Consider the following 230,686-nt stretch of genomic DNA (forward strand, 5'->3'; position numbering starts at 1 on the left):
GCAGGCTTCCGAGTATGGCCGTCCCGAAACCATCGAAGAAACGGCGGAGCTCGTCAACCGCGCGGGAGGCAAAGGCATTCCCGTACGGACGGACCATCTAGACCCGGAACAGGTTCGGTCTTTGATGAACCGCATCGAGGCGGAGCAAGGACAGCTGGACGTGCTCGTCAACGACATTTGGGGCGGGGAACATCTGATCGAGTGGAACATACCCGTATGGGAACAATCGCTGGAAAAGGGATTCCGAATGCTGCGGCTGGCAATCGACACCCACCTCATCACGAACCATTTCGCGCTCCCCCTGCTGATCCGGAGCGGCAAGGGACTGGTCGTCGAAATGACGGACGGGACGGCCGCGTACAACGACCGGAATTACCGGTTGTCCATGTTTTACGATTTGGCCAAAACCTCGGTCCTTCGAATGGCCAAATCGCTGGCCCACGAGCTGCGGCCCCATGGATGCACAGCCGTCGCGGTAACGCCCGGCTGGATGCGTTCCGAAATCATGCTCGACCACTACGGGGTGCGGGAGGAGAACTGGCGGGACGCGCTTGAGAAGGAACCTCATTTCATCATCTCGGAGACGCCGCGCTTCGTCGGGCGTGCGGTTGCCGCCCTGGCCGGAGACCCGGAAGCAGGCCGCTGGAACGGCTGCTCGGTCTCCAGCGGAGAGCTGGCCAAAGTATACGGTTTTTGCGATGTGGACGGGTCGCGGCCCGATGCCTGGAGATATATCGAAGAGGTTCAGGATAAAGGCAAACCGGCCGATGCCGCCGGGTACCGCTAAGCGTCGGCATCCCGGGCCAAAGGCGCCGTCGAATCCCGCACGATGACCGTCGGGATGATCTCCTCGCGGAGCGGGCCGCTCTCTTCGTCCTTAACCCCGAACAAAAGGATTTCGGCGGCCCGCTCCCCAAGCTTGCGGGTGTTTTGGTTGACGGTCGACAAGGCGGGATTCGTAAATTCGCTGATGGCAAGATCATCGTAACCCATGATGCTGACATCCTCCGGGATGCGGATCCCCATCTCCTTGGCGGCGGTCATCGCCCCGATGGCTTTCAGGTCGCTGGCGCCAAACACGGCCGTCGGAGGATGCTCAAGCGACATCAGCGCCTTGAATCCCCGGTATCCCGTATCCGCGAAGTCCTCCCCCGGCAATACGGCGATCAGATCCTGATTGAAGGGAATCTGATGCTGGGACAAGGCCAGGCGGTAACCCTGCAGGCGCAAGGAGAATTCCTGGTTGATATCCATCATGGATTCTCCCGGCAGGATCATCCCGATCTCCCGGTGCCCCAGCGAAATCAGGTGATGCGTCGCCAGATACCCTCCCGTCAAATTGTCGACGATGACGTAAGGAATGCCCAGATGCGGATAAAAGAAATGAACGGTCACCATCCGCCGCTTTTCTTCCTGCCATCCGGTCAGATGCCGGATATCGAACGCATGGTTGCTGGTGAGCAACACGATTCCCGCGTTCAGGTCGTCCGGCAGCTTATACGTTTCGTCCAACCCCCACAGAAAAAAACGGATGCCGTTGTCTTCGCATACCTCCCGGATCCCTTGAAACATTTCCGTGAAAAACGGATGGTTAAACGAAGCCACGGCCTCGTTTTTGTAGACTAAATATATGGTGCGCATCGCCCCCCGCTGCGGGGCTGCCACCTCTTCCTTCACAAAACTTCCTTTGCCGCGAATCCGGTAGATGTAGCCTTCCTGCACCAGATCGGCCAAAGCCCGCCGCGACGTGATTTCGCTGGTGTTGAATTGTTTGGCCAGCTCGACTTGCGTCGGCAGCGGATCATGCGCCTGCAATTCGCCGTTTTCGATCCGGCGTTTAATGTCATTGATAATATATTGGTACATCGGCGTCTTGTCCGATTTTTCCATGCCCGTCACCGTAATCACTCCCTACAGAATGAATTAAGTATACTTTAGGATATATGCTTTCGCAAGATCAGCTGCCCTAAACCTTATTGCGATCATTTCCAGCATTGCGTAAATCTTGGCAATCCCTCTTGCCTATATGTATTTCGTTTCCCCGCAGGCAAAGATACTCCATATAACGGCAAACCGCTTGAGGCTCCCCTGCAAAACCGCGCAACTTTCGACGGTAATCATCGTCAAATTGTTACAAACCTGTTGTTTTTAAGCTTAGGCGTTCTAATATAATCGTAATGTGAACGCTAACAAGGGAGAGAATTGTTATGAATATTATCTTTGCACTGCTGTTGTTGTTAGGCGGCAGCGCAGGCCATCATCCGCAGAGCGGCAGCGACCAAGCCGCCAATATGTTGAAGTCCGCCATTCATTCGGCCGTCGAGGCTTCCCGGCAAAACGAGGTCGCCGCAAGCGCGAACGGTTCGGCCGCCAAAACCGATCCCCAAACGGACGCCCCCAAAGTCAAAGGAGTGTACGTCACAGCCTACAGCGCCGGAGGGGCGCGCATGAGCCAGCTTCTCGACCTCGTGGACCAAACGGACCTGAACGCCATGGTCATCGACATTAAAGACGATGCCGGATACATAACGTACAAAACGGACAACCCGGTGCTGATCAAAAACGGGCACCCGCAGCCGTTTATCCGCGACATCCGCGGGCTCATGGAACGCCTGAAAGAACACAACGTATATCCGATCGCGAGGGTCGTCGTGTTCAAAGATACGGTTCTTGCCAAAAAACGTCCTGATCTTTCCTTTGTCAAAAGCGACGGAACCGTATGGAAAAACGGCAAAGGCGACAGCTTCGTCAACCCGTTCAGCAAGGAAGTGTGGGATTACAACGTGGAAATCGCCAAGGAAGCGGCCAAGCTGGGCTTTAAAGAAATCCAGTTCGATTACGTCCGCTTCCCCGAGGGCTTCGAGAAACGGGCCGACTCCCTGAAATACGCCAAAAACGGCAAAACCCGCGTGGAAACGGTCGCCGATTTCGTGCAGTATGCCCGCAATCAGCTCTCCCCGATGGGCGTCCGCGTTTCGGTCGACATTTTCGGTTACGCGGCATCGGTGCCCGCGGCGGAAGGAATCGGCCAGGATTTCAACAAAATCTCCGCTAACGTCGACGTGATCAGCCCGATGGTGTACCCAAGCCATTACACGCAGGGCTGGTTCGGAGCCAAGGACCCCGACAAGGAGCCGTACCGCACGATCAAAGGCTCGATGGTCGACACCTTCAAAAAACTCGAGCCGCTCAAGGACCGGCAGCCGATCGTTCGCCCGTGGATTCAGGATTTTACCGCCAGTTGGCTGGGAAGCGGCCACTACGTCAAATACGGCAAAACGCAGGTTGAAGAGCAGATTCGGGCGTTGAAGGATATGCATATCGACGAATATTTGCTGTGGAATGCCACCAACCGCTATACGCAAGGCGTGGTTTACAAATAATGCGCTCTACCCGCGCAAATTCGTTTCACAGCCGAAACCCGGTCCCTCCAAGGCCGGGTTTCGGTCTTTTAAGATTTCCCCCGACAGGGCAAATCCCTGCTTCAAGGCTTGTCATCTCCGGCGGTTTCTTCATTTCCTGCACTGCTTTCCGGTTATTTAACAGTCATCCCTGTTCAAACGGAGGCTTATGTTTTACAATAGATTCCTGCCGTTCAATAGCGCGAAATTTATATATACTGTGAGGCTTAACATGAAAACAACGGTAACGCTCAGTCAGAAATCGAAACAATTTCTCGTCATCTTGCTGCCGATCCTGATCACGCAAATCGCTCTTTCCGCCATTACGTTTTTTGATACGAACATGTCGGGTCATGCCGGTTCCACCGATTTGGCCGGCGTCGCCATCGGCTCCAGCCTGTGGGTCCCGCTGCAAACGGGCTTGAGCGGCATTTTGATGGGCATGACTCCGATCGTCTCCCATCTGATCGGCGGGGGTCAGGCACAAAAGGTCGCCTATCACGTCATACAGGGACTATGGCTGGCCCTGCTGCTAGCGGTCGCGATTTTAGCCATCGGCAGCATGCTGCTTCCCGTCATATTGGACGGGATGAATCTCGATGCCCCGGTCCGCAGCGTCGCATTCCGCTTTTTGAGCTTTTTGTCGATCGGCATCATTCCGATGTTCGGTTATACGGTGCTCCGCAGCTATATCGACGCTCTCGGCCATACGAAAATTTCCATGACGATTACGCTCATCTCCCTGCCGATCAACATTTTTCTGAACTATCTGCTCATCTTCGGCAATTGGGGATTTCCCCGCCTTGGGGGCGCCGGTGCCGGGATCGCCTCGGCGATTACGTATTGGTGCGTGTTTGCGGTCGCGGTCACGTTCGTGATCCGGCTGAAACCGTTCGCCGCTTACGGCATTTTCCGCAAGTTCCACGGCGTATCTTTAAAAGTATGGAAGGAACTGCTCAAAATCGGCGTGCCGATCGGCTTTTCGATTTTTTTCGAAACCGCCGTTTTTGCCGCGGTAACACTTCTGATGAGCCGCTTTAACACGATAACGATTGCGGCGCACCAGGCGGCGATGAACTTCGCGAGCACGCTGTACATGATCCCGCTGAGCATCAGCATGGCGTTAACCATCCTCGTCGGTTTCGAAAAGGGCGCCGGGCGGCTGAAGGATGCGCGGCAGTACAGCATCCTCGGCATCGGTTCGGCGGTGGTCCTGTCGCTTGCGACCGCCGTGGTGCTGCTCGTCGCCGGCAAATACGTCGCCGGCTTGTATTCGGAGGAAAGCAACGTCATTGCGCTGACGCAGCATTTTCTGATCTATGCGATTTTCTTCCAGATATCCGATGCGATCGCAACGCCGGTCCAGGGCGCGCTCCGCGGGTACAAGGACGTCAATCCCGCCTTTATCATTACCTTTATTTCGTATTGGGTGGTCGGGCTTCCCGTCGGGTACCTCCTCGCCTCCTTTACGTCGCTGGGCGCTTTCGGCTTTTGGATCGGGCTCATTGCCGGGCTCGCCGCAGGCGCAATCCTGCTGCTCTGGCGCCTTGTAAGGGTGCAGCGCGGGAGCCGGGAGAACAAAGCCATCGCCGCATGACTCGGCCTGAAACGTTCGTCCGGATTCAAACGCCCCCCTCCATCCATGGGCAGCGATCAAACAAACCAAAAAGCCGTCCCGGGTCGATTGACCTGCGGGACGGCTTTTTGGTTTTGCCGCCAACCCCCGTCATTATTGCGAAAGACGGGATGCCAGCTCGTAAAGCTCCATGTTGAATTCTTTTTTGGTGTTGACGACTTTGTCGATATCCGTCAGAACAAGTTCGCCTTTGATGATGCCGCAGGCTTTGCCGGATTCGCCTTCGATCAGCTTGCGTACGGCAAAATCGCCAAGGCGGCTGGCCAGGTTCCGGTCGGCTGGCGTCGGCGTTCCCCCGCGCTGGATATGGCCAAGGCACGTCACGCGCGGTTCGAGCGTCGGGCAGCGGTCGGTGAGCGCCTTCGCCACGTCTTCGCCGCTTCCGACCCCTTCCGCCACGATCACGATGCTGTGGCGTTTGCCAAGCGCAAAGCTTTGCTCCATCCGTGCGGTAATTTCGTCCATGTCATGCGGAACTTCCGGCACGAGAATCGTTTCCGCGCCCGAAGCCAGGCCCGCATAAAGGGCGATGTCCCCGCAATGTCTGCCCATGACCTCGACGATCGAGGAACGCTCGTGGGAAGACATCGTGTCGCGGAGTTTGTTCACGGCGTCCACGACGATGCTTACCGCGGTGTCAAAGCCGATCGTATAATCCGTGAAAGAAATGTCGTTGTCGATCGTGCCGGGCAGGGCCATCGTTTTGATGCCCAGCTTGCTCAGCTTGTTGGCTCCGTGGTAAGAACCGTCCCCGCCGATGACGACCAGGCCGTCGATGCCGCGTTTTCTTAGGATTTCGGCACCCTTTTGCTGCCCTTCGGGCGTCATGAATTCTTTGCAGCGCGCAGATTGCAGGATGGTTCCGCCGCGGTGGATGATGTCGCCTACGCTGCGCAGATCCATCGAAAAAATGTCGTCGTTCAGCAATCCCTGGTAGCCGCGTTGAATGCCGTACACTTCAAGCCCAAAATAAAGCCCGCTGCGGACAACCGCACGAACGGCCGCGTTCATCCCTTGGGAGTCCCCGCCACTGGTTAGAACTGCAATCTTTTTCACTGTCATGAAAAATTCCTCCTCGTAATCACTCATACAAATGTTTGCGGATCCAGCGGCTGTTGACGAAGAAAAAGAGCCGGGTCAGCGGGCTTCCCTTCATCAAGCGCTTGGACACGGAGCGAACTTCCTGCTGCTCGCTGACTTTCGGATCGGACAAATAGATGGCCAACAATCCCTCGATAATCATCCGGTGAAACGGCGGAACGGGAATGGCCTGAACATCCTTTCGCGCCCATCCGACGATCAAGGCGATCCGGTCCAGCATGGTTTCGGGAGATTCATAATAATTGCAAAAGTTCAAGTCTCCGCCAAGCCGATCCTCTTCCTGATCAATCAGGTAATCCAGCATAATGTGCAGACAGCAAACATGTGGAAAGTATGACGCATGAATGGAGGCCGCAGCCGCTTCGCTCAAGTGCCGGTCACTTGCGGCAAGAAAAAGCATGAATACGCCCAGCGTCGACCCCGTAGCCGCGGCGAATTCGTTCCACTGAAGATGGGGGGTTCGTTCACGGTGCTGCTCCCACCACTCCAGCAATGCCTGCTCCCTTAGTTCGGGCCGGATATGTTTGTAGACCTGTAGGTCGGTATACAAGCCGGCCAGATCCTGGACATAGGGCATGGCGGACGCGTAGCCGGGGAGCTGGCGGATGCAGTCCTGGCATGTCGTGACCAGGCTGCGCAAATAACCGCCGTCGTTTTGCTCCAGGCGCAGCGCGTAATAATTCACCGGCTCTGCCTCCGGATCGGTAGCATCCAGCATGGACCGGTGGAGAAGCCTAAAATCCTCGGGATCCATGGAGGTGCTGCGGTCGCATAGATTATCCAGATAGTCGCTGATCGTCTGGTAGGCGACGATAAGCTTCGTTAGAATCAGCCTGTCCGGCAGCGGGACCGCGGCATAAATGCCTCCGCCCTCGCAATGAAATTGTTTGGTCTCGATGCTGGCAAGCGCTTGTTTCCGCAGTTCCGGGTCAGGTATTTTTTTCGCCAGACTCCGCCATCCGTTCAGCTCTTTCCGCACTTCAGGCAGAATATGCTTATACACTCGTCCCATCAAGCTTATAGGGTTCCGGGGAACTTGATATTGACTTTGCCTATTTTCATTCAAGACGGTGCCTCCACATTGTTGTCTACTTGTGTCAATCCTAATGTTTCTTATTATAATATGGACCTTAAAATAGTACAAATAAACTAGATCACGTTTAACGCGTTTATTTTCAATGAAAACGCTTATATTTCAAACGAATCCGATTTTGCGAGGGAGGTATGCCGCTTGGCCAAAAAATCGCTCCCGCTTCTGATCCTGCTGGCGGGGCTGCTCTATGTTTTTTTGCTGCACGGACTGCTGTTCAAGCTGATTCCCATGGCACTCATTATCGTTTACGCTTGCCTGCAATTCCCCCGCTCCGACAGGAAATACGCCTGCCTGACCGCAGCCGGCCTTTTCTTTTGCATGCTGGGAGACGGTTTGCTCCGTTTTTTCGTCGTCGGACTTTCGGCTTTTCTGATCGGGCATCTGTTCTACCTGTCAGCTTTTTTAGGACGATGGAAATATTCGCCTCTTCGTTTGAGCTTCGCGCTTCCGCTTGCCGGTTATGCCGCGTTTGTCGGCTGGAAGCTGCATGGCGGCTTGACCTCCGGCGGACATGGAGACCTGGTCGTTCCGGTCTTTTTATATGTGGCCGTCATCATGCTCATGGGGTTCTTCGCCGTCATGACGGGAAGCTGGCGATGCGGGACGGGGGCGCTGCTGTTTATCGCGAGCGACTCGATCCTCTCCTGGAACATGTTCGTTTCGGATATCGCTTATTCGGACGTGTTGATTATGGGAACCTACTATGTCGCGCAATTTTTGCTTGCCGGCAGCATACGGCATCAATCCGGAGCAGCGAACGACAAACGGGGCGTCACGATTCAATAGCCGGTTCTCCCTAAGCTGAACCAAAAAAAGCACAGCTCTCTTTCGAGAACTGTGCTTTATAGGCTTTTTTTTTTAACCAAAGCTATAAGAAAACGTCGGTTCGACGCTACTTCCGAAGTTTTTCATGCGATTACGACATTTCAGCCGATGCCGAAAATCATAATTCACAGAAATCCATAAAACGGAGTTGATCTTATAATTTAGTTACGTTTGCAGCTTGAGGGCCACGGTTGCCTTCAGTGATTTCGAATTCAACTTCTTGACCTTCGTCCAAAGTTTTGAAGCCTTCGCCTTGAATTGCGGAGAAATGCACGAATACGTCTTCGCCGCCTTCAACTTGAATAAAGCCATAGCCTTTTTCTGCGTTAAACCATTTAACTGTACCTTTCAAATGAACAACCTCCTAAAAATACCGCCATATGTGGCGAATAAGTACATTATACTTCATGCTTCTTGACAATGCAATCGATCTTTTGCGAAATTGCACTTTTTCATTTGCTTTTGTAGCTTCCTCTAAGGTATCATTTTACCAAAAGAGCAAACGGAGAATGCATATGATCAAAAAACACGAAATATACAAAAAAGACAAATGGAACATGATGACCGTCGAAGTGCAGGGCCGCTACATCGTGCTTCGGGAGATTTCCGATCAATGGGGCGAGGAAACCCACACCTTCATGAGCCGCCCGGCTCTCATGCAGTGGGCCGAATCCCGGTTCCCCAAAGAGGAGTACGAAGACAACATGGAAGAATGGCGCTCCATCATGGCCGCCTTTAAAGGAGTCTAAGCCCTTAAAATGGAATACAACAGCACCCTTATTTACATCATCTCGGCCTTTTGCCTGGGAGCCGTGCTCATCCTGATGAAAAACTCGGTCCCGCCAAGGCTGAAACGGGGCATGGCAGGCACTGCGGCCGTCATGATCCTGATTGCCTTTATCCTTATTGTATACAATCTGTTTACCATGGGTTCCAGCCCTTGAAGGAAAGGTTTCATATTATCGCGGGGAAAAGTTCATACTAAGGGACATCTTTCCTTTATAAGGAGGTCCCCTGGTAGTGAACTTCAACAAGACGATCAGGATCGCCGCGCTGCTCACCTTTGTCGTGGGGGCGGCTTCCTGCTTTCCTCCAGCGGTTTCGTCAAATGGAACCCATGCTTTTTCATCCCAACATTTAAGGAGGATTCCCATGGAAAAATTATTGAAACGTTCCGAGGTAGCCGAAGAACATAAATGGAATGTGGAGGATTTGTTCGACGGCCAAAAAGCCTGGGACCAAACTTATGCCGAACTGCAGCAGGAGCTGAAAAAGATCGCCGAATTCCAGGGCAAGCTCGACAATGCGAACGCGGTCAAGGACTGTTTTGCGCTTGAGGACGACATTTCCCTCAAAACCGAACGCCTTTACGTATACGCTCACCTGCACCATGACGAAGATACAGCAAACCCTACATACCAGGCATTATCCCAGAAAGCGAAAAAATTGAACGTGCAGGTCGGCGAAGCCCTTTCTTTCGTTACGCCGGAAATTTTGTCCTTGCCGGACGAAAAGCTGGACGCGTTTATCGCCGATCCCGTACTCGCGCCTTACAAATTCACCCTGACCGAAATGAAGCGCGAAAAAGCCCACGTGCTTTCCAAAACGGAAGAAGCGCTGCTCGCCCAGGTCGGCAACCTGTCGCAGGCTCCGCAAACGATTTTCGGCATGCTTAACAACGCGGACCTGAAGTTTCCGAAGATCAAAAACGAAGAAGGCAAGGAAGTCGAGCTGACCCACGGCAACTACATCCAGTTCCTGGAGAACCCGAACCGCGAGGTGCGCGAGCGGGCATTCAAAGCGGTGTACGATACCTACGCCAAGCAAAAAAATACCATCGCCGCTACGCTGAACGCCAACGTCAACAAAAACATCTTTTACGCGAACGTGCGCAAATACCCTTCCGTTCTGGAAATGTCCCTTTACGGCGACAACATTCCGAAGGAAGTGTACACGAACCTGATCGACACGATCCATGAAAGCCTGCCGCTGCTCCACAGATACATGGACCTGCGCAAAAAGCTGCTCGGCGTCGACGAGCTCCATATGTACGATCTGTTCGCTCCGCTCGTGGACGAATACAAAATGGACATCACGTACGACGAAGCGAAAAAGACCGTCAAGGAAGGCCTCAAACCGCTGGGCGACGATTATTTGGCATCGCTGCAGGAAGGTTTCGACAACAAATGGATCGACGTATACGAGAACGAAAACAAACGCACCGGAGCATACAGCTGGGGAGCTTACGGCACCCACCCGTACGTGCTTCTGAACCATAAGGACAACTTGAACAGCATGTTCACGCTTGCGCACGAAATGGGCCATGCGCTGCATTCCTATTATTCGGACAACGCGCTGCCGTACCGCGACGCGCAGTACACCATTTTCCTGGCCGAAGTGGCCTCGACGACCAACGAAGCGCTCCTGATGGATTACCTGCTCAAAAAATCGACCGATCCGAAGGAAAAGATGTACCTGCTGACCTACTATGCCGACCAGTTCCGCACGACGGTGTTCCGTCAAACGATGTTCGCCGAATTCGAGAAGCTCATCCATGAGCGCGCCGAATCGGGCGAAGCGTTGACGCCGCAGGCGCTGTCGGAAATTTATTACGACCTGAACGTGAAATACCACGGCAAAGGCATGGTCGTCGACAAGGACATCGAAATGGAATGGGCCCGCATTCCGCATTTCTACAACAGCTTCTATGTATACAAATACGCGACCGGATTCTCGGCGGCGACTAGCTTCTCCAAGCAAATTTTGGAGGAAGGCCAGCCCGCGGTGGACCGCTACCTCGGCTTCCTGAAAAGCGGCGGCAGCGACTTTTCGATCAACATCCTGAAAAAAGCCGGCGTCGACATGTCTTCGCCGCAGCCGATCCGCGAAGCGATGAGCGTCTTTGAAAATGTCATCGAGCAGTTGGAGCAAATGACGAAATAACGCATCCGGCATAAAATCCCTTGTCCTTGCAGGTCAAGGGATTTTATACTGTCTTTAAGAAGGAGGTATCTTTCGCATGAAAATCCAATGGTCGCTGATTGCCGGATTGTTGTTTGCGCTGATTACGGCGGTGTTTGCCGTCATTAACGTGGATCCGGTCCGGGTCAATTTTATGTTCAGCGAAGTCGACATCCCGCTCATCCTGCTCATCGTCGGCTGCACGCTGATCGGCGGCATCATCGTCGGCTCTTACGGCATCTTCAGGCAGTACAAGCTGCAAAAGGAAATCAAGCTTTTAACCGCCCAGCTGACGCATATTCAAAACGAAACCGGATATACGCCCCCTTCCCCGGAAGAAATCCAAACCGGCGGCAAAGAAAAAAACGAAGGCGAACTGCCTACGTAGGGAACCCATCATCTTCATCCATGAAATAAGGAGGACATCTGCATGTCAATCCAACCGAACGAAGAATACATATTAACGTTTTTGAAAAAACTGCTGGACACGCCAAGCCCCACCGGCTTTACCGCCCAGGCCTTGAAGCTCGTGGAGCAGGAAGCGGCCTCCCTCGGCGTCAAGCTGTCCTGGAACCAAAAGGGCGGCGCTATTCTTGAAGTGGAAGGCGAGGACCCCTCCCGCACGGTCGGGCTCAGCGCGCACGTGGACACGCTCGGGGCCATGGTCCGCGCCGTCAAATCCGACGGCCGGCTCCGCCTGACCCGCGTCGGCGGCTTTATGCTGCAAAGCATTGAAAACGAATATTGCGTCATCCATACGCGCAGCGGCAAAACGTATACGGGCACGATTTTGAGCACGCATCCTTCCGTACATGTCTACGACGATGCCCGCGACTTCAAACGCGAGGAAGAAAACATGGAAGTCCGCATCGACGAGCTCGTCGAATCCAAAGAGGATGTCCTGAAGCTGGGCATCGGTGTTGGCGACTTCGTTTCTTTCGATTCCCGCGCGGTCATCACCGAAAGCGGGTTCGTCAAATCCCGCCACATCGACGACAAGGCCAGCGTGGCCGCGCTGTTCGGCCTGCTCGAATCGATGAAGCGCGAAAACTGGAAGCCGAAGCATAATGTGAAGCTGCTGATCTCGAACTATGAGGAGGTCGGTCACGGGGCAGCCTATATCCCTTCCGACATCGACGAGATGATCGCCGTCGACATGGGCTGCATCGGCGACGATCTCAGCTGCAAGGAAACCGACGTTTCCATTTGCGCCAAAGATTCTTCGGGCCCATATGATTACGACATGACGAGCAAGCTGATCGAGCTGGCCAAAGCCGAAGGCATCCCTTATGCCGTCGATGTGTATCCGCACTACGGCTCCGACGCCTCCGCCGCGTTGTCGGCCGGCAACAATATCCGTGCCGCGCTGATCGGCCCGGGCGTGCATGCCTCCCATGCAATGGAACGCACGCACAAAACGGCTGTGTTTAATACGGCCAAACTGCTGGCGGCCTATTTGCAATCTTAATTTCGGCGTGAATGCCAAGCCCGGCGGCTTCCATCGGAACGCGGGAATGGTCTCTCCTGGATTCAACGCATGTTCATATCGACAAAAAAGGCTGTTCGATCGACTTGATCGAACAGCCTTTTGTTTCTTGCGCGAAACGCGCGGCATCTGTCTTCCCGTTATGTTGCCGGACCGACGAGTTTTTAATCGGATGAACTGCTGCACGAAGATGAGCTGCAGGATGAACTGCTGCAGGACGACGAACTGCACGAGGAGTCGCTGCTGCATGAGGAATCGCTGCCGCAGGACGAATCGCTGTCGCAAGAAGATTCGCTGCTGCAAGCAGACTCGCCGCTGCAATCCGAATCGCCGCCGACGACGTCCCCGTCGATCAAATCAAGCATAATGAGCGTATTTACGTCGCTGCCGCCATAAGCATATGAATCCGTTTGTTGGGAGGTGAAACCGGAAGCTGCTTGAGAATTTTTCCTCTGCCCGGATGGCCGGCCCGCCTTCGCTTGGAAGGACGGCGATGTTGGCATCCGTTTTTGCAGCTCCTCCCGGTTTTGGACGACGTGGATGATATGGTTTACAAGCTCTTGCACGGCCGCGTGATAAACGTACGACGGATGATTTTTGAAGTAACGTTCAAGCAAAACATCACGGTCCCCCGCCAGAGCATGATTCGCCAACGCCGGGTCCAGTTTTTTACGCCCGAAGCTCCCAAGAAGGATGGTGCTTTCGGTATGGATTTCAAATAAAACGGAGTACACCAGCTCGAATTGGGCCCGTTCCGCCTCCCCCGGTTTCGCGGATTTGCCCGTATGGGGCGCGTGATGGATCATTTCCCCGAACAGGTCATGGCAAAACTGCTGGTATTCGCGGGAAAAAAGCAGGGCGGAATGCCAGATTTCATCGACCATGGAGCTGTACATGCCAACGCTTTTGAGAAAAACATTCATCGCCAAGAACCGTTTGAACTCGAGGAGCAGCCAGGAATACATCGCGTCCGAAACATCCGGATGTTCGGCGAGGAACCGCGACCGTACATTGGCCCAATATTCTTCATGCTTGAGGAACACCTCGTCCAACCGCGTTTGGACCGGCGCAAGGAATTCATGCTGCCGGAATCCCGCTCCCTCGGGAGCAACACCGGAAAAAGCGCTCCCCGGGTAACTGCCGAGGGAACGGCGAGGTTCTTTTTTCCGTCCTTTAAACCATCTTTGAAAAATCCCCATGCGTCACCGCCTATTGCAATTTAGCCGTTTTTGCTTGCTTCGATTTTTTCCGCCAGCTCGTTCAGATACGTCCAGCGGTCCATCAGGTGCTCCAGCTCCGCTTCGGTTTCCTGCTGCTGCGAAAGCAGCTCCTGAAGCAGGGCCGAGTCGGCGAAGGCCTCCTCCATCTTACTCTGGATGGCCGCCAGTTTATTCTCGCAGGCTTCGATCAGGCCGTCGATTTGCTCGTATTCGCGCTGCTCCTTATAGCTGAATTTCAGCTTCTCGCGCGGTGCGGCCGCGGCCGCCTGCGGCGCGGAAACCTTCTCCGCCTTGCGTTCCGCGGCGGCAGGTTCGGCGTTTTTAGCCATCCATTCGCTGTATTCGGTAAAATTGCCGACATGCACGCGCACCCGTCCGTCGCCCTCAAAAGCCCAAATTTTATCCACCGTCCGGTCCAAAAAGTACCGGTCATGGGATACGACAAACACGACGCCCGGAAAATCGTCCAAATAATCCTCCAGCACGGCCAGCGTTTGGATGTCCAAATCGTTTGTCGGTTCGTCCAGAAGAAGCACGTTCGGCGCGGACATCAACACCCGCAGCAAATACAAGCGGCGTTTTTCCCCGCCCGACAATCTGGAAATCGGGGTCCACTGCATCGCGGGCGGGAACAAAAAGCGCTCCAGCATCTGGGACGCCGTAATGCTGCTGCCGTCCTCGGAGCGGATGACCTCCGCTTCCTCCTTGATGTATTCGATGACGCGCATGCTGCCGTCCATGTCCTGATGCTCCTGCGTGAAATAGCCGATTTTGACGGTGGGACCCGTGATGATATCCCCCTCGTCCGGCTCCAGCCTGCCGGCGATCAGGTTGAGCAGCGTCGACTTCCCGCTTCCGTTCGGCCCCGTGATGCCGATCCGGTCGCCCGGCACGCTGATATAGTTCAAATCATGGATCAGAACCTTGGGGCCTGCATTTTTGCCCACATGCTCCAATTCGATGATTTTGCGCCCCAAACGCGCCGAAGCCGCCGACATTTCGATCGTGCCGCTGCGCGTCGGCCCTTGCTGCTCCTTCAGCGCTTCAAAACGCTCGATCCGCGCCTTCTGCTTGGTCGTTCTTGCTTTGGCTCCGCGCCGAATCCAGGCGAGCTCGTTTCGCAGCAGGTTTTGCCTTTTTTGCTCCGATGCTTCCTCCCGTTCTTCCCTTTCCGCCTTCAGCTCAAGAAATTTGGAATAGTTGGCCTCATAGCGGAACAACCGGCCTTGATCCAGCTCCAGCATCACGGTGGCTACCCGGTCCAAAAAGTAGCGGTCGTGCGTGATCATCAGCAGCGCGCCGCGGCGCTTCTGCAAATACTGCTCGAGCCAAACGACGGAATCGTTGTCGATGTGGTTCGTCGGTTCGTCCAAAATGAGCAGCTCGCACGGTTCGATCAACGCTTGCGCCAAGGCGACGCGTTTGCGCTGTCCCCCCGACAACGAGCCCATGGCCGCGTCAAAACGGGTGATGCCCAGCTTGGACAAAATCGTTTTGGCTTCGCTTTCCATCTGCCATGCTTGCAGCGCGTCCATTTGCTGGTTCAGCTTCAGCAGCTTCTCCTGCAGCGCCTCATCGGCCGGATTCAGCTCCAGCAGCTCCATCGTTTCCGTGTAATCCCGAACGACCTTCAGCTTGGGATCATTCCCTTCAAACACCTGCTGCAGGACCGTATTGCCGGGATGAAAGTCGGGGTTTTGCGCCAGGAAACGCACCCTCACCTGATTTCCGAGGGAGATGCTCCCCTCGTCCGGCGGCTCCAAACCGGCAATGACGCGCAAAAACGTGGATTTCCCCGTTCCGTTGACGCCGACGATGCCGATTTTATCCTGATCCCCCATGCCAAACGAGGCATCCTTAAACAACACTTTTTCGCCGTAACTTTTGGATATATGTTCAACGGTCATGATGTTCATATCGTTTTTCCCTACTTATCTCTGAAATTGAAAAGCATATTGCTATTTTAGCATACGGTCCGGTCCGATAGGAACAAAAGGTACGTTCACCACCCGTACATGAAACCCAAAAAACCGTCCGGAAGGGACGGTTTTTGTATCGCTTGAAAGATGGAGCAGATCAGACAACCAATGCCAGCAGCCAGGCTGCCAGGCCGCCGATGCAGGAAGAAATGAAATTGACCGCGTCGTTGTTCATCCACCTCCAGCCGCGAATCCGGCGGGTCGGTTGCCCGCAATGCTCAAGCACCTCGACGTCTTTGCCGCATACCGGGCACCGGTACATCACCTGTACGGTCGCTCCGAGGAAGGAGTCGGCAAATGCGCCGGCTAGTCCGCCGGTAAGCCCTGCAAGCCACACGCCGCCCCAGAAAACGTCCGTTCCGGACAACAAGGCGAACAACCACCCGAACAGCGCGATCAAGAGACCGCCGGCCGCTGCCGCGGAGCTTCCCATCAGCGTCACGCCGCCCGACGTTCCCGGAGGAACGATTTTTCCGGTTAATACGGAGCGCGGGGGCCTGCGGCTCAGCCCTCCCCATTCCGTCGCCCAGGTGTCGGCCGTGACGGCCGCCATGACGCCGATAAACGCATAAATCCAGCCGGGATGGGGCCAAATCGCATGGAACAGGCACAGCAGCATGCCTGCGCCGCCGTTGGCGAAAACCTGGCCCGCATCCCGCGTTCCGGTTTTGGCATACGATTTTTCGAGCTCTGCTTTATTGGCTTGCTTGAATTTCGACAGCAGCGAAGAGCTGACGAAAAACACCAGCAGAATGCCGAACCAGAGCAGGTTGCCCGCTCCAAAATAAATCGTGCCCATGACGAACGCGGCGGCGGCGCCGGAAAGCGTGAGCGACCTTTTCCGGTAAGCTGCCCCGGCGACGGCGAGGGCGCAAAGCGCGCCGATCAGCCAAACCATGTCAGCCGATCACGCAGCTTCCGAGAAGCCGGTTTCCCCAGTACAGCTCGAAGGCATCTCCGGAAGCGCAGGGGCCTACGCCCGCGGGAGTTCCCGTGAAAATGACATCCCCTTCGCCAAGCCCGTAATGCGTGCCGATGTAATCGACGATTTCCTGCAACGGAAAAATCATCTCCTTGATATTTCCGCGCTGCACTTCCTTGCCGTTTTTATGTACCGTGAAATCCTCGCTCCCCGCCGCTTCGGCGCCGGGAAATCCGATGAATCCGGACACCGGGGCGGAATTTTTGAAGCCTTTGGCCGCCGTCCACGGATGCCCTTTTTTCTTGATCCCCGTCTGCACGTCCCGCAGCGTAAAGTCGATGCCCAGCGCCATTTGGTCCACCAGGTCGTCCACCTTTACGCCCGGTTCATAGGCGCGGCTCACGCGGAGAACCAGCTCCCCCTCGTAATGGACCTCGCCTTTGTTTTGCGGCAGCTCAAGCGTTTGCCCTTCCAAGCGTACGACCGCATGGGACGGTTTCAAAAAAATCATCGGCTCCTCAGGCACGTCGTTGCCAAGTTCGGCGGCGTGGAGTTTGTAGTTTCGTCCGACGCAATATACGTTTCGAATCATCGTGATCTCTTCCTTTGCAGTTAAAATAGGATGATGCTTAGCGGATAAACGTTTTTTTCCATACGTCAGGCCGGTTGGTGCAGATCAAAATTTCCGGAGAAATATCGGCAATCCGTCTCATTCGCTTCGGATCGTCGACGGTCCAGGCCATCACCTCGATGCCCGCCGACTTCAGTCTTTGAAACAATTCGGAATCCAAATTCGGGTAGCCGATCGACAGGAAGGAACAACCCAGCGACTGCAGCCGTTCCACGAGATCTTTGGGTTTGGCGTCGATGATGAGTCCCGTTTGGATATCCGGGTTGATCTCCTTTGCTTTCCGGAGCGCCCCGGCGTCAAACGACGTCAGGACGACATCCTGCTCCATATGGTATGAAGCGACGCGTTCGATGACCGCCTGCTCCAAGCCCGGATACATGTTTCCCGAAGTTTTCAGCTCGATGTTCAGCCGGACCCGGCCGCAGCAAAGGTGAAGCACCTCGGTGAGGGAAGGGATGTGCTCCCCATGGTATTCCCTGCTTTTCCAGCTTCCGGCGTCGAACCGGAGAAGCTGCTGCCAGGTATAATCCTTGACCTTGCCGGTGCCCGTCGTCGTCCGGTCCAAGCTGAAATCATGAATGACCACGGGAATCCCGTCAATCGTAAGTTGGGTATCGATTTCCATCCACTGAACATAAGGTTCGGCCAAGGCCATCCGAAAAGCCGCCATCGTATTTTCGGGCGCTTTGCCGGAAAAACCGCGGTGGGCCACACACAGATTGTTCAACCTTCTCCCCCCAAACTTGTCGGCGTCCGAAGGCCGTCCGCTCATGAACCCGGCGTGACGACTCCGTCCGCTGAAATTTTGACGCCGCCGATCGATAGATTTTGCAGCTCTTTCATCAGGCGGCCGCCCTCCTGCGCGTTCATAGGCACCGGCTGCCCAAGCTCCGCATGGTAAGGAACCAGCTTCATGCTGCAGCCGGATGTTTTGCAACGGGCTTGAAACACGGCCGTTTTCCATGTCGACGGCGTGCTCGATTTCGTGAAAATAAAATTCCCCGTGCTGTAAGCGATCCATTTTCCTTTATACTGCTCCAACCCTTGCAGAACATGCGGGTGCCCTCCGATGATCAAATCGGCTCCCGCATCGACGAAATCATGCCCCAGCTTTTTCTGAATGTCATTCGGCGTGAGGGCGCGTTCGATCCCCCAATGCACCATGACGATGACCAGGTCGGCTTTTTTGCGGGCTTCGGTGATCGAGGCAATGACGCGCGACGCCTTATCGTATGCGCTGGCTACGCCGGGCTTGTTTGCTCCCGCCGCCCAATTGGTTTCCGGATATACCCGGCTTGCGCCGATCACGGCAATCGTCATGCCGCCGCGATTGAAATACACCGGCTGGTAGGCGCGATCCGCGTTTTTGCCGGCACCGACGTACTGAATGCCGCTTTGGTCCAAATATTTGATCGTGTCCAGCAAACCGACCTCGCCTTGGTCGAGGATATGGTTGTTGCCGAGATTGACCGCGTCCATTCCCGCGGCCCGCAGCGCCTCCAGCGCTTTCGGCGAAGACTTGAACACGAACTGCTTGTTTTTTGCGCCTACTCCGCCCGTCGTCACCGGCGTTTCGAGATTTCCGAGCGTCAGGTCGTCTTTTTTGAACATGTCTCCCAAATAAGCAAACGGGTATGAATAGCCTTTTTTCTCAAGCAGCGTTTCCACTTTGCCCGAAAAAATCATGTCGCCGACAAAATGGATCGTGACGGATTTGCCGTTATCCTTTACTATCTTATGTCCCTTCGGCGCGTCGGAGTCCTCTTGCCCGGCGTCTTTTGGGCCGGTTTTCTTTTCCGCTGCATCGGCGGGAGGATTTTTTTCGGCCTGCCCTGCCGGCTGCTTCTTGCCTTCGTCCTGCGGCTTATCCGCCGTTTTCTGCTCCGGCCGCTCGCTTTCCTCGGGTTTCGTTTCCTGCGGTTTTGTTTCCGGCTCGCCTTGTTCCTCTACCGAGTCCTTGGCTTTATCGGAATTCCCCCCTTCAGGACGGTCCTTCCCGTCATCGGCCGCTGCATCCGGCGGCGTGCCGTTCTCCTTCTGACCCTCGGGCGGGGATTCGTGTTGTTCCGTATTGGCGGGCGCAGGTTTCTGCGGCGGAACCCCGGCCGCACTCTGCCGATAATCGGCAAGAAAATAAACGGCAAGCAAAATGACAATCATCATAAGCAGACAGGCATTGACGGTCAGCCACACCCGCCTCTGCTTCAGCTTCCGGTTTTTGGAGCCGGAACGTTTCTTCTGTGATCTGGGCGGATACATCGCTCCTCCTTAAATATAAACAGTTTGGAATCTTTGAAAATCCTAATTTTTAGTAGATTTCCTCCAGAATCCATACTATTATATCAGGTCCGCCAAAGCAAATAGAACCCCTCGCGTCTGCGGGGGGTTCCTTGATCGATGGCCAATTTATGCCATTCCGGCTTGTTGAAGCTGTTCGACGATGGCGTCGCGCAGCGTTTCCATGTACAGCGGATCGCTGTTCAGCATGTCGATGCGCATGAGGCGCATGTCCAGCTCCTTTGCCACTTCCTGCGCTTCGATATCCAGATCGTAAAGCACTTCGAGATGGTCGGACACAAATCCGATCGGCGCGACGAGCACGTTTTTGACCTGCTCTTTGCTGAGGTTCCGCAGCGTATCGAGGATGTCCGGACCAAGCCACGGCTCGGCGGTGCGCCCGGCGCTTTGCCATGCAAACTGCCAGGACGTAATGCCCGTCTGTTCTGCAATGGCGCGGGAGGTCTCGAGCAGCTGCTCCGGATACGGATCGCCCATGCTCAAAATTCTTTCCGGCAGGCTGTGCGCGCTGAACAAAACGCGAACTTCGCCGCGTTCGGCTCCCGCTTCCTTGAACAGGTCGAGCTTCGCGTTCACCCGGCGGCTGAACGCTTCGATCAGCTGCGGATGCAGGTGATAGCTTTTGACGAAAGTGAATTGGACCCCGACTTCGTCCGCTTTGGCCTGGGCGCGTTTGATATAGCTTTCGACGCTCATCGTGGAATAATGCGGGGCCAGCACGATGCCCACCGCTTTTTTGATGCCGTCTTTGGCCATTTGCTCCACGCCGTCTTCGATGAACGGACTCGCGTGTTTCAGCCCCTGATAGCAGACGTATTCCACGTCGAGCAGACGGCTGTCCGTATCCAGCGCTTCCTGCAGGTTCTCCACCTGGTTGTTCGTGTTTTCGCGAAGCGGGAACACGCCGCCCACGATGGCTTTGTAACGATCCGACAGCTCTTCCAGCTGCTCGGGGGATGGCGCATGTCCGCGGCGGATATGCGTATAGTATGCCTCAATGCCTTCCATGCTTTCCGGAGTGCCGTAGGACATGACGAGAACGCCGATTTTGGTTTTCACGAAGCAGTCACCTCTTACTTAAATATTGAACTTGATGGTTTACGCTCTTTAAAGGATTTCATGCGAAATCTTACTTGTTTTTTAACGCCGCCGCCGAGTACTCATGAATATAATCCGTCAATTCCTTGAGTTTATCCAGCGATGCCTCCGGGAACAGGCCGTGCCCCAGGTTGAAAATATATCCCGGCTCCTGGATCCCTTCATCAATCAATTCCTTGGCATATTGTTTAATGGTTTCCATAGGGGCCGTCAAAATATAAGGATCCAGGTTGCCCTGCACCGCAAATTTGCCGCCCGTGCGCTTGCGGCCTTCCGCGATGGATACCCGCCAGTCGAGCCCGATAACGTCCGCCTGAAGCTCTTTCAGCGTCGGGAGCAGCTCGCCGGAGCTGACGCCCGGAAAATATATTTTCGGTACATTCAAATCCGAAAGTTCGGCAAAGATACGGGTAATGGTAGGCAGGACATACGTTTGGAAGTCCTTCGGGGCAAGCGCTCCGACCCAGCTGTCGAACAGCTGGAACGCTTTGCCGCCGTTCTCGATATGGGACCGCACATATGTAATGACCATATCGCCGAGCTTATCCATCAGCAGCTTCCACACTTCAGGTTCGCCGTACATCAGCGTTTTCGTCAAAATATAGCTTTTGGACGGACGGCCTTCGATCAGATAGCTCGCAATCGTAAACGGCGCTCCGGCAAACGTGATGAGAGGCACCTGAAGCTCCTTGTCGAGGATGCGAATGGTTTCCATGATATGGGATAAGTCCTTGTCCACGTCGATCGGGCGAAGCTTCTCCACATCCGCCTTGCTCCGAATCGGGTTATCGATCACGGGACCGATATTTTTGACGATATCGAAATCGACGCCGAGCGAAGCGACCGGATTCATGATGTCCGAATACAAAATCGCGGCATCCACGCCAAGCTTCCGTACGGGCATCATCGTGATTTCGGCCGCAAGCTCCGGCTGCCGGCAAATTTCAAGCAGCGAATATTTCTCTTTGATTTTGCGGTATTCAGGGTCGTACCTGCCCGCTTGCCTCATATACCAGACAGGAACATGATCCGTTTCCTGCTTGTAGCTGGCGCGTATGAGCGTATCGTTGTAGGTCATGAAGGGGCCTCCAATGTTTTTTAGAATTTCTCTAATCTATATTATGCCCTTTTTAAAAGTCGGTAACAACCGGATGTCTTTCCGTTCGGGTGACAATAGTATGACAACTGTGACATGGTCCTTTGGGTAAATATGCTATACTGGAATAACCTGTGTTTTTCATGCTGAATTTGCAGTCACAAGAGAAAGGAAGTGAAAAGCACATTGAAATCGTGGAAAGTCAATTTGATTGTGCTTTGGATCGGCCAGTTTCTGGTCAACTCCGGAATGACCATGATCACCCCGTTCCTGTCCCTGTATCTGGCGAAAGATCTGGGCGTGCGGGGCGAGCATGAGATCGGCTTATGGGCGGGTTTGATTTTTGCCGCCAACTTCATGACGTCTTTTATTTTCCAGCCGCTTTGGGGCAAGCTGGCCGACCGGTACGGCCGGAAAATCATGCTGCTCCGCTCCGGCTTCGGCATGGCGATCGTCATCACGCTGATGGGGTTTGCCCGCACCCCTTGGGAACTGCTGCTGCTCCGGCTGCTGAACGGAACGATCTCCGGCTTTAACCCCGCTTCGATTTCGCTGGTGTCCAGCACGACCCCGAAAGAACGGATGGGTTTTGCGATGGGAATCATGCAGTCCGGCTCCGTGGCGGGAACCATTCTTGGGCCTTTGATCGGCGGGGGCCTTGCGGATTTGTTCGGATTCCGTCCTATTTTCTATATCATCGGCGTACTTATTTTTGCGGCTTCCCTGCTGGCCCTGTTCCTGGTCAAAGAAAATTTCAACCGCGAACAAGCGGCAAAAATCCCGCAGGCGTCCGTGCTTGCCGGCTTCAAAGAGCTGACGAAAATCCCGCAGCTTCCGGCCCTGTTCGCCGTGACCTTCCTGCTGCAGTTTGCGATGATGAGCCCGATGTCGCTGCTGCCGCTGTACGTCGAGAAGCTGCATGCATCCGCTGCGAATTTGGCCTTCTGGGCGGGCATGGTCAGCGCCGTCACCGGTTTGTCCAACATGATCACCTCGCCGATTCTCGGCAAGCTGAGCGACAAGGTGGGGGCGCACCGCATTTTGACCTATGCCCTGATCGGCGCCGGCGTGATGCTGATTCCGCAGGCCTTCGTCCAATCGGTATGGCAGCTGATTATCGTCCGTTTCCTGATGGGCGTTTTTATGGGCGGCCTGCTCCCGAGCGTCAATGCGCTGATCCGTTCGTACACGCCGGACGGCATGGAAAGCCGGGCCTTCGGCTTCAACACGAGCACGCTGGCGCTCGGGAACATGCTGGGCGCGCTCGTCGGCGGATTTTTATCCGGCTTTATCGGCATCGAGGGATTGTTTATCATATCGGGATGCCTGCTTCTGCTCAACATGGTGTGGGTGCGGCTTAAGCTGTATAAAAAAGGAAATTCGCCGCAGTTCCGGTAATCGGAACCGGCAAATCCGGCATGTCCCCGTAAAAGACCGTCCGATGGTTTTGGCGGGCATTCGAAAAAAAGGTGGCGCAGGATGTATCCTGCCCACCTTTTTTGGCCTGCGCGGATTTAAGGCCGACGCGGCTTCACCATCGCTACGGCCAATCCGTCGTACGCCGGCAAAATCGTGCCGATCAGTCGTTCATCGGTCGCCATCAGCTCGTTGAAACGGCGCATCGCCTGCACCGAAGGCCCGTTTTTGTCCGGGTTCAGCGTTCTGCCGCGCAAAAACGTGTTGTCCCCGGCAATGATCGCCCCGGGATTGGCCAGTTCGATGGCATATTCAAGGTATGCCGGATAATTCTCCTTATCGGCATCGATAAAAAAGAAATCGAAGGTCCGGCCTTCCTGCTTCAGTTGTTCGAGGCTTTCCGCCGCCAGCCCCACCTTGAATTCGACCTGATGGCCAAATCCCGCTTCCGTGAGATGCGCTAACGCCAGGTCGGCATAGTCCTGCTTCAGCTCCAGCGACGTTAACCGTCCCTCCGGAGACAGCCCTCGGGCCAGACAGATTCCGCTGTAGCCGCCCAAAGCCCCGATCTCCAGCACCTGTTCCGCTTTAGTCGCCGCCACCAGCATCGTCAGCAGACGTCCGTATCCCGGCGCGATCGAAATGGCCGGCATGCCTCGATCCGCGATATTTTGTTGGACGCGGGCCAGCAGCTCGTCATTTTCAAGAAAACGGTCCGCGTATTCTTCAGGATTCATACATGAATTCTCCTCACATTCGCATTCAAAAATCGAAAGCCTTAAAAGGTTTGTGTCTCGCCTTGCGTTACCCTATACTATTATAGAATGAAATTGGAGGGATTCAATCCCATTCCGTCGGCCTAGCCGACGCTTAGGTTACATACGAATCGCACCTGACGAAAATGGAGTTGAAAAAAAGCTTATGTCCCGCTTGCAATTGATTGCTACCGCACCGATGGGCCTGGAGTCGATCGTGGCGCGCGAACTTAAAGAATTGGGTTACAGCGACATGGAGGTCGAAAACGGACGCGTTACCTTCGCCGGCGATTTGCAAGACATCTGCCGCTGCAACCTGTGGCTTCGCACCTCGGACCGGATCCTCGTCAAAATGGGAGAGTTTCCGGCCAAAACCTTCGACGAGCTGTTCGAAGGAACCAAAGCGCTCCCTTGGGAGCAGTGGATTCCCGTTGACGGGGAATTTCCCGTCGAGGGGCGCTCGCATCACTCGCAGCTGAGCAGCGTCCCCGCCTGCCAAGGCATCGTAAAAAAAGCGATCGTGGAGAAGCTCAAGCAAAGTTACCGCACGGACTGGTTCCAGGAGAACGGCGCGCGTTACGTCATCGAAGTGAACCTGCACAAAGACGTCGCGCTCCTGACGCTGGACACGACGGGTCCGGCTTTGCATAAACGCGGGTACCGCAAACTCGTGACGGAAGCGCCGATCAAGGAAACGATGGCCGCCGCCATGCTTCAGCTCAGCCGCTGGAACGTTTCCCGCCCGCTGTACGACCCGTTCTGCGGCTCGGGCACCATCCTAATCGAGGCCGCCATGATGGGCTGGAACATCGCGCCCGGACTGCGCCGTTCGTTTCCTTCCGAGCATTGGCGCATCATTCCCGAGCGGCTTTGGAGCGAAGCCCGGGAGGAAGCCTTCGATGCCGTTCGCGACGATGAGCCGCTCCAGCTTGCCGGCAGCGACATCGACCCGAAGGCGATCGAGATTGCCCAAGCGTCCGCAAAAAGCGCCGGCTTCGGCCGCGATATCGCGTTTCACGTCCTTCCCGCCGCCAAAATCAAACCCGAGGGCGACTACGGCTGCCTGATCACGAACCCGCCTTACGGCGAACGCTTGAGCGAAAAAGACGAAGTCGAAAAAATGATCCGCCAGCTCGGCTTTACCGCCGCCCAGCTGCCAACCTGGTCCTTTTTCGCCATCAGTCCGACGAAGCAGTTCGAGCATTATTTCGGACGGAAAGCAGATAAACGGCGCAAGCTGTATAACGGACGGATCGAATGCCAATATTACCAGTTTTTCGGCCCGCTTCCGCCGCGCAAGCCTTAATCTCCACGCGAACAAACGGTTCGCGCCAAACCTTGAAACACACGCCAAAACCCCGGCCTCCTTCCGAAAGAAGAATGTCCGGGGTTTTTCGGCAAAAAAACAATGTTATGGATACCGTCCGTTCAATACGAACGTTCCCTTCTTAAAACATCAGCTCGTCCGGATTCGTTCCGACCCGCTGATCCTCATTCAGCGCATCGATTCGTTCCAGCTCGGACGAAGTCAGCTCAAAATCGAAAATGTCCGCGTTTTCCCGAATGCGCGAAGGGGTAACGGATTTCGGAATCGTCACGATCCCGCTTTGGAGGTTCCAGCGCAAAATGACCTGCGCCGGGCTTTTGCCGTATTTCCCGGCAATCTCCAGCAGCGTCTCGTTATCGCTTAATCTTCCTTTCATAAGCGGGCTCCAGGCTTCGATCTGAATGCCGTGCGAGCTGCAGTATTCCCGAAGCTGACGCTGGCTCAGGCGCGGGTGAAGCTCGACCTGATTGACCGCCGGAACGACGCGGCTGTCCTTCAGGAGCTCTTCCAGATGGTGAACATGGAAATTGCTGACGCCGATGGCGCGGATGCTGCCTTCTTCATAAAGGCGTTCCATCGCTTTCCAGGTATCCTTGAATTTATCCTTGCCCGGCCAGTGGATCAAATACAGGTCGATCACGTCAAGTCCAAGCCGCTTCCGGCTTGCTTCAAAAGCGCGCAGCGTGGAGTCGTACCCCTGATCGTCGTTCCAGACCTTCGTCGTTACGAACAGGTCGTCTCTGGCGACGCCGCTGTCGGCAATCGCCCTGCCGACTTCTTCCTCGTTGCCGTAGACGGCGGCGGTGTCGATGCTCCGGTATCCCGCTTCCAGCGCAACCTTGACGGCTTCGTACACTTCGTCGCCCTTGGCCTGATATGTACCGAAGCCAAACCATGGCATGGTGACTCCATTGTTCAGCGTCGTGCGGTCGGCAATATGTTTCATGTTGGATCCGCTCCTTCCCCTTAAACAATTTTATCGTAAATGCATGTCCATTATAGCACACCCGTCCGGTTCCCAAAAAAACCTTTCCTTTTCGTGCCGGCCGGCATGAGTCCTCCTGCGGACGGGTGCGCATAAGAAAAACGTCTATCGACATACTTTCTCAGTAGACAGTCGGCGTTGAGATGAAATTTTTCTTGCAATATCAGGAAGCGACAGCTCCGTAGTTTATGCTTTCTGATAATATAAAAAATCCTGCAAAGCTGTGCTTCGCAGGATTTTAGACACGCAACTTATTTCGTTTGTTCTCCTTGCTGACGGGACGTAAGGGAAGCCAGACGGCTTTTTTCCTCTGCCAGCATTTCTTCGGCCAATTCCACGGCTTGTCCGTTCAAGCTGTTGCCCGCTTGGCGTACGGCCTGTTCCGTATGGACCAGACGGTTTTGCGCCTGCTCGATCATCCGTTCGTTCGGATGGGACATCGCCTGAGACACCGCATAATGCAGCTTCTCCACGGAATTTTGGGCTTGGGAAATCGGATTTTGCGATTGCAGGCTGGAATCGTATCTGGATGCCATGGGCTGCTCTCTCCTTCACTCGAAAAGTTGCTATCCACCCTATAGGATGGAGCTTCGCGCGAGGAACTATGCGTGATGCCCTCTTTTTCCTGCAATCCGGAACAACCGCGGTTTAATGGTCGCCGCGATTGCCCTTCGACGGATTGGTGATGACGAAACCTTCCTCAGGGAAATACAAATAATCGATCTTGACCCCGTCCAGCATCGGCTCGTTCCGGTCCAGCAGCACATCGATGTTTTTGTCCGTGCTGACGACTTCGTCGTTTTCGCCCGGCTTGTCCAAATCCAATCCATAGTGGGCGTGATCTCCGTGGGCATGCGTGACGAGCACGCGAAGCTTCAGATCGCGGTTTTCCTCTTTATCCAGTTCTTTTTGCAGCACTTTGGCCGCATTGCGCGTAATTTTGCATTTCATCGCTTCACGACATCTCCCGTTCCTGAGGATAAAATCATATTGCCCAATCAACAGCAACATGCCGGCCGGCGCCAAGCTTGCGCGCCGCTGCATGTACCTTTTATCTTAAAAGAATCCGTGCAAGCCCGCAAGGACCGCTTCAGCGGCTGCCTCCCGGCGGAGGCAGCTTGATGGACGGATACTTCCGTTCCATTCGGGCGACGAACCAGCCCATGACAATAAGCGTGACGCCGATATCGTCAATCGGGACAAAAGGCATCACGTCCGGCAAAACCCAATACAGCCCGACCGGAACCAAAAAAAGAAGCTTGTCCACAAAGGAAACTTGCGGGGAAGTGAGATACATCCATAATTGGCCGGGCATATGCGACAGGCGCCTGATCGACAGCAGTTTTCTCCATTTCATGCTCACCGCTCCCTTCATCTGGCCTTTCGGGGCACCTTTACGATCATCACAAGAGGAGACAACCACTCCGATACGGCTGCGGCCGCCTCCTCACCTGTAGTATACGTATCTTTACAGAAAATGTTTCATTAACCTTTTCATATCGACATCAGTTCGCCGACGACCAATCCCGTTTCCAGAGCGATGTTGTCGAAATCCTCCAAAGGAAGCGGATTTTTGCCGAGCCCGATCTCGACGGTAAATCCCGGGCGCCTGAATTCCTGGATAAACCAGTCCTTATACCCCGCATCGCTGCCTTCCAGCTTCACGGGACGGTAACCGCTGGCCTGGCCGAGCCTTCGCGACCATTCCCGGCTTTCCTTCGGTTCGTAATTGCGGTAGTTCCAATAAATCTCCTGCCCCTGACTGTGCAGCGAAACGGCCGCATCCGGCGACGTTTTGACCGTAAACGCCGCAAGCGCCTCCGCTTCCGGCTCGGACAATGGCGAAGTGCCCGCATAGTCCCTTGGCCCGGGGGATTTTTTCCCGCGCCGCTGGACCTCTTCGTCCCAATGGGCAGGAAACTGGTCGCCCAGATCGACGCCGTTGATGTTGGCCTTCCAGTGGCGGTAATCGCTTCGGCCTCCATTCCATGCCGTCAGCATGCCGTAATACGGATTGCTCGGCTGGACGCCCTCCTGGACCAGTTCCACCCCGTCCGGATTGACCATCGGCACGACCCAAAGGGTGCACTGCTCGAACCACTGGCGGGGATCGTAGCCGTTCCAGCGCATGCCCGACTTCAGGGCCGCCGCATACTCCTCTATGAAATGCATGATGCACGGGGTCGTGATCCATTCGTTGGCATGGATGGAAGCGTTCACATGAATCGCCTTTTTCCCGTTGCCGATTTTGACGTAAGGGATCGGCTTGCCCAGCACGCTTTCGCCGATCGTTCCCGAGGAAAGCCGCGGATACGCCTCCGACAGCCTGACGATGTCGCGGCACAGATGCCTATAGCCGTATTCTCCTTCAAGGCGGACGATCCGGTCGCTTTCGGCATGGGGCAGCACCAGCACCCGCCCCTCCGGAAAATAGCTGCGGGAAAGCCCGGGATTCATTTCGAACAAGGAAGCCTCCTGAATGCGAAAAGCAGCCGCTACCTTATCCGGGCTGTCTCCCGGCTGTATGACATATCTCCTCCGCGGGGAGGACGGCAAAAATATGATTTGTCCCGGCACCAGGTAAGGCTGTTCTCCAACCCAAGGATTCGCATTGATAATATGGGTGCGGGATAACCCTCTGCTGGCGGCGATCCGATCCAGCGTATCCCCTTTGTTAACGGTATATTGCTGCATGGCGTCTTCCTTTCCTGCGGACTGCGCGGCAGCCGCATGTGATCGTGCTTTATTGATTTTATGACGCCCATGCCTTGGACCATGCTTCTATGCCCCACCAAGCGAAGCTTTGGTTTCGATTTGAGGGGCACCGTACCTGAAGGGGGTTGATCGAACGAAGCCCATCCAACCAAAAAAAGGAAAAGGCTCGCGGCGATTCCGGAGCCCTTTCCTTGGCTTAGTCTTCCATGAATTTTGAAACCTGCCAGACGACGGGAGTTCGCCGGATTTGCTCGCCCAACCATGTTTTGGCGATTTTCTGGAACATTTCCGGGTCTCCGCTGCAAAAAAATTGATGCACGGGGCTTTCGTCGCTGCTTGCAAGCTGCCCCTTGTCGTACAGGATCGTGCTGACCTCCCTCGCCGTCTCGTCCGCCGAGCTGATCAGCTTCACCTGCTCTCCCATGACCTCTTGTATCGTATCTCTCAAAAACGGATAATGCGTGCAGCCCAAAATCAGGCAGTCGATCGAAGAGCTTCGCATGTTTTGGAGGGATGCCTCAACGACGGACGTCGTTTCGTTCGACCGGAATTGTCCCTGTTCCACAAGCGGAACAAGCCCGGGGCAAGCTTCGCTCACCACGTGCACATAAGGGGAAAGCTGCTTCAAGGCCGCCGTGTACGCGCCGCTCCGGATCGTTCCGATCGTACCGATGACGCCGATATGACCGGTTTTCGTGGCGCTGATGGCCGCCCTTGCACCGGGGTGAATTACGCCGATGACCGGAATGGGCACCTTTTCCGAAATATATTCCAGCGCCGCGGCCGTTGCCGTGTTGCAGGCGATGACGATCGCCTTGGGATTGAACTGGCTGAGAAAATCAACGATTTGTTCCGTAAATTTTCTTACTTCTTCGGACGAACGGGGTCCGTATGGCGTGCGGGCGGTATCTCCGAAATAAATGATTTTTTCCCGTGGGAGCTGTCTCATGATTTCTTTGACGACCGTCAATCCCCCCACGCCCGAGTCTAATATCGCGATTGCTTGCTGCACGAACACACCGCTTCCTTCTTGTCGATTTATGCTCTTTCATTTGCTAACATATGAATGGATGATGCCAAAGGTACCTCCGGCATTTACGCTAATAATGCAAAATAAGGCGGAAGCCGCTGCCCGCGCAAAAACGCAGCAAAAGCAGGCCCGGTTATCCCCTGCCCATGGGGAACGGACCCGCCCGCAACGCCTGCCGATTACAGCTCTCCGGCGTCTTCTTTCGAATCTTTGCTTGAGACGATGGTCTTTTCGCCGCTTTCCAGGATCGATGAGATTTGAGCCAGCCCGACCTCTTCTTCGTCTTCGTCCGTCTTGCGCCATCCGCGGATATCCGAAATGACGTTGCCGGCCGTGTCCTTCACCCTCTCGATCAAGGTAACGCCCTGCTCGCTGACCTTCCCTGCAAACTCCTGCGTTTTCGTGCCGATCGTTCTTGCGCCTTCAGCGATATCTTGGCGAAGTTCCTTGCCGGATTTCGGCGCCAAGAGAAGTGCCGTGACCGAACCTACCACGCTGCCGATTAACGCGCCCCACAACAAGCTTTTGTTTTTTTCCTTCATCGCTCTGATCTCTCCTTTGCGCTCAGGCATCCTCGTCCGCAGGGGATGGCGACTGCCGTTTGATGGATTGCCATACGGATAACCCCGCATCAAGCCACCGGAAAGCTTCCGCCAGACGAAGCTCGTTTTCCCGGCGCGCTTTTTCCAAGCGTTCCATGGCCGTATCGGTCACGAGCTGCGCAATAGCGTCCGCCCGCTGGACCGTGTTCGACAGGCTTTCGCCCGCAAGCTTCAGCGACTCGCAGAACGGCTTGACTTCCTCGGTCCTGGCTTTCAGCTGGGAAAGCGTCGCCGAGGTCTGCGCAAGCAGCTCCTTGGACTCGGCGGCAAGCTGCGAAATCTCATGCCCCGCTTTTCCAAGCACATCCTCGGTTCGAAGCAGCACTCTCCGGATCGTGTGCAGCAGAATCAGCCCAAAAACGGCGAATATCGCGAATCCGCAGGCAAACCCTATGGCGCCCCATTCCGACATGACGGTGTCACTCCCTTCACCCTTACGGGCTAATGCCCATTTGTTAGGATATTATAAGCACGGGGAGATTGTCCTGACACAAAGGACTAGGCGTATTTCGAAAAAAAATCGGCCCGCGAAAAAACAACAAGCCCGATCCGGTCTTCAGGATGGGCTTAAGCAGTCCATGCAGGCTTTAAGAAACGACGATTAATGTCCAAGCTCTTGCCGGATATATTCCCGCACCTGAACGGCAAATCGGTCCAGAATGTCCGGCAGCACCGGCGTGAGCGGGTGAATCTCGGCGCGATTCCAGGAATAGTATTCCTGAACCAACGGCTTGCGGAGGCCGACCAGCTCGCGAAGCACGCGGTAAATGTCGTCATCGAATACCTTCTCTTCATGGTTGATTTCCATAATATCTTCGTAGCTGCTGGCATCCCGCATAATAAAGCCGTCGATCAAATAACTGCCGACATCGGTAACGACCTCGATCGCCAAATGCAGCGCCCGTTCCTGAACCATGCCGAGCATGACGCTGCCATCCCAGGCTTCAGCCGTCCGCTTGAGAGCTTCGGCAATTTCCGGAATCGCGTCCAGACGAAGCTGAATCTGCTCCTGATTTACATAATACACGGTTTGTACCTCCAAGCTGCGAATGTTATTTGCCTTTTTTGCCGCGGCGCTTCAGCCAGAAAAACATGACGAAAATCGCTGCGACAAATACGACAAGCAGGAACAATGTTTCCATTGGATATTCCAGATCGCTCATAATTCGTACTTCCTATCTGCTAGATTTCGTAATCAACGCTAAGGGATAATTCTTTCGTTTCGTTCAAATGGCGAATGACTTCCTGATGGACGGGATGCACTTGGTATGCCTGCAAATCGTCCAGGGAAGCAAATTCAGTCACCAGGGCGATATCGAACGAACGTTCCGAATGAACGATGTCAACGCCTACCTCGATCGCGCGCAGCTGCGGGATCTTCCCTTCCATGGCACGCAATACGGCCGCCGTTTTGTCAACGCTTTCCGGAGATCGGTCTTGCAATTTAATGAAAACGATATGCTTGATCATGGCCTGTTCTCCTTGTACGAGTCGTAAGGTTACAAAAAAAATATACCATATCCTCCCGCTTTGGGAAAGAGAAGCATCCCGGAGGTCAGTGTCAAGCTAGCGTGGGCAGTCATTTAAGATGCCTGGAACGCGAACCCCGAAGGAACCTCTTCCTTGTAAGCGCTTTGCTTCGTTCTTTCATCAAACACAAGTGATTTGTCAGAATTTTTTGCCGTTATCCGCGAAGTGCTTTGAGTGCCATACCCGTTGTGCTGCTTTGCTTCGGTCCTTGCAGCATGCGAATCATTCCAGCGATACAACCCTTGACCGGTTGCGTCACGTTCTTGAGCAATTGCCGCATGTTTATCGACTGCTGCGGCGTTGCCTGCTTACTCGCTTGTCCTTCAACCGTTCTTACCACCGTGCCCGCTTCTTGAATCCTCATCATCGTCCTCAGCATCGCCCTGACGCCTCGCTCACTCCAACTGTACCCGCCACGCTTCGTCCGCTTGGCGAATATACGCATCTGCGATTCCGCGCTTCCCATCGGGCGCATGCCGCTTGTGTCGATCCCCTTCGCCTGGAGTGTTTTTCGGTAGTCGTCCAAATGCTTCTCATGCCGCTTTAGAAATCTTTTATACGGCTTCCAATCCTTCCGGTTCTCTTCCGCTATCTCTTGCTCCGACACGCCTTCCAGGACCGCCATAAGCGCGGCTGCATCCTGTTTGGCCAAAGACCGTCTCACGGTCTCCCACACCTGCGGCAAATGACCAACAAAGCGTTTCAAATCACGCGCCACATGAAAGCGGTCCAGCATGTACAGACATTGGTGAAAGTAGGATGTACATTCCCCGATCCACGCCGCGCCGTCTCCGTTCACCACAAGCCACGTGTTCTCGTCGATTTCGTAACGCTCCACCAGAAAGTCCCCGAACCCTTCCCAGAAGTCGCCGCCGCTCGTATGCAGGTAATGCTGTTTGTTCTTCAGCTGTACCCGCTTGCCGTTCTTCTCCCAGCCTTCGTGTACGACTGCAATTGCGTTCTCCATCCCGCGCTTTTTGCTCCGCTGCAGCTTCGTGTACAGCCCATCCACTTCCACGAACAGCACGCGGGCAGCGCGCCGTTTCACCGCTGGCATCGGCTGTTGCGCACGCTCCATCAGTTTTTCCCTGATCGCTTGGTGGCTCAGCACATTGTAGCCCAAAAGCTGCTCCAGCCGCTTTGCGCTGTCCCGGTACGACGGTCCTTGGCTTGCGAATGCGATTGCTGTCTCTTCCAAATGCGGACTGACTTTCCCGCGCCCTTCGAATTGCAACAGCTGATCCAGCAGATACACGTGTTTGCCGCTTCTACGGTCACAGTACAATCTCCGCTTAAAGCGCACATTCCCGAACACTGTGTTGACGCTTGTTTCACGCTCGTCCTTTACTCGATAACGCTCTCGGTCCCGTTGCTCCAGGATCTGCTGATCCAGCGCCTCCAGCACCTGCTTCATCGCACGAGCGAATTCCTCCTGCATTTTCCGGAAAATCCATTGCTCAATCTCTTTCATCGTCGGCATTATTGTGGTAAAGTGGCTCACAGGAGCTTCCTCCTTCTTGGTGTGTTGTGCGTCAAACATCACTTTACCAAGGGAGAAGCTCTTTTTCTATATCCGCTTTTTCCAATTCCTACACCCACAGAGATTTTACACTATCTCCCGGAGAGGTTATCGTTTCGGCGGGTCCTGCTCTTTATCGCTGTCTTTGTTTTTAAGCACCGCTATCATTCTCCGCAATTTGTCGGGCATGGGCAGTCCAAGCCGTCCGTAGTTTTCCGTGATCGATATCAGCTCGTTCGCCAAATAGAAATAAATAGCTCCCGTCTCGAGGACATCGGTCCCCCCCATTAGAAGCACGTCCATCTGATGGGCCAAAACAATGACCACCAGCATAAGTGCCTTCCGGGTCAAGCCCCAGAAGCCGACGTCGCTTTTCAATCCGGAGCCTTCCTTGATCGAAGCCAGTAAACCGGTCACGTAATCGACCACGATGGTGAACAAAAAAAACCACAGCAACGGATCCCATCCCCCGAATGCAATCGCGATAATACTGCCGGCGAGCGCGCTGATGCTATTGACGGCAAGTAAATTCATAAAACTGCGCCTCCCTTCCTATCATCTTCTATATCTTATGAAGGGAGGACGCGTTCTGCGAAGCCGGATCGCCTTAATTGCCGGCCTATTTCATAGATTCGCGCGAGGTAGCGGATGCTGCTGTGGTATATTTTATGTCGTAAAAATGCAAGATTACCGTTCGTCGTTCCAGAAGTTCATCGGCTTCATATCGTTTGTCAGCGGCTTAAACGTGTAACCTTCCGCCTGAATGGCCTTGATCAGCTGCGGCAAAACCGTTACCGTCGCATGCTGGTCGTGGAACAAGACGATCGGGGTGACTCCTTTTTTCTTCATGTTTTTGACGTCTCTCATGACGTTGTCGTAAATTTTTTGCGGGTTGCTTTGGTATCTCCAGTCATTGGAGTCGATGTTCCAATCCCACAGGCGATAACCGTAAGCAGCCGTCTGGTCGCGGTAAGCTTTCGTAAAATACGGTTTGCTGCCGTAAGGCACCCGGATCAGCTTCGTGTACACGTTCGCGGCCTGGTGCAGTTTGGCATTGTCCATGTTCATTTCGTTCAGCGCCGAAGACGGCGATGCATAGAACTTGTCCTTCTGATGCGTCATGCCGTGCAAGCCTACGCCGTGCCCTTCCTTGACGATGCGCGCCACGGATGCGGGATGATGGGAGATTTGGTTGCCGAGCATGAAAAACGTCGCTTTTACATTATACTGTTTCAAAACATTGAGCAGCTGCGGCGTATACGGGGACGGACCGTCGTCAAAGGTAATATAAATCGTTCTCGCTCCTGCCGCCGGCTTGGTCGTTGGAGCCGGAGTCTTCGGCTTATGCTGCTGGATATAACCGGCGTATTTGTTTGCCAGCTGCGCATCCGTCAGCGCTGCCCCGCCGTTTATTGCGCGGTACAGGTTTTGTTTCGGCAAATACGACAGCGCAAACCCGAACTTTTGGCTTAAAATCCGGAACGAAATGAACGTTCTGCCGTTTTTGACGAGCGTGTTTTTGCCGTCTGCCGGAAGCGTCGCCGAAGCGCCGCCCCGATGGGTCAGCTTCACGTTCCCCTTTGCGTATTGCACCGTAAGATTCATGGCCGATGCGGTTTGAACCAAAGGAACGTATAAAGTGCCTTTATGTATGATGGGCGACATTGGATAAGTAACCAGCGTGTCGTTCACGGCAACGAATACGGACGACGTCGCGGCGCCCGCCGAACTCCCCGCCGCAGTCGCGCTGCCTTGTCCGGCGGAAAAAATGCAGCCGAAGACCAGGATCAGGGATAACATCCATTTGGAGCATTGCAAAACCTTTTTCACTTCTCTCTACCAACCTTTTACGCGTATTTTGCATAGATTTGCAGTCTCAAGGAATCTATTAAACCATTTTCCTCAAATCCAAACTTCGAATCTAGCAATCTAGTTCCTCTGCATTGTACCCGACTCCGCCGGTCGTTTCAATTTCAATTCAGTAACCATTGCTGTCATCTTTTCGTAAATATTAGGAAATGAAGGAGATTCGTGGAATCCTATTTGTGACCAACAGCCTGCAAATGTCGTAAAACACATAACGCACTAGGAAGAAAGGCATAAAAATGGGCGATAGTTACTATTGAAAAGAAGCCTTATAAAATGTAGAATTTGAAGAAAAATCTTCGGAGGAAATATGCCTACACAACAAGAACAGCATTCAATTCAGGCGTGGTCTCTGATCAACCGCAAATATTTGGGAAAAGGCATCCGCGTCAAACGCTTCCGCAAGCCTTCCCGCTGCCAGATCCGCAACCGGGTGTTGCTGGCGGTGCTGATGGTCAACGACATCAAGCTATCGCAGCTTGCCGAGGAGCTCGGCGTCTCCTCCCGAAGCGTCAGCGCCTGGGTGTATGAAGGCCGGATCCCCGGCAAAAAAAATCTGGACAAAGTATGCCAGTTTCTCGGGTATCCCCACCATATCCTGTTTAACCGCTCCGTTACTTCGAGCAGCCCGATCATATGTCAGCCTTCACCGTCCAGATTTATGCGGAGAACGTTAACCCGTTCGCCTGTCGACAACAAAATTTTAACGGGGCTTTGCATGGTCCATGACCTTTCGGTCAGCGACGTCAGCGAATGGATGGACATCCACCCCGGCACGTTTCGCAAATGGCTGCACCAAGGAACGTTGCCATCCCCAAGCTTTCAGGACCGGGCCGAGCTTTTTTTCCGCATCCCGAAATTCATCCTGTTTGCGGACTGCGTTTTAAACGAATCCTAACCAAATACGGCGTTTACCAAGCCAACCCCTTGGCAAACAGCTCTATGATCCGGCAATCCTTCCGGCTTATAGAGCTGTTTTCGTTTGGGCATATTAACTACGGCTTCAGACAGAGCCATGTCTCGGACGATAAGCTCGAAAAAATAATCGCTCACCCGAAAGTTAACGTTGACGTTAACGTTAAACAGGATTAAAATGATGAATGTCATAAAACAAACGCGAAGGGAGGAAAGACATGCATGAGTACAAAATCGATGATGTCGCCCGGGAATGCGGGTTGACCAAGAGAACGATTCGTTACTATGAAGAGCTTGGCGTCTTTCCTCCCCCTGACCGGAGCGAAGGCGGCATCCGGATTTATACCCGGGAGCATATCGATTATTTGAAGAAAATCGTCGTTGCCAAGGAAATCCTCGGCTTCAGTCTGCAAGAGCTTGTACACTATCTGTCCGTCTCGGATGCATACAAAAAGCATCACAAGTCCTACCTCGACACTAACGACCGGAAAGAACAGAAATCCAAGCTAGCGCATATGCAGCAGTCGCTCGACAGGCAAATCGAATTGATTCGCAACAAAATCGAAAAAATGAAGGCGATGCAGACCGAGCTGGAACGTACGAAGGACCGTCTCGACGCTTTCATGCAAACATTCGATGGGGAGAACGGCCCGAAGCAGCTGGACTAGGAGCAATGGGGTCTTTTTTTCTGCCGTAAAGCCTGTAGCTTTCGTTTTTTGCGGTACGTGCTTCTGAAAATTGAAAAACCATTTACGCAAAGTGAGGTAATGTATTCCATGTCTAAAGCAACTGAACCTTTGGAACTTGAACAGAGGAAAGCCGGGCTGCTGTCCCAGCCCAAAGCGGTATGGGCGATCGCCTTTGCCTGCGTCATCTCTTTTATGGGTCTCGGACTCGTCGACCCGATTTTGCCTGCGATCGCCGCGCAGCTGCATGCCAGCAAAAGCCAGGTATCCCTCCTGTTTACCAGCTACAATCTTGTGACAGGCGTAGCGATGCTCATTACCGGCGTCATTTCCAGCCGGATCGGCATCAAAAAAACATTGCTTACCGGTATTTTTCTCATCATCATTTTCTCGGCGCTTGGCGGTTTCTCGGGCACGATTGGCCAAATCGTCGGCTTCCGCGGCGGCTGGGGACTGGGCAACGCCCTGTTTATTGCCACCGCCTTGTCCGCCATCGTCGGCCTGTCCACGTCCGGCACGGCTAAAGCGATCATCCTGTACGAAGCCGCGCTCGGCCTCGGCATTTCGGTCGGACCGCTGCTTGGCGGAGAGCTCGGCTCCATCAGCTGGCGCGGACCGTTTTTCGGCGTTGCGGTCCTTATGCTTCTTGCTTTCATCTTCATCATCTTTATGCTTCCGTCCATTCCGAAGCCGAAAAAAGCCAGCACCCTGGCCGACCCGTTCAAAGCGCTGTCCTACCCGGCCCTGCTGACGCTCGGAATCACCGCATTCCTGTACAACTTCGGCTTTTTCACGCTGATGGCCTACTCTCCGTACGTCATGGAACTGGATGAGCACGGCCTCGGTTACGTCTTCTTCGGATGGGGCATCCTGCTTGCCTTCACGTCCGTATTTGTCGCTCCGAAGCTGCAGAAACGGTTTAGCGTCGTGAAATCGATTTGCGCGGTGCTTACGCTGTTTACGATCGTCCTCATCATCATGGGGATCGGCACGTACAACCACTCGCCGAAAACCGTCATCGTCTGCGTCATCGTGGCCGGCATTTTCCTCGGCATCAACAACACGCTGATCACGACGGCCGTCATGCAGGCCGCACCGGTGGAACGTTCCGTCGCATCGGCATCTTACAGCTTCGTCCGTTTCCTTGGGGGCGCCGTTTCTCCTTGGCTCGCCGGCAAGCTTTCGGAGTGGTACCATGCGGAAACGCCGTTTTATTTTGGCGGCTTGATGGTATTTATTGGTGTCATCGTTTTACTTGCCAGCCGCCGTCATCTGAAGCATGTTGACCGGGCGGAAGGCCATTAAAAGGAGGTCCTCTTCATGTATAATCGAATTCTCGTGCCGCTTGACGGTTCCGAGCATGCCCGCCGCGCGCTGGATACGGCCGTACGGCTCATGCAAAGCTTGAAAAACGCGCCGGAGCTGGCAATTCTTCATGTGAATCCCTCCATCTCCATTAACGAGCCGCCTGTAGGCATCGATTTGGAGGAGCACATCCGGCAAGAAGGAAAAAAAGTGTTGGATCCGGCCACGGCATCCCTCTCCAAGCAGGGGATCGGTTTCGAAACGTACACCAAAACCGGAGACCCCGCTTCCGTCATTTGCAAAACGGCCGAGGAGCAGCACGCCGACCTGATCGTCATGGGCAGCCGGGGCATCGGCCTGATGTCGGAACTGCTGATCGGCAGCGTCAGCCACAGCGTCGTGCAGCATGCCCACTGTCCGGTCATGATCGTCAGATAACAAGTTCGAAAGGCACGCCAAAAAGGGTATCCCCGAAGGTTCAGCGAACCTGGGGGTACCCTTTTTTTGTCCGAAAAGCGGCTCCGGCGGAGGAGATTTAACCGAACCTTCCCGAAATGTAATCCTGCGTCATCTGCTGCGCGGGATTCGTAAAGATTTTTTCCGTCGTATCATGCTCCATCAGGCTTCCCAAATAAAAATACGCGGTGTAATCGGAAATGCGCGCCGCCTGCTGCATGTTATGGGTGACGATGACAATGCTGAGTTCCTTTTTCAGCTCGGTAATCAGCTCTTCGACTTTCGCCGTCGATACCGGGTCAAGCGCCGATGCCGGCTCGTCGAGCAGCAAAATGCCCGGTTTGACGGATAAGGCCCTTGCGATGCACAGACGTTGCTGCTGGCCGCCGGACAAGGACAAGGCCGACTGCTTCAGGCGGTCTTTGACCTCGTCCCACAGCGCCGCTTTGCGCAGGCTTGTCTCCACGATTTCATCCAGCTCTTTTTTGTTTTTGATGCCATGGTATTTTGGTCCGAAGGCGATATTTTCGTAAATCGATTTATAAAACGGGTTTGGCTTCTGCCAGACCATGCCGATTTTTTGGCGGAGCTGAATGACGTCGGTGCCCGGGTCGTTGATGTCCACCCCGTCGATCCAGATGCGCCCTTTGATTTTGGCCTGGGAAATTTCGTCGTTCATCCGGTTCAAGGAGCGCAGAAACGTCGATTTGCCGCAGCCCGAAGGACCGATCAGGGCGGTGACGCTTTTTTCCGGGAAACTCAGGCTTATATTTTTAACCGCTTCGTATTGCCCGTAAAATACGCTGAGATGTTCTGTTCGAAACGTTGCGTTGTTCATGTATGATGTCCCTCCTATCCCATGCGCTTGGAAGCTGTCATCGCTTTGTACAACACGCCGCCAAGCCACCTAGCGAACAGATTAAACAGCAGCACGAGAATGACGAGCACGGCCGATGCGCCTGCGGCGATTTGGGCCGCGTCCGGCGCCAGGCCTTCGCTGTTGATTTTCCAAATATGCACGGCAAGCGTTTCGGCCGGACGGAACGGATTGATCGGCGACGTCGGGCTAAGCGGGTTCCAATTGGTGAAATCCAGGCGCGGTGTGGACATCCCTGCCGTAAAGAGCAGCGCTGCCGCTTCCCCGAACACCCTGCCGGCAGCAAGAACCGTACCGGTCACGATGCTTGGAAGAGCCACCGGGAACAGGACCGAGGAAATGATTTTCCATTTGGACAGCCCGAGCGCAAGCCCCGCCTCCTTCTGCTCCTTCGGCACGCTGCGGAACGCCTGCTCCGTAATCCGCACCATCAGCGGCAGGTTGAAAATCGTCAGCACCAACGCGCCGGAGAACAGCGAAAATCCGAATCCGAACGTATTGACGATCAGCAGCAGGCCGAACAAACCGACCACGATCGACGGAAACGAGGACAACACTTCGACGACCAGGCGGATCGTGCCGGTGATTTTGCCCGGCTTCGCGTATTCGGCCATGTAAATCCCTGCGCCGAGTCCGAGCGGAATCGTAATGATCAGGGTCAGAACCAGCAAAAACAAGGAGTTGAACAGCTGCGGCCCGATGCCGCCTCCGGCGCGGATCGTTTGCGGAACGGAGGTCAGGAAATGCCAGTCGATATGGCTGAGCCCCCGCACCAGAATAAAGCCGATCAGCCCTACGAGCACCGCGACGATCAACAAGGAAAACACCACGATGAAGAAAGTTGCAATTTTGTCGGTCAGTTTCGCTCTCAAATCCGATGTCTCCTTTCCAAAAGCCGGACGATCATAACGAATACGAAGGTCATGAACATCAGCGCAAGCGCCATGCTCCACAGCGCGTTGCTGTGCGCGGATCCCATGACGGTGTTGCCCATATCCAGCGTAATGACGCTCGTAAGCGTCGATGCCGATTCAAACAGCGACCGCGGAATATGCGGCGCGTTGCCGATAACCATCTGAACGGCCAGCGCTTCGCCGAAGGCGCGAGCCATCCCCAGCACGACGCCCGTCAGAATAGAAGGCAAAACGGTTGGCAAAATAACTCTGGAGATCGTCTGCCAGCGGGTCGCCCCCAGCGCAAACGAAGACTCCTTCAGGCCGCGCGGCAGCGACGCCAGCGCGTCCGACGCCACGCTCGTGATCGTCGGCAAAATCATGACGGAAAGAACGATGGCCCCCGCCGCGATCCCGATCCCTTGTCCGGGGAACACGTTCCGCAAAAAAGGCACGACGACGGTCAGGCCGATAAAGCCGTAAACGACCGAAGGGATGCCGGCGAGCAGCTCGATGACGGGCTGCAGCAGCTTTTTACCCCAGCCGGGCACGATTTCGGTCATGAACAGCGAAGCGCAGATGCTGAGCGGGCTTGCGATCAGTGCAGCCAGCACCGACGTGGCGAACGACCCGAAGATAAACGGCAGCACGCCGTACATCGGCTCGCCGTTATTGCCTTCCGGGTCCCAGGTGGTGCCGAACAAAAAATCGCTCAGGCTGACGCCATCGCGAAAGAAAGTCGCAAGTCCTTTGGACGCGACGAAATAGACGATGGATAATATGATGACAATGAGCAGAGCCGCGCAAATGAACGTATAGCTCCGGCCCGCGACATCTTCAGCATGATGTTTTTTCCAGCGGGTGCCGCGCGCAGGCTGAACTTGAACAGGCCTTTCATCAATGGTTTTCATCGTTGTCCTTCTTTCTAATGTGAAAATAGAGGCGAAATTCCCTTTCGCCTCTTTCTTGCCATGAGGTTTTGCGCTCGGTCAGGGCTTACTTGGTAATGTTGCCTTCGACGTCGCGTTTGACTTCCATTTTGCTGACCGGAATGTAGCCAAGCTCTACGACGTCACCGTTTTGAACGGCATCCGAAGCGATGTAATCAAGGAATGCTTTGACTTCAGGCTTAGGTTCGCCTTTCGTGTACATATGCTCGTAAGCCCATACCGGATATTTGCCGGACGTTACGTTTTCAACCGTTGCTTCCACGCCTTCGTATTTGAGCACTTTCACTTTGTCGTCCAGGTAAGACAGTGCCAGGTATCCGATCGCCCCTGGGCTTTCAGCCACGATTTTTTTAACCGTGCCGGAGGATTCTTCCTGGATGGAACCTTTCAGATCTTCGGTCGAAGTGCCAAGCGCGTATTTTTCGAAAGTTTTGCGTGTGCCGGAGCTTGCCGGACGGTTGACGATGACGATTTTTTCGTCTTTGCCGCCGACTTCTTTCCAGTTCGTGACTTTACCCGTGAAAATATCGACCAGCTGCTGCTTCGTCAGGCTGTCTACGCCGACGTCCGGATTGGTTACCGCCGCCATGGCCACAACCGCCACCTGATGGTCAACCAGGTCCTTGGCTTCGTCTTTCAGCTTTTCTTCCGCAAATACGTCGGAGTTGCCGATGTCGGCTTGCCCGCCTGCAACTTGCGTCAAACCGGTGCCGCTGCCGCCGCCTTGCACTTGAACCTGGATTTTGGAATATTGGGATTCCGCCATGAATTTTTGCGCAGCTTGTTCGACGAGCGGTTGAAGCGCCGTCGAGCCGACCGCCAGGATCGAGCCGCTCAGTTCCGTGGCCGAGGATTTATCGTCTGTCGCAGCTCCGGAAGCGCTGCTCGTGTCTTCGGTATTTTTGCTGCCGCATGCGGCCAGCATAACAACCAGCGCCAACGTGCACAGCATGAGAAGCGATTTTTTCATCTTGATCATCTTTTGGTTCCCCCTGTTTTTGAGTGATCTCCCGGCAGCTCTCTTTGCTGCCTACAAACTCATTGTAGTTCCCTATCGTTTTATGAAATGTCGCGTTTTGTAAAATGAAGAATAAAAAAATATATAATCTATTTATAATTAAATAGAATAAATCTATAATAGTAGTTAAGAATTTGATGATCACCAGGGGGATCCCCATGAATTTGTTAAAATTGCACATCCTCGTTCTGATCGAGAAACTGAAAAAAGTGACGGACGTGGCACGGGAGCTGGATATGAAGCAGCCGACCGTGACGTTTCATATGAAAAGCCTGGAGGAAGAGTTGGGGGTAGCCTTGTTTGAGACGAAAAGGGGCCGCATCTGGCTGACCGAGGCCGGGAAGGCGCTGTATCCGTATGCGGTGAAAATGACGGCGATGGCGCAGGAAGCCCGCAAAGCGGTTCAGGATTACGCGGATCTCAACAAAGGGCGCTTGCACATCGGGGCCGACGGCATGATGGGGTCTTACGTGCTTCCGGAGCTGATCAGCGGCTTTTGCAGCCTGCATCCGGGCGTCCAAATCGAATTGAACGTCACACCCACCCGCCTCGTCAAAGAGCGGCTGCTGAACCAGGAAACCGATTTGGCGTTTTATTATGCCGAAGCCGAGGGTTCGCCGGACGGGCAGAAGCCGGTAAAAGAAGAAAAGATCTCAATAGATCGCATCGAGCTTATTTTTTCCGGAACACATGCGTTTGCCGGACTCAAGTCGGTGACGCAGAAGCTCATCGCCCAGCAGTTTTTCGCGCAGCACGGCGAGGGGGCGTTTATGACGGACTACTCGCGCGCGTATGCGGCCGCTTCCGGGATCCATCTTTGGGAGCGGACGGCGGCCGATTCGCCGGAAATCGTAAAAAACATGGTGCGGTCCGGTGAATTCATCAGCCTGTTCCCGCTTTCCGGTATCCGGGAGGAGCTTGCGTCCGGTGCGCTCCGTTCGCTGCCGCTGCCCGGACAGGCCGATCCAACCGTGACCGGCGTGCTTGCGTACCATGCCGATCAGCCGGCTTCGCCCGTTTGCGAAAGGTTTATCCAATACGTGCGGGAACAGGCCGAAAACGGATAAAGGGGCATCTCCCCGGATCATTTGGATCTTGAGAGACGCCCCTTTTTATCTTTTTATATTGAAGAAAAACAGCCCTGCTTCGATTCAAAATGTGATGCCAACATTTCTACACCGGCGCCGCAAATTTGCTCCGGCTCCACAGCCACATCGGCGTATGGATGTCGATCGGGCACAGCCCGCTGCCCTGCAGCAGCTCTTCCCATCTGGAAGCCGTAAGCTCCCGGGCCTTCGGGGCGGCCGCTTCCTCCTCGGTCAGGATCCCGAGTTTGACGCTGGATTGAAGGACATGGGTGTCCGGTGCCACCGTAATGCATTCCCGGTCCGGAAAGGCAACGTCCGTGTACTGTTCCATCACGTACAGCCAGTAGTTCATGATTTTGTCGCCGCCCAGATAAGGGAAGCTTTTTTTATGCTGCATGATATGCTGCTTGATCCGGAGGACGGAATTCCCGTTTTGGCGGAAAAGGTTCCGCAAGTCCCCGTCCAGCAAATCCATGATCGTGACGCACAGCGTCCGCCAGACGGCGGGCTGCTTGTTCGGTTGAAGCGCGACCTTATATTTCAGCAGCTTTTCCCGCAGCTCCTCCGCATCCATGGCAGCGGCCGCCGCCGGATCAAACACGTCCATCGTGTCCGGATCGTTAAACGTCCGGTGAGCGCTCTCCCAAAGCGCATACGAATTCCGCTGGTAATTCAGCGCCATCGGCAGCGTAAAATAATGATAGCTTGCCGCCGATGATGGATCCAGGGGCGGGTGTTCGTCCTCGGGCATCTTCTCGCCGCCAAGCTTCCCCTGTTGATGAAGTAAAATTAATTTCGTTATATCCCGTAAAATATCGTCCCTGCTCCGCAGCATGCATCCTTGGCTCCTCTCAAAACGGCGTCCCCTTTTTGACCGTCAGCAGCGGCAGCAGCAAATACAACCCGTAAGCAAACGCCATCCAAATGACGAAGGCCAGCAGCTGTTCATTGGACAACCCTGCAAAAAAGACGCCCTTATTCCATATCACAAACGTGTCCAGGATTAAACCGACGGCACTGCCCACCACGCCAAGCCTCACGGCCGCGTAGGGATTCGGATCGAACCGGCGAAATAACGCAAACACGACGTACAGCACGACTCCCGTCGCGGCCTCCAGCAAAAGAAACGGCAGCCAAAAGCTCTGCCGGTACGGGCTGACCAGCACCATGCCGCCAAAAAAAACAAAAAACAGCGTCGCCCCAAGCCATACCACCACCGAAAACAACAGCGTCAATCCCATTTTTTCCGAAAACATGCCCAATCCATTGCTCCCTTCCATACAAAAATAGATGTTAGTCCGTTCCAGCCTTCCTAAGTAAACGCTCAAAGAAAACGCCCAGCTCCGCAAACACCTTTTCCCGGTCCAGCTCGGGGGACACCAGGCTCTGCACGGCCAAGCCGTCAAAAATCGCGTTAATGACAATGGCCCACACCTCGAACGACATGCCCATAAGGCGGCCTTCCGCCTCGTTTGCGGCGATCGCGGCCCCCGGCTGCTCTTGGCGCCGATCCCCGCCCTTCGGCAGATCCGTTTGCTGCCGCTCCCCGCTCCCGGAAGGCTCCGCCAAAGGCGGCGTTTGTGCCGGGAAGGCAAGCTGCCGCAGCTTCTCCGCCAGCACCCCGTTTTCGAACGAAATCAGGGCGCCAAGCTCCTTCCTCGTTTCTTCATGTTTCAGGCCGAACACGACAAGCGATAGAAACAAGCGGTGAAAAAAGGAATCGGACCCTCCCCGTTCTTTGGCCGCTCCCAGCGCCTCCGACACGACAAACTCCTTGCTCTGCAAAGCAGAGAACGCATTCCATGAGCGTTCGCAAACATCTTTGACAACGTCCAGCATGAGCCGGTCTTTCGTCTGGAAATGATAATACACCGTTCCTTGCGTTACCCCTATGCGCTCCGCCACCATTTTTAAAGTCAATTTCTCCAAACCCTGCTCCACGATGCATTGTTTGGCTGCTTCGATCAGCTCCTGCTTGGAAACGACATTCGGTTTAGCCATGAGTATGATCTCCTTTTTTTCATCAAGTTAGTTATCTGACTAACTCACTAACAATATATACCATACGCCGAGAAAAAGTAAAGACGGATTTTTAACCTAAGTTGACCGGAAGTCCAAACGGAACATGCCAAAAGGCTCGCAAGCTGCTTTTTAAAGCAATCTGCGAGCCTGTTTCCGAGAAGCGGCCGGGATCGCCCGAGAACCGCTAGAAACATGCCAAAATTTCTTACAACAACTCAAACGTAAGGTCCGGCATATTCCCTGCCGCCGCAGGTTCAAACGTTGGTTCAAGATAACCCATTTCCAAGACGGCAACGATCCGTTCATCTTTTTGGACACCCAAACGCCCGGCACAAGTTCTGTCATAGATCCAATCATTCATCGTCATGCGGACATGGAGATTGTTTTCCCGCGCCAGCAGGCGAAAATTCTGCATAAGGCAGCAGGCCGCCGCAACATCTTCCTCCCTTTTATGAAGGTCATGCTCTTCTTTTACGACCAATACCAGGCAGGCTGGAGCCTGATCTTGCAAGCCGCGCATGATGTCCATGCTGCCGGGTCCCATGAAGATAAAGCGCCAAGGCTCCCGCAGTCCGTCGTTCGGAGCCCATACGGCTATATTCAATAAATCGAGTACGTGATTTTCCGACACGGATTTATCGCTATATTTTAATGAATGGACTTCGCCGGAACCGGTTTTAGCATCATTCAACAAGTCCCCCTCCTCCTCCCGGCAAAACGGTCCATTTCTTTTCCGCTCGCGTCCTTGCCCTGGCCTTCGGCATTTTATCGAAAAATCCGAGGTGAAAAATCCCGACAAGCCTCTCTTCGGGCTTCATGTGGAACAGATCGAATAACTCTTTGCTTTGGATCATCGGTTCCGTGTCCCACAGCACTCCAAGCCGCCGCTGCCAGGCCACAAGCTGAAAATTTTGCATGATCCCGCAAACCGCAGCATAATTCAGGTCGCTTTCCCTCCTGTCCGGACCGGTGACGGCAATGACGGCAAGATGGCCCGGTATATCGGTGAACCTTTTCCGGACGAAATCCCGTACTTTCTCCGGCAGCCATTTGACCAGCCTGTTCTTCACCATAGGCTCCAGCATGCAAGCGGCCAGACGCTCCCTGGAATCCGGCGTTCCCGCATACACGCACCGGAAAGCGGCGGCCTCCCCGGATGAATACAGCCGCTGCGCCTCGCGAAGCAATGTGAACACCAGCTCCGGGTCCACGGGGGATGAACGAAACCTGCGGATGCTTCTGCGCTCCTGGATCGTCTTCATGATATCCATTTTATTTTCCCCCCGGCTTTTGTTCGCCCGAACCGCCCGTCAAGCTGCTCAATTCCCCTGCCCAACGAACGACGCCGTCCCTGATCGCGCCTGCCGGATCCGGGTCCGACACGGGCACCGCCCAGGCGATATGGCCGTCCGGACGGATCAAAGCGGTGTGAACATCGTCCCAATGGGGCGCTTTCGCCGCCAATGAAGCTTCGATCACTTGAAGATGCCCATAACGATCCCACTCACCGCTGTTTTTCGCGTCCGAAGACAGATGCAGCAAAAGAAACTTGCCTGACCGGAGCAGTTGATAAGTGCTGGCCAAATCGCCGTTTTTCAGCCGCAGAATCAGTTCTGTCGAACGCTTTCCGTTTAAAGCATGGTACGGCGCTTGGTCATCGGGCGCGTAGTGGACATTGAAGGCGGAAATTTGCTCCGCCATCTGACGGTTCACCTCCGGATGAAGAAGAAGTTTCGACATGATGCTCCGGAGTTCCATGACGCCGGGACTCGTATCCATCAGCGTAAACTGCGCTTCCGTATTGCCCAGCATCGCCGTGCTCCAAGGAAAACGCTCTGCTTGATAGCTGTCGAGCAGCCACTCCGGCGCCCAGCCTTGAACCGCTCCGGCGAGTTTCCATCCCAGGTTCACCGCTTCCTGAAGGCCGACGTTCATCCCCTGCCCTCCCGCCGGAAAATGAATATGTGCGGCATCTCCCGCGAGAAACAGCCGATTGTCCCGATAGCGGCCCGCTTGCCGCGTGGCATTCCCGAAACGCGACGCCCACTTCGCTTCAGTTAGCCCAAAATCGCTTCCCGCCGTCCGCATCAGCGCCGATCGCAATTCTTCCAACGTAACCGGCTCGTGTTTGGATGCAGACGATCTTTCCGGATCCAGCATCAATATTCGATAAGTCGTCGAATCGATAGGGAAAATCGATACGATTCCCTTCTCCGCCATGCGGGAGACAACGCTCATCGGCGGAAGGCCGGGAAGGGCGGCATCCGCCAAAATAGCCATAAATGTCGCGTCGTGGCCCTCGAACGGTATGCCCGCTTGTTTTCGGACCAAACTTTTGGCCCCGTCCGTGCCGACGACGTACGCGGATCTGAGCGTACTCTCCCCCTGAGGGCCCGACATGCGCACGGCAACGCCTTCCTCATCCTGATGCACGGATAAAGCTTCCGTTTCCCTCCGTATTTCTACGCCCAAGTCCAGCGCCCACTGCTCCAGCACTTCTTCCGTTTCGCTTTGCGGCAAAAATAAGGTGTGATTGGAGGATGAATCCAAAACCGAAAAGTCCAAGGGCGTATCCAATGAGGCAAAATGCCCCATCGGCAAACGGCGCCCTCTATCCAGCAGCTTCGATTTCAAGCCGCGCATATCCATGATTTCAAGCGTTCGCGGATGAACGGTAAGCGCGCGCGAAAACGACGTGGTGCTTTTTAATCGTTCCAGTATGCAGACGTTGACGCCGGCCAAAGCCAACTCTCCTGCCAGCATCATGCCAACGGGTCCTCCGCCGATCAGTATCACATCATAATCCATAGCCATGACCTCTTTCCCCAAACCCGAACTTGGAAGATAAAAGCGACAAAAGAGGGCCTCTCCAGGCCATGGACGGATCCACCGGCGTCTTTACCGCTGTCCTTAACGATAGAAGTCCGACAGATCTCCCAACAGCCGCTTTATAAAATCAAGTTCTGATTCGCTGTATTTGTCCAAAAACTCGTACATCCTCTGCTGTTCCCTGTGATGAAGTTCATCATGAAGGGCAAAAAGCTTTTTCCCGGCCGTCGTGAGCCGGAAATACACTTCTTTTTTGTTATCGTTGAGCTGCGTCTTGCGTACCCAGCCTGCGTTCAATAACTTGTTGGTAATTTTTGAGGTGTTTCCTTTGCTTAGATTCATCTTTTCGGCGATCGAAGTGACATTGATCGGCTCCTGCTCCCCGATGCATGCGATGGTGTGCAGCTCCGTCATGTTCAGGGTGGATTCCACTTCGATCGTTTTCCGGAGTTCTTCCAGAAAAACGGCGGTTTCCCGGTTCTCATATTGTTCCTTTTGCTCAAGGAATCGAATGAAATTGTCATGGATCGCAATTTTGACCATCCGGTTCGTATTGTTCATGATTTAGCAAACTCCTCGACTCGTTTTTTCTTAATTATATCTAAAATTAGTTTCATAAGAAACAATATGAGCGAACCGAAGGAATTTCAGCCCTGAATGAAACGGCTAATTCAGTTTTTCAGACCATGGATAACCCCCTTAATATTTTGTTATTGTTTCCAAAGAATAAATATAAATCGCTTAAATAAAATAAAATTTGGTCATGAAACTAAAATATTTATTCATGTGAAACAATTTTATTTTATGTTTTGTTTTTTTCTTTGTCAACTCGTTCCTGGGATGTGAGATCACTCGACCAAATGCCGGCGGCTCATCAACCGATTATTGTTCAAGTTGCCGATCCATGGCGCGGGAGATCCGCCAACCGCTTTCCGAGCGCCGGCCATCGAATCGTCTACGGTTATGGGCCAGCGAAAAAAGGCTCGCAAACCGCCTATCAGCAATCTGCAAGCCTTTTTAATTGTGATGAGTGAATGCCGCCCTGTCGCCTTTGTCGGATTGTTGTCTCGAACCAACGATCTTAATTATTAAGATAATGGGGTGAAAAAATAGCCTTTTATAAGTCCTGGAGGACCGCTTTCAAACCGGCTGCGGTTTGCGGCAGCTCCTTTTTCATCGATTGGCGCATAAAAAATTCGGCCACCTTCGGCACGTTGCCGACTTGAATGGCGAAATGAACCCGGCAGGACGCGTCGGAGATCGGCTCAATACGGTAGCTTTCGCGAAAGGATTGTTTTTCATTGGGCGCCGTCTCCAAGATCAGCAACTGATCCTGAACAAGTTCGGTCACGACCATCGTTTTTTCGCTTTTGAAGCCCGAGTATTTTCCGCTTTCGAAATATTCTGTCCCGACCCGGACCGGTCCTTCAGGCGTCACGCGGGTTTCGATAATGCCTTTAATCCAGGCAGCCCGTTCCTCCAGATCAATGAGGCGCGAAAAAACGCCGGAAGCAGGATAATCATAGGTTTCCGTATGCTCAAACGCAAGCATGGTCATCTTCCTTTCCTTCATGGGTATAGGAGTTAACGAAAGAGAATGGTCGATAAGGCACCCGTTAACGCCCGTTCCATTTCTTCCAGATCCGTTTCGGCAGCCTTGCTCCGCCATCCGATGTAACCGTCCGGCCGCACGATGACCGCTCCCGCCAAGGCGATTCCGTAAGCATCGAGAAAATCGTTCCCGGGATTGCCCAAATCACCTTCATGATCGCTAATCCGATAGATATCCATCGGAAGATGGAGCGCATCTTTGGCACGTCGAGCCGCATCCATCCAGTTTTGTCCTTCAGGGCCGACAAGCAGCACGAACCGGGAACCAAACAGGTCCAATGTTGAAAAGGTCTGACCGTCCCGCTCCAGAACGACGTGCGCCGCGCGGGTTCCCGGCTGCCCCGTCCATAACTCGGGCGACTGCACGTTAGGGAGGTGCTCCCCGCCGGATTCCGGCACGATCGCGCCTTCCGGGTAACGGTAACCCATGTTGACATGGAGGGTGTTGACGCTAATTCCCTCCGACCCTTCATGTTCGCGCTGCTGGGACAGCATGACGACCTGCTCCGCCGTGTAATCCGCAACGGGACGCCGCTCCGCATCGTAAGTGGCCAGCAAATCCGGACCGGCCTCCCCGCGCAAGACCGCGGCCAGCTTCCAGGCGAGATTTTGCGCCTCGGCGATGCCGGTATTGCCTCCCAAACCGCCGCTTGGAGGTTGAACCCTTGCCGAATCGCCGACCAAAAAAATGCGGCCTTGTTGAAAGCGGTCAGCGACGCGCGCAGCCATTTCCCAAGTCAGCACCTTTTTGACCGTTACGGGAATGCCCGGAATTCCGATCGCTGCCCGAATGAGCTCCACGCACCGTTCCTTCGGATAATCGGCGATGCTTTCCTCCTCCGGATCATATACAACGTCCAATCGGTACATATGAGGTCTTCTGTGCGTTCCAGGGTACAACACAAGGCTGCCGCTTGTCGTATCGTTGGCAAAAAAACACATATGCGCGTTTTGGCTTGCAAACAGTTCATGAATATCCGCATCGAAAACCATGCTGACCAGATGGCAAAGCGTCCCTTCCCCGTGCTGGCCAATGCCTAATTTGGCGCGGATCCCGCTTTTGCTTCCATCGGCCCCAACCAAATACTTCGCCCGAACCGTGCGCGTCTCCCCGCTGATCCGATCGCGAATGACGGCCGAAACGCCGTCCCCGTCGGCTTCAAACTCGATCATTTCCGTGTTGTATCGCAACCGGGCGCCGGCTTGCTCGGCCTGTTCCCGGAGGACGGGCTCCAGCAGGTCCTGGGCAATGCCGTTTCCTTCCACGGGACTAAGATCCGTAAAATAAGCGCTCATATCCTCCATCAGGTTATCAAACGTTTGTCCGGCCAAGCTTTCGACGAACATGACGCCGAATTCCCGCGGGAAGGGAGGCTCTTCGCGGCGGATCTCATCTTCGATTCCGGCCGAGCGGAATATTTCCAGCGTTCGGGCCGTCAGGCTCGACACGCGCGGGTGAATCGACGTTCCCGGATGGCGTTCGACGACCAAAGGCCGTATTCCCTGGCGCGCCAGAAAAAGGGAGAAGGAAAGCCCCACCAAGCTTCCTCCGACAACGAGGACAGGAACCGTTTCATCAAACGGGGAGTGATTCAGGAGTTTATTCATTCCAACATACGTCCTTTCGGAACTAAAATGGTTTTCATTCGAAGCCGTGCTCCAAACGCCGGGCTGTCTCGCGCAGTTCTTCCATGCTCCATTTCAGCCTTTCGGCTTGGATATCCGCGATAACGGATTGAAGCCATGCGATTTCAGCCGAATACAGCGCTTGCTGATATTCCGATTCAAGCAAAAATAAGCGCGGCAGACCCATCGCTGTTTCCGATTGCATCTGATCTTCGAGCCGGGCGAGCATGCCTTCAAGCGTGCCCAATCTTTTGGCGAATAACGATGCAACCTCTTCGGGCGTTAACAGCGCAAGAAAAGATACGGCGGCGGGAAACTCCAAAAACTCCTGGGCAGGCGTCGAGATCATTTCCCGAATCCATGAATAAGCGGCATTTCGGCCTAAATCCGTAATTTCGTAAACGACTAAATCCGGCTTCCCTTCATTCTTCTTTTTCCCTTGGATCGCAATGGCGTTGTCCCGATGCAGCCGGTCGATCGTTTGGTAAATGCTCGTTCGGTGGCGAACGTTGATGACTTCTTCTTTCCCCCTCTCCTTAATGAGCTGCTGCATACGGTAAGGATGCATGGGCTCCTCGATCAGAAAACAAAGAATGGCTAGTGCGACAGGCGACTTTTTGATCGTGTTGTTTTTCATAGTCATAATATTAATATTAATAATATGACGTGTCAAGCGAATAAGTCCACCCTATGGAAATTTTCGTAAAATGGGCTCACTCGGGCAAAAAGAGCTGGAGAGATCGGCCATCCGACGATCCAATCTCCGCACGCGCTCCGAATACGCAAAAAAGCTCTTGAATTGTCTAAAGACAAATTCAAGAGCTTTTTATTGGGATGCGGTCGAGAGGACTCGAACCTCCACGGGGGGTTAGCCCACACGGACCTGAACCGTGCGCGTCTGCCAATTCCGCCACGACCGCATATTTCCACCGTTGCATTGTTTTGCAGCAACAGAATATATAATATACCAATTTTCTAATAGTGTCAATAATCATTTTTTTTGCATATCAGTTCAAGCGTGGACAAGCCTTGGCGCTGGGAAGTTGCATCTCGCCGCCGTTTCAACCGCCAATTTGATCGCTCAGCGCATGGACGAGTTGCCAAGTTGAAAAGCGAAACGGGTTGTGCTGCAATGCTGGTAATTTCATTCGGGGAGAACCGGATCTAATCCATTCATGAGGTTAGATATACCAAATTCTGAAATGCGATCGATTCATCATCGCCAAAGAAGCCGTCACGATTCTCAAAGTCCCTTCTGCCCTGGTAGAGAACAACAACTTCATGGTAAAAATACAAAAAAGCTCGCAAACGGCTATAAAAGCAATCTGCGAGCTTTTTCTGATGTAATGCGGTCGAGAGGACTCGAACCTCCACGGGGGGTTAGCCCACACGGACCTGAACCGTGCGCGTCTGCCAATTCCGCCACGACCGCATATCGGTCATCGTCTTCGTCGAAAGTATTCTTTCGCGGCGACAAGATAGATCATATCATGACAAGCCTCTCATCGTCAAGCATTTTTGTTAGAAAAAGTTCTCCAGAATAAAAGACGCCAATTTCGTCCTCCGCATATGCCCGGGCCCTCCCCGAAAAAACACGGGCACATCCGCGCAAAGCCCCCTTTCCGGCGCTCTTTCCGGACATGCCCCATGTTCGTGACCAAATAACGCAAAACATGAATGCGGTATTTTTCGATGTTATCACTAAGCGGGAACTTTTTCCCTCGTTTACCCTTTCACCGAACCGCCCATCAACCCTCTGACGAAGTACTTTTGCAGCAGGAAGAAAATCGCCAGCGGCATCAGCATGGAGATGAAGGCTGCGGACGTCAGCAGATGCCAGTCGTTTCCGCGGGAGCCGACGAGATCGGCGATCTTCATCGACATGACCTGCACTTCCGGTTGGTTGCCGATAAAGATGAGCGATACCAGATAATCGTTCCATACCCACAGGAACTGGAAAATGCCGATCGAAGCCAGCGCAGGCACCGACAAAGGCAAAATCAGCCTGCTGAAAATGGTAAAATGGCTCGCGCCGTCGATAAAGGCGGATTCGAACAAATCCTTCGGCAGCTGGCTGATGAAGTTATACATGAAATAAGTGACCAGCGGCAGGCCAAAAGCCGAATGCGCCAGCCAGATGCCGAGATAGCTGCCGTTCAGGCCCAGCGCGGTGTAATCCTTCAGCACCGGAATCAGCGCCACCTGCAGCGGGACGACCAGCATCGCAATGATGACCGCAAACATCGTTTTCCGGCCGGGAAAACGCAGCCAGGCGAAGGCATAAGCGGCAAACGAAGCGATCAGGATCGGAATGACCGTCGCCGGGATGGCGATCGTCAGCGTATTCCAGAACGCTTGCGAGAGGCCCGTTCCCTTTTCCTTCGTTTCGCTGCCGTCCGGTCCTTTCAGCGTGTACTCTTTGCCGGAAATGACGTTTTTGTAGTTATCGAGCGTCAGCTGGGTGCTCGCCACCCAACCCGGTTTTTGCACGCTGATCTCGCGGTTGCGGCGGTTCTCCCAAATAAGGCGCTCATCTCCCGACTTCACGCCCGCTTTCAGCTGATCGTCGGAGTAGGTTTTGCCGTTCACTTCGATCGGCTGGCGCAGGTCCACGTCCCTGGACAGCTTGATCGTATCCGTCGTTTTCCATTCCTGATGCGGGAACACCTTCCACCAGCCGGTCTGGAGAATATCCGCAGCAGGTCTGAAGGAAGAAATCAGCAGGCCCACAGTCGGAATCAGCCAAATGAAGCAAATGATGCCAAGGATGAGGTTAACGAGCCACTTTTTGCCCTTTTTCTTCTTTTTTCCGGCCATTTAGAATCCCCCCTGCTTGCGGATTTGGCGAAGGTTGAAGTAGATCACAGGCAGCACCGCGATCAGGAGCACAATCGCCAGCGTCGAACCGTACCCGAAGTTGCGGTACATGAAAAACTGCCGGTAAAACTGCGTCGCCACCACTTCGGTGTCGTATTGGCCGCCCGTCATGACCATGACGACGTCGAATATTTTCAGCGTGAATACGATGATCGTCGTCGTGACCGTCAGCAGCGTCGTCGAGATATACGGGATGATGATGCGGAAAAAGATGCGGATCTCCCCCGCCCCGTCCACGCGCGCCGCTTCCAGGATGTCGTCGGGAACGCCTTTGATCGCCGCCGAAAAAATCACCATCGCGAAGCCTGTCTGCATCCAGACCAGGATGATGATCAGGAAAAAGTTGTTCCATGGCTGCAGCATGGTCACCCAGGCCTGCGGCTCGCCCCCAAGCGCGATCACGATCGCATTCAGGAGGCCGATCTGCTCGGTGCCGGGCTGGTAATAATAAACGAATTTCCAAATGACCCCCGCAGCCACGAAGGAAATGGCCATCGGCATGAAAATAATCGATTTTGCGATCCGCTCATAACTGCTCCGGTCCGCAAGGATGGCAATAAGCAGCCCGAGAGCCACGCAGGCCAGCGTACCGACGAATACCCACAGCAGGTTGTTGCGCAAAGCGGTCGCGAGGAGCCGGTCGCTGAAAATCGCCAGATAGTTGCCCAGACCGACGAACTTATCAGAAGATGCATTAAAAAAGCTTAAATAAAGCGTCCGCAGCGCCGGCAGCACCAGCAGCCAACCCAGCAAAAGAACGGCCGGCCCGATGAAAACGTACGGCAGCATCCTGCGGCTGATCTGCTCCGGAAATTGCTCTACCGCCCAACTGAACGAAAGGTACAGCAAATAAACGCCCGCGACTCCCCATATGACCGCAAACAGCGCCGTCAACAGCGGATTCAGCGTCGAATCCCGGAACAGCATGAAGATCGCTCCGTGGACAAACACATTCAGCAGCAGCACTACGACAAAGAGCAGCGCGGCTTTCAGGCTGAAATTCTTTTTCGCTTGCGTATTCATAAGTCGTTCCTGCCCTTCGATATCTCAAAACCCCCGGTTAAGCGGCTTTCATCGGCGCTTTCGCGCCGCCGCTGAAGCAGGGATCATCGGATATAGATTCTTTGGAAAAAAGGGGCGGCCGCACAGCCGCATACCGCCCCGATTCGTTCGATGGATCCATGATTTGCGTTATTTGTTGTCCCAGCCTTTTTGGATTTGCTGCAGCGCTTCATCCAGCGAAGCCGTTCCGCTGACGTAGTCGGTCATGCCTTTCCAGAAGGAGCCTGCGCCGACTTTGCCCGGCATCAGGTCCGAGCCGTCGAAACGAAGCGTCGTTGCGTCCTGCACGAGTTTCGCCATCCGTCTGTCGGATTCGGAATTGTACCATTCCAGCGGGGCGTCGTTCATTGGCGCGATTACGCCGCCGGACTGCACCCAGGACTTGATGGACTCGCCGGTCGTGAAAAACTCCATGACGGCGCGCACTTCCGGACGGTCGTTGAACATCGCGTAAATGTCCCCTGCGACGAGCACCGGCTTGCCGTATTTTTCGTCGATCGGCGGCAGGTAGAACCAGTCGTAGTCCTGATCCACTTTCGCCGTTTCAGGGAAGAAGCTGGTAATGAAGTTGCCGGTCAGGTTAAACCAGGCTTTCGGCGGATTTTCGAACATCGGCTTCGGCGCGTCGCCAAAGGCCGTCGTAACGATCGATTTGGTGCCGCCGTACACGTAATCTTTATTCAACCAAATTTTGGACATGATTTCGAAAGCGTTTTTGACCTCAGGCGAAGTGAACGGCAGCTCGCCCTTGACCCATTTGTCGTAGTTTTCCGGCGTTGTCGTGCGCAGCATGATGTTTTCGATCCAGTCTGTTCCCGGCCAGCCGGTTGCCGCGCCGCTTTCGATGCCGATCGCCCATGCCGGATCCCCGTCCTTGGCGATTTGTTCGGTCAGGGCCATCATCTCGTCCCAAGTTTCCGGCACTTTATAGCCCGCTTCGTCAAACTGCTTTTTCGGATACCACACCAGGCTTTTCACGTTGCTGCGGTTCCAGATGCCGGCCATGATTTTGCCGTCTTTGCCGTCCATGGTGGCCATGTCCAGCCAGCTCTGGTTATAGTTTTTCTTCAGCTTTTCCTGATCGAGAATGTTCGTCAGATCGACGACTTTGCCGGTTTTCGCGATCGAAGCGAGCAAGCCCGGCTGCGGGAAGTCGGCGATGTCCGGCGCGTTGCCGCCGTCGACGCGGACGTTGATCGTCGCCTCGAATTCTTTGGAGCCTTCGTACTGGATATCGATGCCGGTTTTGTCTTCGAAGTCCTTGATGCTTTCCTCGAATTTTTTCTGGTCGACATCCACGAACGGGCCGAACATCGTCACTTTCGTGCCTTTATATTTGCCCTGCAGCGCCAGTTCGAGCGGCGAGCCTCCATTGCCGTTTTCCGGCGGGGCGGTTTCCTGGGTCGTTTCTTTTTTGTCTCCTCCGGACGCGGCAGGTTCTTTCGTCGGTCCTGCATCCCCGGAACCTCCGCAGGCGCTCAGCATCATCGTAAAAGACAAGCAGAGCGAGAGCAGAAGCGAAGTTCTGGCTTTTTTTGCTTTTGTCATACACTAACATCCCCTTTTTAAAATAGGCTGAAAAACGTCGATTGACTTTTTCTGGCGCCAACGATAGGCAAGCGTCTTCGTCAAACCGCCGAAGGACTGTCTTTTCCGGTCCCGGCGCGTGATGAACAGATGCAGCGGATGCTCGGATCACCTCCTTGCAAAATCAAGGTTATTTTCAAATAACAGCGTTTTCACATTGTTCAAGTCAAACCATGTTTTATCATAAGTGCATTGTTATAGGAACCCTCTCTATTACCCGGCTGCGCAGCATGCAAAACCAACCGGGACGCGACATTCTGAAAAGCTTTTCAAATCCAGCGCCGCAAACGCCTCACCTTTCCCGCGAAGACTCCCTGACAATCAATTTATGCTCCATCTTTTCCCTTAGAACCTCGACCTTGCCCGTCGTCACCAATTCGTGAAGCTTCTCGGCCGCGCGGTAGCCCATGTCGTACATCGGCTGCGCGATCGTCGTCAGCTTCGGAATGAACATGTTCGCGAACCGCAGGTTGTCGAAGCCGACGACCGATACCTGGCCCGGAACCAATATGTTGCGGTCTTTCAAATACGAGATGACGCCCATCGCGAATTCGTCGGCCACGCAAAAGACGGCGGTCAGCTCGGGAAAATCGGTGAACAATTCATGCGCGGCTTGATAAGCCTGCTCGAACCTGTGCGCCGCTCCCCTTACCTTCTGGACGTTTCGTTCAAGCCCCGCTTCGATCATGGCTTTGGCGAACCCTTTGAACCTTGGCGGCCCGGAGATCGAATTTTCGTGGTCGAAGCCGATCATCCCGATTTCCCGGTGGCCGAGGTCGACGAGGAACTTCGCCGCGTCGTAAGCCGCTTGCTCGTCATCGATTTCGACGCAGGGAACCTCGAACTCCTCGGAATGCGTCGACAGCAGCACAAACGGAATTTTGCAGCGGACCAGCTTCTCGTGGTATTCCGGAAACATCATGTCGCTTGCGAATACGATCCCGTCCACCTGCTTTTCATGAAACGCGTCGATATACGAGAGCATTCTGCTTCGGTCCCTGTCGGTATTGCAGATCATCAGGCTGTACCCCAGCTTGATGCATGCGTCCTGCATGCCCCGGATAATCCCGGTGTAATAAACGTTTTCGATATCCGGAATCAGCAGGCCGAACGTAAAGGATTTGTTGTAAATCAGTCCGCGCGCAAACGAATTCGGCTGGTAACCAAGCTTCTCAATGGCCTCCAAAACGCGGATCCTTTTGTTCTCGTTGACCGATTCGGGCGCGTTCATCACCCGGGATACGGTGCTGATGGATACCTCCGCCATTTTGGCAACATCTCTAATCGTTGGCTTCATCGTCAAAACTTCCTTTACAAGAAAACCTTTTCAAGGCGATTATAGCAGGGGATTTTGTCGTTGGCAATACATTTTTTGAAGCGCTTTCAGACAGGGTTTGCAGCTTGTTCCGCACAAGCAAAAAGGCCCCTCTCGCAAGGGACCTTGGCGCAAACGCGGCTGAATAAACGGATCGCGGTCGTCAGCTGTACAACCGGCCCGGCTGATGTTCCGGCACCGATTTGTACATTTGCTGCATCGGCTGCAGCACGTCCTGCGAAGCCGGCACGGCCGCGTAATAACCTCTGGAAGCCATGTACTGCCAAACTTCGAAAGCCTGGTGCGAGCACATCTGGAACGCGTTCTCCAGGAACGAACGAAGCTGCGGCGTGGAGCATTCGAATGCGGACCAGGCATACTCGCGGCCAGCCCGTTTTAATGTCAGCAGGTAAGAAGTCGCGATCGCGCGGTCGTCCAGCTGATGAAGCTTCACCTGCGGCTGAAGCGGCTGATACTGCTGCGGACCCGCATTCATCGCATTCATCGCAGGCATCGGCGGATTCATCGGCATGGCCGGAACGTTGAGCTGATCGGGCGAACTGAAGCGGTTCGCGTATTCGACCTTCATGTTGTAATCCTGAACGTGCACGGCATAATGGCGGGTGATCATGTTTCTTAAGACCGGATCGGTTGCCTGATCGATGAAAAGCGCCATGCTTTGGATGGAATTCGTGCAGCTGAGCAGCAATTCGTTGAGTTCGTGGGCTTCGTGTGCACCTAACGGCATTGTCAAAATCTCCTTTAGCGATAGTGGTTTCTAGAATTGTTTTCCATCCCATAAACTTCGCACTTTATCCGGGATTTATGCATGATGCGGCAACGGCGCGGCCGATTTCTTCCGCCTCTCCCACGTCCCTGCGTTCCTCAGATGGTCGCCCGGCGGATCATGGCATAAGACAACAGCGCGTATACAACCGCGATCGGAGCCATCCAGACGAAAATGTCCATATAATGATTCGCGAACCAGCCGAACAGATCGAGCCACAAGTTAAAATACGTCAGCGCAAAGCTGACCACGCTCATCAGGACAAAAAGCGCCGCAAAAAACACGTACATGCCGGTTCTTTTAAACCGCCGGTAGATGCTGGCGATGACGAAGCCCAGGAAAAACATATGCACCATCAAAACAAAGTAGATGCCGAGCCGTCCGAGCGGAGATATGCCGTCCATAAACGGAAGGTTAAAGAAATGCACGCTGACGCCCCAGCCGTCCGACAATTCCTCCGCGAGCGAAAAAAGAAGCAGAACAACCGCCGAAGCCGCCGAGACCAACACGCCCATCGCGCTCGTGCCCGCAAAAAAATCCAGCCGCCGCACGTTCAGCCCCAGCGCAAATGGAAAGGTCTGCCCCTGCACGATCAAGCTGCACACAAAAATATAAATAAATATCGATGAGAGACCGCCAGAATTGATGTTTTCCTCGCCCCCGGTCGATCCGCCGATAATCAGGTTGATCACAAAACTGAACAGCACGACGACCCACGGGACCGAAAACATAAAAAAGGGCCGGGCCGCGTCACAACGGACTCGGTCCAACCCTCACATTTGTCTCGAACCTAAATAACCACCCAATTCATCTTGCAAGTCATGATATGATAGAGGCCAAAGATTACCGGCGTCTTCCGGATCATACCACCATCGAAAGGGTGTAACAGATGAGCATAGAGACGATAAAAGAAACGAACCTGCCCGACGTTTTCCCCTCCCTGAGCGGTCTTTCTCAGGAAGAATGGAAGCAAGCCCGGCCGCATGTCAAACGGTTCCCGGCCAAATCGAACATCTTCCAGCGGGAGGATGCGTCGTTGTACGGCATGTTTTTGCTCCGCGGAACGGCCCGGATTACGGCGGTTCACGAAAACGGAAACGAGACGGTGCTCAACAGGCTTTCCGCGGGGGAAATTTGTTCGCTGCTTGTGCTCAGCGGGCTGAGCGGAAGGGACTATCCCGCCTATTTGACGGCCGAAACGGACGTGGACGTGCTGTTTGTGCTCCGGAGCAGTTTCTTGCGCTGGGTACAGTTTCATGAAGCGTTCCGCAGCACCGTTTTCGGAGGTTTGCTCGAAAGCACGCTCCGGATGATCGACATGATGGGGGAAAAGGAGCGGATGCCCGTAGAAAAGCGGCTCGCCAAAGCATTGTTGCGCGTGACCACGGAACAGGAGCCGCTCGTAGCCGCGACGCATCAAGAGCTGGCCGAGGAAATGAATTCAGCGCGCGAGGTCGTTTCGCGGACCCTTCTTAAGTTTGCGCGCAGCGGATGGGTGGAAACCGGGCGGGGATGGATCAAAATCGTGCAGAGGAACAGGCTTGAAAACATGTTGTGTGACTAAGTCACAGAAGGGGCGGCACCTTCCTGATAAGGTAGCGGTACGGGCGAGAAACGCCTTTTACCGATAATCAGGAGGGATTCACGATGAACAATCGGCTTCAACAAGGAGACGCCGCCCCATGGTTTGAAGCGGCGGATCAGAACGGCACCCCTGTCGCGCCAGGCACCTATTCGGGCCGCAAAATTCTGCTTGCCTTTTTCCGAAACTCCGCTTGCGCCTTATGCAATTTACGGGTACAGCAATTCATCCGGCGATATGAAACATGGAAGCGGCAAGGGATGGAGGTCGTCGCCTTTTTCGAATCTCCGGAGGCAAACCTCCGCAAATACGTCGGGCAACAAAACGCCCCCTTCCCGCTTATTGCCGATCCTGAAGCAGAGATCTACGCGCGGTACGGCGTCGAGTCTTCGGAAGCGAAGATGAAGGCAACGTTAGCGCAGCCGGACATTCACGAGATTACGGCCCGGGTGGAGGCAGCCGGATTCAAACTGATTCCGGAGGAAGGCTCCAATTTCAACCGGATTCCGGCCGAATTTCTGATCGATGAACAAGGAATCGTTCAGGTCGCCCACTACGGCAGTCTCATTACCGATCATTTGCCTTTTGAGGCGATTGAACGGTTTGCTGCACGATCCCGATCATAAAACCGTCATACCCTTTGCTGCCCACCGTCTGAATCGCGGTCGCCGATATGCGCGGGTCCCCGGCGATCATATCGAAAAAGGTTCTGACGCCTCGTACCCGGGGATCGGTGCTGTGGCGGTTCGCAACTTCCCCGTCCCGGATGACGTTGTCCCCGACGATGACGGTGCCCGGACGGGAGAAGCGAAGCGCCCACTCCAAATAATGGGGATTGTTCGGTTTGTCGGCGTCGATGAAAATGAAATCGAAAGGCTCCGCCCCTTCCCGCTCCAAGTCCTCCAGCAGTTCCAGCGCATTCCCCTGCCGAACCTCGATTGCATGCTCCAGCCCGGCGCGTTGGATGTTGGCATTCGCCACCTCGGCATGATGCGGCTCCAGCTCAAGCGAGATGATTTTGCCGCCCTCCGCCAGCCCTCTTGCCATCCAAATGGTGCTGTACGCGCCAAGCGTTCCGATTTCCAGCACCCGCTTCGCCCCTTGCATTTGCACCAGCAGCTGCAGCAGCTTCCCCTGGTTTCCCGTCACGTCGATTTCCGGCAAATCCGCCTGCCGGTTCGCGACAAGCACGTCGTCCAGAATCGAATCGTTCGGGCAAAGCAAATCCGTAATATACTCATCTACTTGTTCCCACGTTTGTTTCATGTTCCATCTCCTCCTCGGATTCGTATCCACTTTTTGAAAAGCCGACCTGAAATTGGAGAGAATCAGCTTTTGATTTTATTGTAGCCGGAATATAATGATAAAAATAATATATCTTTTTAACGTTTTCATACATTACATATATGAATCAATCCGAGGTGAGAAACGATGAACCTGCACGCTTTGCGCCTGTTCCACGAAATTGCCAAAACCGGCAGCGTCACCCGCGCCTCCGAGCTGCTGAACATCAGCCAGCCGGCCATTACGGCCCAAATCAAAAAATTCGAAAAAGAGCTGTCCTTAACGCTTATGGTCCCGCAGGGCAGGGGCATTGCGCTTACCGATGCCGGGGAGAAGGTCGCCGTTTTGGCCAAACGCCTGTTTGCCGTCGAGCAGCAAATCGAGCAGTTCGCCAAAGATTACGGCCAAGGGATGGACGGGCAAATCCGGCTCGCAGCGACGTATCTTCCCGCGCAGTTCCTCCTTCCTTCATGGCTCGCCAAGTTCAAACAGCGGTACGAGCAGGTCGAAATGTCCATTACGACAACCAATTCCAGCGGAGCGCTGAAGCAGCTGCTGAACGTCGAAGTGGATTTGGCGATTTACGGCGGGCTGCCGGAAGCATATCCGGATTCGGTGAACACCGAAAAATTGTTCGAAGACGAGCTGTGGTTCGTGGTAGCGCCGAGCCATAAATACGCCGGCCGCCGGGTCTCGCTTCACGAGATGGTGAAGGAGCCTTTCGTGATGCGCGAAGAAGGAAGCTCCACACGGGAAAGGCTGCTGGCTTTATGCCGGACGTACAGCGCTCCCGCACCGAAAATCGCCCTGCAGTTCAACGGGCTGCATGAAGCCATTACGGCCGTCATCGCCGGGTACGGAGCCAACTTCGTATCGTCGCTTGTCGTCCGCGAGCATGTTGCCCGGGGCGAGTTATGCCGCGTATACGTCGACGGCATCGACCTAAAGAACGTCATCGCGATCTGCACGCGCAAAAACGAGCCGCTAAGCGCCGCGGCCCGCAATCTCGTGGAGCTGATTCGTCAACATCCGCAATAACCGCCCTGAACGCCTCCCGTTATTAACGATGAGTATACTGCCACTTATCCGTTTCAAGTTGAGGCCTTTGCCCTCCATGATGCCGTAACCTTATCATTTGCATGAAGGTTATATAATAAAGAGGAATGACGATTCATACTCCACTTGGAAAGAAGGAGAAATATGAAAATCAACCATTTGAATTTGACGGTGACCGATGTGGCGGCGTCTCGGGCGTTTCTGGAAACCTATTTCGGCCTGGTTTGCCGGGCTACCCGCGGCGACAACTTCGCCGTCCTCTTTGACGATGACGGCTTTATTCTGACGCTGATGAAGGGCCGCGAGGTGCAGTACCCCAAAACGTTCCACGTCGGCTTCCCTCAGCCAACCGAGGAGCAGGTCGACCGCATCAACCAAAGGCTTCTGGAGGACGGCTACGACGTCAAACCTCCGCAGCATGCGCATGGGTACACGTTCTATGTCGAGGCGCCGGGCGGTTTTACGGTCGAAGTGCTCTGCTAAACGGCTAAGGGGCAGTTCCGAACGGTCGGCAGGCAGGCGTGAACATGTTCCATTCAAGGCCCTTCCTTACTCTGCCAAAGGAAGGGCTTTTTCCTTTTCTCTGGGCTCGTTTAAAACATCCGGCGTTTCCGGCTTGGCCGCCTTGGCCGCCAGCTGATGAACCGCCGCCATCGTCAGCGTGACGGTCAGCAGCACCGGGATCAGCAGCGCATAGCTGCCCGCAGCATCGTGGATCACGCCGAGCAGCACCGGTCCCAGCGCTCCGATCACGTATCCGGCCGACTGGGTCATCGCCGACCAGGCCGTCGCCTGCTCCGTATCGCTTACCGCCTCGATCGGCATCATCAGATTAACCGGGAACAGCACGCCGGGGCCGATGCCGATCAGAATGGCCGCAAGCCACGGCACCGCGGAAATCCAGAGCATCAGGAAGCCGGCGGCCAGTGCCAGCGCGCCCAGCGCCAGCCAGAAACGGCGGGAAGGAAAACGCCGCAGCAGATGAGGGAACAGAAGGCCGACGGGAATCTGAGTCACAGAAAACAGGACGAGCATGTTTGCCGCATAAGCTTTGCCGTAACCCATATGCTCCACGACCGGCGGCAGCCAAGCCGTGACCGAGAAGAACAAGACGGCCAGCAGGCCGAAGGACATCGTAAGAACCCATGCTTTGCCGCTGCGCCAAGGCAATCCGGCCGTACGATTCGTCTGCGCCTCTCCAGCGGACGGCCGGGCATGGCGAAGAACCGACCACCACCATACCGGCAGGGCGATGGCAGCCAGGACGGCCCAAACCGCCAAGGATTCGCGCCACGAACCGGTCCGGTCCGCCAGGACATCCCCGATGAAAGCGTGGCTCCGACCGCCATGGATACGGTGTAAAGCGATATCATGAAAGGCACCTTGGTCGGAAAGTGCTGCTTAATGAAGCCCGACAGAAGCGGTCCCGCCGCGGCGATCCCGAGCCCGGCCAAAATCGCGGTCATGAGCAGATACGATGGCGACCCGGTAAACCATCTCAGCACCGTACCGATGCCGATGACCGCAATCGACCAGGCGATGACGCGCTCCAGCCCGGCACGCCGGCCCAGCTTGACCGCAAAGGCCGGAAAAATTCCCATGCACAGCACAGGAATGGACGTGAGCAGGCTTGCCGACAAGGCGCTCATGCCCAAATCCCGCTGGATGGCTTGGAGCATGGGCGCGACGGAGTTCATCGCGGGCCGCAAATTCAAAGAAGCTAAAATAAAGGCCGCAGCCATCATGAACAGTGAAGGTTTTTTCATCATTTCCTCTCCTTGCAGATCGATTTGAACACATCTTACTTGGAGAGGAATCATTTATCAATTATATTGAAGTTATAATAATAATTTGTTATACAAATGATACGAAGAAACCGCCGCCTTCAGGCGGAAAACATTTCTGTTGAGGATCGGAGTGCAGTGGATATATGGAACTGAGACAGTTGGAGTATTTTATGGCCGTTTGCGAGGAGCTGCATTTTACGAAGGCCGCGGATAAGGCGGGCATCTCCCAGCCGAATCTAAGCCTGCAGATCAAAGCGCTGGAGGAAGAGATCGGCATGCCCCTGTTCGACCGGATCGGCAAACGGATCGCGCTGACCGATGCGGGCGGGGTCCTGCTCAAGCACGCACGGGGAATGTTTCAAAATTTGCAGAACGCCAAGCTGGAGATCGGCGAGCTTCGCCATCACCAAGGCGGTACGCTCGGCGTCGGGGTGCTGCCTTCCGAGCTTGATTTCCGCCTGACCCCGATGTTCATCGATTTCCGCAACCGGTATCCGAATGTCCGGCTCAAAATCGTCTCGGCCGTCGATGTGGCGGATCTCGTCCTCCGTGCGGAAATCGACATCGGCATCTCGCTCAAGCCGCTTTACGACAACCGGCTCGTGTTACGCTGCCTGCCCCGGGAGGAGTACGGCGTAGTGGTATCTGCAGAGCATCCGCTCGCCGGCAGGGATTCGGTCTCCTTGACCGAGCTGAACGGCCTGCCGGTCATTATGTATCCGAAAGGGTTCTGGGGAAGGGAGCTCGTCGAGCAATACTGCCGGAAGCACGGGTTTAACCTGAACATCGTCGTGGAGACGACGTCCAACCCTTCGCTGTTCCGGTTTGTCCGGGAGAACATGGGGGTCACCGTGCAGACGCCCGCTTTGGTTGAAGCCATCGGCGACCCCAAGCTGCGGTTCCTGCCCATCCATGATGATCCGCCGCACAGGGAAATGAGCATCATTTACCGGGCGGATAAATATTTGGGCCATGCCGCGCAGGCTTTCATCCATTTTGCCGAGGAACGCCTCAAATCATAGCGGAGGAACGGCCGGAAGCCCCGATCTCCATTGAAGATCAAGGCTCACCGGAACTACAGCTTCATCCGGTTGATTTGTTTCGTTTCCGCCAAATAGGTCGCGGCCACATACCCGAACGTCATGGCAGGCCCGAGCGTTGCGCCGGGACCGGGATACGTTTCGCCCATGACGGCGGCGGAGCAGTTGCCTGTTGCAAACAATCCGCCGATCGGCGTCCCGTCCTCTTGCAGCACACGGGCGCATGCATCGGTCACCAGCCCGCCTTTGGTTCCGATATCGCCCGGCACGACGGGAACGGCATAAAACGGTGCTTTCGCGATCGGCGCCAGGCTCGGATTCGGGAGCGTCGGGTCGCCGTAATAACGGTCGTAGGCGCTTTGGCCGCGGTGAAAGTCTTCGTCCTCGCCTTTTTGCGCCATGCGGTTGAAGCGTTCGAACGTTGACGTGAGCCTGGCGGGATCGATGCCGATTTGCCCTGCAAGCTCGGCCGGGGTGCTGCCTTTTTTCACGAACCCGTTTTCCAGCCAGCGTTTCGGGAACGGCTGACCCGGGAACAAGCCGAGAAAAATGTAGCGGTTTTTCGCACGCTGGTCCAAAATCATCCACGACGGGGTGGTAGGCGTTTCAGGCTTGTTTTGGGCGTACATCGTATCGACGAATTCATGATAGGGCACCGCCTCATTGACGTACCGCTCGCCGGCTCCGTTCACGATCATCATATTGGGAATGCCGCGGTCGGCCACGAGGAAAAACGGCTTTTCCCCGGGCGGAACCGCCGACGGCGCTCCCCAGACGCGATCCATCAAGTCGATTCGGGCTCCCAGGCCAAGCGATGCGGCGAGAATATCGCCGGTTTGGCCTTCGGCGGCCGAAGTCCATTGCGCGGACGTCGGGTGCGGCAAATACTTTTCCCGTAGCTCTTGGCTGTGCGAAAAGCCGCCCGCAGCCAGGATGACGCCATGTTTGGCCTCGATCCGGACCGGCTTGCCGTCGCGGACCGCTTGAATGCCGGTGACGCGGCCTCCTTCCGTCACGTAATCCGAAAAAGCGGTCGACAGCCATAGATCGCCTTTCGCTTCCATCAGCGACAGCCGTAAACGGCCGATCAAGGCTTCCCCCAAGGCCGCCGGGCGGTAGCCGGTACATATCGAACGCATCAGCCGCATGCCGATTTTCAGCGACGTTTTTTTGCCGGTCCACGTTCGGGTGATCATGTTGACTTTATGGAATTCGTACGCGTTCATGACCATGCCGTAGGTCGGCAGGTTCGCGCGCCGGATGCGTTTCCGCTCTTCCCCCAGTTTTTTCAGGTCGAACACGACGGGCTCCACCGATCTCCCTTGCGGAAAACCGCCGGGCGCTTCGGGGTAATAATCCGAATAGCCGGGGATGTATTCGAACCGGACATGGTTCGTATGCTCATGCAAAAATTTCACCATTTCGGGCCCGCGGGTCAAATACGCGCGCTTTCTCTCCGCCGGCACCCTGTCGCCAACCGTCGCTTCCATGTAGGCCTCCGCTTTTTCCATCGTATCCTTCAGCCCTGCCCGTTCGAGATAAACGTTGTTCGGAACCCAAATCGCTCCGCCCGACAAAGAGCTCGACCCGCCGTACTTATCCGTTTTTTCGATCACCAGCGATGTAAGCCCTTTCAATTGTGCCGTCAAGGCAGCGGTCAACCCGCCTGCCCCGGAACCTACAACCACCACATCGTAACTCGCATCCCATTTCTCCATACGGATCCCCCTTTTTTGGTTGCTTCAAAATTGATGCAGGTCGCTTGTTGTAGTTGGGTTCGTGCGATTTTATTTTACTTTATGTACATTTAGTGAATTAATGGTCACAATGTAAATATATCAGAAGCAGACCGGCAATGGAAGCAAAAAAAATGCCCTCAGCCGGATGGCTGAAGGCAAAACATAAGGATTTTTCGCTCTATTATTTCCAAATCTCGTCGGCGATTTCTTTGATGAACGCGAGTTTTTTCCACTGCTGCTCTTCGGTCAGGATGTTGCCTTCCTCCGTCGAAGCGAATCCGCACTGCGGGCTGAGGCAAATATGCTCCAGATCGACGTATTGCGTCGCTTCCTTGATCCGGCTGACGATCTGTTCTTTGTCTTCAAGCTCGCCGGTTTTGGAAGAATGGAGTCCCAGCACGACCTGCTGACCCTGCAGGAAACGCAGCGGCGAAAAATCCCCAGCGCGTTCCGTATCGAATTCAAGGTAAAAGGCGTCGATGTTGCCGATGCCGAACAGCTTTTCCGCTACCGGTTCGTATCCCCCCGAGGAAGCCCACGTGGAGTGGTAGTTTCCGCGGCAGACATGGGTCGTGACGACCAGGTCCTCCGGCAGATCGCGGATGGCTGCTTCGTTCAGGCGGGCGTACGTTTCGGCGATTTGCGACACGTCTTCCCCCGCCGCATGTCGCGTTTTCCAGTAATTTTGGTCGCACAGCATTCCCCACGTGCAATCGTCCAATTGCAGGCTGCGGCAGCCCGCTTCGTAAAATGCCAAAATGGCCGCCCGATAGGCCTGCGCGATATCCGCAATGAGCTCGTCCCGGCTGGCGTACACCGCTTCGGTGCCCCGGATGTTTTCGGGACGCTGCAGTTCGGCAAGGAACTGGGCCGGTGCCGGAATCGCCTGGCGCGCAACGACATCGTCGCCAGCAACGCTTTTCAGGAACTTGAAATGTTCCACGAACGGATGGTCTGAAAAACCGATTTTCCCGGTCAAACGCGCAGTTTCCGCTCTTGTTTCCTCACCTTGGAACCGGTAGCCTTTTTCGACTTCCGCTTTCTCGACGCCGTCCAGCCCCCACATGAAGTCCAGATGCCACCAGGAACGTCTGAATTCCCCGTCGGTCACGGCTTTCAGGCCGACCTCCTTCTGTTTGGCGACCAGCTTGACGATTTCCTCGTCTTCGACCTTTTTCAGCTGCTCGGTCGTAATCTCGCCGTTTTGGAATTTTCTTCTCGCGGCTTTCAGCGCTTCCGGACGAAGAAAACTGCCTACGATATCATGTCTGAACGGAGTTTTGCTTCGTTGCTTGGCTTGATGTTCGATGATGCTCATTTGTCCTATCCCCTTTATCCGATTCGAATGAATGGCTTTTAAAAAAAGATAGCACAATGCCCATGTTATAAAGTAACTCCAATAAACTATATCTGGTTATAGTCTTAGGCTATAGCAAGAAAAATACCCGCCGAGCAGTTCCGCGAAACCCGACCGGATCAGGTCGAACCAACCGCCCGCACGAGCGGAAGGTTACAGTCCCCCCTTATTTGATGGCTTCATGGAGAGCGTCGATATATGCCAATGCCAGCTTGGACAAGGCTGCGTTCTGGTGGCAAATCCAGCCCACGTTGATCGATTCCTGGCAGTCCAGCGGAACCGGGATGATTTCGTTGCCGTTCAAATCCGCGCTCAGCACGCCGGTCGAAATCGTGTAGCCGTTCAGCCCGATCAGCAAATTGAAAAGGGTCGCCCGATCGTTGACGCGGATGCTTTTCGGATGCGACAGGGTGCTCAATATTTCCTCCGAAAAATGGAACGAGTTGTATTCCCCCTGCTCAAACGACAAATAAGGATAGGCCTCCAATTGGTCGATCGTGACGATCGACTGCTTGGCGAGCGGGTTGTGGATGCTGATGAAAATATGCGGTTTGGCCGTGAACAAGCTCGTAAATTTCAAGTTCGCGTCTTTCAAAAGGCGGTTGATGACCTTGCTGTTGAACTCGTTCAGGTACAAAATGCCGATTTCGCTGCGCTGGGTTTTGACGTCCTGGATGATTTCATGGGTTTTGGTTTCCCGGAGCGCGAGCTCGTATTCCTCCTGCCCGTATTCGCGGACCAGATTGACGAACGCGTTCACCGCAAAGGCATAATGCTGCGTGGAGACGGAAAAATGCTGCGGCGCGGGTTTGGCGTTCAAATACCGGCTTTCCAAAAGCTCGGCCTGCTCGATGACCTGACGGGCGTAGCCGAGAAACTCGGCCCCCTCCTTGGATAACGTAATTCCTTTGTTGGTCCGTTCGAAAATGGTGATCCGAAGCTCCGTTTCCAGCTCCTTGATCGCATTGGACAGGCTGGGCTGGGAGATGAACAGCCGTTTGGCGGCTTCGTTCATGGACCCCCGGTTCGCGACCTCGATGACGTATTTCAACTGCTGCAGTGTCATGGATTATAGTCCCTTCCTTGATATACAATAAGAAAAAGTCGGGCCGTTGCTCCCCGCGATAGAAGGCGGCCGTTTTGTGAGAATTATAGCATAAATATCCGTATCCGATATCGAAGTTTGCGAGGTGAAACCGTCATGCCTAGTGCATCCAAAATCCTGATCATCCTTGGCATCGTCCTGATCGCCGCCGGTTTGATCTGGTGGCTGGTGGGGCGCTGGATTCCGCTCGGCCGCCTGCCGGGCGACATCGTCTATGAAAAGGGAAACGTCAAATTCTATTTTCCGATCGTAACCTGCATCCTCATCAGCGTCATCGGGTCGCTTATCATGATGCTGTTCCGGCGTTAAGCCTGCTCGTCGCGGCATGCCGACATTTTGACCCTGTTGCGGTATTCGGTCGGCGATACGCCCGCGTATTTTTTGAACTGCCGGTAAAAATATCCCGGCTCCAAATAACCGACGCGCCTCGAAATTTCGCTCGTCTTCATCGGGGTATCCGTCAGCAGCGCCTTGGCCTGCTTGATCCGGTGCGAGTTCAGGTAATCGCTGAAGCTGACGCCCGTCTCCTTCTGGAACAGCTGGCCCAAATAAAACGGATGGACGTTAAATTCATGCCCAAGCGTCTTGAGCGACATTTCCTCGGCGTATTTCGTCCGGATCTGGTGCAGCACCTGCTTGACGACCGGGCTGAATTCATCCTCATCGACCGACAAATAATCGATGGCGGCATGGGCGATGAATTTGACGTGCTGGGCCAGCCGGGCGATCGTCTGGGCTTTGAACAAAGCCGTGAACAGCTGCTTGTAACCGCTCGTGGCAAGTTCGAAATTCAGCTTGTTTTCCTTCACGACCTGCTTCGTGCACAGGACCAGCTCGACGGCCATGTTGTGGATGCGGGCCACCGGCACGGCCGTTTTTACGTTAAACGCCTGATCGATGTATTCGTCGACGGCCGTTTTGTTTCTGGCAAGCAGCCGTTTTTCGTACTCCAGCGTATCCAGCGCAGCCCAGGCGGGCGGTTCGTCCGGCGGGGACATCCGGCTTGCCGTTATGATTTCGCCTTCCTCGTGCGTCAGGAAATATTCCTGCAGCCGTTTGGCCTGGCTGTAGCTTTGCGGCATCCCCAAATACCCCGATTCCATGCTCCCGAGCGTCATCATGACGTTGATTTGCCGTCCTTTCAGCGCGCGCCGGATCTGTTCCAGCCGCTCCAGGCTGCCGGCCTGCAAGGATTCCGGGTCGGACCCCGCGTAGACGATGACGATGTCGCCCTCCGCATCGCAAAAACAAATGCCGGACCCGCCGCCTTCCGTCATCTCCCTGCAAAGGGAATATACCTCGCGGTTGTCGGCCTCGGCCTTGTACCAAGGGGTCGCGCCGGCAGGCTCCTCCATCTCGGCGATCTCCCGGACGACGGCGGCCGCATAGCAGGACCGATCGGACGGAATATCCAGAAATTCCAGCCGGTTTTTCAGCTCGGCCGGGTCGATCCGTCCCTTCGCCCAGCGGTTCATGACGTTGTCCCGCAAAATATCGAGCTCTTCCGCATTCCAATATGCCGGACGCTCGGCGTTGTCCATTTTTTGGACCGTGCTCTGGATCGTTTCCGCCAGCTCCTTCATGTTGACCGGCTTCAGCAGGTAGTTTTCGATGCCGAGCTTCATGCCTTCCTTCACGTAATTGAATTCGTTGTAGCCGCTCAGCACGATGAATTTCATGTGCGGATGCAGCGGCTTAAGCCGCCGGATCAGCTCCAAACCGTCCATTTCGCGCATCATGATGTCGGTGATCAGAATGTCGCACCCGGTTTCCCGCAGCTGCTCGAAAGCCTCCTTGCCGTCATATGCCTTGCCGCACAGCGTCGTCCCCAGCTCCTCCCATTCGACGACGTTATTCAAGCCTTCCAGTATAAACGGCTCATCATCCACAATAAACACGCTACGCATACAATCGTCCTCCTTGCTCCCCAGATGGTAATTTCATGATGATGACCGTTCCCTGCCGGCTCTCGTCCGAGAGTTCCAGCCCGTAGCGGTCACCGAAGCAGATTTTGATCCGTTCATGCGTGTTGACCAGCCCGATGGAGGCCGAACGCTCCGCGGATTCCCCTTGCAGGCGCCGCCTGATTTCTTCCCGCTTCTGCGGTTCGATGCCCTTTCCGTTGTCCTTCAGGACGATGACCAGATCCCTCCCCCGAAGCTCCGCCTGGATCGAAATCCGGTTGTCCGAACGGGACATGACCAAACCATGGACGATATAATTTTCAATGAGCGGCTGAATCGACAGCTTCAGCACGGGAATGTTCATCAGCTCGGGCTCCACGTCGATTTCGTACGTAAAATTGTTTGCGTACCGGATGCGGAACAGGTCCAAATACAAGCTGCAGTATTCGATTTCGTCGGCCAGCGCAACGACCGTATCCCGTTTGACCGAATACCGGAAGAGCGTGGACAAAATATAGATCATCTCGCCGACGTCATCCGCTTTTTTCGAAAGGGCGCGCATGCGGATGGCTTCCAGCGTGTTGTACAGAAAATGCGGTTTGATCTGCGCCTGAAAAGCCACCAGCTCGGCCTGCTTCTGCTTGATCTCCGACACGTACACCCGGTCGATGTACTCCGCCAGATCCGCGCACATATGATTAAACCGGTCGGATATTTCATACAGTTCGTCTTCCTTTTCCACCGGAATGCGCACCGACAAATCCCCGTTCCTCGCTTTTTCAAGCGCCTTCATGATTGCCCGGGTCCGCCGCGAAAAGTTGACGATCGTAAACCGGGTCAGAATCATCGCAGCCGCGATGCATATGCCCGTCACCAGAAACAGCGTGTTCCGAAGCCCGACCAGGCTTTTGGCGATTTCGGCCTTCGGGATGACCCCGACCACGTAATAGCCGAACCGGTTCGAAACCTGGACGTTCGTATAGGAGGGCTCTTCGAAATGCTGAACGGCGGATGAAGACGACAGCTTGGCCAGATAAGGATACGTTTTGCCGTAATAACGGCTGGAAGAATCGAAAAGAACGTCTCCTGCGGGCGTGACGACCGCGACGTATCCCTTCAGGCCGCCCCAATCCACCATGTAATCCCCGTACATGCCGCTCAGATCGTAATCGATGATCAGGTTCCCGATGCTCTCCTGCCGGGTCATGCTGTTGATGTTGCTGACGGTCGTGAAGCTTTTGTCGGAGACGACGTACCGCTTAAGGGCAGACTGCAGGTCCCCGTTCGCCTCATAGTAATTTTGGCTGTCCCGGGTAAGCAGCAGAATGAATTTTTTGCTCTCGCTGTACAGCGCGATCATGCGGATGTCGGGATAATTGTTCAGCTGCAGGCGCAAGTAGGACATGATGTCCCGCCTCCGGACGCCGGTATCGCCGTATTTTTCGAGACGGTCGTCCAAATATTCGGCAAAATCGCTGCGCAGGAAAGAATACACGTCCTCGAGCAGCGTTCCGGATTCGTCGCGGTAGATCTGCTGCACGATTTGCTGCGAGGTGGCGTACCGCATGTCCAAATATTTGCCGATGTTCGACAGGATGCGGTTGTTCAATTCCAGCTCCTTGCTCGCCTGCACGTTCAGTTGATACGTGTAAACGAAGGCCGACAAGCTGGCCAGCGACAACACGGTAATGATCGAATAAATGAACACGATTTTGTTGAACAGCTTTTTCCTGAAATGTATTTTATAAAAATCAACCAGCTTTTTCATGCCGTAAAATCATCCTTTGCGACAGGCTTCGCTCTAACTTGTATGCGCTTTCAACAAGGCGTTGTTTCCTTTTTCCGCTTCATCTATTACCTTACCATAATTTCCCCGGAGCCGGCCCGTGCCCGCCGAACTATTCTTTGGTTTGTGCATCTTTTGTTTGTTTTTTTCACTTTAGACAGCGCTTACACCTGCGGTAGATTAGGATTATCAACATACACACCACAGACGGGAGGGGCTTTCATGGAACACGGGCCGATACGCTGGCTCAGGACGCTCAATCGCAACAAAGCTTTGCTGCTTATGGTGCTTCCGGGGACGGTATGGTTCATTCTCTTTTGCTACCTGCCCATGCCTGGCGCGGTCATCGCCTTCAAGGATTACAGGTACGACACCGACGGATTTTTGGCGAGCATATTGCGCAGCGACTGGGTCGGGTTTAAAAATTTTGAATATCTGTTCAAAACGGAAGACGCTTTCATTATCGTGCGGAACACCCTGCTGTACAACGCCGTTTTTATCGTGCTGGGCACGGTGCTTTCGGTGCTTGTCGCCATCCTGGTCAACGAAATCGCCAGCAAAAAAATGGCGAAGATCTACCAGACGGGCATGTTCCTTCCCCATTTTCTTTCGTGGGTCATCGTCAGTTATTTCGTGTTCAGTTTCTTGAGCGTCGATAAGGGCGTGCTCAACCAAGTGCTGAAGTTTTTCGGAGCGGATCCGGTATTCTGGTACTCCGAAACGAAATACTGGCCGTACATCCTCGTCATCGTCAATCTGTGGAAAGGCGTCGGCTATGGAAGCGTCGTGTATTTGGCCGCCATCGTCGGCATCGACAAATCCTATTTCGAAGCGGCGATGATCGACGGGGCAAGCAAATGGCAGCAAATCCGGAAAATCATGATCCCGATGATCACCCCGATTATCGTCATCATGTTCATCCTCGCCATCGGCGGCATTTTCCGGGCGGACTTCGGGCTGTTTTACCAGGTTCCGCGCGACACCGGCGCCTTGTACCCGGTCACGAACGTCATCGACACCTTCGTATACCGCGGGCTGAAGGTAACCGGGGATATCGGCATGAGCACCGCCGCAGGCTTGTACCAATCCGTCGTCGGATTCGTGCTTGTCATCGCAACCAATTTTATCGTTCGAAAAATCAACAAGGAACAGGCTTTGTTCTAAAAGGAGGCATGCCGCATGGAAAACAGCGTTATCTCCCGGCAGCCTGCAAACCGGCCGGCCAAACGCGCAAAAAAAACGCGGGATTTTCACCGGTTGTCGCCGTTTTGGAACGCGGCGGCGCATCTGGTCATCGGGCTTTTTTCCCTCGCCTGCGTATATCCGTTCCTGTTCGTCGTGGTCATCTCGCTGACGGACGAAAAAACGCTGGCGCTGAACGGGTACAGCATTTTTCCCGAAAAATGGTCCTTCCAGGCGTACCAGTATATTTTTCAGACGGGCGACCAGCTGCTCCGCTCCTACGGCGTCACGATTTTGATCACGGTCGTCGGCACGCTGCTGACCGTCGCGATCGTCTCGCTTTACGCTTATGCCATTTCACGGCCTTATTTCAAATTCCGCGGCCTCTTTTCGTTCATCGCGTTTTTTACGATGCTGTTCGGAGGCGGCCTCGTCCCTTCCTACATCGTCGTTTCCCAGGTGCTTCACCTGAAGGACACGATTTGGGCCCTGATTTTGCCGATGAGCGTAAGCGCGTTTTCGATTTTGATCATGAGGACCTTTTTCAAAACGATGGTTCCCGACGCCATCATCGAATCCGGAAAGATCGACGGGGCGGGAGAATTTCGCGTATTCTTGTATCTGATCCTTCCGATCTCCCTGCCGGGGCTGGCCACGATCGGCTTGTTCGCGGCCCTCGGATATTGGAACGACTGGTTCAACGCCCTGCTTTACATCGACAACGCCAAGCTGCTGCCGCTGCAGTCGCTGCTCATGAAAATCGAAACCAACATCCAGTTCATTTTGCAAAACTCCGCGATCGGCAGCGGCACGGACCGTTCGGCCATCGCCCAGAGCATGCCGGCGGAAACCACCCGCATGGCGATGGTCGTGCTTGCGACGCTGCCGATCATATTCGCGTATCCGTTCTTCCAGCGCTATTTCGTGCAGGGGCTGACGATTGGCTCTGTGAAGGAATAGTCATCACATAGGTTTTTTACAGCTGCACCACTACCAAATTACAAGGGGATGAAAAAGAAATGAAAAAAAGAAGAGGACTTACGCTCCTGCTCAGCCTGTTCCTGCTGACCTCCATGGCCCTCGCCGGCTGCGGCGGCAAGGATAACGGCGGCTCCGGCACGGCCAGCACCAAAACCGAAACCGGCGGCGAAACGAAAAGCACCGAAAAAGAAAAACCGGTCAAACTGATCTGGTACACCATCAGCGGTCCGCAAAAGGACCAGGACAAAGTCATGGCGGAGGTCAACAAATACGTCGGCGAAAAAATCAACGCCGAAATCGATTTGCGCCTGATCGACTGGGGCGACTACTCCCAGAAAATGCAGGTCATCGCCGCTTCCGGCGAGCCGTTCGACATCGCCTTTACCTCGTCCTGGGCGTTCAACTACGTGGAAAGCGCAAGAAAAGGCTACTTTTACGAGCTTGACGACCTGCTGGCAAAATACGGCCAGGGCATCACGAAAGCGCTGAATCCTGCCTTCCTGGAAGGCTCCAAAGTCAATGGGCACAATTACGCCATCCCGACGAACAAAGAGCTTCCGGCGCAAGCCGTATGGCGCTTCAACAAGGTTCTCGTCGACAAATATAAGCTCGACGTGACGAAAGCGACGACGCTCGAAAGCCTGGAGCCGATGCTGAAAACGGTAAAAGACAACGAACCGGACGTCTACCCGATTCCGTCCAACATCGGCCCGTACCTGCCGTACGACTTCGCGCTCGAAGGCCTGCCGGTCGGCGTGCCGATCGACACGAAGGATTTTAAGGTCGTCAACGTATGGGATACGCCGGAGGCAAAGCAGGTATTCGATACGATGCACAAATATTATAAAGCAGGCTACCTGCCGCCGGACGCCGCCACCAAACAGGGCAACGAGCATGAAAAAACCGGCAAATGGCTGGTCGATAAACAGCATACCGTGCCTTTCGCCGACATTTTGTGGTCCGATTCCCTTGGTTACCCGATCGTTTCGTCGCCGATTCACGAGCCGATGGTTTTCAACTGGTCCGTCACCGGTTCGATGCAGGCCATTTCCGCCAAATCCAAACATCCGGAAAAAGCGATGGAATTCCTGAACCTGCTGAACACCGACGCGTACCTGCGCAACCTGGTCAACTACGGCCTGGAGGGCGTGCATTACAAAAAGCTGTCCGAAGACACGTACGAGCCGATTCCGGATTCCGGATATTCGATGCCTTCGTTTACGCTCGGCAACATGTTCCTGCTCTACAAGCTGAAGGAAGATCCGAAGGATAAGTGGGAGCAATACGAAAAATTCAATTCGTCCGCGACCAACGCGCCGCTGCTCGGCTTCCAGTTCGACCCGACGAACGTGCTGACCGAAATAGCCAACGTCAAAAACGCCGTGGACGAATACGGCCCGTCCTTGAACACCGGCTCCGTCGATCCAAACAAAGTGCTTCCGAAGGCGATCGAAAAGCTGAAAGCGCAAGGCATCGACAAAATCATCGCCGAATGCCAGAAGCAGCTGGACGAATGGAGAGCGCAAAACAACAAGTAAGGCGAAAACACCCAAAACACCTTCCGTCATTTTTAATGATGGAAGGTGTTTTGTTAGGGACGGAATTTCCCTTAAAGGAAACCCGGCTATCGTCGCTCCCCTTCGGACACGACGGAGTACGCGTAGGTATCATGCGAAATCCCGGATTGTACGATGTAATTCCGCAGAACTCCTTCCCGGCGAAAGCCGAGTTTCTCCAGCATCCCGCTGGAAGCGGCATTTTCCGTAAAAACGACGGCGCCGATGCGGGCTAGACGCAATGCTTCGAACCCATAGCCCACCACGCATGCCGCCGCTTCCGAGGCGTATCCCTTGCGCCAGTGATCCGGATGGATTTCATACCCGATTTCCGCGCGCCGATGTTTGGGCGACCATGCATTCAACCCGATCGTGCCGATCAGGCCCGGCGAACCTTTGCGTTCGATCCCCCATCTTATTCCGCGTTGATCGCGAAGGCTGTCGGCGAAAAAGCCGATGAGCTGCTCCGCCTGCTCGCGGCGCTCAAACGGATCCTGGCCATAATAACGCATCGCCTCCGGGTTCGAAAAGCAAGCGAAAACGTCGTCCGCATCCTCTTTCGTGATTTCCCTTAAAACCAATCTCTCCGTCTCGAGTTCCGGAAACATCTCCCGCACATCCTTTATGTAAAATATTGGCGAACATATTACGAATATGATGCCATTGATAGGATCATTTTGCAAAGGTTTTAAAAGAAAGCATGAGGAGCCCAACATAATGGCCGGGCCATCGTTCATACACATCTCACATCTTGGGATACGGATCAGGGCATGTTGGATCTGGGAAAAATCTGATGAACGGGAGGCGTAAAACGATGAGAGACCATCCGGAACACCCGTCCGGCGGCAATTTTCGCATTCCCCAGCCAATCCGAGCAGACGGAGCGGGCGGTCCGGACCGGGGACCGCGCGACGTATTAAGGGACCTGGAAAACCCGGATATGTTCGTGCCTCCGGCCACCGACGCGGGACTTCTGCCGAATCTTAAATTTTCCTTCTCCGATACGAATATGAAGCTGGACCACGGCGGTTGGTCCCGCGAGATTACGGTGCGGGAGCTGCCGGTGGCCAAAACGCTTGCGGGAGTCAACATGTACCTGACGCCGGGCGGGGTCCGCGAGTTGCACTGGCATCAACAGGCCGAATGGGCTTACATGATCCTGGGCAGCGCCCGGGTGACCGCCGTTGACCAGAACGGCCGGAATTTTATCGCGGACATCGGCCCGGGCGATTTATGGTATTTCCCGGCCGGCCTGCCGCATTCCATCCAAGGCCTTGAAAACGGCTGTGAATTCCTGCTCGTGTTCGACGACGGAAATTTCTCCGATCTGAACACCCTCTCGATTTCGGATTGGTTTGCGCATACGCCGAAAGACGTGCTCTCCGCCAATTTCGGCGTTCCCGAACTCGCTTTCGAATCCGTGCCGGACGAACAGGTCTATATGTTCCAAGCCCCCGTCCCGGGTTCGCTGGAAAGCCAGCGCGTCGACTCCCCTTACGGAACGGTGCCCCTCAGCTTCAAGCACCGGCTGCTCGCCCAAACGCCGATCGTGACCCCGGGAGGAAGCGTGCGGATCGTCGACTCCTCGAACTTCCCGATATCCAAAACGATAGCGGCAGCGCTGGTCGAAATCAAACCCGGCTGTATGCGCGAGCTTCACTGGCACCCGAACCAGGATGAGTGGCAGTATTATTTGACGGGCCAGGGGAGGATGACGGTATTTGCCGGCAGCGGGGCGGCCAGAACCTTCAACTACAGGGCGGGCGACGTAGGATACGTCCCGTTCGCTTACGGCCACTACATCCAAAATACCGGCACCGAAAGCCTCTGGTTCCTTGAAATGTTCCGAAGCGACCGGTTCGAGGACGTCTCCCTGAACCAATGGATGGCGTTGACGCCGAAGGAGCTTGTCGGCGAAAACCTGCATGTCGGCTCCGAACTGCTTGATGCGCTGCGCAAGGAAAAATGGCCCGTCGTTAAATAACCGTCTGACCGGCATGTTCCGCCGCGGCCACCCTCTGCTTCTGCTGATGCAACATTTAAGACGATCGGCATCCCATGGCATTGGCGCAAAAAAACATCGCCACTATCGAAGCGGCGATGTTTTTGCGTTTGTCGCGCGGATTCCGCAGCAGGTTTCCGGCCGCTACAGCGAAACCTCTCCGCTCACCACGGCATGCCGGATGCGCCGCCATTTCTGCGAACGCCAGCGCAGCACCATCGCCGCGCCGCGCAGCCATTCGTCGGCGATAAACGCCAGCCAGATGCCCGGAATGCCAAGGCCGCAGACGATCCCAAACAGGTAAGCAAGCGGGATGCTGATGCCCCACATGGAGACAAGCCCGGCGTACACCGGGAATTTGACGTCGCCTGCGGCGTTGAGCGCACTGATCACGATGACGTTGCAGGCGCGTGCCGTCTCGAGAACCAGCGACAGCAGCAGCAAGGTTCGGCCGAGGCGGATCACCTCCGGATCGGCCGTAAACAAGCCCAGGAGCGGCTTGGAAAAGATGACGAGCAGGCAGCCGGCTCCGAACGCAATCAGCAGTCCGGTCCGCAGATGGCGGTAACAGACGCGATATGCCTCATCCTGCCTGTTCCGGCCGATCAGCCGTCCGATTAAGATCGATGTCGCCTGTCCGATGGAAACCGAAAACAGAAACACGAATGTCGTCATATTTTGCGTGTATATTTTCGTCGTAAGCGCGGATGCGCCGAGCATCGATACGAAATACGTGATGAAAATTTGCGAAACCTGATACGAAATGTTTTCCCCGGCCGACGGGATCCCGATGCGAAGCAAATCTTTGATCACGCTCCGGGGCATCCGGAGGGCTGCACGGAACGAAAGCGGATGCCGCATCAATCGGACCAGCATAATGGCCGCGATGGCGACCCCGATCAGCCGGCTGGCGTCCGTGGCGATAGCCACGCCGCGAACCCCAAGCACCGGTATGCCGAGCGGACCGTACAAAAACAAATAATTCCCGGCGATATTCAAGAAAATGACCGTGAAGGTCAAAAGCAGCATTTGTTTGACGTAACCATGCATCCGCAATATCGTATCCGCCGTGAGGATCAACGCGGAGGCGAAGGAGCACATCCCCGTCAGCGTCAGGAACGCGACGCCGTCGGCCATCAGCTCGGATGGCAGCTTCAGCAGCTGCAGGAGCGGTTTCGCAAAAACGGGCAGGGCGATGCTGACGGCGATTCCGAGTCCCAGGTTCAGACCAATCGATAACGATGCAAGTTTGGACGCCTCCCGCTCCTTGCCCGCCCCCAGCAGCTGGGAAATCAGGATGCCAAGGCCAAGCGTCACGAACCCGAACAGCAAATTCGCCGCGATAATGATCTGATTGGCGACGCCGACCGCCGCCACCGCTTCGTCCGAATAGTTGCTCAGCATCAGCGTATCGATATTCAAAATGATTGTTTGCAAAAACTGTTCCAAAAAGATAGGCCAGGTGAGTCCCCATAACGTAAAAGTTTGTTCTTGTTGTTTTTTCATACCGTCCGCCTTTTGTTTCTTGTCCTGCTCGAATGTTTGGCGCTTCTCACGCTTCGATGCGGCGGCAGCTGCCCCGCTCCACCAGTTCATGGCCGAGGACGACCGTCTTCATCCGATCCTTTCTCCATCGCTCCCCTTCATCCTCGATCATTTCCAGCAGAAGTTCGACGGTACGCTCGCTGATTTGCTCCACCGGCTGGCGGATCGTCGTCAACCTCGGCCTCACGATATCGGCGATTTGGCTGCCGTCAAAGCCGATGACGGAAATGTCGCCGGGGACATGAAGCCCATGGTCCTGGATGCAGTTCACGGCCCCTGCCGCCATGTCGTCGCTTGCCGCCAAGACGGCGGTAAATGCGCCGCGGGCTTCCCCAAGCAGCTCGGCCATCAACCGGTAGCCGGTGTCCAGCTTGTAATCGCCATGGCGGATCAAGGTTTCCTTCAACTCGATTCCGTGATCCCTGCACGCGGCCGTATATCCCTCCATCCGCCTCAAGCCTGCGCACACATCCCTCGGATCGCCGGCGATCATCGCGATTTTCAGGTGTCCCTGGGCAATCAAATAGGAGGCTGCATCGTACCCCGCCTGAAAATCATCGATGATGACGGTCGGCAGATTCATGCCCAAATCGGCGTGAACCACAAGCGGGATATGCGTTTTGTTTAGAAAGTTTTCGATGTCCTCGTTCAGTTTTTCATGCATGAGGACCATGCCGTCCACGCGCATCTCCTGATAAATGTTCAAATATTTCACTACCTTGCCGGTGTCCTCAACGATGTTGGACACGAGCAGGTTGTAACCCCGTTGGCCGGCTATCTCTTCGATCCGGCTCAAAATCATCGCCTGAAAATTGGACGTCATATCCGGTATGATGACGCCGATCAGATTGGTTTTGTTCCGCTTCAGGCTTTTGGCGATCAGGCTCGGCGAATAATTCAGCTCTTCGATTGCCCGGCGCACTTTTTTTTCCAGCTTTTCGCTGACGTGTTCGCCGTTGTTCAGCACGCGCGAGACGCTGGTGACGGAAACGCCCGCCGCGCGCGCCACGTCCTTGATTTTTACAGCCATATCAACTTCTCCAATGCTTTATCATCGTAATTCCCGATTGGGAGTCCACTGCCTTCTTAGCGCAGAGGCACCCGATACGTCAAGCACGGACACTGCATCCACGCCCATCTCGGCAAAAGCCTTCATCTCCCTCACGTCCTGCAGCGTATAGATCCACACCTGAAGGCCGTACGCATGGGCGATCCGCACAAGAGAATCGCGGCAGGAAGGGAAATCCGCGTTGATCCCGGCGCATCCGGCCTGTTTCGCCCGGGTGCATATCTCTTCGGCGGCCGCCTCATAGACTACAGAGCCCAGTTCCCTTAAGCTTTCGGGGGTATTCCGCATTACCCTGGCATGAAAAGGCGTCTTCAAAATCCGGTCCGTCGCGCCGGTAAAATAAATCTGCTCCCACATGTCCAAGGTCTCAAGCAGCTTTACCGCCGGCAGGGCGGCCGCGTCATTTTTGAGATCCAGGTTAAAAGATACGGGCGTTCCTTTAAACCGGACGAGCACATCCTCCAGCTTTACAAGACTTTCTCCCGCCTCAAGCCGCAGCGGATTTTCCTCCACCAACGCCTTATAGGTGCAGGACGCAAATGCGGGATGATCGTCATGATGCAGGACGCATACGCCGTCTTTCGTCGCTTGAACGTCGACTTCCAGCACGTCGGCACCGGCATCCCATCCGGCAAGGCAGGATTCCAGCGTATTGTCCGGCGTGCCTTCGCAGCCGGTATGCGCGATAATCAGCGGCACATTCATGAAACAGCCTCCTCTAAATATCCCCGCAAAGCGGGGCCTTTGCACTGACGATGATTCAAGTGCTTATTTAAAATAAACGGGATTGGTAAAGGCAATGGTCGTCAAGGCTCCGTTCAGCATGCCGGAAAGGCGGACCCGCATCCACCTCAAGTCTTTGGCGCCGAAGGAACATCGAATTTCGTCTGCTCCTTCCTTGACCGGCAGCCGCAGCATTTCCCCGGCATTCGTTTCGACGATGATGACTCGTCCCGGCTCATGCGTGCCCAACCGGCGGCCCGGATGCGCCGATGGAGTCACCTGCACCGTCAGCTCGCAGCTCGCATCCGCTCCGGCGTTTTCCGCGTCGATGACGTCCCCGATTCCATACCTGCCTTCGCCGCATGTCATCTGCAGCTCAAGCAAAGGACCCATACTCACGCAAATCCGGCCGGAGCGAATCGCGTCCACCACGTCCTCCGTGCCGGGCAGCCCGGCTTCATGCGCAAGTCCGAGGTAGGTAAATGCCGGCGGATCATCCTCACCGGACGAACGGTGCCAGTCCCGGCCCGCCGTCCCCGAAATCCGGTACCCTTCGTTGAGCAGCCGGGTCCACATGTCGAACGCAGGCGCGTTATGGTTCCGCATCGGAGGCAGCGTTTCGTGCCATATCTCCATATAATCGATCCGGCTCCAATCCTGCACTGCATACTCCCAATGGCAGCCGGTACAGATCGGGCTCCCCAGGCTGAACGGATGCGCAATGCCCACAATGCCTCCCTGCCGATGCACTCTGTCGATTCCTTTATGGATATCGGTCGGTCCCAAATCGCGCCATTCGGAATAAGGAACGCCGAGCGTCAGCATATGCCCGTAAAAGGTCGTCCACTCGAGCCCGGGAATTATGGCGATACCCGTTTCTTCTGTGACCGAAGCCGCATCGGCCATGCCCGACGTGGTGTTATGATCCGTCAGCGCAATGCCGCTAAGGCCGAGCTCCCGGGCTTTTGCGCACATTTCGAGCAGCGTATGCGTGCCGTCGCTGTGCGGCGTATGGGTATGCAGCTCAAACGGAAGCCATCTCATGTCTCGTTCCCCCTTCCCCGATCCGGAGCCGATAGCGGCATTCCGCCGTCACGACGCAATGAACGCTGATCGTCACTTTCCATACGCCCTCCGCTACCTTTCCGGCAAAAAAACCGGGCGAAGCGGTTTGCGGCGACAACACGTGGCGCTGGTGGTTCGGATGACGGTGCGCCGATCCCCGGAATCCGTCCGGATCGTCGACGGAAAGCGTCAACAGGTTTTGCAGCGGATGGAATTTTTCCCACTGCGGCAAATAGATTTCTTGAAGCGCAGGATCGACGTATTTCCGGATCGCTTCCTCGATCAGCGGTTTGGAGGTTTCCTTGTCATCCAATGTTTTCGGGTTATACGCAAAATCAATTTCCAGAACGTCGATCCCTTTGGGAATATACAGCTGGTACGTGATATGCGTTTTGGAACTAAGCGGGGTCAAAGCCCCTTCGACCGCCAGCAGCTCTTTCATGCGCGATTCCCGCCTTTCTACCGTTCTTCCTTCATCATATTGCGGATATAGAAATATCCGACCAGAGAGCAAATCGCGAACATAAACACGGCACAGGCGCTGGCAATGCCCGTTTCATAATAGACCGAAAACTGCTGCTGCATCGCCACGCCGAGCACCTGCGGCGCATTCGGCCCGATGAGGAACGGCGCGGTGAAGCTGCCGATGATGCCCATCACGACAAAGGTCGCGGCCACAAGCATCGATTTGAACGTCATCGGGAAAATAATCCGGAAAAAAATTTGCATTTTTCCCGCCCCGATATCCTTGGCGCTTTCAATGACGGAATTCGGCACGCCGGACAAAGCCGAGCTCAGCATCATCGTCGCAAACGGGATGTTAAACCATAAATTCGCGAGCAGCAGCCCTTTATAGTCGTACAGTATTTTCATGAAAGGGGCGTCCGTGAACAGCAGCAGGATGCGCGCCAGCCAGCCGTGATTCCCGTACATGTTGATCATCCCGTACGTGGCGATGACGGAAGGGATAAACATCGGGATGTAATACAGCTTTTCGATCCATCCCGCGAGCCTGCCCGTCGAAAATCTTAAAAACACGGCCAGCATGTATGCAATGACGAGCACGATCACCGACGAGACCACGGTCAAATTCAACGTATACAAAATATTGGCTTTCATGCCCGGATCGGTAAACAAATATTTGTAATTGCCCCACGTAAATGCGCCGTCGCTTCCGGTCAGGCTCTCCCGGATCGAGGTCACGATCGGCACCACGATCATAAAGAGCAGCAGGAGAAAGGAAGGAATCACCATGGCGAGGCCCAGCGCGGAGCGCTTGACTCCGCGGCGGTTCCACGCCGTTTTCAGCGGTTTTCCCGTTTCGAGAGGCATGTTCAGTCCCTGCCCGCTCATTGTCCGGCGACTTCCCTTTGCCAGCGTTTCATCGCTTCGGACTCCAGCTCGCCGAGGTTAAAGGAACGGTAACTGACGGAAACGCCCTTGAATTTTTCCTGAAGCTCGCTTGGCATATGGGACCATTCGATGCCCGGGAAGCCGTAAATTTCGTTTACCACTTCCGCCTGGGCTTCCGGACTCAACACGAAATTGATGAAATCGTAAGCCGCTTCTTTATGCTTGGACATGCTTGGCACGGTCAAAAGCCCCGGTCCGCCGGTAAATGCAGGTTCGATCTGGGCCAGCTTGGTCGTTTCCGGCAGCAGCTTTTTGTTAATTTGCTCGAGCGCCATATCGGACCAGGCCGGGATCATGTCGACTTCCCCGTTCGCGAGCAGGTCGAGCGTTCCCTGGTTTTTCTTCGGATAAACGCCCTTCTGATACATGTCTTTTCCGAGCGACTTCAGCTGTTCGAATCCTTTGTCCCACTCCTTCATGATGTTTGGATCCTGATTGTGGATCGCGTCTTCCGGCAGGGATTTGTACAACGTCGTCAGCACGAACGATTCGCCGGAGCCTCCCGTTGCCGGATCATTGTAGGCAAACCGCCCCGGATGCTCATGGATCCACGCATACAAATCGTCGAGCGTTGTCGGCGGGGAAGGCACTTTCTCGCTGTTATAGGCCAGCAGGACGGAGGAAGAACGGTAAGGAACGGCTTTATAGTTCAAATCCTTCATGTTCGCCGGGTTCATCAGGCTCAGATTCGGAATCTGCTGCTCGCTCAAGCTTTCGAACACCCCGTCTTTTTTGTCGGCGGCCATGTCGGATCCTCCGTTGGCTTCATACAAATCGACGTCGACGCTGTCTTTCCCGGCGCGCTTGGCTGCAACGATGCGGTTCATCGTCGCCTGCTCGCCTTGACCGGAAGGAATGTACACCAGCTTGACCTTCACCTTGTCCTGCTTCTGCTCGTACATGTCCTTCAGATGCTCCCACAGCTCCTGCACGTTTTGCGAGCCGCTGAAATAAAACGAAATTTCCGTCGGGCTGCCGGAGCCGCCATCCGAAGCGCCTCCCGCTGCAGAGTCGCCCGCGCCGTTTTTGCCCGTTCCGGAAGAACAGCCGGCAAGAAGCGTCACGGCCGCCAAAGTTGCAAGAAGCATCGCTTTTCCTTTACGTTTGAATCCACGGTTTATACTCATCGCTAAAGTTCCTCCTAGTCAGCCCGTTTAACGGGATGTTTTCGCAAAAGCCTTGTATTTGCCGAAAGTCAAGGATACCGCTTGTCCGCCGGTCAGCCGGCCCGCTTCTTCGCGGGGCAGGAACATCCTCAGGATGCCGGACTCCGTCAGGAGCGTAATTTCCGCATAATGCCCCAGAATCATCACCTGCTTGACCGCAGCGGCCAGACCGGGGCGGGAAGGATCGTCCCATTTGACGTCTTCCGGACGGACCGCAACGACGACCTCTCCCCGCAATTCCTCCGGATTGGCCAGGCTATACCGGTTCAGCCGGATGCCTTCCTCGTCAGCCATGCCGTCCAGCATGTTCATGCGGCCGATGAAATTGGCGACGAACAACGTCGCCGGCGCATCGTAAATATGCTGCGGGGACGCGGATTGCTCGATGTTTCCGCGGTTCATGACGATGATCCGGTCTGACAGCGACAACGCTTCCTCCTGGTCATGCGTAACGAACATCATTGTCAGCTTGGCAATGGACTGAATTTCGCGCAGTTCCTCGCGCAGCTCGCTCCTCAGCTTCGCATCCAGCGCCGAAAAAGGTTCGTCGAGCAGGAGCACCGCAGGCTCGAGCAGCAGGGCGCGGGCGACGGCCACCCGCTGCTGCTGGCCGCCCGAAAGCTCGCCGGGACGTTTCTTCTCCGTTCCCGGAAGCCGGACGAGGCGCAGCGCGCGGTCTACCGCTTCCCGGATTTGCTCTTTGCTTTGTTTCCTGATCTTCAAACCGAAAGCCAAATTTTCATAGACGGTCATATGCGGCCACAGATTGTAGCTCTGGAACACCATCGCCGTCGGGCGTTTTTCCGGCGGGAGGTGCAGCACGCTTTTGCCGGCGATTTGAATGTCCCCGGAGTCCGGCTCGAGAAATCCCCCCACGGAACGGAGCACCGTCGTTTTGCCGCAGCCGGAAGGCCCGAGCAGCGTCACAAGCTCCCCCCGGGCGATTTCGAGCGAAATCCCGCTCACGCCGTCGCCGGTTTTATAACGTTTCGTTAAGTTTTGGATCGATAATTGGATCGGTGCAGTCACTTTCATACCTCCCTGCTATTTCATGGTGAAGCCGCTGGACATGACGTCCGCGCTGACGAAGCGCCGCGAGACAAACAGCAGAATGATCGTCGGCAGCGTAAGCAGAATCGAAAAAACGGCTCCTGCGGTGGCCGGATAATCCTGAACGGCTCCGTACATAATCAGCGGCATCGTTTTGTAATCGGGCATGCCGACCATAAACGTTCCCTGTGCTTCATCGAGCGAAGACAGAAACGTGAAGATCGACGCGACGATGATTCCCGGCATAGCCATCGGCAGCGTCACGCTCCGGAACACGCGCAGCGGTCCCGCTCCCGCATCACGAGCCGCCTCTTCCTGCGCTTGATGCACGCTTTTAAAGGAGGCGGACGGAATCCAGGTCATGTACATCAGCGTATTGACGATATGGATCAGCACGACGCCCGCGAACGTGTTCATCAGGCCGACCTTGAAAAAAAGCACCGCGATGGCGACGTAAAGGCCCATCTTCGGAAACGCGTTGGTCAGCAGAAACGAAAACAAAAACCAGCGGCTGAGCGGAAACCGGATGCGCGCGAAAGCGTAAGCGGCCGGCACGCAGATAACGATGGACAACGCGGTAACCACGCTCGCAATAAGAAACGACAGACCGATCGATTTCAAAATTTCCGGCTGTGATAGCACGTATTTCCACCAGGTCAAAGACCAGCTTTGGGGAAGCGCCGCCGGAAACTGCCATTGCCCCGAGAAAGCGAGCAGCGCCAGATTGATCAGCGGACCCAGAAAAAAGAATATGAACAGGGCGAATATGACGAATTCCAAAATTTTCCTGCGGCCCAGTTGTTTAAAGTACCAGCTCAATGAACGATCACCTCCAACATTTTCAAAATTGGTATCGATACCAATTGGAACAAACCTAACCCGCATCATTTTCGCTTTGCTACCTATCTCGCCGTCTACCGGCCGATTTCGGCACCGATGATGAACGAACGGCCTGGCGGGTGCTGCCCGCAAAATGGCGGTTCGAACATTGGTATCGATACCAATTTCATCACGGAACGTCTTCTCCTGTTGTCCCAGCCTCCTTGTCGCTTATTCCTCCTTAAGCTTAAGGACCGAATGTTAAATCCGTTCCATGTTCTTGTTAAGGGGAAGGGCGATTTTTGTTCGGGCAGCGTAAGAAACCGCCGGAATAAAAAAAGATCCCAAGGCGTTGAATCGCCCTAGGATCTTATCTCCAAGTCATTTATTAAGTTGATGTCATTTCAGTTTCACGTTTTCCAGGCTTCCGCCCTTCGCAAACAAACGCCCGATGTTTTTTTCCACGGCCGGATCGGGTATGAGCGGCGGCGCCTGATGCGGCTTGACGCGGGCGTCGATGATCATGTTGTCGCAGCCCCAATGCTTGTGCCGCACGCCGTCGTTCACGCCGTACATGTCATGCGACGGATTGCTGCGCGTAAACGTGACCCACAAAAAATTGGACATCGTGTCGGAAACAAACGTGCTGTCGTCGCATAACACGATCATCGGGCAGCCATCCAGCGGTCCTTGGGCCGCCAACGCTTCGCTCAAAGCGTTCATTTCCCGCTCCGCCTTGTCATAACTCTCGAAAGCAGGGCCTTGAATCGCAACGACGCCCGGCATGACCAGACGCGCATTTTCGTATCCGCGCAGTTCCTGAAGCACCTGCGGCACTTCGCGGCATAATTCCCGCTTGGCATCCCCGTATGCCGCCAAAACGACTTTGCTGCCGCTGTTTAAACCGGTTCCCGAATAATCGAGCGTATCGATCGTCGTGTTCGTATAAAAATGAATGTCCCGGCGCAGATCGATCCGCTCCAATATATAGGCCATAAATCCGGCGATATCGTGGGTATCGAGCGGGCGGTCGTCTTCGGCGGTAATGAACAGGTATTTGGCAAGGCTCAGCTGCCCCGTCCCCAAAATCCGGTTGGCCAGCGTCAACAGTTCCGTCGGCTGCTTCACCCGTTGATACGGCGTATACCGCTCGCTGCCGATCGCAAGGAGAAGCGGGTGAACCCCGGCCGCATCGACGGCATGCACTTCCCTGACACCCGGGATTTCCTGCTTGATCGCGTCGCCCGTCAGTTCGTGAATCAGCTCGCCGAACGCCGTGTCCTCCTGCGGCGGACGCCCGACGACGGTAAACGGCCAAATCGCGTTATGTTTTGCGTACACCTTATGGACCTTCATCACCGGAAACGGATGCGTCAGGCTGTAATAGCCCAAATGGTCGCCAAACGGCCCTTCCGGTTTCGTGTCGTCCGGGTAAATGTCGCCGGTAATGACAAAATCGGCATCATGGCTGATGCAATAACCGTCGGCGTAGCTGTACCGGAAACGGCGCCCGGACAAAAGACCCGCAAACAGCATTTCGCTCAGTCCTTCCGGCAAAGGCATGACCGCCGACAGCGTATGGGCCGGAGGACCGCCGACAAAAATGCTGACCTTTAGAGGCTCTCCCTTTTTGCTAGCCTTGGCCTGATGGACACCGATGCCGCGGTGGATCTGGTAATGCAGGCCGATTTCCTGATCCTGCACATAATCGTTGCCGCTGAGCTGAATCCGGTACATGCCCAAGTTGGAATTCATGAGCCCCGGCTTGTCCGGGTCTTCGGAATACACCTGCGGCAAGGTCACAAAAGCGCCCCCGTCCATCGGCCAATGCTGGATTTGGGGCAGGTCCGAAATCCGGATTTCCTGAAAACCGGCGGGCACCCCGCTTCCTTTTTTGAGCGGCAGAGCTTTCAGCGCCCCGAATCCGTTCCCGATGTTTTGAAACGGGTGTTTCAGCGCCTTCATCGGATCGTCCCGCAGGGCGATGATCTTTTGGGTGCGGTCCCAGGTGCTCCGGAACATGAACTTGCTGCGCGCGATATCGCCGAACAGGTTGGATACCGCCTTATATTTCGAGCCTTTGACGTTTTCGAACAGCAACGCGGGGCCGCCCGCTTCATACACCTTCAAATGGATGGCGGCCATCTCCAGATAAGGATCGACTTCTTCTTTGATCCGGACCAAATGTCCGTGTTTTTCCAGGTCAACGATGCATTCTTCCAAATTCCGATACAATGGTATGACTCCAATCTCCATGAGAGTTTGTTCCAGCTGTTGGTTCCAGCTTTTCGCTTCTAGTACGCGCTACTACGTTAAATATAGTTAAAACAAAACTCCCTGTGGATGTCAAACGATATTCATGCACCCGAATGCCTGGAAAGGCAATGTTCATCATTTTGTTACATCCGGCCAAGCGAAAGGCTACTTGTCGTCTTCAAAACGGTCCTTGTCGTTCCACATCTTGTCAAAAGCAGCCTCAAACCTCCGGCCGACTTGTTCGTCGCGAATGATGACCGCCACGTCGTCGTTTTCTTTGACGGAGGAGTCCAAATAGTTAAACGATCCCGCCTCCACATGGACGCCGTCGGCCACCAGCATTTTCAAATGCATTTTGCCTTCATGGCGGTTTATTTTGACGGGGATGCCGGCCTTCTTCAGTCTTTGCAGCGCATCCCGCTGTTTGCTTTTCTCTTCCGCATGTTCGCGGTCGGTCAACATCCGCACCCGAACCCCCCGGTCGGCGGCATCTTCGATCGCATCCACGATCGGCTTGTAGTTCAGGCTATAGATGGCAATGTCGAGCGTGTTTTTCGCCTCATGGATAAGCTCGATGATCGCCTCCTCCGGCCGATCCCCCTCCTGGGTAAAATACGCCTGGATGTCGGCGGATGCGTTGCCCCCTGCCGAGGTCGTTTGCGAAGCGTCCGTGCTTGCCGGGTGTGTCGGGCTTGTCCCGTTTTCCGCCGGTTGGACGGTTTCGGCCTGTTTTCCGCCTCCGGAGCAGCCGGTAACGGCAACGCACAGCAAAGCGATCCAGAAAAGCTGTCGGAAAGCTTTCATAAGTATTCCTCCTCGTGATGGATGTCGGCGTTTTTACTGCCTACCATCGTAACAAAATTAGGGCGGATTTCCAATCGAGAGCAGCGTTTGCCGCGCCTTGCGGGGACGACAAAATGAAAAAAGAACCGCCCTTTTCGGAAAGACGATTCTTCCGGCATTCTTTTATAATCCGTTAAACGACGCGAACTCGCCGACCGGTTTGCGGTATCCGCGGGGCCTTTGCTTTTCGGTGTCCTCTTTCCCGACGGCAATCAGCATAACGGGCACGAAACGGTCCGGAATGTTCAGCACCTGCCGCAGCTGCTCGGGATCAAAACCGATCATCGGGCACGTATCCCAGCCTTTGTCCTTGGCAATCAGCATGAACAGCATGGCGGACAGGCTTGCGTTGCGGATCGCCTCGTCCCGTTTGAATTGATCGCCGCCCTCCTCGTACATGCGGGTGACATCGCTGACGGTTTCATCGAATTCCCGTTGGTCCATGACTCCCAGATTCAGCAGCCCCTCATTGATGGGCCCGACGTTCCGGTAAGCCTCCAGGTCACCCAGGACCGCAATGACGGCCGAGCTGGTTTTGACTTTGTACTGCTTATGGGCGGCCTCGTATATTTTATCCTTGAGTTCCTTGTCCGTAACGGCCACATAACGGGCATGCTGCAAATTGAACGCGGAAGGGGCAAATTTGACGAGGTTGAACATGTCGTGAAGCTCCTGCTCGCTGATGGCGACGTCCATCTTAAACTTATTGGCCGATCTGCGGGCCTGCACCAATTGTTGAAACTGGCTCATGATGCATCTTCTCCTCTATGTATATTTTTCCAAGCGGTATGATTAAGCTTATTTTATCACATGTACTTTAAAAAAGTAAGTTATATATTTCAGCTGCGATAGTGCCCGGGAAAATGCCGCCGTTATTCGGTTCGATCGCGCCGACCGAGAAAAAAAGCCACCCCAAAAACCTAAGACGAATTCGGGATGGCTTCTTTGTATGGTTCTCTCGCCGGCAGCTGCTCTAGGCTGCTCAAAAACCTCTTTGGACCGCGTCAAACCAGCTTAAGCAGCTTCAACGCGATGTAGACGGCCACGCCCCAAATGACCAAGGCGGACAGCTTGTTGATTACGTTTAATATCCGGCCGCCGGTATCGACCGCCCCTACCATTTTCCCCGCAAACGCCAGCGCGAAAAACCAGATCCAGGACACGGCCATCGTGGCGACGGTGAACATCAGTTTGTCCGCGCCCGTATAGCCGAGAGAGCTGGTTCCGATCACGCCGATCGTGTCGAGGATGGCATGCGGGTTCAGGAGCGATACCGACATGGCGAACATGATTTGCTTTTTGGGCGACAATGCCGCTTCGCGCTTGTCCAGCTTGGCCGGTTTGCTTTTCCAGATCGACCAGCCCATATACAGCAGAAAGGCGAGGCCGACAACAAAGATGGCCGTTTGCAGCACGGGAATCGTAAACACGACGACGGAAACGCCGAGAACGGCAAGCAGGATCAGGAGCGAGTCGCAGCAGGCCGCCGTCACGATCACCGGTATGGCCCCCCTGAATTTCGGCTGCGAAGCGCCTTGGTTGAACACGAACACGTTTTGCGCCCCGAGCGGGAGAATCAGCCCGAAAGCGAGCAGGATACCGTGGATGATTGCAGTAAGCATACGTTCAACAATCCTCTTTCGTCAAAATGATATAAGCTATATCCTACCATGTAACCCCGGATCTGTGTATACCGAAATCCGCATCGACGCATAGATGCATCCGCCGGGCCATAGCCGGGCGCCGTTCATCGCAAAAAAGCCTCCGGATTTCTCCGGAGGCTTGCCCCTCGATTCACTCGGCCAGGTTCGTTCCTTTCCTGCATGCTTCAACGGCCCGCCGGGCAAGCATGGCGATGACGGAATCGTCCATCGGCGGGTTATGCAGGCCGGCGCGGACGTCGCGGTACATCCGCTCGAGCGGCAGGCTGCGCGACAGGCTCGATCCGCCCACGATCCGCATGGCCAAATCGACGATCCGAATCGCGGCGTTCGTCACCACCGTTTTGGCGAGGCCCAGCTCCGGCCTCATGGAAGCCCGCTCTTCAGGCAAACGGTCCCAGCGATCCGCGACGCTGTACAGCAGCGTGCGTGCGGTGATCCGCTCCTGCTCCATCTCCCCTATTTTTTGCTGGATATGCGGCAGCTCCGCGATCGGTCCCGGCAGGCTGCTCGGCCGGTAATCCGCGGCGAATTGCACCGCGAAATCGCGGGCCGCCCAAGCGATGCCCAAATAACATGCGGGGATATGCAGCAGCGCGCCCCCGTGGTCGGACATCCCTTCCCCGGCGTCTTGACCGCCGCCTTCGTTTCCGTCGATTCTTTCCTCCGCCGGCACGAACACGCCGTCCAGCAGCAAATCATGGCTTCCGGTTCCCCTCATGCCGAGGGTATCCCAGGTTTCGTCGATGCCGACGCCGGGACCTTTGCGCACGAAAAACGTGCCGATGCGTTCCTCGTCTTCGACGAAAGCCGTGACCGTAAACTGATCGAGGACCGGAATCAGCGAGCTGAATGTTTTGCGCCCGGTTAACAGGTAACCGCCCTCGGTTTTGGTTGCGGAGGTCTGCGGGCGTCCTCCCCGGCTCGGGCTGCCCGTGGAAGGTTCGCTTGCAAACTGGTTGATCATGGCGCCTTGCTCGACGACGCTCCGGCAAAAATCCGCGTACAGCTTCGGCGGCCACGACTGCTTGATCCTCATCTGCAGCACTTGGCTCACATGCCAGCCGACGGCCAGCGCCGTCGACCCGTCTCCTTTGGCAAGCCGCTCTTGCGCAAGCAGCATTTCATATAAGGATGCTTCTTCCCCGCCGAATGTTTGCGGCACCGTTAATGCCAAATACCCGGCTTCGCGCAAATCTTCAAAGTTTTCAAACGGAAACGACCCTTCGCGGTCGTGCAGCGCTGCACGTTCCGCAAACAAGGCCGCAAGCCGGTCGGACCGGGCTGCGATGCCTTTTTCGCGCTCATTTCTTACAAAAGGATCCGATTGGATGGAATTCATGCGGCATTCTCCCCTCTGCTGCTTCATTCCTTTTATTGTATACCCTTTTAGTCGGAATTTCCAAAACGTTTCTCCGGATTCCTCCCGGGCCCCGATTCCGGAGAAAAACATGGGCGCAAAAAAAAGCCGCAACACGCTTCCGTGTTTGCGGCTTTTGCCGTCATGGACCGGCCGAATTTTATGGTTCTTGATCCAAAGCGCCTGCGACGACAACCCCTTTGTACAAGGTTGCAGCCCGCTTGGATCTTCTGGCGACCGCTTCGGCGGAACAAGAAGCCTCGACCAGCACCAGGTTGGCTTCGTCTCCTGCTTTCGGCCAAGCCTGAACGCCGGCTTCATCCAGCGGGGTCACGCCGCCGGTGATATACCCCAGCGTTTGGCCGAGCGCGCGTTCGTTCGCAAAGCCCGAAATTTCGGCCAGTCGGCCTGCGCGTTCCAGGATATCCCCGTTTCCGAACGGCGACCAAATGTCGAACACGTTATCGCAGCCGACGGCGACCGCAACCCCATGGTCATGCAGCAGCCGCACGGGCGGAAATTTCCGGCCCATCGGAACGCTCGTGATGATCGTGATGCCCGCGTCCGCAAGCATATCCGCCATTTCCGCCGCCTGCGCAGCAGGAATGTCCCCGAGGCTGAAGGCATGGCTGACGGCCACTTTGCCTTGCAGCCCGGCTTCGACGGTAAGCTCCGCCAGACGCTTGATCGTAAAAATGCCCAGACGGTCCGGATCATGCAGATGCAGGTCGATTCCCGCATGTTCCTCGGCGGCGATCGTCACCATCGTTTGCAGCGATCTTTCCATGTCTCCGTCCACCGTCGCCGGATCGACGCCGCCGACATAACCCGCGCCTTGCCGGACGGCTTCCCGCACCAGCTTTTCCGCATTTGAACGAAGCAGCCCCTGCTGCGGAAACGCCACGATTTCGTGGGACAGCTTGTCCTTGTATAGATGCAGCGCCTGCTGCACCTCTTCCAAGTGGGAAAGCCCGACCTCCGGAAAAATGTCCACATGCGTCCGGATATGGGTGGCCCCCGATCTTAAAGACGCTTCCAGGTAGTTCGCCGCGCTGTCGCGAATGGCGATGGTGCGCGACGCGTCGAAGGTCTTCTCCTCGTCGAGCCGACCGAAAATCGACTTCACCGGCGTGACCGGTCTCCAGCGGCCGCCCAGCAGCGTTTTGTCCAGGTGGCAGTGCTTTTCAATAAAAGATGGCAGCGCAAGGCGGTAACCCGCGTCGATTTGCGGAAGCCCGTCTTCGATCGGCCGGTCCGCCGGAACAATTTGCGCAATGTTCCCTTCCTCCATCAGCAGATGGCGCACTTCCGTTTTCGTGCCGGTCACGACGCCGTCCGTCGTCTCATAACCGCTCTCCAAACGGACATTAATCAACCAATAGCGATGTTCCATCATAGGTCATCCTTTCTATTCGACATAAGTTCAGCGGGCGGCCGGAAGCGCCCCGGCAACAAGATTGCCTTTGAAAAAGACGGCGACCCGCTCAGACCTTCTGGCCACGGCTTCCGCCGAGCAGCCGGCGTCCACGAACACGACGCTTGCTTCATCCCCGACGCGCGGCCACATCCGCTCGCCGTTCCGGTTCAGCGGCGTCACGCCCCCGGTAATAAACCCAAGCGTTTGCCCCAGCTCGACCTCGTCCACGAGGTGAAAACGTTCCGCCAGCGTTCCCGCTTTTTCCAGCATGTCCCCTTTGCCGAACGGGGACCAGTGATCGGTAATGCTGTCGTCCCCAAGCCATACCTTCACCCCGCGCTCATGCAGCTGCGGAATCGGGATCGTCCGCCCAAGCGGCACGGAGGAAGCGATCGATATCCCCAAGCCGGCCAGACGGTCGGCGAAGGCCGCCGCTTTTTCCTGCGGAATGTCGGCCAGCGCCAGCGCATGGCTTATGGTCACTCTACCCTGCCAGCCTGCTTCTTCCGTCAAATCGGCCAGCCGCTGGAACGTGAACAACCCGAGATGTCCCCCGTCGTGAATATGCAAATCGATGTCCGCATTCGCCTCCACCGCAAGCTCCATCGTGGTCTGCAGCGATTTTTCGATGTCGCCGTCCACGGTCGCCGGATCGACGCCTCCAACCAGAGACGCCCCGTTTCTCAAAGCCTCCCGCATGAGGGAAACCGATTGGCTGAGCAGCAGCCCGTGCTGCGGAAACGCCACGATTTCGATCCCCGCTTTTCCTTTGTAATCCTCGGCGGCTTGGAGCGTTGCCTCCAGGTTTTGAAGCCCGATCGAAGGATCGATGTTGCAGTGGCTGCGGATCCGCGTCGTTCCGGCTTGCAGCAGCAGCTCGATCAGCTTGCCCGCGCGTTCCCTCGCCACCGGAAGCTGCTTCGGCAGCAGCTCCCTTTCCTCTTCGAATCGCGTAAAAATGCCGTTCGTCGCGATGCTTGGAGCCTTCCACGGTCCTCCGTAGTAGGTTTTGTCCAAATGGATATGCATGTCCCGGAACGAAGGAAGCATCAGCTTCCCGTTCATGTCCCGTTTGGGCAGCGAATCCTCGAAAACAAACGTTTCCGGTTCGATTTGCGCGATGTTCCCTTGTTCGACCCTCATATGGAAGATGCCCGTTTCCGTGCCGGTCACGACCCCGTTTTCGAGGCGGTAGCCTGTTTCGAGCCGCACATGGGTGAACCAAAAATGGTCGTTTTGCATCCGTCTTTTGCCTCCTGCCTGTTCGAAATTGGATCTATCGGATTGCGTATCATCTATGCTAACATGGGGATGACTATATGAAAAATATTAATAACATTTCAATTGCAAACTTTAATCATATAGATAAACCGTCTAACCTCGGCATCGTAGATGTACTCTGGACCTATGGAGGGGAATCATGGATATCAGGCAACTGAAATATTTTATCGCCATCGTGGAGGAGAGGAAGATATCCGCCGCGGCCCAAAGGCTGCATATGTCCCAACCGCCGCTTAGCCAGCAGCTGAAAGCGATGGAAGACGAACTGGGAACGCGCCTTGTCGAACGCAGCGGCAAAACGCTTGAGCTGACCGCATCCGGTAAAGCGTTGTACCGGTATGCCCTGCAAATGACGCAGCTGATGGACGAAGCCGTTTCCGAAGTGATGGAGGTCGGGAAAGGGGCAAAAGGCAGCCTGAACATCGGGATCAACACGTTGTCTTCCGTGGAACTGCCCGGCTTGCTGCACCGGTTCAAGGACCGTTATCCGCATGTAACGTACAAAATCCAGCAAAACGAATCCTCCCGCCTGTGCGAATTGGTCAAAAACCGGGTGCTGGAGCTTGCGATCATCCGTTTGCCCCTGGAGTTGGACGCGTTTTCGGTCATCCATTTGCATACGGAGCCGTTTTATTGCCTAACGTCGCCAAAGATGCGCGGAAGCGGTTCGGAAGTGTCCCTTTCCGATCTCCAAGACGTGCCGCTGATCCTGCCGAGCACGGAAGGTTTGGGCGTTCACTACACGATTCACATGGCGTTCACCGCCCGGCAGCTGAAACCGAACATCGTCGCCGAATGCTCCGACATTCCGCTGCTTCTCCAGCTTGTATCTTCCGGATTCGGTTCGGCGATCGTGCCCGAGACGGTTACCCGCCAAATTCCCGACGGGAACCTCCATGCCGCCAAAATAACGGATCCCCAGCTGACCGGCGCCACCGGCTTGATTTGGCTCAAAGGCCATCATTTGTCCGCAACGGCCCAGCATTTTGTCGAGCTGATTCAAGAGGAGCGCCAGTGATCGTCCTTTTGCATGCGAGGAAAGGAACCCGGTGCAAACGAAAACAAAAACACGCCGTGTCCGGCGTGTTCAGATTGTCGAGAAACCCACGCCTTAGAGACGCTGGGTTTCTCTTTTTTTTCTTTGCACTTGCTAAAAAGCCAAAGCAAAGCCCCTTAAAAAAGTTGTCTGATTTACTATTGACAGTCCAGTAAAAAGACCATTGAATTCAAAGAGATATAAGGAACTATGGAGACCAATTGAATGTGAGGAGATGTAGGGAATCGAGGGTACAATTGGACGCGAGGAGTGAGGGGGGCAAATCAAAGTAGGGAAGTAAATTTCTAACGGTTGCCACAGCGGTTAATGCCGGGAAAATGGAGGTTATGATATTTTAACGGTTCTGGTTGACGTTATTTGGGCATTTTGGCGGAAATTCATACGGTAATCTTGCAAATAACCCCATTGGTAACCGTTAGAACTTACAGAGAACCATTTGAAGCCACATAGGCGCTGTCACAACCTTTAGAATTTGAGAACAGCTTACGCACAGTGATCAAATCTTGTTTGTGCCTCCGTAGACATTTCAGAGGATGATGAATTTCTCCATGAACTGCCCGGCGACGCTTGTCTGCCTACCCTTATCTGCTAAAATGCTTGTTTACCAACGTCATTCTATCGATGCTTATCTACGATACGTTCTACCCATTACGAAATACCGGAGCAAGGAAAACGTAGCCGTCAAACGATTTGATTTTTTCCGACCAGGCGATCGTATGGGGTTTCGTGTATTGGCCCGATGCCGCCCCCATCGGCTCATCCAGCAGCGGCAGGTTATAATCGGCAATGTCGACGATTTCGAACCTGGCGTCCTCCCGCCGTTTGGCGATGTCGTACGCCCAATCCGCTACGGCCTTTCCGTGGCGCCCCGGGCGCGTGCTTCCGATAATGATGGCAATGTTCAACATGTGTTTTTCCTCCCTGTTTTTATTGGATAACGGTTCTAAATACATAGGTGAATCGCGTCATTGGAGCCTGTTATGCCTTTCCCTGCGGCTGTGCTGCCGGCGCACCTGCCGGCTTGATGCCGGAGCGGCTCTCCCTTTTCAAATACCAATGTCCTGCGATCAGCAGCACGGCATGCGCGGCCGCAAGCACCAGGAATATATTCGAATAGATGTATCCCCCGCCGCCTGTGCCGAAGCTCAGCGGATTCCAGACACGGCTTGAGCCCAGGTCCATGAATTTGCCGTTAATGGCTACGGCGACGCTCCCCGAGATGAAGTTCATCATGGAAAACATGCCCATGCCGACGCCCGTTTGCGACTTGGGAAGCGTTTTGGACGCCGAGCTGGCGAGCGCAATGTTCATGAAGGTTTGGCCCACGTTGCCCAGCACCAAAATCAGGGCGATGGCCGCCGGCGCTGCCCCCGTGAAGACCGACATCAAGGCAAAGCAGGACAGCAGCAGGACGGAGGCGATATGGAACACGAACGACACGCCCCGCGCATCGGCAAGTTTGCCTCCCTTTTTCCCCAGCAGCGCCGAGCATAAGGCTGCAGGCACAAGGGCGAGCCCGATCCATCCGGACGACAGCCGCTGTTCTTCCGCAAGCAGCAGCGGGCTTAAAAAGATCAGCGAATATGAAATGCCCGTCATCAGGAAGGTGCCAGCCAGGTAAACCATGTAGCTTTTGTTCTTCAAAAGCTGCGGCTGAATGAAAGGCTCCTCAGCCGATTTGATCCGGAGCCCGAACAGGATAAACGCCGCGGCGCCTCCCGCCATAAGCAGCCACGAATCTTCCGACAATCCGAACAGCAGCAGGCCCACTCCCGCGCCGAGCAAAATGGCTCCCGGCCAATCGACCCCTGCCGCCGTTCCCGGCTCGTCGTTCAAATATTTGCGGTACCAGGGCAGCAAAAGCAGCGTCAGCAGCGGGATGCAAAACAGCCAGCGCCAGTCCGCCACGCTGGACACGAGCGCAGATACGACCGGGCTCAGCGCATTGCCGATCGCCAGTCCTACCGCCGACATGCCCATCGCTGTTCCCCTTTTTTCCACGGGGAAATATCGGACGGGAATCAGCGTCGCCGTTGCCGGGATGACGGCCGCCCCTGCCGCCTGAAGCGCCCTGCCGAATATGACCATGCCGAATGTCGCGGAGCAGAGCCCCAGCACGGAACCGGCGGCGAACACGAGCAGGCCTGCCGTAAGCAGCTGCTTCAGCCGGTACCGGTCCGCCAACTTGCCGTAAATCACCGTCCCGATCGCATAAATGAGCGTATAGACGGACGTCATCCAGCTGACCTGCGAAAGGGTCAAATGGAACTGCTCCCGGATTTGCGGAAGCACGATGTTGAACATCCCCGCGCTCATGACGGATATGATCAAGGTGCAGGCCAATAAACGGATCAGCTTCATGGCCTGGTTTTGCCGGGCTTCTTCCTCCATAGCTCTCATCCTCCTCCAATAGTGTCTGTCAGTGCTAACTGACATGTGATGCAAAAGAAAAACGTCGTGAAGACGTAGTTCTAGGTTTCCGAACGGTTGGAACCCGATCAACCTATTGTCCCGAGAAAACAGACGGTGGGACCTCTTCCCGCAAATCCGTTCCGCGAGCGGGATCATGCCCGGGAAGGCCGCGCGAAAAGTTCACGGGGTCAACGCTTTCGCAAAAATATGGACGCTTTCCTCGATAAACGCATCCAGCGTTACGCCGGGGAAGTTTTCGTCTTTTTCCAGCTCATTCAAAAATGCGCCGAAATGCATCATCAAAAAGGACATCGCCTGAAGCTCCGGATTCGTCCGGACCAGCTTCCCCTTTTCGGACATGGCCACGAAATATTGCGTCAAAAATTCCATCAGCCGCCGCGGGTGCTGCTGCGTTTGCTGCCGGATTCCCGGAAGATGCGCTTCGTCCTTGATGCTGATCCAAATCATTTTCCGGTTGCGGCTCATCATCTCGTGGTATGTCCGCGCAATGAGCAGCAGATCGGCGTGCAAATTCCACGTGATCTTCTCCTGAAACAGCTTCGACATTTCCCCGGTATAATGGAAACGTTCAAAAGCTTCGTCGACCAGGTTCCGCTTGGAGCCGAAATGGCGAAACAGCGTTTTTTCGCTGACGCCGGCGGCCGCGGCGATTTCTTGGGTGGTCACCCCTTTATATCCCTTTTCCGCAATCAGTTCGATGGCGGAAAGCAGCATTTTGTCCCGGTTGCACAGTGCGTTTTCCAATGTCGCTTCATCTCCTTCAGCCATCGTGACAGTGTGTACTGACAGTCATAGTCTATCCCAAGATGTTCCAAGTGTCAATAGCCATTAAAAAAAGCCCCGCCTATTTTCCTTGCATCAAGGATCATTTGCGGGGACAAATCGATTGCCGGCTTCGAAACCGGCTTCGTTATTTAGTTCGGCAAAACGGGCCTCTCCTGCATGAAATCGCCGTATTCCGCCATCCAGCGCTGCAGTTCTTCCGCCAGCCGCCGGATGTGAGGGGCATTCGCGGGGTCGCCCGAAACGTCGTTCGTTTCCCAAGGGTCAGCCTCCAAATCGAACAGCTGGATCCGGTCCGTTCCGGTATCGGTCACCGGCGAACGGTAATAGCGGATGAGCTTCCATCTGCCGTCCTTGGCCATCCGCTGCACGTCGCGGTATGCCGTGCAGACGACGGGACGGAGACGCTCCCGGCCTCCGAGCAGGGGAACCAGGCTCACCCCGCCCGCACCGGCAGGCATCCGGAGCCCGCATAGCTCCGCCAGCGTCGGAAACATGTCGATGTTGCTGGCCAGCGCCGGAATCCGCCGTCCTTGCGGAACGCCCGGTCCCCGCAAAATGAACGGAATCCGAATGCTGTGGTCATAAACGTTCTGCTTGCCCATCAACCCGTGCTGGCCGATCGACAAGCCGTGATCCGCCGTATACACGATGATCGTATCCTCGTAGATCCCTTTGTCCTTCAGCGCGGAGACGACGCGCCCGATATGGGCGTCCATATGGGTGATCATCGCATAATAATCGGCGATATGGCGGCGGATTTCCGCTTCGTCCCGCGGGAGCCGCGCCAGCTTTTCGTCCCGCACCTCCATATCCCCCGCGTCAAACGGATGGCGCTCCAAGAAATTGGCGGGCAGCGGGATCGTCTCCGGATCGTACATTCCCGCATACGGCTCGGGCGCGGTACGGGGATCATGCGGCGCGGTATAAGCGAGATACAGATAAAAAGGCTGGTCCCGATCGTATTCCCGTATAAAATCGACAGCCGCGTTCGTAAACAGCTCGGTGGAGAACGTCTCGCAAACCTGTTCGCGTTCCTGCGGGTAGCTGCCTTCGGGATCAAACGGCTGGACCGGAACGCGGTCATGGTCGCTCATGCCGTAGAAAAACAGTTTGTCTCCCCCGGCGAAACTCCGGGCAAAGCTCCCCTTGTCGTTATGCCACTTGCCGACGGCATAGGTATGGTATCCGTCCGCCCGGAACGTTTGCGGCATCAGCGGAACGTCGGGGCGTATGTTCACGGAATGCTCCCAGACGCTGACGTCGCTTCCGACCATCGACCGGAAGATGGGCCGGCCCGTATTGACGCAAGCCCGGCTCGGCGCACAGACCGCCCCCGTCAGTCCCCCGAAAATATGCATTCCTTCAAGCGCCGTACCTTCGCCTGACAACGCGTCCAAGGTCGGCGTTTGGATGACGCCGTTGCCTGAAGACCGAATGGCTTCGTAACGGTGATCATCGGAAATGATAAAAACAACGTTTGGTTTTTTCATGTTGCAGCATCCCTCCTTTTTGAAATAGCGTCCTTCCGTTTTCAAAGCGTCATTAACGGCTAGGGGCCGAGTTCACGGCAGCGCGCTTCGGTGTTCGTCCCTACACTCCTCTGACCCGCAATAAAACGGTCTGAACGTCCGCCGAATGAGGGCCGACCATAACGTCGAATTCGCCTTCCTCAACGGTTTCCTCCAAGTTCCTTCCCACGAAAGAAAGCTGCTCCGCTCCGATCTCGAACGTCACTTCCCGGGTTTCGCCCGGCGCAAGGAACACTTTGGCGAAGCCCTTGAGCTCTTTTTCGGGCCGGGTTACCGAGCTGACTTTGTCGCCGATGTAAAGCTGCACGGTTTCGGCGCCGACCCGGCCGCCTTTATTCGTTATGCAGACCGTTGCCCGGGTATACCCGTTTGCCGCGATTTCGGAGTCCGAAAGGGACAACGGCCCGTATTCGAATTCGGTATAGCTGAGCCCGTACCCGAACGGATAGCTTGGTTTCGTATCGGTTTCAAGGTAACGTCTTCCGGTCGTTCTTTTTCCGTTGTAACGGACGGGCAGCTGGCCGACATCCTTCGGAATCGATACGGTCAGCCGGCCCGAAGGATTGGCATCGCCGAACAGCAGGTCGGCAAGGGCGTTGCCGCCTTCCTGGCCCGGATACCATGCTTCCAGGATCGCATCGGCATGTTCGTCGATCCACGGCTCCGCAACCGGCCGTCCATTGATATACACGACGACCAGCGGCTTGCCCAGCTTTGCGATTTCTTCCGCAAGCTCTCTCTGCACGCCAGACAGCGCAAGCGTGGCGCGGTCGATCCCTTCCCCGCAGTCCATGTCGCTGTGCGGGCTGTCCGTGACGATCGATGCGCCGGTGCGCAGGTCGATCGTGCCTTCCCCGAAATCGCGCGCGCTCGAACCGCCGAGCACCAGCACGACCACGTCGGCTTTTGCCGCCGTTTCGACCGCCGTGTCGAACCCTTCCCGGCTGTCATCCTTGATTCTGCAGCCCGGCGCGTAAAGCACGCGCTCCGGCGCATGCGCCAACCGGTTCCGGATGCCGTCCAGAACGGTGGAAACCTTTTGCCGGGGCTGCGGGGACGTGTAATCCCCAAGCTGGTTGTACATGTTGTCCGCATTCGGGCCGATGACGGCGATTTTGCCGGCGCCATCCTTGCTTAACGGCAGCATGCGATCCTTGTTTTTTAGCAGCACGATGCCTTCCAGAGCCGCCTGGCGGGCCAAAGCGGCATGTTCGCGGCTGCCGATGATCCGGGCCGCGCGCTCCGGGTCCACGTACGGCCGCTCGAACAATCCGAGCTCGAATTTGATGCGCAAAATGCGGGATACCGCCTCATCCAGGACCGCCATGTCCACGCGCCCGTTCAGCACCGCCTGCTCCAGATGGGCCCGGAACATGTCCCCCGACATTTCCATGTCCACGCCGGCCTTCAGCGCGGCCGCGGCCGCTTCTTCCGGACTTGCCGCCGTATCATGTCCCCATACGAGCATGTTGATCGCCCCGCAGTCCGTGATGACGAACCCGTCGAAGCCCCACTGCTTCCGCAGCACGTCCGTCAGCAAATACGGATCCGACGTGCAAGGGATGCCGTCGATTTCGTTGTACGCCGTCATGACCGATTTCGCTCCGGCCCGGACGGCCGCCCGAAACGGCTTCAAATCCACCTCGTGCAGCTCCCGCAGCCCCATATGCACCGGCGCGCTGTTGCGCCCGCCCTCGGAGCTGCCGTAGCCCGCAAAATGCTTCAGGGTAGCGACGACGCTGTCATCCGCGTCCAGGCGTTCCCCCTGCAGCCCCCTGACGGCCGCTTCCGCCATGACCGAGGCCAGATAAGGATCTTCCCCGTACGTTTCCTCGGTGCGGCCCCAGCGCGGATCGCGGACGACATCCAGCACCGGGGAATACGTCGCCGCCCCGCCCTGGCTGCGCGTCTCCAGCGCGATCGCCCGGCATATCCGCTCGTACAGCTCGAGGTTCCACGCGCTGGCCAGCGACAACGGAACCGGAAAGACGGTGGCCCCGATCGCCATATGGCCGTGGGAGCATTCCTCCCCGAACAGGATCGGGATGCCGAGCCGCGAATGCTCTATCGCGTAACGCTGGATGGCGTTCATCGTTTCCGCCCCCTCCCGCGGGGAGAGTCCCGTCTCCAGGGTGACCTCCGTCCACGGATCGGCGCGCAGCACGCCGTAAAGCGAACCGATTTTGCCTTGGGCCGCTTCCTCTTTAAACGACTCGGTCAACGTAATTTGCCCGCCGTGTCGCTCGTACACTTTCCAGCCGAACAGCTGCACCAGCTGCCCCGCTTTTTCCTGCAGCGTCATCAAACCGAGCAGATGCTCCGTTCTGGCTTCGATGCTTAAAGATGCGTCTTTGTAATTCACCGGTCGTGCTCCTCCTCCGTGACATATCCGGTTTTCCCGGCATGAAATCATTCGATGAAACAATAAAGGCAATAGCCAACCCCCGGCGAAAACGATGGAGATGTTGGCTATTGCGGCTTGGAACGTCAGGTTATTTTCCGGTGTTCCAGCGGTCGTATGCTCCCTGGTACAGCTCGACGATGCGGTCGGCCCCCATTTTCTTCAGCTGGGCCACGTAGCTGTCCCAATCGGACAGCGGCACTTGCCCGGTGACGAATTTCGCCTCCATCTGCTGCACGTACGTATCGAGGTCGGAGAACAATGCGGAAGCTTCCGACTGTTCCTCGTTCGTCAAGTATACGTTAGGGAACGGCGTTTTGCCGATCGGCACGAGTTTTTCGGCGTTTTCTTTATCGATCCAGGCGTCAAAGTCGGTCCGCAGCCCTTTCGTGACTTCCGGATCGTTGATGCCCGGCGTCAAAATGCCGAAGTTCGGCGTAATCGTTCCGCGGTATTCTTCGCGGTCGCCGCCGCCCGGAACCGGCAGCCATTCCTTGACGTGGTTTTCCTTGTCTTTATATTTCCACAGCGTGCCTTCAGGTCCCTGGTTGAAGAGCGTGGAACCTTCATAGCCGTACAGGTAGTCGATCCAGCGCATGGTCGCTTCCGGATTCGGGTTTTTGTTTGTGATCGCAAAGGTGCCGTTGGCGGACATGCCCGGATGTTTGCCGTAGACCGGCGTGCCCGGAATTTCGCTTTTCACCGGCGTCATGAGCGGGTTGTCCCCGCTTGGCTCGCCGCCGAGCGTAAAGTAAGGATAATAGTCGTTAAACAATGCGATTCGGTTGTCCTGCCCTTTCGCCTTTTTCTGGTCAGGCGTCTGCGAGAACGTTTCGTGGTCCAGCAGGTCTTCCTTCCACAGCTTGTTCATGAACGTCAAATATCCTTTGTAGCCTTCTTCCTGTGGAGAATAATGCACTTTCCCGTCTTTGTCGGCGTAAATTTTTTCGTCGTACATGCCCCAGAAGCCGAAGAAGTACATGCGCAGGTCGTCCAGCTTGACGGAAGTCAGCGGAATTTCATCCTTTTTGCCGTTGCCGTTCGGGTCCTCCTCCTTGACGCGTTTCAGGAACGCGTACAGCTCGTCGGTCGTCTTCGGCAGTTCGGTGACGTTCAAGGCTTTCAGGAATTTGCCGTTGTACCACATCGGGCTGCGGTACCAAACGGCGGCCGTATCGATGAAAGGAAGCGCATACATATGTCCGTCCGGCGTCGTGAAGGATTTGCGCACGTCCGGATGCTCGTCGAGTATTTTTTTAATGTTGGGCGCGTATCCTTCGTCGATGTATTTTTCAAGCGGCAGCAGGATGCCCTGCGTACCGTAGGTTACCTGCTCCGACGGCTTCAGGTCGGCGGCGTACAGCATATCCGGCAGATCGCCGCTCGCGAACATCAGGTTTTTCTTCGTGGCGAAGCTGTCGATCGGCGAAAGCTGGGGCTCCAGGTGAATGCCGGTCAGTTTCTCCATTTCTTTCAAGACGGGCATCTGGTTCCAGTCCGCTTTCCCCGCATCCTGGGACATCACCTTGAGCGTAATCGGTTTGTCAACGATCGGGAAGCCTTCTTTTTTGACGCCTTCGGCCGCTGACGGGGACGCTGAGCCTTTTTCTCCCGCTCCTTCTTTGGAACCGCACGCCGCCAACAGGCTGACGGACACCGCGAGGCAGAGCGCAATGGATGAAGCCTTGCGAATCTTGTTCATGACAACAACTCCCTTTTTCAATGTAAGTTATTGATATATGGCAAGATCAGCCCTTGACGGAACCGATCATGACACCTTGCACGAAATAACGCTGAAGGAAAGGATAAATGACGATGACCGGCACGGTGGCCACGATGATGACCGCGTATTTCACCAGCGCGGCAATCTCGGCTTTGCTGTTCATCGCCGCGGCCGTCGAGGCGTCGATCGCCCCGCCGCCCTGGGCCGCCATCTCCTGCAACACGAGGATTTGGCGCAGGACGAGCTGCAGCGGATATTTGGCCGAATCGTTCAAATAAATAAGCGCCGAGAAATAGCTGTTCCAGTTGCCCACGCCGTAAAACAGCGCCATGACCGCAATGATCGGCATCGACAGCGGCAGGATGATCTTCACGAACAGCCGCATGTTGGTACAGCCGTCGATTTGCGCGGCCTCCTGCAGCTCCTTCGGAATCGAGCTCTGGAAAAACGTGCGGGACACGATGATGTTCCAAATCGATGCCGCAGACGGAATGACGATCGCCCACATCGTGTTGATCATGCCGAGCTGCTTCACCAGCAGGTAGGTCGGTACCAGCCCGCCGCCGAAAAACATCGTCACCATGAACATGCCCATAAAGAAGTTGCGGCCGACGAAATCCCTGCGGCTCAGCGCATAAGCTGCCGGCAGCGTAACCACGAGGTTGATGGCGGTCCCTACCGCCGTATATAAAATGGTGTTCGCGTATCCGTTCCAAATGTTCGAATTTTCAAACACCCGTTTGTAGCCTTCAAAAGTGATGCCTTTCGGCCACAGCCACATTTCCCCGGAACCGACGAACTTCGGATCGCTGATCGATGCGCTGATCATATACACCAGCGGATAAAACACGATCGCAAAGGCCAAAAAAACGTAAATGTAGTTGCAGACGAGAAACGCCTTGTCGCGTTTGGTTTCTTTTACGCCCGAAAGCATCCGCGCATCCTCCTTTCTACCACAAGCTGTTTTCGCTCGTCCGGCGCACGATTTGATTCACGACGATCAGCAGCACGCAGTTGATCACGGAATTAAACAAGCCGATGGCCGTCGAGAAGCTGTATTGGGCATCCACGAGCCCCGAACGGTACACGAACGTCGAGATGACGTCGGAAGAACTCATGTTGAGCGGATTTTGCAAAAGCAGTATCTTTTCGAAGCCGACCCCAAGCAAACTTCCCATATTGAGAATCAGCAGGATCGTCATCGTCGGGATGAGCGTCGGGATGTTGATATGGCGGATGCGCTGAAACCGCGAAGCCCCGTCGATGATGGCCGCTTCGTGAAGCCCCGGGTCCACGCCGGAAAGCGCTGCCAAATAAATGATCGTGCCCCAACCCGCGCTTTGCCACACGCCCGATAACACGTACATCGTTTTGAACCATCTCGGATCCGTCAAAAAGTCAGGCGCTTGAAGGCCGAGCCCTTCAATGACATGAACGACGATGCCCGTCGAAGGGGACAGGAACGAGATGATCATCCCGGCCATGACGACGACCGAAATGAAATGCGGCGCGTACGTGACCGTTTGGGCCAGCTTTTTGAAAAAGCCGTTTCTGACCTCGTTAAACGCAAGCGCCAGAATGATCGGAATCGGAAATCCGACGGCGAGTTCGTACAAGCTGATGCTCAGCGTGTTCCACAACAAATCCCAAAAATAATACGAATGGAAAAAACGAATGAAATGGTCGAATCCGACCCACGGGCTGCCCGTGATCCCTTTGGTGGGAATGAAGTTTTTGAACGCGATTTGGATGCCGTACATCGGCCCGTAGGAGAAAATGAGAAAGTACAGAAACGCCGGCGCGATAAAGATGTACAATTCCCAGTTCTGGACGATTCTTTTCCAGACGCCTTTGCCGGATGTTTTGCGTTTCGGTACCGCTCCCAGCGGGATGGCCGTTTTCGTATCCTGCATAGAACCACTCCCTCATCCACTGATGAACGTTTTGGCTGCCCGCTCCTTCCCGGACTACATGCCCCGGCGGGCTGACAGCGCTTACAACCCCAAAGATATCCGACCCCGCGGGACTCGTAAATATGCCATTTTTGCAAAGGGGCAAAAACGCGCTCCGCTCCTAAATTCGTGCCGGACTCCAAACGTCGTTGTCAGGCGTAAATATGTCATTTTTGCTTGGATTTACGCCCTTTTGAGCTCCCGACCGCAAAAATGACAATGGGCGCACAACCCTTGACAGCGCCCCGTTTAAGCTGACATCAAAAACGCCATGTATACGCTTACAGGCGTATGACGGTTTTTTTATTGACGCTTAAGGAAGATAGATCGTCCCGGATCGAAACGGGGCCCCTGCCTTGCTCCTGATCCTGACCGGCGCAAAAAAGACACGCCGTTTCCGGCGTGTCTTCGCCCGGGCTTCCGACCCGATATCGAACCGATCAGACGCGGTCACTGATCCGCTTGGATCGTCCCTTATTTCAGCACGCTGCCGCCATATAAAAAGCGGTACTTCCAGGAGTTCGTAAAGTCCGTCACCACGACGCCGCCCGCCTTTTGCGAATAGGTGTGCAGAAGCTTGCCGTCCCCCAGGTACATCGCGACATGCGTGATCCGCTGGCTGGATTTATCGATGCCTTGGTACGCCGCGCTGCTGGAGCCTCTGTAGCTCATGAAAAAGAGGATGTCGCCGCGCTTCAGGCCGCCCACGTCATAAACCGGCGTGCTTTTTTCTTTGATCCAGGCTCCCTGCTGGCGGGAATCGGCAGGAAGCACCAGTCCGGCCCCTTCCTTGAAAATTTGGCGGATGAAATCGGAGCAGTCGAAGGTCGTCGTCGTATTCCGGTTGGAGCCGAATTCATACGGCGTGCCCAAATATTTCATGCCCGTCTGGATGACCTTCTCGATGGCTGCCGATGCGTTCTGGGAAGGTTTCGGCGCCGCCGTGTTTCCATCCGGTTTCGACGGTCCCGCCGAACCTGTGGCCACTTGGATGTACTTGCCGGAAGCGCTGGTGTAACCGACCTCGCCGGACGACGTTTTGACCTTGTAATAATACGGCGTGCTTTGGGCCAAAATCGTCACCCGCTCCCCGCGCTTCAAATAACCGAGAACATGGCTGGAGAGGGAAGGCTTGTCCCTTAATCGGACCGAAGCTTGAACCAAGCCGGTCTGAACCTTGGCTGCCGATTGGACTACGGCCGAAGCCTCCGCCGCATGGGATGGGGTTGGAAGCAGGAAAGCTGCCGAGATTGCGGCCGATACCGCAAAACAGCCGAGAATGCTTTTCTTGATGTTGATCATGTTGTTTCCTCCTTGAAAATATTACATTTTTGTAACATTTAGGTTATAACGTTGCCTCAGGCATTGTTTGCGTTGTACTGTTCACCATTATGTCAGAGCTTGGACGTTGGGACATGGTCAATATTTCACAAAAAATGACGCCAAATTATGGTTAAATTTAGGTCGTAAGTCCTTTTTTCTCCTTGAAAATGGTTTCAAAGGAATAATTACGATTTTGTAAACATAAAAAAACGGCGCCACGATCCGTTGACCGTAAACGCCGTTTGTCGTCGCTGGCCGCACGGGCCGCCAACAACAAGGCAAAAGCTTTTATTCATCTCTTCCTTCGTAACGGAAATGGGAAAAATCGGCATGTATGCCTTGGAACTGCTGCATGTCGTGGACCGCAATCCCTATAAAGTTCCCCGTAAAACCTCCGCTCAGGAAGCCGATGTCGGTCGCCCCATGCAGCGGCTGCCAATCTTCTTCGCCGGCACCGGCCCGGTAATAAAACCGCGCATTCGTGCCCTCCGCTTCCACCGACAGCTGGACCGACTCGTCCGGAACCGGAACAAGTACCGGCAAAAGGGCGAATTCGTCCGCCGCGCAGCGCATCATCCGCAGCACCTTCCCCTGTCCTTCTTCATGGGTGGCATAAGCGTACAAATAATTGTCTTCATTGAGGTACAGCATCAGCCCGGCCATTTGCAAATAACTTTCCGGCGCAAATTCGAACGCGGTTTCGGCGCGAAAACGGACGTCGGTTTGCCGGATCGCCACCATATGCTGGCGGAACAGGCTTTGCGGAGACTCCCCGGCGCGGATCCGCAGATATCCGGGGCGCTCGCGCTGGGAACACCAGCTTTCATCCGCCAGGATCCGAAGGGTATTCCACGTTTTGTTCAACCGCTCGCCATCAAAAGCGTCCTCAAAAATATGCCGTTCCGTCCGCTCCGGCACCTTCACGCCTTGGGGAGCCGGCACCTCCGTGCGCGGCGCGCTGCCGCCTCCGGTCAGGCGCAGCCAGCCTGCGTCGTCCCAATACACTTGCTGAAGCGCGGTTTCCCGTCCCAAAATGGCGTATTGGCCTTCGACCGGACGCGTGCATAGATGGGCCATGTACCATTCGCCTGCGGGCGTCTGCACGAGGCTGCCGTGCCCTGCGCATTGCAGCGCCAGCTCCGGCCGCTCGCGCGAGGTCAGCATCGGATTGAGCGGGTCCACTTCGTATGGGCCGAGCAATTCCTTCGACCGCGCCACCGTCACCGCGTGTCCGGCCCCCGTTCCGCCTTCGGCCGTAATCAGGTAATAATATCCGCCTCGTTTGTAAATGTGGGGCGCTTCCGTCTTTTTCAGCCAGGTGCAGTCGAACAGCTTATGCGGTTTGCCCACAAGCCGCCGCTGCCCGGGATCGTATTCCTGAATGACGATGCCGCTCGATTTGTTTCCTTCCGTGATGCGGTAATCCCATAAGGCGTTGAGCAGCCATTTCCGCCCGTCCTCGTCGTGGAACAACGAAGGATCGAAGCCGCTGCTGTTCAGATACACCGGTTCGGACCAAGGCCCTTCGAGCGAGCTTGCGGTGATCAAATAGTTATGCGCATCCTTAAACGGGCGTTTCGTGCTTTTCACGTCGGTGTACAACAGGTAAAAAAGGCCGTCGCTGTAGCTGAGCTGCGGCGCCCAGATGCTGCAGTTTTTCGGATTGCCCCGCAAGTCGACCTGGTCCGTAAGCAGGTCGGTGAAATGCTCCCAGGAGGCCAAATCCCGGGACCGGTACACCCTGATCCCCGGAAGCCATTCAAAAGAAGATACCGCGATATAATACATGTCGTCCACGCGCAAAATGCACGGGTCCGGATTAAATCCTTTCAAAATCGGATTTTTGATCACGCCTCTTGCCGTCGTTACTGCCATGTTCCGTTCTCTCCTCCCTGAATCCAGAAATCCGTGCCTAGGAACACGTCTTTTTTATCCGGGGCCGCATCAAGCGAACCGGTGCACAACGCCCATGGCACCCGCCGCTCCCGCAGCGTTTTGGCGTCATGAACCCCGAATTCCCGGTAGCGGACCGTCGTTTCGTTGGCGGGATTGTCCCAGTTATGCCAGCCTTCGGGAACGATATGCCCGCCCAGCTTGCAGCTGACGAAATCCGTTTTGGCATGCGCCCTCCACGGACGGCCCAGATACACGCCCGTCACCCCGGGTTCCGCCGTCAACGCGCAATCCCGGAACACGTAGCCGTGTTCCGCTCCCGGCGGCGTCGAAGCCGCCGTCACGTACCCCCGGCTCCCCCGCTTCGCATGGGCCAAGCTGCGAATCTCGCACCGCTCGAAAAAGGCGGTCGCTCCGCCGAAAATAAAATCGACGTTGCCTTCGATCCGGCAGTACTGGTACAGCTGGCGGCAGCGGTCATGGCGCTCTTTTAACGGGATGCCGCCAAAGGAGCCCCCATGCTTGGGCGCCGGGGGCAGCGGCCCGGTAAACAGCGTATCCTGATGGCCTTTGAAGGTGCAGTGCCGGAACACGGCTTCGTCGCAATAGGCGGATACCGCAACGGCCTGCCCGATGCCGTCTCCCTGCCCCGCCGCATTGGTTACGATGAGATTTTCCAGCAGCAGCCGCCTGCCGCCCAAAAACAAGGTCGGCGTCGCAAAGGTTCCGATCTCTTCTCCCGTTTCGCCCCTTTGTTTGGCGTAACGGTTCATCGTCAGCTCCACGCGCCCGATGCCGACGATGCGCAGGTTCGAGCGGTAAATCCGGACCGCCTCCTCATAGACGCCGGACAGGATGTACAGCGTCTCCTGCCGCTCGCCAGGCATCCGTTCCAGCGCGTCTACCGCTTCCCGGATCGTATGAAAATCGCAAAAGCTCTCTTTTCCAACCAGCATGCCGCATGGCCGTCCTTTCTTTGGGCCTTTTCAACGAGCGCTTCTGCCGTTGTCCCCGTCTTCCGGCAAAGCCGTCCGTCCTACGTTTCGGTTTCGCTAAGTTCCGGCTCCGGCGGTGCCGCCGTGACCTGCTCCACCAGCTTTTCCGGCTTGCGGGTGTTTCGCGAGCGGCAGCCGGACACCTCGACGTTGTCCCCGTTTTCGATATAAAACGCCGGACCTTCGTGATTTTCGACCGTCACGTGGCGGAACTGCACGTCCCGGACGTTGCCCAGGTAAAAGCCCCGGTTGTTCATGTCCTCGATTCCCGCCATCATGGCCGGCTTGCCCGGAATGGCCTGTTCAGCCATCGAAACGTCGATATCCGTGAAGGTCACCTCGGAAACGTAACGCTCGGCCAAACCGTACAGGAAACCGGCTGCCGCATGGACGTTCCGTGCCGTAATGTTCGCAAAATGGATCCGCCGGAACGTCGGCGTTTCCTCCGTTACCGGGTAAGGACGCTTATCCCACACGTATTTGTCCTTGCCGCGCGGACCGCAGAAATAATACAGGTTCATGATAAACGGGCATATGACGTCTTCCATCACGATATTGCTCACCCGGACGTCCTCGACGGTCCCGCCGCGGCCCCGTCTCGACTTGAGGCGGATGCCGCGGTCGGTCTGCTTGAAGATGCAGTTCGTGATGGCGACGTTCCGAATGTCCCCGCTCATTTCGCTCCCCAACACCACCCCGCCATGGCCGTGGATCATCGTGCAGTTTGCGATCGCGATGTTTTCGCACGGAACGCGCTCCTGCGTGTCTTCGGTTCCGGATTTGATGGCGATGCAGTCGTCCCCGACGTCGATATGGCAGTTGCTGATGCGCACGTTGCTGCAGGATTCCGGATCGATGCCGTCGGTGTTCGGCGAATCGGCCGGATTCCAGATCGAAACGTTGTCGATCGTTACGTCGTTGCAGCGGATCGGGTTGATCGTCCAGCTGGGGGAATTCCGCAGCATGACGTCCTTGATCGTCACCCGGGAGCAGCCGTCGAAGCTGATCAGCTTGGGCCGCGGGTATTCAAGCTCCTGCCGCCGGTTGCGGAACAGATCCCACCACGCCTGGCCGTTGCCTTCCAGCGTCCCGCTGCCGGTGATCGATACGTTGACGAGGTCTTTGCCGAAAATGCAGGAGGCGTGGACCTGGCGCCGGACGCCTTCCCAGCGGGATTCCACGGCAGGATAATCGCCCGGATCGGTCGTGAAGGAAAGCACCGCCCCCGGGCTCAGACGCAGCTCGATATGATCCTTCAGAAAAATCGCTCCCGTGCGGAAGGTTCCCGCCGGCACGTATACGGTGCCGCCGCCGGCCGCGCTTGCCGCGGCGATGGCGGCGCGGATCGCCTCCGTCGACGGCTCCGGGCTGTTGCGGTGCGCGCCGTAGTCGATAATGTTGTGCATGTGCATGTCAGCTCCTCTCGTTATGCTGAAGCTTCGGCGGCCGGATGCCGCCGGTTCAGCCACTTCCATGCGGCGATCACGCCTCCGCGCGAGGCAGCGCTTCGTATTCGGCGCAGGCCTGCAAAAACGCGCCCAGTCCTTTTTGGTCGTTCGTCACGATCGGCTCGCTGATGTAATAAGCGTACGTGCCGTCCCGCTTGTCGGCGCCGCCGAGGCCTGCGACCTGGCAGTTTTTGTTCAGGTTGACCCAGCCTTCCTTCGTTTCCAGCACGAATTCGGCGATCAGCCCCCGGTACGCTTGATCGAGCGTCTCCCTCCAACCGTCGTCCAGCACGCCCAGACGGATGCCTTTGGCCATGGCATACGTGAACATGCTGGAAGCCGACGCTTCCAAATAATTGCCCTTGCGGCCCCCCTGGTCCACCACCTGGTACCATACGCCGCTTTCGGAATCCTGGAATTTGCGGATGGCCGCCAGCGTATCGTTCAGGATGCGGACAAGCTCCTGATAATCGGCATGCTGCACCGGCAGCAGGGCGAGCACATCGACCAGCGCCATGACGAACCAGCCCAAGGAACGGCCCCAGAAGTTTGCGGACAGCCCCGTCTCCGGATCGCACCAAGGCTGCACCCTTTTTTCGTCCCATGCATGGAACAGGAGGCCCGTTTTCGCATCTTTCGTATGCCGCTCGCAAAGGATGAACTGCTTCGTGACGTCGCCGAGGCCTTCCCCGTCCTCGAACGCAAGCAAATATTCGAGATAAAAAGGGGAGCCCATGTACAACCCGTCGAGCCAGATTTGATAAGGATAGATTTGCTTGTGCCAGAACGCGCCTTCGGACGTCCGCGGATGCGACCGCAGCTGATTTCGGAGGAGCTCCGCCGCTTTTTTGTATTTATCCTGCTTCGTTTCGGCATGCAGGACGAACAGCAGCTTTCCGTTGTTGATATGGTCGATGTTGTATTCGTCCAGGCGGTACCCCCGGATCGTGCCGTCTTCCTGAATGAAATCGTCCATGTTGTCCTGAATGAATCGATAATACGCACGGTCGCCGGTTTGGCGCCAAAGCAGCTCGAACCCTTTTAGCACCACGCCGTAATCGTATGACCATTTGCCCCCGTAACCTTTGTCTTCATGCAGCTTCGGCGTTCGTTCCATGATCGATTTTGCCGTACGCGCGGCCCAGCTCGTATGTTCCATGATGACCTCCTGCGGAATAAATAGGTCCTAACCCCGGGTTAGGCGGATAGGACCCTATTTTTGTTATGGTTTTCATTCGTTACTTTTTGGCGGCTTTGTAAGCTTCTTCGTATTCGGCGATGATTTTGCTGCCGCCGGATTTTTTCCAGTTCTCGACAGCGTCCTTGAACCCGTTCAGGTCGATTTTGCCGAGAATGTATTTGTAAGTGACGTCGGTGATGATTTTCTGCAGCTCGGAGCCCTGCGTCGAATAGGTTTCCGATTCGAGCGAATAAGCCGGGTTCAGCACCGCGTATTTTGCGTTTTCCTTGATCAGCTTGTCGGATTCGGCCTTCAGCGGATCGGAGTCGTGGATTTTGTAGCCGGTTTCGTTCGGCCGGGAAGACGCAAACGGCTGCACTTCCTGCTGCCACAAATCCTGGTTGATGATCGTAGCCGCATCGTTTTCGTCCACTTTGTAGTGAACGTCTTTGATGCCGTACGTCATCAGGGCGTACATGTCGTCATCCATCAAGTCGTTGACGAATTTCAGCACCCGCTTCAGCTCCGCTTCGTCCTTCACTTCCGATTTCGGGAAGGCCAGCAGGCCGCCGATGCCGTTGTTGCCCGCCCAAATATGGCGCTCGGATTCGCTGCCGGTCGGCGTAATGTTGTTGGCGAGCACGAGCTCCATGTTGTCCTGGACGCCTTTGGCCATGTTTTTCAGGTTTTTGCTGTCAAACAACGCTCCCACGTAGATGCCGGCTTTGCCCTGCGCGAATTTTTGCTGCTGGTCGGTTTTCGCCGTCACGGCAAAGTCCTGGTTGATGTAGCCGTTGTCGTACAGCTTTTTCATGTAATCCATCGTTTTGACGTATTCTTCGGTATCGAATTCCGGCGTCATTTTGCCGTCTTCGCTCACTTTCCAGTAGTTCGGAACGCCCATGTAGGAGCCGAGCGTTTTGAATGCGCCGTACACGAGGTCGCTGCGGTCCATGAAGCCGGTCGTATCGTTTTTGCCGTTGCCGTCGGGATCTTTTTCGGTAAACGCTTTCGCGACTTCCATCAGCTCATCCAGCGTTTTCGGCACGGGCAGTCCGACCTTATCCAGCCAGTCCTTCCGGATCACGACGCCGTTGCGGGCCAAATCCTTCTGGAACGGGATGCCGTACAGCTTGCCGGCGATGGAAGCGGATCTGCGCGTATCCTCGGAAATTTTGGCCAGGTTCGGGAACTCGTTGAGATACGGCTCGACTTCCCAGAACATGCCCGATTTCAGCGCATTGCGGACGGAAGAGTTGTCAAGAATGGTCAAGGTGACGATGTCCGCCAGGGAATCCGAAGCCAGCGACGTGTTGATGCGTTCTTCTTTGGATGCGTCCGGGATCCAGGAGAATTTGACCTCGGCGTTCGTTTTTTCTTCGATCTTTTTAATGATCGTGTCCGTCGGCGGCGAAGCCGTATGCAAAATGTTCAGCCAGGTGATGCTTGTTTTCGCGTTTGCGTCGGAGCCGCTTCCGGTCGTCCCCCCCGCCGCTTTTTCTTTCTCGCCGCATGCCGTCAGCACCAGCGCGGAGCAGATCGCAAGCGCGGCCATTTTTTTGACCATTTTTTTCATCTTCATTTCCCCTTTTTCAAAAGATTGAGAACATCCCGCCCGCATGATCAATAGACGCCGTCTTCCCCGAATTTTTTGGCGAGCCGGTTGGAGAGCATGACCAGGATCAGCCCTACCAGCCCTTTGAAAAGGCCTACGGTGGTGCTGAAGCTGAGCTGGCCGTTTTTCAGACCGGCGGTATAAATGTAGGTGTCGAAAATTTCGGCGACCTCGCGGTTGAGGGAATTAAGCAGCAGGTACATATGTTCAAAGCCCAAATCGAGCGTGCTGCCGATTTTTAAAATCAGAAGCGTAATGATGACCGGACGGATGGCCGGCAGCGTGACATGCCATGTTTTGCGCAGCCGTCCCGCGCCGTCCATCTCGGCGGCCTCGTACAGCTGGGTGTCCACGACCGTGATCGCCGCCAAATAAATGATGGTGGACCAGCCGAGCTCCTTCCAAATGACTTGTCCGATATATACGGTCCGCAGCCATTCGGGAGAAGTCAGGAAGCTGATTTTCGGCAGCCCGAGCGCGGCGAGCATCTCGTTGAACACCCCGCCGTCCACGGTCAGGAACACGTAAGTAATGGAAACGATGATGACCCACGACATAAAATGCGGAATGTAAATGATCGTCTGGACCGCGTTTTTAAACAGCTTGTGCCGGACTTCGTTCAGCATGAGCGCCAAGATGATCGGAAGCGGAAAAAAAATGACGATGTTCAGCGCAAACAAAATCAGCGTGTTGCTCAGCAGCATAAAAAACGTCGGTTCCGTAAACAAACGGATAAAATGTTTGAATCCCACCCAGGGGCTGCCTGTAATGCCTTGGTAAGGCTGATAATCCTGAAACGCGATCACAAGCCCGCCCATCGGCAAATATTTAAAAATAATGAAGTAAAGCACGCCGGGCAAAATCATGAGGTACAGCAGCTTGTTCCGTTTCAGGCTTTCGAGACGCATTCGCGCCGGCCGCTCCTTTTTGGCGGCTTTCATGTTCATGTTCACTGCGGCGGTACTTGAATCCTTCACCGAGTCGACCTCCTTGTCTGCATGTTGACGTCTACGTTGTTCAGCTTAAGGTCTTTTCGGCATTCCGTACATAATCATTTCATGATAGCGATTGCAAAACGGCGCGGTTATGCGGTTTCCGGCCGGTTCACCTCATCTGATGATCGCGATGCAACATAATGATTATGCCGCAATTCCGGCCCGGTTCGACTGCCGTTTACCGTCCCGGCAAGACCTTAGCATTTGATTATATACGTAACCCTTCCGGCTTGATAAAGTGTCCATGAAACCGACTACAAGGAGGACAAACTTATGGCACGATCCCTTAGAAAAAAACAATCCGCAGGCAGCATCGCATTTACGGTTGTGAACTCCACGTTATTGATATTGATCGCGCTCGCCTGCCTGCTGCCTTTCGTGAACGTGATCGCCAGTTCGTTTGCGTCGACGCAGGAAGTGGTGGCCAAAAAATTCATTTTGTTTCCGACCACGTTTTCGCTGGATGCATACCGGTACATTTTGTCGACGCCGACCATCTTTAAAAGCTTGGCCGTCTCGATCGGCGTGACGCTCATCGGCACGGTGGTGAGCATGGCCTTGACCGCGCTGATGGCGTACGGCCTCTCCCGCAAATATTTATATGGAAGAAACGCGATCAACTTCATCGTCGTGTTTTCCATGCTGTTCAGCGGCGGCATGATCCCGACGTTCCTCGTCGTCAAAAGCCTTGGGCTGATCGACTCCTATTGGTCGCTTGTCCTTCCGGTCGCGATCAATGCCTTTAACCTCATCATTATGCGGAACTTCTTTCAGGCGCTGCCGGACAGCCTCGAGGAATCGGCCAAAATGGACGGCTGCAACGACTTCGGGGTATTTTTCAAAATCATGCTTCCCCTGGCGCTGCCTTCCATCGCTACGATTTCGCTGTTCTACGGCGTAGCGTATTGGAATACGTACATGAACGCCATCCTGTACATCACCGATTCCGCCAAATGGCCGATCCAGGTGCTGCTGCGCCAGATCGTCATCGTCTCGAGCGGCATGCAGGCCGAAAGCACGTCGGTCGACGTCGTCCCCCCTGCGCAGACGATCAAAATGGCCGTCATCGTGATCGCCACCGTGCCGATGCTCGTCGCTTACCCGTTCGTGCAAAAGCATTTCGTCAAAGGCGCGCTGCTCGGATCGGTCAAGGGATGACGCAAGCCTGATGCATCGATCCGGCCGTCCGGTTGACGGGCATGGATCGGAAGCGGCCCGCATGGCAACGCGCCCGGTCTTTCCCGAAGCGCCCCACCCGTGTGGGGCCTGCCCTGACTCCGAACGTTCGCAACCCAAAAAAGTCTTGCTTCCCCGCAGGCATTCGATGCGTGAAAACAAGACTTCTTGACGACCGGCCCCGGCTACTGCGCCTGCTTCAGCTTGCGGTACGAACCCGGGGTAACATGTTCTTTTTTGCGGAACGATCGGATGAAATTTTGGGAATTGTGGTACTGCAGGCGTTCGGCGATGTCTTTGATCGTCATGTCGGTTTCCACGAGCCATTTTTTGGCCATTTCGAGCCGGTAATTCATCAAATATTCGCTGAACGTCATGCCGAATTCCTTTTTGAAGATGCTGCTTAAATAGTTGGGATTATAATGAAGGCGGTCGGCGATCCATTCCAGGGACAACTCCTGGTCGTATTCGGCCCGGACGATCGCGGCGATTTTTTCGGACAAGGAACGGAACTGCTGGTTCGTTTTTTCCTTCATGCTTTTGACCATCGGCAAAATGACTTCCTGCACCAAAATGCGTTCGATTTCCTCCGGGTTCCGGATGTCGAGCAACCGGTGGTACAGCGCGTGGTTGTCCTTCGTCATCAGCACCTCGACGCCCAGCAGCTGCTCCAGCTGGATCAGGTTGTTCACGAAACGCACGAGCGCCACTTCGAAGTTCATCGAATTGTTGTTCTTTTTCATCATTTCCGCCAGCAGCGGATACAGGAAACGGGGCACCTGCTCTTCGTCTCCAAGCCGGATCGCGTCGAACAGCTGGGATTCCAGCTCGGTCGGATAATGGAGCAGCGCCGGGCCGGATACCAGCATGGCCATGTCTTCGTAAAAAATGATCGATTCCTTGCCGAGGTTCAGCCGATGGTGCAGCGCCTGCTTGCTCATTTCGCAGGCTTCCTTGCTTTCCCAGAGCCGGTCGTACGTTTGGCTGATGCCGAAGCTGACCGACACCTTCAGGTATTCGCGAACCGCTTTCATGATCGTCTTGGCGTAATCCAGAACCTGCTTTCGGATCTCCTGCTCGCCGGTGCCGTCAAAAACCAGGATCGTCGCCTGGGTTTTGTCGTTCAACAGGATCGGCAGCAGCCTCGATTCCTTCGGCACGATCTCTTCCACCATCTTGTTGATGGCAAACAGCAGCAAATCCTTATCCGCCGCCTCGCGTCCGCCGTAGCTGTCCATTTGGATCAGCATCGTGACATAACGCGGCTTTTCGATTTTTTCGTACCCGAACCGCGGCATGATCCGTTCCAGCTCTTCAGGGGTGACCCGGTTGCGGAATAAGTTCAAGATCAGCTGCGTTTCAAGCTGCGGCAGTTCGGCTTCGATCAGGTTTTCCAGGTTTTCTTTTTCGGTGACGATCCGGTTGATGGAGTGCAAAATCCATTCGACTTCGTTTTTGAAGGACGGATGCGGATGTTTGGGCAGGCTGCGCTGGATTTGCTGCAGCGGTTTGTTGAAGTAAACGGCGATCATATAGGCGATGATGACGATAAAGACGGTAATGACGAATCCCATCATGATCAAGCCGAACTTGGTCGTCTTGAGCGCCTCGGATATTTCCTTCTGGTCGAGCAGCGTCACGTAAGTCCAGTTGTTGTAGCTGGATCTTGCATAAATCGCTTTGACGGGGCCATCCCCCGCGTCGGGTACCGCCACCGTCCCGGTCCGGTGCTCCGTGCCGACCGATTTGGCGATGCCCGCAAGCTGCTCCTTCGTCAGCCGTTTGTCTTCCGGGCCCGTCTCGTACATCAGCTCGCCCTGTTTGTTCAGAATGATGATCGGCGTGTTCTCTTCGGTTTTCAGCGTGTTGTCCAGGGTGGCGAGCGAAATGTCGGACAGGGCGATCGCCTGCTTTTTGGTCGAAAACGCGGGCAGCGTATTGACGAAACGGATGCCGTCCTTCGTTTTCATCCAGAAGAGCCCCCGCTCCTGGCCGTTAATGTAAGTGTCGTACAGCGCCTTGCGGTCCGCCTCCGTCAAATAGGAAAGCTTGCCGTTCGAGATTTTCCAGTTTTGGTCCAGGCTGATCAGCGAATATTCCGTGCCGTCCAGCCCCATCGTGGCAATGTAGTTCAGCTGGGTGTTGACGTTGCGGTATGCCTCGAAGTCTTTTTCGGTGATCGGGTTTTTGACGACGGATTCGAACGAGCTGGTCGTGCTGTATGTGTTGAAGGCGTATTCGATCGTTTGGATTTTCTGTTCCAAGGAATTTTTCGTTTGCGAAATGAAGCTCTGCTTGCTGCTTGAAACCCTGTCCACGACGGAATGGGTCGTATTGACGTAAATATAGGCTCCGAAGCTGATGACAAGCCCGACGCCGAGTACCAGGATCGGTATGAAGGTTTTGTAAAACATGCGGCCTTTTTTCATCGAAATACTCCTTTAACTGCGTCTTTGGTTCCAATTATAGCGTTTACATCATGTTATTGACAAATGATTTTTCACGTGTGCATTTTCTTTGATTTTCCTTGACTTGGGAATGGCAAGAACTTAAACTGAAATCGTGAACAAACGGGCAGCGCCTATCGGCGCCTGATCAAGCAAGCGCTCGAAACCGCGAACGTGTTCTTGGGTTGGGGGACGCGACAGGCTCCGATCAGGAATGACCCGATTCCATCCATTCAGGAAGACCAGAGGTAGCAATGATTACGATAAAAGATATCGCCCGCGTCGCGGGCGTTTCCCACACCACCGTTTCCAGGGCGCTTAACGGAAGCCCTCTCATCAAAAAGGAAACCCGCGACAAAATCGAAAAAATCGCCGCCGAGATGAACTACATCCCCAACTACAGCGCCAAAAGCCTGGTGATGAGAAGGTCGTACACGATCGGACTGTTTTTCTCGAGCATCGACCAAGGCACTTCGTCAAGCTTTCTCGTCGACGCGATGAAGGGCATCCACCACGTGCTGGACGAAAATTACAACCTGACCGTGCACGGCATCGACGGCATCAAGCATTTCGACGCGATTTTGCCGCAGCGCTTCGACGGCATTCTCGTCATGAGCCAAAGCGACGCGGACAACGCTTTCATTTATCACGTCAAAAAAATGGGCATTCCGCTCGTCGTGCTGAACCGGCAACTTGAGGACCCCGGCATCATGAACGTCGTGGCCGGCGACCGCGAAGGCGTCAGAGAGGCGATCGATTACGCCGCGGCGCAGGGACACCGGAAATTCGCCATCATCGAAGGGAAAGCGGGCTTCAAATCGTCATCCGAACGCAAACAGGGTTTTCTGGACAGCCTGATCGCCAACCGGCTGCCGCTCGTCCCGGAATATTTTGCGGCAGGCGACTACGGCATCGAAAGCGGTTATGAGGCGATGGCCTCGCTGCTGTCCCTTCCGGATCCGCCTACCGTCGTCTTTTGCGCGAACGACGACATGGCCATCGGGGCCATGAACGCTTGTTACGCCGGAGGGGTTGCGATTCCGGAGCAAATGTCCCTGATCGGGTTTGACGATATCGTGTTCGCCCGGTACACGAACCCGGCGCTGACGACCATCCATCGGCCCGTGGCCGAAATCAGCAAGCTCGGCACGACCAAGTTGATCGAGCTGATGAAGGAACCGGATCGCGAACCTCAGCGCCTTTTCGTAAAAACCTCGCTGGTCGTGCGCCAGAGCGTGGCTTCTGTATGATCGATGCATCAGAGGCCTCTATTTTTTAATCAAAATGTTAACGTGTGCATGAACAGCGTGACTTATCTATTTGAATAAGGAGTTGATCTTTGAATGGCGCAGCAACTCTCCAGAAGCCTGTTCCCCGAACTGCCTGCATACCCCGAACGCATGATCCAATTCGGCGCGGGCAACTTCATGCGCGCTTTCGTCGATTGGCAGCTGCAGCAGATGAACCGCCAAGGGCTGTTCCAAGGCAGCGCGGTCGTCGTGCAGCCGACGCCGGGCGGGCAAGCGGATGCGATCAACAGGCAGGATGGGCTATATACCGTGCTGCAAAACGGCATTTTCCAGGGGCAAACCGTCAATTCCCGGGAGATCGTCTCCTGCGTAACCCGCGTCATCAACCCTTATCAGCAGTTTGACGACTTCCTCGCGCTGGCGGAGGACGATTCCCTTGAGTTCATCACCTCGAACACGACGGAAGCCGGCATCGCCTACGATGCGCGGGATGAAGCCGGAGACCGTCCTCCCCTCAGCTTTCCGGGCAAACTGACGGCGCTGCTGTTCAGGCGTTTTGCGCTCGGCAAAAAAGGATTCGTGATCATCCCCTGCGAGCTTGTCGACCGCAACGGGGAGCAGCTCAAGCAGCTTGTGCAGCGGTATGCGCGGGAATGGCAGCTGGGCGAGGCGTTCATGGCCTGGCTCGATGCGGAAAATACCTTCTGCTGCAGCCTGGTCGATCGGATCGTCCCCGGGTATCCGCACGGCGAGGCCGAAAGCCTGGAGCGCGAGCTCGGCTACAAAGACGATCTCATGGTCGCATCCGAGCCCTATCTGCTGTGGGTCATCGAAGGCCCTTCGTGGCTGCCTGAACGGCTGCCGCTGGACCGCGCCGGACTGAACGTGCTGTTCACCGGCGACATGACGCCTTATCGCGAACGCAAAGTCCACCTGCTTAACGGTCCCCACACCGCCATGGTACCGCTCGGATTGCTGGCCGGATTGGAAACGGTGGAGGACGTCATGAAAGATGATGGTTTCTCGGGGTTCGTGCGGGACCTCATGGAAAAGGAAATCGCCCCTATGCTCGATCTTCCGCAAGCCGATGTGCTCGCCTACGCGAAGGATATCCGGGAGCGTTTCAGCAATCCCTTTATCCGGCACGAACTGGCGTCGATCTCGCTTAACAGCATTTCGAAGTTCAACGCCCGCCTGCTGCCGATCCTCCGGAAATACGCCGGCGCCAAGGGAGAGCTCCCGCCGCTGTTGACGTTGTCTTTTGCCGCGCTGCTGCTCAGTTACCGGGGCGACCGCGTGCCGCGCAAGGACGTTCCCGGGGCGATCGCCGCCTTTGACGAGGCTTGGAGCCGTCCCGATACTTTCGCCGAGACCATTTTGGGGAACGAAAGCTTGTGGGGGGAAAACCTCGCGCTCATCCCGGGCCTGGTCCCCGCCGTCGAGGAACGAATCCGGCAGTTGGAGCAGGCCGGCAGCCGAGCGGCGTTACAACAACTGGTATAGGAATAGGAGGTTCCCAATGAAACAATGGCTGAAATTAAACCCGCGGGACACCGTTGCCGTCGCCCTCCGCCCGATTGCCGCCGGGGAAGCGATCACCGGCCTGGATCGGCCGCTGACGGCCCTTTCGGATATTCCCCAGGGGCATAAAATCGCGCTTGCCCGGTTCGAGCCCGGCGACATGATCACCAAATACGGTTATCCGATCGGCCATGCCGCCAATGCGATCGAACCCGGCGAATGGGTGCACACCCATAACATGAAAACGAACCTGAGCGGCGAGGAAAAATATGAATACGTGCCCGACCTGCATCCGATCTCCTATCCGCCGCGCGGCCTGACCTTTCAGGGTTACCGCCGGAAAAACGGCGGCGTCGGCATCCGCAACGACCTGTTCATCGTCCCGACCGTCGGCTGCGTAAACGGCATCGCCGAGCAAATGCTGCAGGAATTTAAGGCGCTCCACCCCGATTTGGGCCCGTTCGATAACGTCACCATCCTCAAGCATCCTTACGGCTGCTCCCAGCTCGGCGACGATCACCGCCAGACCCGCAGCATCCTGCTGGATGCCGTCAAACATCCGAACGCCGGGGGCGTCCTTGTGTTTGGGCTCGGCTGCGAAAACAACGTCGTTGCCGAGTTCCGCAGCCTGCTCGGCGATTATGACGAGGCGCGCGTGAAGTTCCTGGTGGCGCAGGAGGTCGGCGACGAAGTCGAAGCGGGTCTTGCGCTGCTGGAAGAGCTGCATGAAGCCGCGAAAACCGACCGCCGCGAGCCGGTGCCGATCAGCGAATTGAACGTGGGACTCAAATGCGGCGGCTCCGACGGATTTTCGGGCATTACGGCGAATCCGCTGCTGGGCGCCTTTTCCGATTTCCTTATTTCCCAGGGCGGTTCGACGGTCCTGACCGAGGTGCCGGAAATGTTCGGCGCCGAAAAAATGCTGATGGCCCGCGCGGCAAACGAAGAGGTTTACCGATCCATCGTCGAACTCATCCAAAACTTCAAGCAATATTTCCTGTCGCACGGCGAACCGGTGTACGAAAACCCTTCCCCCGGCAATAAAGCGGGAGGCATCAGCACGCTCGAGGACAAATCGCTCGGCTGCACGCAAAAAGCCGGAACGGCGCCCGTCGTCGACGTCCTGCAATACGGCGAAAAGCTCCGCAAAAAAGGCTTGAGCCTGCTGCAGGCGCCGGGCAACGACCTTGTCGCCTCCTCCGCCCTGGCCGCATCGGACTGCCATCTGGTCCTCTTTACGACCGGACGCGGCACGCCTTTCGGCAGCTTCGTGCCGACGGTGAAAATCGCGACCAACAACGAGCTGTACGCCAAAAAAGGCCACTGGATGGACTTTAACGCCGGGCCGCTGCTCGAAACCCCGATGGCCGACATATTGGAGCAATTTATCGCATACGTAATCGAAGTCGCCAGCGGCCGGAAAACCCGAAACGAGCAAAACGACGTGCGCGAGCTGGCCATCTTCAAAACCGGGGTCACGCTTTAACAACCCCACAAAGTGAAGTGAATGCTTTGAAGATAATTCCGATTACTTTGCGGGGGCCCCGAACAAAACAAAAAGCACCACACAAAGTGAAGTGAATGCTTTGAAGATAATTCCCATTACTTTGCGGGGGCCCGGAACCAAGCAAATCCCCCCCACAAAGTGAAACCTAAGCTTCGCGGGTTATTCCGACTTATCCTAAATCATTTATTTATAAAGGGGATGCCGACATGTTTTTGAACGATAACTTTTTGCTGACGACCGACACCGCGCGCACGCTGTTCCATCAGCATGCCAAAGAAATGCCGATCATCGATTACCACTGCCACCTCGATCCGAAGGAAATTTACGAAAACAAGCCGTTCCGCAACCTGACCGAAGCCTGGCTTTCCGGCGACCATTACAAATGGCGGCTGATGCGCGCCAACGGCATTCCCGAATCGCATATTACCGGGGACGCCTCGGATTACGACAAGTTTATGGCCTGGGCGGTCACCGTGCCGAAAACGGTGGGCAATCCGCTGTACAGCTGGACCCATCTGGAGCTTCGCCGCTTTTTCGGCATCGAGGAGCTGCTGAACGAGGAATCCGCGCCGCGGATCTGGGACGAAGTGAACCGCAAGCTGGCCACCCCGGCGTTCCGGCGCCGCAGCATCATCAAAAATTCAAACGTCAAAATCGTCTGCACGACCGACGACCCGGCGGATTCCCTGGAATATCATCAGCTGCTCCGAAAAGAGGAGCAGGACTTCCAAGTGCTCCCCGCATTCCGTCCGGACAAAGCGCTGAACATCGATGCGCCCGGATTTATCGAGTGGCTCGGGCGTTTGGAGCAGGCCGCGGGCGTTCAGGTTCGTTCTTATGCTGCGCTGACGGAGGCGCTGAAGCAGCGCGTCGACTTTTTCCATGAGCAGGGCTGCCGCCTCTCCGACCATGCGCTCGACGTGCTGCGCTACGAAGCGGGCGACGCCGCCGCGGTGGAAAGCATTTTCGCGAAAAGACTTGCAGGTTCGGAGCTTTCCCCATCCGAAATTACCGTGTACCGGACCGAACTCCTGTCGGCATTGATCGGCATGTATCATGAAAAAAATTGGACGATGCAGCTGCATATCCATGCATACCGCAACAACAATACCGTCATGTTCAACCGCCTCGGGCCGGATACCGGGTACGACGGCTTAAACGATTTGCCGCTTACCGAATCCCTGTCCCGCCTGCTCGACCGCGCCGAAAGCGCGCAAGGTCTGCCGAAAACGATCCTGTATTCGCTGAATCCGAACGATTATCCGTCCCTGCTCGCGCTGATGGGCTGCTACCAAAAGGATACGCCGGGCAAAATGCAGCTCGGCTCCGGCTGGTGGTACAACGACACCCGCAGCGGCATGCGGCATCAGCTGACGATGTTTGCCGACAACAGCCTGCTGTCCCGTTTCGTCGGCATGTTAACGGATTCGCGCAGCTTTTTGTCCTACACGCGGCATGAATATTTCCGCCGGGTGCTGTGCGAGCTGATCGGCGAATGGGCGGAGCGCGGCGAAGCGCCGGACGACATGGCGCTGCTCGGGCAAATGGTCGAGGACATCGCCTATCGCAACGCCGCGGCATATTTCGGCTTCCCGGCTGCCGTAGCCGCCGAATAAGGAGGGCTCGGCCATGCTGCACATTCGCCGTCACCTGGAAGGAGCTCCGGAGACCCAAGCGTCTCCGGGCTCCTCTCTTTGGCTCTACCCGGCTGAGAATGATTCGGGCCGGGAATTGCCGTTTATGCTTGTTCTCCCGGGCGGAGGCTACCAGCATCTGGCCCCGCACGAGGGCGAGCCGATCGCCAAGTGGTTCAACGCTCTCGGCATGCATGCCGGGGTGCTGCATTATCAACTGGAGCCTCTGGACCCCGAGGCTTTGATTCGGGACGTTGCCGACGCCATCGCATGGGCCCGTACCGGAGACAAGGCGTTCCGAGTGAACCCGAATCGGATCGGAATGATCGGCTTTTCCGCCGGCGGTCATTTGGCATCGATCACGGCCACGACCGCCTCGTCCAAACCCGATCTCCTCATCCTGTCGTATCCGGTCATCACGTTCGAAGAAATGTACACGCATCAAGGAAGCCGCGAGCGGTTTCTCCGTCAACGCCTTTCGCCCGAAGACATCCAAAGGTACTCCTCCGACCGCCGGGTAACGGCCGACACGCCGCCGACGTTCCTGTGGACAACGGCAAACGACGCCGCCGTCCCCGTGGAGAACAGCCTGCGGTTTGCCGCAGCTTTGTCCAAGTCCGGGGTTCCGTTCGAGCTGCACGTGTTCGAGGACGGACGCCATGGACTCGGGCTGTCCGATGCGAATCCGTCCTGCCGGCAATGGCTCGAATGCCTCAAAACCTGGCTGCGGCAGCATCATTTTGTGAAGGAGGAGACCTAAAATGCCGCAAACGCTGTATATCGCCGGCGATTCGACCGCAGCCGCAAAGGATGCCTCCCAGAAACCGATGGCGGGCTGGGGCGAATACCTGCATCATTTTGTAACCCCTTCGCTTCGCATCGACAACCGCGCCGTCAATGGCCGGAGCACGAAGTCCTTCCTGGAGGAAGGACGGTGGGCCGCCATCGAAGGCAAGCTTCGGGACGGCGACATCGCCATGATTCAGTTCGGCCATAACGACGAAAAAAAAGGAAGACCCTTCGCGCTACACGGATCCCGATACCGACTACCGCAGCAATTTAATGCTGTTCATCGCTTCGGCCAACCGGCGCGGAGCCACGCCGGTTTTGCTCACTTCCGTCAGCCGGCGGCGTTTTGCCGCCGACGGCCTTCCCGATCCGCTGGCGGTCGGCCCCTATCCGGCCGCCATGCGGGAGGTTGCGGCGGCAACCGGGACGCTGCTGCTTGACGTTTTTGCGGCTTCCCAACGTTTATACCGCGATATGGGAGCGGATGCGTCCAAAACCTTGTTTATGCACCTGCCGCCCAACCGGCATCCCAACTACCCTGAAGGAGTCGCTGACGATACCCATTTTTCGGAGGAAGGCGCACGGCAAATCGCGAAGCTGGTCGCCGAGGCAATGGAAACGGTCGCTCCCCTGTCTGCCTTGTTGCGGGCCGCAAGCCGCTAAATGTTCCCTATAGAGACATCAAAAGGGCTTCCCGGCGTCGTGAAAACGACCCAAGGAAGCCCTTAATGTTATGTTCTCCGGCCAAAAAACGGCTCTTAAATCTTTGATTTATTTCCGGGGAAATTGTCGAACGGTTTACTGCGCATAATCGCCGGTATAATTGATCAGCGATGCGTCCTGCACGCCTTTTACCGCGCTGATTTCATTGACAAATGCCGTATTGTCGTCGCGAATCCGCACCTCGTACGTAATTTCCGTGTATTCTTTGCGTACGGTCTTCGATTTCAGCGTGCCCGCAAGCTTGCGCAAATGCACCCTTACCTCATCCGCCGCGGCTTCGGTATGACGAATGATCAGCAAATAAGGCATTTCCTTCACCTTTTTTCTGGCCAACCAGATCAAGACGATTCCGAACACCGCGGAGCCGATCAATGCGGCCGGATACACTTTGGCGCCGCAGGCGATGCCTGCCGCAATGGACCAAAACATGTAGACGATATCCAGCGGATCTTTCACCGCCGTCCGGAAGCGCACGATGCTGAGCGCGCCGACCATCCCGAGCGACAACACGATGTTCGTGCTGATCGTCATGATGATCAATGTCGTGATCATCGTCATCAGGACGAAGGACACGTTATAGTTGTAGCTGTACACGACGCCTCTGAAGGTTTTTTTGTATATCCAAAAAATAAACATGCCGATCGCAAACGATGAAATCAGGCCCAAAAACAAATCGATATACGAAATATCGCGGAACGCCTCCAAATGAAGCACGCTTTTTTTGAAAAGATCCTGAAAATTTAGGTTATCCCCCACTGCAGTTCCTCCTGAACGTTAGTCTTTAAAATGTTTGACGCCCACTTCCCGGCAAATGACGAACTTCGAAATGGCGGATCGCACATGCGCTTGGGGCTGAATGATTTGCCGGATGCCGTCCGGCAGAAAGGAATCGTATTTGATTTCCATGATGGTCAGCGCCGGAGACAACGCTTCTTCCAAAACGAGGGCCGGGTCGAACAAATCGACGGTATTGATGCCTGCGGCCAGCCTTTTGTCGAACGTCACGCGGACGTTTCCCATCTCGTGCACGTAAGCCTCCCGGGTATAATCCACGATGACGGAAGGGCGGAACCCGTGATGCGCAAGCGAGACGTAAAATTCCTTCAGCAGCGGATGTTCCTTGGCCGACAGGCAGGACGGATCCCCTTGCAGAATGAGCCCGTACTCCTCTTTGGACAAAGGCGCGGATTCCTTGCTGATATAATCGCCGTATTTGCTTTTCCGCTCCAGCGTGATTTTTGCGTCGCTCCCGTTGTAGATGCGGATCCGGTATTTGTTCCGGCGGAAGATGCCGTTGTTTTTATCGTATAAGGAATGCTGATGGACTCCGTCGAAATAGAGGCTCCGAATGCCGTATCCTTCCGCGTCGACGGAATTCCGGTCCATCGTCATCGCGGCGGATATCCGATGCCTTAGCGCCAAATATTCGTGCATGTGCAAATAATATTTCAACTCATGCCGCAGTTTGTTCCCCTGAAACTCCATTTAATCCACCTCAAACTTCCTCACGCCGTAATAAGGGGTGCCTTCCTCGTCTTCGAAACTGTCGAACGAAATCTGCGAATGCCCCTTGCTATCGCGCGCGACCACTTTCCAATAATAGATGTTCGGCGAAAGTTTCGGGATCGTGACGTTGTTTTGCGCCAGCCCTTTCTTTTGGGCGACGATATTCGCAAAGTTCGGGTCGGTCGCCAGCGTCCAAGCGTAAGTCAGGTCGTCTCCCTGCAAATCAAACGATATATCCCAAGAAAAGCGGTAGGCTCCTCCTTCTTGCTCGTCCACCTCGTCCATGTAAAACGGCTTCGGTTTTTCCAGATCTTCCAGGAACAGCTTGTATCCCGTTTCCGGCGTCGAAACGATCCGCTCGTAATCCTGCGAAAGCTCGCTTAGTTTCCCCGGGAGATACTGCACATCCGGCGAACGTTTGGCGAAAGGCTCCACCACGTTTTTATATTTGGCGAGCTGTTGCTCCACCGTGTTTTTGTTGATGTAATTTTTCGAGATGTCCTCGATTTTCTTTTTCAGCAATTCGACATGTTCTGTGCTGCGGAAAAACCGGTTATGAAGCGTGCTGCCCCAATAGTTGCTGATGCCGCTTTGGTAAGGGCTGATGCTCTTCAAGTTCCGCTGCAGCCCCCAGCCTCCGTCATAATCCCATGGCAGGAAATACCATTTTTCCGAATTCAGCGGCGAATACAAATAGAAGTTGTTCGCGTCGGTATCCATGTTATCGGTCAAAATGTTTACCGCAAGCCAGGTCAAATAATTGTCGAGGTCAAAATGCTTTTCGATCACTTGGTCGATCGGAATGGTCATGTTATTGACGTCATCCAGCATCCGGATCAGCTTCTCGTGGTCTTCCCTGCCCTTGATCTCCAAAATCGACTCGAAGGCCTTTTTGTCGTAAGCCGGGTCCGATTGCAGCTTGATTTGTTCCGGATAACGCTGGAACTCGAAAAACGTGACCTTATACAGTTGGCCGTAAGGGTCCAGCCAGTGGGATTTCAGAAACTTTTCGTTCGGCTGCTCGATTTGCGTGTAAAGGCCGTAATCCTGGAACGTTTGCTGCGATCCGCCTTCCGAGAGATCCTTGACGTATAAATGGACGAATCCGGTGCGCAGGCTCGTAAAATTCGGAATCGTCTCGAACAGATCGAAGCTCAGCTTGTTGCGCAGGCGGGACAAATCGGCCGAATGCTTGTTCAAATTGATCGACCGCTGGTCCTGCCATAATCCCGCTTCGTCGAACAGCTTGATCTTGTAGGATTTCTGGGAAGCATAGCGGGCCGTATTGCCCCGCAGGCTGATGCTCCCGTTGGCGTGATCCGCGCCGTACCCGAACATGCCGGACTTCGGCCCGCTGCCGTCCGATGCGCCTTCCTGCATGATGACGTTCAGCTTGTCCCCGCTGTAGCGGTCCGTGTTCCGGTTCAGGCCGTACCAGCTGAGCCCTTTTTTGTTGTCGCCTTTCGGCGGCAGCACCGTCACGTACAAAGCCTTCAAGGCATCATCCTGATCCCGTTCGTAGATGCGCTTATCTTCCTCGATGCCGGTTGGCTGGGGAGCGGCTGGCGCTTCTTGCGAAACCCCGTTTCCGGCTACGGATTTCGGCTCATCGGCGGGTTCCGAACAGGCGGAAAGGATCAGCATGGACGAAGCGATCACCATCACCGTCGCGGTCGGCTTGCCGAAGCGCATGGATTTGCGCTGATGATGCATCGGCTGCGAGCAGAACGTGTAATAATCAATATTTTTGAGGACGTACATCAGCCGGAACAAGACGAGGGCAAGCCCGCCCAAGGAAGCGTAAAACATCCCGAGTCCGTCATATTCGAGCCGAAGCGTCCAATACGTGAGCCCGGCATTCAGCACGATAAAAAGGGAACTGATGGCCGCCGCGCCCTTCCGGTCATCGAAGTACAGCAGGAGCAGCAGCGTCACAAACATCATAATGAAAAGAAAATATGCCAGCACCAAAATATTAAACGAATCGAGCTGCGCCATCGTAAATCCGATTCTCGGCAGCAGCTTCATGCCAATGGCAATGGAAACGATCGTAAACAACAGCTGAAACTCCATCAAAAAGCTGATTTCCTGCATCAACGTCCGCTGCATCGCTTTTTTCGAAGCGTCCATTTGGAGCAGGGTCCCTCCTTCAAGCACATGCTTGTAGTAGGCCTGAAATTTTTCGTAAAACTCCGTTTCGACCGAAACGATAAAAGCGACCAAGGTCGGAATGACGGACAAAAAAGCATAAAATACCGGCAGATCATATTCCGGGGATATGTAGTACCTGCCCGCCACCACGATTCCGTCATCGCTGAACCAGAACACCATGCTGTGGACGTAAATGCCCGCATACATGCACGAACCGATCAAAAACAAAGCCGGGTACTTTTTGAAATAAGACAAAAACGAGAAATAAATCCGGCCGTCGCAGCGCGGAAACACCTGATCCAGATGGCGGTTCGACATCAGCACGATCAGCATGAAGCCGATGTCGATCGCCAGCAGCGCGCCCGTCGTCCGGTCGATCCCCGTCATGTTCATCAGAACCCAGCCCGCGGCGATCGCGACCGCCGTGCCGATTGCAAAGCTGCGGACGATCCGCATATAGTCCTTTAACGCCGACAAATAAACCGACTGCATCCAGATCACGATCAGCTCCATGAACAGGAAATATGCCGCGAATTTATAACCGGTTCCGGCCTCCACTCCCCGCAAAAACAACCAGGCGACCACAGAACCGACCGGCAGGATCAGGATCAGCGACCCGTAATAGGAAGCAAGGATGTGATCGAGCTTCTTCTGGAAAATCATGTCCGCCACGAACCGGGTCAGAAGCATGGCAAGGCCGCTCGTAATCAAAATCGAAAACACGAAATTGTATTGCATCGTCGCGATGTATAACTCCCACTGCAAATGCGTGCCGCCGCTGTAGGACATCAGCCTCTGCAGCACGATAACCAAAAACATGCATAAGATCATCGGCCCGACCGTTGAAATGGAGGAATACGCATATGCTTTAACATTATTAAGCAGCCCCTGCTGCCGGTACAATTTCCTTAATTCAAAACCGATTCCGGCCATCTGCGTACGTCCCCCCCTAAAGTTGCGTATAGCTTGCGGTATTCGGAGATAAAATCTTCAAACTTGTAGTAGCGCTGTACCCGTTCCCGGGCATTTCTGCCCATGTCCTTCCGCAGCCCTTCATTGCGGCATAACGTGACGATCGCCTGCGCAATCTGTTCATAATGCATGACGGGGGCCACGAGCCCGCATGGGCCGATCCCGTCGTCCGCTCCGTTCAGCAGCTCCTTGCAGCTTCCGACGTTCGTCGTGACGAACGGTTTGCCGGCAGCCATCCCTTCCAGCACCGCAAGCGGTTGCCCTTCGCTGATGCTGGTCAGAAGCAGCAGGTCCATTTTCCCCAAATATTCCTTCACTTGAACTTCGCCGGTAAAAACGACGTCCTGGACCTCCAAAGCTTCGACCATCCGCAGGCATTCTTCATAATACGACTCGTCCTCTTCGACGGGCCCCATAATGACAAGCTCCGCATTCGGCACCTCCCTTTTGACGAGGGCAAAACTTTGAAGCATGGTTTTAATGTCCTTGATCGGCACGATCCGCACGACGGCTCCGATCCGGATTTTTCCGTCCTCCGGCCCGGAAGGCAGGGCCTCGTAATCGCTCGTCCGCACGCCGTTCGGAATGATGCGGATTTTTTCCGCCGGGCAGCCCAGTTCGATTTCGATCTCCCTGTTGCGGCCAAACAACGTCACGACCTGATCCGCCGCCGTATAAATGCAATCGGAAAGCCTGTAAAAATACTCGATCCATAGATCCTTGAAATACCCTTTGACCCAATCCGCTTTGATGATCTCCTCTTCGCGCTCGCGGGAATAGATGCCGTGCTCCGTCAACAGCAGCGGCGACCCGTACAAAAATTTGCCGAGAGCGCCGATCACGCCGGCGTACCCCGTGGAGACGCTATGGTAAATATCCGCCTGCGGCACGTCGCTTCGAATCGCCAAAAGAAGCGGCAAAATCATCGAACGGACCGTCCAGAACATTTCCGTGAACGGGACGTGGGTATATTTGAAGCGGCACAGCTGCTCGAGCTGGTCAAAATAGTTTTTGCTCGCCAGAAAATCGGAAACGTTGACGAATTTATCGGAGCGCAGCAGCGCAAATACCCGATCCCAGTTTAGGTCGCCTTCGCCGCCAATGAGCGCCTGCAGCGTGTTCCGCTCCTCCGCGGAAAGGCGGAAGCGGCTGCCCCAGCGAACTTCTTCGTCCAAATAAGCATCGAGGAACGTTTCCTTGACCTCCACGACGTTCGGCGGCAGCTTGTATTTGAATTTGCCCTTCTGCTTGCTTTCGGCGCCGATGGCGTAAATGATGAATTCATGCTCGGACATTTGCGTGATGAGGCTATGGATCCAGCTCGATACCCCGCCGGTGATATATGGGTATGACCCTTCGGCAATGATACATATTTTCATATTGCGTCAACCGCCCAATCCAATTTCAAATTTTTCCTTCTCTGCGGTTACCAGATACGTATTTTGATCGATTTTGCGCACCTTGCAATGTTTCAGCTGCCCGATGTTTCGTTCCGTACGCAAAATAAAGTACATATCCTCCCGGAAATTCGCGATCCGCCCGGTCATGCGGTCCGCTTCGGTCGTCCAGGACACCTGGGAAGTGAGCGTGTTCACCAGGCTGTTGGCCCCTTCGGTTGCCGTCATGGGACGCAGCCATGGGTACGTTTTTCCGACCCTCTCCAGCTTGGAGGAAAATTGGTCGTACAGTTTTTCCCACGTCAGCCCTTTTCCCCGTTCGCTGTCGATCACGTCGTCGGGATGGACGAAATGCGAAAATACCCCAAGCGAGGAGACCGTGTTGGCCTCGGCCCAGCGCTCAAACGGCGCTTCCACGTACCCGGAGGTCACCCGCGGCATCTCCACGATGCCGTCCGCAGCAATCTCGTATTCCTGCACGTAGGACAGGTTCTGGGCGTCCTCCTCGTATAACGAAGCGATTGTTGCCAACCCCGGCCAAGCTTCTGGGAGCAATTTGCGGCCTTCCTTGCTCAGGACGTTAGAAGGCGGTACGTAAGTATAGGTTTGGTAAGACGGGAACGCTTCCTGAAGGAACCGGTTCGCTTCCTTTATGGAGGCGGCCATGTCTGCTTCGCTTTTCCACGTCTTGTATTCATAGGCGCCCGCAACGGCAGGATCCATCGTCAGCGCCTGATGATTATAACCATGGATGCCGATTTCGCCGCCGCTCTTGATCACTTCCCTGCCGTACGAGATCAGATTGTAGCGGTCTTCGTCGACCGGATAACGGAACGGAGGTTCGACATGATCCAGATAAGATTGAATCAGGACGGCGGTATATTTGAAATCGGACTTTTTGGCGGCTTTGAGCATGTCCGGCCACCAAACGTCATGGTAAAAACGGGGAATATCCTTTTTGTAAGCATCATAAATCAAAGGCGTCGTCCCGCTGCGGATCGGTGCAGGGAAATCGTCGATGAACAGCTGCTTCGTGTTGAACACCGGGTAAACGAAGTCGGGCTCGAGCATACTGATGCCGCCGGCCAACAGGCCGCGGTTGATTTTTTCCTGCAGGATCGTCCCGTTAAAAAACATGAAGCTGCCTTTGCCATAGTCCCGCTTCCACATCAGCGGCGTTCCCTCGCTGCTGACGGCCAACAGCTCGGCATCCCGGTCAAGCTCCACGCTGCTTGAGGTGTTGTTGATGAAGGGCTCGTTCATTTGCAGCCCGCTTTCCCCGATCAGCACGTTCGACTTGAGTTCGATTCCGTTGCTCTGAAACTGGTTGCCGACCGAAACGATGCCGAATTTCCGGTACAGCCTGTAAAACATGTCGTCCTGCTGCAAAGAGCTGGCGAACATGACATACCCGCCGTTTTGCACATAATCGCTTACTTCGGCGATGTTGCGGATCGGATCCAGTTCCTGATTGGCGAAGACGATCATCCGGCAATTTTGGAAAGGCACGGGGGCTTCCGCCGAATTGACGCTTACCGTATTCTTTTTCATGTACTGCAGCATTTTTACCGCGTTATCTTTAATCTTAACGCCGTATTCATCGTTGCCGTCATAAACGACGCAATATTTCGGCTCGCCGGCATCCGCCGGCAGCTGCTGTTTGGACAAGGCGATCAGGGACTGCCGATCCTTGGCCAGGTCATGGTTCTGGCTGAATTCCATGATGAACTCGGACCGCGACACCTGGACCGCGACCGCCATCAGCACAATGGCGGCGATGATGATATACACGTTACGTTTCAGCTTCACATCTACATTCATGTCATGCTCCTTCCGACCAGAATCGCACCGTGGTCAGCGCTCGATGAGACAGGCGGATAGGAGATTGTTTGAGCAAATCCAGCGTCTCCAGCAGCTTTTTGTGCGACTTCATTTCATAATAAACTTGAATCAATAGCAGGTAGGCTTCCTCCCGGTCCGGGCAGCGCTGCAAATAAGCCGTTGCGGTTTGCTCCGCCTCCGTATACCGTTTCAGCTCAAGTTCCGTTTTCGTTTTCTCTTCGAAGGCAAAATCGGTATCCGGGGCCGCTTCGATCAAATCCTTTAACACCGCAAGATAGGTGAATTTGTATTGCTGCAGCGTCCGCTCATCCAGAAACCCGCTCCGGATGTAGTCGCGGATCACGTTTGCATACGCTCGGAGCAGATCGGGATCCCGCCGGTTCGCTTCATACTGCACCGAGAGCTCCTGCATCGACAAGGTCAGCTTCCGCTTGACTTCCATCACCATGCTGACCGCGTAATGGGAGGTTTCGGTATCTTCGTTGCTGACCGCCTTCTGCAAAACGTCGATGTAAGCCATCGCGTCCTGCTTGAGCACCTCCAGCATCACTTTGCGCCGTTCCGCGTGCTCATTGACGACAAGCGCTTCTTCGATCGCCAGCACGCCCCGATCCCGGTTAGCCTGGGTTTCCGTGTAAATATCCATCAATTCGAACTCGGCCTTGCCTTTCTCGGCAAACAATTCCTCGTTGGTTTTGGAGCCTCTCCGCAGCAAGGAGTCCGGCCAAAACAGCGGAAACAGCCATCCGATGACAGGAAAAGCGCTGACGCAAACCCACCGCAGCAGCCATTCGCGCCGATTTTGGCGGTAAAAAAACCATAACACGACGGCACACAACAGAATATATACCAAAACGACGAGTTCGATCATGACGCCGCTTCCTCTTCGATTAAACGCAGCCGAATTTCATGCTGCTCAAAACGCTTCAACACGTGCGGGGCGTCTTCCTGTCCGGTGTTGGACAGAAGGATGTACAACCGGCCTTCGTCGCCTTCGCCGATATAATCCGTCTCGCGGAGAATGCCGGAGAGCTTGTCCGCATACGCCTTCAGGGACATCCCGCCGCAATCCGTTTCCAGCAGCAGATAAGGCGTATTGTGCTGCTCTTTCGCCTGCCGCTTGCTGTCCAAAATTGCCGCGAACGCTTCGGCGTTAAGCACTGCGGTCCCGTCGACGTAACGGATGCTCCGCATGGCCTCGACATAAGACAATGCCCGGGACAACGAGGATGAAACGAGTTCGACCGTAACCTTAAACAGGTTTTGATAATACAGCGAGAAATTGTCGAATTTCATGCTGCGAATGAAAATGACCGCCACGATCTCGTTTTTGTTCATCACGGGCGCGGCTAGCGCGGGGGCATGATCCAGCAGCTGCTTGTTCACGAAAGGTTTTCCGTTTTCGAACAGGTCCCGGAGGTAATCATGCTCGCTGACTTTCAAAGATTTGGCGCCGTTATCCTCCCCGCCCGATTGCGCGACAAGACGAAGATAGCTGAAGTCCGAATTTACGGCATAAATCGAAACGTCGGACGTTTTCATGATGGATTCGACGACGTTTAACGTGGCGTTAAAAATAAGCTCCGGCTCGAGGCTTTCAAGCTCTTTCGTGATGGAATAAATTTTTCCGAAGCTGTCCTCGCTGCTCAGAATCCGTTCCTGCAATTCGTCCTTGACCGCCCTTACTTCATTGTAAACGCCGGTAAGAAAGGCCTGCTTGTCCTCAAGAAGCACGATTTGCTCCTGCTGCGCCTGCAGCTTGCGGTTTTTCCGATCGATCGCGTAACCTACGACCAGGCCGACGAACAGGTATACGGCCGTTTGAAAGAAAAAGTCCGTATCGTAAAACAAGGAAACGAGTTCGCGTCCGTCCGCGATTTTTTCATAAATGAGAAGCCCGATGGATAACGCGACCGCCACGATCGACTGCCGGCTTCCGTAAATAATGCCGATGACGACGATGTACAACAAACGGATATCGATAAAAGCAACCGTGTCGTTCCAGTCGCTCAGGATGAGCAAAGCGGCTAACGCAAACGCGACCAGATTTTCGACAAGAGGCATCCAAACCCGGATCTTGGCCCGTCCGGACCCCGGCTGCGTTTCCGATGCGGCGGCCATTTCCCGCCCGGCGGCATGTTTGGAGAACCAGGTGTACGTCCGGAAAAGCCCTTCCTTGACGCCGTACATCGGCGTCCAGTCCAAATCGCGTTTCACCGCGGCGTTATCCAGCCTCGAATGGCGGATATCCCCAGGCTGCGGATCCTGATAGACCACTTCCGCGGCGCCATGCAGTTCCTTCAGCTCGCCTGCCAAGTGGTTGACGCTGCATTCCGTATTCGTAGATAGATTATAAACTCCCGTCAGCGACGAGTAGGATGCGCGATAAATCGCATCGGCCACGTCTTCGACGTAAATGAAATCGCGGGTCTGCTCTCCGTCTCCGCGTATGTATAAAGGCTGCCCGGACAACAGCCGCTCCAAGAAGATGGATACGACGCCGCCCTCTCCTTTGCTCCCTTGGCGCGGGCCGTACACGTTGGAAAAACGGAAGCAAAGCGTATCCAGGCCGTATAACTCTTTCCACTTGCTGCAATAAGACTCTCCGACCCATTTGCTGATGCCGTACGGCGAGATCGGGTTGGCCCGCTCCGATTCCGAAATCGGCAAATGCTCGTTGGCTCCGTACACGGCGGCGGAAGAAGCAAAAATGAATTTTTTCGCCCCGTATTTTTGCGATAAACTGAGCATGTTGACGAGTCCAAGCACGTTGGATTCCGAATCATGCCTCGGATCGGCAATCGAAGACACGACGTTGACCTGTGCCGCCAAATGGACGACCGCATCAAACCGGTTGTTCCTGAAAATCTCTTCGCATTTCGTATCTTCTACCGACAGCTCGTACAATTTATGCTTGAAATGCACGTCTTCTTTGGTACCCGTGGACAGGTTATCGATGATATAAACCTCGTAGCCTTCCTTGGAGAAACGCTCCGCCACATGGTAGCCGATAAACCCCAAACCCCCGGTAATTAATACCTTCATGGCCCCACTCCTATCGATCTATTTTAACGACATATAAGCCGATAATGTTTCAAAATCCTTCATATCCTCCGACATTTCGAGGGTAAATCTCATTAAAAAACCCCGGGATAAATGTACTACTTACCGGGATAATAGAGAAAAATAAAATGATAGCAGGACTTATGGCTTACACATCAAATGAAAATATAACCCATTTCTTCAAGTTTTACAATGGGTTCTTATCGAATTTTGGAAATAAAAAAAACCTCCCTCCCATTTCAGTTTTTCTGAGATTGGGAGGGAGGGCAGTTATCCGTTTAGTTCTGCTGCTGCTTGTTGGCCGCAGGTTTCGGGACCGCAATCATTCCGCCGCTGGCGGGAAGCTTGTTTACGGAGGAGTCGTTGAGGACGAATCCGATTTTGATCGTCTGATCGGCCGTTACCCCAAGGTCGGCCAGCGGCACTAACGCTTCGATCGCCGTGTCGGTTGCCGCATAATCGCTTGTTCCTTTGTAGGTCCGGACGAGCTTCCAGGACCAATCCGTTCCGCCGGTTCCCGTATACCGGTACAGCACTCCGTTTTCAAGCAAAAATTCGGCGCCGCTTTGCGTAAACTTGCCGATTTTAAAACCGGTTTTGTCGTTATTGTCCGTATTCAAGAAAAATTGGCTTTTTTTCGTCAGTCCGTTGCCCTGAACGAGGATGCAGAGCCGCTTTTGTTCGATTACCGCTTTAAATAGGGAGGCGTATGCGCCGCCTTTGCTTAAGACCGGAACCTGCTGCCATTCGCCCGGATTTCCGTCGGCCGCATATTTGAATGCGGGCGCCGATACCGGATCCTTTCCGGCAACGTATTCCAGCGCCCCGATGTCCACCGTGCCTTCACGAATGCGAAGCCCGTTTTCATAGTCCGTGTTTTGTCCCGCCGCATACGTGTTGGAGCCTTTGTTGACCGCGGCGGAAGCCGATGTTAGCCGGATATTGCGATTGACGATATCCACGAACATCGGGTTGCCGATCAGCGAATGAATGTCGAAGCCGGTTGCCGTCTGGAAGGCGGGCAAGCTTTTATACGTGACCCCCTGCCATCTCCAAATCGTGCCGCTCCCCCCGCTTGCGTTGTAATGCAGATTATAATCCAGCTTGTTGCCGGAGCCGCTGGCATTGATCTTGTTGACGGACAGCTTCTGCTTGTTGCTGTAAATGATATTGTTGGCGATCAAATTGTCCACCGTATTCCATTGCAGCGTGATTTCGCCGTATCCTTGCATCAATGCGTCGTTTTCCACGAACGTATTATTTACGATCTTGTTGCCGGCCGCGCCGCCGTTGGACGAATCCGCGCCTCCCATGATCACTCCGGCGCCGTAGTTGTCGTGGATGAAGTTGTTTTGCACCGTGATATGGCTCGTCGCTTTTCCTTTTTTCTCGCTGGCAAGCTCGATCCCGAAATCGTTGGAGAACACGTGATTGCGTTCGATGACGATGTTGGCCGCCCCGTCGGCATAGATGCCCCCTGCCGCATGAATGCCCGTCCCGTAGGCCGGATTGCCGGAGGAATCGATGCCGTACACGATATTTCCGGATACGACGCCGTTCCGGGTCTGATCCACGCATCCGCTTGCGCACGCGCCGTAAAATCCGGCAAGTTCGATGCCGATATTGTTATTTTCGAACACTTTATTGTTTGTGATCTCAAAACCGTCGATGTTGCCGCTAAGCGTCAGCGATTCGCTTTTTCCGGTCATTAGGTGATGGACCCGGTTCCCGCTGATCGTCAGGCCGGTTAACGGGACCGAAGTATTGCCCAGCACGTGGATCCCGTGCGCGTTTCCGGACGTGGAGGTGTTTCGGATATCATGGATATCGTTGTTCAAAATCCGGATGCGGCTGCCTCCGTTTTTGATGCGGATCCCCGCCGGATCGTAAGAAGAGCTCGACGTCGCCAAGTTCCGGATTTCGAAACCTTCCCAGGTCAAGTTGCTTACGCCTGCCAAATACACCAGGGCCTGATTGCCGGAAGCCACTTCCAGCCCCGAACCGTCAAGGACGGGGGTTTCGCCGGGGTAATTCCGCACGGCAATGCCGGCCGTTTCCGTCCCCGAGACGTTGACGTTCACGAACTCGGAATAAACGCCGCCCCTGACATACAACGTGTCCCCCGGACCCAGGCTGTTAACCGCCTTTTGCAGCGTTCTCCACGGGGCGTCCGCGCTGCCGGAATTCTGGTCGCTGCCCGTAACGGCCACATAATACTCATTCCCGGAGGCCGCATAGGACGTATCCGCCGCCAGATTCCCCATTCCGAACCAACATGACAGGAACACGCAAAAGCCCAACGCTGTTTTGATCACCTTCTGAACGAACATGTTTGACAGATCTCCTCCCCGTGCATAAAAATCCATATCTGCCGCATTGCTTAAAAATACCATGAAAACGCCCCGAAGGAAAGCAAGCGCGCAAACATCGGAAGACTTGCCAGATTGCCATCGGCGCAGCACTGAGGTATCGTATGCACGGAATCTTTGAAAAGGGACTCTGAATATGCGGATCAACGAGAGAGCGGCCGAAACATCGCATGCCCGCGGTATGCCGGGGGGCCGCTCGTGGACTGCGGTTACTTGCCGACCTGCTTCAAAAAAGGAGTGATTTCCCCGGCATACGTCACATGCAGCCGGTGCATCGCCCTTGTGCAGGCCACATACAGCAGGCTCCGATCCAGCTCTGTGAAGTATGTTTCGCGGTCGGCAAACGGAACGATCACCTGATCGAACTCCAGCCCTTTCGCCATATGGGCAAAGGTGACCGTGATGCCTTCCCGGAAACCGTCGCTGTCGAAATCCAGCAAATGCACGTCCGCGTGCAGATCTCCAATCCCCTGGACGACCCGCTCGGCCTGCGCTTTGGTTTTGCAGACGATGCCGAGGGAATGGAGCTTCCCATTCAAAAACCGGCGGCATAATGCGCGGATTCCGTCCATCTCCTGCTGTATGCAGCCATATCCCGTGACCTGCGGCTCCTCCCCGTGCCGCTCCACCGGAACCAGGTCAGGGTTCGGTTTGATCTGCAGCGCGAAGTTCGTGATTTCGAGCGTGGAACGGTAGCTTTTGAGCAGCTCCACCGTTTCGGCGCGTTGAAACACCTTCTTGATCTCGGCGAGGGTCGTGGAGGAATACGGGTTCACCGATTGGGTCGCATCGCCGAGGATCGTTTTTTTGCACGGAAACCGTTTGGCAAGCACCGCGTATTGTACGGGGGCGTAATCCTGCATCTCGTCCACCAGCAAATGTTTGACGAGCTGCATCGGTTCCGTACCCTCGATGAGCATCTTCAAATATATCAGCGGAAAAACATCCGCAAATTCGATCGTTTTTTTCCCGAGCGGCTTGAACATCTCCGGCCTGCCGATATGATCGTAAAACGCCTTGTACAGCGCAAGCATGTTTTGCGCGCCGAACATTTTTTTCACGGCTGTTTTTATTTTTTTGACGGCAGCGGGCGTCAATCTCTCCCCGTCTTCGGTTCGGGTTTGCCCGCCGATGACCGCCGCCGTTTTGGCCAGCCGCTGCTGCAGGGGCAGCCCCGCCGCCGCTAGATAGCTGTTCATAACAACCTCTTTGGCGATCGTAACGCGATCCAGCACGATATCCTCGGCTTCAAAGAAAAACGACTCCGCATGTTTCGCGAATTCCTCCAACTCCCGGATCAGCTCCAGCCGGGCCTTGAACCGGATCCGCTCGGCAAATGCCCCGTCCCGCTCCTCCAGCAAGACGGCCGCCTGTTCGTAAAACGTCTGGAATCGGCAGAGGCTCCCGAGCTCCTGCGCAGCCAGTTCTTCCATGCTCGTCTCCATGATCATTTCTTCGCCGAGCTCGGGCAGCACGTTCGAAATAAAATCGGAAAACGCCTTATTCGGCGAAATGATGAGCACGTTGCTCGAGGTCAGCGTTTCTTTGAACCGGTACAGCAGATAAGCGACCCGGTGCAGGGCAACCGACGTTTTGCCGGAGCCCGCCACCCCCTGGATGATCAGTTCGCCCGCCGTTTCGTTCCGGATGATCCGGTTCTGCTCCTGCTGGATCGTCGCCACGATGTTTTTCATTTTTTCGTCCGAGCTGCTGCTGAGCTCTTTTTGCAGCACGTCGTCGTTAATGTTCATCGAACTTTCGATCATGTAATCCATCACGCCGTCCTTGATTTTGTACTGCCTTTTCGCTGTCATTTCGCCTTCCACTCTTCCCATAGGCGCTTCGTAATGGGCTTTCCCGACATGAAAATCGTAAAACAGGCTCGCAATGGGCGAACGCCAATCATAAATCAGGTTGCGCTGGCCGTCCTCTTCGCTGAACGCATGCACGCCGATGTAACAGGCATCCGCCTCGGGTCGGTCCTCTGCCTTAAAATCCACCCTTCCAAAATAAGGCGAGCCGACCAGCTTGCCGATCCGCTGCCGCTTGGCCACGGCTTTTTCTCCCGCATCGATCGACAACGAGATGTCCACCCGGTTTGCCGCGCGTTCCGCCGGGTCCAGCTGGGCCATGTTGATCCACAGATATTTTTTGGCTTCAATAATGTCCTGATAAGCATCCGATACTTTATCCTCCATCGCGGCCAGCGCCGCCCGAAGCTTATTTATGATGTCCCGCAAATGCTGGCGTTCGGCCGCTTCGCTTTCGTATAACATTGCGTCTTCGCCTCTCTTCCCCTTAAGAATGAACTTAAGTATAGAGAAAAACGAAAAAAAATATAGACTTATTCTTTCGGCTGTAGTATTATATTTTTATCGTGGGTCCAAAAATAGGTATACACTTTATGTCTAATATTACATATTAAAAACCAGATTGCCTTCCCGGCAGATCTGGTTTTTTTGCTTTTTCGTCATCGCTGCTCCCTTGCATAAAACCAAACCAAAACCCCCGGCGGCAACGAAATCGCTACTTACGGGGGTTGGACGGAATTAGCTCTGGATGAACTGCGCCGATTTTTTAATACTCCTTAAAACACGAGGCCGATGATCGTCGCCGACAAAAAGCTCACCAACGCAGCTCCGTACAACAGCTTCAGCCCGAAGCCGGCCACCACGTTGCCCTGTTTTTCGTTCAAGCCCTTCACCGCGCCGACGATCGTGCCGATCGAGCCGAAGTTGGCGAAGGAGATCAGGAACACCGATACGATCGCTTTGGCGCGTTCGCTGAATTCCCCTTGGACCTTCACGAAGTCGAGCATCGCCACAAACTCGTTGGCCACGATTTTCGTCGCCATAATGCTTCCCGCCTTGATGGCTTCATGCCACGGCACGCCCATAAGAAACGCAAACGGAGCAAGCACGTAGCCGAGAATGTTTTGGAACGAAATGCCGAACACGCCGCTGAAAATCCCGTTTACCATGGAGATCAGGGCGACGAATCCGACCAGCATCACGCCGACGATGACGACCACCTTAAAGCCGTCCATGATATATTCGCCGAGCATTTCGAAAAAGGTCTGCTTCGTCTCTTCCTGCACTTCGAGAATATCGTCTTCCGGCTGCACCTTGTAAGGGTTTACAATCGAGGAGATAATGAATCCGCCGAACAGGTTCAAGACGAGCGCGGCCACGACGTATTCCGGCTTGAGCATCGTCATGTACGAACCGACGATCGACATGGACACGGTCGACATCGCGGATGCGCACAGCGTGTACAGCCGCTGCCGCGGCAGCAGGCCGATCTGCTTTTTGAAGGAAATAAACACTTCGTTTTGGCCGAGGATGGCGGAAGCGACCGCGTTGTACGACTCCAGCTTGCCCATCCCGTTCACCTTGCTGAGCGCAAGGCCGATGTATTTAATGATAAACGGCAGGATTTTATAATGCTGCAAAATGCCGATGAGCACCGACATGAACACGATCGGCATCAGGACGTGGAAAAAAAACGAATGGATGCCTTCGTTGACGATGCCGCCAAACACGAAATCCGTGCCTTCGTTCGCAAAATTCAAAATTTTCGCGAAGCCGTCGGCAAAACCTCTGACCAAAAATTCCCCGATGCTTGTCTTCAGCAAAATCAGTCCGAGCACGATCTGCAGCGCAATCATGACGAGAATCGGACGGAATTTGATGTTCTTCTTATCCGAGCTGACGAGCCAGGCAAGCGCGAGCACGACGACAAGTCCAATCAGAGCGATCACATATTTCATGATGTCTCCCCCATTTTTTGTGAATTAAATCACAATATTTTCCGGATCTACAGCGTTACGCGTCCGCTATAATGGTCTCCAGCGCAATTTCCGCCATGAGATTAAAGGACTGCTCGCTGTCTTTATGCGCGGAGCGTTCGCCCGTCAGCAGCTGGCTTCCCACCGTCAGGATCGTCAATGCCCGAACCCCGTATTTGGCGGCCAGCGTATACAGCGCCGTGCTCTCCATCTCGACGGCCAACACCCCGAACTCCATGAATTTATGAAGCCTTGCCATCGTCTCCCTGTAAAACTCGTCGGAATTGTACACATTGCCCACGGACACGTTAGCGCTGCGGCGAACGGCCTCCTGGTACGCTTTCATCAGCAGGCCGAAATCCGCCGACGGCGCATAGTTGCAGCCGAGGAAAATTTTCTCCGTCATGTTGCTGTCCGAAGAAACCGCCTGCGCGAGCACGAGATCGCGGATTTGCAGCTCCTTCTGCATCGCGCCGCAGGTGCCGATCCGGATGAGCTTTTTCGCCCCGTAATCCTGGATCAGCTCGGTAGCATAAATGCTCATCGACGGATTTCCCATGCCCGTCCCCTGCACCGAAACCGGAACCCCTTTATACAACCCGGTAAAGCCGTACATCCCCCTGACCTCGTTGTAGCACCGAACGTTCTCCAGAAAATGTTCGGCCACGAATTTGGCGCGCAGCGGATCGCCGGGCAGCAGCACCCGTTCCGCGACGTCTCCGGCATTGGCTCCCAGATGAATACTCATGTTGCATTTCCCCTTTGGATTAAACTCGCGAGCGATGTTTCTGTGATCGCTTACAGTAGTCATCTTAAAGGGAATCCGCGGCCGAAACTAGCCCAAATGCTGCCGTTGGAAACGGAAGAAAAAGGACCATGCTATTTACGACATCAGCTCCTGGCGGATGTTCTCCAGGTCCCTTTTCGTCGGAATGGTCGAAATCAGAACGGTCGGCACGCTCGTCAAGGAGACAGGCATCGTGCTGATCACGAAATCGATCTGCTGCTCCCGGATGATGTCATCGGTCAGCCCGTGCAAAATCGAGGTTTCGATCGTCAGGTCGTCCCCGATTTCCCGTTTGATCAGGTTCGCGACGTAATGGCGCACCGAAAACTCCTCGCCGATGATCAAAAACGCCTTTTTGCTTTTATAACGGAGGCTTGCGCTAACCATAAACGTCAGTTTGGTCAAATGATAGTCGTTGTACATGAGCTCGGGAAAACTCCGCTGCCATTGCCGCATGCATTCCGATACCGCCGCATAGATCGGCTGCTCTTTGTCGCGGATATACCTGGTCAGGTGGCTGTGCGAGACGGCCATCAGCTCGGGAATGGCGTTATCGATGCGCAGCTTGTCCATGAATTCCCGGATTTCGGCCAGAAAACGGGAGCTGGCGTTCAGCGCCGGAAATGCGTTTTCCAGAATCGAAATGAGCAGGCCGGACATCCGGCTTTCTGCATCGTCTTCCTGCTCTGAAGCAAGGGCCCTTCCCCCGAATACAGGGAACCCGTCCTTGCCGTGATACTGGCTCAAGCTGAACATCGACTGCAAAAAATAAACCTCTTCGCGGGGCAACACGATGCCGTACGCCGCAGCCAGCTTTTCCGACATCTTCAGGACCGGCCCGAAAAACGGATGGCGTTCCCATGCGTAGCTTCCGCTTTTGAGCGCAACCCGGTGCCCCTGCTTGACCCTTTCGAGCACGATCGCGATCAGGAACGACAAACTCCGTTTTGCGTTCAAAAAATAAATCATTCCGTTTTCCCGCTCGATCTCGGCCACCCAGCCGTCCAGACGCGCGTAATCGGCATTCGAAAAAGGCCATCCGGTGTAAGGATAAGCCTCGGTAAACAGTTTCCATAAAAAATAGCGCACGTGGATTTCGTTTCCTTTCAGCGCCGGCGCCGAATACGTGATCCGCAGCTGAAACGGGCGCAGTTCGTCCCGGTTTAGCTGGATGATCCATTTTTTGAACGAAGAAAAGCTCATATACAGCTCTTCCGCTACCTCCTCGGCGGAGGTGTTGCCGTCATGCATGAACAAACGCTGCATCAGGCGGAAATACGGCGTTTCCCGAAGCAGCGGTTCCAAAACTTCCTGAATGCTTGTCCCATGCCGGTCCCGGCGGAACATGATGCCCTTCCCCCTGGATACCTCGATCTGCATGGACGGGGGCAGCAGGGGGACGGCGGACTCGACGATCTTACGGACGGATTTGTCCGATACGCCCAGCTCGCTTTCCACCTCTGCGAACGTAAACCACCGTTCTTCCCGGTCCAGCAGCTTCAGCAGCGATTTCAGCTGTCTGTATTCCTTATTCATGTCATCACCTTTGCCGGATGCTTTCCGCCGACCCTAGCGGCACATCCCTCATTGTTGCCGGCGGAAGCCGTTTTCAGCCCGAATGCTGCTGCTCCATCCGGAAAAGCTTTTGGTCGATCAAAAAATTGAGCAAAATGCGGTTAAATTCCCGCGGCTGGCACAAATGGCTCGGATAAATCGCGTCCTCGATCACCGCTTTCTGGGCGCAGGCGAACCGCTCCACGGCCTTGTTCATCTGGTTGACGAACCATTCGCTCTGCCTGCCGGCCACGCATAACACCGGCATCCGCAGCCGGGACAACACCGGATCGATATCCGCCTTAAGCAGCGCCATCCGTTGTTTGATCGACTCGGTCGGCCGTTTATGAAACAGCTCGTTCCTTAAAATGCTGTAGGCCGGAATCCACCTGTGATACGTTACGCGCAGCGACCGGAGAAAAAACTCGGCAGGAAGATAATAGGAAATCCAGCTGCACGCCTCCAGCAGCTTCCAGATGCCGTTTTTCGTGCCGAAAGGGCCGCACGGCCCGTAAAAATAACTGTCCACCAGCACAAGCGCGTTGACGCGGTCCGAATAGGTTTCCGCGAATTTTTGCACCAGCAGGCTGCCGCTCGAGCAGCCGACCAGCGTTACCTTCGGCAAGCCGAGCTTATCCAGCAGCTCTTTCAGGTCCCTGCACTGGGTGTCGACGATTTCCTCGACTTCCACATTCAATTTACCCGAATTGCCGTAACCTCTCAAATCGAGGACGATGACCTTCGCCCTTTTGCTGAAATATTCCACTTGAGGCTCAAAACTATGATGAGATGAAAGATGTCCGTGAATAAAGACGATCGGCACCCCGCTGCCATGCGTCTCGTAATATAGCGACGTTCCATTCACTTGTATGTTAGGCAACTTCCTTCTCCTCCCGCTATGCATGGTCTGTCGATGTGTTTTTTATATGTGGGTCGAACATTCGTTAACGTCGGCAAAATGCTCATGTCAAAAAAAGAAGCACGGAAAGAGGAACCCTCTTTCCATGCTTCTTCAGGCAAGGCAAAATAAACCTTGCTTGGCATGTATAAAAGCAGCCTCTCTTCTCACGCTTACGAGGTTAGCTGTCGGATTCGGACCAAGAGTAGCCCTACTCGAATGCGATTTCAAGATTCACCCCATGTGACGAACGGTTGGTTGTCACGGCCGGTTCCCCCGTTTTCCGCCGGAACGGAAATTCAGCGATCATAGACATTCATGTTATTTTTTCGCACAGAAAAACACAGAGCGGATACCCTGTGCTCGTTGACAACTCACAGTTTCACTCCTCTCTCCTAGCGACGCTTACGAGGTTAGCTGTCGGATTCGGGCCGTGAGAGCTGCCCTACGGACGGAAAGCTGATCCAAGGCAGCCTCTTCATCCGATTCACCCCAAGCAGCCGGCTATATCCATGAAGACTCGGAATGCATGCCGGTGCCGATGTGGTTCCCCCGCTTTTCGCGATTGAAAATTCAGCGTAATCCATTCATGAACCAAAGATTTTTCATAATGAGTTGAATATACGCCTGAGCCGACGAACTGTAAAGGTTGGTTACAATAGAATTCATGGCCTTTTTTATAGCTTTTGCCGGTTTCCGGCCCCTGATCCTGCCCAATCATTCATTTACAACCGATAGCTTCCGTTTCCTTGATTTATACAACGTTCATCTTGTTATAACCAGGCGCTCTTCCGAGATCGATACAGAACTTGGCGGGAAAAATGAATACCTCCCCATCAGCCATATAAGAACTCCTTCGTACCAATCAGAACTATTCAAAGCCTTTGAACCGCTGCTACGATAATGGTGTCATAAGGCATCTTCATTCCATGGATCGCAGGGAGGTGAATGATTGAACAACAATAAAAGAGGACATCACGGATTTATCCATGAGGTCGCAAAGAACCGTTATCTGTATCTGCTTGCGCTTCCCGGCATGCTGTTCCTGCTTGTCTTTGCGTATACGCCGATGCTGGGACATTTGCTTGCCTTTCAGAATTACCGGCTTTCAGACGGTCTATTGGGAAGTCAATGGGTAGGATGGAGAAACTTCGAGTTTTTCTTTTCAACCAATGACTGGCTGCGCGTCACATGGAACACCGTATTTTTGAACGGGCTGTTTCTGGTGTTCGGTCGATACCACATTCACGATCCAAGACTATCCGTCGAAGCATCGCCGACCACATCGAGTTGTCCGCCAAATATTCCCGTCAATTGTTTCTCGACCATTACGGAATGTCGCTGTCCAATTATATTTTGAATATGCGGATCGAAAAGGTAAAGGAATTGCTCACGGAGACCGACATGAGCGTTGCCGAAATCGCGCAGCAAGCCGGGTTTCAGACGAAAAGCCATTTTTTTACCGCCTTCAAAAAAGCGACCGGCATGACGCCGGCCCAATATCGTTGCCGGCAGATGGACGAGGCGAGCGGTTGATTCACATCGCCGATTCCACGTATTCATCCGGCTTGATGCCTTCGTACCGCACGAAAGCACGTTTGAAGGAATAGACGTTTTCGTACCCTACCCGGCGGGCGATATCGTCCATCCCGAATGTTTTCTCCCGCAGCAGCTCCTTGGCCGTTTCCATCCGGAGCCGGCATAAATAGTCGTAGAAGTTGATGCCGGACACTTCCTTGAAGATTTTGGAGACATGGGATACCGACATGCCGCATCTTTCCGCCAGCTGCTTCAGCGAAATGTCGGCGCTGGTATAGTTCTGGTTCACGAATTGAAGCAGCTCGCTGCCGACGGCAAGCGAAGGCGAAGTATTGGCATAGCGTTTCCGTTCGCAAATTAACGTGCCGACCTCAAAAACGTAGCTCCACATCCCGCCGATGTCCCCCGCTCCCGCCCGGCTCGCGAATTGCTTGGCGTATAGGCATGTGTCCAGGTTCAGCTCATGCAGCACCCTCAGCATCGTTTCCATCAACAAGGATACCAGCTTGGTTTCGCTCGGTTCGGGCAGCCGCCGCTTTTTGTTTTCCTCGCTGATTTCGTGCAAGATTTGCATCGTCGTATCCAGGTTGCCGATTTTCAGGTTATTGATCAGCTGAACCTCCCAATCGGTCGGATAATAATAATCGACGCCGGGCTGAATCTCCTCCTTCTGCACCGGGAGATGCTCCCGCGCGAAGAGGGTATACTGCAGGCTTTCGTTGGCCGCATAATACGATTTGCTGATGCCGACCAGCCCTTTTTCCGCCGTGCCGCATAAAACGTCTGGCTGAAAGCCGCAGGCCAGCCCGATCTCGCCCGCGATTTCGGCCGCGATGCTCTCCAGCTCCCCTTCGCTGCCAAGCGGCTCGACGGAAGAAAGAATGAGCGCTTTGTCCGCATTGGTCACCTCAAACAGCTCGTACGCGAGCCGGTGACGGCTCATCGCCTGTTCCACGATCACGATCGTCATCATTTCGATTTTCCGGATCCGTTCCATGTCGGACAAATCGCGGAGTGCATGGAAACTGATCAGCAGCGTGCAATAAAACATGTCGTCGGTATAAGCGATGCCGAATTTTTTCAGCCCGTTCACCTGCTGATCATCCGTAAAATACCCTTTCAGCAGGCGCAGAAACAGGTTCGATCTCGCGGCGCTTTCGTAATCCTGCATCGATTGCTGGAGGTTTTTGTTTTCGAGCAGCAGCCGGTCAAACGATTTTTCGATATAGCTGTATTCCGAGCCGGAAATTGGGGCGCCGCCCTTCCCGTCTTCCATCCGGACCACCGCAGACAACTTGTTCAGCAGGGCGCCGAGCGGGCGGTAGCTGACCTTGGCCAGCAAAAAGGCCATGCAGGCGCCGAGGACGACGGAAATCGCAATCGCAAGCAGCGAGCCGACAAGATTGTTGATGCCGATCACGCTGCTGTCGGTATAGGTAATCGTGTACCGCAAATCGCCGGCCTTGGACGGCAGCTCAAACGCATAACGGCCCGAATCGGCCTGAAGGTCTCCAGGCGCGCTGCGCGTTTGGCGGTAAATCAAGGCGCCATGCGACGACATGACGATCTCCTTGGATTCGATCCCGGCAAAACGATGCATATAACCGGAAAAGTAAGCGCTGTCAATAAAAAGGACCAAAACCGCGCGCGGATGGTTGACGACCTCCAGGCTTTGCAGCACCGGAATGACCCGCTTGCCGCTGCCCCATAATTTCATGTCCACAGGCGGCATGATCTTGAAATACTGCTGCTCGGCCAACGCGGCCTGAAGCTTCCGCTCCGTTTGCCCGTCGAATGCGGCGACCCCCTGAAAAAAGCGGTCTTCCGGATAAATGCCCCATGGCGTCAAAACCTGGCCTTTTTCGGGGAACACGACCATGCCGAAGGAGAGGATGCCAAGCGAATTGATATCGTTATCGAGACTTTTGCGGATCTCCAGCATCTTGAACAAGTCGAATTCCTGATCGTATACGTTCGTATTTTGCATCAGCTTTTTGACCCAGGCTTCGTTGCCCAGCATTTTGCCCATGTTTTTCAGCTCGTTCAGCTTATTGTCGACGAGATCCGCGATCCGGCTGGCATCGGCCGCCTGTTTTTGGCGCTGCTGTTGTTTTTCCTCCATCATGTTCCGCTGCACGTTAAGCGAGCTGAATACGATGATGGGAATGATCAGGATCGCGGTATACGACAAAAAGATGTTGCGGAACGTTCCGCTTCCGAAACCTTTATAGCGCAAAACAACCCCTCCTCCGGTTGGTATGACGCAAACGATAAAAAGCAAAAGCAGGAAAACGGCGATCTTTTCGCGCGTTTTGCGAATAACCGCCATTTTCCCTGTTGGATGTTCGACGTTGCCGTTAACGTTATTGGATGCTGTTGTACCGGTCAAGCAGCTGCTGGTTGATTTCGATCAAATCGTCCAGCCCGAGCTTCTTCAGCTCGGAGATATATTGATCCCAATTGTCGAGCGATTTCTGACCGAGAGCCAGCTTGGTCGCAAGCTCCTGCGAGTACGTCGTCAAGTTGGTCAAAATTTTCGTCTTCTTTTCGAGCTGCTGATCGTCCGGGATGGCCAAATACATGTCGTTCATGTTGACGAAATACGGCTTGTAGTTCAGGATGTTTAACTCGTTATCGATTTTGTGCTGAGGTTTGTCGATCAGCTCAAACTCGAGGTTGGCGAATTGGACGCGAGGGAAGACGGTATCCCCGAACAGCTGACGGCCCGTGGCCTGACCCATTTTGGCCAGCTCTTCTTCCGATACATTGTTGATATATACTTTTGCCCCGTTGGCGTCCTTTTTGTACGTTTGACCTTCAATTCCCCAGTACAGAAGATCTGCGTATTTCTCCGAATAGATCGTATCGAAAAACTTGATCGCGGCTTCCACATCCTTGCAGTCTTTCGTAATCGCATATTTCTGCCATACGAGGAACGGCGGTTCCAATTGGGCTGCCGGAGTGATGTTGTCAACCGCTTGGAGCGGCATGAGCGGCAGGAATTCGCCGCCGCCATTGATCGTCGGCTCCTGGTACGTTTCCAGGTTGTAGTCGGTTAAGGAAGCGACCTGGTTTTCCGTCATTTTTTGCTGCTTTTGCTCCCCTGTCGCCCCGATCAGGCTCGTATCGAGAACGCCTTCTTTTACTAACTGCTGCAGGTAGCGGAAGTAATCTTTGATGCCGTCTTGATACCATGGCGATACCACTTTTTTGTTTTCGACATCCACCGCCGTGATATCCGTGCCCAGCCCGAACCATTGAGCGATGGCGCCGTTAAACGCGCTTGGATCGTAAACCAGAACCTCGTCCTGCTTGCCGTTTCCGTTGGCATCCTTTTCCCGGAATGCTTTTAAGGTTTGCGAATATTCCTCGGCTGTTTTTGGAACCGGAAGATTCAGCTTATCCAGCCAATCTTTGCGGAGCAGCATGGTCAAGGATACCGGGGCCGGTATATTTCCTTGGTATGTTTTTTTGTGCAGATTGCTAAACCAGTACATGCTGCCGTCAGGCGATGTCGTCGATTTTTTGGCGAAAGTCATTTCCTCGTTGTACATTTTTTTGATGTTGCCGTTGCTGTACTTCTCGATCAGCGGATTCAGATCAAGCAGCACGCCCTGCTTTGCCAAATTCAGTACCGTCGTGTTGTCCAGAGCCGAGATATTCACGATGTCGGGAAGAGAAGAACCGGAAGCCATCCGGGTTTGAATGGTCACTTTGTATTGCTCCGCCGGAACCAGCTCGTAATCCAATTGCAAGCCGGCATCGGTGAGCATCTTGTCGACTTCTTTCCATACAGGATACTTCTCCCTGTCCTCGAATTTAATATATTTGTTCGAGCCGGCCGGCCCGAGCAGCCGGAGCTTGCCGGTTTTCTGCCCGGTTTCGGGATTGCCTCCGGCTTCCTCTTTTTTGCTGTCGGCCCCGCCGCCGTTGCTGCCGCCGCTGTTGCAAGCGGTTACGGATATGATTAAAACAACCGCCATCATAGCGGATACGAACGGTTTTTTCCACTTTTTCATTGCGTTTTCCCCCTTTGAATGGTCGCAGCCTATTCTTTTAACGAGCCGAGAAGCGCTCCTTTAATGAAATACCTTTGGAAAAACGGGTACGTAAAAATGACCGGAAGCGTCGTAAACACGATGATCGCGTATTTCAGTTGGATATTGGAGAGCATGTTTGCCACGGCATTTTTTGTATCCTCCAGCGACAGCATTTTCAAATCGACCGATTGCTGCACGACGACGCGGTACAAATACATTTGCAACGGGTGCAGCTTTTCGTTCGGCAAATACACGAGCGCGTCGAACCAGCTGTTCCAAATGCCGACGACCGAATAAATGGCGATGACCGCCAGAATCGGTTTGGAAATGGGCAGAATTACGCGGAACAGCAGCTGCAAATGGGAAGCGCCGTCGATAAATGCCGATTCCTTGAGTCCGTCCGGAATGGTCGTAAAAAAGGTTCTGACGAGAATGATGTTCCAAATGCTGACCATGCCGGGGATGATCACCGCAAACATCGTATTGTACAATCCAAGCTTGTTGACCAGCAGATAGGAAGGAATCAACCCGCCGCCGAAATACATCGGGATCAGCAGGAAGGCGACGAGCCATTTTCGCCCTTTCAGCGTGCGTACCGTTAGCGGGTATGCGCCTAAAACAGCCGTAAGGCAGTTCAACAACGTCCCTGCGGCCACGTAGATGAGCGTATTGGAGTATGCCCACCACATTTTCGTGTCGCTGACGATCAGTTTATAGGAATCGAGAAAAAATCCTTTCGGGTACCAAAACACGTTCATGGCCGCCACTTCCGTCGGCGAACTGATGGACATGATGACGACGAGATAAAAAGGATACAGCGTAATGAGGCAAATGAAAAGCGCAAGCGCATACAAAACAATGTCGACCGCTACAGAACCCTGCTTGATCTTGTTCGGATTTCTTCTGACCGAGGCGGCCATCGTACTCCCCCTTACCATAAGGCGTAATCGGAATATTTGCGGCTGAGCGAATTGGCGATGTACAGCAGCGTGAAGTTAATAAGCGAAATAAACAATCCGACTGCGGTACCCGAGCTGAAGTTTCCGCCCAGCAAGCCGTCGCGGTACAAATACGTGCCGATGACATCCGCCGTTTCGTATACCATCGGGTTATAAATAAGAAGAATGAACTCGCTGTTTGCCGAAAGCAGATTGCCGATCGCGAAAATAAGCAAAATAAAAATCGTCGGCCGGATGGACGGCAGCGTAATATGGAGCATTTGCTTGAAACGGTTTGCTCCGTCCATTTTGGCTGCTTCATATAAATGAGGATCGACGGAGGACATGGCCGCCAAATACAAAATGCTGCTCCATCCGAACGATTTCCAAATGCTTGTGATGGTATAAATCGCCGGAAAATAGCCGGGTTCGGTATTCAGCGCCACCGGCGTGCCGCCAAACAGCTTGACGATTGCGTTGACGACGCCGTCCGTATTGATAAAGGACAAAACCATGCCCGCCACGACGACGTTCGAAATGAAGTGGGGCAAATAACTGGCCGTCTGCACGTATTTTTTGAATACGCCGCTCTTCAATTCGTTCAGCAGCAAGGCGAACAGAATCGGCACCCAGAAACCGAACACGAGAAAATAAAAGCTGAGCAAAAACGTGTTGCGCATCAATCTGCCGAAATACGGGCCGTTAAAAAAATCGATGAAATGCTGAAAGCCCACCCAATCGGTCTCATGCAGCGAAAAAAAAGGTTTTCCCGGGTAATAATTTTGAAAAGCAATGATGACGCCGTACATCGGAATGTAGCTGAATATAAAAATATGGACAAGAACGGGAAGCATTATCAGGTAGAGCTGCATATTGTCGCGCCATCGGAACGACATGCGCCCGCCCGGTTGTCGAACGGCTTTCATGGTCTTCCCCTTTCTTCATCGGTCTCGCGGTCTTGCGGGCCCGCTTCCGCTGGATTCATCATAATGGGCCGTTTCAAACGAAGGCAAGCAACATTTTTTGATCGGCTTCGCAATATTTTCGGAGACGGAGCATTCCGGTTTTGCAAAAAGCAGGAAATCCCCGTCGTTATAAGGTTTTTTGGAGATTTCAACCGGTTCATATTTTCCGCAAATCAAGATGCCCGCCAGAATGTTTTTCGCCCAGCTTTCCTGCGTTTGGCCCGCGCCGCCGTTTGTTAAGCCCGCTCCCCCTCCCGAGTCTTCCGCTACTCTTTCGATAGTTCCGCTATCGGCAAAAACACCTCTCGTCCCAAGAAAAGTTCGTAAATGAGTCGTTTTTAAGGAAATACATAATAAAAATAGTGAGTAATTCACATAAAATCCGAACAATAACTTGATAATTCTTCGTTTTTTTTGTATTATAAATCTCGTGAACTCCTTATCACCAAAAATATTTCATAGTTTGAAGGTGACCAATGGTTCATTCCGATTCCAACGAATTCAAGCAGAAGCTGAGCCAGGTATACAATGATGTCTCGAAGGAACTGTTCGGCTTTGGAACTTCCTTGCTGAGAACAAGCATCCATCCCGAGGCGATCGCGATTTATGCCCGGCACCGTCGTTCTCCCCGCTCCACCGTTCTGGAAGGCGAGGTTCCGGCTTTGAAATACGAAGTCGACTTTTATATGTCGATGATCTACAAGAAAAAGCTGAAATCCCGACTGGAGGATGAGCTGGATCTCCGGATCGAAGCTCTTCTTCGGGACTACGATCCCGCAACGCAGTGGGCGGTCACGAACATTATTTTAAAAACAGATTCATAACCCGCGGCGCTTTCCTTTTGATTTATCTTAAGGACTGCCCGTGCCAGGAAAGCAAACGGATGCCGCTATTTCTTTGTTTACATTGAAAAAGCGCTCTAGTTAGAGATTCATTCTACCTAGGGCGCTTTTCTTTTTTCAGAAATATACAAATTTAACCAAAAATTATACGGGAGTGAATCATCGTGAAAAAAACATGGATCAAAGGACTACTTGCCTGCAGCCTTTCCGCGCTTGTCCTGGCCGGATGCGGCAGCACAAACGGGGACGGAGGAGATTCGTCCGGCGCCAAGAAGCAAAAACTCGTCGTCTCGACTTGGGGCTTTGCGGAAGACTTCTATAATAAGGAAGTTTATGAACCGTTCGAAAAGGCGCACAACGTCGACATCGTTCTGGAAACGGGAAACAATGCCGACCGGCTCAGCAAAATCCTTCAAGGAAGCTCCGACGTCGACGTCATCTACTTGTCGGATTATTACGCCCAGCAGGGCATCGAAGCGGGCGCCTTCGAAAAAATCGACCGCAGCCGCCTCAAAAACCTGGATCAAATTTATGACATCGCCAAAGCGCCAAACGGGGAGGAATACGGTCCTGCCTATACGGTCGGCCAACTCGGCATCGCCTACGATCCGAAAGCGGCCGGCATGAAAATCGAGTCTTGGAGCGATTTGTGGAAACCCGAGCTGAAAGGCAAGCTGACGATGCCGAGCATCACGTCCACCAGCGGCCCGATGATGGTCGACGCCGCCTCCAAAGTTGCGGGAAGCGCCGAGTTTAACGAAGACCAAGCTTTTGAACGGTTGACCGCGCTGAATCCGAGCGTCGTGAAATACTACAGCAAAACCTCCGAATTCGTGAACATGTTTACCCAAGGCGAAGCCGCTGCCGGGCCGATCATGCAAATGTACGTGGGCGACCTGCAAAAAGCCGTTCCCGGCATCGAATTCGTCACGCCGAAAGAAGGCGCTTATGCCATCATCAATACGCTGAACGTCGTGAAAGGCAGCAAAAACAAAGCATTGGCCGAAGAATTCATCGACTGGCAGCTGAGCCAGGAGGTACAGGAAAAAGCGGCGAAAGCCAAGGTCGATTCCCCTGCCAATAAAAACGTAAAACTGACGGCCGAAGAAGCCAAAGGCGTAACCTACGGACCCGAAGTCGTCGAGAAGCTGCAAAAGCTCGATATGGGGTTCGTGAACAGCCATTTGAAAACATGGACCGACCGCTTTAACCGGGAAGTCACCCGCTAAGCGTTTGCGGGTCCGTGCAGCATGTGTACGGCAGGGGCTGCTTGCCCCTGCCCTTTTTATTCAAGCCACGAAAGGGGAATCCACGTGAAGAAAGCCATATTGGACGTAGATACAGGCATCGACGATGCGCTTGGCATTATGCTTGCGATCCGGAGCGGCGAGCTGGACGTGCTCGGGATTACGACGGTGAACGGCAACGTGTCGCTCGAAACGGCAACGGCCAATACCTGCAAAATACTGGAGCTGATCCACGCCGCGCCCTCCATTGCGGTATACCCCGGGGCATCCCGTCCGCTTTTGCGCGACCGGCTGTTCGAGCACCGGGTCCATGGCCGGGACGGCCTTGGCGGGGCACTGGCCGATATGCGCCCTGCCGATCGCGTCGACCGGAGCCTGTTCGGTCCCGATTTCATCATCGAACAGGCCCGGCGTTACCCGGGGGAAGTGACGCTGATCGCCACCGGCCCGCTGACCAACGTCGCGCTGGCCTTGGCCAAATATACGGGGCTCGTTCATGATCTGAAGGAAGTCGTCGTCATGGGAGGCGCCGTCCAAACGTACGGCAACATTACGCCTGTGGCGGAGTACAACATGCACGTCGACCCGGAGGCGGCCAAGCTCGTTTTCCAGGCCGGGTTTCCGCGCCTCCTGATGGTCGGTCTCGACGTGACGCGCACGGCTTTGCTGTCAAGCGAGCATATCGACGCCATGGGATCCTCGGAAATCGCCAGCTATGTCCGCGCCAGCACGGCGGATTATATGAAGCGCTATTTCGAGCGAAACGGCGTCCAGGCCTGCGCCATGCATGACCCGCTGGCCGTCGGGGCGGCCATCTGGCCCGAACTGGTCCGATCCGCGCGGCATTACGTCGACGTGGAAACCAGGAGCGAACTATGCGACGGACAAACGGTATGCGATTTTCAGAACCGCCTGCAGCGGGAGCCGAACGTCGACGTCTGCCTGGAGGCCGATGCGGAAGAATTCATCCGCCGCTTGATCGACGTCCTGCGCGGTTGATTTTATCAAGCGCAAACGGCTGCTCCGTCTTTGATAAATTTAAAAACGGGAGATTGCATTCATGAAAAAGCGATACTTGTACGTGTTATTGGCACCCGGCCTGCTGTTTTTGACGTTGTTCATGATCGTTCCGCTCATCCTGACGGTCGGATCGACCTTCTTCAAGGACGGCGGCTTTACCGCAGGCATCTACGCGCAGTTTTTTAAAGACGCGTATTTCCTCGATATTTTGGGCACGACCCTGCTCGTCAGCGTCATGACCACCTTGCTGTGCATTTTGATCGGTTTTCCGGTCGCATATTATTTGTCCAAACTTCCGCCGCGCAAAAAAGGCATCATGCTTGCGCTTGCGATTTTCCCGTTATTGACGAGTTCGGTCGTCCGCTCCTTCAGCTGGATGATCATCCTTGGCAAAAACGGCCTGGTGAACAATCTGCTGACGGCCCTTGGCATCATCGATGAACCGCTCAGCATTCTTTATACGCCGGCGGCGATGATTATCGGCCTGGTCCACCTGTTCCTGCCGCTCATTCTCATTACGCTCGTCGGCGTCATGGAATCGATCGATCACGATTTGGTGCGGGCGGCTCAAAGCCTGGGTGCTTCCAGGCTGACCGCGTTCCGCAAAATCGTCGTCCCGCTCAGCATTCCGGGGCTGATCGTCGGCAGCATTCTCGTGTTTGTCGGCAGTCTGACCGCCTATACCACGCCTGCCCTGCTCGGCGGCAAAAAACGCGTCGTCGCCACGTTTTTGTACCAAAACGCGATTACGCTGAACGATTGGCAGGCCGCTTCGGCCATCGCAACCATCATGATGATCATCACGTTTGTCGTCATCGGGCTGATGAACAAAGCGGCGGCTAAATTCAAACCGAAGGAGTAGATACGGATGAAAAACAAAAACCCGGGGCTTTCCCTGTTTACCTTTATCGTCTATTTGTTTTTGCTCGGGCCGCTCGTCATTATCGCCGTGACCTCCTTTGAGCCGGGAACGGTCCTGAAGTTCCCGCCGACCGGATTTTCGCTGAAATGGTACCAAAATATTTTCGAAGTCGAGATGTTCATGAGCACGTTCAAAACCTCGATTCTGGTATCCCTGCTGGGGAACGTGCTGGCCATTTTGCTCGGAATTCCGGCCGCCTACGCGCTGAACCGCGCGTCGTTCCGGGGCAAGGAGACGCTGAACGCGGTGTTCCTATCCCCGCTGCTCATTCCCGGCATCGTCCTTGGCTTCACGCTGCTGAAATACGTCGTGATCGCCTTTCACATTCCGATTTATGCGTCGCTGCTGATCGGCCATACCGTCATTATGCTGCCGTTCATTATCCGGGTCATCGGGGCAAGCCTCGCCGGCTTCGATTTTGCGGTCGAAGAAGCGGCGCACAGCCTTGGCTCCAGCCGTCTGGCCACCTTTTTCAAAATCGTCCTGCCGAATATCAAGTCCGGCATCATCGCATCGGTGCTGCTCGCTTTTCTGGAATCGTTCAACAACGTGGACATTTCGCTGTTCATGACAGGACCCGGCGTCAGCACGCTGCCGATCCAAATGCTCACGTACGTCGAGAACTATTTCGATCCTACCATCGCGGCCATTTCGGTGCTGCTGATGCTCATTACCGCCGGATTCATGTTCCTGATCGAAAGGCTGCTGGGTCTGACCTACTTCACCAAACAATAAATGGAGGCGTAAGACGATGTCTTTACTGCAACTTGAAAACGTATCGGTCGCTTATGACCAGCAATACATTTTGAAGGACTTCAATCTCTCCGTCGAAAAAGGCCACCTGATCTCTTTGCTGGGCCCGAGCGGCTGCGGAAAAACGACGACGCTCCGGCTCATCGCCGGTTTTCTCGACGCCACGGACGGCCGCTTTGCCTTCGGGGGAAAAGATTATACCCGCGTCCCGATCAACAAACGCAATTTCGGATTCGTCTTCCAAAGCTATGCGCTGTTCCCGCACATGTCCGTCTACGACAACGTGGCCTTCGGCCTGCGGCTGCGCAAGGTCAAGGAAGACGAAATCAAAAAACGGGTCATGCGAATGCTGGAAATTGTCAGCCTGGGCGGCTTCGAGAGCCGCTTCCCGCAGGCCCTTTCCGGCGGGCAAAAGCAGCGGGTCGCCATCGCGCGTGCTCTGGTGATCGAACCTGACCTGCTGCTGTTCGACGAGCCGCTGTCCAACCTGGACGCCAACCTCCGGGTCAACATGCGCGTCGAAATTCGCCGCATTCAGCAGGAGCTTGGCATTACGGCCATATACGTATCCCATGACCAAGAGGAGTGTTTTTCCATTTCCGACCGGGTGGCCGTCATGAACAAAGGAATTATCGAACAGCTCGATCAGCCTTCGGTCATTTTCCAATATCCGAAAACCGAATTCGTTGCCCGGTTTATCGGTTTCAACAATTTTATCGCTTTCGAGGAACGCGAAGACGAAGGTTCGTTCTACAGCCTGCGCAGCGGGGACTACCATTTTCACGCAGCCAAAGCGCCCGGCATGCCCGCAACGATGAAAGGCGCGATCCGCCCCGACGATCTCATCGCCGGAACGCTTGCGGAAATTCAGCCCGGCGACAACGTGCTGACGGGCAAGGTCAAGGTCAGCACTTATCTGGGCCGCAGCTACCAGTATGTCGTCGTCACTCCGCTTGGCGAATTTACGGTCAACAAGGAAATGCAGCAGCCCTTTGCCAATGGGCAGGAAATCCGCCTGTTGTTTCCATCGGAGAAGCTTGTACTTGTCGAATAACCATAGGGGGAATTTATCATGCAGCCAGACCTGCTTCTGCTCAATCCCAAAGTATACAACAGCTACTTCAAGCAATGGACGGAAGCCAACGTCGCCGTCAAAGACGGGAAATTCATGTATATCGGCCCGCGCGGGGAAGAAACGTTCCGCGCCAAACAGGTGATCGATGCCAGCGGACTGTACATGATCCCGGGTTTTATCGATATCCATCTTCATATAGAAAGCACGATGGTCACGCCCGCTTCCTTTTCGGAGGGGCTGCTTCGGAACGGCGTGACCACGATCGTGCCGGAGCCGCATGAAATGGCTAACGTTTTTGGCCTGGGCGGGGTGCTGGAAATGATCAAAGCAAGCCGGGAATGCGCGGTGGACATGTTTTACGCGATCCCAAGCTCGGTTCCGGCTACCTCGCTGGAAACCTCGGGCGGCTCCATCGAAATCGAGGACATGGAGGCTTTGCTGGCGACCGGCGACGTCATCTGTTTGGGCGAAATCATGAACTACGTGGATATCATCGCCGACCCGGACTGCAAAACGAACCGGATTTTGAAGCATATGAAAGAACGGCATCCGGAGCTGGTCATCGAAGGGCATGTGCCGAAACTGCTTGACCTGGACCTGCAGCGCGTTATCTCCGCCGGCGTCGATTCCGACCATACGCACCAGACGGTGGAAGGGCTGAAGGAAAGGATCGGCGCAGGCATGTTTATCGAAATCCAGGAGAAGTCGATGACGCCGGAAATTATGGATTATCTCATCCAACACGACGTATCCGAACGCTTCTGCTTCGTGACCGATGACGTGATGGCCGATTCGTTCGAAGCCCGCGGACACCTGAACCATATCGTCCGCAAAGCGATCGGCATGGGCATGGCGCCCGAAAAGGCGATTTACGCCGCTACCTTCTCCCCTTCCCGCCGGATGCGGCTGTACGACCGGGGAACGATCGCGCCGGGGAAAATCGCGGATTTTCAGCTGATCGCCAATCTCGAGAGCATGCAGCTGGAAACGGTGTTTAAAAACGGCAAGGAAACCTATTCGGCGTCTAATCCATCCCCGCTGCAGGCAACCCGGTACCGGTTTCCGGAGCATTTTTACCGGAGCGTGCAGCTTAGCGAGCTGGACGAAGCAGATTTCGCCGCTCAGGTTGATGTGGAAGACGGCACCTATCTATGCCGGGTGATGACCGTGCGGGACGGCTCGACGTTTACCCAGGAAAGCCATATCGAATTCGACGCGGTCGGCGGACGCCTGAAATGGGAAGGCACCGGCTGCGGCATGATCGCCACGTTCGAGCGTTACGGCAAACACGGCGGCAAAGCTTTCGGATTCATAAACGGCGATACGATCCAAAAAGGCGCGGTCGCCACGACGTATTCCCATGACAACCATAATCTGCTGGTTGTCGGCCATAACGTGGCGGACATGCTTCTGGCGGCAAACACTGTCATCCGGCAGCAGGGCGGGTTCTGCGTCGTCTTGGACGGCGAAGTGATGGCCAACATGCATCTGCCGGTCGGAGGCATCCTTACGGAAGAGCCGCTCGGAGCGGCGGCCGAATCGGTCAAGCAGCTGCGTGAGGCGATGCAGGCGCTTGGATACAAGCATTACAACCCGATCATGTCCATCGCGACCCACTCGCTGCCCGTCAGCCCGTATTTGAAAATTACCGACCGCGGCCTCATCGACGTCAACGCAGGCCAAATCGTGCCGCTGATCATCGAAAAACGGTAACTGCACTGAAAAAAGCCCCGCAAGCGAGCACCATCGGCTGCTCCTTTTGCGGGGCTTAATTTTTTTCTTGACCTTCCCTTAGCTTATCGCCGGACCTCCTGCCCGCGGCCGCAGGCCCTACTCCACCCTCGGCTTGGCCGGATCGCAATCGGGCCTTGGCACTTCCCCGAACTGGGAAAGCTTCTGCAAATAATAACATTCTTCCCTGTACATGTGATCCGGAACGAGTTTGTTCAGGCGGGTCAACAGTTCGGCGCTGATATCCAGCTCCTCCACCTCCAGCAGAAACGCCATGAATGCGGACATTTCCACGTCAACGTCGGTATGGAACTTTTTAATCGAAGGATACGTCAGTTTTAACGTGCGCAAATAGCCGACCAACTCCAGCGCCTTCAAATAAAATTCATTAAAATGCTGTTCGAATTCCTTGCTTTTGCGGATCAGCCTTCTTTCGACCCCGTCCAGATCGGATGCGATCGACGCGGAATGAAAGGCCGCATCCGGCAGCCACAGCAGGTCGTGATGCAGCGGATGATAACGCGGCACCGGCTTTCCCGCAAGCAGCTCCTTCAAAATCCTTTCGTACTCCTCCAGCTCGTTGATCATGTGGTTGATGAAGGTCGGGGACAAGCCGATATCGATTTGGCGGAGAAGCACGCGGTCCAGGAGGCTTAATTTGAAGGACCGCAGCTCGGCCGCGGCTTGATATGCCTGCTCGTTCAGCTGCTTCAAATCCTGCTCCGGCCCCAAGCTCCGCGACTGCGCCAGCAGCTGGTCGAACTGCCGGATAAACCGGTCCGCCGTCCGGACGTCCTCCGTTTCCTTGGATGACAGCCCATTGAAGATAAACCTGGCATGATCCCCCAATATCTGCAGCCAAAACCTGTGTTCGAACAGCGCCTCGTCGTTCATGCGAAAGCCCCCTTCAGCGTTATTGTAGCCGGGCCTTTTGCAAGCTTCGAAAAACGGATCCGTCTCATGGAACGGAAAGCGGCAAAAGGCTTAAACCAGCTACAAATATATGCTTGGAGGGACCCGAATTATGCCGGGGAAAAAGGGGATTGAAGCGAACCCTTCGGGAGCCTCGAAAGCGGGATCGCCCGTTTTACAGCAGCCCCGATTTTTGCACCTCCGCATAAAAGTCATGGAACTGAGGAATGTTGAGCTGCTGCGCCGCGTCGGACAAAGCCGTCGCCGGATCCGGGTGCACCTCGACCATGACGCCGTCCGCTCCCGCGGCCAACGCCGCTTTGGCGCAAGGAGCCAAAATGTCTTTGCGTCCCGTCGAATGCGTGACGTCGACCAGTACCGGAAGGTGGGTTTCCTGCTTCAGGATCGGCACCGCCGAAATGTCGAGCGTGTTGCGGGTCGCCTTCTCATAGGTCCGGATGCCGCGTTCGATCAGCATGACCTGGCTGTTGCCGCGGGACACGATGTATTCGGCCGCATGCACGAATTCATCCAGCGTAGCCGCAAGTCCGCGTTTTAGAAGGATCGGCGTCCGCACGTCGCCGGCAGCTTTCAGCAGCTCGAAGTTTTGCATGTTTCTTGCGCCGATCTGGATGACATCGATATAATCGCAAGCCAGCTCGATATGCGCCGGGTCCACGATTTCGCTGATCGTCTTCAGGCCGAACTCGTCCGCGACCTCCTTCAATATTTTCAGCCCTTCGATGCCAAGCCCCTGGAAGTCGTAAGGAGACGTTCTCGGCTTGAACGCGCCTCCGCGCATGACGGTCATCCCTGCCTCCTTGAGCGCTTTGGCGACGGTACGGACCTGCTCGTAGCTTTCGACCGAACACGGCCCGGCGATCATGACCGGTTTGCCGCCGCCGATCGTGACGTCGCCCAGTTGTATGAGCGTATTTTCCGGTTTCTTTTTCCGGCTGACGAGGAGATGTTTCTTATGGTCCACCTGCTGGAGCGACAATGACGCTTGAAAAATTTGCTTGAACAGATGCCGTACCGTTTCATGGTCAAACGGCCCTTCGTTGCTGGCTACCAGCTTCTCCAGCATTTCCTTCTCCCGGACCGGATCGAATTTCGGGACGCCCTGCTTTTCTTTTTCGACGCCCAGCTCCTGGGCGATTTTGGCCCGCTCCGACAGAAGCGCAAGCAGCTGCAGATTCACCTCATCCAGTTTCGTGCGCAATTGTTCCAAACGTCCTTGACTCATCGTAACGTCTCTCCTTTATCCCTTGGATTCGATTTTTGAAAAACAAAAAGACCCCTGTCCGTCAAGGGACGAGGAGTCGCGGTACCACCCTTATTAGACATGCCCGAAAACAATAGCGGCATATCTCACTTCTGGCCTTTTAACGCAAGGTATACGGGCATGCCTACGGTCTGCGGAAAACAGACGTTCAGATGCCGGCTCCGGAATGAACTTCGGCGGGTGCGGTGATTCGGATGCTCTCAGTCTACCGGCATGCCGTCCCTGTTAATACGTTCTCCGCTTACTCTTTCCTTCATGGCTTGTGTCGTCGAATGAAATTAAATGCATTGTATTACAACCTGAACCCGGGTGGCAAGCATTTTATTTAACGCTTAATTGCTTCATTGCAGCGCAGAAAGATAGATAAGCCCGAAAAAGACGCCGAAAACCTCCCGGTTATGCGATCGGTTTTTCCGCTCGTTTATCTTTCATCGCCCTGTTGTAGCAGTTGATCAGTTCGTCAAGCACCATCGACTGCCGGATCACCTTGGGATTCCATACCTCTCCGTATTGATCCACCATATGGTAAAGCCTCTGCCTGGCTTCCTCGATGGAAATTTGCGTTGATTCCGTGCTATTCATGAATTCCGGTTACCTCCCTGTCATTTTGGTTGCTCTTATCGGTACGAGTCGATGCTCTACCATCCTCTCGGCTCAACTATGCTCTTCTTAGGCTTTTCATGCTCTTATTCGGGCGGTATTTCTCTTTCGTGACGTCGGACGGCAAAAAGCTCTATGTATGCAATCGCTGTTGTTTCCTGCAATCAGCCGTAAATTTTCGTCAGTAACTGCCGTTTGCCAGCGTTTCCTTAGGTGGAAGAAAAATACAAATTTTAGAATAATATCTGTATACAGATAATATTATGTTGGATTTTATACGCTGGTCAATAATAAAATTTGAATCTATGAAAACAATTTTATTTTTTCATACTTCCGCCAAAAATGCTGTCAAACTGCGGATAAAACATTGTCAATCCTTGCAAAATCCTCCCGGATCACCGCCCTCGGGCGTCCTGGGCCCGGCACTCCAAGGCGGGTTAAACAAACCACCGGCACATGAAGAAAAAAACGACATTTCTGCCGTTTAATCGTTGAATCTTTGAAATTGCATATTCCTTTTTCAAGCATGAATCCCGTTTCTAACCTTTTACGGCTCCTTCGGTCAAGCCCTTTTCGATGAATTTGGAAATAAAGAGATAGATGAACAGGATCGGCATGACCGTCAGGGTTACCGCCGTCGCCATGAGGCCAAAGTCGGTTCCGTACTGCGAGCTGATTTCGCTGAGCAGCGCGACGATCGGGCGAACCTTCTCTTTGTTGACGAAAATGAGCGCAGAGAACAGATCGTTATACGACCATAAAAATACGAAAATGCTGACCGACGCAAACGCCGGCCTTGAAACGGGCATGAAAATTTTCGTGAACATCTGCCACCGGTTGCAGCCATCCATAAATGCCGCTTCTTCAAGTTCCTTGGCGATCGTTGACATATACCCAGCAATGACAAGCGTCGCAAAGGTCAGATTGCCGGCCGTTTGCGGCAAAATCAGCCCCCAGTACGTATTCACCAGGCTTGTTTTGATCAAAAGCTCATATACAGGCACGACCGTCGCGAATGCGGGCACCAACAACGTCGCGTACAAAATGGAGAAAATGAACCGTTTGCCCCGAAACGTAAACCTGGACAAGACGTAGGCGGCCAATCCGCCGAACAGCAGCACGAACAGGACCGTGCCTCCCGACATGATCAGGCTGTTCACGTAGCTTCTGCCGATATTGATCCGGTCGAATGCGGTCGTATAGTTGATGAACACGGGTTCCAGGGCGAGCGAAAAGGATTTGTTCATCACGTCCCGGGATTCCTTGAACGAGTTGTTGACGATCCAGAACAACGGATAAATCGTCGTCATCGCCCAGGCCGAAAGTACGATGTACATCAGCGCCGTGCTGAGTTTGAAACGTTTTTTGCTCTTCATAGCTGGCTGCATAACGATTACACCCCTAATAACAGCTTAATATGTGATTTCTTCGCTTTTTAACAAACGATTGGCTATCAAGGCGATCACGACCCCGAGCACGACCATGTAAATTGCGACCGTCGACCCGTAACCGAAGTTCTGGTCGACCATCGCCTTTTTGTACATGTATGTCCCCAACACGTCGGTGCCGTTTTGCGCCCTGGAAATGACCCACACGAAATCGAATACTTTCAAGGTGCCCGTGATGGCGAGCGTAATGACGACCTTGATGTCGCTCAAAATGAGCGGAATGGTGAGCCGGACCATTTTCTTGAAGCCGGTAATGCCTTCGATTTTGCCGGCGTCGTAATAATCCTCGGGAATTTTGGACATTGCCGTCACGAACAGGACGAAATAAAAGCCGACGTAATGCCATACGGTCGGAACCGCGATCGCCTTGAGCGCATTGGTCTCGCTGAGCCACAGCACTTTCTCGAAGCCTAAACCGGCAAGAACGTTGTTGAGCAGTCCAAAATTGTAGTTATAAAACAACACGAACAACAGCGAGATCGCCGTACCGGAAATGACGACGGGGAAAAAGAACACGGACCGGAAAAACCCCTTCAGCTTCGTAATGTTGTCTACCATGACCGCCAGCAGCAAGGCGATCCCCACCTGGAAAACGAGGACGTAAAGCATGATTTCAAGCGTGTGCAGCGTTGCAGCGCCCAGCAGCTTGTCGGAGATTAAACGTTCGTAGTTGTCCCAACCGATAAACTTTTTATCGAAAAAACCTTTGGTCCGGTAAAAGCTGAAATACAAGCTTTTGAAAAACGGATAATACAAAAATACGGTCAAAAACGCAGCCATCGGGAACAAAAAGATCCAGATATACTTTCGATCGCCCTTCATCTTTATCACCACTTGAGTTTATTTTCTATAGCATCCGAGGTGCCTAAAAGAGGACGCCGCCTCAAAAGAGACGGCGTTGTTAAGCAGGAAATCACTCTCTCTTGTCGCTCATTGAATGAACGATTCGTTGATGTCGTTCTATAGGACGTGTAGAAACTGTCCTTATTTTTTATTGGCATCCTCGATTTCTTTGGCTTCCTTCAATACGTCGGCCGGAGTCTTTTTGCCGGTTACGACGGCAGCAACGCCAGCACGCAGCGTCGAGAACGTCTCAGGTGCAACCACGTTGTCGATCGGTCTGCTTACCGAAGGTGCGCTGGCAGCCAAAGCAAAACCGTCATTGGCTACTTGGGTTGCGCCCTTGGTCTCTACGCCTGCAGCAGCCGGAAGACCGCCGTTGGCAAGGGAAATTTTTTCGATAACGTCTTTAGAAGTCATGTGCTTCAGCAATTCGATCGCTGCGTCTTTCTTGTCCGCATTATCGTATGTTGCTTTGGAAAGATAGAATCCGCTTCCGTAACCGCCGATAATTTCTTTGCCCGTGCCGACTCCGCCTGGCATGGCTGGGAACGGAAGAATGGTCGTATTATCAATAACGGCAGGGTCTTTCCATGCTCCCGACGCCCACGAACCCTCAATGATCATTGCGGCTTTGCCTTCAGCGTAATAGTTGGAAGCCATGCTGAGATCAATGGTGGCCGCATCTTTAGGGAAAGCGCCCAGATCGTACAGTTCTTTCATTGCAGCGTAGCCTTTCTCCCAGTTCGGATCGATGCCGTTGGCCAGACCGCTGTCATGCCCTTTCGCTCCTGCGGCCGAGAGTATAAAATGTTCGATGACATAGTGCGATTGGTCAAACGGAGCCGCAAGCGGGATGATTCCTTTTTTGGAAAGAGTCGAAACGGCTGTTTTCAGCTTATCCCAGTCCGTCGGCAGCTCCAGGTTGTTATCGGCAAAAATCTTTTTATTCACGAATAAGCCTTCATAGTAGCCCGTTAACGGAATGGCGTAAATGTTGCCGTCCTGCATTCTCGTGTTTTCGAGCGCCGTCGGGTTGAAGCCCGCCTTCCATTCCGGGTTCGCATCCAAAATGTCGTTCATCGGAACCACTTTGCCTGCGTCCACAAAGCCTTGAGCGTCGGCGCCGACGAAGTAGAACAGCAGGTCAGGCTCGTTGCCGGAGTTCATGTCCGTGTTGACTTTCGTTCTGAAGCCGTCGTCGTTGGCCGACATGGTATCGTTTTCAACTTTGACGTTCGGATTTTTCGACACGAATTCGTCGATCGCGGCCTGGAAGGCTTCGCGCGCGGCGTCGGTGCCGCCGAATGTCGAGAATACGCGGAGCGATACGTCTTTTTTCGGCGCCTCTTCCTTCGGCTTTTCCGATTCCGTTTTCGGTTGTTCGGTCGCCGTGTTTTTCTCCTCGGTTTTGCCGCATGCGGCCAGGAACATCGTAAACACGACCAGCATGCTCAAAAGAATCAATGAAGACCTTTTCACTTGCAAATCCCCCTCAATATGGTTTTTTCATATGCGCTGTTCGACTTATGCTGTCTGTTCTTATCATACATTAGTTGCAAATTTTGTAAGGGGATACATTCCTCTAAACGACGGGGAAATATTCACAATGGGACTCGGGGAACAAAAAAAGCACCCCTGGAAATGCGCCGGTCGAACCTGAAACGGTTCATGCCGATGCCTCTTTCCGGAGGTGCATCCTCGCTTGATATGAAGTTGGTCCGGATGGCCCGGAGCTTGCCTTTGTCAGTCGTATTACCTGTTGCCTGCCCCGAAGACCGTGCGCGAATCGCCCCGGTAATCGTTGACTTTGCTGCCCCGAAGCGGCTTGCGGCGCCCTGCTCCCACGATCCAGCGGGCCCCCGGCATGCGGGACAACGCATAGCTGATGCCGAGCGAAGCCAGAACCGTCAATGCAAAGGTAAGGAGCGCAAACGGCAGATGGCTGCCCGCAAGGTTCAGGGGACGGGTAAAATAAGCGATGACGTAAATCACCAACGCATGCGCAAGATAACCCCCGAACGAATAGGTGCCGATCCATGAAAGCAGGCGCAAAAAGGCTTGGTTCCGCTCCCGCAGAAGAAGCAGCAGCCCGTACAAAAGCAGCATTTGCGCCATGATGATGATAAAGGTCGAAGGCTTTAGATACGTGGAAATGTTCAGGTTGACGGTTTCGCCGGAGCCCCGCAGCACGTCATAGCCGAGACGGATGTACATTCCCAGAAAAACCATTCCGCACCATGGCAGCAGTTTCATGCACCATGCCCGCCAGTTCCCGATGTTTGCGGCGCATACCGCGCCAAGCACAAAATAAAATCCGTACATGAGAAACGAATAGCTGCGGTGCGTTAACAACGCTGCCCAAGGGCTTCCGATTCGTCCTGCCCAGTAGCCCATCCGGTAGTAGGACAGATACAGGAGGATGATATAACATGCACCGGCGAAGGCCAGGATCGCCAAAACGCTCCCGGTGCGTCTTCCTTCGTCCAAAAGGTTGATTTTGTTTTTGGCCCCTCTATAAATCGCGGCCAGCAGCGGAAAACAAATATAAAATTGAATGATCATCAGAATAAACCATAATTGGTAGCCGGTTTGCGGCTGGACCAGCTCCCGCAGCAGGCTGCCCCAGTCTTGTCCTCCTTTTTGCCAGAACGACGGCGTAAATGCGCGGACGTAAAGCCAGTAAACGATCGTCCAGAACAGGAATGGGACGAAGACGGTCTCAAGCCTTTTGCGGATAAACGCAAAATAATTCAGCTTCCCGTCATAGTTATAAAACATCAGCACGGCCGATAAAAAAACAAAGGTCGGCGTTCCGAATCGGGTCAGATGGTACATCATCGTCAGCATCGTGGAGTCGGCCGGTTCAATATCGGCCCTGTAAATGTACTCCGCGATCGAGTGCTGCATGACGATAGCCAAAAAAGCAAGGCTCCTCAGCTGCGTCCATTCTTCAATGCGCGGTTTGCCCATGGAAACTCCTCCTTCATGTGCGGTTACGCGCAAGTATACCTTTTGAAGATTAAACGAACCTTAAAGCCCGGACCGAAAGCGGTTGGGAAAATGATGCAACTCGAACGCATCCATGCCCTCGGACAACACGAAAACCGCCCTTATGAAAGGGCGGCTGCGGCAGGCTGCACAAAGCTTCCGACGGTATAACCCGGCTTAAAACCGAACGGATCCGATGCGGGCGCGGACGTTAACGTTTCCTCCGGGATTTGCCTGCATCGCTTGAAAAGCCTGCACCGCCGCATCGGCAATTTCGGCATCCTGCACGCTGGTGCCCCCGCTGACGCCGATGCCGCCGACGATCTCATCGCCGACTTTTAACGGAATCCCTCCGGCGAGAATGACGACGCGGCCGCTGTTGGTGGTGTTGATCCCGTAGGAAGGCCCGCCGGGCTGCGCCGCTTGCGACAGGTTCGCCGTCGGCATTTGCATGCTGGCACTTGTCCAAGCTTTATCCTGTGCAATCCCGATTCCGGCCAGGCGGGCATGGTCCATGCGCTGAAAAGCGACCAGATTTCCGCCGTCGTCCACAATCGCGACATTGCTTGCCAGGCCCATTTGCCGGGATTTTTGCTCCGCTGCGGAGAGCAGCCGCTTCGCCGTCTCCAATGATAACTTCATCAAGGCTTCACTCCTCGTCTTTAACTCATTCCAGGATATGCGCATGGATGGGAATCGTGATATTCGTCTACCCGAATACCGGCTGATTTTGGGCTGTCATCCCCTGCATCGATCCCGTCCGTAAGCGCAAAAACGCAGCCTTGATCAAGGCTGCGTTTTTTGGGGATCGGCCGTTAATTTTCCTGGCCGGCAGGCCATTCATGCCCCAAATACCGATGGCTGCCCGCCGAGGGCAACACGTTTTGGAACGTCACGGTATGCGTTCGTCCGATGGAGCCCTTCACATCCGCCACGATGGTTGTTATGCCGCCGTTTTGCGTCACCTGAACCGAGTCGTCTTTCGCGACCGGCGAAAGGCCGGCTTGGCGAAGCTCGACCGTGATCGTGCTTTGCTGCTGGGTCGGGTCCGACAGAGCCAGTGTAATCTCTCCGCCGGTCTGCTTCAGCATAACCGACGACGGATTTTTGGCGGTGACCGTACCGATCGTCCCCGGAACCCAGAAGTTGGCTGCCGTCATGCCGAGCCTTTTTTGCTTGACGGCCTGCAGCTCGGCCGTATTGCTCATGATTTCCACCTGAGGATTGCTGCTGTACGCTGCCGTGGCGGCGGCGTCTTTGCCTGGGAGCAGGACATAGGCATAATTCGCGTTCGCCGGTTTCGTTCCATGTTCGAACGCCAGGCTGAGGTAATTCCGGGTGATCGGCGTTTTGGACTGGCCGCTGTTGATTTGGCTCCATGATCCCGTTCGGGATTCGCGCAAAGCGTAAAGCTGCGAGGTGCCGGGGAAATAATAGCCCATGTCCGAACCCGGCACGTTGCCCGCAAGATGCGCCCATTTGACGCCGCTAAGCGTTTCGGACCAGCCGAGGCCGTCCGGCTGCCTTACCCCGTTGACCGTAAGCGCGTTGTCGCCGGCCGCGTTCAGCTTTCGGTTGTCGACGATCGTTTCGACCGGTTGGGGTCCGGCCGTCGTGCTCGTGATCCCCGCGCCCAGCGCGACGATTTCATCGTCGAACATGAACCACGACTTTTTCCCCGTAAGGCTGCTTCCCGTGACCTGCGACAGGGAAAAATCCATGCCGGCGGCGCTGTAAAGGCCGTCGATCGAGGTCCCGCCGACCCATGTTTTGGTGTTCATGTAGCTTTTCCATTCCCCGGGCGTCATCCCTTCTCCCGATCCGTCCGTCGTCGTGCCGGGGAGGCGGAACGAGTTCACGGTCGGCCAAAAGCCGTCCCGGAATTGCTTCAGGTCCCGGTCATAGACATAGGTCATGCCGATTCCCGTATACCAGCCTTTCAAGTTTTCGTTGTTTCCTTTTTCGAATGCGGAGATGCGGTTGGAAAACAGGCTCAGCCCGAACCCGTACCCCTCCCGCAAATGCGCGACGCGGTCCATGCCGGCAAACACCCGGCTCTTGACCAGTTCGCCGCGCGGCTGAACCGCCGCATCGTTCATCAGCTGCTTCACAAGGATCAAGTCGTAGACGGGCAAACCGGCATAATAGTCGGCATACGTCGTGTCTTTGCTGATCCATTCCTTTGCCATGCTTTTGATGGAGGCGGCGACGTCCGCCGGCGCCCCTTCGGCAAGCCGCAGAAGCGTGACGATCGTGCCGCGGGCGCTGCCCGATCCTTCCCGGGATATCCCCCTGCCGTTCACCATGTCCATGTACAAACCTTTATAAATAACGGGCTCGAACGTATCCGTTACCCAGCGGTATACGTTGTTTACGTTAGGATCCGTCACCGGCCACGGCGATCCGTTCAACAGGTACGTCATGTCGGCGGCGCGGCTGAGCCAGACGGCCCCGTATCCCGCGGTGTAGGCGATATTCGAGTGCTGAACGAGCGATCCGTCCTTGTACACCCCGTCGCCATGGCTCGCGTAAGCAAATTCCGGTCCGATGGCATCCCGGCCGAGCGTGATTTTCGCGCTGTTTTTGCCGATGACTCCGCGAACGGTGACGACAAGCGCTTTGTCCAGCAAATTGGCGCCGGTCATGGTCGTACCTTTGACGCCCAGCACGGTCCCTTTTTTCGGATCGGGATCAAACGCATCGACAGCCTTCATGTAATTGGCGATTTGCTGCGGCGTCAGCTCGTCGTACATCAGCGCGACGGCATCGTTCAAAATTTGCGGAGCGCCGATCTCCCAATCCCACCAGTTCCCGTAGGCGCTTTTCCTCTCGTTGTAACGGTTCGCGTACATCCAGTCCAAAGCGCCGACGATCGCGTCCCTTAATCCGGCGTTATGGTAAAGCCTTGAGCTTGGCGTGGAATAAGCGACCGCCATCGTCCGGATTCTGCCGTAGGCGCTTGAAATTTGCGCCGAGTCCGTCGCGCTTTTCAAGTCGCTCCACAAATAGGTCCGGCCTTCCGTTTGGTTCAAAAGATCCCAATACCCGCTGCCGGCGTCATTCGAAACGCTCTCGTCGATGCTGGCGACGGCCTCCCTTACGTTCGGGTCACCGCCAAGGTTCCCGGAACCGCCCGTTAATTTTTCAGCCCATTTGAGCCGCAATTGGCGGTAAGCTTCAGCGGTTTCGGCCGATTCGACGTTCACCAGGCACTGCGCTTTGACGCTTCCGTCCGGTGTGGCTGCCGTGATCGTTGCCGTACCGGCCGCGATCGCCGAAAGTTTCCCCGCGGAATCCACGGCAACCGCATCCGGGTTGCTTGAACTCCAGACGACCGTTTGATCCGCCGCATCGGCCGGCGTCATCGTCAATCCAAGCGCCAAGGATTCCCCGATCCCCATCGATACGGCCGTTTGATCCAGCGCCAGCCCCGTGATCCCGTCATATTCCTCCAAAACTACGTCGTCGAACCAGACTTTCCCCGTCCCGGTTTCGAGAAACGGTTCGATGACCAGCTTGGTCACGCCTGCGGGAATGGTCATGTAGACCTGCTGCAGCGTCCAATCGTTGGTGCCCAGCAGCTTGGCCGAAGCCGGACCGTCCCCGACTTTGCTTGTATTGTAAAACTGCGTCCTGAAATAGGCCCCGGTTCCGATCACGTTCTCCGTTTTCACCCACATGCTTAATTTGTAGGATTTCCCCGCGGCAATGTTCGTCACTTTTTGGTTGACGGATATCCTGCTCGTTTCGAACGCGTCGAAGGCGATCGACTGCATGCCTTCATGGCGCGTGGTTGAATCCAAGTACACGCGTGCGGTCTGGTTCGGGGCTTTGCCGCTTCCCGTCGGTATCCATAATGCCCAATAGGCGGGAGCCGGGCTTGTTACGCCGCTCCAGCTGGCGTCCGGCGTGGAGGCCGTCTGCTCAAAGCCGCCGTTGGCCATCAAGTTGGCCGTCTCGGCCCGCGCTTTTTGATCCGATGCGCCGAAATTCCCGGGAGAAAATAAAAACAAAAACATGCTGACAGCCAAAAGTACACTGATTTTCCTCACTAACGTTCACCCCGCCGATTCAATTTTTGAAAGACAATGGGAGCATGGAGCAGGAGCGCGAGCATTCATGAGCCGGCGGCCGTCAACAAGAAGGGTTTTGTAACCGTTTTCAAATATGGTATGTATAAACCGGGAATCCGCCGAACAAAGTCGTGAACCCCCGGTGAAACCTCTTTTTCAGTCGGCCGCCGCTTGCATCCAAAGAACATCGTACGTTGCAGCAACGCCTCCAGGCATGCTGAACCGCTCCTCGTAAACATTATACATTTCGGCAAACCGTTTGCGAAGACCCAATCCGTTAGAAACTTGGGCCTTTTACAGGGCATTCAGCTCGATCTCAAATCCCAAATCCTCGATGATCTGGTGATCCGCCGCAACTTCCTGGCCTGCCGTCGTCAGATAATCGCCGACAAAAAGCGAATTGGCGGCATACAACGCCAGCGGCTGCAGGGAACGAAGGTTGACCTCGCGCCCCCCGGCGACGCGGATTTCTTTTGACGGGCAAATGAACCGGAACAACGCCAACACCTTGAGCGCTTTGATCGGCGCCGTGCGTCCCGCGTTTTCCAGCGGAGTTCCGGGTATGGCATTCAGGAAGTTGACCGGAATCGAATCGGCGTCCAGCTCCCGAAGCGCGTACGCCATTTCGACGATTTCCCCGTCGGTTTCCCCCATGCCGATAATGACGCCGGAACAAGGGGACATCCCGTGAGCTTTTACCTTCTCCACCGTCTCCACGCGCTGGTCGTAGGTATGCGTCGTCGTAATCGATGGATAGTTCGTTCGGCTGGTATTCAGATTGTGGTTGTACCGGTGCACGCCCGCCTCCGCAAGGCGCTCAGCCTGGCCTTCCTTCAGCAGGCCCAGGCAGGCGCAAATTTTGAGCGGCATCGTTTCGCGGATTTCCTTGACCGCATCGACCACCTGATCCAGCTCCCGGTCCGTCGGGCCTCTGCCGGAAGCGACGATGCAGTACGTTCCCGCCTTGCGCGACATGGCTTCGCGCGCCCCGGCCAACAGCGTTTCCTTGTCCAGAAGGGTGTATTTTTCGATCGGCGCCGTCGATACGATCGATTGCGAGCAATACCCGCAATTTTCGGGACAAAGGCCGCTTTTGGCGTTAATGATCATATTCAGCTTCACTTTTTTTCCGTAGTAATGCTTTCGCACCTCAAAAGCCGCCTGCAGGATCGGCAGCAGCTCATCGTCGTCGGATCGGAGCACCGCCAGAGCCTCCTCCATCGATATCCGTTCTCCGTTCAGCGCTTTTTGGGCAAGCTCCCGCCACGGGTTGACCGAAATCATGTTCATGGAATGAATCCCCCTCATAATGTTATGGATAAAACCGCTTTGACCGGTTCTCAGCCGGATCGTTTTCCGGGTGATGCCGCGCAGCCGAAGATAAGGCGGCGGCATCAAGACGACCGCCGGCCGTTCACGTCGAAGAGCTTGATCCCTTGCCAATCGTCAACCTATTATATTAACATTGGTTAACAATAGAACAGTGCCATTCTATCAAACCATAATTTTCTTGTAAAGAGCCTATGTGCCGATGTCTCTAGCCCTCCTACCCGTTTCATGGAGCGAAAATGCCGAATTTTTTGAATGGTTATCAACCCTCTTTATGCCTAAAAAAGGCCTTAGCTCCAAGCCTGCAGCCACGCCAAAAGACTGCCGCGCGCTGTCCCCCCGCCGAACGGGCAAAGAATTGTCAACCTTACGTTAAAAAGGCATCCTGATTTTTCGCGGGCAGATGGTATGATAATAAGCAAAGACAAGTTATTATTTGCCGTAGGAAGTGAAAAAACGATGTGGAAGCCCGACCGAAATAACCCAAAACCGCTCTACGAACAAATTGCGGATCATCTCGAGCAGCGGATTTCTTACGGCGAATTTCCTCCGGGGAGCCTGCTCCCGTCCGAAAGGAAACTGGCCGAACAGCTTAGGGTCAACCGGAGCACGGTCATTTTGGCATTCGGCGAGCTTCGCTCCATGGGGATTATCGAAAGCCGGCCGGGGAGCGGGACACGGGTAAGCAAATTCAAATGGGGGGCCGTGCCCAAACATACCCCGAACTGGAAGCGGTATGCCGAAGGCGGGAGTTTTTTGCCGAACTTGCCGTTTTTGCGGCGCATACGCGAAGCGCTTCAGCAAAACCCGGCGCTGATCGATTTTGCCAGCGGAGAGTTGTCCGCGGATTTGGCGCCGATCGAGGAAATGACCGAACTGATGGGAACTAATCCCTATCCTTCATACTTGGGGTACGACCACCCGCAAGGATACATGCCTTTAAGGCAAGCCGTCGCATCGTACCTGGACCGGTACCGCGGAATTCAGGCGACGGAATCGTCGATTTTGATCACTTCGGGATCCCAGCAGTCGCTCTATTTGATCACGCAATGTTTATTGTCTCCCGGGGACGCGGTGGCGATCGAAGATCCGTCGTATCACTATTCGCTGCCGATGTTCCAGTCCGCAGGGCTCCGGCTGGTCCGCCTTCCGGCCGACGAGGAGGGGATCCTGCCGGAGGAGATCCGCTCGCTGCACAAAAAACACCGCATCAAAATGATATTCGTCAACCCGAATTTCCAAAATCCGACGGGGACGCTTTTGTCGGACGAGAGGCGCGGAGCGCTGCTGGAAGTCGCAAGCGAACTCGGCCTGCCGATCGTGGAGGACGATCCCTACAGCTTGACGGATTATGCAGGCATCCCCCGTTCGCCGCTGAAATCCATGGATCAGGTCGGCTCGATTCTGCATATCGGCTCTTTTAGCAAAATGGCCGCTGCCGGCCTGCGCGTCGGCTGGATGGTCGCCCCCCATTCCATCGTGGAACGGCTTGCGGATGCCAGGCAGCAAATGGATTTCGGACTCAGCGTCATACCGCAGCAGGTTGCGGCCCGGTTCCTGGAATCGCCTTATTTCGAACCGCATCTGCATCGTTTGCGCACGCAGCTCCGGCGGAAGCGGGACCTGCTCGTCGAGGCTCTTCAACAAGAACTGCCGGATTCCGTCCGTTTTCATGTTCCGCAAGGCGGCATCCACCTGTGGTGCCGACTCGTTCCAAGAGTGAGCGATGCCAAGCTGCTGGAAGAGGCGATCAAAAAGGGGGTCGTGTTCGTGCCGGGTAGCGTGTACGGCTCCGATTCGGGGTACGTCAGGTTTACGTTCGGACGGGCAAAAGCGGAAGAGATCGGCCCGGGAATCGCAAAATTCGCCGAAGCTCTGCGCGGATTGACCGATTCCTTCCCAACCGTAAAAAAAGCAAAATAAAAACGGCCGTGCGGTTCGAAGCGCGGCCGTTTTTCCATGTGTCCTTTTATGATTTGCCCGTTCCAACCATAATCATGATGACGGCAAGCACGATGATGCAGGCGACATAAATTCCGCTGAGGCGCCCCCACTTTTTCCCCGTGTGCTTGAAGTAATTCGGATCGCTCTCTTTATTGCTCTTCGATTGCCCGATCATCATGGTTGCGACAAAACCGGCCGCCATCACGAGCACGGCCATCACTAATAACCAGAACATCTTTCCCCTCCTACCATGGGTCCTACCTGAACATGTCTCATTATAATCAAACGGCCGGGTCCTGACACCATCCATTGACCCGCCCGTTTGAACCATCCAGTTTACTCCCACAATCCGAGCTCCTCGTAAATTTTCCGCGAAACGACGCCATCCTGCCTCCATTGACGTTCGCGCTGCAATCTTTTGACGGCGGCGGTGGTCCCAGGGCCGAACCTTCCGTCGCATGCGCCATGAAAGTATCCCGCGCTTTTCAGGCGGGACTGGATGAGCTGCACGTCCCCGCCGACGTCGCCTTCGGCGAGGTCTCTCGGATTTTGTTGCGGTTCGCCCAAGACATGGCCGTGGATCGTGACTTTCGTCCCGATCGGAATCATGTCGTACAAACGAATCACGTCGGCGTTGTTCATGCGGACGCAGCCGTGGCTTGCGTGCTGGCCGATGGAATAGGCTTTATTTGTGCCGTGAATGCCGTAAATGCCCCAAGGAACGTTTAATCCAAGCCATCTGGGGCCGAAAGCCGGTCCCCAGTTTGTTCCTTTGTAAACCACTTTGTATTCTCCGATCGGGGTTGGGGTGGAGGGGTTTCCAACCGCGACGGCATATTTCTTGACGATCAGGCCCTTTCTTTTGACGATAAGCCGATGTTTGTCGGGATAAACCTCGATGGCGAATTCCCCTTCGTCGGCGACGATGGGAAGTGAAGGTTCTGCAAACGCCGAATCCGTTTGAGCGCCCCATACCCAGTTAAACAAAAAGCATAAAAGCATCATGCGGACAGAATACCCAAACATGTTTCGCTGCAACGCCAGTCCCCACTTTTCGTTGGTCTTTATAAAAGTTTGCGATCGAACCGTTTTTTTATGCAGCGGTTGTTGCTCCGAAGCACGGCATTGTCATTGCGGCCGCTTCCAGTATGGGGCATATGATCTACGGGCAAGTCCGGCGAACCGGGAGCTGGTGCCAAACACCGTAAAGGAAATGCTGCGTTACCGCTTCAATATTTCCAAAATGGACCGTACCGTCAAACAGGATAACAACGTGCTCGGCGTCGATTTGAAAAAGGGTGATGTCGTTGTTGTATGAATGAGCGACAGTATCTACCGCATATACAACACTGACCCTAAAAGAAAGTACTTATATAGACGGCGCGTTATATTCCAATACTTCCAATTTTACTATTCACAATGGCAAAGCATCAGTAAATGATTTGAAAGGTCATATTGCACCAGGATATAATACAACCGTGAACTACTCTAAGTGGACAGGAACGTATTCAAAACAAACAGGGGTTGCAGACGTATCGTTTGACTTAGGAATTGGACTTGCAGGAAAATTAGCAAGTGCCTCTATTCCAATTTCATTTTCTCAAAAAAATTCCCGAGAAGAAAACGAGCAAAGCATATCTTACTATCCAGAAAACGGGCAATATCCTAAAACAGCGGGTATGGCAATTTTGAAATCAAAGGGCGTATATTTGGATAAAAATAATGATTACTTTACATTAAATGCAACAATTTCAACTATTGATACTGGACTAACGCAGAACTATCAATCACTTGCTAAATTTCTTTGGACCTTTGATATTTACTACTATGGTCAGGTTAGCCCAACGGCATCTTTAAAAGATTTTGGGCCACAGCTTTATTATTTATCAAATTGCAAAGGTTAATTTATTGTTTGGAAAAGCGGTTGAGCGATATTAGTATTTTTACTCAACTGCTTTATTTTAATTAGGAGTGATATTATTGGATTCATCGAAAAGTAAATGGTTCTTTGGATTTTCTATCATTGTTGGAATTATACTAATCATAGCAGGCTTATTACTTTTTATTCCTAGAACAACAAGATCAGACACCCCAGATATGTATTATTATAATATTTATATTTTACGCTACCTCCTTCCTATTGCTGGCATTCTTCTTATCATCATTGGTTCATCGGTATATTCCACTTATAAATCAATGAAAGAGGAAATAAATAAACTTCAAGAAAGCTACAGGTCCTTAGAAAAAAAAATCACTAAGTAATGTAACTTTATTTAATAATCGCAATGATAAAGAATACCTTGAGACATTTCTACTAATTGACCTAAAAAAAGGACCTCCGATCAATCCGGAAGTCCTTTTTGCTTTATGTACTAGCAGCTATAATATCGCCAAATTTAATCCATTCCCATTCGCCGTGGTCTATACTCAGCTTAATCTCTTTACGAAATCACCGTAACAAAGCCCGAACGTTCCCTTGCATTGAACGGGTCAAATAATGTGAGAGTCACCTTGATATGGCCGTTGAATGAATCCTGAAGCACCTGCCCAATCAGCTGCCACTCCTGCTCATCAATGACTAGCTTTGCCATGCGATTGAGTTCTTTTTGCTTAACCAGAATTGTCTCTTTATGTTGTGGCAGCATCATACGTGAACTGTCGAGCAAGGGCTCACAGGGAGCCATTCCCGGCGTGGGAACTGCTTTGACAACGCTTGCGTCGAGTCCTTCTTTTCTCATCTTAAAACCGAAAAGTTGTATTTGGAGAAGCCACAAAATCTAGAGGAAGCAAGGGTCCAAATTACGGAGTACATTTCGTTTTACAACAAGGAACGTTTCCAAAACAAACTCGGCGACCTCTCCCCGATTGAATTTCGGGAAAAAGTCGCCGCTTAATGAAAATTTCTCTTTTTTTATTGTCTACTTGACGGGGCTATGACCATTTTTCTTGGGAAGCTTTCCGCTTTTTTAACTTAAGATATTTTCACCAGGCTGTAGTTTTTCTTTCCTTTGCGGATGATGATAAACCGGCCGCCGATCGCGTGATCCGCCGTCACTTCCAGCGTCAAGTCCGTCACCCGCTCGCCGTTCATCGAAATGGCGCCGTTGTTGATATCCTCGCGCGCCTGACGTTTGGACGGCTCGATGCCCAGATCGACCAGCCAGTCGACGATGTTTTTCGATTCCTTCGCCGCTTCGAACGTCGGCATTTCTTTGAAGCCCTGCTCGATTTCGTCGGCGGTCAGCGATTTGATGTCGCCGCTGAACAAAGCGGCCGTAATGCGCTTGGCCTGCTCCAGCAGCTCCTCGCCGTGAACGAACCGGGTCATCTCTTCGGCCAGCGTTTTTTGGGCTTCGCGTTTATGCGGCTCGGTTTCGACCTTGCACGCGAGCTCCTCGATTTCTTCTTTGGACAGGAACGTAAAGTATTTCAAATATTTCACGACGTCGCGGTCGTCGGTGTTCGCCCAGAACTGGTAGAACTCGAACGGCGTCGTTTTGTTCGGATCCAGCCAAATTGCGCCGCCCGCCGTCTTGCCGAATTTCGTGCCGTCGGCTTTGAGCATCAGCGGAATCGTCAAGCCGAACGCTTTGGCTTCGGGCCCTTCCTTTTTGCGGATGAGGTCCAGCCCGCTCGTGATGTTGCCCCATTGGTCGGAGCCGCCGATTTGCAGCTGCACGTCCTCATGCCGGTACAGATGGAGGAAATCGAGCGACTGCAGGATTTGGTACGAAAATTCGGTAAAGGAAATGCCGCTTTCAAGCCGGCTGGCGACGACATCCTTCGCAAGCATCGCGTTGATGCTGAAGTTTTTGCCGTAATCGCGCAAAAATTCGATGACGTTGATTTGATGCGTCCAGTCGTAGTTGTTGACGAACCGGATTTGATTATCGCCTTCGGTCATGAACAATTTTTTCAGCTGCGCGGTCAGCGCGTCCACGTTGGCCTGCACTTGTTCCAGCGATTGCAGCGAACGCTCCGTTTGACGCCCGCTCGGATCGCCGATCGTGCCGGTGGCCCCGCCGATCAAAATCACCGGGCGATGGCCGGCAAGCTGGAACCGCTTCAGCACCATAAACGGGATCAAGTGGCCGATATGCATGCTGTCGCCGGTCGGGTCCACCCCGCAGTACAACGAGACCGATTTTTGGCTCGTCAATTCCCGGAGGCCTTCGGCATCCGTCTGCTGATTGATGGCATCGCGCCATTCAAGCTCGTCGATAATATTCACTGCAAAAACACTCCCTTAATGTCAAAAATGCCCTTATACCGCATCGTGATGGCGTTGAAAAAGCAAAAATCGCCCCTTGTCTATTCAGACATAGGGACGATCGAATAACCGTGTTACCACCCACATTGCACCAATGGCCGTTCGCGCATGCCGCGCGCCGTTGATGCCGCTCTATCCGCGAAATATCGTTCGCGGCTCCGCCCGGCATTACCCGGGATGCTCCAGAGTGTAATTCGCAGGCGTTTGGTGTGTACCGGGTTCCACCACCCCCGGCTTTCTGGAACAGGGACCAAGCTTGCTACTGGGCTCTTTCAACGCATATCGCATATAAGATTACAGTCAGTATAGTGAAATCGCATGTTGATGTCAACCATGCCCTTATCTTGGCCGGACGGCGCCCTATTTATAATACCTGCTCCGAAACCGGCTCGGGGATTCCCCCGTCCAGCGCTTAAACTGCCGGCTGAAATGCGCGATATTGTGATAGCCGAGCCGGGCTGAAATGGCCTCGATGGACAACTCCGGGTCCATCAAAAGCAGCTTGGACTTCTTCAGCATCAAGGCCGACATGTACTGCCGCGGCGAAAGGCCGTACGCCTGCGTAAAAATCCGGTTTATCGCCGACGTGCTGTAGCCGACCTTGGCAGCGATCGACGCGATGCCCGCCATAGGAACGGGCCCGCCGTCGTCAAGCGTCCGCTCGACCTCCCGTTCGAGCAAAGCCGCGATCTGCGAGGCCGTCAGGGCGTTTCGGGTATGGGCTGCACCGCTCTCCTGCTCCGAAAGGGTTCCGCTAATGCCCGCAAACAGCTCGAACAAAGCGGACAGGATCCTCATCCGCGAGTCCACGCGCGCCGCCGTTTCATCCGAGGTTAACGCCAGCAGACGGTCCAGGGCGGGGCGAATCGCGGCCGCGAGCGGACTGCCCGCTTCGTGAAAGCAGGTGCGGTTTTGGCATAACAGCTCGCGAAAGGCCCGTTCGTCCACGTCGAAGTGAAGGCAATAATACGTCATCTCCCCTCCGCCGATGACCCGGCTTTCATGCCGGTCCCCGGGGTTGAGCAGCATAAGGTCGCCCGGCTGCTGCGTGTATTGCCTTCCGTTTACGCACATTTCCTGGGTCCCCGAGAGAACAAGGTTTACTTCGAACAGCGGATGCCGGTGGAGCGGGTAACTCCATTCGCCGGTGACCGTCCGCCAGTGGGCGGCAAACACGCGGAAGGTCGAATCAATATCCGGAAGCATATATTCCTTGCGCATCAGATGGGGTGCGAATTCCATCGCGATCAGCTCCTTGGGATTAAAGGTTGATAGTTGTTTCGAAATGATTGGGCGAAATGGGTAAATATCGGCCAGCAATGGATATGTGAACGTCCCGAAATCATTGATAAGATGTAGATATTATAGCATAAATTAAAGCCCGTTCCCGAAGTACAAGAATGGGTAATGACTTCGAAAGAGGAGTGTTACGATGGCCATCATCCAAAATCCGATCCTTACCGGTTTTAATCCCGATCCTTGCATTTGCCGGGCAGGCGAAGACTATTACATTGCCGTATCCACCTTCGAATGGTTCCCGGGCGTCGGAATTTACCATTCGAAAGACTTGAAGCATTGGCGCCTGGTTTCCAGGCCGCTCAACCGGCTCAGCCAGCTTAACATGACGGGCAATCCGGATTCGGGCGGCGTTTGGGCCCCCCAATTGTCTTATGCAGACGAACGTTTTTGGCTCATTTACACCGACGTCAAGGTGACGGAGGGGCAGTGGAAGGATTGCCATAACTACCTCGTCACGTGCGACACGATCGACGGCGAATGGTCCGATCCGGTCCATTTGAACAGCTCGGGGTTCGACCCGTCGCTGTTCCATGACGAAGACGGAAAAAAATACCTCGTCAACATGATGTGGGACCAGCGCGTCGGCCATCATCCTTTCTACGGCATCGTGCTGCAGGAATACGACGCCGAGCGGCAAACGCTCGTCGGCAAACCGGAAGTCATTTTCAAGGGCACCGACATCAAACTGACGGAAGCGCCCCATCTTTATAAAATCAACGGGTACTACTACCTTCTGACGGCCGAAGGCGGCACCCGTTACGACCATCAGGCGACGATCGCCCGATCCAAACATCTCCGCGGGCCGTACGAAGTGCATCCGGACAATCCGCTCATCTCCTCTTGGTCCACGCCGCGGAATCCGCTGCAAAAAGCCGGACATGCCTCGATCGTGCAGACTCATACCGATGAATGGTTCCTGATCCACCTGACGGGCAGACCGCTGCCGCGGGAAGGCCAACCGCTCCTGGATCCGCGCGGGTATTGCCCGCTTGGCAGGGAGACGGCGATCCAGCGTTTGGAATGGCGGAACGACTGGCCTTACGTCGTTGGCGGCAACTCCCCCGCCCTGGAGATCGAAGGACCGGACATGCCGGAAATGCCTTGGGAGCCGGATGTGCCCGAAAAAGACGACTTTGACGGCGCCGTGCTGAACCTGCATTTTCAAAATCTGCGCATTCCGTTAGGACCGGAGACGTTATCGCTTACCGACCGGCCCGGACATCTTCGCCTGTACGGCCGGGAATCGCTGACGTCCAAGTTCACGCAGGCCTACGTGGCGCGGCGCTGGCAGCACTTCCGGTTTACGGCGGAAACCAAGGTGGCCTTTAGGCCGGAGACCTTCCAGCAATCCGCGGGGCTCGTCAATTACTACAATACGCAAAACTGGACGTCCTGCCAGATCACGTGGAACGAGGAAAAAGGCCGCATTTTGGAGCTCGTCACCTGCGACAACTTCGTCTTCGACCAGCCTCTGAAAGGCCGGGAAGTTGCGATTCCGGACGAGGCTGAATACGTGTACTTACGCGTCGACGTCGATAATGACGTTTATCGTTACTCCTATTCGTTCGACGGCAAGGATTGGACGACGCTTCCGGTGACGCTCGATTCCTCCAAGCTGTCGGACGACTATATCCAAGGCGGCGGATTTTTTACGGGAGCGTTCGTCGGCATGCAGTGCCAGGATACGTCCGGACGCCGCCATCACGCGGACTTTGATTATTTCAGCTATATCGCGCGGTAAGAAGCGCCCACGAGTTCATCGAAGACGGTCTGCCTTACGGCAGATCGTTTTTTTTGCTTGGCAGAGCCTCAATCATCCTTGATCGCCGGTCCTCCGTAAAATATAAAAAACAATCCCTTCCAAGTCGTATTGGAAGGGATTTTTTTATCGCTGCTCGTCCTTTGGCAGCATAAAAGCTTGCCCGAAGACCGGGATCCCGGTCTTCGCGGCAAGCTCCGCGTTTTTTTAACCTTTCACCGAGCCGGCGGCGATTCCTTCAACGATCCGGTCGCTCAGGAACAGGAACATGACGAGGATCGGCAAAATGCTGATCATCAGCGTCGCCCCGATCGATCCCCAATCGGTCGTGTACTGGCCGATAAAGTTCTGCACTCCGACCGTCAGCGTCTTGTACGAATCCGAGCTGATGAACGTGTTGACGAAAATGAATTCGTTCCAGTTATAAATCATGTTGATGATGCCCGTCGTGGCAATGACCGAGCTGGTCATCGGCAGCACGATCCGGAAAAACAAGCGGTTGACGGAGCAGCCGTCCATCACTCCCGCCTCCTCCACTTCCCGCGGCAGCGCGTAATAAAAACCGAGCATGATCATGATCGTAATCGGCATGTTAAACGCCACGTAGGACAAAATCAGCGACAGCGGATTGTCGTTCAGCCCGGCTTTGTTGAACATGCTGAACAGCGGAATCAGCGTGGAATGAACGGGAATCATCATCGCCACCATAAACAGGCCGAGCACAAGAGAGCTTCCCTTCCATTTCATCCGCGTCATGGCGAACGTCGCGAGGCTTCCCAGCATAATCGTCAGGGCCGACGCGGCGATCGTGATCCATACGCTGTTCAGAAAATAAACGCTGATATTGCCCGCGCTCCATACCTTTTCGTAGTTTTCCCAGCGGAAATGGGTCGGAAGCGAAAGCGGCGGCAGGTTGAACACTTCCTGATTGTTTTTCAAAGAGAAAAAGAACAGCCAGACGAGCGGCAGCAGCTGCAGGGCGGCAACGGCCGTCAATACGATGTACAAGACGCCGTAACCGATTTTTTTGCCCGTCTTGGACTTCGGCGACATCTGCCGGGCAGGCGGCAACAAAGCTTCGGACGTCATAAAGCGGCCCTCCTTAGGAATATTGAATCGTATCTTTCGTGGCGGTCAGCTTGCGGATGATCCAGGTCACGACGAGACAGATGACCAGCAGGAAAAAGCCGATCGCGCTGCCGTAACCGAAATCATAAGCACGGAACGCCGTATGATACATGTAGGACGCCATCACTTCGCTCGAGCCGTTGGGTCCGCCGTCGGTCATGACGTAGATCAAATCGAAATATTTCAAGGAACCGACCGCAGCCAGCACGATCGTCACCTTGATCACTTCCATGGCCAGGGGCAGCTTGATTTTCCAGGCGATCTGCCAGGAGTTCGCCCCGTCAATTTTTGCCGCCTCCTCCAGCGAGGAAGGGATGTTTTTGAGGGCGGCGTAATAGATCAAAATATAGAAACCCGCATACTGCCACAAAATCGGAACGAACAGGGCAAACAGCACCAGCTTCGGCTCCGACAGCCATGCAGGGGGATTGGCAAAACCAAGCGACTCCAGCACGCTGTTGACGATGCCGTTCGACGGATGGTAAATCCGCAGCCACAGCTGCGCAATGGCCACCGAGGACAGCAGCATCGGGATCAAATATATTTTCCGGAACAGGTTGGCGCCTTTGATCCGGGCGGCCAGCACCATCGCGATCGCCAGGTAAACAAGCAAGCTCGCGCACGAAAAAACGGCAAGCAGCAGGGAATGCCAGGCGCTGTTCCAGAAGGTGCGGTCCCCAAGCAGCTCCGCGTAATTGTCCAGCCCGACGAACTTCATGCGGCCGATGCCGTTCCACTCGTTCAGCCCGTAATAAGCGGTCAAAACGATCGGAATATAGACTATGGCCAATATCAGCAGCAGCGCGGGCAGCACGTACAGCGCAATCATTTTTTTGTTGGACATGACCTTGTCCATCGCTTCCGTCTCCTTTCTGGATGAGGATGCCGGGAAAAACTGATCCGGCCTGACGGCCGGATTCAGTGCGTGTTTGCTTCTCCCGTATCCTTCTTCTCGTTAGTTGCCCTTCGCAATCGCCTTGTCATGTTCTTCCGAAAATTGCTCTGGGGAGACGGCTTTGCCGAACAGCGCCTGAATGTTGTTCAGATGCGTCTCGGCAGCGTTGGCCGGCATTTGTACGTCCGCAAACAGGGTAATGCTGCTCGCTTTATTCATTTCGTTGAACAGATCGATGTACAATTGAGGCAAATCAAGGGAAGACGTATCCACTTTGGTCGCCGGAATGACGCCCGCGCCGGTGACCGATTGCTCGCCCCATTTGGTCACGAAATACTCCACAAAAGCTTTGGCTTCTTCTTTCACTTCGGAATTTTGGGATACGAACAGGCCTACGCCCGGGCCGCCCACCCAGCTGTCGATATTGCCTTTGCCGCCTTCCACCGTCGGGAATTTGAAAAAGCCGACGTTGTCGCGGAATTCTTTCGGAATCTCTTCATTGGTCGTGTAGTTCGGCAGTTCCCACGTGCCCATCAGGTACATGGCCGCTTTGCCGTTCAAAAACTCGGATTTGCCTTCCTCATTGGACAATCCGTTAAAGCCCTTGATAAACGCATTGCTGTCTACGAGCGACTGCACTTCCTTGGCCGCCTGCACGAGACCGGGGTCCTTGAACGAACCGGAGCCGGCGATCGCGTCCGCAAGCGCTTTTTGCCCGGCAATGCGGTCGGCGAGGTACATGTACCAAAGCGATCCGGTCCAGCGGTCCTTGTTGCCGAGCGCGATCGGCGCGACGCCGTTGTCGGAAAGCGTTTTCGATACCGCCTTAAATTGTTCGTAGGTTTGCGGAACTTCGAGGTTGTATTTCTTGAAAATCGCTTTGTTGTAATAGATCGGCGCAATGTTGAATTCAAGCGGAAGCGCATACGTTTTGCCGTCGATCGCGTAAGCTTCGGTCGTGCCGGCCACGAACTTGTCCTTCAGCTCGCCGCTCAGCAGGTCGTCGACCGGCGCAAACAGGTTGCCTTCGACGTAAGGCTTCAGGAATCCGGCCGCCCAGGTCACGCCGACGTCCGGCAGCTCGTTGGAAGCGGACAACACTTTCAGCTTGTTTTTGTACTGCTCGTTGTCGAGCACTTCCTGCTTGATCGTGACGTTCGGGTGCTCTTTTTGATAGTCGTTTATGATCTGGTTGACGATTTTGTTCTGCCCGGCGGATACGCCTTCAGGCCATAAATGCATAAACTTGATCGTTACTTTTTCGCCGGCCTTGTCGCCGCCTGCGGAGGAGGATGCATTCGAACCATCGTCCTTTTGGCCGCAGCCAGCCGCAAACAACGCGACGCACAGCGTCAATAGCATAACGCCCCATTTTTTACCGAACATCTTTCACAGCCCCTTTTTTCGTTATCTGTAGACGGGTTGCAACCGCTTACCTAAAGTGTATCAGTGCGCCGCCCGGGCCGTAAGGTCAGAGAGATTGGGACTCATACCACTTTTATTGGATCTTCGCATCCTCGTCCAGCCACTGCTGCCTGTACTGCCCCGGACTTACCCCTTCCAGGGAACGGAACACCTTCACGAAATATTTGGGCGTCTGGTAACCGGCCTGCTCCGCGATTTCGGCGATGGACAGCCTTGTGCCGGTCAGCAGTTCCTTCGCCCGCTGTACTCTACGCCTGGTGACGTAGTCGCTGAACGTAAGTCCCGTCTGCTCCTTGAAATGAACGCTGAAATAGCTCGCATTCATATGCAGATGTTCGGCGGTTTCGCGCAGCGAGACCGATTCCCCCAGATGCTCGTCGATGTACTGGAGCGCCTTTTGGACCTGGGGGCTGTAGACCTTTTCTTCCTGAACCGTTTCGAGCAGCTTGGGGTCCACCAGCTTCCGCATCCGTTCGATCCGGTCGTTCCACTGCTCCCGCTGCAGCGCCGTTTCCACCGCCTGGACGAGCTTGGTTTTGTCCAGCGGCTTCAGCAAATAATCGACGACCCCGAATTTCAACGCGGTGCGCGCGTATTCGAAATCGGAATGGCCCGAAATGATAATGACGACCGGAGGATGAGGCATGCCGGCGATCCGCTCCACGAGTTCAAGCCCGTTGATTTCCGGCATGCGGATATCGGTCACGAGCAGGCTCGCGTCATGGTTCTCCAGCCATGTCAGCGCTTCCCCGCCGCTTGAGGCGATTTCGATCCGGTAACGTCCCGAGGACCACATCTCCAACGTTTTGCGGATGCCTTCCCTCGTTCGCGGTTCGTCGTCCACGACAAGAATATTTTTCATTGGGATCTCCCCTTTCCGTCATCAGGTATTTCCAAAGAAACCGTCGTGCCTTTCCCTTCCTCGCTGCGAATCGAAAGCCCTTCCGCTTTGTCCATGTAATACAGCCGAAGCCGCCGCTCTACGTTGACGATGCCGACGCCCTTCCCTTTGGAGGAGCTCATGTAACCTTCCCGCATCGCTTCGTGGATCGAGGATATTTTGTCGGCGGACATTCCCGGGCCGTCGTCCGTCACCGTAATGCGCGTATACCCCTCGCGTTCGGAAGGCCGTACCTCCAGCACGACCATGCCCGGACCGGTGCGCTGCTCGACGCCGTGCAAAATGGCGTTTTCGACGAGCGGCTGAATGAGCAGCTTCGGCAGCGGAACCATGCGGCAAGCTTCATCGGCGTCGATCCGCCAGGCCAGCCGGTCCAGCATACGCATTTTCATGATCGTCAAATACCTGGCCGCATGATCCAGCTCGTCCCCGATCGTTACCCACTCTTCGTCGTCGGACCGGTTAATGACGTACCGGAACAGGCCGGACATGGCCACGACGATTTGCGCCAGCTCTTCCTCCCCTTGATCCTCCAACGCCCAATAGAACGCTTCCAACGTGTTGAACAGAAAATGGGGGTTGATTTGCGCCTGCAGCGCTTTCAATTCCGTCCGGCTCTGGATGATCTCCTTCTGGTATACGACCTCGATCAGCTCGTTGAGCGAATCCACCATCTGGTTGTACGTGTTGTTCAGCTCCTGGAGTTCCATCGTGGAGGACTCGATCGTATTGCGCTTCAAATTGCCGAACCTGGAGCCGCGCATCGCTTTGATCAGGTTCAAGATCGGCCGGGTGATCATCGTGGACAGCATGAAGCTCAAGACCAGGAAAAGCAGCGCCCCGGCGAGGCCGGACACGATAATGACCGTGCGCAGCACCGAAATGCCCTCGGTCGTATAATTCACCGGCGTCAAAATGACAAGGTCCCAGCCGGTTTTTTTGGACTGGCGTTCGACGGCGATGTACGCTTCGCCGCCCAGTTCGATCGTCTCCCCGTCGCGGTGAAGCACCTGCCGGGAAAGGATCGCCGGCCCGAAGCTGGAAAATATTTTTCTGCCCGCTTCATCGAACAACCCCATCGTCTCCTGCGTTTCGGTCGCGGAATGGATGTCGGAGAGCGCAAAATAACTTTTGTCGATCCGGACGAGCACGTAACCGCCATGGGCAAAAGATTCGTCCATCAGCCTGACCTGCCGGATCGCGACGACCGTGTCCGGATCGAGCGGATCCAGGCCGAGCCAGACCAGCTTGCCCCCGTTTTGGTCCACCCTTTGGATCCAGGCGGCGGACACGCGGTCGGTAAGCTCGAGGTCGTACAGGGGCACCAGGCTCCGGTAATCGGTCGTATACAGCTCCAGCGAACGGATTCCGGTCGTGTAAGCTTCGTATTTTCGCACCTCCTGCTGCAGCGACTGGCGCATGGCGAAGCTGACCCGCTCCCCCCGCACCTCCCGGCCCAGCAGCGATTGAATCGTCGCGTCCGTCGCCACCTGGGTCGACAGCATGTCGATCTGCTGCAGCAGCGCGTCCAGCTGTCCGGCAGCCTGCACCGCCGTCTGCTGAATATGCTTCTGGGCGTTGTTGCGGAGCAGCACCGACACCCGGTCGAACATAAAAAAGCCGACAAGCGCCAAAATGATACACATGACCAGCATGAATCCAAGAAAGATTTGGTTGCGCAGCGTGTTCCTTTTTCCCAAATGTATCAACAACTCACTTCTCCCCCTTGAAGCTCCCCATGTCTGCCTGCATTGTACACCAAAAACGCGCCGGCTGACGAGAGCGTCGCGCCTTCCGCATGGCACGGCATCCGGAACCAACGGAAAAAGCGCCCTTCTTCAGAGCGCTTTAGCCAACCGTTTTTTCCATTCTATCGGGCTTTTTCCTCTTTCCGCCGGGCTTCAGACCCGTTTTTTCGTTCGAGCCCCCGGTATTTATTTTCCCGCAAGCCGGGCCACGCGGTCATAGGCCGGTTTCGGCCGGTGCCGCTCGTCGAACAGGAACGGCCAGTTTTTACGGCCGCGCACCGGAAAATCGTCCAGCCACGTATAATCGTCCGCGGCTCCCCAGAACGTGACGGCGCTGACCGTCCCGCGGTATTCCTTCAGCAGCCGGAACACCGCTTCGTACACCTCGGCCTGCCGTTCCAGCATGCCGGGCTCGGGCTCCGCCAGATCCGTCCGCCGGTCGTCAAACCGGAAAACCGACACGTCCAGCTCCGTCAGCTGAAGCTCCAGCCCCAGGGAGGCGTATTTTTCGATTGCCGCGCGGATATCGTCCAGCGACGGATCGAAAATGTTCCAGTGCGCCTGCAGGCCGATGCCGTGGATCGGAACGCCCTGTTCGAGCAGCGACTTGACCAAGGCGTAGATTTTGTCGCGTTTATGCGGATGGGATTCATTATAGTCGTTGTAGAACAACCGGGCGTTTGGATCGGCTTCATGCGCGAATTCAAACGCTTTGGCGATAAAGCCGGGACCTGCGATATCCAGCCATTTCGACGGCCGGAGCAGTTCGCCGCCCTCGTCGGCGACCGCTTCATTGACGACGTCCCAGGCATAAATATCGCCTTTGTACCGTCCGACAACGGTTTCGATATGGGAGCGAAGCCGCTCCAGCAGAACCCCCTTGCCGGCGGGGCGTCCGTCCCCGTCCTGAAACAGCCAGTCTCCGGTTTGGTTATGCCACACCAGCGTATGTCCCCGCACAGCCATGCCGTGCCGGCGCGCAAAATCGATGATTGTGTCGGACTCGTCAAACGCGTAGACGTCCTCCGCCGGATGAATATTTTCGAACTTCATCTCGTTTTCCGCGGTCACGCTGTTAAAATGCCGCTTCAAAAGTTCCTCTTGCGTTTTAATTGTCCCGGAGCTGACCGCTGCCCCGATCTTGAAATCGTCCGCAAACACGTCTTTTAACGCTGGCTCGGCCGTCTTTGGTTGATTCATGAACCTCTCCCCCTTCTGCTTGCCGTAAAACGATGGATTCGGATCTTCGGGAAGCACCGTCCTCCCGGGTTAAGTTAAACCTTTCGCATACCGCTTATTCTTTTACGCTTCCCACGTTCAGTCCGACCACAAAATATTTTTGCATAAACGGATAGACGAGCAAGATCGGCACGGAAGCCACGATCGTAACCGCTGCCCGGATCGACAACGGGGTCACCATCGAAACGGCCGCATCCTGCGTCATGCCGGCCCCGTTGGCCACGGCCGGGTTGCTGTTGGCATTCATGCTGGAAGACAGCAGCTTCATCAGCTCGTATTGCAGCGTGCTGAGCTCCTGCCGCGACGAGGTGAACAGGAAGGCGTCAAACCAGGAGTTCCACGCCCCTACGGCGACAAACAGCGCGATGGTGGCGAGCACGGGTTTGCATAGCGGAAAAATGATCCGCCAAAAAATTTTGAACTCCCCCGCTCCGTCGATTTTTGCCGACTCCACCAGGCTTTCGGGGATCGTGCCGATATACGTGCGGATCACGATCATATTAAACGCGCTGATCATCGACGGAAGGACGTAGACCCAAAACGTATTGATCAGATGCAAATCTTTCATCAGGAAGTATCCCGGAATCAAGCCGGCGTTAAAATACATCGTCAGCACGAATATAAGCGTGATCGGCTTGCGGAATACGTATTCCCGCCGGCTGAGCGTGTAGGCGAGCATCGTCGTCAAAAAGATGTTCAGCACGGTGGAAAGCACCGTCCTCGCCACGGAAATCAGGAAAGCGTTGTAGATCGTTCCCGACGCAAAAACGGCCTTGTAGTTTTGCAGCGTAAACTGCCGCGGCCACAAGTAAAGTCCGCCCCGAATCGTATCGTTGCCGGCATTAAACGAAACGACGATCGTGTTCAGGAAGGGATACAGCGTGACCACGACCAGCAAGATCATGAACACGGTGTTGAACGTATGAAAAAGAGTCGGCTCGATCCGGCTTTTCCCGCTCCGTTTATACGTCGCAGCAGCCGGCACCGGCCCCGGGGTGATGGTTTGGTTTCCCATGTCTATAACAGCCTCTCTTCCCCTAGTCGTTTGGCAATCCAGTTGGCGATCAGCAGCATCGTGACGCTGACGACGGTTTTGAATATGCCGCCGGCCGTCGCTAACGAATAGTTGCCTTGCGCTATCCCGTACTTCAGCACAAAGATGTCGATCGTTTCCGCCCAATCCACGACAAGCCCGTTGCCGAGCAGATACTGCACCTCAAATCCCGCTTCCAAGATATGGCCGATCGACATGATCAACAAAATGACGATGGTCGGCTTGATGCCCGGAAGCGTGACGTGGAACATTTTCTTGTAACGGCTGGCCCCGTCGATTTCGGCGGCTTCGTACAGCGCCGGATCGATGGAAGACATGGCGGCCAAATAAATGATCGTGTTCCAGCCGACTTCCTTCCAGACGTGGGAAGCGCCGACGACGCCCCAAAAATAATGGCCTTCGCTGAGCCACAGGATCGGCTCCTTAATCAAATGCAGCTTCATCAAAACGTCGTTGACGATGCCGTCCGAAGCCAAGGTTGTCGCCACGATGCCGGTGACGATGACCCAGGACAGGAAATGCGGCAAATAGGAAATGGTCTGTACCGTCCGTTTCCAGAACACTTTTTTGATTTCGTTCAGCAAAAGCGCCAAAACAATCGCCGTCACAAACCCCAATACCAGATTGATGACGCTCATGGCGAGCGTATTGCGAAGTACGCGCAAAAAATTGTCGTCCAGAAACAAAAACTTGAAATGCTTGAATCCTACCCATTTTTGATCCGCAAAATCGAGGGCCGGCTTGTAATTCTGGAAAGCCATCGTCCAACCCCAGATCGGCACGTAAGAAAACAAGATGATATACGCCAGCAAAGGGACCGACATCCAGATCAACTGCCGCTGGTTTTTGATCAAGGACCAGGTTATCGGCTGCCTTTTCCCTTTTTTCGGTTTGCGGACGACGGTTTTTTTCGTTAAGGTCTCTTCCATCATTTTTTCTCCCCACCGAGCCTTGGATTTAAGAAAGCGGAAGGCCGCATTGGCGCCTCCCGCCTCCAGCTAGCTTATGATGCCTTACTTCACCGACCAGTTCTCGATCCGCCATTGAAGAACTTCGTTGATCCGATCCTCGTAAGCTTTAATGTTCAGCTTGTGGATCTCGTTCGTATATTCCGTCCATACGCCGTCAAAATCGGCCGGGTTTGCCAAGATCGCTTTCGGCAAAAATTTGGTCGACAAGTCGTTTTGCTTCGTATTGACGATTTTGGCTTCGGAACCTTCCACCAGATCGACGCTCCATGCCGGATAATAGATCGGATTCTCCGGCGCCGGACTGAAGAAATCGACATAGCTGTTGAAGCCGTAGGCCTTCAGGAACTTTTTGTCGTATTCTTCGAGGCCTGCCTGGTACTCTTCCGGCTGCGCCGCGCCATCCGTTGCGTTGCCGTCGCTGAAGAAACCTTGCATTTTCGGGCTGAAGCTGTACAGCGTGTCCGCTTTGTTCGCCAGCTTCCAAGTGGCGTCCGTAAATTTGTCGCGCTGCTCCTGCGTTTTCATGAAACGGCCTTTTTCGTTCACGATGTAGTCCTCGCCTTCGATCCCCCAGGAGAGGATCTTCTGCCAGTCTTCCTGGATCAGGCGGTCCCACATCTTGATTATTTTCACCGGATCCTTGGCGTTCACGCTGATGCCGAAGCCGTTGTTCAGGTTCAGCGCCGGGCGGTCCAAATAATAATCCCTGGTGCTTTCGTCATACACGAGCGGAAGCCCTACGTACGTTCTTTCATGTTTTTTCTGCGTGATCAGGGCGTTTTCGGCGTTTTGGAAATTCCAATGTTGGTCGAACATGCCCAGTACCGTTCCGCTGGAAATTTTGGCGAGGTACTGATCGTAGTTCTGCGTGAACGTTTCTTTATCGATCAGCCCTTTGGCGTTAATTTCGTTCAGCTTTTGATAGTAACGTTTCGCATAGTCCTTGTCGGCGAAAATTTCCGCCTTGCCGTCGTTGACGACCACGCTGCCGTCGTTCGGATGGCCGATCAAATGCTGCGGCGCGTTGAACAAGCCCCAGTTTTTCCAGTCATAGTTCAAAATTTCGAAGCCGATCGTCGGCTTGCCGTCGATGTTCGGATGTTTTTCCTTATACTTGGCGATCAGGTCGAAATATTCGTCCAGCGTTTTGACCTTCGGATATCCGGCTTCCTCCAGCACCGCCTTCTGAATCCAGAACGCCGGCCCGGAATACCATGTCGAGCTCACTTCGCCGTTGTAGGCCCCGTAGTTGGGCAAAATGTAAATGTGCCCGTCGTTCGGATCCTTCATCATGTTCCAGTACTTCTCGTAATGTTTTTTCAAATTCGGAGCATGTTCTTCGATGAGGTCTTCCAGCGGAATGTATGCGCCTGCCGCCGTCAATTTCGTATTGCCCGTCATGATGTCCGGATAGTCGGAGCCGGCGATCATGACGCCGAGCTTCTGATTGAGGTCGCCGGCCAGAAATTCGAATTTGAAGGTTACGCCCAGCTCGTCCTTAATCTTTTTGTAAATTTTGTTGTCCGGCGTCGGCTGCTGGCCGGCTTCGCCGATGAACGCCGTAATTTCAAACGGTTCGGGTTTCCCCTCGCCGCTGCCTCCCGATGCCTCGCTTCCGGTCTTGGCGTCCCCGGTTGTCGCCGTCTTGTCGCTTCCTCCGCATCCCGCCAGAATGAAGCTGAACGACAGCAGCATAATCATGCCGAGCCGGATCACTGATTTTGACTTGCCCCCCATGTATAGCACCTCCGCTAAAATTTGTTACTTCAGGGATTGGAAGCCCTTACAAGCAACTTACTCTTATTGTAAAATCGCTTTCAAAACCGAACTATATCGCAATTAAAGCATTACCCCCAAAAAGTTTAGGTTTTGGTTTTGAATTCGTTGGGGCTCATGCCCATTCTTTTTTCGAAGTGCTTCAAAAATTGCCCGTAGTTGGCATAACCGACGCTTTCGGCGATTTCGCTGTTTTTCAGCTTGCCCTGCTTCAGGAGCGCAGCGGCTTCTTCGATCCGCAAATCGTGGATCAGCTCGTTGAAGCCGATCCCGTTCTTCCGAATCAAAAGCTGCCCCAAATACACCGGATGCAGAAAAAATACTTCGGACAGCTTGCGGATCGTCAAAGGCTCGCGAAAATGGGCGCGGATGTATTCATTGATCTCCTGGATAATGCCCTGCGACTTCTGCGCCTGTTCGCGGGCGAGAAGTTCGATCGTGCCGCGGCCGCAAGCAAGCAGGCTGTCCATCAAATCGTCGAGGTGAATGACGGCGTCCGACATTCCGAACGGCAGCGGACGGCAGGCTTCCAGGAGCCTTTCGGACTGCTCCGTCCCAAGCTCCTTCCAATAGTCCATCATTTGATACATCAGATGAATGACGAACTTTTTGACGATTTCGGGTTCGACGCACTCGTTGCGGAAACTTTGCCCCGCCGACGCCACCGCTTCGGCGAAACCGGGCGCATCCAGAACGTTCAGGGCCCCCGTCATCCGGTCGATGAGGCGCACCTGGTCGTAATGGTATCGGAAGGTTTGGTCCCTCACCGAATCGTACGTGCGGATCCGGCCGTAAGCGGTATCGTAGAAATTGAAAAGAACGGCCTCCTTGGCCGTCTTGCAGCACCGCCCCAGCTCCATCAGCGTGTCGGCCTCCATGCCTGTCGCCATAAACACCCGGGATGAAGCGCAGGCTTCCGACAGGCTTTCGAGAATCCGGAACGCTTCATCCTCCGCCCCCCGGAACGGCGCATAACCGTACACGATTCCGAAGCTGTGCGTATCGATATCGATCAGGTACATCGCTTCCCGCTCCCGCAGCAGGGCCGCAGCGGTTTCGCGCATCCGGGCATAAGCCGGCGGGTCGCATTGCACCAAGCAAAAATTCCACGCGGCCTTCGCGGCGGACAGACGTTGGAGCGCATCGAGATCGCTCGGGGACAGCGGCTCGTCCATCGCCGCTTTTTTGAGCAGGCATACCGTTTTTTCATGTGCGGCAATGAGGTTGATGCTCCGTTTTTCATGTTCCCTGCAAAGCTCGCGGTATACGGCCTCCAGTTCCTTTTCGGCATCCTCCTCTTCGATCGGCTTCAGCAAAAAATGGTTGATCCCGTACCGCATCGCCCGGCGGGCATATTCGAATTCGCTGTACCCGCTGACGATCACGAACATCACGCTGCGGTCCCCGTCCTTTTGCCATTCGCCGATCATCTCCAGTCCGTCCATGAGCGGCATATGGATGTCGGTCACGACCAAATCGGGCTTCAGCTCTTTGATTTTGTTCAAACCGTCGGCCCCGTTGCCGGAGGTTCCGCAAATCTCAAAGCCAAGCCGCTCCCAATCGATCCACAGCATCATGCCCTCCAAAGCTCCGGGTTCGTCATCGATCAACAGCACTTTGTAACGCATGTTCATCCCCCCCGGCAAGTTCGTCTCGTTGATTTAACAGTTTCATGGGAATATCGAATAAAACCTCCGTTCCTTCGTCCAACCGGCTTTGAATATCGAAGCGAACCAAATCGTTGTAATACAGCTCCAGCCGCCGGTAAACGTTGCGGATGCCGATGCTGTTGCCTGAAACGTTTTCGATTTGGATGGCTTTCATGATGTCATTCCGCTTTTCCGCGGACATCCCTTTGCCGTTGTCGGACACGGATACGTGCAGCCGGTCGCCTTCTATCGCGGCCCCGACCGTGATCAGCCCCTGCCCGTCCACGGCCTGAATGCCGTGTTTGCAGGCGTTTTCCACCAGCGGCTGGATGCTCATTTTGGGTATTTTGTAGTTCAAAACCCGTTCGTCGACATCAAAGCGGTATTCGAATTTATCCCTAAATCTAAACTTTTCGATTTTGAGGTACATTTCCGTGAACCGGATTTCTTCCTCCAGCGTCACCAGATCCTCCTTCCAGCTGAGCAGCCTGCGCAGCAGCTTGGACAAGCTTTTGATGATGTCCGTCACCTCGGAATATTCGTGTTTGGTGCATACGACAAGAATGGCGTTCAGCGTGTTGAACAGGAAATGGGGATTCATCTGGCTTTGGAGAACATTCAGCTCGGCCCTCACCTGTTCCATCTCCAGGCTTTTCTTTTGAATTTCAAGCTTGTACACGTTGTTGATCAACGAATTGATGCGCGACGTCATCATGTTGAAATTGCGGATCAGTTCCCCGATCTCGTCCTGGCCTTCGTCCATGCGGATCAGCTCGAACTTTTCGTTCGTCACTTTGTGCATATGCCTGGACAACCTTTTGACGCGGTAATTGTAAGAGCGGAGCATGATGTAGATGAAGACGGACGTAAACAGCGTAATGACGGCCGCCAGAAGCCCGACGGACCACTGCATGTCGCGCATCGCCTGGCTCACCCGCGTTCCCCGCGTAATGCCGATCAGCTTCCAGCCCTTGACGTATTTGGCCGTGCCGATCGAAACGACATGGATGTCCTTGTTTTTTTCGCTGTCCGACAGGTCGAAGACGGGGTAAGCGCCGCTGACCGCATTTTGGTAGCCGCTGTCCGCCGACATGATGATTTCGTCGTTTTCGTTGACCAGATACAGGTTCAAATAATCCCGTTCGCGGATGATCACGTCATAAATTTTCCGCAGGTCGATATCGATGCGCAACAGCTTTTCGAACCGGTCGTAATAGTCGTAATAGTCCATCCGCTCGATCACGCTCAGATAAGGGGCGATCACGGAGGAGTTGCTCGCCTCGGCTTCCCGGTAGGCCGCAACCAGGACCGAATCCTTCGAACGCTCCCACAGCTTGTACCATTCGCTGTTTTTGACCTGCTGATCGATGATCTGGTAATTTCCGCCCTTCACGATCGTCGGATTATCCGTGTATATGCCGATCCGCAGGATTTGGTTGTTGACCGGAATGTAGCTGCTGACCCGGTTGCGAAGCTGCTCGTCGAACGTTTCGTAAAAATCGAGCGGATTCGCGTATGTCCGGTCCAGCATCTCGTAAAGCGCTTTGTCCGTGTTCAAGGCATGGCTGACGGCCACGCCCCCGTCTACGAAATCGTGGATGTCCTTCCGGGCCCGCTCGAGCGACACTTCGAGGTTCTGCTCCTCCCGCTGCTTGATCAGCTCGGACATCCGGTCCATAAAAACGAGATGAATGACGGCGATCGGCAGCAAAACGCCGAGCAAATAGATCAAAATAAACTTGAGGTTGATCGGAATATCGTTCACGATTTTTCGGAACCTGATTTTTTTCCCTAACATGCCTGCACCATCCCGCTATTGATCCGCCTGGCGGTTTTCCCATTGTCCCTTGTAAACCGAAGGCAGCATTCCCGTGTAGCTTTTAAACTTGCTGATAAAATAATCCGTGTTCGGATACCCGACTTTTAACGCCACGTCGGAAATTTTGGCCTGCGTCCGTTTCAGCAGTTTTTTGGCCTCTTCGATCCTTTTTTCGTTCACGTATTCGTTAAAGGATTTGCCCGTCGTTTTTTTGAACAATTGCCCCAAATACGTCGCGTTCATGTGGAACTGCCGGGATAAATCCTGCAGCTGCAGCTTGGCGTGAAATTCCCGGTCCACGTATTGGATGACATGGAAAATCGTATTGTTTTCGTTTTGTTTGGCAAGCAGCAAGAGAAGGGCGCCGGCTTCCGCGCAAAGGCATCCTACATACGCTTTTAGGGCCGGGTAATCCTTGATGTCGCCAAGGCTGCCATGCCGCTCGCGGATCCGGGCCATCAGCGGGCCGGGGGTTCCGTTCATCTCCGAAATTCGCCTGCAAAGCGTCAGCTCCAGATCCGCGATGCGGGTTTTGGCCCATTCGATGTCCGAAAGTCCCGATGCAAACGACGCTACCAGATCGTGAACCTGGCCCTCCACCGCTTCCGAAAAGCCCGCGCAGACGGATTCGGCCAGCCGCTTGATTTTTTCATCGTGATCCGCGCGCTGTTCCGGCGTTTTTCTGCAGCAGCCGTAAAAAAACAGCCCTTCCTTGCCCTGGCAGCGTTTGGATTTGCTGACCTCCAGCGCCTGCAAATACAGGGAGCGGATGGAGCGTACGCCGGGCAGCGGATCGCTGAACGAGATAATGACCGGCCGGATCAAGCTCCCGGTCAAATCCCGATATAACGCAAGCCCGATCTCCTCAAGACGATCCGCAGAATATTCTTCCGTCGGCACGATAACGCCGACCCTCCCCGCATTGTCCTGAAAAGACCGGTCAACCCCGCCGGGAAAAAGAAGCTGCAGCCGCTCCCGCAAATCCGCCGATCCGATGTCCGTCTCCACCAGCAAACACCGCAGTTCCGCATCGGTTTTCACATGCAACGCCCGCGCGGCCTGCTGCTCCAGACCTTCATCCGCTTCGCCCTGGATCAGCCTGTTCACAAGATTGTTCAGAAACAATGAATGCATGCGGTTTTCCGTACGCTGCGCGGCGGACTCGGCTTGGATCGATGCCCCGACCCGCTGCAAAATCGCTTCGAACTCCTCCTCGTCGATCGGCTTCAGCACATATTCGGCCACCTTCTGTTTCATGGCGGAAAGGGCATAACCAAAATCGTCGTAACCGCTCAAGATGATGAATTTCGGAGGCCGCTCCATGGTCCTCTTGGATTGCTCCACAAGCTCCAGCCCGTTTAACGCCGGCATATGAATATCCGTCACGACGAGTTCGGGGCGGAGCCGATGGATCAGGTTCAGCGCTTCGGCCCCGCTCAGCGCCTCTCCGCATACCTGAAATCCGAACTTCCCCCAATGGACCATCGTGCGCAGCCCTTCCAGAACCCACGGCTCGTCGTCGACCAACAGCACGTTCATCATTTGCATTCCCTCCCCCGTGTTTTGCGGATTTACGAGCAGCCTCCATATCCGGATGCGGCCTCGCCAAATCCTTCATGACGTTAAAGCGCTTAGTCCTTATGCTACCAAACTTGCTTGGGTCCTGAAAATACCAATCGAAGCAGCGCAGGCAGCCCCGATCTTCCGGAGCTGCCGCAGGTGCCGATTTCGAATAAAAAACGCTTCCATTTCCAATTATAAAAAACCTTTCATCGAAACGCCGATCAAAACTAAAGGTGTTACCTTAAATATTTTAGGTTTTCATGCAAAAAAAAGCTGTCCTGCATGCCTTTGTGACCCGGCGGCTGCAGGACAGCATCATTCAAAATTGTTTGGCGTACAACTGGGCATACACGCCGCCCCGGGCGATCAGTTCGTCATGGGTCCCCTCTTCCGCGAGGCCATCCTCCGTCAGAACCAAAATCCGCTGGGCTCCCCGGATGGTGGAAAGACGGTGGGCGATCACGATCGTCGTCCGGCCTTCGGCCAGCGATTCCAGCGACCGTTTGACGATGTCTTCGCTTTCGTTGTCGAGCGCGCTCGTCGCTTCGTCCATGATGACGATCGGCGGATTCTTCAAAAACACGCGGGCGATGCTCAGCCGCTGTTTTTGTCCGCCCGACAGCTTGACGCCGCGCTGCCCGATCTCCGAGCGGTATCCCTGCGGCAGGCCCATGATAAACTCATGCGCATTGGCCTTGACGGCTGCCGCGATGATCTCCTCGTCCGTGGCCGCCGGATTTCCGTACCGGAGGTTCTCCATGACCGTACCGGCAAACAAATAGACGTCCTGCTGCACGATGCCGATGTTTTTCCTGAGCGATTCCAGTTCGAGATCGCGGACGTCGGTTCCATCCAGCCGCACTTCGCCTGCGGTGGCGTCGTAAAAACGCGGGATCAGCGAGCATAACGTCGTTTTTCCCGCCCCGGAAGGACCGACCAGCGCAACGTACTCCCCCGGGCGGATCCGCAGCGACAAATCGTTGAGCACATGCGTCTTGCGGTCTTCGTAATGGAACGACACCCGCCTGAATTCGATGTCCCCGTTCACGCGTGCAAGCACGGCCGCATCCGGCTTGCTGGCGATGCTTGGCTTCAACTTCATGATTTCCATGAAACGCTGAAAGCCGGTGACTCCTTCCTGAAGCTGCGTGCTCATATGCGTCATCCGTTGAATGGGTTCGATCATGTAACCGATATAGAGCAAAAACGTGATCAAATCCGCCAAATCCAGCTTATGGCGAACGATTTGGGCGCTCCCGAAAATGACGACCGTTATCGTGATCAGCTGAAGCAGCATCTCGAAGCTGTTGTAAAAAAGCGCTTCGGCCCGGTACGTTTGTTTCCGGCTCTCGAGAAACCGGGAGTTCTCGCGCTCGAATTTTTCGATTTCCATCCGCTCGCCCGCAAACGACTGGACGACGCGGATGCCCGATAAACTATCTTCCGCTTGGGCGTTGACGTCCGCGATCCGCTCCTTGTTTCCGGCCAACGCCTTGTTCAGCTTTTTGTTGAAATAAAGGGCGAAAAAAACGAGGATCGGGAAAAAGCACAACACCGCCAGCGTTAACGGCGCGTCAATAAAAAACAAAATGGCAAGCGCTCCGAAAAAGCGGGAGAGCGAGCGGACGTAATCCTCGGGCCCGTGATGATAAAGCTCGGAAAGCAACAGCAGGTCGTTCGTGAGGCGCGACATCAGCCTTCCCGTTTTTTCTTTGTCGTAAAAATCGAAAGAAAGCTTCTGCATGTGGGCAAACAACTCGCTGCGCATGTCGCTTTCCATGCGCGCCCCTACCTCGTGCCCCTTGTAATCCACGAAGTAGCTTCCAAGGTTCTGAACCGCCGCCAAAACAAGCATCAGCCCGCCGATCCAGTAGACCTTTCCCAGAGCTTGGGACAAATCCTCCTCCAGCACATGTTTCGTGATATAACGCACGAGCAGCGGAAACGCCAGCGTGACGGCGGAGACGAACAAGGCGCAGGCCAGCACGGACAGGAACAGCCTCCGATAAGGCTTGTAATAAGAAAAAAACTTTTTGATCGGAAAACGCATAGGGTACCCCTTTATACGGTTTTTTGGACGCGCATGCAAGGGGGTTGCCGTTTACAAGTTAAGCGACAGTTCCACCCTCATATGCTTGGAGCGTTGCAACCGTCGTTTTTTTCATGCCGATCTCCTCCCTACGTTGTGGTTGGTTTCATTATATTCGAAATCAAGGCTCAGGCATCCGGTAGCAGATGGTTAAATTCGTTTTTTACCGCCCAGCGATGCGCGCTTGGCGAAAATGCAAAAGGCGCTGCGGACATCTTCAAAAGATGCCGGCGGCGCCTTCGGTCTTAACGGCCGGTTGATCTGCTACACATGCCTTAATTTATCCGGATTGCCGATGCTGTAGATCGTTTCGATCCGATTTTCGCGATACGCGAACGAAAAAACGTATTGCCCCACGTCCGTCACCCGGACCCGGATCCCCGGCATGCCATTGACGAAAAGAAAGGAAAACTCGGATTTCCCTTCGTACATCGCAAGCAGATTTTGGATAAACAAGATAACCCGCTCCATTCCAACGACCGGAATGCGCGCCGCCCTTGCTTTGCCGCCGCCGTCGGAATAAAAAACGACGTTTTCGCTGAGAAGCTCCAGCAGTTTGCCGGTATTCCCCTGCATCAGGGAGCTTATGAACGATTTGATCCGCTCCTCCGCCACGTGCACCGCAGGAACCGAATCGGGATCGAAATGGATGCCGGCTTTGGCCCGGCGGTAAATCTGGCGGCAGTTCGCGCCGCTTTTTCCGACCATATCCGCGATTTCCTCATACGAATAATGGAAAATTTCCCGCAGCAGGAAGACGGCCCGTTCAACCGCGTTCAACTGCTGCAAAAGCAAAAGATACGCCATGGAAATCGTCTCCTTTTGCATGTAGACGGCAGAGGGCTCTTCTTCGGCGGCCGCACGGCCGACCAACGGTTCCGGTAGCCAAGGCCCCACGTAAAGCTCCCGCTTTCTGGCCGACGAACGCAGCAGGTCCAGGCAGCGATTGGTTGCGATTTTGTACAAAAAGGCCCTCTCATTGCGGATGGCGCCGGGATCCGGCAGCTGGTCGTACGCTAGAAACGCTTCCTGCACGATGTCCTCCGCATCCATGACGCTGCCCAGCATCCGGTAAGCCAACGAAAACAGCTCGTTTTTATACAATCGATACAGCGCTTCGGTACTCATCTTCAGGCATTCCCTCCGTTCCCGTCCGGGCCAAAATATGCCGCACGGCCCGTTTGGCGCTTGCCGTCGCGGCATCGACCAACTGTTCGCCATGCGACGCCCAATCTCCTGCCACATACAACCCCGCGATTTCGGGCACGGCCGGACCCGGGTTCTCCTTGCGCTTGATATGCATAAAATCATGGCACACCGTCATTTTCGGAAGATATTGTTTGGCTGCCAACTCGTTCCGCCAGCCCGGCTGCACCAAGTCGAGCGTCTGTTCAAGCTCAATCAAATCCCGCTTGGCATCCGTGTCCGTTCCTTGGTATTTCATCAGCGAAATCACTTGGGCTCCGTCATCGCTTAAGCAGGCCGCGCGCGATTGATTGCTTAAAAAGACGGTTTGATCGATGCCGTACACGAATTGCTGCTTCGGTTTGGGCAGGCGCCGCAAAGCCACGTCCAGACAGGCGGCCGTAACCGGAATCGCTTGTTCCTTCCACGTACGGAGCGCGGTTCGTTCGGCCTGCGGGACCAGGCGATACGCCTCTTCGGGCGGAGCCGCGATGATGATGCTGCCGGCGACGATTTTCGTCCCGTTGTCGCACAGGACATGCTGGACGGCGCCTTGATCATGTCCGATCGCAACCGCTTTGCTGCCCGTCAGGCAGGCAACGCCCAAGCGGGAGGCCAATTGTCTTAATTCCTCCACGGTTTCTCCCCAGCCCCGATCCAGATAAAGCACGCCTTTCAAAGCGTTTTTGAGCTGCCTGAGCGCCGGACCCGCGGCTTGCAGATCGGGTGCGGCCACATAACTTGCCGTGCGCAGCAGGGAATAAAAAATGTGCCGGACCATCGGGTCTTTGATCTGGCCTTCGATCCATTCGCGGAGGCTGATCCCGTCATAAAGGCGGGCGTCCAGCTTGCCGAATTTCGCGAGCCAGGCGGCGAGCTCCATTTTCCCTTTCCAGGAAACCAGCGGGGTGGCCAACAACGAGGCGGCGTTCGTCGGCAGCGTCTTCAGCGTCCCTTTCCAAATTCCGTAGGCGTCAACCGACGGCTGATTCCCTTGCAGGCTTAGTCCCAGCTCCCGAAACGTCTCCCAAGCGTCTCCATGGTACAGCGCATGCCCGCCCAAATTGAAGTACGCTCCGTTTTTCTTGTTGGTGATCGCCCGACCGCCCAACCGCTCCTGCTTTTCGATGAGCACCGTTTGTTTGCCTGCTTTTGCCGCATAGACGGCCGCCGTCAAACCCGCGATCCCACCGCCTACAATCGCCACGTCCGCTTTTTTCATTCCAAATCCTCTCCTTCCGTTTGGTTACCCGTATGACGGGGAAGGGGAGCGAAACGTGACAAAAATAAATATTTTTTTTCGCCGGCAGGATTTGAAATCGCTGCGGATCGCCGCAGCCTTCCGGGAATCGGGGCTCCGACCGGCCGGCCGCATGCCGCAAAAAACGGGATTCAAGGTTGAATCCCGTTTTCCCCGCTCCATGTATCATGCAGGCCTTCACTCCGCGTCCGCCGTCCCCCACAATCCCCCGCCCGGCAAAGGGCAGCTGCGGGCCTTCAGCTTGGCCGCCACGGGAATGATGCAGCCGCAGACCGAGCAGCTGATGCCGTCCTGAAGTTTCGGGCAGGAGCGGCAGATGGCGAGCCTCTGTTGATAAACCTCCTCCGGCACGCAATGCTCGGACGAAAACATCGGATGGGACAACACGCGTTGGATATACTCGTCATTCACCTGATATTCGGGGCCGCATCCTTTGCATGCGCCGCGATTGGCGGTTTGCATCGCCCGTTTGCCCCTACGCCAGCTCGATGACCGTCACGGATTTCGACGGCAGCTCCAGCTCAAGGCGAGAACCTTCGAGCTTAAAGGCATGGAACGGCTGAGGCGCGATCCGCTCCGGCTGATCGAACGTGTTATGCGCATCGAGAACGTCCGAGGTGAGCGTCGAGCCCGAAATCGCGGGCGTAGACGTCTGCAAGCCGCGCAGGTCTATGCTGACGGACGACGACGACGCATGGTTCAGGTTGCACAAGCTGATATGGATGCGCCCGTTGGCATCCCGGGAGGCCGACGCCGACACCTCCGGAATTTCCCGGCCGAAGGCGCTGTATGTACCGGACGACAGATTCAAGTCCAGCAGTTCCGCATCCTGATGCACCTTGTACATATCGAAGACATGGTAGGTAGGCGTCAGCACCATTTTTTCGCCTTCCGTCAAAATGACGGCTTGCAGCACGTTGACGGTCTGGGCGATGTTGGCCATGCGGACCCGGTCGCTATGCCTGTTGAAAATGTTCAGCGTCAGCCCGGCGACTAGCGCATCCCGCAGCGAATTTTGCTGGTACAAAAACCCGGGATTCGTGCCGGGCTCCACATCGAACCAGGTGCCCCATTCGTCCACGATCAACCCGACGCGTTTTTCGGGATCGTATTTGTCCATGATGGCGCTGTGTCTCGTGACCAGCTCTTCCATGTGCAGCGCCTTTTCCATCGTGACGAACCATTCCTGCTCGTTAAAGCCGGTAGCCGCCCCCTTATGCGCCCAATCCCCGGGAACCGTGTAATAATGCAGCGTGATCGAGTCCATGAAGCGGGCCGCCTCGCGCATCAAGACGTCCATCCAATTGTAGTCGCCGGCATTCGGGCCGCAGGCGATCCGGTGAATCCGGTTGTCCCCGTAGTTCCGGACGTACGTCTGGTAACGGCGGTACAAATCCGCATAATATTCCGGACGCATATTGCCGCCGCAGCCCCAATTTTCGTTGCCGACGCCGAAATAAGCGACCGACCAAGGCTCTTGGCGCCCGTTTTCGGCCCGCAGCGCCGACATCGGGGATTCCCCGCCGAAGGTCAGGTATTCCACCCATTCCGCCATTTCCTGGACGGTACCGCTTCCAACGTTTCCGTTGATGTAAGGCTCGCAGCCCAACTGGGCGCATAATTCCATAAACTCATGGGTGCCGAAATGGTTGTTTTCCACGACGCCGCCCCAATGGGTATTGATCATCCGCTTGCGGTTTTCCCGCTTCCCGATGCCGTCCTTCCAATGGTATTCGTCCGCAAAACATCCGCCCGGCCAGCGAAGCACGGGGATTCGGATCCGTTTCAACGCTTCGACCACGTCGTTTCGAATGCCGTTCGTGTTCGGAATCGGCGAATCTTCGCCTACCCAGATTCCTTCATAGATGCATCTGCCCAGATGCTCGGAAAAATGACCGTAAATATTTTTGTTGATCTGTCCTTTGGCAATGTCCGCGTTCAGTACGCCGTTTTGGGCCATCTAGTTCTCCTCCCGTTTTTTCAATAAATTGGATGTATTCAAAGTATAGGAGCTTGATTTCCCCCGGACAATGAATTAAACTGCCCATTAACTGACCTATCGTGCTTGATCGTGAGGAGGAAAGGACATGATTCGCGTCATCAATTGCGGTTACAATTACATCCATCGGGATGGGGTTAGGATCGACCGTCCTGCCGGGGCGGGCAACTATGCTTTCGTATTTTTCCGGAGCCATGCGGAAGTCACCGTCGGGGGCAGGCGCCTGTCCGCGGCCAGAAACTCTTATGTGCTGTTCCGGCCGTCCACCCCTCACGCGTACCGCCACGTCGAAAAGCCGTTCGTCAACGATTGGTTCCATTGTGAGGGTGCAGAAATGGAAGCGCTTTTAGAAGGACTGGGATTTACCTGCGACGAACCGGTGAAAGCGGCATTTCCGGCTTCCCTGACCAGGAGCATCATGGAGCTTCAGCACGTGAACCGGCTTGGCGGCCCGCTCCGGGACGGCATCGTGGACCTGGATCTCCGCAGCCTGCTCCTGAAGCTGAGCAATTGGCAGCAGCTGCCGCCCTTGCCCGAAAAAACCGAAAGGCATTACCGTCAGCTCCTGGAAATCCGCAACGAACTGTACAGCTCCCCGCAAACGGCGTATTCGGTCGGCCAGCTGGCCGCCAGAGTCAACCTCAGTAAATCCTATTTCCAGCATGTCTACAAAGAGCTGTTCGGATGCTCGGTTTCCGCCGACATGATCAACGGACGGCTGGAACATGCCAAATATTTGCTCGATAACAGCTCCCTTTCGATCGCGGCCATTGCCAAAATGTGCGGCTACGAAAACGACACCCATTTTATGCGGCAGTTCAAAAAGTTCGTCGGTGAGACGCCCAGCGGCTACAAAAAACGCTCATGACGCTTCCTTATTCGTAAAAAAGCAGGCGGTTGGCATACGCGTTGCGGTAATCGGTCGGCGTCAGCCCCGTGATTTTCTTGAAGCTTTTCATAAACTGCTGGCTGTCCGGATATCCGAGCTGGGCCGCAATTTCGCTAATGTTTCGGTTCGTGTCGGTCAACAGCGATTTGGCCGCCTCCATTTTTTCCTGCAGCATATATTGCTTCAGCGAAATCCCGGCGATGCCGGAGAACAGCGTGGACAAGTATTTCGCATTGTATCCGAAGTCCTCTGCAAGCCGGGCGACTTTCAGGTTTCCGTGCCGATGCCATTTGATGTAATCGACGATGTCATTGTAAAGCTGCCGCTGCTTTAGCCGATGCCCGGCCTGGTTCCGGACGTAAAACAGCTGGTTGAACAACTCGCAGAGGATCGTCGTAGCCATGTAGCTGCCAAGCGTTTGTTCCCTGTAAGTCCGCATCGAGTCCTGCAGCTGCTTCATCAGCACGATCAGCTTGTCGGGACTGCGCAGCGCGCCCGTAGCCGGCACGACGATCATGCCCTGCTCGTATCCGTACTCCTCAAGATCCTTCAATCGCTCATGGCCGCCCGCCGCCGTAAAGTGAAGCCAATAAAAGCTGCAGTCCGACTTTTGGTACCCGTATTGGCGCGTCCCCGGAGGCATCAGCAGGAAATCCCCTTCCTTCAGCTCGTAACGCTCCCCATCGGCGGCGATGTACAAGCTTCCCCGGGTTTGGACAAACAGCTCGAAATCCATCAACGTCCGGTCCATATGCATCCATTCCGATGACGGCGCGACGAATTTGCCCGCCATGTTCAGCGTCAGCGGCATATCCACCTTAAATCGATAATAGTCCATATCCATCCCGAACCTTTCAAACTTTTTAACACTTCATTAAAAACAGGATAGCAGATTCACCCCTTATAAACTATGGATTGCCGCGAAAAAATCTCCCCGCCCGTCTAACATCGCATCCAAGAACGAACCTTTTGACACCAATTCGAACCTTCCGCCATTTACGGCGAATTCGCGCTTGGACTAAGCTTGTCGTAGTCTAATATGAAAGGATGGCTGCGCAAAACATGGCGACTACGAATACGCTGCCCCGAAACGAGGCGTTGCTGGATTTTTCCCTCGACCAAGTGGTCTTGACAAACGAAGATTACGTAAACGCGTTCGAAAAAGAAATCGATTATTTGAAAAGATTCGAAGCGGACCGCCTGCTTGCAGGCTTCCGCGAAACCGCCGGGCTTGCGCCGAAAGCGGCCAAATATCCCGGTTGGGAGGACACGGAGATCCGCGGCCATACGATGGGCCACTATTTGACCGCATGCGCCCAAGCCTATGCTTGCAACAAAGACCGGGAGCTGCGCGACCGGCTTGAATATATCGTGTCGGAGATGGCGGAATGCCAGCGTCAGGACGGGTATGTCTCGGCTTTTCCCGACGTGTTGTTCGACAACGTGGAGAACAGGAAACCCGCCTGGGTTCCCTGGTATACGATGCACAAAATCATCGCCGGACTGATTGCTGTATATGAAGCCACCCGCCTGCAAAAGGCTTATGACGTTGTGAACAAACTGGGCGGCTGGGTTGCGGACCGGACTTCAAAATGGACGCCGGAAATGCAAGCCACCGTACTCCAGGTCGAATACGGCGGCATGAACGACTGCCTGTATGACCTATACCGCTTGACCGGAAACCCGAGGCATCTGGAGGCGGCCCACAGTTTTGACGAAATCGGGCTGTTCGAGGCCATCCGCGAGGGCAAAGACGTTCTGCAGGGCAAACATGCCAATACGACGATCCCGAAATTCATCGGGGCGCTGAAACGGTATCTGACGCTGGGCGAAAGCGAAGCCGCTTATCTCGAAGCCGCTGCCAAATTTTGGGACGTCGTGGTGCATCACCACAGCTACGTGACGGGCGGCAACAGCGAATCCGAGCATTTCGGGCAGCCGGACGTGCTGAACGGCAAACGCTCCGACATTACGTGCGAAACATGCAACAGCTACAATATGCTCAAATTGACCCGCGAACTGTTCAAACTGACCGGGGACGTCAAATATGCCGATTTTTACGAGAGAAACCATCTTAACTCCATTCTTTCGTCCCAACACCCCGAGACGGGCATGACGATGTATTTCCAGCCGATGGCGACCGGCTATTTCAAGGTGTACGGCTCCCCGTTCGAGCATTTTTGGTGCTGCACGGGGACCGGCATGGAAAATTTCACGAAATTGAACGACAGCATCTATTTTCACCGCGGCAATCACCTATTCGTCAATCAATATGTCAGCTCTGAGCTGGATTGGGCGGAGCAGGGAATCCGGATCATCCAAACGTCCGGGCTGCCGAAGACCGACCGGGTCGAGCTGCGGGTAAACACCGGAGGCAAGCACACCCATGCGGCCATTGCTTTCCGCGTGCCTTATTGGGCCGCCGGCGGCTTGGACATTTCCGTTAACGGGGAGACGGCGGCGGCCGAGGTCAAAGGACGTTATGCGATCATTGCCCGGGAGTGGAACGACCACGATACGATCCGGGTGCGGATTCCGATGCAGGTCGTTTATGCCGGCCTGCCCGACGCGCCGCATGTTGTCGCCTTTCAATATGGCCCCGTCGTGCTCAGCGCCGCTCTCGGCACCGAAGACATGACCGAGTCCCGGACCGGCGTCATCGTCAGCATCCCGACCAAACGGATGCCGGTCAAGGATTATTTGATTCCGCAGGGCATGAGCGCCAAAGAGTGGCTTGAACGGCTGGACGAACATTTGATCCGCCAAGGGGATGAGCTCGCTTTTGCGCTCCATAACACGGACGAAGACGGACGCTTGCTTTTCACCCCCCACTACAAGCAGCACCGGGAGCGGTACGGGATCTACTGGAGCATCCTCGAAGCGGATTCGGAGGAACTGCGGGACCATCTGGAGCGCAGCCGGCGGGAGCAGCTGATCAAAGAGGCCACCGTCGACGGCGTGCAGGTTGGAAACGACCAGTATGAGCTCCAGCACGGCATCCGGGGTGAACGGACGCATGCCGGAACCTGGGAAGGGTTAAACGGAAGAAGGGCCGAGGCCGGCGGCTGGTTCAGCTATGACATGGGCGTGCTGCGGGGCCAACCAAACGCGCTGCATGTGACGTTCTGCAAGCTTCACCGCGGCGGAAGCATGGAAATCTGGGCGGATGGTCGGCTGCTGTTTACCGAGCCGTTTGAGGGGCGGCCGCAGCGGGCTTTTTATGAAAAAACCTTCGATCTGCCGGCCGAGCTGACGTCGGACCGGGACACCGTGAACGTCAAGTTTGTCCCTCAAGGCGCGATGAACGGCATTTACGGCATGCTCCGGACGATTAAGGCTTGATTTTCACGGGGCTGCAAGTTTAATTCCATCGAAGCGGGGATTGGCAAACAAATAAAAGCGGCTTGCTCCTAAGGAGTGAGCCGCTTTTTCGCGTTTGCTATTATCGATATATGGCCCTTAATCAGGAAATCGACGTTATTTGTATCTGCCCGAAAGCCGGTTCCTTTGTTATCATTTATATAGTTGGTGATATTTTCCTCTCGGAGTGCTTCCTTTTACACCATTCGCAGATAGATTATAAAGCCTCCTTCGTTGGATTCTATATCGGCCTCGAGGGAAGCAGCAAACGTCGAAAACAATTAGTGTTCGGGAGGTCGGAAAATGAACGTCATTCTGTGGATACTCGGTTTGATCGCCGCGGTCGCAATCATTTTCGTGGCGGCGGTGGGAACTTACGCGGTGCTGAAGGGAAAAGCCAACGAATTGAACACCAGGCGGGACGTGAACGGCAACCTGATCCTGCTCGATACGCCCAGCATGCGCACCGGTGCCGCCTCCGCGTACGACCAGACGATCGAGATGGAGAAGCGGGGACACGTGAACTCCGACGGCGTGAGCTGGAACGACCGCTGGCTGGGTACGATCCGATCGATCCGAAAAAATACCGAGAACCCCGAGTGGTACGTCCAATATATCATTGAGCAGCGGCGCAAGGCCGGGCTTCCCGAACTTGAGGGGGTCGATGAAGCCTGGCCGTAAGGCAGGTTTGCGGCTATCGGCGCTTCGCTCCCCGTAAAATTTTTAGTGATTAATCAATAACTAATGAAAAGTCCAAATTCTTTTTACTTAAGCTTCATCAAAGCGCGGATCGTCTCGGTAATTCCCTGCTCGAAACCGGTAGCCGGAATGGGGCCGATCCGCCTTCTGTATTTCTCGCCGCTCAGCGTCAAAGGCTCCTCCGTCAAATACAGCATTTCAACGATTTCCTTCATCACCGGTTGAAACAGCCCCAGAAGGGATAAACCTGCCCGGCCAAGCGGAATGACGGGCTTCGCGACACCGCTTGCTTTTTGCGCAAAACGAACGATTTCCCGGCCCGATATGATCCCTGTGCCCGGGATGTTCCAATTTTCCCCGTAAGCGTCGTCCCGGCCCGCAAGTTCCACGATCATCTTGGCCGCGTCAGGCAAATACACATACTCCCGCGGAACCTTCATGTTGCCGATAAAAAAGGCGGTTTTTCCCGCCGCGATCGCCGCCAGCGTCGAACCCAAATACGAAGCGTCATTGGCCGTTGGCCCGTAATAATCCGGCAGCCGGACAATCATTCTCTGCACGCCGCCCCATCGTTCGTCAAACATCATTTGCTCGAATGCCAGCCGTGTTTTTCCTTTTCGGGTATGCGGGCGCTTCGGATGTTCTTCGGTGACTTTCTCGGCTTGCCTCCTTCCGTAAGGATAGATGCCGTCGACCGCGACGACTTTTAAGTTTTGCTCCCTTGCCGCCTCCATGACCGCCTCCCCGAGCGGAATCAGTTTATGAACCATTTCATGGTAGGGCACGTTCGCGCAATGGTACAGAACATCCGCTCCAGCAGCTGCCGCCGCAATGTCTCCGGGCCGAAACGCATCGCCGGTATGCAGCGTCAAGCCCGCCGGCTTCCCGAGCTGTGCGGCGAGCCGATCCAATTTGGCCCGGGATCGTCCGAATGCAACGGTTTCCACTCCCCTATGGACAAGTTCTGCCGTGATGGCCGCGCCTGTGCCGCCGGTAGCTCCTAATACGATTGCTTTCTTCATGATAAGTCATCTCCATCTCCATTTCCATTTTGATTAGTGATTGATCAATCACTATTTGTGAACATCATATTATCGAATTAGTGATTAGTCAATAACTAATTTTCAACGGGGCGCCTGATCCGCGCCGACGGCTATTTTTCCATCAGTTCCGGCATATCCAGCGCCATGGAAATGTTGCACAACATCCCTCTTGCCAAAAACAAAAGCGTCCGCTCTTCCGGATGCGGGATCGAAACATGCCGGAAAGCGTCCAAAACGATGTTCCGAACGTTCCGGAAGCCTTTCCGCATTTCCTCGCGGATGACCTCCGACGGAATGGTCTGGGCCTGCATTTGAAGAAGCATTTCATTGGAACGGTCCGCCAAAATGCGTTCGTAAGCTTCAATGAGCTCAGACTCCAGCTGCTCGGGCTGAGCGGTCTCCACGACCCGCCGGAACGATGCAATGATCCGCTCCCAGGACGCTTCCAGGGCCGCCGCCAGCAAAGCCTCCTTGGTCGGGAAAAACTTGAAAATATACGGCTGCGAAATGTTGGCTCTTTCCGCTACCTGCGCCGTCGTGGCGCGATAATATCCGATCTCCGCGAACGTTTCGATCGCCGCCGAAACGATCTCGTCCTTCCGGTTGACCGAAGGAGCTTCTTTCTTAGACATCCTGTTTCCGCCTTTCCGCTTGTCAAAAAATGAGTGATGAATCAATTAACGTTCATTATACTGAAACCCTTCCGGTATCGCAATTCGCGAATTCGCGTTGCCGGAGCAGGCCTGGGAATGCCTACCCGCAAAAGAAAGCAGTTTGGTTTCCGTCTCGGATGGCTCCATTCTAGCCTTCACTTAAGTCGACATTGACACAGTGAATCGGCTTCAAATCCAAATTCGAGGAAGCGTTTCGAGTGAAAAATCAAGATCGACATACATCAGAACCAACTACCATTAAGGCGGTTACGGGGGAAACTAGCGAGACCATAAGTCCCCGCACGCCGGTGTCTGTCATCGGCCTTGGTTCGATGGGGCACGCTTTGGCCGCCAACAGTCCTTTTCTCAACGAGGATACGGGCGTTCCCACGTTATACGACCTGGCGATGCTCGCGCTGCTTTGGTCGACATCGGCAGGCTGGCTTCACTCGTTCGCATTGATTGGTACTGCGGGTGTCGAGGCGGCGGTGTTTCAGCCCTATGCAGATTCGTGGTATAAAAATGTCGTTGCGACGGATCGTTCCGATAAGCTAGCGGCACAAATCAATACAGGAGAGTACCCGAATACGGCCGGTTCGTCGCTCGGACTCAATGCGGCAGGTTTGGCCTGCTTGTCAGCGCCAGCCGTGACGCCGGCGTTGACACCGGAATGTTCGCGGCCATCCAGGCTCTGGAGGATTGCCGACGGCTGAGGCGCCGATGGCTTCGCCGGTCTGATCGAAGGCCATGAAAAACCCGGCCCTGGCCGGCGAACAAATCAATCGCTGACGCTAGTAAACGAGCAAAGCCCTTGAGCGATATTATATATCCATTAGATTCCAGTTTAGGATATTTAGGCTATTTTATAAAAATATTAAAAATTCTGCATAACTTTATGTGAAGTCCGAACGTTATTTATATTAACAGCAAGAATTCCACCATATGGAAATAAAAAACAATATAAAAGGGGGGGATTAATTATCTTTTTAAAAATTTTATAAGTCTAACTATTGAAAAGACAAGAGCTGCGAGTATCAACAAGGTTATAAGCAACAAATTCCAATTGATTGTCAATGCATTCACATCCTATCAAAAAAATGGAGGTAGAATTAAATGAAAAAATGGGTATCCATGATGTTTTTGTTAGCTTTGTTTGTCTTACCGATGTCAGCTTATGCTGACAGCGCTTCTTCTGAAGATAATTTAACGCTAGATGAAATTAAAGCACATTATGAATGGATTTTCAATAAATATCAAGTTAATGAACCATTTTCTGCGGAAGATGCTGACTTCGTTATGAAACATGGAAAAGATGTAGGAGCTGTATTCGTTAACAAAAAAGATGACGAGCCTCATATATTAGCTTCTGGGAAGAAATCTTTTCAAGGTTCAAAAGATAATTATGCAATTACAGGATATGTAAATTATGACATGGCTACTATCGGTAAAAATACTTGGGATGTCTATATTTCGGCTTGGGATATTGCTGGTATCAAAAGAGATATTACTGCTTCATTTGGTATTGATTGTTTTGGCGTTATTGATGTTTCAACCGGTGCGGTTGGTAAAATTTATAGCACTACGCTTTCACAATCTACACAAAGTAAAGCCTCATATCTAGACATGTCTAAATCTGCAGGTTACACAGGATGGGTAATATCAGCTTATTATTATCCTAAGGCAACTTTTGATAACACCACTGAAGTAACTGGCACTTTCCTTAATTAAGCCAAACTAAAGGGAACAGTTTTTTTTAAACCGGACTTGTACATGGACAATGTCAGGTTCTCTTAAGTTTATGAACAGGAGGATCCGCTCTTGAAAGTTTCTATAGATATTTCCATAAACATAACCACCGGTGCAGCACTTCCTGGATGTCCGGAACAGGAAGTGCGACCGGATGCAGCCTGGTTAATTGCCGACAGCGTACAGCTGCGAAAAAGAGTGAAAGTAAACAAATAATATTTCAATTAATCTTCAAGCAATTTTATTAAAAATGGAGGAGTAGAAGTGCAAATGAAGAAGCTATTTAAAACACCGTTTTTATTGCTGGCTGTCTTTGTTATTACATTCGGCGTTTTATTTCCGACCTATGTTTCAGCAGATGATAATACCACTGCCGCTATAGAGGCTCCTGCATCAAAGATAGCAACTAACGATCAGGTTAGTCCCCCGGTAACGGATAAGGAAGGAAACATTGTCCCCCAGGCAAGCACTAATGTCGCAATATTGACTATGTTTTCCGTGCCAACGGGCGGCACTAACAGTTCTGGAGGCTCAACGGGACCCAATTGGGGAACTCATTCTTTTATAACGGTAAAAAACATTAGTTCCTCCAATATTTCAGTTGGTGGGCTTTCAGGTATCGCTCCTAATAGAACCATTTCGGTAGGAACGTGGGGAAACAAAAGCGAACACACGGGAATATGGTATAATCTAGAGGCGAAATTTATCGCAAGTGGTGGTTACAGCGGTAGGGTTTCCCATTCTATGTATCTAACTCAGAACCAACTTGATAGTGTCAACTCTTATATTCGAAACCACGACTCCTGGGGTTATTTGAATAATTGTTCCTCCTTTGCTGTCGGATTGTGGAACTCTATTTCTTCAGATACTTATACTGCTGGCTCTCCGAATACACCGCAAAATCTATACTACTCAATCAAAGATGGTGCTTACGACACCAATGCAGCTGTGCCTTACGATTATTTGGTTTACTATGCAAACGAGCCTAATGCCCCTGTTCGTAGCTCTGAATGGTAAAATTAAGATGATTTCAATGCACTCAATAAGATTGGGTGCATTGAAATATTTTTCAAGGAGGTGAGTAACCATCAGGTCAAAATTAATGTTTAGCATCCTAACTTTGGTAATAGTAGTTGTGATTGCAGCCATAGTTGGTTTTTATATGTTAAATAAAATTATGAATCCAAATGAAATTATGGTCACGAAGTCTGATGTTTCTGCCGAACTTATTACCATAAAAGGTGGGTTTACCGATAGTGTAAGCCGTTACCGTGGCTACAAAGCCTCTTTTGAAAATAATACATTATATATTAAGATCAAAGGAAGTAAAATGCCTTTTGGTGGTAATAGTGGGGATTTTAACATTTCGTTAGCCAATACCTACGGACAAATTGATAAAATTTACTTACAAGGGACTGATAACTCAAAAAAATTGATTTGGTCCAATAATTAAGTGGTATTCCTTTTTCATGGAATACTTTTTTTGTATTCACTAGAATAAAGGGCTGGCTAACCAGCCCCTCCTCATCAAACCGTAAACGAGGCTTCCCTTATACAGCTTTCTTAAAGTTTTAAAGTGTTTTCCTTGCGTGTCGTTAGCCATTAGCACGTCAACAGGCGGATTGTATGCGCTTCCAATTAATTAGGACTCCTTCATTATACACCAGGTGCGTCAGCCACGATTGGTGGAAGGGTCGACTGCTTTTAGAACATCAGAGGAGTACTATCAGATTCTGAAGAAAACGCAAGAGGCTCATCCCAAGAATATAGAAGGTGAAAAAACGTATGCTCTATCCGGTTACTCTCCCATATATAAGGCGGTCAGTTCCGACACTAGCTGGAATGTGGGGGCTTATGGAACCAATACGCATTGGGTCCATAATTGTCCCTTTTTCGCATGAAATGTAAATTAATCGATTAAGAATAAGAACTGGTGTTCCTATACAATTATTGAAGATCCCAATTCTTATACTAATTAATTTAATAACTATAAAAAGATAAATTAATAAAGAGTAGCTCTGTAGACCCTCGATGCATTTTCTTTATCTATTATGCGACAAAGTCCCCCTCCACATTCCCTCGACCGCCTTCTTCTTTGCTCCGAATAATTTTTATCCCCAGATATACCATGTACGCTGAACCGATGATCGACATCCAAAACTCGATTTTGGAGACGATATCTTTTAACCAAAGATTGAAATAACAGCATAACAAAAGTATGACGTAAAAACCGGCCCTCACGCCTAAACAAAATTTTAACGTATGGCGAAAACCATACTTCTTGGCCAAATACATGACCATGATGTAAATATCCCTTGAGGAGCGCGTATTCCTATGGCAGAAGAAATTCATCTGGTCATTGCCAGAAATCAAAGGACATCCGCGAGCGAAAAAACTAAGCCTGGATAAAGTAGCGGAATTAACGGGAGTCAGCAAAACGATGATCGCTCCATTGAAGTGAGCTGCGTCGTCAAACAAGAAACCTACTTTTGAGACAGCCCCGTTAATTCCGCTGCCCGCCGGCTTAGTTAGAGCTACGGGTTCATGACTGCCGGGCGTTTATTGCACCGGAATCGTCATTTCGAGATCCTTATGGTATGTTTTGACCGGCTTGCCGTTTGCATCTTCCACGACGGACCAGTCCTTATTGACCGTCATCGTATACGGCTTGATCGTAATAGAGGTCGGTTTCTTCGCAAACGGGCTGTAGGTTTCGTCCTCGTGGTATTCGGTCTTCGGATTTTGATGGAAGTATCCGATCATTTTTTGATCCAGCGGCTTTCCGTCCTGATCCACGATATCGTAGTACATTTTGGTGGCGCTGAACTCGCCCGATTGCTCCGGCGTGGACGGCACGCTGCCTTGGCTGTCCAAAACGAGGCGGGTCGTCACCGGCGTGATCTCGATCGTTTTTACGGTGTAGCTGAACGCGCCGCTGCTCTGGGTTTGGTTCGGATGAAGCACCACGTTTCCTTTGGCCAGGTTTTTGACCGGCACTTGGAACACGAACGGCTCTTTAAAACCGCTGACATTCATTTTAACCGTCATGTTGAACTCGTTTGGAAGTTGTTTATCCGACAATCCGCTCGTGATTTCATACATGGCCATATTGCGGATGAATTTGCCGTCTTCGGTTTGGCCGACCGCGTCCGTGAAGGAACCGAAAAATCCCGATTTCCCTTGGATCGTCACCTCCGGCATGAACAGGTACCCTTTTTTCTGCTGTTCCACGGGCACTTTCTTATGCGTCTCCCCGGATACGTTGGTTGCGCCTTCCGGGAGGTATGGAGACAGAACGGTATCGTCGTCCATGCCCTGGCGTTCGATCATAAACGCGAGCCGCGTTCCGTCATACATGACTTCCTTGATGTTCAGCGTCAGCCCGTCCCGGGTCACGCTCAGGTTCGGCTCCGTCGTCAGCCCCGAAATGCTGGCTTGCTTCAGGGTAGGGTCAAAATTGTATTGGAACACGCTGCCGATCAAAGGTACGTTTTTCAGCGCGTCCGCCATGGCCGGGGATACGAACCCGCTGCCTAACACGACGCCTCCGAGAACGGCCGCCGCCGATACGCTGATCGCCGTTTTTTTGACCCAGCCTCCTTTGCGATGGATTGACTTTCTGCTTCGTCTGTCCATGTTTTCCACCCTCTCCATAATATGATTTGTATAGCTAACCTCGGGCATTTTCGTTTGTTTGACCGCCCGCCGGATCTGCATCATTTGCTCTTCCTCAGTTTGATCTAACCATGCGCTCATGGGTTAGCCCTCCTTCTTTTCTTTTTTGCTGAATGAGTTTTTTCCTTACGCGTTCGTATTTCTTGCGCAGGGTTGCAGGTTTGCAGTCCATGATCTCTCCGATCTCCTCGAAGCTGTACTGTTCCACGACCTTCAGCAGCACCAAATTCCGCTCCTCCGGCTTCAGGTTCATCAACAGCTCCTCCACCGCGCGTTCGCTGCCCGCATGACGGTAATCGTCAAGCTGCTGCAGCTCCTTTTGGCCATCGATCAGCTTTTTGCGGCGGCTTTTCTTGCGAAGCTGATCCAGGCAATGATGATACGCCACTTTGTACAGCCAGGAGGAAAAGGACACCTGCGGGTTATATTTGTCGATCGATTGATACACTTTAATAAAAATGTCCTGCAGCGCATCCTCCGCTTCCTCGCGGTTTTTCAGGATGTAATAGCAATACGTATAGATTTGATGCTCGAAGGCGCGTATGATAACGGCGTAAGCCTGCCTGTCTCCGTTTTTGACTTTTTCCACGACGGCTTCGATTTCGTCCGGCTCACCGGCCCCGGGGCTGAACCGTTCCATGGAATCACCTCCTCTTGTCCGTCTTCACCTGTATAACGTCTGCCGAACAGCCGAATGTGACATAAGCCCGGATAAAAACGAAAAATCCCTTCGGCAAACCAGGTTTGCCTGAAGGGATTTTCTGTCGCTCTCATGGGTGGCGCGAAGCTTGTTCAAGACCGCTGCATAAAACGCCGCTTACGCCTCAAGCTCCCATGCCGGGTTCCAGACGACCTCCCAGAGATGCCCGTCCGGATCCATGAAATGGCCGGAATAACCTCCCCAGAAGGTCTCATGCGCCGGGTCCGTAATTGTGGCGCCCGCCTTCCGGGCTTGTTCCATCACTTGATCCACTTCTTCCTTGCTGGCCACGTTGTGCCCGATCGTCATTTCGGTCGAACTTGGCGGGGCGAGCGGGACTTTCGCTTCGTGGGAGAGGTCCTTCCGGCTCCAAAGGGCAAGCTTGACCCCTGCCTGCAAATCGAAAAACGCCACCGCTCCGTGCTCGAATTCTTTGCCCACGATCCCTTCCGTCGGCAGGCCAAGCCCGTCCCGGTAAAATGCAAGCGACCTTTCCAAGTCTTCAACGCCAAGCGTAAGTACGGAAATGCGCGGTTTCATCGAAATTGATCCTCCTTTGTACGGTTTCAAGCCTGTTTAAAGGATCGCAAAATGTTCTAAGTTTTGGATTGTAAAAAACGGACATATTACCTGAACACTTGATGGGGCGTCAATCCGTAAAATCGTTTGAACATATGGATGAGATGGGGCTGATCGTAATAACCGTGTTGAACGGCCGTATCCGAAAAGCGGAACGAAGGCCCCTTATGCAGCTCCTGCAACAGGCACTGGAATCGAATGATGCTTGCCAGCTCCTTGGGAGCCATTCCGAATTCCTTCCGGAACATCCTCCTCACGGTCCGTTCGCTGTAGCATAACTCCTCGGCCAAAGCACGCACGGAAACCATTCCCCGGCCGGCATACAGATGCTGCATCGCGGTTCGGATCGGCTGAGGGTCAGGACATGCCGAACGCTGGAGCTTCGCCAAGAGCAGCGATTCCACCAACCCGATCATCGCCTGCACGCTGCCCGCGGCTTCTTGAACCCGTTCTGCGACCAAGCTTGCTTCCGTTCCCCAGACGTCTTCCAGAAAAACGTCACCCCCGGAAAGCTCCGAAACGGAATAGCCGATAAACCGGCTGGCCTGATCCGCAAAAAAGCGAATGCCGAAGAAATAACAGCGACCGGTTAAATCCATCGTCTCGAAGGATGACATTAAACCCGCGAGCATGGCGCTTTGGGCAAACGACGGGGCATGGAGGTCGAAAATGATGTCCGCGCACCCATCCGGTATGATGCGGTGCAGCTTGCGGTCGCAAGAAGCGTCGAATTCGACGGTCCAATAACAAGCCACGTAAGGCTCCAGCGCCTGGCCCGGCGGAAATTCCCGGTATCGGTAAGACGAATCCTGCACGGGCTCCAGCATCGGCGGCTGCAACGGCAGATAGGTTCTCATGTTCGGTCCCTCCCATCCGAATTAAGCCCATTCTACTACACTTCCGCCGTCCCGCCAAAATAAATCCCGGGGCTGCAAGCCAGCAATCCACAAGCCAGCAATCCATAAGAAACGCGGCAAGCCGGCGGGGGTTATAATAAAACCCGTACGGAACACCAAAATGACCCGAAAGGATGTATGCATATTGGGAACGCTTAGACCATTTATTTTATCGGAAGATGCCAGAAGCCAGGCCCGGTTCTACGCGGAATCGCTCGGCGGGGAGATCAAGTCCGTGTTTACGCATGGACAAGCCGCGGGCGCCGAAGGCGAGCATCGGGACAAAGTGATGCATCTGTGCGTGATGGTGGCGGGGGAAAACGCGATTTTTATGGCGGACGCGCTCGAACCTTTCACGCAAGGCGCAGGCATGATGCTGGATGTATCGTTCCCGACGCCATCCGAAGCCGCGGAAGCATTCGCCAGACTATCGTCCGGCGGCACAGTGAAGCATCCTTTCGCCCGCCAGCCTTACGGCCTGCATTACGGGAAACTCGTGGATCGATACGGCGTGACCTGGATGATCACCTCGGATGACCCTTCGGAAGCGTAACCGTTTAAGCGAGGGTATCCGTTTAAGCGGCCGCTTCCGCGACTTGAACAAGCCATGACACCAATCTTAAAAGACCTCCTTTCCCGCGTTTTGGGGATTAAAGGAGGTCTCGATCCTTTAGGAAAATCTTGCATAAAACGCATCATGCAGCGCCGGCTCCGTTTCTTTCGGCGCCTCGGGCGAACTTTCGCGTGCCCCGGATAGGAGCGATTGCAAACGGGGTTCGGACCGAATCCGCCGCCTTGTTTCGGTTACCGCGAGAGCACCCCCGCTTTTTGCTCCAATTCTTCCTTTTGACGAAGGTGATGGCGCAAATGCATATCATTCAGCTCAAACCATTCCCGCGCGTTCAACCAGCCAAAGCCGTCGTGTTTTACTTTGCGGCAGGGATGGACCGAGTCGATTCGGCCTTCCCACTCCTTCATTTTTTGCAGCACTTGATCCAGCCCGCGCAATAATTCTTCTTTGCTTTGCGTATTGCTGGGATTGTTTTCCGGGCCGTCCGGCAATTTAATTTTCACGGGCGGGAATCCGCCAAGCTCGAACAGCCGCTCGCCCGCTTCCGTTTTTCCAAGCGTTTGTTCCTCTCCGTCGGCCGCGCAAATCTCCACTTTTTCAAAATAATCCAAGGAGGCCAGGATCAAGTGGTCGAGCATTTGCCCAAGAGACCAAACCTCCGGCGCGGATTTATGCCTCAGTTCAGCCATCGAATAGCGCTGCAAACCGCTTTTGTACGTTTCAATCAGCATGGCACCGTTCATAATAAACACTCCTTTTCCAATCTGCTTCCTGCCGGCTATCTGCCAAATGATGTTATGCCTGATCCATTTGATCTTATCACACCGCCTATCCCATGAGTTCTTAAATTTTGCGAAAGTGCCGTTTCCGGAAACTTGCGTTTTTGCCGAGGGGCCGAGGCCATCCTCTTGCCGGTACGCAAGGAAAAAGCGCCGAAAACATGCTTCGGCGCTTTTTTGCTGCATCTGGTCATTTGAGCACCGGTCGCCGCCTCCAGGGACGGGAAACCTGTGCCATATATGTTTGTCCGTTCGCTTTATTTTCTCTTAGGAGCCAGCTCCACGGCCTGACGGATCGCTTCCATCATGCTTTTCTCTTCGACGATGCCTTTGCCGGCGATATCGAACGCGGTGCCGTGATCGACGCTGGTACGGATGATCGGAAGCCCGACCGTAATATTGACGCCCGCATCGAGGCCAAGCACCTTCACCGGCCCGTGCCCCTGATCATGATACATCGCCACGACGATGTCGAAATCGCCGCGCACGGTGCGGAAAAACAACGTATCGGCAGGCAGCGGCCCGACGGCGTTGATGCCTTCCTCCTGCGCCTTTTTCACGCCGGGAACGACCTTCTCCTCTTCTTCGCCGTATCCGAACAGGCCGTTTTCGCCCGCATGCGGATTGATGCCGCAGACGGCGATGCGCGGATTTTCGATGCCCGATTTGGTCAACGTTTCATGCGCCAGCTGAATGACGCGGTACACCCGCTCCGGATTGATCATTTTTACGGCGTCGATCAAGCCGACATGCGTGGTGACGTGGATGACTTTCAGGTTAGGCGCGGACAGCATCATCGAAAATTCGCTCGTATCCGTCAGGTCGGCCAAAATTTCGGTATGCCCCGGATACTGGTGGCCGCCCTTATGCAGCGCTTCTTTATTCAGCGGAGCGGTGCAGATCGCGTCGATTTGCTGTTTTTTGGCCAGATCGATCGCCTTGGCCAAATATTCGAACGCCGCATGTCCGGCTTCGGCGGATACTTGTCCAAGCGGCAGGTCGGCGCTGAGCAGATCGAGATCCAGGCAGTAGACGGTCCCGAATTCGTACGCGATCTGGCCTAGCTGGTCCTCCGTTACGGTCTGAACCTTCAGGTCGCTGTTCACGTAGGATTTGGCGCGGTCCAAAATTTTGCTGTCGCCGATGACCAGCGGATCGCAAAGATCGTAAATTTCGCGGTTTTTCAGGCTTTTCAAAATAATTTCCGGTCCGACCCCGGCTCCGTCGCCCATCGTAATGCCAATCACAGGTTTCTTTTGATTCATGTTACTCATCCTCTCCACTCATATATTTCAGCACGTTCGCCAAAGAATGCCGGCCGCCGAATCCCCCGGCTTTGGTCACGGTCCAATACTTTTTACCCGTATCTGCCGCATCCCTCAATATTCCCAGCGGAAGCCCGGTTTCGACCTCGGTATGCAGCTGCATCCGGTTCATGTTCAACCGGCTGCAAACCGCCTTGGCCGTGTCGCCTCCCGTTAGGACCAACCCCTGAATATCGGGGAACGAGGTTACGATTTCGGAAGCGATGTTTGCAAGCTCCCGCGAAATCGCCTCGCTGATTTCCGTCTTGTTTAAGGAGAGTTCTTCTCCCAGCCGTTTCGTCGCCTCTCTATTTTTCTCCGACGAATCGACGAATAATACAAAATGCTTTTTGTCCCGGGCGCCGCCGAGCGCCTCCAGCACCTCGCGCAGCGCGTAGGTTTGCCGGACGAGTTCGACCGGATCGACCTCCACGAAGGAGGCATCCGCCATCGTCCGCACCTGCTCAAGCTGCTCTTTGGTCACGCGGGACAAGCTTGCCGATACCGTCAGCGTCCGCGGCACCTGAGGCCGCTCTTGCGACGTTACGGCATTCTTTTGCAGCTCCAGCGCCTGGGGCAAATATTCGATCAGTCCGGCTGACCCGGCCCAAACGATCGTTTTTTTCGTCTTGGCGAACATATCCGCAATAACCTTCAAATCCTGATCGGTGGCCGCGTCGCAAACAAACCAGGTCGTGCCTTGCGCCGCATGCCGCAAAATAAATTCCAGGAAAACATCCTCCGGTCCTTTCAGAAGTTCTTCTCCGACAAGACGGATGCGTTCCGCATCCGCGTACTTCCCGAGCAAATTCGGAATGTAGCTGTCCGTTACCGGCGTCTTCGGGTCCCTGCCAAACTCGGTTTCAGAAACCGGCCGGCCGTTCACGAATTGATGTCCCCCGATCGTCTGCCGGTTCATTTTCGGATAGGCCGGAGCCACGACGACGATTTCCGGCTGGTGGACCGAAACGACGGCCGCCAGCTCGGCGGCCACGTTCCCCCGGAGGGTGGAGTCCATTTTTTTATAAGCATGCCCGTATCCCCGGGCCCGGAAAATTGCGCTTGCTTTACGAATCCGGTCATAGGCTTCTTGTTCGTCGGCAGCGCGGCTGTCCGTGTCGAGTATCGCCACGTCGCCGCCGTCTCCCGTCCACGATCCTTCTTTCAAATCCAGGTAGACGGTAGAGGCGATCCCGATTTTCGACAGCTGCACGCCGGCATCGTTAGCCCCCGTCAAATCATCTGCAATGATGTAAAAATGCTGCATATCCAAACGACTCCCTTAAGCTTGTGCTTTCCGGCGCTGCGCCCGTTTGGCGAACCAGGTCGTCAGGAGCGGCGTCAAAATGGCGGTGACGATGACGGCTGCCGTTACCTGCAGCGTTGCCGTTGCCGCAATGCCGCTGTATCCGGTATACACGGCCGCTACCGCCATCGGCACGGCTGCCGCGTTGCCTGCCGTCGACGATGCAGCGATCCCGGCAACGCCGTCTCCGCCCGTCAAACGGTCGATCAAAAACAGCATGCCGCCGGTAATGACGACGACGCCAAGACCCAAAATGATGCCGGAAGCGCCGGCTTTCACCACGTTGGCAAGGTTGATGCTCGCGCCGATCGCCAGCGAGAACAACGGGATCATGACATCCTGGCCTTTGCTCAAAAATTCGCGCATTTTTTCGTCCAGATTACCCAGAATCATGCCGATCAACAGCGGCAAAATCGCAAAGACAAACGCCATGATCGGGAAGCTTGCCAGACCTGCAACGCCCAGAATCAGCATCGTGAAAAACGGGCCGGACTCCAGCGACATGATGGAATAAGCGGCGACGTCTTCGGCTTTTTTACCGAGCTGCCCCATCAGCGCCATGTACAATCCGCCGTTCGTATCGGAAAAAGCGGCGATGATGGCCAAAGCGGACAGTCCGAGGAACAGGTTGTTCTGATCCGGGAAGATGGCTTTAATCAGCAGCGCGATAATGAAGGTGGTGCCGATTTTGCCGATCCACAAGCTGACCCCTTTTTTCAAAATGTAACCGGTTGCTTGAAAGCGAATCGTCGAACCCAAACAGATATAAAAAGCTGCCAGCAGTGCGGAAGTTCCGGTCAGGAGCCCGCCCGTGAAAGAGCTTTTAAATTCAGGCAAGTCGAAGATTCCGGGAAAAAACGTACGGATAATGGCCCCGATCAAGAGCGGAATCAGCATCATCCCGCCGGGAATCTTGTCAATGGCTGCCTTGATTTTCATGACTGTCTCATCTCCTTTGTTTTATTTTGCAACAGTAATGTGAAATGATTGCGTTTTCGTTTATTATATTAATCGCTTACAAAATAAAATGCAACAGTTTTCGACATGTTATTATGTGACATGCCAAAAATGTTGCATCTTTAAACAGTCTATATGGGTCGTTTGGAAAAATCAGTCTTTTAACTTGCGCCAAAGCGTGGAACGGTTAATTTGCAGCCGTTTTGCGGCCTTTGTCTGGTTGAACCCCTCTTCTTCCAGCACCTTTTCGATGATTTTTCTCTCGATCTGATCCAGCGTTCCCTTCAGCAGTTCAGAGGACGCGCCGGATTCGCTTCCTTTGCGGCGCAGCAGCTGCTCGATCAGCGAATGTTCGATGACGTAGCCTTTTTCCAAAACGACCGCCTCTTGCAGCAACACCTTTAATTCGGAAACGTTGCCGGGCCAATCATAATCCGCCAGCAGCTTCATGCCTTTCTCCGTCATCCGGATCGCCGAGGTGCCGAGCGTCTGGCTGAAATGCAGCAGAAACGTCGTGACCAGTTCCTTCAGGTCCTCTTTCCGTTCGGCCAGCGCCGGAACATGCACGTGAATGGTTCCGTCTTCATATATCCTATGTTCCCCGGAAGCCTCCTCCTCAGTCATGGCAAAAATAAGCGTGAGCCCGCGCCTTTTTAACGCCTCGATTTTTTGCCACTGGATTTCCTCCCGGCCGCCCGGCAAACGGTCAAAGGCATGGACATACACCGTCCGGACCTCCTCGGGGATCTCCTCCGGGCTCAGCTCCCGCAAATCCGCCGCCTTCACCGAAGCGAAATATCCGTGTCCTTTCGTTTTGAGATCATGCAAATATCTGGCCAGCAATCTTTTTCCCGTTCCCTTCCCGCCAATGAAGATA

Annotated in this window: 204 protein-coding genes, 2 tRNA genes, 3 pseudogenes and 2 riboswitches (2 of these 211 only partly in view); of the genes and pseudogenes, 58 read left to right on the top strand and 151 right to left on the bottom strand. The window is 54.5% G+C overall.

Annotation, left to right across the window (positions count from 1 at the left end):
• Positions 1–787: the 3' portion of an SDR family oxidoreductase gene (locus MKY58_RS18685; protein ID WP_339321569.1), read on the top strand. The gene continues 125 nt to the left of window position 1, outside the view; the window shows 787 of its 912 coding nt (coding positions 126–912); the start codon falls outside the window, past its left edge; its stop codon occupies positions 785–787.
• On the opposite strand, the gene MKY58_RS18690 is transcribed toward MKY58_RS18685, so the two are convergent.
• The gene (locus MKY58_RS18690; RefSeq protein WP_339325200.1) at positions 784–1,890 is read right to left on the bottom strand and encodes a GntR family transcriptional regulator; all 1,107 of its coding nucleotides are present in this window, start codon (positions 1,888–1,890) and stop codon (positions 784–786) included. The two genes, MKY58_RS18685 and MKY58_RS18690, sit on opposite strands and share 4 nt — an antisense overlap.
• Positions 1,891–2,207: 317 nt before the next feature.
• Between MKY58_RS18690 and MKY58_RS18695 the strand changes: the two genes are divergently transcribed.
• Complete coding sequence (locus MKY58_RS18695) at positions 2,208–3,383, top strand: putative glycoside hydrolase (protein WP_339321570.1); 1,176 nt, start codon at positions 2,208–2,210, stop codon at positions 3,381–3,383.
• Positions 3,384–3,633: 250 nt separating this feature from the next.
• Entirely contained in the window at positions 3,634–4,998 is a 1,365-nt protein-coding gene (locus MKY58_RS18700; RefSeq protein ID WP_339321571.1) for an MATE family efflux transporter, read from the top strand.
• Between the two features lie 132 nt (positions 4,999–5,130).
• Here the strand turns inward: MKY58_RS18700 and pfkA are convergent, their stop codons facing one another.
• The gene (gene pfkA / locus MKY58_RS18705) at positions 5,131–6,099 is read right to left on the bottom strand and encodes a 6-phosphofructokinase (protein ID WP_212953271.1); all 969 of its coding nucleotides are present in this window, start codon (positions 6,097–6,099) and stop codon (positions 5,131–5,133) included.
• Positions 6,100–6,118: 19 nt separating this feature from the next.
• Positions 6,119–7,204 (bottom strand): tetraprenyl-beta-curcumene synthase family protein, encoded by a 1,086-nt coding sequence (locus tag MKY58_RS18710; protein ID WP_339321572.1) that lies wholly within the window; start codon positions 7,202–7,204, stop codon positions 6,119–6,121.
• Between the two features lie 165 nt (positions 7,205–7,369).
• On the opposite strand from MKY58_RS18710, the gene MKY58_RS18715 reads away from it, so the two are divergent.
• Positions 7,370–8,017, top strand: coding sequence for a lysoplasmalogenase (locus MKY58_RS18715; protein ID WP_339321573.1), 648 nt, complete (start codon positions 7,370–7,372; stop codon positions 8,015–8,017).
• 193 nt (positions 8,018–8,210) lie between these two features.
• On the opposite strand, the gene MKY58_RS18720 is transcribed toward MKY58_RS18715, so the two are convergent.
• On the bottom strand, positions 8,211–8,408 hold the full coding sequence (locus tag MKY58_RS18720; protein ID WP_036706669.1) for a cold shock domain-containing protein: 198 nt from the start codon (positions 8,406–8,408) through the stop codon (positions 8,211–8,213).
• 163 nt (positions 8,409–8,571) lie between these two features.
• Between MKY58_RS18720 and MKY58_RS18725 the strand changes: the two genes are divergently transcribed.
• The 5 genes from MKY58_RS18725 to MKY58_RS18745 all read left to right on the top strand — a co-directional run bounded on the left by MKY58_RS18725 (position 8,572) and on the right by MKY58_RS18745 (position 12,485).
• Positions 8,572–8,805 (top strand): hypothetical protein, encoded by a 234-nt coding sequence (locus MKY58_RS18725; RefSeq protein WP_036706665.1) that lies wholly within the window; start codon positions 8,572–8,574, stop codon positions 8,803–8,805.
• Positions 8,806–8,814: 9 nt separating this feature from the next.
• On the top strand, positions 8,815–9,000 hold the full coding sequence (locus MKY58_RS18730; RefSeq protein ID WP_036706663.1) for a hypothetical protein: 186 nt from the start codon (positions 8,815–8,817) through the stop codon (positions 8,998–9,000).
• A 208-nt stretch (positions 9,001–9,208) separates the two neighbouring features.
• Complete coding sequence (pepF, locus tag MKY58_RS18735; RefSeq protein WP_212951407.1) at positions 9,209–10,999, top strand: oligoendopeptidase F; 1,791 nt, start codon at positions 9,209–9,211, stop codon at positions 10,997–10,999.
• 76 nt (positions 11,000–11,075) lie between these two features.
• Positions 11,076–11,405, top strand: coding sequence for a lipopolysaccharide assembly protein LapA domain-containing protein (locus MKY58_RS18740; protein WP_339321574.1), 330 nt, complete (start codon positions 11,076–11,078; stop codon positions 11,403–11,405).
• Between the two features lie 42 nt (positions 11,406–11,447).
• Positions 11,448–12,485 carry a M42 family metallopeptidase gene (locus MKY58_RS18745; protein ID WP_339321575.1) on the top strand — a complete coding sequence of 346 codons (1,038 nt, stop codon included), beginning with the start codon at positions 11,448–11,450 and terminating at the stop codon, positions 12,483–12,485.
• A 182-nt stretch (positions 12,486–12,667) separates the two neighbouring features.
• On the opposite strand, the gene MKY58_RS18750 is transcribed toward MKY58_RS18745, so the two are convergent.
• From MKY58_RS18750 to hemE, 8 genes are all read right to left on the bottom strand, one after another.
• Positions 12,668–13,702 (bottom strand): hypothetical protein, encoded by a 1,035-nt coding sequence (locus MKY58_RS18750; RefSeq protein WP_339321576.1) that lies wholly within the window; start codon positions 13,700–13,702, stop codon positions 12,668–12,670.
• A gap of 20 nt (positions 13,703–13,722) precedes the next feature.
• Entirely contained in the window at positions 13,723–15,639 is a 1,917-nt protein-coding gene (locus MKY58_RS18755; protein ID WP_339321577.1) for an ABC-F family ATP-binding cassette domain-containing protein, read from the bottom strand.
• Between the two features lie 160 nt (positions 15,640–15,799).
• On the bottom strand, positions 15,800–16,600 hold the full coding sequence (locus tag MKY58_RS18760; protein ID WP_339321578.1) for a DUF92 domain-containing protein: 801 nt from the start codon (positions 16,598–16,600) through the stop codon (positions 15,800–15,802).
• 1 nt (position 16,601) lies between these two features.
• Entirely contained in the window at positions 16,602–17,216 is a 615-nt protein-coding gene (locus tag MKY58_RS18765) for a fumarylacetoacetate hydrolase family protein (protein WP_339321579.1), read from the bottom strand.
• Positions 17,217–17,253: 37 nt separating this feature from the next.
• A complete protein-coding gene (locus tag MKY58_RS18770) occupies positions 17,254–17,982 on the bottom strand; it encodes a glycerophosphodiester phosphodiesterase family protein (protein ID WP_339321580.1) in 729 nt (242 codons plus the stop codon).
• 41 nt (positions 17,983–18,023) lie between these two features.
• Positions 18,024–19,514: a CapA family protein gene (locus tag MKY58_RS18775; RefSeq protein WP_339321581.1), complete on the bottom strand. Its 1,491-nt coding sequence runs from the start codon at positions 19,512–19,514 to the stop codon at positions 18,024–18,026.
• A gap of 147 nt (positions 19,515–19,661) precedes the next feature.
• On the bottom strand, positions 19,662–20,612 hold the full coding sequence (gene hemH / locus MKY58_RS18780; protein ID WP_339321582.1) for a ferrochelatase: 951 nt from the start codon (positions 20,610–20,612) through the stop codon (positions 19,662–19,664).
• Positions 20,613–20,682: 70 nt separating this feature from the next.
• Positions 20,683–21,729 carry a uroporphyrinogen decarboxylase gene (hemE, locus tag MKY58_RS18785; protein WP_339321583.1) on the bottom strand — a complete coding sequence of 349 codons (1,047 nt, stop codon included), beginning with the start codon at positions 21,727–21,729 and terminating at the stop codon, positions 20,683–20,685.
• Between the two features lie 204 nt (positions 21,730–21,933).
• Between hemE and MKY58_RS18790 the strand changes: the two genes are divergently transcribed.
• Positions 21,934–23,145, top strand: coding sequence for an MFS transporter (locus MKY58_RS18790; protein WP_212951393.1), 1,212 nt, complete (start codon positions 21,934–21,936; stop codon positions 23,143–23,145).
• A gap of 116 nt (positions 23,146–23,261) precedes the next feature.
• Here the strand turns inward: MKY58_RS18790 and MKY58_RS18795 are convergent, their stop codons facing one another.
• A complete protein-coding gene (locus tag MKY58_RS18795) occupies positions 23,262–23,900 on the bottom strand; it encodes an O-methyltransferase (RefSeq protein ID WP_339321584.1) in 639 nt (212 codons plus the stop codon).
• A gap of 184 nt (positions 23,901–24,084) precedes the next feature.
• On the opposite strand from MKY58_RS18795, the gene MKY58_RS18800 reads away from it, so the two are divergent.
• Complete coding sequence (locus MKY58_RS18800) at positions 24,085–25,224, top strand: class I SAM-dependent RNA methyltransferase (protein ID WP_339321585.1); 1,140 nt, start codon at positions 24,085–24,087, stop codon at positions 25,222–25,224.
• Between the two features lie 142 nt (positions 25,225–25,366).
• Here the strand turns inward: MKY58_RS18800 and MKY58_RS18805 are convergent, their stop codons facing one another.
• The 13 genes from MKY58_RS18805 to MKY58_RS18865 all read right to left on the bottom strand — a co-directional run bounded on the left by MKY58_RS18805 (position 25,367) and on the right by MKY58_RS18865 (position 35,456).
• Positions 25,367–26,191 carry an aldo/keto reductase gene (locus MKY58_RS18805; protein ID WP_339321586.1) on the bottom strand — a complete coding sequence of 275 codons (825 nt, stop codon included), beginning with the start codon at positions 26,189–26,191 and terminating at the stop codon, positions 25,367–25,369.
• A 290-nt stretch (positions 26,192–26,481) separates the two neighbouring features.
• Positions 26,482–26,766, bottom strand: coding sequence for a hypothetical protein (locus MKY58_RS18810; RefSeq protein WP_339321587.1), 285 nt, complete (start codon positions 26,764–26,766; stop codon positions 26,482–26,484).
• A 112-nt stretch (positions 26,767–26,878) separates the two neighbouring features.
• Positions 26,879–27,181, bottom strand: coding sequence for a heme biosynthesis protein HemY (locus tag MKY58_RS18815; protein ID WP_036706845.1), 303 nt, complete (start codon positions 27,179–27,181; stop codon positions 26,879–26,881).
• 139 nt (positions 27,182–27,320) lie between these two features.
• Positions 27,321–27,587 carry a hypothetical protein gene (locus MKY58_RS18820; protein ID WP_339321588.1) on the bottom strand — a complete coding sequence of 89 codons (267 nt, stop codon included), beginning with the start codon at positions 27,585–27,587 and terminating at the stop codon, positions 27,321–27,323.
• A 137-nt stretch (positions 27,588–27,724) separates the two neighbouring features.
• Positions 27,725–28,924, bottom strand: coding sequence for a M14 family zinc carboxypeptidase (locus MKY58_RS18825; RefSeq protein ID WP_339321589.1), 1,200 nt, complete (start codon positions 28,922–28,924; stop codon positions 27,725–27,727).
• A 217-nt stretch (positions 28,925–29,141) separates the two neighbouring features.
• Positions 29,142–29,957 (bottom strand): glutamate racemase, encoded by an 816-nt coding sequence (racE, locus tag MKY58_RS18830; protein WP_339321590.1) that lies wholly within the window; start codon positions 29,955–29,957, stop codon positions 29,142–29,144.
• Positions 29,958–30,154: 197 nt separating this feature from the next.
• The gene (locus tag MKY58_RS18835) at positions 30,155–30,517 is read right to left on the bottom strand and encodes a YtxH domain-containing protein (protein ID WP_339321591.1); all 363 of its coding nucleotides are present in this window, start codon (positions 30,515–30,517) and stop codon (positions 30,155–30,157) included.
• Positions 30,518–30,539: 22 nt separating this feature from the next.
• Positions 30,540–30,989: a DUF948 domain-containing protein gene (locus tag MKY58_RS18840; protein ID WP_339321592.1), complete on the bottom strand. Its 450-nt coding sequence runs from the start codon at positions 30,987–30,989 to the stop codon at positions 30,540–30,542.
• A gap of 189 nt (positions 30,990–31,178) precedes the next feature.
• On the bottom strand, positions 31,179–31,604 hold the full coding sequence (locus MKY58_RS18845) for a HepT-like ribonuclease domain-containing protein (protein WP_339321593.1): 426 nt from the start codon (positions 31,602–31,604) through the stop codon (positions 31,179–31,181).
• 155 nt (positions 31,605–31,759) lie between these two features.
• Complete coding sequence (locus MKY58_RS18850) at positions 31,760–32,047, bottom strand: Dabb family protein (protein WP_036706623.1); 288 nt, start codon at positions 32,045–32,047, stop codon at positions 31,760–31,762.
• A 214-nt stretch (positions 32,048–32,261) separates the two neighbouring features.
• On the bottom strand, positions 32,262–33,608 hold the full coding sequence (locus MKY58_RS18855; RefSeq protein ID WP_339320778.1) for an ISLre2-like element ISTco1 family transposase: 1,347 nt from the start codon (positions 33,606–33,608) through the stop codon (positions 32,262–32,264).
• A 126-nt stretch (positions 33,609–33,734) separates the two neighbouring features.
• Positions 33,735–34,160, bottom strand: coding sequence for a phage holin family protein (locus MKY58_RS18860; protein ID WP_339321594.1), 426 nt, complete (start codon positions 34,158–34,160; stop codon positions 33,735–33,737).
• A gap of 153 nt (positions 34,161–34,313) precedes the next feature.
• Positions 34,314–35,456 (bottom strand): polysaccharide deacetylase family protein, encoded by a 1,143-nt coding sequence (locus MKY58_RS18865; protein ID WP_339321595.1) that lies wholly within the window; start codon positions 35,454–35,456, stop codon positions 34,314–34,316.
• Between the two features lie 346 nt (positions 35,457–35,802).
• Here MKY58_RS18865 and MKY58_RS18870 point away from each other — a divergent pair, with 346 nt between their 5' ends.
• From MKY58_RS18870 to MKY58_RS18885, 4 genes are all read left to right on the top strand, one after another.
• A complete protein-coding gene (locus MKY58_RS18870; RefSeq protein WP_212951379.1) occupies positions 35,803–36,390 on the top strand; it encodes a helix-turn-helix transcriptional regulator in 588 nt (195 codons plus the stop codon).
• 235 nt (positions 36,391–36,625) lie between these two features.
• Complete coding sequence (locus tag MKY58_RS18875) at positions 36,626–37,075, top strand: MerR family transcriptional regulator (RefSeq protein WP_339321596.1); 450 nt, start codon at positions 36,626–36,628, stop codon at positions 37,073–37,075.
• Between the two features lie 108 nt (positions 37,076–37,183).
• Positions 37,184–38,398: an MFS transporter gene (locus MKY58_RS18880; protein WP_339321597.1), complete on the top strand. Its 1,215-nt coding sequence runs from the start codon at positions 37,184–37,186 to the stop codon at positions 38,396–38,398.
• Positions 38,399–38,413: 15 nt separating this feature from the next.
• On the top strand, positions 38,414–38,836 hold the full coding sequence (locus tag MKY58_RS18885) for a universal stress protein (protein ID WP_339321598.1): 423 nt from the start codon (positions 38,414–38,416) through the stop codon (positions 38,834–38,836).
• A 97-nt stretch (positions 38,837–38,933) separates the two neighbouring features.
• Here the strand turns inward: MKY58_RS18885 and pstB are convergent, their stop codons facing one another.
• From pstB to MKY58_RS18905, 4 genes are all read right to left on the bottom strand, one after another.
• The gene (gene pstB / locus MKY58_RS18890) at positions 38,934–39,692 is read right to left on the bottom strand and encodes a phosphate ABC transporter ATP-binding protein PstB (RefSeq protein WP_339321599.1); all 759 of its coding nucleotides are present in this window, start codon (positions 39,690–39,692) and stop codon (positions 38,934–38,936) included.
• A 14-nt stretch (positions 39,693–39,706) separates the two neighbouring features.
• Positions 39,707–40,603 carry a phosphate ABC transporter permease PstA gene (gene pstA / locus MKY58_RS18895; protein WP_339321600.1) on the bottom strand — a complete coding sequence of 299 codons (897 nt, stop codon included), beginning with the start codon at positions 40,601–40,603 and terminating at the stop codon, positions 39,707–39,709.
• Positions 40,600–41,535, bottom strand: a complete 936-nt coding sequence (pstC, locus tag MKY58_RS18900) for a phosphate ABC transporter permease subunit PstC (RefSeq protein WP_339321601.1) — start codon at positions 41,533–41,535, stop codon at positions 40,600–40,602. The genes pstA and pstC overlap by 4 nt, the downstream gene beginning before the upstream one ends.
• A gap of 85 nt (positions 41,536–41,620) precedes the next feature.
• Positions 41,621–42,544 (bottom strand): phosphate ABC transporter substrate-binding protein, encoded by a 924-nt coding sequence (locus MKY58_RS18905; RefSeq protein ID WP_339325201.1) that lies wholly within the window; start codon positions 42,542–42,544, stop codon positions 41,621–41,623.
• Positions 42,545–42,750: 206 nt separating this feature from the next.
• On the opposite strand from MKY58_RS18905, the gene MKY58_RS18910 reads away from it, so the two are divergent.
• The gene (locus MKY58_RS18910) at positions 42,751–43,659 is read left to right on the top strand and encodes a LysR family transcriptional regulator (RefSeq protein ID WP_339321602.1); all 909 of its coding nucleotides are present in this window, start codon (positions 42,751–42,753) and stop codon (positions 43,657–43,659) included.
• Between the two features lie 106 nt (positions 43,660–43,765).
• Here MKY58_RS18910 and MKY58_RS18915 read toward each other — a convergent pair whose 3' ends face one another.
• The 18 genes from MKY58_RS18915 to MKY58_RS19000 form a co-directional block, all read right to left on the bottom strand.
• Entirely contained in the window at positions 43,766–44,515 is a 750-nt protein-coding gene (locus tag MKY58_RS18915) for a hypothetical protein (RefSeq protein ID WP_339321603.1), read from the bottom strand.
• Between the two features lie 16 nt (positions 44,516–44,531).
• A complete protein-coding gene (locus MKY58_RS18920) occupies positions 44,532–44,936 on the bottom strand; it encodes a hypothetical protein (protein WP_339321604.1) in 405 nt (134 codons plus the stop codon).
• A 37-nt stretch (positions 44,937–44,973) separates the two neighbouring features.
• Positions 44,974–45,681, bottom strand: a complete 708-nt coding sequence (locus tag MKY58_RS18925) for a TetR/AcrR family transcriptional regulator (RefSeq protein ID WP_339321605.1) — start codon at positions 45,679–45,681, stop codon at positions 44,974–44,976.
• A gap of 226 nt (positions 45,682–45,907) precedes the next feature.
• Positions 45,908–46,393, bottom strand: a complete 486-nt coding sequence (locus tag MKY58_RS18930; RefSeq protein ID WP_339321606.1) for a hypothetical protein — start codon at positions 46,391–46,393, stop codon at positions 45,908–45,910.
• Positions 46,386–46,973, bottom strand: coding sequence for a nitroreductase family protein (locus tag MKY58_RS18935; RefSeq protein ID WP_339321607.1), 588 nt, complete (start codon positions 46,971–46,973; stop codon positions 46,386–46,388). Before MKY58_RS18935 ends, MKY58_RS18930 begins: the two co-directional genes overlap by 8 nt.
• 1 nt (position 46,974) lies before the next feature.
• Complete coding sequence (locus tag MKY58_RS18940; protein WP_339321608.1) at positions 46,975–48,510, bottom strand: monooxygenase; 1,536 nt, start codon at positions 48,508–48,510, stop codon at positions 46,975–46,977.
• Between the two features lie 102 nt (positions 48,511–48,612).
• Positions 48,613–49,092 (bottom strand): MarR family transcriptional regulator, encoded by a 480-nt coding sequence (locus MKY58_RS18945; RefSeq protein ID WP_339321609.1) that lies wholly within the window; start codon positions 49,090–49,092, stop codon positions 48,613–48,615.
• Between the two features lie 556 nt (positions 49,093–49,648).
• On the bottom strand, positions 49,649–50,083 hold the full coding sequence (locus MKY58_RS18950) for an SRPBCC family protein (RefSeq protein ID WP_339321610.1): 435 nt from the start codon (positions 50,081–50,083) through the stop codon (positions 49,649–49,651).
• Between the two features lie 32 nt (positions 50,084–50,115).
• Complete coding sequence (locus MKY58_RS18955) at positions 50,116–51,750, bottom strand: FAD-dependent monooxygenase (RefSeq protein ID WP_339321611.1); 1,635 nt, start codon at positions 51,748–51,750, stop codon at positions 50,116–50,118.
• A 34-nt stretch (positions 51,751–51,784) separates the two neighbouring features.
• Positions 51,785–52,411, bottom strand: coding sequence for a helix-turn-helix transcriptional regulator (locus MKY58_RS18960; protein WP_339325202.1), 627 nt, complete (start codon positions 52,409–52,411; stop codon positions 51,785–51,787).
• 192 nt (positions 52,412–52,603) lie between these two features.
• A tRNA-Leu gene (locus MKY58_RS18965) sits at positions 52,604–52,688 on the bottom strand.
• A 427-nt stretch (positions 52,689–53,115) separates the two neighbouring features.
• Positions 53,116–53,200: transfer RNA gene (locus MKY58_RS18970), tRNA-Leu, on the bottom strand.
• Positions 53,201–53,493: 293 nt separating this feature from the next.
• Positions 53,494–54,585 (bottom strand): carbohydrate ABC transporter permease, encoded by a 1,092-nt coding sequence (locus tag MKY58_RS18975; RefSeq protein WP_339321612.1) that lies wholly within the window; start codon positions 54,583–54,585, stop codon positions 53,494–53,496.
• Positions 54,586–55,668: a sugar ABC transporter permease gene (locus tag MKY58_RS18980; RefSeq protein WP_339321613.1), complete on the bottom strand. Its 1,083-nt coding sequence runs from the start codon at positions 55,666–55,668 to the stop codon at positions 54,586–54,588.
• A 168-nt stretch (positions 55,669–55,836) separates the two neighbouring features.
• On the bottom strand, positions 55,837–57,255 hold the full coding sequence (locus tag MKY58_RS18985) for an ABC transporter substrate-binding protein (RefSeq protein ID WP_339321614.1): 1,419 nt from the start codon (positions 57,253–57,255) through the stop codon (positions 55,837–55,839).
• A gap of 331 nt (positions 57,256–57,586) precedes the next feature.
• Positions 57,587–58,591: a LacI family DNA-binding transcriptional regulator gene (locus tag MKY58_RS18990; RefSeq protein ID WP_339321615.1), complete on the bottom strand. Its 1,005-nt coding sequence runs from the start codon at positions 58,589–58,591 to the stop codon at positions 57,587–57,589.
• 181 nt (positions 58,592–58,772) lie between these two features.
• The gene (locus tag MKY58_RS18995; RefSeq protein WP_339321616.1) at positions 58,773–59,357 is read right to left on the bottom strand and encodes a spore coat protein; all 585 of its coding nucleotides are present in this window, start codon (positions 59,355–59,357) and stop codon (positions 58,773–58,775) included.
• Between the two features lie 137 nt (positions 59,358–59,494).
• On the bottom strand, positions 59,495–60,127 hold the full coding sequence (locus MKY58_RS19000; protein WP_339321617.1) for a hypothetical protein: 633 nt from the start codon (positions 60,125–60,127) through the stop codon (positions 59,495–59,497).
• Between the two features lie 158 nt (positions 60,128–60,285).
• Here MKY58_RS19000 and MKY58_RS19005 point away from each other — a divergent pair, with 158 nt between their 5' ends.
• Positions 60,286–60,960, top strand: coding sequence for a Crp/Fnr family transcriptional regulator (locus MKY58_RS19005; RefSeq protein WP_339321618.1), 675 nt, complete (start codon positions 60,286–60,288; stop codon positions 60,958–60,960).
• Between the two features lie 83 nt (positions 60,961–61,043).
• A complete protein-coding gene (locus MKY58_RS19010; RefSeq protein WP_339321619.1) occupies positions 61,044–61,604 on the top strand; it encodes a redoxin domain-containing protein in 561 nt (186 codons plus the stop codon).
• Here MKY58_RS19010 and MKY58_RS19015 read toward each other — a convergent pair.
• Positions 61,546–62,244 (bottom strand): O-methyltransferase, encoded by a 699-nt coding sequence (locus MKY58_RS19015; protein WP_339321620.1) that lies wholly within the window; start codon positions 62,242–62,244, stop codon positions 61,546–61,548. The genes MKY58_RS19010 and MKY58_RS19015 overlap by 59 nt on opposite strands.
• 165 nt (positions 62,245–62,409) lie before the next feature.
• On the opposite strand from MKY58_RS19015, the gene MKY58_RS19020 reads away from it, so the two are divergent.
• Both MKY58_RS19020 and MKY58_RS19025 read left to right on the top strand, forming a co-directional pair.
• Positions 62,410–63,300, top strand: a complete 891-nt coding sequence (locus MKY58_RS19020; protein ID WP_339321621.1) for a LysR family transcriptional regulator — start codon at positions 62,410–62,412, stop codon at positions 63,298–63,300.
• 162 nt (positions 63,301–63,462) lie between these two features.
• The gene (locus tag MKY58_RS19025; RefSeq protein ID WP_339321622.1) at positions 63,463–63,801 is read left to right on the top strand and encodes a VOC family protein; all 339 of its coding nucleotides are present in this window, start codon (positions 63,463–63,465) and stop codon (positions 63,799–63,801) included.
• A gap of 66 nt (positions 63,802–63,867) precedes the next feature.
• On the opposite strand, the pseudogene MKY58_RS19030 reads toward MKY58_RS19025, so the two are convergent.
• A pseudogene (locus tag MKY58_RS19030) lies at positions 63,868–65,138 on the bottom strand (MFS transporter).
• A 110-nt stretch (positions 65,139–65,248) separates the two neighbouring features.
• Here MKY58_RS19030 and MKY58_RS19035 point away from each other — a divergent pair.
• Entirely contained in the window at positions 65,249–66,127 is an 879-nt protein-coding gene (locus tag MKY58_RS19035) for a LysR family transcriptional regulator (RefSeq protein ID WP_339321623.1), read from the top strand.
• Positions 66,128–66,180: 53 nt separating this feature from the next.
• On the opposite strand, the gene MKY58_RS19040 is transcribed toward MKY58_RS19035, so the two are convergent.
• The 3 genes from MKY58_RS19040 to MKY58_RS19050 all read right to left on the bottom strand — a co-directional run bounded on the left by MKY58_RS19040 (position 66,181) and on the right by MKY58_RS19050 (position 70,307).
• Positions 66,181–67,863 carry an FAD-dependent oxidoreductase gene (locus MKY58_RS19040; protein WP_339321624.1) on the bottom strand — a complete coding sequence of 561 codons (1,683 nt, stop codon included), beginning with the start codon at positions 67,861–67,863 and terminating at the stop codon, positions 66,181–66,183.
• 202 nt (positions 67,864–68,065) lie between these two features.
• Positions 68,066–69,202 (bottom strand): 5-methyltetrahydropteroyltriglutamate--homocysteine S-methyltransferase, encoded by a 1,137-nt coding sequence (locus tag MKY58_RS19045; protein WP_339321625.1) that lies wholly within the window; start codon positions 69,200–69,202, stop codon positions 68,066–68,068.
• Between the two features lie 205 nt (positions 69,203–69,407).
• Complete coding sequence (locus tag MKY58_RS19050; RefSeq protein WP_339321626.1) at positions 69,408–70,307, bottom strand: LysR family transcriptional regulator; 900 nt, start codon at positions 70,305–70,307, stop codon at positions 69,408–69,410.
• Positions 70,308–70,442: 135 nt separating this feature from the next.
• On the opposite strand from MKY58_RS19050, the gene MKY58_RS19055 reads away from it, so the two are divergent.
• On the top strand, positions 70,443–70,655 hold the full coding sequence (locus MKY58_RS19055; protein WP_036706539.1) for a DUF2905 domain-containing protein: 213 nt from the start codon (positions 70,443–70,445) through the stop codon (positions 70,653–70,655).
• On the opposite strand, the gene MKY58_RS19060 is transcribed toward MKY58_RS19055, so the two are convergent.
• Both MKY58_RS19060 and MKY58_RS19065 read right to left on the bottom strand, forming a co-directional pair.
• Positions 70,652–72,253 carry a response regulator transcription factor gene (locus MKY58_RS19060; protein ID WP_339321627.1) on the bottom strand — a complete coding sequence of 534 codons (1,602 nt, stop codon included), beginning with the start codon at positions 72,251–72,253 and terminating at the stop codon, positions 70,652–70,654. The genes MKY58_RS19055 and MKY58_RS19060 overlap by 4 nt on opposite strands.
• Positions 72,246–74,018, bottom strand: a complete 1,773-nt coding sequence (locus MKY58_RS19065; RefSeq protein ID WP_339321628.1) for a sensor histidine kinase — start codon at positions 74,016–74,018, stop codon at positions 72,246–72,248. The genes MKY58_RS19060 and MKY58_RS19065 overlap by 8 nt, the downstream gene beginning before the upstream one ends.
• Before the next feature lie 240 nt (positions 74,019–74,258).
• Between MKY58_RS19065 and MKY58_RS19070 the strand changes: the two genes are divergently transcribed.
• The 3 genes from MKY58_RS19070 to MKY58_RS19080 are packed head-to-tail and all read left to right on the top strand — an operon-like array spanning position 74,259 to position 77,737.
• On the top strand, positions 74,259–75,200 hold the full coding sequence (locus MKY58_RS19070; protein WP_339321629.1) for an ABC transporter permease subunit: 942 nt from the start codon (positions 74,259–74,261) through the stop codon (positions 75,198–75,200).
• Between the two features lie 15 nt (positions 75,201–75,215).
• On the top strand, positions 75,216–76,178 hold the full coding sequence (locus MKY58_RS19075; protein ID WP_339321630.1) for a carbohydrate ABC transporter permease: 963 nt from the start codon (positions 75,216–75,218) through the stop codon (positions 76,176–76,178).
• A gap of 59 nt (positions 76,179–76,237) precedes the next feature.
• On the top strand, positions 76,238–77,737 hold the full coding sequence (locus tag MKY58_RS19080; RefSeq protein WP_339321631.1) for an ABC transporter substrate-binding protein: 1,500 nt from the start codon (positions 76,238–76,240) through the stop codon (positions 77,735–77,737).
• Between the two features lie 86 nt (positions 77,738–77,823).
• Here the strand turns inward: MKY58_RS19080 and MKY58_RS19085 are convergent, their stop codons facing one another.
• On the bottom strand, positions 77,824–78,363 hold the full coding sequence (locus MKY58_RS19085; RefSeq protein WP_339321632.1) for a GNAT family N-acetyltransferase: 540 nt from the start codon (positions 78,361–78,363) through the stop codon (positions 77,824–77,826).
• A 206-nt stretch (positions 78,364–78,569) separates the two neighbouring features.
• On the opposite strand from MKY58_RS19085, the gene MKY58_RS19090 reads away from it, so the two are divergent.
• Entirely contained in the window at positions 78,570–79,739 is a 1,170-nt protein-coding gene (locus MKY58_RS19090) for an oxalate decarboxylase family bicupin (protein WP_339321633.1), read from the top strand.
• 162 nt (positions 79,740–79,901) lie between these two features.
• Here MKY58_RS19090 and MKY58_RS19095 read toward each other — a convergent pair whose 3' ends face one another.
• From MKY58_RS19095 to MKY58_RS19170, 16 genes are all read right to left on the bottom strand, one after another.
• Positions 79,902–81,263 carry an MATE family efflux transporter gene (locus MKY58_RS19095; protein ID WP_339321634.1) on the bottom strand — a complete coding sequence of 454 codons (1,362 nt, stop codon included), beginning with the start codon at positions 81,261–81,263 and terminating at the stop codon, positions 79,902–79,904.
• Positions 81,264–81,309: 46 nt separating this feature from the next.
• Entirely contained in the window at positions 81,310–82,332 is a 1,023-nt protein-coding gene (locus tag MKY58_RS19100) for a LacI family DNA-binding transcriptional regulator (RefSeq protein WP_339321635.1), read from the bottom strand.
• Between the two features lie 21 nt (positions 82,333–82,353).
• Positions 82,354–83,076 carry a glycerophosphodiester phosphodiesterase gene (locus MKY58_RS19105; RefSeq protein WP_339321636.1) on the bottom strand — a complete coding sequence of 241 codons (723 nt, stop codon included), beginning with the start codon at positions 83,074–83,076 and terminating at the stop codon, positions 82,354–82,356.
• A 63-nt stretch (positions 83,077–83,139) separates the two neighbouring features.
• Positions 83,140–84,138: a CehA/McbA family metallohydrolase gene (locus MKY58_RS19110; RefSeq protein WP_339321637.1), complete on the bottom strand. Its 999-nt coding sequence runs from the start codon at positions 84,136–84,138 to the stop codon at positions 83,140–83,142.
• On the bottom strand, positions 84,119–84,601 hold the full coding sequence (locus MKY58_RS19115) for a hypothetical protein (protein WP_339321638.1): 483 nt from the start codon (positions 84,599–84,601) through the stop codon (positions 84,119–84,121). Before MKY58_RS19115 ends, MKY58_RS19110 begins: the two co-directional genes overlap by 20 nt.
• 17 nt (positions 84,602–84,618) lie before the next feature.
• The gene (locus MKY58_RS19120; protein ID WP_339321639.1) at positions 84,619–85,512 is read right to left on the bottom strand and encodes an ABC transporter permease subunit; all 894 of its coding nucleotides are present in this window, start codon (positions 85,510–85,512) and stop codon (positions 84,619–84,621) included.
• On the bottom strand, positions 85,509–86,699 hold the full coding sequence (locus tag MKY58_RS19125) for an extracellular solute-binding protein (RefSeq protein WP_339321640.1): 1,191 nt from the start codon (positions 86,697–86,699) through the stop codon (positions 85,509–85,511). Before MKY58_RS19125 ends, MKY58_RS19120 begins: the two co-directional genes overlap by 4 nt.
• Positions 86,700–86,726: 27 nt before the next feature.
• Positions 86,727–87,767 carry an ABC transporter ATP-binding protein gene (locus tag MKY58_RS19130; RefSeq protein ID WP_339321641.1) on the bottom strand — a complete coding sequence of 347 codons (1,041 nt, stop codon included), beginning with the start codon at positions 87,765–87,767 and terminating at the stop codon, positions 86,727–86,729.
• 15 nt (positions 87,768–87,782) lie between these two features.
• Positions 87,783–88,607, bottom strand: a complete 825-nt coding sequence (locus MKY58_RS19135; protein WP_339321642.1) for an ABC transporter permease subunit — start codon at positions 88,605–88,607, stop codon at positions 87,783–87,785.
• A 399-nt stretch (positions 88,608–89,006) separates the two neighbouring features.
• On the bottom strand, positions 89,007–90,842 hold the full coding sequence (locus tag MKY58_RS19140) for a UbiD family decarboxylase (RefSeq protein ID WP_339321643.1): 1,836 nt from the start codon (positions 90,840–90,842) through the stop codon (positions 89,007–89,009).
• Positions 90,843–91,028: 186 nt separating this feature from the next.
• Positions 91,029–91,667 carry a phospholipase D-like domain-containing protein gene (locus MKY58_RS19145; RefSeq protein ID WP_339321644.1) on the bottom strand — a complete coding sequence of 213 codons (639 nt, stop codon included), beginning with the start codon at positions 91,665–91,667 and terminating at the stop codon, positions 91,029–91,031.
• Between the two features lie 162 nt (positions 91,668–91,829).
• Positions 91,830–92,456, bottom strand: coding sequence for a nitroreductase family protein (locus tag MKY58_RS19150; protein WP_339321645.1), 627 nt, complete (start codon positions 92,454–92,456; stop codon positions 91,830–91,832).
• Positions 92,457–92,710: 254 nt separating this feature from the next.
• Positions 92,711–93,328 carry a LysE/ArgO family amino acid transporter gene (locus tag MKY58_RS19155; RefSeq protein WP_339321646.1) on the bottom strand — a complete coding sequence of 206 codons (618 nt, stop codon included), beginning with the start codon at positions 93,326–93,328 and terminating at the stop codon, positions 92,711–92,713.
• 172 nt (positions 93,329–93,500) lie between these two features.
• Complete coding sequence (locus MKY58_RS19160) at positions 93,501–94,709, bottom strand: acyl-CoA dehydrogenase family protein (protein ID WP_339321647.1); 1,209 nt, start codon at positions 94,707–94,709, stop codon at positions 93,501–93,503.
• 178 nt (positions 94,710–94,887) lie between these two features.
• Complete coding sequence (locus tag MKY58_RS19165; RefSeq protein ID WP_339325203.1) at positions 94,888–96,120, bottom strand: amidohydrolase; 1,233 nt, start codon at positions 96,118–96,120, stop codon at positions 94,888–94,890.
• A gap of 30 nt (positions 96,121–96,150) precedes the next feature.
• Entirely contained in the window at positions 96,151–97,386 is a 1,236-nt protein-coding gene (locus tag MKY58_RS19170) for an amidohydrolase family protein (protein ID WP_339321648.1), read from the bottom strand.
• A gap of 178 nt (positions 97,387–97,564) precedes the next feature.
• On the opposite strand from MKY58_RS19170, the gene MKY58_RS19175 reads away from it, so the two are divergent.
• Entirely contained in the window at positions 97,565–98,443 is an 879-nt protein-coding gene (locus MKY58_RS19175; protein WP_339321649.1) for a LysR family transcriptional regulator, read from the top strand.
• A 680-nt stretch (positions 98,444–99,123) separates the two neighbouring features.
• Here MKY58_RS19175 and MKY58_RS19180 read toward each other — a convergent pair.
• The 15 genes from MKY58_RS19180 to MKY58_RS19250 form a co-directional block, all read right to left on the bottom strand.
• Entirely contained in the window at positions 99,124–99,390 is a 267-nt protein-coding gene (locus MKY58_RS19180) for an NAD(P)H-dependent oxidoreductase (protein WP_339321650.1), read from the bottom strand.
• A 70-nt stretch (positions 99,391–99,460) separates the two neighbouring features.
• The gene (locus MKY58_RS19185) at positions 99,461–100,873 is read right to left on the bottom strand and encodes an MFS transporter (RefSeq protein ID WP_339321651.1); all 1,413 of its coding nucleotides are present in this window, start codon (positions 100,871–100,873) and stop codon (positions 99,461–99,463) included.
• Between the two features lie 201 nt (positions 100,874–101,074).
• A complete protein-coding gene (locus MKY58_RS19190; RefSeq protein WP_339325204.1) occupies positions 101,075–101,629 on the bottom strand; it encodes a TetR/AcrR family transcriptional regulator in 555 nt (184 codons plus the stop codon).
• A gap of 200 nt (positions 101,630–101,829) precedes the next feature.
• Entirely contained in the window at positions 101,830–103,191 is a 1,362-nt protein-coding gene (locus MKY58_RS19195) for a sulfatase-like hydrolase/transferase (protein ID WP_339321652.1), read from the bottom strand.
• 100 nt (positions 103,192–103,291) lie between these two features.
• Positions 103,292–105,592, bottom strand: a complete 2,301-nt coding sequence (locus tag MKY58_RS19200; protein ID WP_339321653.1) for a glycoside hydrolase family 3 N-terminal domain-containing protein — start codon at positions 105,590–105,592, stop codon at positions 103,292–103,294.
• Positions 105,593–105,722: 130 nt separating this feature from the next.
• Entirely contained in the window at positions 105,723–107,333 is a 1,611-nt protein-coding gene (locus tag MKY58_RS19205) for an extracellular solute-binding protein (protein WP_339321654.1), read from the bottom strand.
• Positions 107,334–107,379: 46 nt separating this feature from the next.
• Positions 107,380–108,288, bottom strand: coding sequence for a carbohydrate ABC transporter permease (locus MKY58_RS19210; protein ID WP_036706506.1), 909 nt, complete (start codon positions 108,286–108,288; stop codon positions 107,380–107,382).
• 16 nt (positions 108,289–108,304) lie between these two features.
• Positions 108,305–109,267: an ABC transporter permease subunit gene (locus tag MKY58_RS19215; RefSeq protein WP_036706504.1), complete on the bottom strand. Its 963-nt coding sequence runs from the start codon at positions 109,265–109,267 to the stop codon at positions 108,305–108,307.
• A 513-nt stretch (positions 109,268–109,780) separates the two neighbouring features.
• Positions 109,781–110,608, bottom strand: a complete 828-nt coding sequence (locus MKY58_RS19220; RefSeq protein ID WP_339321655.1) for an NlpC/P60 family protein — start codon at positions 110,606–110,608, stop codon at positions 109,781–109,783.
• A gap of 309 nt (positions 110,609–110,917) precedes the next feature.
• Entirely contained in the window at positions 110,918–112,504 is a 1,587-nt protein-coding gene (locus tag MKY58_RS19225) for a glycoside hydrolase family 43 protein (RefSeq protein WP_339321656.1), read from the bottom strand.
• On the bottom strand, positions 112,495–113,478 hold the full coding sequence (locus tag MKY58_RS19230) for a pectinesterase family protein (protein ID WP_339321657.1): 984 nt from the start codon (positions 113,476–113,478) through the stop codon (positions 112,495–112,497). The genes MKY58_RS19225 and MKY58_RS19230 overlap by 10 nt, the downstream gene beginning before the upstream one ends.
• 80 nt (positions 113,479–113,558) lie before the next feature.
• A complete protein-coding gene (locus MKY58_RS19235; RefSeq protein ID WP_339325205.1) occupies positions 113,559–114,929 on the bottom strand; it encodes a glycoside hydrolase family 28 protein in 1,371 nt (456 codons plus the stop codon).
• Positions 114,930–114,999: 70 nt separating this feature from the next.
• A complete protein-coding gene (locus tag MKY58_RS19240) occupies positions 115,000–116,124 on the bottom strand; it encodes a glycoside hydrolase family 88 protein (RefSeq protein ID WP_212950395.1) in 1,125 nt (374 codons plus the stop codon).
• A 79-nt stretch (positions 116,125–116,203) separates the two neighbouring features.
• Positions 116,204–117,721 (bottom strand): extracellular solute-binding protein, encoded by a 1,518-nt coding sequence (locus MKY58_RS19245; RefSeq protein ID WP_339321658.1) that lies wholly within the window; start codon positions 117,719–117,721, stop codon positions 116,204–116,206.
• Positions 117,722–117,768: 47 nt separating this feature from the next.
• Entirely contained in the window at positions 117,769–118,707 is a 939-nt protein-coding gene (locus MKY58_RS19250) for a sugar ABC transporter permease (RefSeq protein ID WP_212950418.1), read from the bottom strand.
• A gap of 321 nt (positions 118,708–119,028) precedes the next feature.
• Here MKY58_RS19250 and MKY58_RS19255 point away from each other — a divergent pair, with 321 nt between their 5' ends.
• A complete protein-coding gene (locus MKY58_RS19255; RefSeq protein ID WP_036706498.1) occupies positions 119,029–119,913 on the top strand; it encodes a carbohydrate ABC transporter permease in 885 nt (294 codons plus the stop codon).
• Positions 119,914–120,116: 203 nt separating this feature from the next.
• Here MKY58_RS19255 and MKY58_RS19260 read toward each other — a convergent pair whose 3' ends face one another.
• Complete coding sequence (locus tag MKY58_RS19260) at positions 120,117–122,360, bottom strand: helix-turn-helix domain-containing protein (RefSeq protein ID WP_339321659.1); 2,244 nt, start codon at positions 122,358–122,360, stop codon at positions 120,117–120,119.
• Positions 122,361–122,632: 272 nt separating this feature from the next.
• Here MKY58_RS19260 and MKY58_RS19265 point away from each other — a divergent pair, with 272 nt between their 5' ends.
• The 6 genes from MKY58_RS19265 to MKY58_RS19290 all read left to right on the top strand — a co-directional run bounded on the left by MKY58_RS19265 (position 122,633) and on the right by MKY58_RS19290 (position 129,742).
• Positions 122,633–123,628 (top strand): LacI family DNA-binding transcriptional regulator, encoded by a 996-nt coding sequence (locus MKY58_RS19265; RefSeq protein WP_339321660.1) that lies wholly within the window; start codon positions 122,633–122,635, stop codon positions 123,626–123,628.
• Between the two features lie 93 nt (positions 123,629–123,721).
• Complete coding sequence (locus MKY58_RS19270; protein WP_339321661.1) at positions 123,722–125,131, top strand: tagaturonate reductase; 1,410 nt, start codon at positions 123,722–123,724, stop codon at positions 125,129–125,131.
• 16 nt (positions 125,132–125,147) lie between these two features.
• A complete protein-coding gene (locus MKY58_RS19275) occupies positions 125,148–126,635 on the top strand; it encodes an altronate dehydratase family protein (protein WP_339321662.1) in 1,488 nt (495 codons plus the stop codon).
• A gap of 227 nt (positions 126,636–126,862) precedes the next feature.
• Positions 126,863–128,272 (top strand): glucuronate isomerase, encoded by a 1,410-nt coding sequence (uxaC, locus tag MKY58_RS19280; RefSeq protein WP_212950384.1) that lies wholly within the window; start codon positions 126,863–126,865, stop codon positions 128,270–128,272.
• Between the two features lie 13 nt (positions 128,273–128,285).
• Complete coding sequence (locus MKY58_RS19285; RefSeq protein ID WP_339321663.1) at positions 128,286–129,050, top strand: alpha/beta hydrolase; 765 nt, start codon at positions 128,286–128,288, stop codon at positions 129,048–129,050.
• 302 nt (positions 129,051–129,352) lie between these two features.
• Positions 129,353–129,742, top strand: coding sequence for a hypothetical protein (locus MKY58_RS19290; protein WP_339321664.1), 390 nt, complete (start codon positions 129,353–129,355; stop codon positions 129,740–129,742).
• Positions 129,743–129,877: 135 nt separating this feature from the next.
• On the opposite strand, the gene MKY58_RS19295 is transcribed toward MKY58_RS19290, so the two are convergent.
• From MKY58_RS19295 to MKY58_RS19355, 13 genes are all read right to left on the bottom strand, one after another.
• Positions 129,878–130,558 carry a DUF4956 domain-containing protein gene (locus MKY58_RS19295; protein ID WP_212950382.1) on the bottom strand — a complete coding sequence of 227 codons (681 nt, stop codon included), beginning with the start codon at positions 130,556–130,558 and terminating at the stop codon, positions 129,878–129,880.
• Positions 130,559–130,576: 18 nt separating this feature from the next.
• Positions 130,577–131,287, bottom strand: a complete 711-nt coding sequence (locus MKY58_RS19300) for a polyphosphate polymerase domain-containing protein (RefSeq protein WP_339321665.1) — start codon at positions 131,285–131,287, stop codon at positions 130,577–130,579.
• Positions 131,288–134,392: an exopolysaccharide Pel transporter PelG gene (pelG, locus tag MKY58_RS19305; protein WP_339321666.1), complete on the bottom strand. Its 3,105-nt coding sequence runs from the start codon at positions 134,390–134,392 to the stop codon at positions 131,288–131,290.
• Positions 134,368–135,810: a GT4 family glycosyltransferase PelF gene (pelF, locus tag MKY58_RS19310; RefSeq protein WP_339321667.1), complete on the bottom strand. Its 1,443-nt coding sequence runs from the start codon at positions 135,808–135,810 to the stop codon at positions 134,368–134,370. The genes pelG and pelF overlap by 25 nt, the downstream gene beginning before the upstream one ends.
• A gap of 6 nt (positions 135,811–135,816) precedes the next feature.
• On the bottom strand, positions 135,817–137,649 hold the full coding sequence (locus MKY58_RS19315; RefSeq protein WP_339321668.1) for a DUF2194 domain-containing protein: 1,833 nt from the start codon (positions 137,647–137,649) through the stop codon (positions 135,817–135,819).
• Between the two features lies 1 nt (position 137,650).
• The gene (locus tag MKY58_RS19320; protein ID WP_339321669.1) at positions 137,651–138,541 is read right to left on the bottom strand and encodes a hypothetical protein; all 891 of its coding nucleotides are present in this window, start codon (positions 138,539–138,541) and stop codon (positions 137,651–137,653) included.
• Positions 138,538–140,715 carry an NAD-dependent epimerase/dehydratase family protein gene (locus tag MKY58_RS19325; RefSeq protein ID WP_339321670.1) on the bottom strand — a complete coding sequence of 726 codons (2,178 nt, stop codon included), beginning with the start codon at positions 140,713–140,715 and terminating at the stop codon, positions 138,538–138,540. Before MKY58_RS19325 ends, MKY58_RS19320 begins: the two co-directional genes overlap by 4 nt.
• Before the next feature lie 296 nt (positions 140,716–141,011).
• The gene (locus tag MKY58_RS19330) at positions 141,012–143,063 is read right to left on the bottom strand and encodes a right-handed parallel beta-helix repeat-containing protein (protein WP_339321671.1); all 2,052 of its coding nucleotides are present in this window, start codon (positions 143,061–143,063) and stop codon (positions 141,012–141,014) included.
• Positions 143,064–143,311: 248 nt separating this feature from the next.
• Positions 143,312–145,378, bottom strand: coding sequence for a UvrD-helicase domain-containing protein (locus MKY58_RS19335; protein ID WP_339321672.1), 2,067 nt, complete (start codon positions 145,376–145,378; stop codon positions 143,312–143,314).
• 311 nt (positions 145,379–145,689) lie between these two features.
• Entirely contained in the window at positions 145,690–146,871 is a 1,182-nt protein-coding gene (locus MKY58_RS19340; protein ID WP_339321673.1) for a NupC/NupG family nucleoside CNT transporter, read from the bottom strand.
• Between the two features lie 55 nt (positions 146,872–146,926).
• Positions 146,927–147,637: a purine-nucleoside phosphorylase gene (deoD, locus tag MKY58_RS19345; protein ID WP_339321674.1), complete on the bottom strand. Its 711-nt coding sequence runs from the start codon at positions 147,635–147,637 to the stop codon at positions 146,927–146,929.
• Between the two features lie 135 nt (positions 147,638–147,772).
• Positions 147,773–149,212 (bottom strand): helix-turn-helix domain-containing protein, encoded by a 1,440-nt coding sequence (locus MKY58_RS19350; protein ID WP_339321675.1) that lies wholly within the window; start codon positions 149,210–149,212, stop codon positions 147,773–147,775.
• Positions 149,213–149,285: 73 nt separating this feature from the next.
• Positions 149,286–150,110: an alpha/beta hydrolase gene (locus tag MKY58_RS19355; protein ID WP_339321676.1), complete on the bottom strand. Its 825-nt coding sequence runs from the start codon at positions 150,108–150,110 to the stop codon at positions 149,286–149,288.
• A gap of 172 nt (positions 150,111–150,282) precedes the next feature.
• A riboswitch (cyclic di-AMP (ydaO/yuaA leader) is annotated at positions 150,283–150,443 on the bottom strand.
• A 72-nt stretch (positions 150,444–150,515) separates the two neighbouring features.
• A riboswitch (cyclic di-AMP (ydaO/yuaA leader) is annotated at positions 150,516–150,717 on the bottom strand.
• Between the two features lie 363 nt (positions 150,718–151,080).
• Here MKY58_RS19355 and MKY58_RS19360 point away from each other — a divergent pair.
• Both MKY58_RS19360 and MKY58_RS19365 read left to right on the top strand, forming a co-directional pair.
• Positions 151,081–151,488: a hypothetical protein gene (locus MKY58_RS19360; RefSeq protein ID WP_339325265.1), complete on the top strand. Its 408-nt coding sequence runs from the start codon at positions 151,081–151,083 to the stop codon at positions 151,486–151,488.
• Positions 151,443–151,664, top strand: coding sequence for a helix-turn-helix transcriptional regulator (locus MKY58_RS19365; RefSeq protein WP_339325206.1), 222 nt, complete (start codon positions 151,443–151,445; stop codon positions 151,662–151,664). The genes MKY58_RS19360 and MKY58_RS19365 overlap by 46 nt, the downstream gene beginning before the upstream one ends.
• 1 nt (position 151,665) lies before the next feature.
• Here MKY58_RS19365 and MKY58_RS19370 read toward each other — a convergent pair whose 3' ends face one another.
• From MKY58_RS19370 to MKY58_RS19390, 5 genes are all read right to left on the bottom strand, one after another.
• On the bottom strand, positions 151,666–153,903 hold the full coding sequence (locus MKY58_RS19370) for a helix-turn-helix transcriptional regulator (protein WP_339321677.1): 2,238 nt from the start codon (positions 153,901–153,903) through the stop codon (positions 151,666–151,668).
• 127 nt (positions 153,904–154,030) lie between these two features.
• Positions 154,031–155,686 (bottom strand): extracellular solute-binding protein, encoded by a 1,656-nt coding sequence (locus MKY58_RS19375; protein ID WP_339321678.1) that lies wholly within the window; start codon positions 155,684–155,686, stop codon positions 154,031–154,033.
• 29 nt (positions 155,687–155,715) lie between these two features.
• Positions 155,716–156,627: a carbohydrate ABC transporter permease gene (locus tag MKY58_RS19380; RefSeq protein WP_339321679.1), complete on the bottom strand. Its 912-nt coding sequence runs from the start codon at positions 156,625–156,627 to the stop codon at positions 155,716–155,718.
• An 11-nt stretch (positions 156,628–156,638) separates the two neighbouring features.
• Positions 156,639–157,571, bottom strand: coding sequence for an ABC transporter permease subunit (locus tag MKY58_RS19385; protein ID WP_339321680.1), 933 nt, complete (start codon positions 157,569–157,571; stop codon positions 156,639–156,641).
• A 15-nt stretch (positions 157,572–157,586) separates the two neighbouring features.
• Positions 157,587–158,000, bottom strand: a complete 414-nt coding sequence (locus MKY58_RS19390; protein ID WP_339321681.1) for a hypothetical protein — start codon at positions 157,998–158,000, stop codon at positions 157,587–157,589.
• 86 nt (positions 158,001–158,086) lie between these two features.
• Between MKY58_RS19390 and MKY58_RS19395 the strand changes: the two genes are divergently transcribed.
• From MKY58_RS19395 to MKY58_RS19425, 7 genes are all read left to right on the top strand, one after another.
• Positions 158,087–158,434: a hypothetical protein gene (locus MKY58_RS19395; RefSeq protein WP_036708005.1), complete on the top strand. Its 348-nt coding sequence runs from the start codon at positions 158,087–158,089 to the stop codon at positions 158,432–158,434.
• A 182-nt stretch (positions 158,435–158,616) separates the two neighbouring features.
• The gene (locus MKY58_RS19400; RefSeq protein WP_339321682.1) at positions 158,617–159,681 is read left to right on the top strand and encodes an extracellular solute-binding protein; all 1,065 of its coding nucleotides are present in this window, start codon (positions 158,617–158,619) and stop codon (positions 159,679–159,681) included.
• 84 nt (positions 159,682–159,765) lie between these two features.
• The gene (locus MKY58_RS19405; protein ID WP_339321683.1) at positions 159,766–160,698 is read left to right on the top strand and encodes a nucleoside hydrolase; all 933 of its coding nucleotides are present in this window, start codon (positions 159,766–159,768) and stop codon (positions 160,696–160,698) included.
• Positions 160,699–160,759: 61 nt separating this feature from the next.
• On the top strand, positions 160,760–161,581 hold the full coding sequence (locus tag MKY58_RS19410) for an ABC transporter permease (RefSeq protein ID WP_339321684.1): 822 nt from the start codon (positions 160,760–160,762) through the stop codon (positions 161,579–161,581).
• Between the two features lie 6 nt (positions 161,582–161,587).
• Positions 161,588–162,376 carry an ABC transporter permease gene (locus MKY58_RS19415; protein WP_339321685.1) on the top strand — a complete coding sequence of 263 codons (789 nt, stop codon included), beginning with the start codon at positions 161,588–161,590 and terminating at the stop codon, positions 162,374–162,376.
• Between the two features lie 16 nt (positions 162,377–162,392).
• A complete protein-coding gene (locus MKY58_RS19420) occupies positions 162,393–163,448 on the top strand; it encodes an ABC transporter ATP-binding protein (protein WP_339321686.1) in 1,056 nt (351 codons plus the stop codon).
• 18 nt (positions 163,449–163,466) lie between these two features.
• Complete coding sequence (locus MKY58_RS19425) at positions 163,467–165,182, top strand: adenine deaminase C-terminal domain-containing protein (protein WP_339321687.1); 1,716 nt, start codon at positions 163,467–163,469, stop codon at positions 165,180–165,182.
• A 117-nt stretch (positions 165,183–165,299) separates the two neighbouring features.
• On the opposite strand, the gene MKY58_RS19430 is transcribed toward MKY58_RS19425, so the two are convergent.
• The 10 genes from MKY58_RS19430 to bioB all read right to left on the bottom strand — a co-directional run bounded on the left by MKY58_RS19430 (position 165,300) and on the right by bioB (position 178,639).
• Positions 165,300–166,094 carry a DUF2935 domain-containing protein gene (locus MKY58_RS19430; protein WP_339321688.1) on the bottom strand — a complete coding sequence of 265 codons (795 nt, stop codon included), beginning with the start codon at positions 166,092–166,094 and terminating at the stop codon, positions 165,300–165,302.
• 193 nt (positions 166,095–166,287) lie between these two features.
• Positions 166,288–167,358: a bifunctional 3-deoxy-7-phosphoheptulonate synthase/chorismate mutase gene (locus MKY58_RS19435; protein WP_339321689.1), complete on the bottom strand. Its 1,071-nt coding sequence runs from the start codon at positions 167,356–167,358 to the stop codon at positions 166,288–166,290.
• 435 nt (positions 167,359–167,793) lie between these two features.
• A complete protein-coding gene (locus MKY58_RS19440) occupies positions 167,794–167,979 on the bottom strand; it encodes an aspartyl-phosphate phosphatase Spo0E family protein (protein WP_036707989.1) in 186 nt (61 codons plus the stop codon).
• A 557-nt stretch (positions 167,980–168,536) separates the two neighbouring features.
• Entirely contained in the window at positions 168,537–169,385 is an 849-nt protein-coding gene (locus MKY58_RS19445) for a carbohydrate ABC transporter permease (RefSeq protein ID WP_339321690.1), read from the bottom strand.
• Positions 169,386–169,409: 24 nt separating this feature from the next.
• Positions 169,410–170,267 (bottom strand): sugar ABC transporter permease, encoded by an 858-nt coding sequence (locus tag MKY58_RS19450; RefSeq protein ID WP_339321691.1) that lies wholly within the window; start codon positions 170,265–170,267, stop codon positions 169,410–169,412.
• Positions 170,268–170,429: 162 nt separating this feature from the next.
• On the bottom strand, positions 170,430–171,767 hold the full coding sequence (locus MKY58_RS19455; RefSeq protein WP_339321692.1) for an extracellular solute-binding protein: 1,338 nt from the start codon (positions 171,765–171,767) through the stop codon (positions 170,430–170,432).
• A 273-nt stretch (positions 171,768–172,040) separates the two neighbouring features.
• A complete protein-coding gene (locus MKY58_RS19460; RefSeq protein WP_339321693.1) occupies positions 172,041–173,258 on the bottom strand; it encodes an acyltransferase in 1,218 nt (405 codons plus the stop codon).
• Positions 173,259–173,453: 195 nt separating this feature from the next.
• Positions 173,454–173,918 carry a heme-binding protein gene (locus tag MKY58_RS19465; protein WP_339321694.1) on the bottom strand — a complete coding sequence of 155 codons (465 nt, stop codon included), beginning with the start codon at positions 173,916–173,918 and terminating at the stop codon, positions 173,454–173,456.
• Positions 173,919–174,091: 173 nt separating this feature from the next.
• Positions 174,092–177,328, bottom strand: a complete 3,237-nt coding sequence (locus MKY58_RS19470) for a polysaccharide lyase family 8 super-sandwich domain-containing protein (RefSeq protein WP_339321695.1) — start codon at positions 177,326–177,328, stop codon at positions 174,092–174,094.
• A gap of 315 nt (positions 177,329–177,643) precedes the next feature.
• Positions 177,644–178,639 (bottom strand): biotin synthase BioB, encoded by a 996-nt coding sequence (gene bioB, locus MKY58_RS19475; RefSeq protein WP_339321696.1) that lies wholly within the window; start codon positions 178,637–178,639, stop codon positions 177,644–177,646.
• A gap of 498 nt (positions 178,640–179,137) precedes the next feature.
• Between bioB and MKY58_RS19480 the strand changes: the two genes are divergently transcribed.
• The gene (locus MKY58_RS19480) at positions 179,138–180,601 is read left to right on the top strand and encodes a PLP-dependent aminotransferase family protein (RefSeq protein WP_339321697.1); all 1,464 of its coding nucleotides are present in this window, start codon (positions 179,138–179,140) and stop codon (positions 180,599–180,601) included.
• A gap of 46 nt (positions 180,602–180,647) precedes the next feature.
• Here MKY58_RS19480 and MKY58_RS19485 read toward each other — a convergent pair whose 3' ends face one another.
• Both MKY58_RS19485 and MKY58_RS19490 read right to left on the bottom strand, forming a co-directional pair.
• The gene (locus MKY58_RS19485) at positions 180,648–180,857 is read right to left on the bottom strand and encodes a hypothetical protein (protein WP_339321698.1); all 210 of its coding nucleotides are present in this window, start codon (positions 180,855–180,857) and stop codon (positions 180,648–180,650) included.
• A gap of 101 nt (positions 180,858–180,958) precedes the next feature.
• On the bottom strand, positions 180,959–181,624 hold the full coding sequence (locus MKY58_RS19490; protein ID WP_339325207.1) for a L,D-transpeptidase family protein: 666 nt from the start codon (positions 181,622–181,624) through the stop codon (positions 180,959–180,961).
• Positions 181,625–181,802: 178 nt separating this feature from the next.
• Between MKY58_RS19490 and MKY58_RS19495 the strand changes: the two are divergent.
• From MKY58_RS19495 to MKY58_RS19505, 3 genes and pseudogenes are all read left to right on the top strand, one after another.
• A pseudogene (locus tag MKY58_RS19495) lies at positions 181,803–181,937 on the top strand (cytochrome P450); the annotation flags it as partial.
• A 163-nt stretch (positions 181,938–182,100) separates the two neighbouring features.
• Positions 182,101–182,526: a hypothetical protein gene (locus MKY58_RS19500; RefSeq protein ID WP_339321699.1), complete on the top strand. Its 426-nt coding sequence runs from the start codon at positions 182,101–182,103 to the stop codon at positions 182,524–182,526.
• 76 nt (positions 182,527–182,602) lie between these two features.
• Positions 182,603–182,884 carry a hypothetical protein gene (locus tag MKY58_RS19505; protein ID WP_339321700.1) on the top strand — a complete coding sequence of 94 codons (282 nt, stop codon included), beginning with the start codon at positions 182,603–182,605 and terminating at the stop codon, positions 182,882–182,884.
• 179 nt (positions 182,885–183,063) lie between these two features.
• On the opposite strand, the gene MKY58_RS19510 is transcribed toward MKY58_RS19505, so the two are convergent.
• Positions 183,064–183,360, bottom strand: a complete 297-nt coding sequence (locus MKY58_RS19510; RefSeq protein ID WP_339321701.1) for a YolD-like family protein — start codon at positions 183,358–183,360, stop codon at positions 183,064–183,066.
• Here MKY58_RS19510 and MKY58_RS19515 point away from each other — a divergent pair.
• Positions 183,298–183,516 (top strand): annotated as a pseudogene (locus tag MKY58_RS19515) (IS3 family transposase); the annotation flags it as partial. The gene MKY58_RS19510 and the pseudogene MKY58_RS19515 sit on opposite strands and share 63 nt — an antisense overlap.
• A gap of 77 nt (positions 183,517–183,593) precedes the next feature.
• On the opposite strand, the gene tyrS reads toward MKY58_RS19515, so the two are convergent.
• Both tyrS and MKY58_RS19525 read right to left on the bottom strand, forming a co-directional pair.
• Complete coding sequence (gene tyrS, locus MKY58_RS19520) at positions 183,594–184,853, bottom strand: tyrosine--tRNA ligase (protein WP_339321702.1); 1,260 nt, start codon at positions 184,851–184,853, stop codon at positions 183,594–183,596.
• 399 nt (positions 184,854–185,252) lie between these two features.
• On the bottom strand, positions 185,253–186,134 hold the full coding sequence (locus MKY58_RS19525; RefSeq protein ID WP_339321703.1) for an AraC family transcriptional regulator: 882 nt from the start codon (positions 186,132–186,134) through the stop codon (positions 185,253–185,255).
• Between the two features lie 190 nt (positions 186,135–186,324).
• Between MKY58_RS19525 and MKY58_RS19530 the strand changes: the two genes are divergently transcribed.
• Positions 186,325–187,932, top strand: coding sequence for a glycoside hydrolase family 43 protein (locus tag MKY58_RS19530; RefSeq protein ID WP_339321704.1), 1,608 nt, complete (start codon positions 186,325–186,327; stop codon positions 187,930–187,932).
• Between the two features lie 225 nt (positions 187,933–188,157).
• On the opposite strand, the gene MKY58_RS19535 is transcribed toward MKY58_RS19530, so the two are convergent.
• The 17 genes from MKY58_RS19535 to MKY58_RS19615 all read right to left on the bottom strand — a co-directional run bounded on the left by MKY58_RS19535 (position 188,158) and on the right by MKY58_RS19615 (position 210,613).
• Positions 188,158–189,039, bottom strand: coding sequence for a carbohydrate ABC transporter permease (locus MKY58_RS19535; protein ID WP_036707972.1), 882 nt, complete (start codon positions 189,037–189,039; stop codon positions 188,158–188,160).
• Between the two features lie 13 nt (positions 189,040–189,052).
• Positions 189,053–189,934, bottom strand: coding sequence for a sugar ABC transporter permease (locus MKY58_RS19540; RefSeq protein ID WP_036707971.1), 882 nt, complete (start codon positions 189,932–189,934; stop codon positions 189,053–189,055).
• Positions 189,935–190,033: 99 nt separating this feature from the next.
• Positions 190,034–191,359 carry an extracellular solute-binding protein gene (locus MKY58_RS19545; protein ID WP_339321705.1) on the bottom strand — a complete coding sequence of 442 codons (1,326 nt, stop codon included), beginning with the start codon at positions 191,357–191,359 and terminating at the stop codon, positions 190,034–190,036.
• 112 nt (positions 191,360–191,471) lie between these two features.
• Positions 191,472–192,260, bottom strand: coding sequence for a response regulator (locus MKY58_RS19550; protein ID WP_339321706.1), 789 nt, complete (start codon positions 192,258–192,260; stop codon positions 191,472–191,474).
• Complete coding sequence (locus tag MKY58_RS19555) at positions 192,257–194,008, bottom strand: sensor histidine kinase (RefSeq protein WP_339325208.1); 1,752 nt, start codon at positions 194,006–194,008, stop codon at positions 192,257–192,259. Before MKY58_RS19555 ends, MKY58_RS19550 begins: the two co-directional genes overlap by 4 nt.
• Before the next feature lie 225 nt (positions 194,009–194,233).
• The gene (locus MKY58_RS19560) at positions 194,234–195,247 is read right to left on the bottom strand and encodes an endo-1,4-beta-xylanase (RefSeq protein ID WP_339321707.1); all 1,014 of its coding nucleotides are present in this window, start codon (positions 195,245–195,247) and stop codon (positions 194,234–194,236) included.
• A gap of 94 nt (positions 195,248–195,341) precedes the next feature.
• On the bottom strand, positions 195,342–196,301 hold the full coding sequence (locus MKY58_RS19565; RefSeq protein WP_339321708.1) for a carbohydrate ABC transporter permease: 960 nt from the start codon (positions 196,299–196,301) through the stop codon (positions 195,342–195,344).
• Positions 196,302–196,303: 2 nt separating this feature from the next.
• Positions 196,304–197,269 carry an ABC transporter permease subunit gene (locus tag MKY58_RS19570; RefSeq protein ID WP_339321709.1) on the bottom strand — a complete coding sequence of 322 codons (966 nt, stop codon included), beginning with the start codon at positions 197,267–197,269 and terminating at the stop codon, positions 196,304–196,306.
• An 84-nt stretch (positions 197,270–197,353) separates the two neighbouring features.
• Positions 197,354–199,048 (bottom strand): ABC transporter substrate-binding protein, encoded by a 1,695-nt coding sequence (locus tag MKY58_RS19575; RefSeq protein WP_339321710.1) that lies wholly within the window; start codon positions 199,046–199,048, stop codon positions 197,354–197,356.
• A 125-nt stretch (positions 199,049–199,173) separates the two neighbouring features.
• Complete coding sequence (locus tag MKY58_RS19580; RefSeq protein ID WP_339321711.1) at positions 199,174–200,715, bottom strand: response regulator; 1,542 nt, start codon at positions 200,713–200,715, stop codon at positions 199,174–199,176.
• Entirely contained in the window at positions 200,687–202,534 is a 1,848-nt protein-coding gene (locus tag MKY58_RS19585; RefSeq protein WP_339321712.1) for a sensor histidine kinase, read from the bottom strand. Before MKY58_RS19585 ends, MKY58_RS19580 begins: the two co-directional genes overlap by 29 nt.
• 15 nt (positions 202,535–202,549) lie before the next feature.
• Entirely contained in the window at positions 202,550–204,097 is a 1,548-nt protein-coding gene (locus MKY58_RS19590; protein WP_339321713.1) for a helix-turn-helix domain-containing protein, read from the bottom strand.
• Positions 204,098–204,437: 340 nt separating this feature from the next.
• Positions 204,438–206,168: an ABC transporter ATP-binding protein gene (locus MKY58_RS19595; protein WP_339321714.1), complete on the bottom strand. Its 1,731-nt coding sequence runs from the start codon at positions 206,166–206,168 to the stop codon at positions 204,438–204,440.
• A 303-nt stretch (positions 206,169–206,471) separates the two neighbouring features.
• The gene (sigJ, locus tag MKY58_RS19600; RefSeq protein WP_339321715.1) at positions 206,472–207,335 is read right to left on the bottom strand and encodes an RNA polymerase sigma factor SigJ; all 864 of its coding nucleotides are present in this window, start codon (positions 207,333–207,335) and stop codon (positions 206,472–206,474) included.
• Positions 207,304–208,614 (bottom strand): FAD-dependent oxidoreductase, encoded by a 1,311-nt coding sequence (locus MKY58_RS19605; protein ID WP_339321716.1) that lies wholly within the window; start codon positions 208,612–208,614, stop codon positions 207,304–207,306. The genes sigJ and MKY58_RS19605 overlap by 32 nt, the downstream gene beginning before the upstream one ends.
• A 216-nt stretch (positions 208,615–208,830) precedes the next feature.
• On the bottom strand, positions 208,831–209,115 hold the full coding sequence (locus MKY58_RS19610; RefSeq protein ID WP_339321717.1) for a DUF6171 family protein: 285 nt from the start codon (positions 209,113–209,115) through the stop codon (positions 208,831–208,833).
• Positions 209,116–209,128: 13 nt separating this feature from the next.
• A complete protein-coding gene (locus MKY58_RS19615) occupies positions 209,129–210,613 on the bottom strand; it encodes an alpha-N-arabinofuranosidase (RefSeq protein WP_339321718.1) in 1,485 nt (494 codons plus the stop codon).
• A gap of 127 nt (positions 210,614–210,740) precedes the next feature.
• Here MKY58_RS19615 and MKY58_RS19620 point away from each other — a divergent pair, with 127 nt between their 5' ends.
• Positions 210,741–211,520: an AraC family transcriptional regulator gene (locus tag MKY58_RS19620; protein WP_339321719.1), complete on the top strand. Its 780-nt coding sequence runs from the start codon at positions 210,741–210,743 to the stop codon at positions 211,518–211,520.
• Between the two features lie 7 nt (positions 211,521–211,527).
• On the opposite strand, the gene MKY58_RS19625 is transcribed toward MKY58_RS19620, so the two are convergent.
• Complete coding sequence (locus MKY58_RS19625; protein ID WP_339321720.1) at positions 211,528–212,379, bottom strand: AraC family transcriptional regulator; 852 nt, start codon at positions 212,377–212,379, stop codon at positions 211,528–211,530.
• A gap of 224 nt (positions 212,380–212,603) precedes the next feature.
• Between MKY58_RS19625 and MKY58_RS19630 the strand changes: the two genes are divergently transcribed.
• Together MKY58_RS19630 and MKY58_RS19635 are read left to right on the top strand one after the other, a co-directional pair.
• On the top strand, positions 212,604–214,883 hold the full coding sequence (locus tag MKY58_RS19630) for a beta-L-arabinofuranosidase domain-containing protein (RefSeq protein WP_339321721.1): 2,280 nt from the start codon (positions 212,604–212,606) through the stop codon (positions 214,881–214,883).
• A gap of 321 nt (positions 214,884–215,204) precedes the next feature.
• A complete protein-coding gene (locus MKY58_RS19635; RefSeq protein WP_339321722.1) occupies positions 215,205–215,582 on the top strand; it encodes a hypothetical protein in 378 nt (125 codons plus the stop codon).
• Positions 215,583–215,665: 83 nt separating this feature from the next.
• Here MKY58_RS19635 and MKY58_RS19640 read toward each other — a convergent pair whose 3' ends face one another.
• Complete coding sequence (locus MKY58_RS19640) at positions 215,666–216,622, bottom strand: NAD-dependent epimerase/dehydratase family protein (RefSeq protein ID WP_339321723.1); 957 nt, start codon at positions 216,620–216,622, stop codon at positions 215,666–215,668.
• Positions 216,623–216,753: 131 nt separating this feature from the next.
• Positions 216,754–217,275 carry a TetR/AcrR family transcriptional regulator gene (locus tag MKY58_RS19645; protein WP_339321724.1) on the bottom strand — a complete coding sequence of 174 codons (522 nt, stop codon included), beginning with the start codon at positions 217,273–217,275 and terminating at the stop codon, positions 216,754–216,756.
• Between the two features lie 239 nt (positions 217,276–217,514).
• Between MKY58_RS19645 and MKY58_RS19650 the strand changes: the two genes are divergently transcribed.
• From MKY58_RS19650 to MKY58_RS19670, 5 genes are all read left to right on the top strand, one after another.
• On the top strand, positions 217,515–218,009 hold the full coding sequence (locus MKY58_RS19650; RefSeq protein ID WP_339321725.1) for a hypothetical protein: 495 nt from the start codon (positions 217,515–217,517) through the stop codon (positions 218,007–218,009).
• Positions 218,010–218,409: 400 nt separating this feature from the next.
• On the top strand, positions 218,410–219,024 hold the full coding sequence (locus MKY58_RS19655; RefSeq protein WP_339321726.1) for a hypothetical protein: 615 nt from the start codon (positions 218,410–218,412) through the stop codon (positions 219,022–219,024).
• Between the two features lie 90 nt (positions 219,025–219,114).
• Positions 219,115–219,258 (top strand): hypothetical protein, encoded by a 144-nt coding sequence (locus MKY58_RS19660; RefSeq protein WP_339321727.1) that lies wholly within the window; start codon positions 219,115–219,117, stop codon positions 219,256–219,258.
• 54 nt (positions 219,259–219,312) lie between these two features.
• Positions 219,313–220,059: a hypothetical protein gene (locus tag MKY58_RS19665; protein WP_339321728.1), complete on the top strand. Its 747-nt coding sequence runs from the start codon at positions 219,313–219,315 to the stop codon at positions 220,057–220,059.
• An 85-nt stretch (positions 220,060–220,144) separates the two neighbouring features.
• Positions 220,145–220,495, top strand: a complete 351-nt coding sequence (locus tag MKY58_RS19670; RefSeq protein ID WP_339321729.1) for a hypothetical protein — start codon at positions 220,145–220,147, stop codon at positions 220,493–220,495.
• Between the two features lie 596 nt (positions 220,496–221,091).
• Here the strand turns inward: MKY58_RS19670 and MKY58_RS19675 are convergent.
• The 5 genes from MKY58_RS19675 to MKY58_RS19695 form a co-directional block, all read right to left on the bottom strand.
• Positions 221,092–221,520: a hypothetical protein gene (locus MKY58_RS19675; protein WP_339321730.1), complete on the bottom strand. Its 429-nt coding sequence runs from the start codon at positions 221,518–221,520 to the stop codon at positions 221,092–221,094.
• An 81-nt stretch (positions 221,521–221,601) separates the two neighbouring features.
• Positions 221,602–222,798: a DUF4179 domain-containing protein gene (locus MKY58_RS19680; RefSeq protein ID WP_339321731.1), complete on the bottom strand. Its 1,197-nt coding sequence runs from the start codon at positions 222,796–222,798 to the stop codon at positions 221,602–221,604.
• Positions 222,773–223,357, bottom strand: a complete 585-nt coding sequence (locus MKY58_RS19685; RefSeq protein WP_339321732.1) for an RNA polymerase sigma factor — start codon at positions 223,355–223,357, stop codon at positions 222,773–222,775. The genes MKY58_RS19680 and MKY58_RS19685 overlap by 26 nt, the downstream gene beginning before the upstream one ends.
• Before the next feature lie 177 nt (positions 223,358–223,534).
• On the bottom strand, positions 223,535–223,957 hold the full coding sequence (locus tag MKY58_RS19690) for a VOC family protein (RefSeq protein WP_339321733.1): 423 nt from the start codon (positions 223,955–223,957) through the stop codon (positions 223,535–223,537).
• 86 nt (positions 223,958–224,043) lie between these two features.
• Positions 224,044–224,853, bottom strand: coding sequence for a helix-turn-helix domain-containing protein (locus tag MKY58_RS19695; RefSeq protein ID WP_339321734.1), 810 nt, complete (start codon positions 224,851–224,853; stop codon positions 224,044–224,046).
• A 184-nt stretch (positions 224,854–225,037) separates the two neighbouring features.
• Here MKY58_RS19695 and MKY58_RS19700 point away from each other — a divergent pair, with 184 nt between their 5' ends.
• Positions 225,038–225,445, top strand: a complete 408-nt coding sequence (locus MKY58_RS19700; RefSeq protein WP_339321735.1) for a VOC family protein — start codon at positions 225,038–225,040, stop codon at positions 225,443–225,445.
• 251 nt (positions 225,446–225,696) lie between these two features.
• Here MKY58_RS19700 and MKY58_RS19705 read toward each other — a convergent pair whose 3' ends face one another.
• From MKY58_RS19705 to MKY58_RS19725, 5 genes are all read right to left on the bottom strand, one after another.
• Positions 225,697–226,206 carry a DinB family protein gene (locus MKY58_RS19705; RefSeq protein ID WP_339321736.1) on the bottom strand — a complete coding sequence of 170 codons (510 nt, stop codon included), beginning with the start codon at positions 226,204–226,206 and terminating at the stop codon, positions 225,697–225,699.
• A 293-nt stretch (positions 226,207–226,499) separates the two neighbouring features.
• Complete coding sequence (pdxA, locus tag MKY58_RS19710; protein WP_339321737.1) at positions 226,500–227,507, bottom strand: 4-hydroxythreonine-4-phosphate dehydrogenase PdxA; 1,008 nt, start codon at positions 227,505–227,507, stop codon at positions 226,500–226,502.
• A 1-nt stretch (position 227,508) separates the two neighbouring features.
• Positions 227,509–228,813, bottom strand: a complete 1,305-nt coding sequence (locus tag MKY58_RS19715; RefSeq protein ID WP_339321738.1) for a four-carbon acid sugar kinase family protein — start codon at positions 228,811–228,813, stop codon at positions 227,509–227,511.
• Between the two features lie 15 nt (positions 228,814–228,828).
• Positions 228,829–229,791, bottom strand: a complete 963-nt coding sequence (locus MKY58_RS19720; RefSeq protein ID WP_339321739.1) for a 2-keto-3-deoxygluconate permease — start codon at positions 229,789–229,791, stop codon at positions 228,829–228,831.
• A gap of 171 nt (positions 229,792–229,962) precedes the next feature.
• A protein-coding gene (locus MKY58_RS19725) for a PrpR N-terminal domain-containing protein (RefSeq protein ID WP_339321740.1) crosses the window boundary here: on the bottom strand, positions 229,963–230,686 show its end. The gene runs 974 nt beyond the window's last position; only the last 724 of its 1,698 coding nucleotides appear in the window; its start codon lies beyond the right edge, outside the window; it ends in the stop codon at positions 229,963–229,965.

This window comes from Paenibacillus sp. FSL W8-0194, assembly GCF_037969745.1.
GTDB lineage: Bacteria > Bacillota > Bacilli > Paenibacillales > Paenibacillaceae > Paenibacillus_AQ > Paenibacillus_AQ cookii.

What these genes read in the sequence shown, in the direction of transcription:
- MKY58_RS18690 (WP_339325200.1), bottom strand. Translation starts at nt 1,890, where the DNA reads ATGGAAAAATCGGACAAGACGCCGATGTACCAATATATTATCAATGAC.
- MKY58_RS18695 (WP_339321570.1), top strand. Translation starts at nt 2,208, where the DNA reads ATGAATATTATCTTTGCACTGCTGTTGTTGTTAGGCGGCAGCGCAGGC.
- MKY58_RS18700 (WP_339321571.1), top strand. Translation starts at nt 3,634, where the DNA reads ATGAAAACAACGGTAACGCTCAGTCAGAAATCGAAACAATTTCTCGTC.
- pfkA (WP_212953271.1), bottom strand. Translation starts at nt 6,099, where the DNA reads ATGACAGTGAAAAAGATTGCAGTTCTAACCAGTGGCGGGGACTCCCAA.
- MKY58_RS18725 (WP_036706665.1), top strand. Translation starts at nt 8,572, where the DNA reads ATGATCAAAAAACACGAAATATACAAAAAAGACAAATGGAACATGATG.
- MKY58_RS18730 (WP_036706663.1), top strand. Translation starts at nt 8,815, where the DNA reads ATGGAATACAACAGCACCCTTATTTACATCATCTCGGCCTTTTGCCTG.
- pepF (WP_212951407.1), top strand. Translation starts at nt 9,209, where the DNA reads ATGGAAAAATTATTGAAACGTTCCGAGGTAGCCGAAGAACATAAATGG.
- MKY58_RS18740 (WP_339321574.1), top strand. Translation starts at nt 11,076, where the DNA reads ATGAAAATCCAATGGTCGCTGATTGCCGGATTGTTGTTTGCGCTGATT.
- MKY58_RS18745 (WP_339321575.1), top strand. Translation starts at nt 11,448, where the DNA reads ATGTCAATCCAACCGAACGAAGAATACATATTAACGTTTTTGAAAAAA.
- MKY58_RS18750 (WP_339321576.1), bottom strand. Translation starts at nt 13,702, where the DNA reads ATGGGGATTTTTCAAAGATGGTTTAAAGGACGGAAAAAAGAACCTCGC.
- MKY58_RS18755 (WP_339321577.1), bottom strand. Translation starts at nt 15,639, where the DNA reads ATGAACATCATGACCGTTGAACATATATCCAAAAGTTACGGCGAAAAA.
- MKY58_RS18760 (WP_339321578.1), bottom strand. Translation starts at nt 16,600, where the DNA reads ATGGTTTGGCTGATCGGCGCGCTTTGCGCCCTCGCCGTCGCCGGGGCA.
- MKY58_RS18765 (WP_339321579.1), bottom strand. Translation starts at nt 17,216, where the DNA reads ATGATTCGAAACGTATATTGCGTCGGACGAAACTACAAACTCCACGCC.
- MKY58_RS18775 (WP_339321581.1), bottom strand. Translation starts at nt 19,514, where the DNA reads ATGTATCCGCCCAGATCACAGAAGAAACGTTCCGGCTCCAAAAACCGG.
- hemE (WP_339321583.1), bottom strand. Translation starts at nt 21,729, where the DNA reads ATGACCTACAACGATACGCTCATACGCGCCAGCTACAAGCAGGAAACG.
- MKY58_RS18795 (WP_339321584.1), bottom strand. Translation starts at nt 23,900, where the DNA reads ATGAATCCTGAAGAATACGCGGACCGTTTTCTTGAAAATGACGAGCTG.
- MKY58_RS18800 (WP_339321585.1), top strand. Translation starts at nt 24,085, where the DNA reads ATGTCCCGCTTGCAATTGATTGCTACCGCACCGATGGGCCTGGAGTCG.
- MKY58_RS18805 (WP_339321586.1), bottom strand. Translation starts at nt 26,191, where the DNA reads ATGAAACATATTGCCGACCGCACGACGCTGAACAATGGAGTCACCATG.
- MKY58_RS18810 (WP_339321587.1), bottom strand. Translation starts at nt 26,766, where the DNA reads ATGGCATCCAGATACGATTCCAGCCTGCAATCGCAAAATCCGATTTCC.
- MKY58_RS18815 (WP_036706845.1), bottom strand. Translation starts at nt 27,181, where the DNA reads ATGAAATGCAAAATTACGCGCAATGCGGCCAAAGTGCTGCAAAAAGAA.
- MKY58_RS18820 (WP_339321588.1), bottom strand. Translation starts at nt 27,587, where the DNA reads ATGAAATGGAGAAAACTGCTGTCGATCAGGCGCCTGTCGCATATGCCC.
- MKY58_RS18825 (WP_339321589.1), bottom strand. Translation starts at nt 28,924, where the DNA reads ATGCAGCAATATACCGTTAACAAAGGGGATACGCTGGATCGGATCGCC.
- MKY58_RS18835 (WP_339321591.1), bottom strand. Translation starts at nt 30,517, where the DNA reads ATGAAGGAAAAAAACAAAAGCTTGTTGTGGGGCGCGTTAATCGGCAGC.
- MKY58_RS18840 (WP_339321592.1), bottom strand. Translation starts at nt 30,989, where the DNA reads ATGTCGGAATGGGGCGCCATAGGGTTTGCCTGCGGATTCGCGATATTC.
- MKY58_RS18850 (WP_036706623.1), bottom strand. Translation starts at nt 32,047, where the DNA reads ATGATCAAGCATATCGTTTTCATTAAATTGCAAGACCGATCTCCGGAA.
- MKY58_RS18860 (WP_339321594.1), bottom strand. Translation starts at nt 34,160, where the DNA reads ATGAATTTACTTGCCGTCAATAGCATCAGCGCGCTCGCCGGCAGTATT.
- MKY58_RS18870 (WP_212951379.1), top strand. Translation starts at nt 35,803, where the DNA reads ATGCCTACACAACAAGAACAGCATTCAATTCAGGCGTGGTCTCTGATC.
- MKY58_RS18875 (WP_339321596.1), top strand. Translation starts at nt 36,626, where the DNA reads ATGCATGAGTACAAAATCGATGATGTCGCCCGGGAATGCGGGTTGACC.
- MKY58_RS18880 (WP_339321597.1), top strand. Translation starts at nt 37,184, where the DNA reads ATGTCTAAAGCAACTGAACCTTTGGAACTTGAACAGAGGAAAGCCGGG.
- MKY58_RS18885 (WP_339321598.1), top strand. Translation starts at nt 38,414, where the DNA reads ATGTATAATCGAATTCTCGTGCCGCTTGACGGTTCCGAGCATGCCCGC.
- pstB (WP_339321599.1), bottom strand. Translation starts at nt 39,692, where the DNA reads ATGAACAACGCAACGTTTCGAACAGAACATCTCAGCGTATTTTACGGG.
- pstC (WP_339321601.1), bottom strand. Translation starts at nt 41,535, where the DNA reads ATGAAAACCATTGATGAAAGGCCTGTTCAAGTTCAGCCTGCGCGCGGC.
- MKY58_RS18905 (WP_339325201.1), bottom strand. Translation starts at nt 42,544, where the DNA reads ATGAAAAAATCGCTTCTCATGCTGTGCACGTTGGCGCTGGTTGTTATG.
- MKY58_RS18910 (WP_339321602.1), top strand. Translation starts at nt 42,751, where the DNA reads ATGAATTTGTTAAAATTGCACATCCTCGTTCTGATCGAGAAACTGAAA.
- MKY58_RS18915 (WP_339321603.1), bottom strand. Translation starts at nt 44,515, where the DNA reads ATGCTGCGGAGCAGGGACGATATTTTACGGGATATAACGAAATTAATT.
- MKY58_RS18920 (WP_339321604.1), bottom strand. Translation starts at nt 44,936, where the DNA reads ATGTTTTCGGAAAAAATGGGATTGACGCTGTTGTTTTCGGTGGTGGTA.
- MKY58_RS18925 (WP_339321605.1), bottom strand. Translation starts at nt 45,681, where the DNA reads ATGGCTAAACCGAATGTCGTTTCCAAGCAGGAGCTGATCGAAGCAGCC.
- MKY58_RS18935 (WP_339321607.1), bottom strand. Translation starts at nt 46,973, where the DNA reads ATGGATATCATGAAGACGATCCAGGAGCGCAGAAGCATCCGCAGGTTT.
- MKY58_RS18940 (WP_339321608.1), bottom strand. Translation starts at nt 48,510, where the DNA reads ATGGATTATGATGTGATACTGATCGGCGGAGGACCCGTTGGCATGATG.
- MKY58_RS18945 (WP_339321609.1), bottom strand. Translation starts at nt 49,092, where the DNA reads ATGAACAATACGAACCGGATGGTCAAAATTGCGATCCATGACAATTTC.
- MKY58_RS18950 (WP_339321610.1), bottom strand. Translation starts at nt 50,083, where the DNA reads ATGCTTGCGTTTGAGCATACGGAAACCTATGATTATCCTGCTTCCGGC.
- MKY58_RS18955 (WP_339321611.1), bottom strand. Translation starts at nt 51,750, where the DNA reads ATGAATAAACTCCTGAATCACTCCCCGTTTGATGAAACGGTTCCTGTC.
- MKY58_RS18960 (WP_339325202.1), bottom strand. Translation starts at nt 52,411, where the DNA reads ATGACTATGAAAAACAACACGATCAAAAAGTCGCCTGTCGCACTAGCC.
- MKY58_RS18975 (WP_339321612.1), bottom strand. Translation starts at nt 54,585, where the DNA reads ATGGCCGGAAAAAAGAAGAAAAAGGGCAAAAAGTGGCTCGTTAACCTC.
- MKY58_RS18980 (WP_339321613.1), bottom strand. Translation starts at nt 55,668, where the DNA reads ATGAATACGCAAGCGAAAAAGAATTTCAGCCTGAAAGCCGCGCTGCTC.
- MKY58_RS18985 (WP_339321614.1), bottom strand. Translation starts at nt 57,255, where the DNA reads ATGACAAAAGCAAAAAAAGCCAGAACTTCGCTTCTGCTCTCGCTCTGC.
- MKY58_RS18990 (WP_339321615.1), bottom strand. Translation starts at nt 58,591, where the DNA reads ATGAAGCCAACGATTAGAGATGTTGCCAAAATGGCGGAGGTATCCATC.
- MKY58_RS18995 (WP_339321616.1), bottom strand. Translation starts at nt 59,357, where the DNA reads ATGCCGTTAGGTGCACACGAAGCCCACGAACTCAACGAATTGCTGCTC.
- MKY58_RS19000 (WP_339321617.1), bottom strand. Translation starts at nt 60,127, where the DNA reads ATGTTTTCGGTCCCGTGGGTCGTCGTGCTGTTCAGTTTTGTGATCAAC.
- MKY58_RS19005 (WP_339321618.1), top strand. Translation starts at nt 60,286, where the DNA reads ATGAGCATAGAGACGATAAAAGAAACGAACCTGCCCGACGTTTTCCCC.
- MKY58_RS19010 (WP_339321619.1), top strand. Translation starts at nt 61,044, where the DNA reads ATGAACAATCGGCTTCAACAAGGAGACGCCGCCCCATGGTTTGAAGCG.
- MKY58_RS19015 (WP_339321620.1), bottom strand. Translation starts at nt 62,244, where the DNA reads ATGAAACAAACGTGGGAACAAGTAGATGAGTATATTACGGATTTGCTT.
- MKY58_RS19020 (WP_339321621.1), top strand. Translation starts at nt 62,410, where the DNA reads ATGAACCTGCACGCTTTGCGCCTGTTCCACGAAATTGCCAAAACCGGC.
- MKY58_RS19025 (WP_339321622.1), top strand. Translation starts at nt 63,463, where the DNA reads ATGAAAATCAACCATTTGAATTTGACGGTGACCGATGTGGCGGCGTCT.
- MKY58_RS19035 (WP_339321623.1), top strand. Translation starts at nt 65,249, where the DNA reads ATGGAACTGAGACAGTTGGAGTATTTTATGGCCGTTTGCGAGGAGCTG.
- MKY58_RS19040 (WP_339321624.1), bottom strand. Translation starts at nt 67,863, where the DNA reads ATGGAGAAATGGGATGCGAGTTACGATGTGGTGGTTGTAGGTTCCGGG.
- MKY58_RS19045 (WP_339321625.1), bottom strand. Translation starts at nt 69,202, where the DNA reads ATGAGCATCATCGAACATCAAGCCAAGCAACGAAGCAAAACTCCGTTC.
- MKY58_RS19050 (WP_339321626.1), bottom strand. Translation starts at nt 70,307, where the DNA reads ATGACACTGCAGCAGTTGAAATACGTCATCGAGGTCGCGAACCGGGGG.
- MKY58_RS19055 (WP_036706539.1), top strand. Translation starts at nt 70,443, where the DNA reads ATGCCTAGTGCATCCAAAATCCTGATCATCCTTGGCATCGTCCTGATC.
- MKY58_RS19060 (WP_339321627.1), bottom strand. Translation starts at nt 72,253, where the DNA reads ATGCGTAGCGTGTTTATTGTGGATGATGAGCCGTTTATACTGGAAGGC.
- MKY58_RS19065 (WP_339321628.1), bottom strand. Translation starts at nt 74,018, where the DNA reads ATGAAAAAGCTGGTTGATTTTTATAAAATACATTTCAGGAAAAAGCTG.
- MKY58_RS19070 (WP_339321629.1), top strand. Translation starts at nt 74,259, where the DNA reads ATGGAACACGGGCCGATACGCTGGCTCAGGACGCTCAATCGCAACAAA.
- MKY58_RS19075 (WP_339321630.1), top strand. Translation starts at nt 75,216, where the DNA reads ATGGAAAACAGCGTTATCTCCCGGCAGCCTGCAAACCGGCCGGCCAAA.
- MKY58_RS19080 (WP_339321631.1), top strand. Translation starts at nt 76,238, where the DNA reads ATGAAAAAAAGAAGAGGACTTACGCTCCTGCTCAGCCTGTTCCTGCTG.
- MKY58_RS19085 (WP_339321632.1), bottom strand. Translation starts at nt 78,363, where the DNA reads ATGTTTCCGGAACTCGAGACGGAGAGATTGGTTTTAAGGGAAATCACG.
- MKY58_RS19090 (WP_339321633.1), top strand. Translation starts at nt 78,570, where the DNA reads ATGAGAGACCATCCGGAACACCCGTCCGGCGGCAATTTTCGCATTCCC.
- MKY58_RS19095 (WP_339321634.1), bottom strand. Translation starts at nt 81,263, where the DNA reads ATGAAAAAACAACAAGAACAAACTTTTACGTTATGGGGACTCACCTGG.
- MKY58_RS19100 (WP_339321635.1), bottom strand. Translation starts at nt 82,332, where the DNA reads ATGGCTGTAAAAATCAAGGACGTGGCGCGCGCGGCGGGCGTTTCCGTC.
- MKY58_RS19105 (WP_339321636.1), bottom strand. Translation starts at nt 83,076, where the DNA reads ATGAATGTGCCGCTGATTATCGCGCATACCGGCTGCGAAGGCACGCCG.
- MKY58_RS19110 (WP_339321637.1), bottom strand. Translation starts at nt 84,138, where the DNA reads ATGAGATGGCTTCCGTTTGAGCTGCATACCCATACGCCGCACAGCGAC.
- MKY58_RS19115 (WP_339321638.1), bottom strand. Translation starts at nt 84,601, where the DNA reads ATGAAAGAGCTGCTGGCGGTCGAAGGGGCTTTGACCCCGCTTAGTTCC.
- MKY58_RS19120 (WP_339321639.1), bottom strand. Translation starts at nt 85,512, where the DNA reads ATGAGCGGGCAGGGACTGAACATGCCTCTCGAAACGGGAAAACCGCTG.
- MKY58_RS19125 (WP_339321640.1), bottom strand. Translation starts at nt 86,699, where the DNA reads ATGAGTATAAACCGTGGATTCAAACGTAAAGGAAAAGCGATGCTTCTT.
- MKY58_RS19145 (WP_339321644.1), bottom strand. Translation starts at nt 91,667, where the DNA reads ATGAAAGCTTTCCGACAGCTTTTCTGGATCGCTTTGCTGTGCGTTGCC.
- MKY58_RS19150 (WP_339321645.1), bottom strand. Translation starts at nt 92,456, where the DNA reads ATGAGCCAGTTTCAACAATTGGTGCAGGCCCGCAGATCGGCCAATAAG.
- MKY58_RS19155 (WP_339321646.1), bottom strand. Translation starts at nt 93,328, where the DNA reads ATGCTTACTGCAATCATCCACGGTATCCTGCTCGCTTTCGGGCTGATT.
- MKY58_RS19160 (WP_339321647.1), bottom strand. Translation starts at nt 94,709, where the DNA reads ATGAATTCCATCCAATCGGATCCTTTTGTAAGAAATGAGCGCGAAAAA.
- MKY58_RS19165 (WP_339325203.1), bottom strand. Translation starts at nt 96,120, where the DNA reads ATGGAACATCGCTATTGGTTGATTAATGTCCGTTTGGAGAGCGGTTAT.
- MKY58_RS19170 (WP_339321648.1), bottom strand. Translation starts at nt 97,386, where the DNA reads ATGCAAAACGACCATTTTTGGTTCACCCATGTGCGGCTCGAAACAGGC.
- MKY58_RS19175 (WP_339321649.1), top strand. Translation starts at nt 97,565, where the DNA reads ATGGATATCAGGCAACTGAAATATTTTATCGCCATCGTGGAGGAGAGG.
- MKY58_RS19180 (WP_339321650.1), bottom strand. Translation starts at nt 99,390, where the DNA reads ATGTTGAACATTGCCATCATTATCGGAAGCACGCGCCCGGGGCGCCAC.
- MKY58_RS19185 (WP_339321651.1), bottom strand. Translation starts at nt 100,873, where the DNA reads ATGGAGGAAGAAGCCCGGCAAAACCAGGCCATGAAGCTGATCCGTTTA.
- MKY58_RS19190 (WP_339325204.1), bottom strand. Translation starts at nt 101,629, where the DNA reads ATGCTGCTTTCCGCCATCGAACTGATTGCGGAAAAGGGATATAAAGGG.
- MKY58_RS19195 (WP_339321652.1), bottom strand. Translation starts at nt 103,191, where the DNA reads ATGAAAAAACCAAACGTTGTTTTTATCATTTCCGATGATCACCGTTAC.
- MKY58_RS19205 (WP_339321654.1), bottom strand. Translation starts at nt 107,333, where the DNA reads ATGAACAAGATTCGCAAGGCTTCATCCATTGCGCTCTGCCTCGCGGTG.
- MKY58_RS19210 (WP_036706506.1), bottom strand. Translation starts at nt 108,288, where the DNA reads ATGCTTTCGGGCGTAAAAGAAACCAAACGCGACAAGGCGTTTCTCGTC.
- MKY58_RS19215 (WP_036706504.1), bottom strand. Translation starts at nt 109,267, where the DNA reads ATGCAGGATACGAAAACGGCCATCCCGCTGGGAGCGGTACCGAAACGC.
- MKY58_RS19220 (WP_339321655.1), bottom strand. Translation starts at nt 110,608, where the DNA reads ATGATCAACATCAAGAAAAGCATTCTCGGCTGTTTTGCGGTATCGGCC.
- MKY58_RS19225 (WP_339321656.1), bottom strand. Translation starts at nt 112,504, where the DNA reads ATGGCAGTAACGACGGCAAGAGGCGTGATCAAAAATCCGATTTTGAAA.
- MKY58_RS19230 (WP_339321657.1), bottom strand. Translation starts at nt 113,478, where the DNA reads ATGCTGGTTGGAAAAGAGAGCTTTTGCGATTTTCATACGATCCGGGAA.
- MKY58_RS19235 (WP_339325205.1), bottom strand. Translation starts at nt 114,929, where the DNA reads ATGCACATGCACAACATTATCGACTACGGCGCGCACCGCAACAGCCCG.
- MKY58_RS19240 (WP_212950395.1), bottom strand. Translation starts at nt 116,124, where the DNA reads ATGGAACATACGAGCTGGGCCGCGCGTACGGCAAAATCGATCATGGAA.
- MKY58_RS19245 (WP_339321658.1), bottom strand. Translation starts at nt 117,721, where the DNA reads ATGAAAAAAATGGTCAAAAAAATGGCCGCGCTTGCGATCTGCTCCGCG.
- MKY58_RS19250 (WP_212950418.1), bottom strand. Translation starts at nt 118,707, where the DNA reads ATGAACATGAAAGCCGCCAAAAAGGAGCGGCCGGCGCGAATGCGTCTC.
- MKY58_RS19255 (WP_036706498.1), top strand. Translation starts at nt 119,029, where the DNA reads ATGGCACGATCCCTTAGAAAAAAACAATCCGCAGGCAGCATCGCATTT.
- MKY58_RS19260 (WP_339321659.1), bottom strand. Translation starts at nt 122,360, where the DNA reads ATGAAAAAAGGCCGCATGTTTTACAAAACCTTCATACCGATCCTGGTA.
- MKY58_RS19265 (WP_339321660.1), top strand. Translation starts at nt 122,633, where the DNA reads ATGATTACGATAAAAGATATCGCCCGCGTCGCGGGCGTTTCCCACACC.
- MKY58_RS19270 (WP_339321661.1), top strand. Translation starts at nt 123,722, where the DNA reads ATGGCGCAGCAACTCTCCAGAAGCCTGTTCCCCGAACTGCCTGCATAC.
- MKY58_RS19275 (WP_339321662.1), top strand. Translation starts at nt 125,148, where the DNA reads ATGAAACAATGGCTGAAATTAAACCCGCGGGACACCGTTGCCGTCGCC.
- uxaC (WP_212950384.1), top strand. Translation starts at nt 126,863, where the DNA reads ATGTTTTTGAACGATAACTTTTTGCTGACGACCGACACCGCGCGCACG.
- MKY58_RS19285 (WP_339321663.1), top strand. Translation starts at nt 128,286, where the DNA reads ATGCTGCACATTCGCCGTCACCTGGAAGGAGCTCCGGAGACCCAAGCG.
- MKY58_RS19290 (WP_339321664.1), top strand. Translation starts at nt 129,353, where the DNA reads ATGCTGTTCATCGCTTCGGCCAACCGGCGCGGAGCCACGCCGGTTTTG.
- MKY58_RS19300 (WP_339321665.1), bottom strand. Translation starts at nt 131,287, where the DNA reads ATGGAGTTTCAGGGGAACAAACTGCGGCATGAGTTGAAATATTATTTG.
- pelG (WP_339321666.1), bottom strand. Translation starts at nt 134,392, where the DNA reads ATGGCCGGAATCGGTTTTGAATTAAGGAAATTGTACCGGCAGCAGGGG.
- pelF (WP_339321667.1), bottom strand. Translation starts at nt 135,810, where the DNA reads ATGAAAATATGTATCATTGCCGAAGGGTCATACCCATATATCACCGGC.
- MKY58_RS19315 (WP_339321668.1), bottom strand. Translation starts at nt 137,649, where the DNA reads ATGAATGTAGATGTGAAGCTGAAACGTAACGTGTATATCATCATCGCC.
- MKY58_RS19320 (WP_339321669.1), bottom strand. Translation starts at nt 138,541, where the DNA reads ATGATCGAACTCGTCGTTTTGGTATATATTCTGTTGTGTGCCGTCGTG.
- MKY58_RS19325 (WP_339321670.1), bottom strand. Translation starts at nt 140,715, where the DNA reads ATGAAGGTATTAATTACCGGGGGTTTGGGGTTTATCGGCTACCATGTG.
- MKY58_RS19330 (WP_339321671.1), bottom strand. Translation starts at nt 143,063, where the DNA reads ATGTTCGTTCAGAAGGTGATCAAAACAGCGTTGGGCTTTTGCGTGTTC.
- MKY58_RS19335 (WP_339321672.1), bottom strand. Translation starts at nt 145,378, where the DNA reads ATGTTATACGAAAGCGAAGCGGCCGAACGCCAGCATTTGCGGGACATC.
- MKY58_RS19340 (WP_339321673.1), bottom strand. Translation starts at nt 146,871, where the DNA reads ATGAAATATGTGATCGCTCTGATTGGACTTGTCGTCGTGCTCGCGCTT.
- deoD (WP_339321674.1), bottom strand. Translation starts at nt 147,637, where the DNA reads ATGAGTATTCATCTGGGAGCCAATGCCGGAGACGTCGCGGAACGGGTG.
- MKY58_RS19350 (WP_339321675.1), bottom strand. Translation starts at nt 149,212, where the DNA reads ATGAATAAGGAATACAGACAGCTGAAATCGCTGCTGAAGCTGCTGGAC.
- MKY58_RS19375 (WP_339321678.1), bottom strand. Translation starts at nt 155,686, where the DNA reads ATGAAAAAGTGGAAAAAACCGTTCGTATCCGCTATGATGGCGGTTGTT.
- MKY58_RS19380 (WP_339321679.1), bottom strand. Translation starts at nt 156,627, where the DNA reads ATGGCCGCCTCGGTCAGAAGAAATCCGAACAAGATCAAGCAGGGTTCT.
- MKY58_RS19385 (WP_339321680.1), bottom strand. Translation starts at nt 157,571, where the DNA reads ATGAAAGCCGTTCGACAACCGGGCGGGCGCATGTCGTTCCGATGGCGC.
- MKY58_RS19395 (WP_036708005.1), top strand. Translation starts at nt 158,087, where the DNA reads ATGGTTCATTCCGATTCCAACGAATTCAAGCAGAAGCTGAGCCAGGTA.
- MKY58_RS19410 (WP_339321684.1), top strand. Translation starts at nt 160,760, where the DNA reads ATGAAAAAGCGATACTTGTACGTGTTATTGGCACCCGGCCTGCTGTTT.
- MKY58_RS19415 (WP_339321685.1), top strand. Translation starts at nt 161,588, where the DNA reads ATGAAAAACAAAAACCCGGGGCTTTCCCTGTTTACCTTTATCGTCTAT.
- MKY58_RS19420 (WP_339321686.1), top strand. Translation starts at nt 162,393, where the DNA reads ATGTCTTTACTGCAACTTGAAAACGTATCGGTCGCTTATGACCAGCAA.
- MKY58_RS19425 (WP_339321687.1), top strand. Translation starts at nt 163,467, where the DNA reads ATGCAGCCAGACCTGCTTCTGCTCAATCCCAAAGTATACAACAGCTAC.
- MKY58_RS19430 (WP_339321688.1), bottom strand. Translation starts at nt 166,094, where the DNA reads ATGAACGACGAGGCGCTGTTCGAACACAGGTTTTGGCTGCAGATATTG.
- MKY58_RS19435 (WP_339321689.1), bottom strand. Translation starts at nt 167,358, where the DNA reads ATGAGTCAAGGACGTTTGGAACAATTGCGCACGAAACTGGATGAGGTG.
- MKY58_RS19440 (WP_036707989.1), bottom strand. Translation starts at nt 167,979, where the DNA reads ATGAATAGCACGGAATCAACGCAAATTTCCATCGAGGAAGCCAGGCAG.
- MKY58_RS19445 (WP_339321690.1), bottom strand. Translation starts at nt 169,385, where the DNA reads ATGCAGCCAGCTATGAAGAGCAAAAAACGTTTCAAACTCAGCACGGCG.
- MKY58_RS19450 (WP_339321691.1), bottom strand. Translation starts at nt 170,267, where the DNA reads ATGAAGGGCGATCGAAAGTATATCTGGATCTTTTTGTTCCCGATGGCT.
- MKY58_RS19460 (WP_339321693.1), bottom strand. Translation starts at nt 173,258, where the DNA reads ATGGGCAAACCGCGCATTGAAGAATGGACGCAGCTGAGGAGCCTTGCT.
- MKY58_RS19465 (WP_339321694.1), bottom strand. Translation starts at nt 173,918, where the DNA reads ATGAAGTTATCATTGGAGACGGCGAAGCGGCTGCTCTCCGCAGCGGAG.
- bioB (WP_339321696.1), bottom strand. Translation starts at nt 178,639, where the DNA reads ATGAACATGATTTCGGTCAACCCGTGGCGGGAGCTTGCCCAAAAAGCG.
- MKY58_RS19480 (WP_339321697.1), top strand. Translation starts at nt 179,138, where the DNA reads ATGTGGAAGCCCGACCGAAATAACCCAAAACCGCTCTACGAACAAATT.
- MKY58_RS19485 (WP_339321698.1), bottom strand. Translation starts at nt 180,857, where the DNA reads ATGTTCTGGTTATTAGTGATGGCCGTGCTCGTGATGGCGGCCGGTTTT.
- MKY58_RS19490 (WP_339325207.1), bottom strand. Translation starts at nt 181,624, where the DNA reads ATGCTTTTATGCTTTTTGTTTAACTGGGTATGGGGCGCTCAAACGGAT.
- MKY58_RS19510 (WP_339321701.1), bottom strand. Translation starts at nt 183,360, where the DNA reads ATGAGAAAAGAAGGACTCGACGCAAGCGTTGTCAAAGCAGTTCCCACG.
- MKY58_RS19525 (WP_339321703.1), bottom strand. Translation starts at nt 186,134, where the DNA reads ATGGAATTCGCACCCCATCTGATGCGCAAGGAATATATGCTTCCGGAT.
- MKY58_RS19530 (WP_339321704.1), top strand. Translation starts at nt 186,325, where the DNA reads ATGGCCATCATCCAAAATCCGATCCTTACCGGTTTTAATCCCGATCCT.
- MKY58_RS19535 (WP_036707972.1), bottom strand. Translation starts at nt 189,039, where the DNA reads ATGACGTCCGAAGCTTTGTTGCCGCCTGCCCGGCAGATGTCGCCGAAG.
- MKY58_RS19540 (WP_036707971.1), bottom strand. Translation starts at nt 189,934, where the DNA reads ATGGACAAGGTCATGTCCAACAAAAAAATGATTGCGCTGTACGTGCTG.
- MKY58_RS19545 (WP_339321705.1), bottom strand. Translation starts at nt 191,359, where the DNA reads ATGTTCGGTAAAAAATGGGGCGTTATGCTATTGACGCTGTGCGTCGCG.
- MKY58_RS19550 (WP_339321706.1), bottom strand. Translation starts at nt 192,260, where the DNA reads ATGAAAAATATTCTTGTCGTGGACGACGAACCGCGAACGAGGGAAGGC.
- MKY58_RS19560 (WP_339321707.1), bottom strand. Translation starts at nt 195,247, where the DNA reads ATGAATCAACCAAAGACGGCCGAGCCAGCGTTAAAAGACGTGTTTGCG.
- MKY58_RS19565 (WP_339321708.1), bottom strand. Translation starts at nt 196,301, where the DNA reads ATGGGAAACCAAACCATCACCCCGGGGCCGGTGCCGGCTGCTGCGACG.
- MKY58_RS19570 (WP_339321709.1), bottom strand. Translation starts at nt 197,269, where the DNA reads ATGGAAGAGACCTTAACGAAAAAAACCGTCGTCCGCAAACCGAAAAAA.
- MKY58_RS19575 (WP_339321710.1), bottom strand. Translation starts at nt 199,048, where the DNA reads ATGGGGGGCAAGTCAAAATCAGTGATCCGGCTCGGCATGATTATGCTG.
- MKY58_RS19580 (WP_339321711.1), bottom strand. Translation starts at nt 200,715, where the DNA reads ATGCGTTACAAAGTGCTGTTGATCGATGACGAACCCGGAGCTTTGGAG.
- MKY58_RS19585 (WP_339321712.1), bottom strand. Translation starts at nt 202,534, where the DNA reads ATGTTAGGGAAAAAAATCAGGTTCCGAAAAATCGTGAACGATATTCCG.
- MKY58_RS19590 (WP_339321713.1), bottom strand. Translation starts at nt 204,097, where the DNA reads ATGATGAACGTGCTGTTGGTCGACGACGAGCCGTGGGTTCTGGAAGGG.
- MKY58_RS19595 (WP_339321714.1), bottom strand. Translation starts at nt 206,168, where the DNA reads ATGCGTTTTCCGATCAAAAAGTTTTTTTCTTATTACAAGCCTTATCGG.
- sigJ (WP_339321715.1), bottom strand. Translation starts at nt 207,335, where the DNA reads ATGAGTACCGAAGCGCTGTATCGATTGTATAAAAACGAGCTGTTTTCG.
- MKY58_RS19605 (WP_339321716.1), bottom strand. Translation starts at nt 208,614, where the DNA reads ATGAAAAAAGCGGACGTGGCGATTGTAGGCGGTGGGATCGCGGGTTTG.
- MKY58_RS19610 (WP_339321717.1), bottom strand. Translation starts at nt 209,115, where the DNA reads ATGCAAACCGCCAATCGCGGCGCATGCAAAGGATGCGGCCCCGAATAT.
- MKY58_RS19615 (WP_339321718.1), bottom strand. Translation starts at nt 210,613, where the DNA reads ATGGCCCAAAACGGCGTACTGAACGCGGACATTGCCAAAGGACAGATC.
- MKY58_RS19620 (WP_339321719.1), top strand. Translation starts at nt 210,741, where the DNA reads ATGATTCGCGTCATCAATTGCGGTTACAATTACATCCATCGGGATGGG.
- MKY58_RS19625 (WP_339321720.1), bottom strand. Translation starts at nt 212,379, where the DNA reads ATGGACTATTATCGATTTAAGGTGGATATGCCGCTGACGCTGAACATG.
- MKY58_RS19630 (WP_339321721.1), top strand. Translation starts at nt 212,604, where the DNA reads ATGGCGACTACGAATACGCTGCCCCGAAACGAGGCGTTGCTGGATTTT.
- MKY58_RS19635 (WP_339321722.1), top strand. Translation starts at nt 215,205, where the DNA reads ATGAACGTCATTCTGTGGATACTCGGTTTGATCGCCGCGGTCGCAATC.
- MKY58_RS19640 (WP_339321723.1), bottom strand. Translation starts at nt 216,622, where the DNA reads ATGAAGAAAGCAATCGTATTAGGAGCTACCGGCGGCACAGGCGCGGCC.
- MKY58_RS19645 (WP_339321724.1), bottom strand. Translation starts at nt 217,275, where the DNA reads ATGTCTAAGAAAGAAGCTCCTTCGGTCAACCGGAAGGACGAGATCGTT.
- MKY58_RS19655 (WP_339321726.1), top strand. Translation starts at nt 218,410, where the DNA reads ATGAAAAAATGGGTATCCATGATGTTTTTGTTAGCTTTGTTTGTCTTA.
- MKY58_RS19665 (WP_339321728.1), top strand. Translation starts at nt 219,313, where the DNA reads ATGAAGAAGCTATTTAAAACACCGTTTTTATTGCTGGCTGTCTTTGTT.
- MKY58_RS19670 (WP_339321729.1), top strand. Translation starts at nt 220,145, where the DNA reads ATGTTTAGCATCCTAACTTTGGTAATAGTAGTTGTGATTGCAGCCATA.
- MKY58_RS19680 (WP_339321731.1), bottom strand. Translation starts at nt 222,798, where the DNA reads ATGAGCGCATGGTTAGATCAAACTGAGGAAGAGCAAATGATGCAGATC.
- MKY58_RS19685 (WP_339321732.1), bottom strand. Translation starts at nt 223,357, where the DNA reads ATGGAACGGTTCAGCCCCGGGGCCGGTGAGCCGGACGAAATCGAAGCC.
- MKY58_RS19690 (WP_339321733.1), bottom strand. Translation starts at nt 223,957, where the DNA reads ATGAAACCGCGCATTTCCGTACTTACGCTTGGCGTTGAAGACTTGGAA.
- MKY58_RS19695 (WP_339321734.1), bottom strand. Translation starts at nt 224,853, where the DNA reads ATGAGAACCTATCTGCCGTTGCAGCCGCCGATGCTGGAGCCCGTGCAG.
- MKY58_RS19705 (WP_339321736.1), bottom strand. Translation starts at nt 226,206, where the DNA reads ATGAACGGTGCCATGCTGATTGAAACGTACAAAAGCGGTTTGCAGCGC.
- pdxA (WP_339321737.1), bottom strand. Translation starts at nt 227,507, where the DNA reads ATGAATCAAAAGAAACCTGTGATTGGCATTACGATGGGCGACGGAGCC.
- MKY58_RS19715 (WP_339321738.1), bottom strand. Translation starts at nt 228,813, where the DNA reads ATGCAGCATTTTTACATCATTGCAGATGATTTGACGGGGGCTAACGAT.
- MKY58_RS19720 (WP_339321739.1), bottom strand. Translation starts at nt 229,791, where the DNA reads ATGAAAATCAAGGCAGCCATTGACAAGATTCCCGGCGGGATGATGCTG.